215 protein-coding genes and 2 tRNA genes (2 of these 217 running past the window's edge) are annotated in these 226,684 nt (G+C 63.1%); 110 read left to right on the forward strand and 107 right to left on the reverse strand.

Features of this window, described 5'->3' with window-relative positions:
* The 7 genes from ACP15N_RS01705 to ACP15N_RS01735 all read right to left on the reverse strand — a co-directional run.
* A protein-coding gene (locus ACP15N_RS01705; RefSeq protein ID WP_425090486.1) for a holin family protein crosses the window boundary here: on the reverse strand, positions 1-476 show its 5' portion. Its footprint begins 55 nt before the window's first position; the window shows 476 of its 531 coding nt (coding positions 1-476); the start codon lies at positions 474-476; its stop codon lies off the left edge, out of view.
* Positions 467-1,078, reverse strand: a complete 612-nt coding sequence (locus tag ACP15N_RS01710; protein WP_425090487.1) for a holin-associated N-acetylmuramidase — start codon at positions 1,076-1,078, stop codon at positions 467-469. The genes ACP15N_RS01705 and ACP15N_RS01710 overlap by 10 nt, the downstream gene beginning before the upstream one ends.
* A 97-nt stretch (positions 1,079-1,175) precedes the next feature.
* Positions 1,176-1,649 carry a cytochrome c maturation protein CcmE gene (gene ccmE / locus ACP15N_RS01715; protein ID WP_425090488.1) on the reverse strand — a complete coding sequence of 158 codons (474 nt, stop codon included), beginning with the start codon at positions 1,647-1,649 and terminating at the stop codon, positions 1,176-1,178.
* Between the two features lie 19 nt (positions 1,650-1,668).
* Positions 1,669-2,694 carry an N-acetyl-gamma-glutamyl-phosphate reductase gene (gene argC, locus ACP15N_RS01720; protein WP_425090489.1) on the reverse strand — a complete coding sequence of 342 codons (1,026 nt, stop codon included), beginning with the start codon at positions 2,692-2,694 and terminating at the stop codon, positions 1,669-1,671.
* A 33-nt stretch (positions 2,695-2,727) separates the two neighbouring features.
* The gene (gene murI / locus ACP15N_RS01725) at positions 2,728-3,549 is read right to left on the reverse strand and encodes a glutamate racemase (protein ID WP_425090490.1); all 822 of its coding nucleotides are present in this window, start codon (positions 3,547-3,549) and stop codon (positions 2,728-2,730) included.
* Positions 3,549-4,427 (reverse strand): lysophospholipid acyltransferase family protein, encoded by an 879-nt coding sequence (locus tag ACP15N_RS01730; protein WP_425090491.1) that lies wholly within the window; start codon positions 4,425-4,427, stop codon positions 3,549-3,551. The genes murI and ACP15N_RS01730 overlap by 1 nt, the downstream gene beginning before the upstream one ends.
* 60 nt (positions 4,428-4,487) lie before the next feature.
* A complete protein-coding gene (locus ACP15N_RS01735; RefSeq protein ID WP_425090492.1) occupies positions 4,488-7,892 on the reverse strand; it encodes an indolepyruvate ferredoxin oxidoreductase family protein in 3,405 nt (1,134 codons plus the stop codon).
* 148 nt (positions 7,893-8,040) lie between these two features.
* Between ACP15N_RS01735 and ACP15N_RS01740 the strand changes: the two genes are divergently transcribed.
* Together ACP15N_RS01740 and ACP15N_RS01745 are read left to right on the forward strand one after the other, a co-directional pair.
* The gene (locus tag ACP15N_RS01740; protein ID WP_425090493.1) at positions 8,041-8,943 is read left to right on the forward strand and encodes a LysR family transcriptional regulator; all 903 of its coding nucleotides are present in this window, start codon (positions 8,041-8,043) and stop codon (positions 8,941-8,943) included.
* Between the two features lie 258 nt (positions 8,944-9,201).
* Positions 9,202-9,342 (forward strand): hypothetical protein, encoded by a 141-nt coding sequence (locus tag ACP15N_RS01745; protein WP_425090494.1) that lies wholly within the window; start codon positions 9,202-9,204, stop codon positions 9,340-9,342.
* Positions 9,343-9,375: 33 nt separating this feature from the next.
* Here the strand turns inward: ACP15N_RS01745 and ACP15N_RS01750 are convergent, their stop codons facing one another.
* Together ACP15N_RS01750 and ACP15N_RS01755 are read right to left on the reverse strand one after the other, a co-directional pair.
* Positions 9,376-11,217, reverse strand: a complete 1,842-nt coding sequence (locus ACP15N_RS01750; RefSeq protein WP_425090495.1) for an ABCB family ABC transporter ATP-binding protein/permease — start codon at positions 11,215-11,217, stop codon at positions 9,376-9,378.
* 42 nt (positions 11,218-11,259) lie between these two features.
* Positions 11,260-12,606 (reverse strand): LysM peptidoglycan-binding domain-containing protein, encoded by a 1,347-nt coding sequence (locus tag ACP15N_RS01755; RefSeq protein WP_425090496.1) that lies wholly within the window; start codon positions 12,604-12,606, stop codon positions 11,260-11,262.
* 119 nt (positions 12,607-12,725) lie between these two features.
* On the opposite strand from ACP15N_RS01755, the gene ACP15N_RS01760 reads away from it, so the two are divergent.
* Entirely contained in the window at positions 12,726-13,280 is a 555-nt protein-coding gene (locus tag ACP15N_RS01760; RefSeq protein ID WP_425090497.1) for a TIGR00730 family Rossman fold protein, read from the forward strand.
* 136 nt (positions 13,281-13,416) lie between these two features.
* On the opposite strand, the gene eda is transcribed toward ACP15N_RS01760, so the two are convergent.
* Both eda and edd read right to left on the reverse strand, forming a co-directional pair.
* Positions 13,417-14,058, reverse strand: coding sequence for a bifunctional 4-hydroxy-2-oxoglutarate aldolase/2-dehydro-3-deoxy-phosphogluconate aldolase (gene eda, locus ACP15N_RS01765; RefSeq protein ID WP_425090498.1), 642 nt, complete (start codon positions 14,056-14,058; stop codon positions 13,417-13,419).
* A 12-nt stretch (positions 14,059-14,070) separates the two neighbouring features.
* Positions 14,071-15,876: a phosphogluconate dehydratase gene (edd, locus tag ACP15N_RS01770; protein WP_425090499.1), complete on the reverse strand. Its 1,806-nt coding sequence runs from the start codon at positions 15,874-15,876 to the stop codon at positions 14,071-14,073.
* A 205-nt stretch (positions 15,877-16,081) separates the two neighbouring features.
* Here edd and ACP15N_RS01775 point away from each other — a divergent pair, with 205 nt between their 5' ends.
* Genes ACP15N_RS01775 through ACP15N_RS01785 form a run of 3 tightly spaced genes read left to right on the forward strand, consistent with a single transcriptional unit; the run spans position 16,082 to position 18,025 of the window.
* Positions 16,082-16,234: an RSP_7527 family protein gene (locus ACP15N_RS01775; RefSeq protein WP_425090500.1), complete on the forward strand. Its 153-nt coding sequence runs from the start codon at positions 16,082-16,084 to the stop codon at positions 16,232-16,234.
* A 49-nt stretch (positions 16,235-16,283) separates the two neighbouring features.
* Positions 16,284-17,480, forward strand: a complete 1,197-nt coding sequence (locus tag ACP15N_RS01780; RefSeq protein ID WP_425090501.1) for an RSP_2647 family RNA methyltransferase — start codon at positions 16,284-16,286, stop codon at positions 17,478-17,480.
* A complete protein-coding gene (locus ACP15N_RS01785; RefSeq protein ID WP_425090502.1) occupies positions 17,477-18,025 on the forward strand; it encodes an RSP_2648 family PIN domain-containing protein in 549 nt (182 codons plus the stop codon). The genes ACP15N_RS01780 and ACP15N_RS01785 overlap by 4 nt, the downstream gene beginning before the upstream one ends.
* Positions 18,026-18,028: 3 nt before the next feature.
* Here the strand turns inward: ACP15N_RS01785 and ACP15N_RS01790 are convergent, their stop codons facing one another.
* From ACP15N_RS01790 to ACP15N_RS01805, 4 genes are all read right to left on the reverse strand, one after another.
* On the reverse strand, positions 18,029-18,724 hold the full coding sequence (locus ACP15N_RS01790) for a M48 family metallopeptidase (RefSeq protein ID WP_425090503.1): 696 nt from the start codon (positions 18,722-18,724) through the stop codon (positions 18,029-18,031).
* 41 nt (positions 18,725-18,765) lie between these two features.
* The gene (locus ACP15N_RS01795) at positions 18,766-19,062 is read right to left on the reverse strand and encodes a hypothetical protein (protein WP_425090504.1); all 297 of its coding nucleotides are present in this window, start codon (positions 19,060-19,062) and stop codon (positions 18,766-18,768) included.
* On the reverse strand, positions 19,059-21,887 hold the full coding sequence (locus ACP15N_RS01800; RefSeq protein ID WP_425090505.1) for a bifunctional [glutamine synthetase] adenylyltransferase/[glutamine synthetase]-adenylyl-L-tyrosine phosphorylase: 2,829 nt from the start codon (positions 21,885-21,887) through the stop codon (positions 19,059-19,061). The genes ACP15N_RS01795 and ACP15N_RS01800 overlap by 4 nt, the downstream gene beginning before the upstream one ends.
* A 64-nt stretch (positions 21,888-21,951) precedes the next feature.
* Positions 21,952-22,026, reverse strand: a tRNA-Val gene (locus ACP15N_RS01805).
* Positions 22,027-22,195: 169 nt separating this feature from the next.
* On the opposite strand from ACP15N_RS01805, the gene ACP15N_RS01810 reads away from it, so the two are divergent.
* Entirely contained in the window at positions 22,196-23,995 is a 1,800-nt protein-coding gene (locus tag ACP15N_RS01810) for an NAD(P)-binding domain-containing protein (protein WP_425090506.1), read from the forward strand.
* A gap of 63 nt (positions 23,996-24,058) precedes the next feature.
* Here ACP15N_RS01810 and lon read toward each other — a convergent pair whose 3' ends face one another.
* Positions 24,059-26,470 (reverse strand): endopeptidase La, encoded by a 2,412-nt coding sequence (gene lon, locus ACP15N_RS01815; RefSeq protein WP_425090507.1) that lies wholly within the window; start codon positions 26,468-26,470, stop codon positions 24,059-24,061.
* 381 nt (positions 26,471-26,851) lie between these two features.
* Here lon and ACP15N_RS01820 point away from each other — a divergent pair, with 381 nt between their 5' ends.
* Positions 26,852-27,724 (forward strand): hypothetical protein, encoded by an 873-nt coding sequence (locus tag ACP15N_RS01820; RefSeq protein ID WP_425090508.1) that lies wholly within the window; start codon positions 26,852-26,854, stop codon positions 27,722-27,724.
* A 2-nt stretch (positions 27,725-27,726) separates the two neighbouring features.
* Here the strand turns inward: ACP15N_RS01820 and tgt are convergent, their stop codons facing one another.
* Both tgt and ACP15N_RS01830 read right to left on the reverse strand, forming a co-directional pair.
* Positions 27,727-28,857 carry a tRNA guanosine(34) transglycosylase Tgt gene (tgt, locus tag ACP15N_RS01825; protein ID WP_425090509.1) on the reverse strand — a complete coding sequence of 377 codons (1,131 nt, stop codon included), beginning with the start codon at positions 28,855-28,857 and terminating at the stop codon, positions 27,727-27,729.
* Positions 28,858-28,888: 31 nt separating this feature from the next.
* Entirely contained in the window at positions 28,889-29,074 is a 186-nt protein-coding gene (locus ACP15N_RS01830; protein WP_425090510.1) for a hypothetical protein, read from the reverse strand.
* 162 nt (positions 29,075-29,236) lie between these two features.
* Between ACP15N_RS01830 and ACP15N_RS01835 the strand changes: the two genes are divergently transcribed.
* From ACP15N_RS01835 to ACP15N_RS01870, 8 genes are all read left to right on the forward strand, one after another.
* Positions 29,237-29,599 (forward strand): SUF system Fe-S cluster assembly protein, encoded by a 363-nt coding sequence (locus tag ACP15N_RS01835; protein WP_425090511.1) that lies wholly within the window; start codon positions 29,237-29,239, stop codon positions 29,597-29,599.
* Between the two features lie 22 nt (positions 29,600-29,621).
* Positions 29,622-30,146 carry a sugar O-acetyltransferase gene (locus tag ACP15N_RS01840; RefSeq protein ID WP_425090512.1) on the forward strand — a complete coding sequence of 175 codons (525 nt, stop codon included), beginning with the start codon at positions 29,622-29,624 and terminating at the stop codon, positions 30,144-30,146.
* 82 nt (positions 30,147-30,228) lie between these two features.
* Positions 30,229-30,597, forward strand: coding sequence for a HesB/IscA family protein (locus ACP15N_RS01845; protein ID WP_425090513.1), 369 nt, complete (start codon positions 30,229-30,231; stop codon positions 30,595-30,597).
* 114 nt (positions 30,598-30,711) lie between these two features.
* Positions 30,712-31,455, forward strand: a complete 744-nt coding sequence (gene tpiA, locus ACP15N_RS01850) for a triose-phosphate isomerase (RefSeq protein WP_425090514.1) — start codon at positions 30,712-30,714, stop codon at positions 31,453-31,455.
* A 30-nt stretch (positions 31,456-31,485) separates the two neighbouring features.
* Positions 31,486-33,342, forward strand: a complete 1,857-nt coding sequence (locus tag ACP15N_RS01855) for an ATP-binding protein (protein ID WP_425090515.1) — start codon at positions 31,486-31,488, stop codon at positions 33,340-33,342.
* Complete coding sequence (locus ACP15N_RS01860) at positions 33,339-34,691, forward strand: sigma-54-dependent transcriptional regulator (RefSeq protein ID WP_425090516.1); 1,353 nt, start codon at positions 33,339-33,341, stop codon at positions 34,689-34,691. Before ACP15N_RS01855 ends, ACP15N_RS01860 begins: the two co-directional genes overlap by 4 nt.
* A gap of 254 nt (positions 34,692-34,945) precedes the next feature.
* A complete protein-coding gene (locus ACP15N_RS01865) occupies positions 34,946-35,938 on the forward strand; it encodes a TAXI family TRAP transporter solute-binding subunit (protein WP_425090517.1) in 993 nt (330 codons plus the stop codon).
* A gap of 99 nt (positions 35,939-36,037) precedes the next feature.
* Complete coding sequence (locus ACP15N_RS01870; protein ID WP_425090518.1) at positions 36,038-38,272, forward strand: TRAP transporter permease; 2,235 nt, start codon at positions 36,038-36,040, stop codon at positions 38,270-38,272.
* A gap of 51 nt (positions 38,273-38,323) precedes the next feature.
* On the opposite strand, the gene ACP15N_RS01875 is transcribed toward ACP15N_RS01870, so the two are convergent.
* Together ACP15N_RS01875 and ACP15N_RS01880 are read right to left on the reverse strand one after the other, a co-directional pair.
* On the reverse strand, positions 38,324-38,779 hold the full coding sequence (locus ACP15N_RS01875; protein ID WP_425090519.1) for a DNA polymerase III subunit chi: 456 nt from the start codon (positions 38,777-38,779) through the stop codon (positions 38,324-38,326).
* Between the two features lies 1 nt (position 38,780).
* On the reverse strand, positions 38,781-40,247 hold the full coding sequence (locus ACP15N_RS01880) for a leucyl aminopeptidase (protein WP_425090520.1): 1,467 nt from the start codon (positions 40,245-40,247) through the stop codon (positions 38,781-38,783).
* Positions 40,248-40,406: 159 nt separating this feature from the next.
* Between ACP15N_RS01880 and ACP15N_RS01885 the strand changes: the two genes are divergently transcribed.
* Genes ACP15N_RS01885 through rsmA form a run of 6 tightly spaced genes read left to right on the forward strand, consistent with a single transcriptional unit; the run spans position 40,407 to position 47,800 of the window.
* Positions 40,407-41,546, forward strand: coding sequence for an LptF/LptG family permease (locus tag ACP15N_RS01885; RefSeq protein ID WP_425090521.1), 1,140 nt, complete (start codon positions 40,407-40,409; stop codon positions 41,544-41,546).
* Positions 41,543-42,634, forward strand: a complete 1,092-nt coding sequence (gene lptG / locus ACP15N_RS01890; protein WP_425090522.1) for an LPS export ABC transporter permease LptG — start codon at positions 41,543-41,545, stop codon at positions 42,632-42,634. Before ACP15N_RS01885 ends, lptG begins: the two co-directional genes overlap by 4 nt.
* Positions 42,627-44,768, forward strand: coding sequence for an LPS-assembly protein LptD (locus tag ACP15N_RS01895; RefSeq protein WP_425090523.1), 2,142 nt, complete (start codon positions 42,627-42,629; stop codon positions 44,766-44,768). Before lptG ends, ACP15N_RS01895 begins: the two co-directional genes overlap by 8 nt.
* A gap of 17 nt (positions 44,769-44,785) precedes the next feature.
* Positions 44,786-45,982: a peptidylprolyl isomerase gene (locus tag ACP15N_RS01900; protein WP_425090524.1), complete on the forward strand. Its 1,197-nt coding sequence runs from the start codon at positions 44,786-44,788 to the stop codon at positions 45,980-45,982.
* On the forward strand, positions 45,963-46,964 hold the full coding sequence (pdxA, locus tag ACP15N_RS01905) for a 4-hydroxythreonine-4-phosphate dehydrogenase PdxA (RefSeq protein ID WP_425090525.1): 1,002 nt from the start codon (positions 45,963-45,965) through the stop codon (positions 46,962-46,964). Before ACP15N_RS01900 ends, pdxA begins: the two co-directional genes overlap by 20 nt.
* A complete protein-coding gene (gene rsmA, locus ACP15N_RS01910) occupies positions 46,964-47,800 on the forward strand; it encodes a 16S rRNA (adenine(1518)-N(6)/adenine(1519)-N(6))-dimethyltransferase RsmA (protein ID WP_425090526.1) in 837 nt (278 codons plus the stop codon). The genes pdxA and rsmA overlap by 1 nt, the downstream gene beginning before the upstream one ends.
* Positions 47,801-47,811: 11 nt before the next feature.
* Here the strand turns inward: rsmA and ispG are convergent, their stop codons facing one another.
* From ispG to hemA, 3 genes are all read right to left on the reverse strand, one after another.
* A complete protein-coding gene (ispG, locus tag ACP15N_RS01915) occupies positions 47,812-48,945 on the reverse strand; it encodes a flavodoxin-dependent (E)-4-hydroxy-3-methylbut-2-enyl-diphosphate synthase (RefSeq protein WP_425090527.1) in 1,134 nt (377 codons plus the stop codon).
* Positions 48,946-49,076: 131 nt separating this feature from the next.
* Positions 49,077-50,306, reverse strand: a complete 1,230-nt coding sequence (locus ACP15N_RS01920; protein ID WP_425090528.1) for a helix-turn-helix domain-containing protein — start codon at positions 50,304-50,306, stop codon at positions 49,077-49,079.
* A gap of 104 nt (positions 50,307-50,410) precedes the next feature.
* Positions 50,411-51,634, reverse strand: a complete 1,224-nt coding sequence (hemA, locus tag ACP15N_RS01925; RefSeq protein WP_425090529.1) for a 5-aminolevulinate synthase — start codon at positions 51,632-51,634, stop codon at positions 50,411-50,413.
* 201 nt (positions 51,635-51,835) lie between these two features.
* Here hemA and ACP15N_RS01930 point away from each other — a divergent pair, with 201 nt between their 5' ends.
* Positions 51,836-53,212 carry a M20/M25/M40 family metallo-hydrolase gene (locus ACP15N_RS01930; protein ID WP_425090530.1) on the forward strand — a complete coding sequence of 459 codons (1,377 nt, stop codon included), beginning with the start codon at positions 51,836-51,838 and terminating at the stop codon, positions 53,210-53,212.
* Here ACP15N_RS01930 and queA read toward each other — a convergent pair.
* Together queA and ACP15N_RS01940 are read right to left on the reverse strand one after the other, a co-directional pair.
* Entirely contained in the window at positions 53,209-54,273 is a 1,065-nt protein-coding gene (gene queA, locus ACP15N_RS01935; RefSeq protein WP_425091588.1) for a tRNA preQ1(34) S-adenosylmethionine ribosyltransferase-isomerase QueA, read from the reverse strand. The genes ACP15N_RS01930 and queA overlap by 4 nt on opposite strands.
* Before the next feature lie 19 nt (positions 54,274-54,292).
* Positions 54,293-57,631, reverse strand: a complete 3,339-nt coding sequence (locus ACP15N_RS01940) for an AsmA-like C-terminal region-containing protein (RefSeq protein WP_425090531.1) — start codon at positions 57,629-57,631, stop codon at positions 54,293-54,295.
* A gap of 128 nt (positions 57,632-57,759) precedes the next feature.
* Between ACP15N_RS01940 and bcp the strand changes: the two genes are divergently transcribed.
* From bcp to ACP15N_RS01965, 5 genes are all read left to right on the forward strand, one after another.
* The gene (gene bcp, locus ACP15N_RS01945) at positions 57,760-58,221 is read left to right on the forward strand and encodes a thioredoxin-dependent thiol peroxidase (protein ID WP_425090532.1); all 462 of its coding nucleotides are present in this window, start codon (positions 57,760-57,762) and stop codon (positions 58,219-58,221) included.
* The gene (locus ACP15N_RS01950; protein WP_425090533.1) at positions 58,218-59,066 is read left to right on the forward strand and encodes a ferritin-like domain-containing protein; all 849 of its coding nucleotides are present in this window, start codon (positions 58,218-58,220) and stop codon (positions 59,064-59,066) included. The genes bcp and ACP15N_RS01950 overlap by 4 nt, the downstream gene beginning before the upstream one ends.
* Before the next feature lie 181 nt (positions 59,067-59,247).
* Positions 59,248-60,576: a DUF5930 domain-containing protein gene (locus ACP15N_RS01955; RefSeq protein WP_425090534.1), complete on the forward strand. Its 1,329-nt coding sequence runs from the start codon at positions 59,248-59,250 to the stop codon at positions 60,574-60,576.
* Complete coding sequence (locus tag ACP15N_RS01960; RefSeq protein WP_425090535.1) at positions 60,566-61,090, forward strand: bactofilin family protein; 525 nt, start codon at positions 60,566-60,568, stop codon at positions 61,088-61,090. The genes ACP15N_RS01955 and ACP15N_RS01960 overlap by 11 nt, the downstream gene beginning before the upstream one ends.
* A gap of 18 nt (positions 61,091-61,108) precedes the next feature.
* Positions 61,109-62,581 carry an MFS transporter gene (locus ACP15N_RS01965; protein WP_425090536.1) on the forward strand — a complete coding sequence of 491 codons (1,473 nt, stop codon included), beginning with the start codon at positions 61,109-61,111 and terminating at the stop codon, positions 62,579-62,581.
* Here ACP15N_RS01965 and ACP15N_RS01970 read toward each other — a convergent pair.
* The 5 genes from ACP15N_RS01970 to ACP15N_RS01990 all read right to left on the reverse strand — a co-directional run bounded on the left by ACP15N_RS01970 (position 62,562) and on the right by ACP15N_RS01990 (position 69,038).
* The gene (locus tag ACP15N_RS01970) at positions 62,562-63,365 is read right to left on the reverse strand and encodes a DUF2189 domain-containing protein (RefSeq protein ID WP_425090537.1); all 804 of its coding nucleotides are present in this window, start codon (positions 63,363-63,365) and stop codon (positions 62,562-62,564) included. The genes ACP15N_RS01965 and ACP15N_RS01970 overlap by 20 nt on opposite strands.
* A gap of 66 nt (positions 63,366-63,431) precedes the next feature.
* Positions 63,432-64,436, reverse strand: a complete 1,005-nt coding sequence (locus ACP15N_RS01975) for an ABC transporter substrate-binding protein (RefSeq protein WP_425090538.1) — start codon at positions 64,434-64,436, stop codon at positions 63,432-63,434.
* Between the two features lie 85 nt (positions 64,437-64,521).
* Positions 64,522-65,649, reverse strand: coding sequence for a peptide chain release factor 2 (gene prfB / locus ACP15N_RS01980; RefSeq protein WP_425090539.1), 1,128 nt, complete (start codon positions 65,647-65,649; stop codon positions 64,522-64,524).
* A 90-nt stretch (positions 65,650-65,739) separates the two neighbouring features.
* Entirely contained in the window at positions 65,740-66,441 is a 702-nt protein-coding gene (locus ACP15N_RS01985) for a hypothetical protein (protein ID WP_425090540.1), read from the reverse strand.
* A gap of 80 nt (positions 66,442-66,521) precedes the next feature.
* A complete protein-coding gene (locus ACP15N_RS01990; RefSeq protein ID WP_425090541.1) occupies positions 66,522-69,038 on the reverse strand; it encodes a penicillin-binding protein 1A in 2,517 nt (838 codons plus the stop codon).
* Between the two features lie 167 nt (positions 69,039-69,205).
* Between ACP15N_RS01990 and ACP15N_RS01995 the strand changes: the two genes are divergently transcribed.
* On the forward strand, positions 69,206-69,826 hold the full coding sequence (locus ACP15N_RS01995) for a class I SAM-dependent DNA methyltransferase (protein WP_425090542.1): 621 nt from the start codon (positions 69,206-69,208) through the stop codon (positions 69,824-69,826).
* Here the strand turns inward: ACP15N_RS01995 and ACP15N_RS02000 are convergent.
* Positions 69,820-71,058: an N-acetylmuramoyl-L-alanine amidase family protein gene (locus ACP15N_RS02000; RefSeq protein ID WP_425090543.1), complete on the reverse strand. Its 1,239-nt coding sequence runs from the start codon at positions 71,056-71,058 to the stop codon at positions 69,820-69,822. The genes ACP15N_RS01995 and ACP15N_RS02000 overlap by 7 nt on opposite strands.
* Before the next feature lie 60 nt (positions 71,059-71,118).
* A complete protein-coding gene (locus tag ACP15N_RS02005; protein WP_425090544.1) occupies positions 71,119-72,279 on the reverse strand; it encodes an aminotransferase class I/II-fold pyridoxal phosphate-dependent enzyme in 1,161 nt (386 codons plus the stop codon).
* A gap of 69 nt (positions 72,280-72,348) precedes the next feature.
* On the opposite strand from ACP15N_RS02005, the gene ACP15N_RS02010 reads away from it, so the two are divergent.
* Positions 72,349-73,692, forward strand: a complete 1,344-nt coding sequence (locus ACP15N_RS02010) for a M48 family metalloprotease (protein WP_425090545.1) — start codon at positions 72,349-72,351, stop codon at positions 73,690-73,692.
* A 13-nt stretch (positions 73,693-73,705) separates the two neighbouring features.
* On the opposite strand, the gene der is transcribed toward ACP15N_RS02010, so the two are convergent.
* The 3 genes from der to ACP15N_RS02025 all read right to left on the reverse strand — a co-directional run bounded on the left by der (position 73,706) and on the right by ACP15N_RS02025 (position 77,277).
* Positions 73,706-75,181, reverse strand: coding sequence for a ribosome biogenesis GTPase Der (der, locus tag ACP15N_RS02015; protein ID WP_425090546.1), 1,476 nt, complete (start codon positions 75,179-75,181; stop codon positions 73,706-73,708).
* A gap of 70 nt (positions 75,182-75,251) precedes the next feature.
* Positions 75,252-76,601 carry a PQQ-binding-like beta-propeller repeat protein gene (locus tag ACP15N_RS02020; RefSeq protein ID WP_425090547.1) on the reverse strand — a complete coding sequence of 450 codons (1,350 nt, stop codon included), beginning with the start codon at positions 76,599-76,601 and terminating at the stop codon, positions 75,252-75,254.
* 25 nt (positions 76,602-76,626) lie between these two features.
* Positions 76,627-77,277 carry a hypothetical protein gene (locus ACP15N_RS02025; RefSeq protein ID WP_425090548.1) on the reverse strand — a complete coding sequence of 217 codons (651 nt, stop codon included), beginning with the start codon at positions 77,275-77,277 and terminating at the stop codon, positions 76,627-76,629.
* A 218-nt stretch (positions 77,278-77,495) separates the two neighbouring features.
* Here ACP15N_RS02025 and ACP15N_RS02030 point away from each other — a divergent pair, with 218 nt between their 5' ends.
* Complete coding sequence (locus ACP15N_RS02030; protein WP_425090549.1) at positions 77,496-78,632, forward strand: efflux RND transporter periplasmic adaptor subunit; 1,137 nt, start codon at positions 77,496-77,498, stop codon at positions 78,630-78,632.
* Positions 78,629-82,222, forward strand: a complete 3,594-nt coding sequence (locus ACP15N_RS02035) for an efflux RND transporter permease subunit (RefSeq protein ID WP_425090550.1) — start codon at positions 78,629-78,631, stop codon at positions 82,220-82,222. The genes ACP15N_RS02030 and ACP15N_RS02035 overlap by 4 nt, the downstream gene beginning before the upstream one ends.
* A gap of 3 nt (positions 82,223-82,225) precedes the next feature.
* Here ACP15N_RS02035 and ACP15N_RS02040 read toward each other — a convergent pair whose 3' ends face one another.
* A complete protein-coding gene (locus ACP15N_RS02040) occupies positions 82,226-83,389 on the reverse strand; it encodes a M20 aminoacylase family protein (protein WP_425090552.1) in 1,164 nt (387 codons plus the stop codon).
* Positions 83,390-83,450: 61 nt separating this feature from the next.
* On the opposite strand from ACP15N_RS02040, the gene mazG reads away from it, so the two are divergent.
* Complete coding sequence (mazG, locus tag ACP15N_RS02045) at positions 83,451-84,278, forward strand: nucleoside triphosphate pyrophosphohydrolase (RefSeq protein WP_425090553.1); 828 nt, start codon at positions 83,451-83,453, stop codon at positions 84,276-84,278.
* On the opposite strand, the gene ACP15N_RS02050 is transcribed toward mazG, so the two are convergent.
* Positions 84,275-84,844 carry a Hint domain-containing protein gene (locus tag ACP15N_RS02050; protein ID WP_425090554.1) on the reverse strand — a complete coding sequence of 190 codons (570 nt, stop codon included), beginning with the start codon at positions 84,842-84,844 and terminating at the stop codon, positions 84,275-84,277. The genes mazG and ACP15N_RS02050 overlap by 4 nt on opposite strands.
* A gap of 498 nt (positions 84,845-85,342) precedes the next feature.
* Between ACP15N_RS02050 and ACP15N_RS02055 the strand changes: the two genes are divergently transcribed.
* Together ACP15N_RS02055 and ACP15N_RS02060 are read left to right on the forward strand one after the other, a co-directional pair.
* A complete protein-coding gene (locus ACP15N_RS02055; protein WP_425090555.1) occupies positions 85,343-86,281 on the forward strand; it encodes a nucleoside hydrolase in 939 nt (312 codons plus the stop codon).
* Between the two features lie 32 nt (positions 86,282-86,313).
* Positions 86,314-87,759, forward strand: coding sequence for a protein adenylyltransferase SelO (locus tag ACP15N_RS02060; RefSeq protein ID WP_425090556.1), 1,446 nt, complete (start codon positions 86,314-86,316; stop codon positions 87,757-87,759).
* A gap of 4 nt (positions 87,760-87,763) precedes the next feature.
* Here the strand turns inward: ACP15N_RS02060 and ACP15N_RS02065 are convergent, their stop codons facing one another.
* Entirely contained in the window at positions 87,764-88,231 is a 468-nt protein-coding gene (locus ACP15N_RS02065) for an Lrp/AsnC family transcriptional regulator (RefSeq protein WP_425090557.1), read from the reverse strand.
* A gap of 151 nt (positions 88,232-88,382) precedes the next feature.
* Between ACP15N_RS02065 and cysG the strand changes: the two genes are divergently transcribed.
* From cysG to ACP15N_RS02095, 6 genes are read left to right on the forward strand one after another with little or no spacing between them, the layout of a single operon-like run.
* Positions 88,383-89,816 carry a siroheme synthase CysG gene (gene cysG, locus ACP15N_RS02070; protein WP_425090558.1) on the forward strand — a complete coding sequence of 478 codons (1,434 nt, stop codon included), beginning with the start codon at positions 88,383-88,385 and terminating at the stop codon, positions 89,814-89,816.
* A 1-nt stretch (position 89,817) separates the two neighbouring features.
* Positions 89,818-90,120 (forward strand): DUF2849 domain-containing protein, encoded by a 303-nt coding sequence (locus tag ACP15N_RS02075; RefSeq protein WP_425090559.1) that lies wholly within the window; start codon positions 89,818-89,820, stop codon positions 90,118-90,120.
* 59 nt (positions 90,121-90,179) lie between these two features.
* Positions 90,180-91,847: a nitrite/sulfite reductase gene (locus tag ACP15N_RS02080; protein ID WP_425090560.1), complete on the forward strand. Its 1,668-nt coding sequence runs from the start codon at positions 90,180-90,182 to the stop codon at positions 91,845-91,847.
* On the forward strand, positions 91,837-92,592 hold the full coding sequence (locus tag ACP15N_RS02085) for a phosphoadenylyl-sulfate reductase (protein ID WP_425090561.1): 756 nt from the start codon (positions 91,837-91,839) through the stop codon (positions 92,590-92,592). The genes ACP15N_RS02080 and ACP15N_RS02085 overlap by 11 nt, the downstream gene beginning before the upstream one ends.
* Positions 92,589-92,996: a DUF934 domain-containing protein gene (locus ACP15N_RS02090; RefSeq protein WP_425090562.1), complete on the forward strand. Its 408-nt coding sequence runs from the start codon at positions 92,589-92,591 to the stop codon at positions 92,994-92,996. The genes ACP15N_RS02085 and ACP15N_RS02090 overlap by 4 nt, the downstream gene beginning before the upstream one ends.
* A 55-nt stretch (positions 92,997-93,051) precedes the next feature.
* Positions 93,052-93,915, forward strand: coding sequence for a ferredoxin--NADP reductase (locus tag ACP15N_RS02095; RefSeq protein WP_425090563.1), 864 nt, complete (start codon positions 93,052-93,054; stop codon positions 93,913-93,915).
* A gap of 10 nt (positions 93,916-93,925) precedes the next feature.
* Here ACP15N_RS02095 and ACP15N_RS02100 read toward each other — a convergent pair whose 3' ends face one another.
* The gene (locus tag ACP15N_RS02100; protein WP_425091615.1) at positions 93,926-94,417 is read right to left on the reverse strand and encodes a hypothetical protein; all 492 of its coding nucleotides are present in this window, start codon (positions 94,415-94,417) and stop codon (positions 93,926-93,928) included.
* Positions 94,418-94,461: 44 nt separating this feature from the next.
* Between ACP15N_RS02100 and infC the strand changes: the two genes are divergently transcribed.
* Entirely contained in the window at positions 94,462-95,007 is a 546-nt protein-coding gene (infC, locus tag ACP15N_RS02105; RefSeq protein ID WP_425091589.1) for a translation initiation factor IF-3, read from the forward strand.
* A gap of 152 nt (positions 95,008-95,159) precedes the next feature.
* On the opposite strand, the gene ACP15N_RS02110 is transcribed toward infC, so the two are convergent.
* The 4 genes from ACP15N_RS02110 to ACP15N_RS02125 all read right to left on the reverse strand — a co-directional run bounded on the left by ACP15N_RS02110 (position 95,160) and on the right by ACP15N_RS02125 (position 99,476).
* Entirely contained in the window at positions 95,160-96,170 is a 1,011-nt protein-coding gene (locus ACP15N_RS02110; RefSeq protein ID WP_425090564.1) for a molybdopterin-binding protein, read from the reverse strand.
* Complete coding sequence (locus tag ACP15N_RS02115) at positions 96,167-97,153, reverse strand: XdhC family protein (protein WP_425090565.1); 987 nt, start codon at positions 97,151-97,153, stop codon at positions 96,167-96,169. The genes ACP15N_RS02110 and ACP15N_RS02115 overlap by 4 nt, the downstream gene beginning before the upstream one ends.
* 71 nt (positions 97,154-97,224) lie before the next feature.
* Entirely contained in the window at positions 97,225-98,487 is a 1,263-nt protein-coding gene (locus ACP15N_RS02120; protein WP_425090566.1) for a vWA domain-containing protein, read from the reverse strand.
* A gap of 77 nt (positions 98,488-98,564) precedes the next feature.
* The gene (locus ACP15N_RS02125; RefSeq protein WP_425090567.1) at positions 98,565-99,476 is read right to left on the reverse strand and encodes an AAA family ATPase; all 912 of its coding nucleotides are present in this window, start codon (positions 99,474-99,476) and stop codon (positions 98,565-98,567) included.
* 165 nt (positions 99,477-99,641) lie between these two features.
* On the opposite strand from ACP15N_RS02125, the gene ACP15N_RS02130 reads away from it, so the two are divergent.
* The 3 genes from ACP15N_RS02130 (at position 99,642) to ACP15N_RS02140 (ending at position 103,112) form a co-directional block, all read left to right on the forward strand.
* Entirely contained in the window at positions 99,642-100,862 is a 1,221-nt protein-coding gene (locus tag ACP15N_RS02130) for an acyl-CoA dehydrogenase (RefSeq protein WP_425090568.1), read from the forward strand.
* 54 nt (positions 100,863-100,916) lie between these two features.
* Positions 100,917-101,540: a LysE family translocator gene (locus tag ACP15N_RS02135; RefSeq protein WP_425090569.1), complete on the forward strand. Its 624-nt coding sequence runs from the start codon at positions 100,917-100,919 to the stop codon at positions 101,538-101,540.
* A 351-nt stretch (positions 101,541-101,891) separates the two neighbouring features.
* A complete protein-coding gene (locus tag ACP15N_RS02140; protein ID WP_425090570.1) occupies positions 101,892-103,112 on the forward strand; it encodes a choice-of-anchor F family protein in 1,221 nt (406 codons plus the stop codon).
* Positions 103,113-103,144: 32 nt separating this feature from the next.
* Here the strand turns inward: ACP15N_RS02140 and ACP15N_RS02145 are convergent, their stop codons facing one another.
* The gene (locus tag ACP15N_RS02145; protein ID WP_425090571.1) at positions 103,145-103,741 is read right to left on the reverse strand and encodes a TetR/AcrR family transcriptional regulator; all 597 of its coding nucleotides are present in this window, start codon (positions 103,739-103,741) and stop codon (positions 103,145-103,147) included.
* Between the two features lie 141 nt (positions 103,742-103,882).
* Between ACP15N_RS02145 and ACP15N_RS02150 the strand changes: the two genes are divergently transcribed.
* Complete coding sequence (locus ACP15N_RS02150) at positions 103,883-104,449, forward strand: carboxymuconolactone decarboxylase family protein (protein ID WP_425090572.1); 567 nt, start codon at positions 103,883-103,885, stop codon at positions 104,447-104,449.
* A gap of 17 nt (positions 104,450-104,466) precedes the next feature.
* Here the strand turns inward: ACP15N_RS02150 and ureG are convergent, their stop codons facing one another.
* The 6 genes from ureG to ACP15N_RS02180 all read right to left on the reverse strand — a co-directional run bounded on the left by ureG (position 104,467) and on the right by ACP15N_RS02180 (position 107,105).
* Positions 104,467-105,078: an urease accessory protein UreG gene (ureG, locus tag ACP15N_RS02155; protein WP_425090573.1), complete on the reverse strand. Its 612-nt coding sequence runs from the start codon at positions 105,076-105,078 to the stop codon at positions 104,467-104,469.
* Positions 105,068-105,460, reverse strand: a complete 393-nt coding sequence (locus tag ACP15N_RS02160; RefSeq protein ID WP_425090574.1) for a carboxymuconolactone decarboxylase family protein — start codon at positions 105,458-105,460, stop codon at positions 105,068-105,070. The genes ureG and ACP15N_RS02160 overlap by 11 nt, the downstream gene beginning before the upstream one ends.
* Positions 105,457-106,089, reverse strand: coding sequence for an urease accessory protein UreF (locus ACP15N_RS02165; protein ID WP_425091590.1), 633 nt, complete (start codon positions 106,087-106,089; stop codon positions 105,457-105,459). Before ACP15N_RS02165 ends, ACP15N_RS02160 begins: the two co-directional genes overlap by 4 nt.
* Positions 106,082-106,537, reverse strand: coding sequence for an urease accessory protein UreE (locus tag ACP15N_RS02170; RefSeq protein WP_425090575.1), 456 nt, complete (start codon positions 106,535-106,537; stop codon positions 106,082-106,084). The genes ACP15N_RS02165 and ACP15N_RS02170 overlap by 8 nt, the downstream gene beginning before the upstream one ends.
* A complete protein-coding gene (locus ACP15N_RS02175) occupies positions 106,485-106,676 on the reverse strand; it encodes a hypothetical protein (protein WP_425090576.1) in 192 nt (63 codons plus the stop codon). The genes ACP15N_RS02170 and ACP15N_RS02175 overlap by 53 nt, the downstream gene beginning before the upstream one ends.
* A gap of 222 nt (positions 106,677-106,898) precedes the next feature.
* A complete protein-coding gene (locus tag ACP15N_RS02180) occupies positions 106,899-107,105 on the reverse strand; it encodes a hypothetical protein (protein WP_425090577.1) in 207 nt (68 codons plus the stop codon).
* A gap of 160 nt (positions 107,106-107,265) precedes the next feature.
* Here ACP15N_RS02180 and ACP15N_RS02185 point away from each other — a divergent pair, with 160 nt between their 5' ends.
* On the forward strand, positions 107,266-107,622 hold the full coding sequence (locus tag ACP15N_RS02185; RefSeq protein ID WP_425090578.1) for a DsrE family protein: 357 nt from the start codon (positions 107,266-107,268) through the stop codon (positions 107,620-107,622).
* Between the two features lie 35 nt (positions 107,623-107,657).
* Here ACP15N_RS02185 and ureC read toward each other — a convergent pair whose 3' ends face one another.
* The 7 genes from ureC to ACP15N_RS02220 all read right to left on the reverse strand — a co-directional run bounded on the left by ureC (position 107,658) and on the right by ACP15N_RS02220 (position 112,415).
* Positions 107,658-109,367 carry an urease subunit alpha gene (ureC, locus tag ACP15N_RS02190; protein ID WP_425090579.1) on the reverse strand — a complete coding sequence of 570 codons (1,710 nt, stop codon included), beginning with the start codon at positions 109,365-109,367 and terminating at the stop codon, positions 107,658-107,660.
* A 142-nt stretch (positions 109,368-109,509) separates the two neighbouring features.
* Positions 109,510-109,827, reverse strand: coding sequence for an antifreeze protein (locus ACP15N_RS02195; RefSeq protein WP_425090580.1), 318 nt, complete (start codon positions 109,825-109,827; stop codon positions 109,510-109,512).
* A gap of 68 nt (positions 109,828-109,895) precedes the next feature.
* Positions 109,896-110,774, reverse strand: a complete 879-nt coding sequence (locus ACP15N_RS02200) for a hypothetical protein (protein ID WP_425090581.1) — start codon at positions 110,772-110,774, stop codon at positions 109,896-109,898.
* Between the two features lie 41 nt (positions 110,775-110,815).
* Positions 110,816-111,121: an urease subunit beta gene (locus ACP15N_RS02205; protein WP_425090582.1), complete on the reverse strand. Its 306-nt coding sequence runs from the start codon at positions 111,119-111,121 to the stop codon at positions 110,816-110,818.
* A complete protein-coding gene (locus tag ACP15N_RS02210; protein ID WP_425090583.1) occupies positions 111,118-111,240 on the reverse strand; it encodes a hypothetical protein in 123 nt (40 codons plus the stop codon). Before ACP15N_RS02210 ends, ACP15N_RS02205 begins: the two co-directional genes overlap by 4 nt.
* 14 nt (positions 111,241-111,254) lie before the next feature.
* Positions 111,255-111,557 carry an urease subunit gamma gene (locus ACP15N_RS02215; protein WP_425090584.1) on the reverse strand — a complete coding sequence of 101 codons (303 nt, stop codon included), beginning with the start codon at positions 111,555-111,557 and terminating at the stop codon, positions 111,255-111,257.
* Between the two features lie 18 nt (positions 111,558-111,575).
* The gene (locus ACP15N_RS02220) at positions 111,576-112,415 is read right to left on the reverse strand and encodes an urease accessory protein UreD (RefSeq protein ID WP_425090585.1); all 840 of its coding nucleotides are present in this window, start codon (positions 112,413-112,415) and stop codon (positions 111,576-111,578) included.
* 221 nt (positions 112,416-112,636) lie between these two features.
* Between ACP15N_RS02220 and pyrC the strand changes: the two genes are divergently transcribed.
* Positions 112,637-113,677, forward strand: a complete 1,041-nt coding sequence (gene pyrC, locus ACP15N_RS02225; protein WP_425090586.1) for a dihydroorotase — start codon at positions 112,637-112,639, stop codon at positions 113,675-113,677.
* A gap of 6 nt (positions 113,678-113,683) precedes the next feature.
* Here pyrC and ACP15N_RS02230 read toward each other — a convergent pair whose 3' ends face one another.
* Entirely contained in the window at positions 113,684-115,306 is a 1,623-nt protein-coding gene (locus ACP15N_RS02230; protein ID WP_425090587.1) for a winged helix-turn-helix domain-containing tetratricopeptide repeat protein, read from the reverse strand.
* A 145-nt stretch (positions 115,307-115,451) separates the two neighbouring features.
* On the opposite strand from ACP15N_RS02230, the gene ACP15N_RS02235 reads away from it, so the two are divergent.
* From ACP15N_RS02235 to ACP15N_RS02245, 3 genes are all read left to right on the forward strand, one after another.
* Entirely contained in the window at positions 115,452-115,922 is a 471-nt protein-coding gene (locus tag ACP15N_RS02235; protein ID WP_425090588.1) for a hypothetical protein, read from the forward strand.
* 66 nt (positions 115,923-115,988) lie between these two features.
* Entirely contained in the window at positions 115,989-116,663 is a 675-nt protein-coding gene (locus ACP15N_RS02240) for an orotate phosphoribosyltransferase (protein ID WP_425090589.1), read from the forward strand.
* Positions 116,664-116,934: 271 nt separating this feature from the next.
* Positions 116,935-118,428, forward strand: coding sequence for a replicative DNA helicase (locus tag ACP15N_RS02245; protein ID WP_425091591.1), 1,494 nt, complete (start codon positions 116,935-116,937; stop codon positions 118,426-118,428).
* Here the strand turns inward: ACP15N_RS02245 and ACP15N_RS02250 are convergent.
* Positions 118,425-118,601 carry a hypothetical protein gene (locus ACP15N_RS02250; protein ID WP_425090590.1) on the reverse strand — a complete coding sequence of 59 codons (177 nt, stop codon included), beginning with the start codon at positions 118,599-118,601 and terminating at the stop codon, positions 118,425-118,427. The two genes, ACP15N_RS02245 and ACP15N_RS02250, sit on opposite strands and share 4 nt — an antisense overlap.
* On the opposite strand from ACP15N_RS02250, the gene ACP15N_RS02255 reads away from it, so the two are divergent.
* From ACP15N_RS02255 to ACP15N_RS02295, 9 genes are all read left to right on the forward strand, one after another.
* Positions 118,600-119,442, forward strand: coding sequence for a DUF1194 domain-containing protein (locus ACP15N_RS02255; protein ID WP_425090591.1), 843 nt, complete (start codon positions 118,600-118,602; stop codon positions 119,440-119,442). The genes ACP15N_RS02250 and ACP15N_RS02255 overlap by 2 nt on opposite strands.
* A 117-nt stretch (positions 119,443-119,559) precedes the next feature.
* Positions 119,560-120,609, forward strand: a complete 1,050-nt coding sequence (gene alr / locus ACP15N_RS02260; protein WP_425090592.1) for an alanine racemase — start codon at positions 119,560-119,562, stop codon at positions 120,607-120,609.
* On the forward strand, positions 120,606-121,379 hold the full coding sequence (locus tag ACP15N_RS02265) for an MlaE family ABC transporter permease (RefSeq protein WP_425090593.1): 774 nt from the start codon (positions 120,606-120,608) through the stop codon (positions 121,377-121,379). The genes alr and ACP15N_RS02265 overlap by 4 nt, the downstream gene beginning before the upstream one ends.
* Before the next feature lie 17 nt (positions 121,380-121,396).
* Positions 121,397-122,143: an ABC transporter ATP-binding protein gene (locus ACP15N_RS02270; protein WP_425091592.1), complete on the forward strand. Its 747-nt coding sequence runs from the start codon at positions 121,397-121,399 to the stop codon at positions 122,141-122,143.
* A gap of 102 nt (positions 122,144-122,245) precedes the next feature.
* Entirely contained in the window at positions 122,246-122,611 is a 366-nt protein-coding gene (locus ACP15N_RS02275; protein ID WP_425090594.1) for a hypothetical protein, read from the forward strand.
* Positions 122,608-123,069: a paraquat-inducible protein A gene (locus ACP15N_RS02280; protein ID WP_425090595.1), complete on the forward strand. Its 462-nt coding sequence runs from the start codon at positions 122,608-122,610 to the stop codon at positions 123,067-123,069. The genes ACP15N_RS02275 and ACP15N_RS02280 overlap by 4 nt, the downstream gene beginning before the upstream one ends.
* A gap of 13 nt (positions 123,070-123,082) precedes the next feature.
* The gene (locus ACP15N_RS02285; RefSeq protein ID WP_425090596.1) at positions 123,083-123,460 is read left to right on the forward strand and encodes a hypothetical protein; all 378 of its coding nucleotides are present in this window, start codon (positions 123,083-123,085) and stop codon (positions 123,458-123,460) included.
* Position 123,461: 1 nt separating this feature from the next.
* Entirely contained in the window at positions 123,462-124,829 is a 1,368-nt protein-coding gene (radA, locus tag ACP15N_RS02290; RefSeq protein WP_425090597.1) for a DNA repair protein RadA, read from the forward strand.
* Between the two features lie 30 nt (positions 124,830-124,859).
* Positions 124,860-125,456, forward strand: a complete 597-nt coding sequence (locus ACP15N_RS02295) for a CvpA family protein (protein WP_425090598.1) — start codon at positions 124,860-124,862, stop codon at positions 125,454-125,456.
* A gap of 1 nt (position 125,457) precedes the next feature.
* Here the strand turns inward: ACP15N_RS02295 and ACP15N_RS02300 are convergent, their stop codons facing one another.
* The gene (locus tag ACP15N_RS02300) at positions 125,458-127,608 is read right to left on the reverse strand and encodes a DEAD/DEAH box helicase (RefSeq protein WP_425090599.1); all 2,151 of its coding nucleotides are present in this window, start codon (positions 127,606-127,608) and stop codon (positions 125,458-125,460) included.
* A 193-nt stretch (positions 127,609-127,801) separates the two neighbouring features.
* On the opposite strand from ACP15N_RS02300, the gene ACP15N_RS02305 reads away from it, so the two are divergent.
* The 4 genes from ACP15N_RS02305 to ACP15N_RS02320 all read left to right on the forward strand — a co-directional run bounded on the left by ACP15N_RS02305 (position 127,802) and on the right by ACP15N_RS02320 (position 131,108).
* On the forward strand, positions 127,802-128,353 hold the full coding sequence (locus tag ACP15N_RS02305) for a rhodanese-like domain-containing protein (protein ID WP_425090600.1): 552 nt from the start codon (positions 127,802-127,804) through the stop codon (positions 128,351-128,353).
* Between the two features lie 146 nt (positions 128,354-128,499).
* The gene (gene purF, locus ACP15N_RS02310) at positions 128,500-129,960 is read left to right on the forward strand and encodes an amidophosphoribosyltransferase (protein WP_425091593.1); all 1,461 of its coding nucleotides are present in this window, start codon (positions 128,500-128,502) and stop codon (positions 129,958-129,960) included.
* Positions 129,957-130,418 (forward strand): DUF1284 domain-containing protein, encoded by a 462-nt coding sequence (locus ACP15N_RS02315; protein ID WP_425090601.1) that lies wholly within the window; start codon positions 129,957-129,959, stop codon positions 130,416-130,418. The genes purF and ACP15N_RS02315 overlap by 4 nt, the downstream gene beginning before the upstream one ends.
* 54 nt (positions 130,419-130,472) lie before the next feature.
* Positions 130,473-131,108, forward strand: a complete 636-nt coding sequence (locus ACP15N_RS02320) for a MarC family protein (RefSeq protein ID WP_425090602.1) — start codon at positions 130,473-130,475, stop codon at positions 131,106-131,108.
* Positions 131,109-131,162: 54 nt separating this feature from the next.
* Here the strand turns inward: ACP15N_RS02320 and ACP15N_RS02325 are convergent, their stop codons facing one another.
* The gene (locus tag ACP15N_RS02325) at positions 131,163-131,765 is read right to left on the reverse strand and encodes a biotin transporter BioY (RefSeq protein WP_425090603.1); all 603 of its coding nucleotides are present in this window, start codon (positions 131,763-131,765) and stop codon (positions 131,163-131,165) included.
* A 134-nt stretch (positions 131,766-131,899) separates the two neighbouring features.
* Here ACP15N_RS02325 and ACP15N_RS02330 point away from each other — a divergent pair, with 134 nt between their 5' ends.
* The gene (locus tag ACP15N_RS02330; RefSeq protein WP_425090604.1) at positions 131,900-132,559 is read left to right on the forward strand and encodes an SDR family NAD(P)-dependent oxidoreductase; all 660 of its coding nucleotides are present in this window, start codon (positions 131,900-131,902) and stop codon (positions 132,557-132,559) included.
* Positions 132,560-132,562: 3 nt separating this feature from the next.
* Here the strand turns inward: ACP15N_RS02330 and ACP15N_RS02335 are convergent, their stop codons facing one another.
* The gene (locus ACP15N_RS02335) at positions 132,563-132,937 is read right to left on the reverse strand and encodes a SnoaL-like domain-containing protein (RefSeq protein ID WP_425090605.1); all 375 of its coding nucleotides are present in this window, start codon (positions 132,935-132,937) and stop codon (positions 132,563-132,565) included.
* 112 nt (positions 132,938-133,049) lie between these two features.
* Between ACP15N_RS02335 and ACP15N_RS02340 the strand changes: the two genes are divergently transcribed.
* On the forward strand, positions 133,050-134,657 hold the full coding sequence (locus ACP15N_RS02340; protein ID WP_425090606.1) for a peptide chain release factor 3: 1,608 nt from the start codon (positions 133,050-133,052) through the stop codon (positions 134,655-134,657).
* Positions 134,658-134,689: 32 nt separating this feature from the next.
* Here ACP15N_RS02340 and ACP15N_RS02345 read toward each other — a convergent pair whose 3' ends face one another.
* The gene (locus tag ACP15N_RS02345) at positions 134,690-136,009 is read right to left on the reverse strand and encodes an esterase-like activity of phytase family protein (protein WP_425090607.1); all 1,320 of its coding nucleotides are present in this window, start codon (positions 136,007-136,009) and stop codon (positions 134,690-134,692) included.
* A 244-nt stretch (positions 136,010-136,253) separates the two neighbouring features.
* On the opposite strand from ACP15N_RS02345, the gene ACP15N_RS02350 reads away from it, so the two are divergent.
* Positions 136,254-137,687, forward strand: a complete 1,434-nt coding sequence (locus ACP15N_RS02350) for a DEAD/DEAH box helicase (RefSeq protein ID WP_425090608.1) — start codon at positions 136,254-136,256, stop codon at positions 137,685-137,687.
* Positions 137,688-137,792: 105 nt separating this feature from the next.
* On the opposite strand, the gene ACP15N_RS02355 is transcribed toward ACP15N_RS02350, so the two are convergent.
* The 28 genes from ACP15N_RS02355 to ACP15N_RS02490 all read right to left on the reverse strand — a co-directional run bounded on the left by ACP15N_RS02355 (position 137,793) and on the right by ACP15N_RS02490 (position 164,483).
* Positions 137,793-139,463 (reverse strand): ribonuclease J, encoded by a 1,671-nt coding sequence (locus tag ACP15N_RS02355; protein ID WP_425090609.1) that lies wholly within the window; start codon positions 139,461-139,463, stop codon positions 137,793-137,795.
* Positions 139,464-140,234, reverse strand: coding sequence for a type III pantothenate kinase (locus ACP15N_RS02360; protein ID WP_425090610.1), 771 nt, complete (start codon positions 140,232-140,234; stop codon positions 139,464-139,466). It lies immediately after the preceding gene.
* Positions 140,235-140,243: 9 nt separating this feature from the next.
* Positions 140,244-141,002 carry a biotin--[acetyl-CoA-carboxylase] ligase gene (locus tag ACP15N_RS02365; RefSeq protein WP_425090611.1) on the reverse strand — a complete coding sequence of 253 codons (759 nt, stop codon included), beginning with the start codon at positions 141,000-141,002 and terminating at the stop codon, positions 140,244-140,246.
* Complete coding sequence (gene nuoN, locus ACP15N_RS02370) at positions 140,992-142,431, reverse strand: NADH-quinone oxidoreductase subunit NuoN (protein ID WP_425090612.1); 1,440 nt, start codon at positions 142,429-142,431, stop codon at positions 140,992-140,994. The genes ACP15N_RS02365 and nuoN overlap by 11 nt, the downstream gene beginning before the upstream one ends.
* A 10-nt stretch (positions 142,432-142,441) precedes the next feature.
* Positions 142,442-143,989 (reverse strand): NADH-quinone oxidoreductase subunit M, encoded by a 1,548-nt coding sequence (locus tag ACP15N_RS02375; protein WP_425090613.1) that lies wholly within the window; start codon positions 143,987-143,989, stop codon positions 142,442-142,444.
* Positions 143,989-146,067, reverse strand: a complete 2,079-nt coding sequence (nuoL, locus tag ACP15N_RS02380; protein WP_425090614.1) for an NADH-quinone oxidoreductase subunit L — start codon at positions 146,065-146,067, stop codon at positions 143,989-143,991. Before nuoL ends, ACP15N_RS02375 begins: the two co-directional genes overlap by 1 nt.
* Positions 146,068-146,071: 4 nt before the next feature.
* A complete protein-coding gene (gene nuoK, locus ACP15N_RS02385) occupies positions 146,072-146,377 on the reverse strand; it encodes an NADH-quinone oxidoreductase subunit NuoK (RefSeq protein WP_012177998.1) in 306 nt (101 codons plus the stop codon).
* 95 nt (positions 146,378-146,472) lie between these two features.
* Complete coding sequence (locus tag ACP15N_RS02390) at positions 146,473-147,087, reverse strand: NADH-quinone oxidoreductase subunit J (RefSeq protein WP_425090615.1); 615 nt, start codon at positions 147,085-147,087, stop codon at positions 146,473-146,475.
* Positions 147,084-147,497: a carboxymuconolactone decarboxylase family protein gene (locus tag ACP15N_RS02395; RefSeq protein ID WP_425090616.1), complete on the reverse strand. Its 414-nt coding sequence runs from the start codon at positions 147,495-147,497 to the stop codon at positions 147,084-147,086. Before ACP15N_RS02395 ends, ACP15N_RS02390 begins: the two co-directional genes overlap by 4 nt.
* Positions 147,494-147,988, reverse strand: a complete 495-nt coding sequence (gene nuoI, locus ACP15N_RS02400) for an NADH-quinone oxidoreductase subunit NuoI (protein WP_425090617.1) — start codon at positions 147,986-147,988, stop codon at positions 147,494-147,496. The genes ACP15N_RS02395 and nuoI overlap by 4 nt, the downstream gene beginning before the upstream one ends.
* A 3-nt stretch (positions 147,989-147,991) precedes the next feature.
* Entirely contained in the window at positions 147,992-149,029 is a 1,038-nt protein-coding gene (gene nuoH / locus ACP15N_RS02405) for an NADH-quinone oxidoreductase subunit NuoH (protein ID WP_425090618.1), read from the reverse strand.
* 279 nt (positions 149,030-149,308) lie between these two features.
* On the reverse strand, positions 149,309-151,324 hold the full coding sequence (gene nuoG / locus ACP15N_RS02410) for an NADH-quinone oxidoreductase subunit NuoG (protein WP_425090619.1): 2,016 nt from the start codon (positions 151,322-151,324) through the stop codon (positions 149,309-149,311).
* Positions 151,325-151,328: 4 nt separating this feature from the next.
* The gene (locus tag ACP15N_RS02415) at positions 151,329-151,832 is read right to left on the reverse strand and encodes a DUF3291 domain-containing protein (RefSeq protein ID WP_425090620.1); all 504 of its coding nucleotides are present in this window, start codon (positions 151,830-151,832) and stop codon (positions 151,329-151,331) included.
* Positions 151,829-152,224, reverse strand: coding sequence for a DUF5333 family protein (locus ACP15N_RS02420; RefSeq protein ID WP_425090621.1), 396 nt, complete (start codon positions 152,222-152,224; stop codon positions 151,829-151,831). The genes ACP15N_RS02415 and ACP15N_RS02420 overlap by 4 nt, the downstream gene beginning before the upstream one ends.
* Complete coding sequence (gene nuoF, locus ACP15N_RS02425; RefSeq protein ID WP_425090622.1) at positions 152,221-153,522, reverse strand: NADH-quinone oxidoreductase subunit NuoF; 1,302 nt, start codon at positions 153,520-153,522, stop codon at positions 152,221-152,223. Before nuoF ends, ACP15N_RS02420 begins: the two co-directional genes overlap by 4 nt.
* A 3-nt stretch (positions 153,523-153,525) precedes the next feature.
* Entirely contained in the window at positions 153,526-153,753 is a 228-nt protein-coding gene (locus ACP15N_RS02430) for a DUF5337 family protein (RefSeq protein WP_425090623.1), read from the reverse strand.
* 9 nt (positions 153,754-153,762) lie between these two features.
* Positions 153,763-154,545: an endonuclease gene (locus ACP15N_RS02435; RefSeq protein WP_425090624.1), complete on the reverse strand. Its 783-nt coding sequence runs from the start codon at positions 154,543-154,545 to the stop codon at positions 153,763-153,765.
* 30 nt (positions 154,546-154,575) lie between these two features.
* Complete coding sequence (locus tag ACP15N_RS02440) at positions 154,576-155,781, reverse strand: NADH-quinone oxidoreductase subunit E (RefSeq protein WP_425090625.1); 1,206 nt, start codon at positions 155,779-155,781, stop codon at positions 154,576-154,578.
* Positions 155,782-155,861: 80 nt separating this feature from the next.
* Positions 155,862-157,073, reverse strand: coding sequence for an NADH-quinone oxidoreductase subunit D (locus ACP15N_RS02445; protein ID WP_425091594.1), 1,212 nt, complete (start codon positions 157,071-157,073; stop codon positions 155,862-155,864).
* A 6-nt stretch (positions 157,074-157,079) separates the two neighbouring features.
* Positions 157,080-157,958: a sulfotransferase family protein gene (locus ACP15N_RS02450; protein ID WP_425090626.1), complete on the reverse strand. Its 879-nt coding sequence runs from the start codon at positions 157,956-157,958 to the stop codon at positions 157,080-157,082.
* 3 nt (positions 157,959-157,961) lie between these two features.
* Positions 157,962-158,585, reverse strand: a complete 624-nt coding sequence (locus tag ACP15N_RS02455) for an NADH-quinone oxidoreductase subunit C (RefSeq protein ID WP_425090627.1) — start codon at positions 158,583-158,585, stop codon at positions 157,962-157,964.
* A 19-nt stretch (positions 158,586-158,604) separates the two neighbouring features.
* Positions 158,605-159,138: a NuoB/complex I 20 kDa subunit family protein gene (locus ACP15N_RS02460; protein WP_425090628.1), complete on the reverse strand. Its 534-nt coding sequence runs from the start codon at positions 159,136-159,138 to the stop codon at positions 158,605-158,607.
* Positions 159,129-159,494 carry an NADH-quinone oxidoreductase subunit A gene (locus tag ACP15N_RS02465; RefSeq protein WP_425090629.1) on the reverse strand — a complete coding sequence of 122 codons (366 nt, stop codon included), beginning with the start codon at positions 159,492-159,494 and terminating at the stop codon, positions 159,129-159,131. The genes ACP15N_RS02460 and ACP15N_RS02465 overlap by 10 nt, the downstream gene beginning before the upstream one ends.
* Before the next feature lie 427 nt (positions 159,495-159,921).
* Complete coding sequence (locus ACP15N_RS02470; RefSeq protein ID WP_425090630.1) at positions 159,922-160,137, reverse strand: glycine zipper 2TM domain-containing protein; 216 nt, start codon at positions 160,135-160,137, stop codon at positions 159,922-159,924.
* Between the two features lie 93 nt (positions 160,138-160,230).
* Positions 160,231-161,007 (reverse strand): crotonase/enoyl-CoA hydratase family protein, encoded by a 777-nt coding sequence (locus ACP15N_RS02475; RefSeq protein ID WP_425090631.1) that lies wholly within the window; start codon positions 161,005-161,007, stop codon positions 160,231-160,233.
* Complete coding sequence (locus tag ACP15N_RS02480; protein ID WP_425090632.1) at positions 160,994-161,872, reverse strand: hydroxymethylglutaryl-CoA lyase; 879 nt, start codon at positions 161,870-161,872, stop codon at positions 160,994-160,996. Before ACP15N_RS02480 ends, ACP15N_RS02475 begins: the two co-directional genes overlap by 14 nt.
* A complete protein-coding gene (locus ACP15N_RS02485; protein WP_425090633.1) occupies positions 161,869-162,534 on the reverse strand; it encodes a glutathione S-transferase family protein in 666 nt (221 codons plus the stop codon). The genes ACP15N_RS02480 and ACP15N_RS02485 overlap by 4 nt, the downstream gene beginning before the upstream one ends.
* Positions 162,531-164,483: an acetyl/propionyl/methylcrotonyl-CoA carboxylase subunit alpha gene (locus ACP15N_RS02490; protein ID WP_425090634.1), complete on the reverse strand. Its 1,953-nt coding sequence runs from the start codon at positions 164,481-164,483 to the stop codon at positions 162,531-162,533. Before ACP15N_RS02490 ends, ACP15N_RS02485 begins: the two co-directional genes overlap by 4 nt.
* A 190-nt stretch (positions 164,484-164,673) precedes the next feature.
* Here ACP15N_RS02490 and ACP15N_RS02495 point away from each other — a divergent pair, with 190 nt between their 5' ends.
* Positions 164,674-166,209 carry an autotransporter domain-containing protein gene (locus ACP15N_RS02495; protein WP_425090635.1) on the forward strand — a complete coding sequence of 512 codons (1,536 nt, stop codon included), beginning with the start codon at positions 164,674-164,676 and terminating at the stop codon, positions 166,207-166,209.
* 50 nt (positions 166,210-166,259) lie between these two features.
* On the opposite strand, the gene ACP15N_RS02500 is transcribed toward ACP15N_RS02495, so the two are convergent.
* The gene (locus ACP15N_RS02500) at positions 166,260-167,864 is read right to left on the reverse strand and encodes a carboxyl transferase domain-containing protein (RefSeq protein WP_425090636.1); all 1,605 of its coding nucleotides are present in this window, start codon (positions 167,862-167,864) and stop codon (positions 166,260-166,262) included.
* A gap of 101 nt (positions 167,865-167,965) precedes the next feature.
* Between ACP15N_RS02500 and ACP15N_RS02505 the strand changes: the two genes are divergently transcribed.
* Together ACP15N_RS02505 and ACP15N_RS02510 are read left to right on the forward strand one after the other, a co-directional pair.
* Complete coding sequence (locus ACP15N_RS02505) at positions 167,966-168,532, forward strand: OmpW/AlkL family protein (protein WP_425090637.1); 567 nt, start codon at positions 167,966-167,968, stop codon at positions 168,530-168,532.
* 260 nt (positions 168,533-168,792) lie between these two features.
* Positions 168,793-169,395, forward strand: a complete 603-nt coding sequence (locus ACP15N_RS02510) for an OmpW/AlkL family protein (protein ID WP_425090638.1) — start codon at positions 168,793-168,795, stop codon at positions 169,393-169,395.
* A gap of 78 nt (positions 169,396-169,473) precedes the next feature.
* Here ACP15N_RS02510 and ACP15N_RS02515 read toward each other — a convergent pair whose 3' ends face one another.
* The 3 genes from ACP15N_RS02515 to ACP15N_RS02525 form a co-directional block, all read right to left on the reverse strand.
* Positions 169,474-169,785, reverse strand: a complete 312-nt coding sequence (locus ACP15N_RS02515; RefSeq protein WP_425090639.1) for a hypothetical protein — start codon at positions 169,783-169,785, stop codon at positions 169,474-169,476.
* Between the two features lie 30 nt (positions 169,786-169,815).
* Positions 169,816-170,979 carry an isovaleryl-CoA dehydrogenase gene (locus ACP15N_RS02520; RefSeq protein WP_425090640.1) on the reverse strand — a complete coding sequence of 388 codons (1,164 nt, stop codon included), beginning with the start codon at positions 170,977-170,979 and terminating at the stop codon, positions 169,816-169,818.
* A gap of 126 nt (positions 170,980-171,105) precedes the next feature.
* Positions 171,106-171,777 carry an HAD-IA family hydrolase gene (locus ACP15N_RS02525; protein ID WP_425090641.1) on the reverse strand — a complete coding sequence of 224 codons (672 nt, stop codon included), beginning with the start codon at positions 171,775-171,777 and terminating at the stop codon, positions 171,106-171,108.
* A 134-nt stretch (positions 171,778-171,911) separates the two neighbouring features.
* On the opposite strand from ACP15N_RS02525, the gene glmU reads away from it, so the two are divergent.
* The 6 genes from glmU to moaA all read left to right on the forward strand — a co-directional run bounded on the left by glmU (position 171,912) and on the right by moaA (position 177,851).
* Positions 171,912-173,264 (forward strand): bifunctional UDP-N-acetylglucosamine diphosphorylase/glucosamine-1-phosphate N-acetyltransferase GlmU, encoded by a 1,353-nt coding sequence (glmU, locus tag ACP15N_RS02530; protein ID WP_425090642.1) that lies wholly within the window; start codon positions 171,912-171,914, stop codon positions 173,262-173,264.
* On the forward strand, positions 173,264-175,081 hold the full coding sequence (gene glmS, locus ACP15N_RS02535) for a glutamine--fructose-6-phosphate transaminase (isomerizing) (protein WP_425090643.1): 1,818 nt from the start codon (positions 173,264-173,266) through the stop codon (positions 175,079-175,081). The genes glmU and glmS overlap by 1 nt, the downstream gene beginning before the upstream one ends.
* 3 nt (positions 175,082-175,084) lie before the next feature.
* On the forward strand, positions 175,085-175,645 hold the full coding sequence (locus tag ACP15N_RS02540; protein WP_425090644.1) for a pyridoxamine 5'-phosphate oxidase family protein: 561 nt from the start codon (positions 175,085-175,087) through the stop codon (positions 175,643-175,645).
* 5 nt (positions 175,646-175,650) lie between these two features.
* Positions 175,651-175,983 carry a hypothetical protein gene (locus ACP15N_RS02545; RefSeq protein ID WP_425090645.1) on the forward strand — a complete coding sequence of 111 codons (333 nt, stop codon included), beginning with the start codon at positions 175,651-175,653 and terminating at the stop codon, positions 175,981-175,983.
* Positions 175,980-176,669 carry a DNA alkylation repair protein gene (locus ACP15N_RS02550; RefSeq protein ID WP_425091595.1) on the forward strand — a complete coding sequence of 230 codons (690 nt, stop codon included), beginning with the start codon at positions 175,980-175,982 and terminating at the stop codon, positions 176,667-176,669. Before ACP15N_RS02545 ends, ACP15N_RS02550 begins: the two co-directional genes overlap by 4 nt.
* Before the next feature lie 165 nt (positions 176,670-176,834).
* On the forward strand, positions 176,835-177,851 hold the full coding sequence (gene moaA, locus ACP15N_RS02555; RefSeq protein WP_425090646.1) for a GTP 3',8-cyclase MoaA: 1,017 nt from the start codon (positions 176,835-176,837) through the stop codon (positions 177,849-177,851).
* Between the two features lie 60 nt (positions 177,852-177,911).
* On the opposite strand, the gene ACP15N_RS02560 is transcribed toward moaA, so the two are convergent.
* Both ACP15N_RS02560 and ACP15N_RS02565 read right to left on the reverse strand, forming a co-directional pair.
* Complete coding sequence (locus tag ACP15N_RS02560; protein WP_425090647.1) at positions 177,912-178,652, reverse strand: glutamine amidotransferase; 741 nt, start codon at positions 178,650-178,652, stop codon at positions 177,912-177,914.
* 49 nt (positions 178,653-178,701) lie between these two features.
* The gene (locus ACP15N_RS02565; protein WP_425090648.1) at positions 178,702-179,868 is read right to left on the reverse strand and encodes a M20 aminoacylase family protein; all 1,167 of its coding nucleotides are present in this window, start codon (positions 179,866-179,868) and stop codon (positions 178,702-178,704) included.
* A 356-nt stretch (positions 179,869-180,224) separates the two neighbouring features.
* Between ACP15N_RS02565 and ACP15N_RS02570 the strand changes: the two genes are divergently transcribed.
* Positions 180,225-181,316: a YeeE/YedE family protein gene (locus ACP15N_RS02570; protein ID WP_425090649.1), complete on the forward strand. Its 1,092-nt coding sequence runs from the start codon at positions 180,225-180,227 to the stop codon at positions 181,314-181,316.
* On the opposite strand, the gene ACP15N_RS02575 is transcribed toward ACP15N_RS02570, so the two are convergent.
* On the reverse strand, positions 181,252-182,532 hold the full coding sequence (locus ACP15N_RS02575) for a DUF3422 family protein (protein WP_425090650.1): 1,281 nt from the start codon (positions 182,530-182,532) through the stop codon (positions 181,252-181,254). The genes ACP15N_RS02570 and ACP15N_RS02575 overlap by 65 nt on opposite strands.
* 358 nt (positions 182,533-182,890) lie before the next feature.
* Between ACP15N_RS02575 and ACP15N_RS02580 the strand changes: the two genes are divergently transcribed.
* The 5 genes from ACP15N_RS02580 (at position 182,891) to ACP15N_RS02600 (ending at position 188,655) form a co-directional block, all read left to right on the forward strand.
* Positions 182,891-183,667: a DUF533 domain-containing protein gene (locus ACP15N_RS02580; protein ID WP_425090651.1), complete on the forward strand. Its 777-nt coding sequence runs from the start codon at positions 182,891-182,893 to the stop codon at positions 183,665-183,667.
* Between the two features lie 117 nt (positions 183,668-183,784).
* Positions 183,785-184,792 carry a Gfo/Idh/MocA family protein gene (locus ACP15N_RS02585; protein ID WP_425090652.1) on the forward strand — a complete coding sequence of 336 codons (1,008 nt, stop codon included), beginning with the start codon at positions 183,785-183,787 and terminating at the stop codon, positions 184,790-184,792.
* A 1-nt stretch (position 184,793) separates the two neighbouring features.
* Complete coding sequence (locus tag ACP15N_RS02590) at positions 184,794-186,368, forward strand: acyl CoA:acetate/3-ketoacid CoA transferase (protein WP_425090653.1); 1,575 nt, start codon at positions 184,794-184,796, stop codon at positions 186,366-186,368.
* Positions 186,365-187,132 (forward strand): enoyl-CoA hydratase/isomerase family protein, encoded by a 768-nt coding sequence (locus tag ACP15N_RS02595; protein WP_425090654.1) that lies wholly within the window; start codon positions 186,365-186,367, stop codon positions 187,130-187,132. The genes ACP15N_RS02590 and ACP15N_RS02595 overlap by 4 nt, the downstream gene beginning before the upstream one ends.
* Positions 187,129-188,655: an aldehyde dehydrogenase family protein gene (locus ACP15N_RS02600; protein WP_425090655.1), complete on the forward strand. Its 1,527-nt coding sequence runs from the start codon at positions 187,129-187,131 to the stop codon at positions 188,653-188,655. Before ACP15N_RS02595 ends, ACP15N_RS02600 begins: the two co-directional genes overlap by 4 nt.
* A 2-nt stretch (positions 188,656-188,657) precedes the next feature.
* Here the strand turns inward: ACP15N_RS02600 and ACP15N_RS02605 are convergent, their stop codons facing one another.
* Entirely contained in the window at positions 188,658-189,695 is a 1,038-nt protein-coding gene (locus ACP15N_RS02605) for a LacI family transcriptional regulator (RefSeq protein ID WP_425090656.1), read from the reverse strand.
* A gap of 240 nt (positions 189,696-189,935) precedes the next feature.
* Between ACP15N_RS02605 and ACP15N_RS02610 the strand changes: the two genes are divergently transcribed.
* The 11 genes from ACP15N_RS02610 (at position 189,936) to ACP15N_RS02660 (ending at position 201,009) form a co-directional block, all read left to right on the forward strand.
* Entirely contained in the window at positions 189,936-191,177 is a 1,242-nt protein-coding gene (locus ACP15N_RS02610) for an ABC transporter substrate-binding protein (RefSeq protein ID WP_425091596.1), read from the forward strand.
* Between the two features lie 71 nt (positions 191,178-191,248).
* Complete coding sequence (locus ACP15N_RS02615; protein WP_425090657.1) at positions 191,249-192,199, forward strand: carbohydrate ABC transporter permease; 951 nt, start codon at positions 191,249-191,251, stop codon at positions 192,197-192,199.
* Positions 192,199-193,080 (forward strand): carbohydrate ABC transporter permease, encoded by an 882-nt coding sequence (locus ACP15N_RS02620; RefSeq protein ID WP_425090658.1) that lies wholly within the window; start codon positions 192,199-192,201, stop codon positions 193,078-193,080. Before ACP15N_RS02615 ends, ACP15N_RS02620 begins: the two co-directional genes overlap by 1 nt.
* A gap of 4 nt (positions 193,081-193,084) precedes the next feature.
* On the forward strand, positions 193,085-194,200 hold the full coding sequence (locus ACP15N_RS02625) for an ABC transporter ATP-binding protein (RefSeq protein ID WP_425090659.1): 1,116 nt from the start codon (positions 193,085-193,087) through the stop codon (positions 194,198-194,200).
* The gene (locus ACP15N_RS02630; protein ID WP_425090660.1) at positions 194,200-195,693 is read left to right on the forward strand and encodes an FAD-dependent oxidoreductase; all 1,494 of its coding nucleotides are present in this window, start codon (positions 194,200-194,202) and stop codon (positions 195,691-195,693) included. The genes ACP15N_RS02625 and ACP15N_RS02630 overlap by 1 nt, the downstream gene beginning before the upstream one ends.
* Positions 195,690-196,445, forward strand: coding sequence for a 3-ketoacyl-ACP reductase (locus tag ACP15N_RS02635; protein WP_425090661.1), 756 nt, complete (start codon positions 195,690-195,692; stop codon positions 196,443-196,445). The genes ACP15N_RS02630 and ACP15N_RS02635 overlap by 4 nt, the downstream gene beginning before the upstream one ends.
* A 3-nt stretch (positions 196,446-196,448) precedes the next feature.
* Positions 196,449-198,041 carry a GMC family oxidoreductase gene (locus tag ACP15N_RS02640; RefSeq protein ID WP_425090662.1) on the forward strand — a complete coding sequence of 531 codons (1,593 nt, stop codon included), beginning with the start codon at positions 196,449-196,451 and terminating at the stop codon, positions 198,039-198,041.
* Positions 198,038-198,346, forward strand: coding sequence for a Dabb family protein (locus ACP15N_RS02645; protein ID WP_425090663.1), 309 nt, complete (start codon positions 198,038-198,040; stop codon positions 198,344-198,346). The genes ACP15N_RS02640 and ACP15N_RS02645 overlap by 4 nt, the downstream gene beginning before the upstream one ends.
* On the forward strand, positions 198,343-199,515 hold the full coding sequence (locus ACP15N_RS02650) for a dihydrodipicolinate synthase family protein (protein WP_425090664.1): 1,173 nt from the start codon (positions 198,343-198,345) through the stop codon (positions 199,513-199,515). The genes ACP15N_RS02645 and ACP15N_RS02650 overlap by 4 nt, the downstream gene beginning before the upstream one ends.
* A 5-nt stretch (positions 199,516-199,520) precedes the next feature.
* Complete coding sequence (locus tag ACP15N_RS02655; protein WP_425090665.1) at positions 199,521-200,525, forward strand: LacI family DNA-binding transcriptional regulator; 1,005 nt, start codon at positions 199,521-199,523, stop codon at positions 200,523-200,525.
* 67 nt (positions 200,526-200,592) lie between these two features.
* The gene (locus tag ACP15N_RS02660; protein ID WP_425090666.1) at positions 200,593-201,009 is read left to right on the forward strand and encodes a Fur family transcriptional regulator; all 417 of its coding nucleotides are present in this window, start codon (positions 200,593-200,595) and stop codon (positions 201,007-201,009) included.
* A 5-nt stretch (positions 201,010-201,014) separates the two neighbouring features.
* Here ACP15N_RS02660 and ACP15N_RS02665 read toward each other — a convergent pair whose 3' ends face one another.
* Positions 201,015-201,407: a hypothetical protein gene (locus tag ACP15N_RS02665; protein WP_425090667.1), complete on the reverse strand. Its 393-nt coding sequence runs from the start codon at positions 201,405-201,407 to the stop codon at positions 201,015-201,017.
* Positions 201,408-201,610: 203 nt separating this feature from the next.
* Here ACP15N_RS02665 and ACP15N_RS02670 point away from each other — a divergent pair, with 203 nt between their 5' ends.
* From ACP15N_RS02670 to ACP15N_RS02690, 5 genes are all read left to right on the forward strand, one after another.
* The gene (locus ACP15N_RS02670) at positions 201,611-203,116 is read left to right on the forward strand and encodes a peroxidase family protein (protein WP_425090668.1); all 1,506 of its coding nucleotides are present in this window, start codon (positions 201,611-201,613) and stop codon (positions 203,114-203,116) included.
* Between the two features lie 326 nt (positions 203,117-203,442).
* Positions 203,443-205,215, forward strand: coding sequence for an acetolactate synthase 3 large subunit (locus ACP15N_RS02675; RefSeq protein WP_425090669.1), 1,773 nt, complete (start codon positions 203,443-203,445; stop codon positions 205,213-205,215).
* Positions 205,216-205,314: 99 nt separating this feature from the next.
* Positions 205,315-205,881 (forward strand): acetolactate synthase small subunit, encoded by a 567-nt coding sequence (gene ilvN, locus ACP15N_RS02680; RefSeq protein ID WP_425090670.1) that lies wholly within the window; start codon positions 205,315-205,317, stop codon positions 205,879-205,881.
* A 102-nt stretch (positions 205,882-205,983) separates the two neighbouring features.
* Positions 205,984-207,111 carry an aromatic ring-hydroxylating oxygenase subunit alpha gene (locus ACP15N_RS02685; protein WP_425090671.1) on the forward strand — a complete coding sequence of 376 codons (1,128 nt, stop codon included), beginning with the start codon at positions 205,984-205,986 and terminating at the stop codon, positions 207,109-207,111.
* A 4-nt stretch (positions 207,112-207,115) separates the two neighbouring features.
* Positions 207,116-207,325 carry a hypothetical protein gene (locus ACP15N_RS02690; RefSeq protein WP_425090672.1) on the forward strand — a complete coding sequence of 70 codons (210 nt, stop codon included), beginning with the start codon at positions 207,116-207,118 and terminating at the stop codon, positions 207,323-207,325.
* A 47-nt stretch (positions 207,326-207,372) separates the two neighbouring features.
* Here the strand turns inward: ACP15N_RS02690 and ACP15N_RS02695 are convergent, their stop codons facing one another.
* Positions 207,373-207,615: an EF-hand domain-containing protein gene (locus tag ACP15N_RS02695; protein ID WP_425090673.1), complete on the reverse strand. Its 243-nt coding sequence runs from the start codon at positions 207,613-207,615 to the stop codon at positions 207,373-207,375.
* A 237-nt stretch (positions 207,616-207,852) separates the two neighbouring features.
* Here ACP15N_RS02695 and ACP15N_RS02700 point away from each other — a divergent pair, with 237 nt between their 5' ends.
* A complete protein-coding gene (locus ACP15N_RS02700) occupies positions 207,853-208,338 on the forward strand; it encodes an RNA polymerase sigma factor (RefSeq protein WP_425090674.1) in 486 nt (161 codons plus the stop codon).
* Between the two features lie 175 nt (positions 208,339-208,513).
* Here the strand turns inward: ACP15N_RS02700 and ACP15N_RS02705 are convergent, their stop codons facing one another.
* From ACP15N_RS02705 to pdxH, 5 genes are all read right to left on the reverse strand, one after another.
* Positions 208,514-212,194, reverse strand: coding sequence for a vitamin B12-dependent ribonucleotide reductase (locus ACP15N_RS02705; RefSeq protein ID WP_425090675.1), 3,681 nt, complete (start codon positions 212,192-212,194; stop codon positions 208,514-208,516).
* A 522-nt stretch (positions 212,195-212,716) separates the two neighbouring features.
* Positions 212,717-212,793 (reverse strand) — tRNA-Pro (locus tag ACP15N_RS02710).
* Between the two features lie 51 nt (positions 212,794-212,844).
* Positions 212,845-213,318 (reverse strand): DUF192 domain-containing protein, encoded by a 474-nt coding sequence (locus tag ACP15N_RS02715; RefSeq protein WP_425090676.1) that lies wholly within the window; start codon positions 213,316-213,318, stop codon positions 212,845-212,847.
* Positions 213,315-213,824, reverse strand: a complete 510-nt coding sequence (locus ACP15N_RS02720; RefSeq protein WP_425090677.1) for a cold-shock protein — start codon at positions 213,822-213,824, stop codon at positions 213,315-213,317. Before ACP15N_RS02720 ends, ACP15N_RS02715 begins: the two co-directional genes overlap by 4 nt.
* A 144-nt stretch (positions 213,825-213,968) precedes the next feature.
* The gene (pdxH, locus tag ACP15N_RS02725) at positions 213,969-214,574 is read right to left on the reverse strand and encodes a pyridoxamine 5'-phosphate oxidase (protein WP_425090678.1); all 606 of its coding nucleotides are present in this window, start codon (positions 214,572-214,574) and stop codon (positions 213,969-213,971) included.
* A gap of 108 nt (positions 214,575-214,682) precedes the next feature.
* On the opposite strand from pdxH, the gene fabI reads away from it, so the two are divergent.
* From fabI to trpE, 7 genes are all read left to right on the forward strand, one after another.
* Complete coding sequence (gene fabI / locus ACP15N_RS02730) at positions 214,683-215,501, forward strand: enoyl-ACP reductase FabI (protein ID WP_425090679.1); 819 nt, start codon at positions 214,683-214,685, stop codon at positions 215,499-215,501.
* A 6-nt stretch (positions 215,502-215,507) separates the two neighbouring features.
* Complete coding sequence (locus ACP15N_RS02735; RefSeq protein ID WP_425090680.1) at positions 215,508-216,119, forward strand: LysE family translocator; 612 nt, start codon at positions 215,508-215,510, stop codon at positions 216,117-216,119.
* The gene (locus ACP15N_RS02740; RefSeq protein WP_425090681.1) at positions 216,116-216,727 is read left to right on the forward strand and encodes a LysE family translocator; all 612 of its coding nucleotides are present in this window, start codon (positions 216,116-216,118) and stop codon (positions 216,725-216,727) included. The genes ACP15N_RS02735 and ACP15N_RS02740 overlap by 4 nt, the downstream gene beginning before the upstream one ends.
* A gap of 86 nt (positions 216,728-216,813) precedes the next feature.
* The gene (gene gpt, locus ACP15N_RS02745; RefSeq protein ID WP_425090682.1) at positions 216,814-217,317 is read left to right on the forward strand and encodes a xanthine phosphoribosyltransferase; all 504 of its coding nucleotides are present in this window, start codon (positions 216,814-216,816) and stop codon (positions 217,315-217,317) included.
* Between the two features lie 6 nt (positions 217,318-217,323).
* Positions 217,324-218,499: an aminotransferase gene (locus ACP15N_RS02750; RefSeq protein ID WP_425090683.1), complete on the forward strand. Its 1,176-nt coding sequence runs from the start codon at positions 217,324-217,326 to the stop codon at positions 218,497-218,499.
* Positions 218,500-218,583: 84 nt separating this feature from the next.
* Positions 218,584-220,425, forward strand: coding sequence for a SurA N-terminal domain-containing protein (locus tag ACP15N_RS02755; protein WP_425090684.1), 1,842 nt, complete (start codon positions 218,584-218,586; stop codon positions 220,423-220,425).
* A gap of 16 nt (positions 220,426-220,441) precedes the next feature.
* Positions 220,442-221,959 (forward strand): anthranilate synthase component I, encoded by a 1,518-nt coding sequence (trpE, locus tag ACP15N_RS02760; RefSeq protein WP_425090685.1) that lies wholly within the window; start codon positions 220,442-220,444, stop codon positions 221,957-221,959.
* A 64-nt stretch (positions 221,960-222,023) separates the two neighbouring features.
* Here trpE and ACP15N_RS02765 read toward each other — a convergent pair whose 3' ends face one another.
* Complete coding sequence (locus ACP15N_RS02765) at positions 222,024-223,982, reverse strand: divergent polysaccharide deacetylase family protein (protein WP_425090686.1); 1,959 nt, start codon at positions 223,980-223,982, stop codon at positions 222,024-222,026.
* Positions 223,983-224,234: 252 nt separating this feature from the next.
* Here ACP15N_RS02765 and ACP15N_RS02770 point away from each other — a divergent pair, with 252 nt between their 5' ends.
* The 4 genes in view from ACP15N_RS02770 to moaC are tightly spaced (each overlapping or abutting the next) and all read left to right on the forward strand, a layout consistent with a single transcriptional unit that may run on beyond the window.
* On the forward strand, positions 224,235-224,816 hold the full coding sequence (locus tag ACP15N_RS02770) for an anthranilate synthase component II (RefSeq protein WP_425090687.1): 582 nt from the start codon (positions 224,235-224,237) through the stop codon (positions 224,814-224,816).
* A complete protein-coding gene (gene trpD, locus ACP15N_RS02775) occupies positions 224,813-225,835 on the forward strand; it encodes an anthranilate phosphoribosyltransferase (RefSeq protein ID WP_425090688.1) in 1,023 nt (340 codons plus the stop codon). Before ACP15N_RS02770 ends, trpD begins: the two co-directional genes overlap by 4 nt.
* Positions 225,832-226,647: an indole-3-glycerol phosphate synthase TrpC gene (trpC, locus tag ACP15N_RS02780; RefSeq protein ID WP_425090689.1), complete on the forward strand. Its 816-nt coding sequence runs from the start codon at positions 225,832-225,834 to the stop codon at positions 226,645-226,647. The genes trpD and trpC overlap by 4 nt, the downstream gene beginning before the upstream one ends.
* A protein-coding gene (gene moaC / locus ACP15N_RS02785; RefSeq protein ID WP_425090690.1) for a cyclic pyranopterin monophosphate synthase MoaC crosses the window boundary here: on the forward strand, positions 226,644-226,684 show its beginning. The gene runs 436 nt beyond the window's last position; 41 of the gene's 477 nt are visible here — the first part of the coding sequence; its start codon is at positions 226,644-226,646; its stop codon lies beyond the right edge, outside the window. Before trpC ends, moaC begins: the two co-directional genes overlap by 4 nt.

Here is a 226,684-nt window from a genome sequence, read left to right on the forward strand (position 1 = left end):
ACGCGGCTTACGCCTTCTGCGGCTTGTTCCGCGCGGCGTTTCTTTCGAAACGACTCCGCCCGCAGGTAAGTCTGGCCCAGGCTTTTCTGAAACTGCTGGCTTTTCAGTTGGTGACGCGCGCCAAAGTAGAACGACACGATGGCCCCCAGAAGCCACCACAGAGGCTCGGGAACGAGCGCCATGCCGCCCATACGCTCTGCAAACCAGATCGGATCGACCATCGCCGCCACGAACAGTCCGAGCGTCCCGAAGGCCAGCGCCGGGCGCGGCAAGCGGTTGAGCCCATCCATGACCCGGTCAAACAGCGACGGGCCGGAATGCTGGAACTCCTTGCCGAACTGCTCGCGCGCGCCTTGCGTCAACTGGTGGTGACGTTCGGCACTGGCCTCTGCGTTCTCGCGAAAGATTTCGACCGTTTCCTTTACGGAGCCACCGGCGCCAAAAAAGAAGTCCAGAAAACGTTCCATCATTCCCATGTTGCTGTCCGTGCGCGATGCGCGGCCTCCGTCAGATGATACTTGCTAGAGATGAATTCCTCTGCCCGGCGGATCCATCCGCCCTTGCCGCCATCCTTGCGGCGGGCATACTTGCGCGACGCCGGACGGGCATCCGCGATGGCGTAGTAATAGTTACGCCGAGCGATCCCATAGGCGTCAGCGAAGTGATGTGCGGCTTCATCCTGCGCCCTGTGGGCAGTGGCTGCGGTGATGGGGCCGATCACGCCATCCACCGACAGGTCGAACCCCATCTCGATCAACAGCCTTTGCAGGATACGGATCGCATGACTGCCAGCGTTCACGTACATGTCGAACACGCTGGCTTGCACGCTTTCCGGCAAAAGTGCGATTTTCGGTTTCTGAAAGTAATCGCGGATGAACAGATCAACCGCGATGTCCGGAGTGAGTGCGCGCACATCGGCCGTATCGACGGTCCCGTCTCCGGTCAGGTCGAGGCCGAGCCGACGCATCGTGTGTATGGTGACACCATAATTCGTGGCACCGCCGAGATCATCGGGATCGTCTACGAAGCCACCCTCGCGGACGACAATCTCTCGGGCAAGATCCTGGACAGAGCGCATGAAACACCCCTTCCGCGTTGTTGAAACCGCAGAAAGGATGCGAAACCTTCGTTAATTCAGATAAACCGCCCCGCACGGTGGGCGTTGCGAGTGCTGCTTACGACCCGCTGGTGCCGTACCCTTCGGCCTCTTCAGCCGGGTCGCGATAAACGCCCTGTTCCTTGAGCGCATCGACCACTTCCTTGGGCATGTAGGTCTCGTCATGCCGCGCGAGAACTTCGGTCGCCATGAACACGCCGTTGCTCATCGATCCGGTTACAACCGTGCCCTCGTTCTCGCCAAACAAGTCCGGAAGCACCCCGGTATAGCTGACGGGAATGGACGCGCCACCGTCCGTCACCATGAAGGTGATGGTCTCGGATTCCCCGCGCACAAGCGTGCCTTCTTCAACCAGCCCCCCGATGCGGAATACTTCGGTTTCCGGCGGTGGCGTTTCGGCCACCTGACTGGGGGACCGGAAGAAATTGATCCCGTCGCGCATGCCGTACCCGATCAGGGTCGTTGCCGCCGCCAAGGCAACGGCGATGATCGCGATAACCTGCATCCTGCGTTTCTTCTTCAGCCCGCGCATGGCGCACCTCCGGTCAAGGTCACGGGAAGACAGGTGCCAGCATAAGCCCTGTCGTCTCCTCAATATCTAACATCAGGTTTGCGTTCTGCAACGCCTGCCCGGAACTCCCTTTCGTGAGGTTGTCGAGCGCTGCGATCACAATTGCACGCCCCTCGATCCGGTCGCGCACCACGCCGATATGCACGAAGTTGGAGCCGCGAACATGGCGCGTCGACGGGTGTTCCCCCTCGGGCAAGACGTGGATGAACGGTTCGTCCTCATAAGCATCCGCCAACGCATCGTAGATCTCGCCCGCATCGCCTTGAACGTAAACTGTCGCCAGAATACCGCGATTGGCGGGCAGCAGATGCGGGGTAAACTGCACCTGAACGGGCCGCCCCGCGATGGCGGAAAATTCCTGATCGAACTCACCCAGATGCCGGTGGGATCCGCCAACGGAATAGGCATGCGCGCCCTCGGACAACTCCGCATGCAGCAGGTTTTCCTTCAGCGACCGGCCAGCCCCGGACACCCCGGTTTTCAAATCGATGATAATTTGGTCAAGATCGATCACGTCCGCCGCGATCAACGGGCGCAAAGCATATTGCCCCGTTGCCGCGTTGCACCCGGTGCCTGCCACAAGGCGCGCATCGCGAATGTCCTCGCGGTAGAACTCGGTCAAACCGTAAACCGCCTCCCGCTGCAATTCAGGAGCATCATGACTGCCGCCATACCACTTCTGGTACTCCTCGGCGTCCCGCAGCCGAAAATCCGCGGACAGGTCCACAACCTTCACCGACATGGGCAGTTCGGCAATCACGGCCTGACTGGTGGCGTGGGGAAGCGCGCAGAACACTAGGTCAACCGCGCCGAAATCCAAAGCGTCGATCTTCTGCAGGTCCGGCAGGTCCAGATGCCGGAGATGCGGAAACACCTGTCCCATGCTCTGCCCTGCCTTGCGGTCCGCCGACAGTCCGCTGATCCGCATCTGCGGGTGGGTCGCGATCAGGCGCACCAATTCGGCACCGGTATATCCCGAAGCCCCGAGGATCGCTGTATTGAACATCAATTTTACCTTCCAGTGACTTGAAAAACCGAATTATTCCATCTCAACGTGACGGAACTCGATCTTTCGTCGCAGAAACTGTGTGGCTTTGTTGGCAACCGACTTCGGATCACCAGTGGTCAGAAAGGACGACTCAGCGCCAAGTCCAAGCATATCCGGGTGACGGTTGAGGTAATCCTCAAGGCTCGCCGCCACCAGGTTGGCCTGACTGAACACCTTTACATCCGCCCCGAGCGCATCCTGAAACACGTCCTCCATCAGCGGATAATGCGTGCAACCCAGAATGGCCGCCTCTGGATGCGGCATACGGCGTTTGAGCGCTTCGACATGGCTGCGCACCAGGGCCTCGGCCAGGATCATGTCCCCCTCCTCAATCGCATCGACAACGCCGCCGCACGGTTGTGCCTCCACATCCACACCGATCGCGCGAAAGGCCAGTTCGCGCTGGAAGGCCCGGCTTGAAACCGTTGCAGGCGTTGCGAAAAGTGCAACGTGTTTTGTCTCAACCTCCCGCGGCGGGGAGTTGTCACCCCATTGCCGTTCGGTCAGCGCTTCGATCAGCGGAACGAACACCCCGAGCACCCGCTTTTCGGGCGGGATCCAGCTTTCCTGCATCCGCTTGAGCGCGGCAGCAGACGCCGTGTTGCACGCAAGGATGACCAGGTCACAACCTTCGTCCCACAGTCGCTCTACGGAGGCGGTGGTCAGCTGGTAGACATCCTCCGCATCGCGGACACCATAGGGTGTGTGCTTGTTGTCGCCGAAATACACGAACGGCACGTCAGGCAGCCGCTTGGCCACCGCATCGAGGACCGTCAGCCCCCCTAAACCACTATCAAAAACGCCAACAGCCATCAGGACTTGTGCTTTGCTTCGAACTCATAGCCGTAACCGTGATCCGGCAATGGCTTCGGAGACAAGCGATAGGTTGCGTCGCGCAGAAAGTCCATCATCGCTTTGGGGTCGCCGGCAAACGGGTCCAGATCCGATCTGGGGATCGGCTCGCCAATCACGACCGGAACCGGCGCGCCAACCTTGGATTTGAACTCTTTGATCAACAACGCCATGCGGAGTGTCGCGTGGACATGGCTGGCAATCTGGAACAACCGGGAATTGTGCCCCTCGAAGAAGACCGGAACGATCGTTGCGTTGCTCTTGGCGATCATGCGCGCGGTGAAGCTGCGCCAGCCCGGGTCCATTGGGTGGCCGAATGGGCGCGCCGCCGTGCTGACCGTACCGCCAGGGAAAATGCCAATCGCACCGCCCGCGCTGAGGAAGCGCAGCGACTCCTTGCGGGTCGCCACATTCAGCGCGACAGCGTCCTTCGTCTCGTCAAACGACACCGGAAGGATGATCTGTTCCAAGTCCTTGGCCTTCCGAAACACCTGATTGGCGAGAATGCGATACTCGGAGCGGCGCTGGCTGAGGATCTTGCCCATCATCAAACCATCCAGAATGCCGAACGGGTGATTGGCAATCACGATCAGCGGGCCCGTGGCCGGGATGTTGTCAAGGCTCCCCCCCGTCACATCAAGGCTCAGCCCATACCTGTCCGCCATTACATCCCAGAAATTGCGGCCCATCGCGACTTCGCGTTCATAGCCCGCAGCCTGCTTTATCAGCAGCATCCGCCCGGTGACATTTTCTGTAACCCTGATCAGTGCGCGCCCTGCGCGTGATTGCGCCGAGGATGCATAGCTGATGTCCCGTGCGACGCCGCGATTTGACTGCATACAGGCGACCTCCCTTGGCCTTCCGCCCGGATTACAGCAACTTCGTCCCGGGTTCCAAGCCTATTCGGCGGCCTGCGCCATCGCGCCCGGTCCTGCGTGGAACGCCTGCCACAGTTCCGCACGGCGCGCCCGCATCGTTTCGATGGACGCCGCCTTGACCGGACCGAACCCACGCACGAGGTCCGGCCAAGCCAGCAAAGCCGCGGCTGCGTCAATCCGATCTGGCGTCAGGTGGGTCGAAACCTCTGCCATGTCCGCCTCGTAGAGCTTGATCAATTCGCGCTCGGTCTTGCGTTCCTCCGTCCAGCCAAACGGATCAACCGGCGTTCCGCGCAATATCTTCAGTTTCGAAAGCGGCCCGTAGACCCGCTCGATCCACGACCCGAAAGCCTTCTTCGCAGGCCGTCCATCCGGCCCGGGCCTGGACAGGATCGGCGGCGCCAGATGGTAGGTGAGTTTCAAATCACCGTCGAAGGCATCTTTCGCTTTCGCCGCAGTGCCGCGCAGCAATCGGGCGACCTCATACTCGTCCTTGTAGGCCAGCAGCTTGTGATAGTTGATCGCCACAATCTCCCGCAGTGCCGCATCCGAGAAGCCTTCGACCGCAGCGCAGTACTTTCGGGCCAATCGACGGGATTGATATGCTGTCAGGTGGGCAACCCGGAAATCCATTGTCCCATTCCCCGTTTTTTCGGTCGGCGCCACTTTGGGTGCAACGGCGCGCTCCGCGTCTTTCGGGTACAGAACCGCCCACCTTCCGAACTCGAACGCCTGCATGTTGCGGTCCGGCGCGGCGCCGTTCAGTTCGATCGCCCGCAAAATCGCATCTCGTGAGATTGGTAGCAGCCCGCGCTGCCAGGCCGCCCCAAACACCATCATGTTCGAGTAGATCGTGTCTCCCATCAAAGCCCGGGACAGCTCGGTTGCGTCAAACAGATCAAGCGTCTCGCCCAGACGCGCCTGAAGCGAAAGGGACAGCTCATCTCCGGGAATGCGGAACTCCCGGTCACGGGTAAAGTCACCCGTGATGATCTCGTGGCTGTTTACAACAGCGCCGGTGCGCCCGGTCGTCATCAAGCCCAGTGTTTTCGCCCCCGCGCTCACCACAAGGTCACCACCAATGACGGTATCGGCCTCCCCGACCGACACGCGGATCGCGTTGATATCGGACGCACGCTCTGCCAGCCGGCAATGGATGTGCACTGCCCCGCCCTTCTGGGCCAAGCCCGCCATCTCGATCATCGCCGCGGCCTTCCCATCCAGATGCGCAGCCATCGTCAGAATGGCCCCGATCGTCACTACGCCCGTGCCACCCACACCGGTAATGACAACGTTACGTGTCCCTTGAATTCGCGCCATGTCCGGCAATGGCAGGTCCGGCATGTCGATCTCGGTCGTTGCGGCCTTGCGCAGATGCCCCCCCTCGACAGTCACGAAGGACGGACAGAACCCGTTTACGCAGGAGAAATCCTTGTTGCAGGACGATTGGTCGATCGCCCGTTTGCGGCCCAGTTCCGTTTCAACCGGAACAAGCGAGACACAGTTGGACTGCACCCCGCAATCCCCGCAGCCTTCGCAGACATCCGTGTTGATGAAGATGCGCTTGTCCGGATCGGGAAACTGGCCGCGCTTCCGTCGCCGCCGCTTTTCCGCGGCGCAGGTTTGCACATAAAGCAGCACCGACACCCCCTTGGTCTTCGAAAGCTTCTCCTGCACCGCCATCAATTCCGCGCGTTCCGCGCGCGGCAACCCAGGCGGAAAGGCTTCAAAATCAATCTCTTCCTTGGCGTCATAAACAAGATGGATATGCTCTATCCCGATCCCCTTGAGCTCCCACGCAATGCGCTCCGCGGTCAGGCCGCCGTCGTTTTTCTGCCCCCCGGTCATCGCGACCGCGTCGTTGAACAGGATCTTGTAGGTGATGTTCACATCCGACTGTTGGGCCGCCCGGATCGCCTGAAGGCCCGAGTGGTTGTAGGTGCCATCGCCCAGGTTCTGGAACACGTGATCGCGTTTGGAGAACTTGCCCTCCCCAATCCAGTTGGCGCCTTCGCCGCCCATATGGGTAAAGCCCGCAGTATCCCGGTCCATCCACAATGCCATGTAGTGACATCCAATCCCGGCAAAGGCATGTGCACCCTCGGGCACCTTGGTGGAGGTGTTGTGCGGACACCCCGAACAGAAATACGGGGTCCTCTTGGCCAACTCCGGTGCGTTGTCGGCACGACGCGCCTCCTGCAGTCGCGCAAGACCTGCCTTGATGGTGTCCGTTTCCCGCCCCTCATCAATCAGGATGTTCCCGATCTTTTCGGCTATTTGCACGGGGTCCAGCGCACCCCAGGCCGGGAACAGGCGCGCACCTGTCTCGTCCTGACCGCCATAAACCCTTCGACCCTGCCGGTTGTTGAAGATCGCCTCCTTCACCTGCACTTCCAGCAGCTTGCGCTTCTCTTCAATCACCACGATCAGGTCGAGGCCCTCTGCCCAATCGTTGAAGCCCGCGGTTTCAAGCGGCCATGTCATGCCGACCTTGTATGTCGTGATCCCCAACCGGTCTGCCTCGGCGCTGTCGATGCCCAGTAGTTCGAGCGCGTGCACCAGATCGAGCCAGTTCTTTCCTGCCGCTATAAAACCGATCTTGGCCCCCGGCTTGCCAAACACGCGCTTGTCGATTTTGTTTGCATGTCCAAAGGCTTCGGCAGCATAACGCTTGTACTTGATCAACCGCTCTTCCTGCGGGGTCCAGTGATCGACCAATCGGATGTTCAACCCGCCCTCCGGCATCTCGAACGCTGGCGTGGCAAAACGCATCCGGTCCGGGTGACCATCCACCACCGCGGTCGCCTCCACCGTGTCCTTCATCGCCTTGAGGCCGACCCACAGCCCCGAATACCGGCTGAGCGCCCAGCCAAACAGTCCGTAGTCGAGGATTTCCTGAACGCCCGCAGGTGACAGGACGGGCATGTAGGCATCAAGCAGCGCCATCTCGGACTGGTGACAGGTGGTGGAGCTTTCGCCGGTGTGGTCATCTCCCATGACGAACAGCACACCGCCATTCGGGGAAGTGCCCGCAAGGTTGGCATGGCGCATCACGTCGCCCGACCGGTCCACCCCGGGCCCCTTGCCATACCACATGCCGAAAACCCCGTCGTAGCGACCTTCGCCGCGCAACTCGGCCTGCTGAGTGCCCCAGAGGGCGGTCGCGGCAAGGTCTTCGTTCAACCCGGTCTCGAACTTCACCTCCGCAAGAGCCAATTCCCGTGCAGCGCGGCTCATCTGCATATCGACTGCCCCCAAAGGCGAGCCTCGGTACCCGGTAACATACCCGGCTGTTTTCAGACCCGCCGCCTTGTCCCGCGCCGCCTGCAAGAGGCACAACCTGACCAGCGCTTGCGTGCCGTTCAGCAACACAGGCGACTTAGAGACATCGAACCTGTCTTCGAGCGAGATATCCTGCAGCCCCATTTCGCGCCTCCCGATGGAAATGACTCCTCAACTATAGGTCATAATTCCTGACCTACAAAATCATTTTATCGTCACCGTCCCGATTGCACCGCAGGGCTTGATAACGGTAACACTCTTGCATGGGACGAGGGTACAGGGATGCGTCGCAATGGATTGGGACAAACTGCGAATTTTCCATGCTGTGGCAGATGCGGGCAGCCTGACGCATGCAGGTGATTCCCTGCACCTCAGCCAATCCGCTGTGAGCCGCCAGATCCGCGCGCTTGAGGAAAGCCTGAACACAACGCTGTTCCATCGCCACGCCCGCGGATTGATTCTCACCGAACAAGGCGAGTTGCTTTTCGACGCGACGACCTCGATGTCGAAACGCCTGGATGCCGCCTCCGCGCGCATCCGCGACAGCGAGGAAGAGGTGTTCGGTCAGTTGCGGGTGACAACGACCATCGGGTTCGGATCGCTCTGGCTGGCACCGCGCCTGTCGGCGCTTTATGCAAAGTATCCGGACCTCAATGTCGATCTGATGCTTGAGGAACGGGTACTGGACCTGCCGATGCGCGAAGCCGATGTCGCGATCCGGATGAAGGAACCCAGCCAGGCGGACCTGATCCGCAAGAAACTCATGACAATTCGGATGAAACTCTACGCCTCTCCGACCTATGTCGAAGCGAACGGCCTGCCTCAAACTCCCTCGGATCTCAGCAATCACAGGGTCATCTGTCAAAACTCAGACAGCGCGCAGGTGTCCGCAGGTCAGATGCTGGTGAACGAGATTTTCAGCAATGATGTCCCCCATTCCCTGATGGTGAACAACTATTTCGGGGTGCTTCAGGCAGTCATTTCGGACCTCGGGATCGGAGTTCTGCCCGACTACCTGACGCAGGACTTTCCGAACCTCATCCAGGTCCTGCCGGAACTTGAATCAAACGACGTGCCCGTATTCCTCGCCTACCCCGAAGAACTCCGTCATTCGCGCCGGATCGAGGCGTTTCGCGATTTCGTGTCGGAAGAGGTCATCGCCTACCGCCGCGCGCGCCGGAGCGAAGCAGTGTAAGCTTTGCAACACACGCAAAGCGGTATTGCGCACCTGCGGCATTTTAGAAGCTTGATAGAAAAATAGGCACCCCTTATGTCCGCTCACATAGGCAGACATGTTTGTCTCCTATACCTCCCTGTTAGACTTGGCCGAGCGTTGTCTCGGCCTTTTTTTTTCGCAATCGCCGCGCGGCGCCCGAGTTCATGCCACGCAATGGAACGAACCGGAGGGGACACCGTCCGAAGGGTACCGGGTCAACCCGAGCAGGAGCAAACCATGTCGACCAAGAAGAAGGGAGTGCTGACAGTTTCGGCGGAATGGCGAAAACATCTCAGGCCGTTCTACAAGCGGATCTTTTGGAAGAAAGAGCGGCGGACCGCAAACCGGGTTGCAAAACGCGACAGTTGGCACCCGTAGAAATTCCATATGCGGATGAAACGGCTCGGGCCGTCAGGCCGCATCGCTGTCCTCGGACAATTGCCGGGTCCACATCGCGTTGTAGCGCCCGCCGCGCGCAAGAAGATCGTCGTGGCGGCCCTGTTCCACGATGACCCCGTTTTCGAGCACCACGATCTGATCTGCATCCGCAATCGTCGAAAGCCGGTGGGCGATGGTCAGCACGGTTCGCCCCTGCCCCATGGCACGCAAGCTGTCCTGAATGTCGCGTTCGGTCTCTGAATCCAGAGCCGACGTCGCTTCATCCAGCAGCAGGATCGGCGGATCCTTCAGAAGCGTGCGCGCGATCCCGACACGCTGTTTCTCCCCACCGGACAGTTTCAGACCCCTCTCACCAACCTGTGTGTCATAGGCCTCTGGAAGGCCGATGATGAAGTCGTGGATTTTGGCGGCTTTGGCTGCGGCCTCGATCTCGCCGCGTGTCGCATCCGGTCGCCCATAGGCGATGTTGTAGAGAATGGTGTCGTTGAACAGCACCGTATCCTGCGGCACGACACCGATTTGCGCGTGCAGGCTATCTTGCGTGACATCGCGGACGTCCTGCCCGTCGATCCGCAAGGCCCCGCCTGTCACATCATAAAACCGAAAAAGCAGCCGCCCGATCGTGGATTTGCCGGACCCGGATGGCCCGACAATCGCCACGCGCTCCCCCGGAGCCGCGCGGAGGCTGACACCTTTGAGGATCGGGCGGGCCGGATCATACCCGAAATGCACGTCTGCCAGTTCAACTTCGCCCCCCGCAATCTCTATTGCCGGTGCGCCGGGCTTGTCGCTGACCTCTGTCGGTTGCCCCAACAGATCAAACATGTCCCCCATGTCGATCAGCGCCTGCCGTATTTCCCGGTAAACGGTACCAAGAAAGTTCAACGGCTGTGTGATTTGCAGCATGTAGGCGTTCACCATAACGAAATCGCCTACGGTCAGATCCCCATTCTGCACCCCGATGGCCGCCATCACCATGACCCCGACCAAGCCACTGGTGATGATCAGTGCCTGCCCGAAATTCAGAAAACCCAGCGAATACGAGGTTCTCAGGGCAGCAGCAGCGTATTGCTCCATCGCACCGTCATATCGTGCAGCTTCGCGCTGCTCGGCCCCAAAATACTTGACCGTCTCGAAGTTCAGCAGGCTGTCGATGGCTTTCTGATTGGCATCGGTGTCCTGCCGGTTCATCTCGCGCCGGATACGCACGCGCCATTCGGTGACCTTGAACGTGAACGCGACGTAAAGCGCGATCGTCACACCGACAACGGCAAGATACCAGGCGTCGAAATACACCGTCAGAATGATGGCGATCAGGCCGAGTTCCAGCATCAGGGGCCCGATAGAAAACAGCAGGAACCGCAAGAGGAACTCGACCCCTTTGACACCGCGTTCGATGATGCGGCTCAATCCGCCGGTCTTGCGGGTGATGTGATACCGCATCGACAGACGGTGAATGTGCGTGAACGTCTGCAACGCCAGAGCGCGCAAGGCCTGTTGGCCCACTTTTGCAAAGATCACGTCGCGCAACTGCTGGAACCCGACCGACATCAGCCGGGCCATGCCATAGGCGACCGTCAGCCCGACAGCGCCAAGGGCCAGAAGGGTCGCGCCATCGGCATCGCCCGACAGAGCGTCGACGGCGACCTTGTAGATGTAGGGAATGCCCACTGCCACGAGCTTTGCCAGAAACAACGCCGCCAACGAAAACACGACACGGCGTTTGACCCAGGGCTTGTCGTCCGGCCACAGATAGGGCGCAACGTTGCGTACGACGCGCCATCCGCTTTCACGGGTTTCGGCATCACTCGGGTCTCTGGCAGGCGTCGGGGCGCGGCTGGATATGGATCGCATTACGCAAACCTATGCCTGCAACGCAGACAAGGCCAGTGCGGCTCATTGTTCCGGAATGGAAAAGACCTGCCCCGGGTAAATCAGGTCGGGGTCACCGATCAACGCGCGGTTTGCCTCGAAAACGCGCACGTACTGCACGCCATCCCCATAGTTCTCACGTGCAATCGCCCAGAGCGTGAACCCCGGCTGGACCGTGACAATGCCAGCCGCCGCAGCCAACGGATTTCCCGGTTCTTCGGCCTCGGCACGAGTGACCTGCTCGGCAGCCGCAATTGCGACCGGCCGCGTCACGCGTTCAAACGGTGTCTCGAACCGCGACAGCACGCGCCCCGTGGCATTTGTCTCGTCCGCGCGCAGTGTGTAAATCCCAGCGGCAATCCCGGTGACACGGCTGCGCCAGATCCCATCCGCCGGAACGCCCGTAGTGGTTGCGATGCGATTGTTCAAATAGACGCGCACAAAGGACCCTGACGCCGCCCTGCCGACCAGCAGCACCTCTCCATCTGCGTCATAGGAGATCGTATCGATAACGATGTTCGGCGTGTCAGGTGCGGTCGGGTTCGACGGTGCTGCCGCCGGGCTCTGGGGGACGGCCCCCTCCGGCCCCGCAATAACAACCTGCGGCGGGGTCTCAAGTCGCGCGACTTTCTCTTCCGTTGCGTCGGGGCTCTCGGACGATGGTTCCGGAACAACCTGTGGCGTGACGTCCGCAGGGGGGGGCGCCTCGGCAACCTCTTCGACCGGTGCGGGCGGCTCTGCTTCGAAGGGAGCGACCAACGCGGTTTCCTCCGACGGCGTCGTCCCCCCCTCTGCGCCAACCGTCTCAAGCGTCAGAATCCGCGCATCGTTGGACGGGTCCAACGACAAAAGTGCCACGAACGCACCGCTTGCGTCTGCGGACGTCTCGGCGACGGACACCCCGTCGAGCAGAATACGCACGGTCTCGCCCGCTTCGGCGCGGCCCGCCACCACCGCCGCGCCGGTATCGTCAACGCGCACCACCTCGAACACGGGCGGCTCTGTCGAAGTGACGTTTTCTGACGGCGTCGGGGCCTCCAGGTCCTGCGGTGCATCTGCCAACGCGGGGGGTGTCTCCGTGCCCGGTGTTTCGGGCGTGGCGGGGGGCGCAAGTGCCTCGGGTTCGGGGGCTGTCGCCGCCTGCGCTGGCAGCGCTGTCTCTGTCGTATCCGGTCCCGCCGGTTCAGAGAGTTTCGACGCAGAAGCACCATTGTCCTGAGGCACGGTCACAGCAGGGTTCGGCGTTTCTGTGCGCTGGTGTGGCTTGGGCGCAAGTGTCCACCACGCGATGCCGGCCAGCACCACCAGCACCGCACCGCCCAAAATCCAAGCGCGGCCAGCTCCGGAATCGTCCCGCAAAAACGCGCGCATGGACATCAATGGCTACCCCGATCTTTTTGCGTCGCATGGGCCTCCATGCGCTTGGGCTACCTTATCTATCCTAATACAAAGGGAAAAGACATAACCGACTCAGCTCAGAACGGGGCCCCATGCCTTCAATTTGCGTTTACTGCGGCTCCCGCTTCGGTGCCGATCCAACCTATCGTGAAGACGCCGAAACACTTGGACAATGGATAGCGCGGAACGGACATCAACTGGTTTACGGGGCTGGTGATGTCGGATTGATGGGGGCCGTGGCGCGCGCCACACAGGACGCCGGCGGCGACACGTTTGGGGTTATTCCCGGTCATCTTCTGGATCGCGAAGTCGGAAAGAGAGACCTGACACGCTTTGTCGTCACCGAGACGATGCATGAGCGAAAGAAGGTCATGTACATGAATTCACATGCAATTGTCGTGCTGCCGGGAGGCGCGGGATCTCTGGACGAGTTCTTCGAGGTCCTGACCTGGCGCCAATTGGAGTTGCATGAAAAACCCATCTTCCTGTTGAACACCAATCGGTATTGGGCCCCGCTGGACGGCATGGTCCGACATGTAGTGGAAAACGGCTTTGCTGACGCATCGCTTTTGTCGTTCTACGAGGTGATCGACACGGTCGATACCCTGACAGATGCACTGGCACGTGCGCTGGCGGGACAGGCGTAGATGCTGGAGATGTTGCCAAGACAAGCAACCTGACAAGCTACTCAGAAACGGGTCAACACACTCACCAAACCCGGATACGGCACGCCCCCTTGTCAGGTTGCGTGCCCTTTTTAGGCGCAACAGCGTTAAGATTACGTCAGCGCGCCAGTCGCGCGGCCTCGCGCGCCAGCGCTTCGATCCCGGACCAGTCGCCTGCATCCATCATCTTGCGCGGTGCGACCCACGACCCGCCGACACACAGGGTGTTCGACAGGCCAAGATACTCCGGTGCATTTGCAAGGCTGACCCCCCCTGTGGGGCAGAAACTGACCTGCGGCAGGGGCGCGCCGATGGATTTCAACGCGGGCGCCCCGCCCGATGCTTCGGCCGGAAAGAACTTCTGGACCGAGTATCCTTTTTCAAGCAGCCGCATCACTTCCGTCGCCGTCGCCGCCCCTGGCAAGAGAGGTAGATCGTCCGCCTCACACGCAGCAAGCAACGTATCCGTGGCACCCGGCGACACCCCGAACAGCGCGCCCGCCTCTTTTGCGGCGGCAACATCAGCAGGTGTCAGAAGGGTTCCTGCTCCGACGACACCGCCTTCGACCTCCGCCATCCGGCGAATTGCCTCCAGTGCCACGGGGGTGCGCAAGGTAACTTCGAGCGCCGGCAAACCACCGGCGATGAGCGCCTCGGCCAGCGGGCGCGCATGGTCGACATCATCGATCACAAGAACCGGGACGACCGGGGCAAGGCCACAGATTTCTCGGGCCTGTTGGCTGGCAGCTTCTGGGGTCATTTCTTGCGCCTCCTAGACAACAACGCCTGCGCCGGCGCTCACGGCTCCGACATTCTTGCGGAACACCTCGAACAGTTCGCGTCCGATACCGAACTGGTTTCCGGACAAGTCGGGATGCTCAATCGGCCGGTCCGCGACACCCTCCGCCAAAACCTCCAACACACCGGCGACAGCATCCACACGCACAAGGTCGCCATCCCGCACCTGCGCCATCACTCCACCATCCAGCGCTTCGGGAGAAACATGCAAAGCCGCGGGCACCTTGCCGGAGGCTCCGGACATGCGCCCGTCCGTGACAAGCGCCACCTTGAGCCCGCGATCCTGAAGAACCGCAAGGATCGGGGTCAGCGAATGCAGTTCCGGCATACCGTTGGCCTTGGGGCCCTGGTATCGCACGATCACCACCGTGTCAGACGTGAACTCGCCGGCCTGAAATGCTGCTTTGACATCCGACTGGTCGTGGAACACCCGTGCCGGTGCTTCAATCAAATGCCGTTCAGGGGCGACAGCGGAGACTTTCATGATACCGCGTCCGAGATTGCCCTTGAGCTCCTTCAGGCCGCCGCTCGCCGCGAACCCGTCCGAAACCGGACGCAGGATCTTCGCGTTCTGGGTCTCTTTCGGCCCATCAGCATAGGTCAGCTTGCCGTCGACCACCTTGGGGTCGCGCGTGTAGTCGGCCAGCCCGTCCCCGAAAATGGTCTTGGTATCAGGGTGCAGCAGACCCGCGTCGAGCAGTTCACCGATCATGAAGGCCAAACCGCCTGCCGCGTGGAAATGGTTCACGTCCGCCAGGCCATTCGGATAGACGCGCGCCATCAACGGGGTCACTTCGGACAGGTCCGCGAAATCCTGAAGGTCAAGGATAACCCCTGCCGCCCGCGCCATCGCGGGCAAGTGAATGACCAGGTTTGTCGACCCGCCTGTTGCCATCAAGCCGACAATCCCGTTCACGAACGCTTTCTCGTCAAGGATATCACAGACCGGACGGTAGGCGTTCCCAAGTGCCGTGATCTGCGCAAGCCGCTCGGTTGCAGCCTCGGTCAACGCATCGCGTAACGGGGTTCCCGGGTTGACGAAGGATGCACCGGGCAAGTGCAGCCCCATGAATTCCATCAGCATCTGGTTGGTATTTGCCGTCCCGTAGAAAGTGCAGGTCCCCGGCCCATGATAGGACGCCATCTCCGCTGCCATCAGTTTGTCGCGTCCGACTTCGCCAGCGGCAAACTGTTGGCGGACCTTGGCTTTCTTGTCGTTTGGCAAGCCGCTTAACATCGGTCCTGCGGGGACAAAGACGCCGGGCAGATAGCCGAATGTGCCCGCTGCAATGATCAAACCCGGAACGATCTTGTCACAAACGCCCAAATAGGCAGCGGCGTCAAACGTGTTGTGGCTCAGCGCGACACCGCTGGCCAGCGCGATGACATCACGGGAAAACAGGCTCAGTTCCATCCCCGTCTGGCCCTGGGTGACGCCGTCGCACATCGCGGGCACTCCGCCGGCAACCTGTGCTGTGGCCCCGGCCCGGCGCGCAGCCGCCTTGATCCGGGCGGGATATGTCTCGAACGGTTGGTGCGCGGACAGCATATCGTTGTAGGCGGTGACAATTCCGATATTGGGCTGGCGCGCGGCGGCGAGTGTGCTTTTGTCTTCGGTCATCGCGGCATAGGCGTGTGCCTGATTTCCGCAAGACAGATGCGCCCGACGTGGTCCATCGTCTGCCGCGCGGCGCATCCGGTCCAGATAGGCAGCGCGTGCGGCGCCGGACCGTTTAATGATCCGTTCCGTCACGGCGGCGACAGTGCTGTTCAGATCCATTCCCACCTCCTGCACGAGCGTCAGATCCGCTCGATAGAATGCATACCTGCCCGTAAACCGTTAGCGCTAACTTTTCAACCTCTCATTCACCAAACTGCTCATGGCCGCCTGCGGTCAGACCGGGTATGCACACGCAGCATTGGTAAAGTCAGCAACCATGACCCATTTTAGCTTCGACGCTCAAAAAAGCAGACCGGAGACCCCGATGAAACCTCAAGCCTACCTGACACCCGAAGACCTCGCCCAGATCGAAGCCCGCGCTCACGCTATGCGTGCGCAAGCGACCGCCGAGGCACTCGCAGCCTTCAAAACATGGTTCCGTACGCATCTGACGCATCGCGGCGCACAAAAGGCCTGATCCGGTTGGCGGGGTTTCCCCGCCCAGCCAGAGCCGATAGAGGAAGGGGATGACACCCTCCTTCCCCCGTCTCCGCCTCAAACCCAAGGCCGACGCGCGTGCCATTCGCCATGGCATGCCTTGGGTCTATGCAGATGCGCTGGTCCTGGACCGCCGGACCAAGGCGCTCCCCCCCGGTACCATCGCAACCCTCGAAGATGCAGAGCGCACGCCTCTGGCCACGGTTGCCGTGACCCCGGGGTCCAAGATTGCAGCGCGCGTGCTGGACCGGACCCCCGACACCCTGATCGATCGCGCCTGGCTGCGTGCACGTATGAGCGCAGCCCTTGCTTTGCGCGACACGCTGTATGAGGCGCCTTTCTACCGTCTGGTGCATGCCGAAGGTGACGGATTGCCCGGCGTGATCATTGACCGGTTCGGAGACACATGCGTGATCCAGCCGAACGCCGCGTGGTCGGAACGTCTTCTGGACGATCTGATCACGGTTCTCGCAGAGGTCACTGGGGTCAGCCATGTTCTTAAATCCGCCTCCGGACGCGCCCGAAGCCTTGAGGGGTTGGATGACCGGTCGGGCCCGGTGATGGGCACACCGCCGGACAAGGTCGAGGTACCGATGAACGGCGCAACGTACATCGCCGATCTGGCGAGCGGTCAGAAAACCGGCCTGTTCTTTGACCAGCGACCGAACCATGCGTTTGCGGCGCGGCTCGCGCCGGGCGGGCGCGCGCTCGACGTTTTTTCGCACGTTGGTGGGTTTGCGCTGGCCGCCCTTGCAAATGGCGCGGCGCGCGCGCTCGCTGTCGACGGGTCCGCGGCCGCGCTCGAACTGGCCCGTGAAGGTGCCGTCGCCACAGGTGTTGCGGACAGGTTCCAAACCCTGAAATCCGACGCGTTCGCCGCACTGGAAGCGCTGAACACCGAGGGGCGGCAGTTTGACCTCGTTATTTGCGACCCGCCCGCCTTTGCCCCATCAAAACCCGCATTACAGGCAGGTCTACGCGCCTACGAGCGGATCGCACGCCTTGCCGCGCCCCTCGTTGCCCCCGGGGGCACGTTGATGCTGTGCTCGTGCTCACATGCCGCGGATCTGTCCAAGTTTCGCGCCGCGTCCCTGCGCGGGATAGGGCGTGCCGGGCGCGCGGGGCAGATCCTCTATACTGGTGGGGCGGGTCCCGACCACCCGCTGCATACCTATCTGGGGGAAACGGGCTATCTCAAAGCGCTCTGCCTTCGGTTGACCACATGAGCGAACGGGTCCTGTTGGATGCCTGCGTTCTCTACCCCACGCTTTTGCGTGGAATTTTGACGGATGCGGCCGATGCAGGGTTCTTCACCCCGCTCTGGAGCCCGCGCATCCTCGATGAATGGCGCCACGCCGCGTCCCGTGCCGGTGCGGTCGAAGCCGCTCTGACAGACGGGGAAATTTCGCGCCTGTCCGCCCGGCACCCGCAAGCCTGCATCACACCGGACCCGGATCTGTGCAAGACATTGTTCTTGCCCGATCCCAACGACACCCATGTGCTTGCTGCCGCGATCACGGCGCAAGCAGACAGTCTGCTGACGCTCAACCTCAAGGACTTTCCGACACGGACGCTCGGACACCACGGGCTTATTCGGCGCGAACCGGACACGTTCCTGTTGGAGTTGCGCGCGGCACACACCCAAGACATGCGACACATCCTGACGGACGCGGCCATGCGAGCGGTACAGGCCATCGGCGGGGACGCGACCCCGAGAAGCGTTTTCAAGCGCGCGAGGCTGCCACGCCTTGGCAAGGCGATCTTCGGATAAGGCTCATGTCGCAGGCGTGACCCAGCGACTTTCAAGCTTTTCTATCGCCGCGATACGGGCGTCGGTTTTCGGATGGCTCATCAGCCACGCTGGTGCTTGCGCAGCGCCACCACCGGTTGTCAGCGCATCAAGCTTTCGGAACAGCGACTTCTGCGGCTCCGTGCCGATCCCCACCTTTGTCAGCAGAGCAGACGCGTACGCATCCGCCTCATATTCATCCCCGCGCGACAGTCGCGCGGCCAGCAAGGTGACCAGCAAGTTTGCAATCGGAACTCCGACAAACGGAATGAAGCGACCGAGAACCGTCGCAAGCGCAACCCGGATCGCGTTCTGTCCGGAAAAATCGATCATCCGGCGGCGCGAATGCCCCAGGGCCACATGGCCCAGTTCGTGGGCGATAACGCTTGCCATCTCTTCTGCGGTGACTTCGCCCTGTTCATACTTCCGGAAGAAACCGCGCGTGATAAAGATGCGCCCGTCCGGCGCGGCAAGCCCGTTCACCGGATCGACCTCGTAGATGTGCACTTTCACTTCGCTCAGGTCGAGTGCACGCGCCATTCGATCAGTGATGTCCTTGAGCCTGCGATCTGCCAGCGGGTTGGACCGCCGGGACAACTCGCGTGCCGTGCGTTTGGCCCCGATCCAATACAGACCGAGACCATAGAGAATCGCGAGGAGGAGCGGCGTGAGTTTCAACATAGGGTAGATATGGGTTTTCCAGCGGGCTTCTCAAGCCACCCTCAATCACGCGGACGTGCTTTGTATCCTCCCCGACGCCTTGGCTTTGGTGGCGGTTCCAACCCGGCGCGCAACACGTGGGTCATCGGGTGGTCAGGGGCATCTGCCCCGTAGCAGGCAAGCAGACCCGTGATCGCCTCCTTCGGACTGAGCCCGCCGATATCACCGAGGGACCAGTCCAGAAAGATCGTTCGGCAATCGGACGAGGTGATGCCATCAATCCGATAAGCCTCACGGATCAAGTCGCGCGGATCGGCCTTGCGCACGAAATCGGATGGTCGGGAGGAAAAGGATGTCATGACCGACCCGTTTTCTGAGCGGCGCAGGCAGCCAGCCCATGCGCTATGATTTCGGCGGTTCTTGTCGCCCCTTCGCGGATGCGCGCAGTCAGGTTTTCGGGGGTCTGCGCCTCTGTCTGGCGCACGACAAAGTCGCGCCCACCGGTGCCGACGTTGTCTGGATCGATGTCATCATCCGTCAGGAGACGACCAGCCATTTGCACCCGGCGCAGCAAGGCATACTGCGTGATCATTGCGTCAACACCCGCTTGGTCGAGCAAGTCGCACCGCTTTGCCGCCTTGAGTTGAGCGCGGGTATCATGGTCCGGACAGGCCGCCATCAAACCGGCCATCTGGGCAAAAAGCTCGATATCCTGCAACCGCCCCGGCCCCCGCTTTGCCTCCCACGCGACCTTGGCCGGTTTGGCTGCTGCGAGCCGTTCCCGCATATCGCGGACAGCTTCGGCAATATCTGGACCGTGACCCGGTCCCTTGTCCTGCAACAGTGACCTTCGGAAGCCCTCGAACTCCGCGGCCAGCGTGTCAGCCTGCGGACAACTTGCCGCCACGATGCGCGCGCGGGTCAGGGCCAGATGTTCCCACGTCCACGCCTCGTCCCTTTGGTAGCTTTGAAAAGAGGTCCAGCCGGTTGCCACGGGGCCCTGCCGTCCGGACGGGCGCAACCGCATATCGATTTCATAAAGACGCCCTTCGGACATCGCCGCGGAGAGGGCTGTCACAAGCGCTTTGGTGAGCTTGGCGTAATAGGGGCCGGGCATCAACGGCTTGGGTCCGTCCGACGCGTCAACCCCGCCTGCGTCGTAAATCACTATCAAGTCCAGATCGGACTGCGCGGTGAGTGTGGCCGCCCCCAGCGACCCCATCCCGACAAGTACGGCCCCGCGCCCCGGTGGCGGACCGTGGCGATGCGATAGTTCGTTGGCGCAAAGCGGCCAGATGACCTGCAAAACCGCCTCAGCGAGTTCGGTATACTCCTGCGCGGCTTCTTCCGCATCGATGAGACGACGGAGGTGGTGCACCCCGATCCGGAAATGCCACTCCTTTTGCCAACGCCGGGCAGTATCCAGCTTGGCCTCGTAGTCCTGCGCGTCGCGCAACGCGTCGGACAATTCGGCAACGAGCGCTCCGCGTCCGGGCCAGGGGTTGAAGAACGGACCACCAATCACCGCATCGAGCACCGAGGCATTGCGCGAGAGATAACGCGACAGGCGGGGCGCGGTTGCGCAGATATCCACGATCAGATCGACAAGCTGCGGGTTTGCCTCGAACAATGAGAACAACTGAACGCCCGCGGGCAACCCGGCCAGAAATCCGTCAAAATTCTGCAAAGCTTCTTCGGGACGCGCGGCCTTGGCAAGTCGGTTCAGGATGTCGGGACGCAGCCGGTCGAAAATCTCCACGGCGCGCCCGGATCTGAGCGCCGGATACCCGCGCCAGCGCTCAGTTGCGGCTTCTGCCCCGTCAATCGCCTCGCGGACGGGAATGGCCGTTCCCTCTGTCAGGCTGGCACTCCTGGGTTGGAAAAACGGCTCGGTACGCCGCGCAACATCTTCCAGCCGGGCACGCCACACGCCTGCCCACGCCTCAAGGTCATCCGTACCGCACAGATTCGCGATGCGGCGCAGCCCGTCTTCGGTCTTCGGCAGGCTGTGGGTTTGCGCGTCGTTGACCATCTGCACCCGGTGTTCCAGGGTGCGCAATGCCCGGTAATGCTCTGTCAGGGCGGTGGCGTCATCCTTGGCGACCCAGCCCTTGTTGGCAAGCGCGGCCAAGGCGTCTTGCGTGCCGCGCAAACGCAGGTCCGGGTCGCGCCCGCCTGCAATGATCTGGCGCGTCTGTGTGAAGAACTCGATGTCGCGGATACCGCCCTGCCCCAGCTTCAGATCGTGACCAAGCAGATCGATCGGACCGTGCAAACCCTTGTGGGCCCGGATCTTGAGCCGCATGTCATGGGCGTCCTGAATGGCCGCGAAATCGAGGTGCTTACGCCAAACGAAGGGTGTCAACCGCTTGAGGTACTTCGCGCCAGCGTCCAGATCGCCCGCAGCCGGACGCGCCTTGATGTGGGCGGCACGTTCCCACGTGCGACCGAGGGATTCGTAATAGCGTTCGGCTGTTTCCATGGCGATGCAAACCGGCGTCACCGACGGGTCCGGGCGCAACCGCAGATCCGTACGAAAGACGTAACCCTCGCCGGTCGGCTCGGACAACAGAGCCATCGCCTTACGCGTCGCGCGCACGAAACCGGAACGCGCCTCGGCATAGAGATCAGGCGTGAACCGGCTTTCATCAAACAGGCAGATCAGGTCGATATCGGACGAATAGTTAAGCTCGAACGCGCCCATCTTTCCCATCGCCAGCGCGACCATACCGCCCAGATCGCTCACATCCGCCTCCGAAAGGCCGGGGATCTTGCCGCGACGCAGCTCCGGCAAAAGCGACGCGCGCAACGCGACGCCAAGGGCCGCGTCGGCGAATTCGCTCAGGCGCCGGGTAATGCCCTCCAACGGCCAAACGCCGCCCAGATCGCACAACGCCAAAACCAATGCGACACGCCGTTTGGCAATCCTGAGGCCCGGTTTCACGGCATCGCCTTCCAGACCCGAAATGCGCTCGAGTTCCGCGGCGCATGCGGCATCCGGATCGTTCAGCGCAGTTTCGATCCAATCCCGTTCCCGGCTGAGCAGACCTTGCAGGTACGGGCTTGACCCTGCTGCGCCCGCGATCAGCTCTGCCACAGGACCCACCCAGCCCTCACGCGCTGAGGTCGCGTTTCCGGCGTCAAATGCCAAGGGTGTTTCGGTTATCTGCGCCGCGAAATTCATGCTCGCAACCTGCGTAACAGAGGCTCCCGGGTCAATGCCGGCCGGCCGACTAGATGAAGGGGAATGGTGGGTGATAAGAGATTCGAACTCCTGACATCTTCGATGTGAACGAAGCGCTCTACCACTGAGCTAATCACCCGTGGCGGCGGGTTTAGCCAAGCAGGCCCGCCGGTTCAAGCGCGAAATGGCGCTTCCCACTCGGTTCCCGAGCGCCAGGGACAACGCCTTAAATCAAATTTCCCTAGCGTAAAGCTGTTGGGCTTGGCACGGTTAAGCCTTGGACAAGAACATGCTTACGGGAGGAAGACATGCTCGACACCACGCTGGCCGATCAGGCACAGGGATTTCTCGACGAATTCGGACTCGCTTTGGAAGCAGGCGACATTGATGCCGCAACCGAGATGTTCACCGACGACTGCTACTGGCGCGACCTCGTGACATTCACATGGAACATCAAGACCGTCGAAGGAAAGGACCAGATCGCGGATATGCTGCGGCACCAGTTGGGCACGACGAAACCGCGTAACTGGACCCTCGCGGACGGAGAAATCCCGACGGAGGAAGACGGGATCACAACAGCCTGGATCAGCTTCGAGACGGACGTCGCGCGCGGGTACGGGTTGGTACGCCTGCGCGGAGACAAGATCTGGACCCTGCTGACCACTTTGGTGGAGTTGAAGGGACACGAGGAACCCAAGGGCTTCGACCGTCCGCTTGGTGCAAAGCATGGCGCCGGGCGGAACCGGACGACGTGGGCCGAAGAGCGTAGCCGCGAGGAAGCGGAACTGGGGTATACGAAACAGCCCTATTGCCTGATCATCGGCGGTGGACAGGGCGGCATTGCGCTCGGGGCTCGGCTGCGCCAGCTTGGCGTGCCCACGATCATCGTGGAGCGAAATGAGCGACCCGGCGACAGCTGGCGCAACCGCTACAAATCACTTTGCCTGCATGATCCGGTCTGGTACGACCACTTGCCCTACATCAAGTTTCCCGAGAACTGGCCGATCTTCAGCCCCAAGGACAAGCTGGGCGACTGGTTGGAGATGTACACCAAGGTCATGGAACTGAACTACTGGACGCGCACGACCGCAAAATCCGCACGCTACGATGAAGACGCGGGAGTATGGACGGTCGTGGTCGACCGTGATGGTGAAGAAGTCATCTTGAACCCGACGCACGTGGTCATGGCGACCGGCATGTCCGGCAAGGCACGCATGCCCGATTTTCCGGGGATGGACACATTCAAGGGCGATCAGCACCATTCGTCCCAGCACCCGGGCCCGGATGGGCTCAAGGGCAAGAAGGTCGTGGTCGTCGGCTCCAACAATTCCGCGCACGATATCTGCGCCGCCCTGTGGGAGGGCGAGGCGGACGTCACCATGGTCCAACGCTCGTCGACCCATATCGTACGCTCCGACACATTGATGGAAGTCGGCCTCGGCGCGCTCTACTCGGAGGAGGCCGTAGCGGCCGGGGTTACGACCGAGAAAGCCGATCTGATCTTTGCCTCCCTCCCCTATGCGATCCTTCACGAGTTCCAGATCCCGGCTTACGCCGAGATGAAGAAACGCGATGCAGAGTTCTACGAGGGGCTGGAGAAAGCAGGCTTCTGGCTCGACTGGGGCGACGACGACAGCGGGCTCTTCATGAAGTACCTGCGACGCGGGTCCGGGTACTACATCGACATCGGCGCAAGCCAGTTGATCATCGACGGTGAAATCAAGCTCAAGCGCGGACAGGTGGAGCGCGTGGTGGAGGATGGCGTCATTCTGGATGACGGAACCAAACTCGAAGCCGACGTGATCGTCTACGCCACGGGTTACAACTCCATGAACGGTTGGGTCGCTGATCTGATGGGCCAGGACATGGCCGACCGCGTCGGCAAGGTCTGGGGCCTGGGATCAGACACGACCAAGGATCCTGGCCCGTGGGAAGGGGAGCAGCGAAACATGTGGAAGCCGACACAACAGGAAAACCTGTGGTTTCATGGCGGCAATCTGCACCAATCCCGGCATTACTCGCAGTTCCTGTCGCTCCAGATCAAGGCGCGGATGGAAGGGATCGACACGCCGGTCTACGGGCTTCAACCCGTCTATCACCTGAGTTGATTCACTGCCCGAACCACGAAAAAAGGGCGCCCAGACGGGCGCCCTTTGATCCGGAACAGGGCTCTAGTGGTGCGGGGTCGCACCCTGTTCGCTTTTTTCGGCCAAAGCTTTCTTTGCGGCAGCCGCCTCTTCGGCCTCTTCGTCCCATTCGATCGCCTCGGGCACCTCTGTCAGTGCGATCTTCAACACCTCTGACACGTGACTGACCGGAATAATCTCCAACCCGTCCTTCACGTTGTCCGGTATCTCCGGCAGGTCCTTTTCATTGTCCGCCGGGATCAACACCGTCTTGATGCCGCCGCGCAAGGCGGCAAGGAGCTTCTCCTTCAACCCACCAATGGGCAGAACGTTACCGCGCAGCGTAACCTCGCCGGTCATGGCGATGTCCTTGCGCACCGGGATCTGCGTCAGAACCGACACGATGGAGGTCACCATTGCGATACCTGCCGACGGTCCATCCTTGGGCGTTGCCCCTTCTGGCACGTGCACGTGGATATCCCACCGGTCAAAGCGCGGCGGCTTCACCCCGATGGTCGGGCTGATGGAGCGCACGAAGGACGCGGCTGCGTCGATCGATTCCTTCATCACATCGCCCAGCTTGCCAGTCGTCTTCATCCGGCCCTTGCCCGGCAGGCGGAGCGCCTCGATGCTGAGCAAGTCGCCCCCGACGGATGTCCAGGCCAGTCCGGTGACAACACCGACCTGATCCTTCTCTTCCGCGAGGCCGTACTTGAACCGCCACACGCCCAGCATGTCTTCCAGCTTCTCGGGCGTGACGGTGACCTTCTCGGCTTCTTTCTTGACGATCGTGGTCACGGCTTTCCGCGCCAGTTTCGCGATCTCTCGCTCGAGGTTCCGCACACCCGCTTCGCGCGTGTAGTATCGGATGACATCGGTCAGCGCCTCTGTCGTCAGCTCAAACTCCTTGGCCTTCAGGCCATGGGCCTTGACCTGCTTGTCAATTAGGTGCTGGCGCGCAATCTCGCGCTTTTCGTCCTCGGTATAGCCGGCGAGTGGAATGATCTCCATCCGATCCAGAAGCGGACCTGGCATGTTGTAGGAGTTCGCGGTGGTCAGGAACATCACGTTGCTGAGGTCGTATTCCACCTCGAGATAGTGATCGACAAAAGTCGCGTTCTGCTCCGGGTCCAGCACTTCCAGCATGGCCGACGCCGGGTCGCCACGGAAGTCCTGGCCCATCTTGTCGATCTCGTCGAGCAGGATCAGCGGGTTCGTGGTTTTCGCTTTCTTCAGCGCTTGGATGATCTTGCCCGGCATCGACCCGATATATGTCCGACGGTGCCCGCGGATCTCGGATTCGTCGCGCACACCGCCAAGGCTGATCCGAATGAACTCCCGCCCCGTTGCCTTGGCCACCGATTTGCCGAGCGAGGTCTTGCCCACGCCCGGAGGGCCGACGAGGCACAGGATCGGCCCCTTCAGCTTCTGGCTGCGCGATTGCACGGCAAGGTATTCCACGATGCGTTCCTTGACCTTCTCCAGACCGTAATGGTCCGCATCCAGCACATTCTGTGCCTTGCCCAGGTCCTTTTTCACGCGGGATTTCGTGCCCCACGGGATCGACAGCATCCAGTCGAGATAGTTGCGCACGACCGTGGCTTCGGCGCTCATCGGGCTCATGTTCTTGAGCTTCTTGATCTCGCCATCGGCCTTTTCGCGGGCTTCCTTGCTCAGCTTGGTCTCTGCGATCTTCGCCTCAAGCTCGGCGATTTCGTTTGCACCATCCTCGCCGTCGCCAAGTTCCTTCTGAATGGCCTTCATCTGCTCATTCAGATAGTACTCGCGCTGGGTGCGCTCCATCTGCGACTTGACACGGGATTTGATCTTTTTTTCGACCTGAAGCACGCTCATTTCGCCCTGCATCAAGCCATAGACCTTCTCCAACCGCTCAGCGACGGACAGGGTTTCCAGCAGATCCTGCTTCTGGTCGACCTCAATCCCCAGATGCCCTGCGACCAGATCGGCCAGCTTTTCGGCCTCGGTCGTCTCCGCCACAGCGGCAAGCGCTTCTTCGGGGATGTTCTTCTTGATCTTGGCGTACCGCTCGAACTCGGCCCCCACGGACCCGATCAAGGCGGCAACCGTATCCGCGTCGCCCTCCACCTCGTCCATGGTCATGGCTTCGGCTTCGAAAAACGCGTCATTCTCAAGATACTCGGTAATGCGTACGCGGTGCCGCCCCTCGACCAGCACTTTGACGGTGCCGTCGGGCAGCTTCAGCAACTGCAGCACATTGGCCAGAACGCCGGTCTCGTAGATTCCGTCGGATGTCGGCTCGTCCACGGCCGGGTCGATCTGGCTCGACAGCAGAATCTGCTTGTCGTCTTTCATGACCTCTTCAAGCGCGCGCACGGATTTCTCGCGGCCGACAAACAAGGGCACGATCATGTGCGGGAACACGACGATATCGCGCAGCGGCAAGACCGGGTAACTCTGGTGAAGGTGTTCAGACATATTCTGTCCTTTGATTGGCAAGACGGCACGGGCCCCAAACGTGGCGGCGACCCTTCGGCTGTCTCCGGGGAGTAGGCACCCTAACTTGGGGGGGTCGCCCGCAGAGTTCAACCGTGGAGATCGTACAGAACCCGCGCGTTGAGTTCGGAAACGGTGCCGAACCACGCAACTTGCACAGAGGATGCACACTGGTCCCACGGGCCGCAACCGCTATTCCCCGTCGCTTGCAGTAATCCACAGGAAATTGAGGCCACGTGCCTGTAATCGCGCAGAATGCGGCACACTCCGGCACTCAAATTCTACACATTTGCCTTATTCGCGCCTCAACATGGCCCGACGGCACTGGCTTTCTGACCCGAAGCTATAAGGGGTTGGTGTGTAATGTTCCGCAGGATTTATCGGCAAAGACGGCGTATTCTGACCTGCGCCACGCTCTTCACTCTGACCGCCCTGCTCACGTCACAAGGTGGCCCCAACGGATTGTCGCATCTACCGACTTGGGTTTTTCCGACATCTCTGGCGATCTTTTTCAGCTGTGCAGCCGCCTGCGTGGCCCTGATTGTCGTGCTGTTTCCTGCCCTGCGCAGCTTGTGCGAGGTCGTCGGCCTGTTCACGCTTGCCGAGGCGCTGTTGATATGGGCTGCACCGGAACTCAATGCCGCGCTGGATGATACCGCTCTGCGCTTGTCGCTGGCCGCTGGCACAATCGGGTTGATCTATCTGTCGCTCTACGGGCGCCTTCTGGACCGTGTGCCTGCGCTGTTTTCCTTCGGCGCGCGCAGTCAGGTCGATATTGCCGCCCACGCAAATCAGGTCTGGAACGCAGTCGTTCCGCAGCAGGCATCCAAGTCGCATTTCTGGGGAGGCAAGCATTACGATGTGCTGCCGGACGCCCATGACCGCGACACGGTGCATCTGCGCCGCGCGACCGCGCCGGGCCAATACGAAACGCAGGCTGTCACGTTCGTGGAACGGGACCGTCCCTACCGATGCCGGTATTATTTCATGGGTGAGGACGCGACCGTTGCAGAAGATCTATCGGAAGGAATCTACGACTTCAAAATCACGACCAAGCAGGGCTGCACGCAGCTTGACATGTCGCTCTATCGTACAGGCACACGTCTGCGCGAGATGCTGCAAATGTGGTTCGACGATGCCCTGGGTGTTCAGGTGGACGCGTTGAAAACGCGGCTCGAGGGGGCGTCGGGCAATGGTGACATCCTCGCACTGCTTACAGGTCGCAAAACCGCCTGAACCTACAGAGGTGGCACATCGCCCTCTGCCTGTTTGGCATGGAACGCTGCTTCGAAGGCTGCAAACTGACCGCTTGCGATGGCGGATCTGATATCTGCCATAAGCTCTTGATAATAGTGCAGGTTATGCCATGTCAAAAGCATAGAGCTCAGGATTTCGCCCGCGCGGAACACATGGTGAAGATAGGCGCGGGAATACGACTGACAGGCCGGACAGGTACAGGCCTCGTCGAGGGGGCGCGGATCATCCGCGTGTCGGGCGTTCTTGATATTGACCGGTCCGCGTCGCGTATAGGCCTGACCGGTCCGCCCGGATCTTGAGGGCAGAACACAATCGAACATGTCGACCCCGCGCGCCACCGCGCCGACGATATCATCAGGCTTGCCAACCCCCATAAGATACCGCGGTTTGTCCTCCGGCAGCATGTCGGGCGCATAGTTCAGGACACCGAACATCGCCTCCTGCCCTTCGCCCACCGCAAGGCCGCCAATGGCATAGCCATCGAACTCGATCGCGCGCAGGGCTTCGGCGCTTTGACCCCTCAAGTCCGGTTCCAGACCGCCCTGCTGGATGCCAAACAGGGCGTGGCCGGGCCTGTCACCGAAGGCATCGCGAGACCGTTGCGCCCATCGCATCGACAATTCCATGCTTTGCGCGATCCGATCCCTGTCCGCAGGCAACGCGGGGCATTCGTCAAAACACATCACGATGTCAGAGCCCAGCAGTCCCTGGATCTCCATGGACCGTTCCGGTGTCAGCGTGTGCTTTGACCCGTCGATATGGCTTTTGAAGGTCACGCCGTCCTCGGTGAGTTTGCGCAACTCTGTCAGGCTCATCACCTGAAAACCGCCGGAGTCGGTTAGAATGGGCCGTTCCCAGTTCATGAACCTGTGCAGGCCGCCAAGCCGTGCGATGCGTTCCGCGGTCGGGCGCAGCATCAGATGATAGGTGTTTCCGAGCAGGATATCCGCCCCTGTTTCGCGCACGCTCTCGGGACGCATCGCCTTTACGGTCGCGGCGGTGCCGACCGGCATGAAGGCCGGGGTCCGGATCTCGCCTCTCGGGGTGGAAATGCGGCCAAGGCGGGCTTTGCCGTCCTGAGCCTCCTTCGTGTAGGAAAACCGCGCAATCATGGCGCTCGGTTACGCGCAGTTTCTACGGAGGTCACGCAGAAAATGACGCCGGGCCGCGATCGCTTTGTTCCCGCATCTCGACCTCAAGGCTGCGGATGGCGAATTTCAGATCACGCGCTGTCAGGGCAAAGCCAGCACGTTCGGCCACGAATGACAAATTGAACAGTTCTTCGCGCAGCCAGTCAAAGTCGTCTTCTTTTGGATGCGACGTGTTCATACGGGCCACCTGCCCTCCGCGAGCGATTGGTCAATACCGATAAGTCAATAGTAAAGTTGACGCTGCGGCAAGCGTTTTTGCGCTCGGCCTGCCGGATCGGACCTCTTTACCCGGCAGCAAGATATCCTTATATAAATCGTCAACAATGACGCGAGGATACAAATGTCGGTGGAACCGTCGCAGATGGAAGGTGCCCCTTTGATCAAACCATCGAGCACGGATCACCCGCTGCACGAGGCCGTGGTGGAGGCGTGCCGCACCGTATTTGACCCCGAAATTCCCGTTAATATCTTCGACCTCGGTCTGATTTACACAATCAGCATCAATGACGCGTCGGAGGTGGACATCATCATGACTCTGACCGCTCCGGGCTGTCCGGTGGCAGGTGAAATGCCCGGCTGGGTGGCCGAAGCCATTGAGCCACTGCCCGGCGTCAAGCAAGTCAACGTCGAGCTGACATGGGAGCCACCCTGGGGCATGGAAATGATGTCTGACGAGGCCCGTCTCGAACTCGGCTTCATGTGACGTGCCAAGCGCATGGGAAGACATGCGCGCAGGCCGCCTCTATGACGCCTCGGATGCAGACCTCGTCTCGCGCCGCGCACACGCGCAGGACATCATGCAAAGGTACAATGCCGCCCCTGCCGGTGACGATGCGGGACGCGCCGTTCTACTGTCGGAACTCGTCGGCACAGCTGGTGCGGGCTGTGATGTGCGTGCGCCTTTCTACGTCGATTATGGCAGCAACATCACGCTCGGGGACCGGGTCTTTCTGAACTACGGCTGCGTTTTTCTGGATGTGTGCGAAATCTCGATTGGGGATCGGACGCAGGTAGGCCCCTACGTCCAGGTTCTGACCGCCGACCATCCCAGGGACCCTGCCACACGCGCGACAGGCTTGGAAAACGGCGCCGCAATTCACGTTGGCCACGATGTCTGGATCGGCGGGGCAGCTTTGATCCTCCCGGGCTGCACGATTGGCGATGGCGCCATAATCGGAGCAGGCGCAGTGGTCACAAGGGACGTGGCCGCAGGTGCAACGGTGGCAGGCAACCCGGCAAAACCGCTTTGACCAGAACGCAGCGGGTCGATCAAACCTTGTGTGACGCACCGCCAAATCCTATATTCGAACCAGACCATAAGGACCCATCTCCATGTTCGGTATTCCCGGAAAAGCCGCCGTCAGCATTACGGACAAAGCTGCAAAACACATTGCGCGCCTGATGGAACAGGGTGGCAAGCAGGGCCTTCGTATCGGCGTCAAGAAAGGCGGATGCGCGGGCATGGAATACACGATGGACTATGTCGATGAGGTCGATCCACTGGACGAAGTCGTCGAGCAGGACGGCGCGCGGGTTATGATCGCGCCGATGGCCCAGATGTTTCTTTTCGGAACAGAAATCGATTACGAGACCTCGCTGCTTGAGTCCGGGTTCAAGTTCCGCAACCCGAATGTGGTTGATGCATGCGGATGCGGAGAGTCGATCCGGTTCGACGAAACCGTAGCCGCCGGGTCAAACTGAGTCTTCTGCCAATTTCAGTGACGTAAGAGGCCTCGGCGTTTAGCGTCTTCGGGTTGACCCGGTGCGCGCCGGCCCGTCTTATCTCCCACAGTGATTTCAAGGCGGAGACGGACGATGCGGCGGAAACTGGCGGCGGGCAACTGGAAAATGAACGGGCTGAGCGCTTCTCTGACCGAAACGGCTGCGTTGCTTGCGCAGGTTTCGGACATCCGCGCGGAGGTGTTGATCTGCCCGCCGGCAACATTGCTGGCTCCCATGGCGGCACAGGTGCGCACGGGCGCGCTGGCGCTTGGCGGTCAGGACTGCCATCCGGCCTCCTCAGGGGCCCATACCGGTGATATCTCGGCACAGATGCTGCGGGATGCCGGGGCCACATATGTGATCGTAGGGCACTCCGAGCGGCGCGCCGATCATGCGGAAACCGACAGCATGGTCCGTAGCAAGACCGAAGCGGCCTGGGCAGAGGGCTTGCGTGCCATCGTTTGCGTCGGAGAGACCGAGGCCGAGCGCGATGCGGATAACACGCTTGCGATTATAGGTGGCCAACTGGCAGGGTCGGTGCCCGATCAAGCCACGGGAGAGAACCTTGTGGTGGCCTACGAACCGGTCTGGGCGATTGGCACGGGGCGCACACCGACCCTCGACCAGATTGGTGAAGTCCATGATTTCATCCGCTCGCGGCTCGAGAAACGCTTTGGCGAAGGGGTCGGACGTTCGGTCAGGTTGCTTTATGGCGGGTCTGTCAAACCGGGCAACGCGGCAGAGATTTTCGGGGTGTCGAACGTTGACGGTGCCCTTGTCGGCGGAGCCTCCCTGAAGGCCAGCGACTTTTCAGCGATCGCAACTGCACTGGACTAACGCATTCCGGCAACGGCATAGTTCGGGGTCATGACATCCCACGGCGCACACAAACGGACCAGCATCACCGCAGGCAGGGCTTTTGCAGCGGTGCTGATCGTGAGCCTTGCGTTCGCAATGATTGCTTTCCCGAGACTTGAGCGCCTCTTTCTGCTGGAGGCCGGGGAACAAGGCCGAACTTCCCTCAGGCTGGCGACCGAAGGTCTGAATGGCGCGCTGCGCCAATATGCTCCCCTGCCCGGTCTGGTGGCTGAGCGAAACTCGCTGCGCGCCTTGTTGGCCGACCCGGGAAACACCGACCTGCAAGCAGAGGTGAACGAAGACCTGCGACAGACAGCTTTTCGTCTGAAAGCGTCCGATATCTACGTGATGGACATCACCGGATACACGGTTGCGGCCTCCAATTACCTCAAGGACGCGCCGTTCATTGGCCGGAGTTTCAATTTCCGGCCGTACTTCACTCAAGCGCTCGAGGGCGGCTTGGGGCGCTACTTCGCCCTTGGCACAACTTCCGGTGAGCGCGGCGTGTTCTATGCCGCCCCGATCGAGGTTGGCACCCGCATTGTCGGGGTGGTCGCGCTGAAATTCACTGTGGACGGGTTCGAGGAAACCTGGAGGGACGCGCCCTACACGGTGATGGTGAGCGATCTTCTGGGCGTGGTGTTCATGTCCGACCGGGTTGATCTGCATTTCCGGGCGCTCTCGCCCTTGTCCGAAAGGGATCGACAGCAGATCGCGTCCTCTCGACAGTACCCGCTTGATCAGGTGCGCCCACTTCCCAACACGCAAGCCCCCCTGAACGCCGACCTGTATCTGCGGTCCTTTGACGAAGACGGTATGCCTGCGCGTTATGTTTCCGCTCAGACGCGCATTCCCGATATCGGGTGGGATGTCACGATCCTCGTTCCCACCGGTCCGGCGCGCACGCGTGCGTTTGCCGTTCTGGCGATCGGTCTGCTTGTTACCACCGCCGGCGGCCTCGCGCTCGCCATCTATCTGCAACGGCGTGCCCGGCTAATGGACCGGATCGCTGCGCAAAGCGCAGCGCAGGAGATGTTGGAAACCCGGGTCGCGCAGCGCACCGCCGATCTGAACCGTGCGAACGCGCAATTGACTGAAGAGGTCGAAGAGCGCCGCGCAACCGAGGCACAGTTGAAACGCACACAGGCGGAACTCGTGCAGGCCGGCAAGCTGGCTGCGTTGGGCCAGATGTCCGCCGCGCTGAGCCATGAGTTCAACCAGCCCCTCGCCGCTGTGAAAGCCTATGCCGACAATGCGCAAACCCTTATGGAGCGTGACCGACTTGAGGATGCCAAGGACAATATCGGTCGCATCTCTCAAATGGCCGACCGGATGGCGGCGATCTCGCGGCATCTGCGCAACTTCGCCCGCCGCCCGCAGGAGGACGTGCTGCCCACACCGCTGACCCGCGTCATCGAAGATGCGCTGGCGATGATGGACGTGCGCATCAAGGCGCAGGGCACCGAGGTTGTAAGCGCCCTGCCCGCCGATGAAGTCTGGGTCGCGGGGGGCCATGTGCGCCTTCAGCAGGTGGTGGTGAACCTGATCAGCAACGCGCTGGACGCGATGGAGGGGCTGGACGGGCAACGGATCGAATTGAAGCTCGATACGACGGCGGATCGCTGCCGCCTCCGGGTCCGAGACACCGGCCCCGGCATTGACGAGACCGAGAAGACGCAAATCTTCGATCCGTTTTTCACGACCAAGGGTCCGGGCAAGGGTCTCGGGCTCGGTTTGTCGATCTCTTACAACATCGTACGCGATTTCGGCGGCAAGATCACAGCAGAGACTCATGCCGACGGCGGCGCAGTGTTCGTCCTGGATCTGGAACGGCGCCTTGCCCCCCATGAACAGGCCGCCGAATGACACCGACGCCCGAAACGATCCTTTTCGTGGATGATGAAGAGCATTTGCGCCTTGCGGCATCGCAGGCGCTGGAATTGGACGACTTGAAAGTGACTGCCTTTGCCGAAGCTGAAAAGGCGCTGGCACTGGTGGCGCGGCAGTTTCCGGGCGTGCTCGTCACCGATATCCGCATGCCGGGCATGGATGGATTGACGTTGATGCGCAAGGTTCTTGAGATCGATCCGGAGTTTCCCGTGATCCTGGTAACGGGCCACGGGGACGTCGAACTGGCGGTCTCTTCCATGCAGGATGGGGCTTATGATTTCGTCGAGAAACCCTACGCGCCCAGTCGCCTTGTGGAAACGGTGCGCCGCGCGCTCGACAAGCGCCGCCTGACGCTGGAAAACCGCGCGCTTCGGGCGCAGGTCGGGCGACGCGACACGGTGGAGGCGCGCCTGACCGGGCGAAGCCCCGCAATGGTTGCCTTGCGCCAGCACATCCGCGCAGTCGCGGAGACCGATGCGGACGTGCTGATCACCGGTGACACAGGAACCGGGAAGGAGGTGACGGCACGTGCGCTCCACCGTGCGTCCCCGCGCCGTGACGGGCCGTTCATGAGCATCAACTGCGCCGCTCTGCCTGCGGAGTTGATCGAAAGCGAACTTTTCGGGCATGAGGCAGGCGCGTTTCCCGGCGCGATGCGAATGCGTTTCGGCAAGTTCGAAGCCGCCCGCGGCGGGATCGTGTTTCTTGACGAAATCGACAGCCTGCCACGCCCGTTGCAGGGCAAACTGCTGCACGCGATCCAGAACCGAAGCATCACCCGTCTGGGCTCGAACGAACCGGTTACGCTGGACGTGCGGTTTCTCGCCGCCAGCAAACTGAACCTCGAAGAGGAAGCCGCCGCCGAACGGTTCAGGCCCGATCTGCTCTATCGGTTGAACGTCATTTCGATTTTGGTGCCGCCTCTTTCAGAACGGCGTGCGGACATCCCGCTGCTGTTTGCCCAACTGGTGTCAGAGGCGGCTGCCCGGCACAAACGGCCCGCACCCGACGTCTCCGGGGCGATCCTTACGGCCCTGTCCGCCCGTGACTGGCCCGGCAATGTGCGCGAATTGCGCAATGCCGCGGACCGATATGTCCTTGGTCTCGACCTCGGCTTCGAAACAGAACTTCTGGCAGATGGCGAAGACACCACCCTCGCGGCGCGCATGGCGCATTATGAAAGAACACTGATCGCTGCCAGCCTTGCCGCACATGGCGGCCAGTTGAAGGAAACCTACGGCGCACTCGGCATCTCCCGTAAGGCGCTTTACGACAAGATGCAGCGTCTCGGCCTGTCACGCACGGACTACGTGGACGAGGAGTGATTGCGCCGGTGGGTGGGTTTTGACCCAAGTTCGAACCGCTTTGTCACCGTGATTACCCATGCTCGGCGAATTTCCCCCACGTACAGCCACATATCCGTGACGACCTCTTGTTTTTGGGCGTGCAATCCGCCTTGCTGTCGGCGCACCCACTGGGAGGTGCGCGATCGCGGTGGAGGCCGGGGTCGAGCATAAGTCGGGCGCGGGGGATGACGACACAGGGCGTCAGACGTGCACGGCAAAACTTGGAGGAAGACATGAAATTCACATTGATGACCGGTACGGCTGTTGCCGCGGCGATGACCGCCAGCGTTGCAGTGGCGGGCGGGCACCTTGATCGCACGGGCTGGCCCGAAAGCTTCACCGTCGGCACGGCATCTCAGGGCGGCACCTATTTCGCTTATGGCTCCGGCTGGGCGAACCTTGTTGCCGAGGAACTGGGCCTGTCCGGCGGGGGCGAAGTGACAGGTGGCCCGGGCCAGAACATGGCGCTGGTACACACCGGCGATGCACAGTTCGGCATGACCACTATGGGCCCTGCTGCCGAAGCGCTCGCAGGTCTGAGCCCGATTGCGCCGGGTCTGCAGATGACCAACGCCTGTGCGATGTTCCCGATGTATCAAACGCCGTTCTCGGTCACGGCACTCAGCGCGTCCGGCATTACCTCGATCTCGGAGATTCCCGCAGGCGCGCGTATCGGCTTCGGCCCTGCCGGGTCCACGTCGGACACATATTTCCCGCGCATGATGGAAACCCTCGGCGTCGAGTTCGAACGGCGCAATGGCGGCTGGTCCGACCTTGGCGGTCAGCTTCAGGACGGGCTGCTGGACGTCATCGCATTCGCGGCCGGTGTTCCGGTGCCGGCGGTCAGCCAGCTCGAAGTGCAAACGGACGTGAACATCATCGAGTTCACCGAAGAAGAGCAGCAAAAGATCCTCGCCGAGTTCCCGGTGGCCGAATACTCCATTGCCGCGGACAGCTACACCACACTGACTGAAGACGCGCGGTCGGTTTCCATGTGGAACTTCGCGATTGCCAACTGCGATCTGCCGGAGACTTTCGTCAATGCGGTTGTCGATGTGGTGATGTCAGACAACGAGCGCATGGTCGGCATCCACAAGGCCGCCCGGTCCACCATCCCGGAGAACTGGGACAAGAACGGTGTTCTGAAATGGCATCCCGGTGCCGCAGCGTGGTTCAAGGAAAACGCAGGTGCGGACATCCCGGATGACATGATCCACGGGATGTAAGAAAAACGAAGGGCCGCCCGTACAGGGTGGCCCTTTGCCCATGGCTTGGAGGAGCCGTGCACGGGCACCGCGATCGGCGCCCTAACCGGAGTGAGGGGCATGACGAACACAACGCAGACCAAGGACGAAACGGTACTGGCCGAGGGCATCGACGAGGAACCGATCGAGTCCAATCGCCGGCTGTACGAAGGGCGCAATTTCATCTTGATCAGCGCCTATGCAGCCTTTTATGCGGCGTTTCACATGGCCGCGTTGAATGGTCTGTCCATTTCGGAATGGACCGGGATCGAGGTTTCGTTCCTGCCAACACTCCCGATGGAGACCTGGAATTTCAGGATCGTGCACATTGCCGGGGCGTTGGCTCTCGGCTTTCTGCTGTTTTCCGGTCGCACCGACTTTCCAGGTGCCGGAAAGGAAACCCCGCTTCTCGGGTATGTCGCTTATGCGCTCATGGTCCCGGCCCTCTTTGCGGTGGGCATGGCCTTTTCCTTCTCGGTAGAGATCAACAATGGAGTGATGTGGAACGGGATCGACGAAGGGATCAAGTTCAACGAGACATACCTTTTCGGCGTTCCGTTGCTCGTCGCGACGGCAGGCGGGATCATCCTGTCCTGGCTGCACCAGCGCGACCGAACCGGCTTCGCGGCGCCGGACCTTGTTCTTGCAGTCTGTGGTGTTGCCGTCGCGACTTACCTGATCACGATCTACGGCACCCTGATGCGCAATTCCACTGGGACGCCGTTTGCGCCCATCGGCATTTCCATGGCAGCGGTCGCAGGCACGGCACTGATCATGGAATTGACCCGCCGTGTCGCGGGCATGGCACTGATCGTCATTGCAGGCATTTTCCTGTGCTACGTGTTTGTCGGTCAATACATGCCCGGGTTCCTGAATGCCCCCGCGATCACGTGGCAGCGGTTTTTCAGCCAGGTCTATACGGATGCCGGAATCCTTGGGCCCACGACCGCGGTGTCGTCGACCTACATCATCCTGTTCATCATCTTCGCGGCGTTCCTTCAGGCTTCGAAAGTCGGTGACTATTTCGTCAACTTCGCCTTCGCGGCAGCGGGGCGTGCGCGCGGCGGGCCTGCCAAGGTGGCGATCTTTGCCTCAGGCCTTATGGGTATGATCAATGGCACCTCGGCTGGCAACGTGGTCGCCACAGGCTCCCTGACCATCCCGCTCATGAAGAAGGTCGGCTATCACAAGAAGACCGCAGGCGCGGTAGAAGCCGCAGCCTCGACCGGGGGGCAGATCATGCCGCCGATCATGGGCGCCGGGGCGTTCATCATGGCTGAGATCACAGGCATCCCCTATACGGAGATCGCTCTGGCCGCGATCATCCCGGCGATCCTGTATTTCGTATCCGTCTACTTCATGGTGGACATGGAGGCCGCAAAGCTCGGCATGCGCGGCATGCGCGAAGACGAGCTGCCGAAGTTCCGGAAAATGGTGCGGCAGGTCTATCTTTTCATTCCGATCATCATCCTGATCTATGCGCTGTTCATGGGCTATTCGGTGATCCGCGCGGGTGCGCTGGCAACCATCGCTGCGGCAGTTGTGTCGTGGCTGACCCCGCACCGGATGGGCATCAGATCGATCATCAAGGCGTTCGAACTGGCCGGAGTGATGTCAGTCCAGATCATCGCGGTCTGTGCTTGCGCGGGCATAATCGTGGGCGTGATCAGCCTGACCGGTGTCGGCGCGCGTTTCTCGGCAGTTCTGCTGGGCATTGCGGATGCATCGCAGCTTCTGGCGCTGTTCTTTGCAATGTGTATCGCGATCCTGCTGGGCATGGGGATGCCCACAACGGCGGCCTACGCGGTTGCAGCCTCGGTCGTGGCGCCGGGCCTTGTGCAACTGGGTATCCCGTTGCTGACCGCGCATTTCTTCGTCTTCTACTTTGCGGTTCTCTCGGCCATCACGCCACCTGTGGCACTGGCGAGTTATGCGGCGGCCGGCATATCGGGCGCGAACCCGATGGAAACATCCGTCGCCTCGTTCAAAATCGGAATCGCCGCCTTTGTCGTGCCCTTCATGTTCTTCTACAACTCCGCGCTTCTGATGGACGGCACCTGGCCAGAGGTCCTGCGTGCGGGTGGCACAGCCGTTGTCGGCGTGTTCCTGCTCAGCTCCGGTGTGCAAGGATGGTTCATGGGCGGCCCTGCGGCGTGGTTCCTGCGCCTTGGACTGGTCCTTGCGGCCCTCTTGCTGATCGAAGGCGGGCTGATCACTGACCTCGCCGGGGTCGGATTGATCGTTGTAATCTACCTCGTGCAGAAGGTCTTCCGCCCGGCTCCGAATGCCAGCATCCCGGTGCGAGGCGCGGACTGAGCAGGCCGAACGAACTCCGAAGGCCGCACCCCAAGTGCGGCCTTTGGCATCTCAGGCTTCGGCCTTTTTCTCCCAACGTCCGGACTCCTGGCTCCAGTATTGGGCCGAACACCCCGCGCCGGTCAGGGTGCGCCAGTGTCCCCGGGCCTTCTCAACGGCCAGAGCATCATTTCCGTCAAAGAGGATCGAGGCACGCGCCAATGCCGAAACCTCCCCGGCCTCCGGCACCGCGCCGCCGACACAGATCAGCGCCTGACGGTCCATGATGGGGGCAGCTGTTCCCAGCAGAACCGGTTGGCGCGCGTCATGGTCGCCACCTTCGAGCCCGTGCGGCAGGAACCCGTCCTCGGGCGACAGCCACAGCAGCTCATCCAGATGTTCCAGCGCAGCGCGATCCGGCCCCCTGACCGCCACACGCCAGCCCGCTGCCAGTGATTTTTCCAACAACACCGGCAAGGTCGCCTGCAACGGCGTCCGCGTCATGTGGTAGAAATAGACCGCCCCCAAGTCAGCTCTCGTACTTGTCGCGGATCAGGCGGTCCAAAGCCATGACCCCCCACCCGGTCGCACCGGAAGGCGCGAAATCAGTATCCGACTTCACCGAGGCCGTGCCCGCGATATCCAGATGACACCACGGCACATCCTCTTTGACGAACCGTTGCAGGAATTGCGCTGCCGTGATCGAGCCCGCCGCGCGTCCACCGACATTTTTCATATCCGCAACGCGAGATTTCAGGAGCTTGTCATAGGCTGGCCCCATGGGCATCCGCCACGCCCCCTCGCCCTCTGCCGCTGCCGCGGCGATGAAGTCCGACGACAGCGTGTCGGAGTTGGAAAACACCCCTGCGTTCTCGTGGCCAAGGCCGATGATGATCGCCCCGGTCAGCGTGGCGAGGTTGATCATCCCGACCGGCTCAAAGGTTTCCTGTGCGTACCAAAGCACATCCGCGAGCACGAGGCGGCCTTCGGCATCCGTATTGATCACCTCGATCGTGTCGCCTTTCATGGAGGTGACAACATCGCCCGGCCGCTGCGCCTTGCCGTCGGGCATATTCTCCACAAGGCCGACCAGACCCACGACATTGGCTTTGGCCTTGCGCAGCGCCAGCGCACGCATCACGCCCCCAACAACACCGGCACCGCCCATGTCCATGGTCATGTCTTCCATGCCCCCCGCAGGCTTGATGGATATACCGCCCGTATCGAACACGACGCCCTTGCCGACCAGCGCGAAGGGCTTTTCATCACCGCCGCCCATCCACTTCATCACGACAATCTTGGACGGGGACTCCGAGCCCATGCCAACCCCAAGCAAGGACCCCATGCCAAGCTGTTCCATTTCGGGCTCGTCGAGCACCTGAACATCCAGCCCGATGTCGGTCATTGCCACCAGTCGGTCCGCGAACTCAGTCGTGGTCAAATGATTGGCAGGCTCATTCACGAGGTCACGGGTAAAAAAGACCCCTTCCGCTACCGCGCGCATCACGTCATAGGCCGCCTGAACCTCCGCTGGTTTCGTGACCATGACCGAAACCGTGGCCGCCTCGTCTTCGGCTTTGGACTTGTGCGCCGTGAAAGCATACGTCCGCAATGTGGTCCCATAGGCAATCTCGGCTGCCTGACCGTGCCCGCCCGCGCAAATTGTCAGGCCGCCTTTCGCCGCCGTCTTGGCCAGCGCAGCGCCGGCCTTGCGGGCCTCAAGTGCCGAGACTTTCTTGGGCAGCTTGACCAGTGAGATCCCGGTTGCCTCCATCCCGAGCGGGAACCCCAGACGCAGCACCTCGCCGGTTTTCAGTTTCTCGAACGCCTCGGATGCGACCGCCTTCGCAACCGTACCCTTGGCCAGTTTGTTGACCCGCTTGGCTGCCGGATCGAGCGTTCCGGTCTCGGGCACCAGCATCGCTATCGTGCCCTCTGCCGTCGCCAACGCGTCGAGGTCTGTTTCTGAAACGGTCACGTGGGCCAGATCGGTCATGGGAATCCCTGTTTTTCCTTTGGTCGGGCGAAACCTAGACCGCGCTTGCGGCGAAGGCCAGCGTATCCCCCGATAGGGCACGAAGTCGCCTTTCCCCCTTGGCGACTTTGCCCTAGGCTGCGCCTCAAAACAGGCACCAGCAAGGACCCCCGCTGCGCGATGTTCGCCCGCTACGACCGCTACACGCTTGGCCGACTGACGGTGATGTTCGGGTTCTTTACCGTCGTGCTGGTGCTCGTATTCTGGATCAACCGGACAGCACGCTTGTTCGACCGGCTGGTCGGCAACGGGGAAAGCATTGCGGTCTTTGTCGAGATGTCCGCCCTGACACTGCCCTATCTGGTATACCTGATCCTGCCGGTATGCGTGTTCGCCGCCGCGATCCAGACCGGAAACCGGATGGGATCGGACAGCGAAATCGTTGCCCTGCAATCCGCCGGAGTGAGCGCGTTTCGGACAGCAAGACCCGCGTTTTACCTGGGCGTGATGGCGGCCTGCCTGATGTTGGTGCTGGCCCATGTTCTGATCCCCACCAGTCGCGCACAGATCGCCGAACTGGAACGGGATCTGTCGCAGGACGTGAGTGGCCGGTTTCTAGAAGAGGGTCGCTTCCTTACCCCGCTGGCGGGAATTACCGTATTCGTCACCGAGATCACTGACCAGGGCGTCTTGCAGCGCGTTTTGCTGTCGGATACGCGGGCGCCGGAAAGCCAGGTCATTTACACAGCAGACGAGGCTTTGCTGGTCCCGTCCTCGCAGGGACCACAGCTTCTGTTGGTCTCCGGCCTCGCGCAAACGTTGGAAGCAGACGGAAGCCTCTCAACCCTCGATTTCGACAATTTCGCAATCACCCTCGGGTCCCCGCCGAGCGATGAACCGCTCATCTTGCGGGATTTGCGCGGCTACCAGACGCACGTTCTGCTCGAGGCGGACCCGGACCTGATCAGGCGCATCGGGACATCCAAGGCGGCATTTGATCACGAGTTGCACACCCGATTTGCCACACCGATGTTCGCCATCGTCAACGCCTTGCTCGGATTTGCAGCCTTGTTGGTGGGTGGTTTCAGCAGGTTCGGGTTCTGGTATCAGGTGGCAGGCGGCATTTTCCTGAATGTCCTTTTGCAGGTTGGCGTGAACATCGCCGAAGACGCGGCGCTCGCGACGCAAGGCGCGTGGCCCGTGGTTTACGCGCCCGTTGCCGCCGGGTTTGTCATGGTCCTTGTCATGCTGTGGCTTGCGGACCATCCACCCCGGTTTCGCAAGCGCCCCGCACTGGACCCCGCCGGAGGCGCGCCGTGACCCTTCAGCTTTACTTCGCACGGCGGTTCCTTGTCAGTTTCCTTCTGATTTTCCTCGCGTTTTTCGGAATAATCATGTTCGCCGACATGGTGGAGAACCTTCGATCCATTCGCGTTGAAGGCTTCGGAGTTCGACAATCAGCGTACCTGGCGTTTTTGCAGGCCCCCGAAAAAGTCTATGACATCATCCCGCTGATCATCCTGTTCACCACCGTTGCGCTGTTCCTCAAGATGGCGCGGACGTCCGAACTGGTTGTCACCCGCGCAGCGGGACGATCCGCAATCCGCAGCCTGATTGCCCCCGTGCTGAGTGCCGCGCTTATTGGTGGAGTCCTGGTCAGTGTGCTGAACCCGATCGTTGCCACCACCTCGCGCCTTGCCAGCGACCAGCGAGATGACGTGCGTGGGCGCTCTGTCCTGTCAGTCAGCCAGAACGGTCTCTGGCTCCGCCAATCTACCGGCGATGGGCAGATGGTGATCCACGCCACAGCGACCAGCCAGGACGGGACGACGCTGTTCAACACGACCTTCATCAGTTTTGATGGCACTGGAACTCCGTTGGAACGGATCGCTGCGGCGCAGGCAACTCTTGTCCCGGGCGCATGGGACCTGACCCGTGTGAAGCTTTGGGACCTGTCGACCGGCGAGAACCCCGAGGAAAACGCACAGAACATCGGATGGCGCCGCGTCCCGACCACACTGACACTGGAGCAGATCCTCGACAGTATCGGAGATCCGTCCGCCGTTCCGATTTGGGAGCTTCCAGCCTTCATCGCCCGGCTCGAACAGGCCGGTTTCGCCGCACGCAGTCATCGTGTCTGGTTTCAAACCGAACTGGCTGCACCCGTGTTTCTGGTCTCCATGGTATTGATCGGGGCGGCCTTCACGATGCGGCACACACGCTTCGGGCGCACCGGGTTGATGGTCCTGTTCGCCGTGATGGTCGGATTTGCGATGTTTTTCCTCAAAAGCTTCACGCAAGTTCTTGGCGATACAGGAAAAATCCCAATTCTTGCGGCTGCATGGTTCCCACCCATTGCGGGCATTTGCCTGTCGCTTGCCCTCCTTCTCCATCAGGAGGATGGCTAGGATGACAGGCAAACGGCATCTGGGGCTCGCCATCGTACTTGCAGCCCTGCTTGGTGGGTCGGCGGCTCTGGCACAGGAGCCCCCCGCGCCCGCGACTCTTATCGCTGACAGTGTGCAAAGCAATCCGGACGGCACGTTGCGCGCCACTGGCGCGGTCGAGATCTTTTATGATGGCAACCGCGTGCAGGCCGACGAAATCATCTATGACCAGACACAGGACAGATTGACGATCAACGGACCGATCCGGCTGACCAGCCCTGACGGCGACATCGTCATTCTCGCCAGTCAGGCGGATCTGGACGGAACCCTGCAAGACGGTATCCTGCGCAGCGCGCGGCTGGTGCTGAGCCAGCAGGTGCAGATCGCAGCGTCTGAGATCCAGCGCACGAGCGGACGCTTCACGCAACTCTACCGGGCGGTCGCCTCCAGTTGTCAGGTCTGCGACACGCGGGAAGTTCCGCTTTGGCAAATTCGCGCGGAACGCATCGTCCACGATCAGCTTGAGCGGCAGATCTACTTCGAGGATGCAACATTTGAAGTTGCCGGCGTGCCGGTATTCTATCTGCCGCGGTTCCGGGTTCCCGACCCAACGCTGGTGCGGACAAGCGGCTTTCTTTTTCCCACGTTCCGTTCCACGGACTCGCTCGGGTTCGGGGTGGAGGTGCCCTATTTCTTCGTCATCGACGAACACCGCGATCTGTTGATCAGCCCGGCGGTCACGAACCGGGATTCCCGCACTTTGGGGCTCCGCTACCGACAGGCTTTCACCAACGGCAATCTCGAATTCGAGGGGTATTTCACCCGCGACCAGTTGGATGAGGGCGACCGTGGTTACGCGACCTTTGATGCGATCTTCGGATTGCCTCGGGGCTATGTCCTGCAATTCGACCTCGAAACCGTCAGCGACCGGAACTACTTCCGCGACTACGGTTTCAACGACCAGGACCGGTTGGAAAGCGCCGTGGATCTGACCCGCACCCGGCGCGACACCTTGCTGCGGACGTCCGGCTCCTATTTCACGACCCTTCGCGAAAGCGAGGATAACGAAACGATCCCGCGCTACGTCGTGGATGGCGAGTACCGGTATCGGTTCTTTCCCGCAGCAGTCGGAGGACAATCCGAAGTTGCATTCTCGTTCCTCGGCCTGCGCCGCCCGTCAGAGGACGACATCATCGGACGCGACAGCGGCAGGCTGAGCGGCGTTGCGGACTGGCGCAGAAGCTGGACCAACACGTGGGGCATGGTCGGAACGGCCATTGGCGAAGTGGCCGTCGATGCGTTTTTCACCCAGAACGATGACCGGTTCGAGTCAAACCAGGTCCGCACCACGCCGACATTGGCCGCCGAATTGCGCTGGCCTTTTCAAAAGCGCAGCGAGGGCGCCCAGCATGTGATCGAACCCGTCGCGCAGCTTGTGTGGTCCCGCATCACCGATGAAGTCGTTCCGAACGAGGACAGCACCGCTGTCGAATTTGACGAGGTCAGCCTGTTCGAGTTCAACCGGTTCTCCGGACGCGACCGGTTGGAAAGCGGGTGGCGGGCCAATTTCGGACTGGTCTGGACAAGGTTCGCAGACAGCGGATGGGACAGCACGCTGACATTGGGACGTGTGTTCCGGGAGGGCGGCGGTGATGCCTTCACCCCCGGCGTTGACCCCAGTGAGAGTGCGTCGGACTGGCTGACAACCGTAAAGCTGAGCACACCTTACGGCCTGAACCTGATAAACCGCGCGCAATACGGATCGGATTTCCGGGTCGACAAGAACGCCTTCCGTCTTGATTGGGCGACCCCCGATACAGGCGTGGGCGTCACCTACACCTGGCTGCGCGAGTCGCTGATCGAAAATCGGACCGATGACACAAATGAACTCAGCGTTGGCGGCTACCGACAGTTGAATGCCAATTGGCGCGCCGATGCAGAATACACATATGACGCGGAAAACTCCCGCTCGCGCGAGGCAGAACTTGGTCTGGTCTATCGCAACGAATGCATCACCGTGGACCTTTCCCTCTCGCGCGACTATGCATCCTCCGCTAACTTGCGCACGACAACCGATTTCGGGATACAGATCGCGCTCAATGGTTTCGGCGCCGGAGCGCTCAACACCGGCCGACCCAGCCGATGCAAATTGTAGGACATGACAGGCACACGATGACACGACGCTTTCTTACTCTTGTGATTGCTCTTTTCCTGCCTGCGGTTGCGGTCGCGCAGAGCTTCTCGCCAATCGTGACCGTGAACGGCGAAGGGATCACACAGTTCGAACTAGAACAAAGGCAGCTTCTGCTTGAGGCGCTACGCATTCCCGGCGCGACACAGGAACTGGTCACAGAGGCCCTGATCGAGGACCGGTTGAAGCTGCAGGCCGCACGCCGTGCGGGCCTCGTGGTGTCGCAGGACGAACTCGAGGAGGGGTTGGAGGACTTTGCGCAACGCGGCAACCTGTCGGCGCTGGAACTCATCGACCAGCTTGCCGACAACGGCGTGGCCCCGGAAACGTTCCGCGATTTCGTGGAGGCCGGACTGGTCTGGCGCACGCTCGTCCGGGCCCGTTTCGGGCCCCGCTCCGCCATATCAGACGCCGAGGTGGAACGCGCGCTGGCGTTATCCGGCACGCAATCAGGCGCGCGGATTCTGCTGGCAGAGATCATCCTGCCCACCCAGAACCCACAGATGGAAGCGCAGGCGAATGCGCTGGCCGACCAGATCCGGCGACAAGTCCGCACCACAGCCCAGTTTGCCGATGCGGCGCGCCGGTTCTCGGCCGCACCATCGCGGGAAAACGGCGGTCAACGGGACTGGGTCAGCCTGTCAGAGCTGCAACCCCAGCTCGCGTCCTTACTCCTGACCCTTGCTCCGGGGGAGATCTCGGAACCCGTGCCGCTCGGGGCGCAGGCCATCGGATTGTTTCAGGTACGGGCCCTCGAAGAACAGCGCGCGCGCATCCCGACGGAGGCGTCGGTAGAGTATGCCACACTTGCCCTGCCCCTCGACCCAGCACAGGCCGCCCAACGCAGCGCCGAGCTCAGCGCCCAGATTGACACCTGTGACGATCTCTATCCGGTGGCGCGCAGTCTGCCCGAGGAGGCGCTTGTTCGTGAAACCGTGGCTGCGAATGCTTTGCCTTCGGCCCTGACCACCGCGCTGGCCTTGCTTGATCCCAACGAGTCGATGATGGTCTCCACCGCGCGCGGACCGGTTTTCCTGATGCTCTGCGGCCGCGTAAGCGCCCTCGCCGAGGAGGCCGGAATCGAGCGGATCCAGAACCAGTTGCGCAGCCAACGCATCTCGACCTATGCCGACAGCTACCTCGAAGAATTGCGCGCCGATGCCACGATTGTCCGCTGACGCGGTCGCACCTATTGCGCTGAGCTGTGGAGAACCGGCCGGGGTCGGCCCCGAAATTGCCGCCAAGGCGTGGGTCCAGCTCGGACCTGATGTGCCGTTCTTTCTGGTTGGCGACCCGGATCATGTCGCCGCCCACAGCCCGGACACACCGATCGAGGTCGTCGCTGCGCCTGATCAGGCAAGGGAAGCTGCCCGCACCGGCTTGCCCGTGCTGCCATTGCGGTTCGACGGCGCGCTCACGCCCGGAAAACCCAACCCGTCGCACGCCAGCACGGTCGTTGACGCCATTGCCCGAGCAGTCGATCTTGCGAGGACCGGACAGGCCAGTGCTGTCTGTACGGCGCCCATCCACAAGAAGGCGTTACAAGACGGGGCGGGGTTCGCCTTTCCCGGGCACACGGAGTTCTTGGCGCACCTCGCCGGGGATGTACCCGTCGTCATGATGCTGGCCTGCCCGGAGTTGCGGGTCGTGCCCGCGACCATTCACATCCCCATATCCGATGTGCCCGCCGCGCTGACGCCGGACCTGCTGCGCAGCGTGGTTATGCTGACCCACAGCGCACTGCAGCGGGATTTTGGCGTGAAGGCCCCACGCCTTGCACTAGCCGGCCTGAACCCCCACGCCGGCGAAGGCGGCAAGATCGGCACGGAAGAGGCCGACTGGATCGATGCTTTCGCAGAGGAAATCCGCGCCTCGGGGATCAACCTGACCGGACCACACTCCGCCGATACGATGTTTCACGCGGGCGCGCGCCGACTTTATGACGCCGCCATCGCAATGTACCACGATCAGGCCCTGATCCCGATCAAGACAATCGACTTCGCAGGCGGCGTGAACGTGACGCTCGGACTGCCGTTCATTCGCACGTCGCCGGACCATGGCACCGCGCTGGACATCGCCGGACAGGGCCGCGCGGATCCCACCAGCCTGATCGCCAGCCTCCGCATGGCGGCGGACATGGCCGTCGCACGCGCGCATTGATGGCACAGATCGACGGCCTTCCTCCCCTGCGCGACGTGATTGCCCAGCACGGGCTGAGCGCCAAGAAATCGCTCGGGCAGAACTTTCTTCTGGATTTGAACCTGACCGCCCGGATCGCCCGGGTCCCCGGAGATCTGAGCGGCGCGGACGTGCTGGAAGTCGGACCCGGCCCCGGCGGTCTGACCCGGGGCCTGTTGGCCGAGGGCGCGCGCAAGGTGCTGGCGATCGAGAAAGACAGCCGATGCCTGCCGCCGCTTACGGAAATTGCAGCGGCCTATCCGGGACGTCTGGAGGTGCTTGAAGGGGATGCTCTCGACATCAACCCGTTGGCGCATCTGAGCCCGCCAATCCATATTGCGGCGAACCTGCCCTACAACGTGGGCACGGAGCTGCTGGTGCGCTGGCTGACGCCGCAGGTCTGGCCGCCCTTCTGGCAGACGCTCACGCTGATGTTTCAAAAGGAAGTCGCCAATCGCATCGTGGCCCAACCCGGCTCCAAGGCTTACGGGCGCCTCGCCATTCTCGCGCAGTGGCGGTGTGACGTTCAGATCGCCCTGACCCTGCCGCCGCAGGCCTTCGTGCCGGCACCAAAGGTCCATTCCGCAGTGGTGCATTTGCGGGCGTTGGACGCGCCGCGATATCCTGCGGACGCCGCGGTCCTGAACCGTGTGGTGGCCGCGGCCTTCAACCAGCGGCGCAAGATGCTGCGCGCCAGTCTCAAAGGCCTGTCACCGGAAATCGAGGATCATCTGAACGCCGTTGGGATCGAACCAACACGGCGCGCGGAAACGCTCAGTCTTGAGGAATTCTGTGCTCTGGCGCGCCAGTTGGCATAAACAGGATCTGTCTACTCTGCTGCTTCGGCGGCTGCGGCTTCCTCGGCGCTCAGTTCGGCAGCCTTTTTCTCAACCTGCTCCACGATGTGGTCGATCATCTGATCGTTGGACAGCTTGTGGCTTTGCTTGCCCGCAAGATACACCATGCCCGACCCTGCACCTCCGCCGGTGAAGCCGACATCGGTCATCAACGCTTCACCCGGGCCATTCACAACGCAGCCGATGATCGACAGGCTCATCGGGGTCTTGATATGCTCCAGTCGTTGTTCCAGCGCCTCGACCGTCTTGATGACGTCAAAGCCCTGTCGGGCACAGGACGGGCAGGAAATAATGTTCACGCCCCGGTGCCGCAAACCCAGCGACTTCAGAATCTCGTAGCCGACCTTTACTTCCTCAACAGGGTCGGCACTCAGGCTGACGCGGATCGTATCACCGATCCCCATCCATAACAGGTTTCCGAGCCCGATCGCGGATTTGATCGTGCCCGAAGTCAGACCACCCGCTTCGGTGATCCCAAGATGAATGGGCGCATCCGTGGCCTCTGCAAGGGCTTGATACGCCGCCGCTGCAAGGAATACATCCGAGGCTTTGCAACTGATCTTGAACTCGTGGAAATCGTTATCTTCGAGAATCTTGATGTGGTCGAGACCGGATTCAACCATGGCCTCGGGACACGGCTCGCCGTATTTCTCCAGCAGGTGCTTTTCGAGGCTGCCCGCGTTCACTCCGATCCGGATGGAACACTTGTTGTCGCGCGCGGCCTTGATCACTTCCTTGACCCGGCTTTCGTCACCGATATTGCCCGGGTTGATCCGCAGGCATGCCGCCCCGGCCTCTGCCGCCTCGACGCCGCGCTTGTAGTGAAAGTGGATGTCCGCCACGATTGGCACCGGGCTTTCGCGCACGATCTCCTTTAGTGCCCTGGAACTGTCCTGATCCGGCACGGAAATACGCACGATATCGGCGCCGGCCTCCGCCGCAGCTTGTACCTGCGCAATCGTCGCCTTCACGTCCGGCGTGAGCGTATTGGTCATGGTCTGCACAGTGATTGGGGCATCTCCCCCCACCGGGACGGACCCGACCATGATCTGACGGCTTTTCCGCCTGTAGATGTTGCGCCAGGGACGAACCGAGTTGAGCGACATGAGTAATTTCCGTCTGACAGTGCATCTGTAAGGGTACGCGACGACGCTGCCCAAGACAATGACAGCTTCCGTACGAGGATGTAATGCAGACGGGTTTTTCGGTCCAGAGCGCGACGCTTTTGTCGCGCCCCCTATTCTGCGACTTCGGGTCCTTCGCCATCGCCAAGATTGGCCTCGGCCACGGCGATGATCTCGGCCGTCCGAGGATCGGTCGCAAGATCAGCAAGGGCATAGGCGGTTTGCAAGCTATCACGTGACAACGCGACATTTGACGCGACCGTTCCCGATGCCCCGGCAGGACCAAACGCCTCCCCGTCCACGAGGAAATAGACAGACCCTGAATTGCCGGCGCGCAGGATTGCGGGTTCTTCTGACGCGGGCAGCACGAAGGTTTCGCCACGTTCGAGCACTTTCTCAAGCAGGATGGTGCCATCTGCGGACCGGACGCGCACCCAAGCCGGGTTCACGGCAACCAACGCCACCTCGGGCGGTGGCGGAGCGGTAACCTGAACCGGCGCGATCGGCCCGAACACGGTCGCCGGATCAATTTCGGCAACTTGCGGTTCCGGTGGCGTCGGGGGAGCGCGCCACAAGCCGGTTGCGTTCGGATCGATGGTGGCAATGGGACCATCGCGTGACGCCAGAACCGGCACATCCAGCGCGGCAGGACGATAGAGGCGATCCAGCGCCTCCGTCGTGGGCGCTGTCAACTCGGCAATCTTGGGCGCATCGGTGTCGCGTACCGCAGGTGCAAGCGGGTCAACCGTTGCCACCACGCCCGGCTCACTTTCGACGGGTACCATCGTCACGCGCTGGATTTGCTGAAGGATCGACCAGCCGCCATAACCAAGCCCGGCAATCAGCCCGACCAACACGATCAGCGACCCCAGCGCGCCGGGGTTCATGGAGGCAAAAAACGGCTCCTGGACGGGGGTCAACGTCCGGGCCGAGGCGAGCAACGGATCCTCCGCCACCGCCTTGCGGCTTTTTTTCGGTTTCGCGGCGGGCGCCTCGGACAGCTTGGTGCTGCTGGCCTCGGGCTGCATACCATGAACGCCGGCAAACCCGCTTTCCTCGCAGAACTTCTCAAACGCCCAATCCGGGTCCAATCCGAGGTAACGCGAGTAGGACCGCACGTAGCCAGCGATGAAGCCCGGCGTGTCGAACACGGACGGATCGGCGTTTTCGATGGCAACGATGTAATTGGCCTTGATCCGCAACTCGCGCTGAACGTCCAGCAGCGACTTTCCGATGGTGGCCCGCTCGCCGCGCATCACGTCGCCAAGCGACAGAGCGTAGTCGTCAAATCCCTTTAGATTTGACGTCTCCTCTTCCGTGCGCTGCGGTTTGCGCCCGATCATCGAACCTGCCCTTATCTGTGCTCCCACGGACTTATCGCCGATTCGCACATGCTCTGCCTAGGGTAGACCGTAGCACATTAAGATTTTGACGTTAGGGGAAATGTTTACGCGCTAAGCTCTTGGCGCGATAGCGCGCAATGGCTCCAGAGCCCGTCCATCGCCCGCACCAGGTCATCGATCATACGCGGTGTGTGCACTGGCGATGGCGTGAAACGCAAGCGCTCTGTCCCACGAGGAACCGTCGGGAAGTTGATGGGTTGCACGTAGACGCCGTGGTCTTCGAGCAGCTTGTCAGAAATAATCTTGGTGTGGACAGGATCGCCCACGATGACCGGCACGATATGGCTCCCGTGGTCAATGATCGGCAGCCCCATGCCCTTCAGCCGCGCCTTCAGCACGCGCGCGCGATCCTGGTGGATGTCGCGCAGGGATTGGTCGGTCTTGAGGTGCCGCACGGACGCAGCCGCCCCGGCCGCGACGACCGGCGGAATTGATGTCGTGAAGATGAAGCCCGGCGCATAAGACCTTACGGCGTCAACCATTTTTGCGGAGGCCGCGATGTAGCCCCCCATGACGCCAAACGCCTTGCCCAACGTGCCATTGATGATGTCGATGCGATCCATCAGGCCCAACTGCTCGGCCACGCCAGCGCCGCGCGGGCCATACATGCCAACAGCGTGCACCTCATCGATATAGGTCAGGGCGCCAAACTCGTCCGCCAGATCGCAGACCTCCTTGATCGGACCAAAATCGCCGTCCATCGAGTAGATGGACTCGAAGGCTATGACCTTGGGGGCGTCCGCAGGCAGGCCTTCGAGAATTTCGCGCAAGTGATCCAAGTCGTTATGTCGGAAAATATGCTTCGGGCAGTTGCCGTGGCGGATGCCCTGGATCATCGACGCGTGGTTCAGCGCGTCCGAAATGATGTGCAGGCCCGGGAACAGGATCGGCAGGGTCGACAACGTGGCATCATTCGCGATGTAGGCGGAGGTAAACAGCAGAGCTGCTTCCTTGCCATGCAGGTCGGCAAGTTCGGCCTCCAGCGCATTATGGTAGACTGTCGTGCCCGAAATGTTGCGCGTTCCGCCTGACCCCGCACCCGTTGCGTCGAGCGCTTCGTGCATCGCGTTCAGAACGACCGGGTGCTGGCCCATCCCGAGGTAGTCGTTTCCACACCATACGGTGATGTTCTTTTTCGCCCCATCGGGACGCGTCCAAACCGCGTGGGGAAAGGCATCCTTGCGGCGTTCGATGTCGATGAATGTACGGTAGCGGCCTTCGTCATGCAGGCGTTGGAGTGCTGTGTCGAGATGTACAGTATAATCCAAGGGGTCACTCCGTGGGCCGTCTGTGTCGATGTTTGGCCAAAGCTAGGCCGCTCATACGAGAATTAACAATGCGCAAAATGCCGCTGCTTTGACCGAGATCAAGATCAATCCTGCGACTTAGGTGCTGCCTGTGATCTGGACACTGGTACGCCGACCGCTACGGTGTCGCAAGACAGTTTCACGACACACCTTCAGGACCTTATGACAGTAACTTCCGTTCTCGATCGGATAGATGCCGATCTGCCCAACGCGCTGGACCGATTGCAGGCCTTTTTGCGCATTCCTTCGATCTCCACCGATCCGGCTTATGCAGACGCGTGCGACGCGGCTGCAGACTGGCTCGTGGCCGAGCTTCGCGCACTTGGAGCGGAGGCCTCAAAGCGCCCCACCCCGGGACGGCCCATGGTGGTAGGACATCTGGATGGCGACGGGCCAGAAGTGCTGTTTTATGGTCATTACGACGTGCAACCCGTGGATCCGCTGGATTTGTGGAACAGCCCGCCTTTCGAGCCGGAACTTCAGGACACTCCAAATGGTCGGGTCATTCGGGGGCGCGGGACCGCCGATGACAAGGGGCAGCTGATGACTTTTGTCGAAGCCTGCCGGAACTGGCTCGAAGAACACGAACGCCTGCCCGCAAAGATCACGTTCTTCTTTGAAGGAGAGGAGGAATCCGGGTCCCCCTCGCTGATCCCTTTCCTGAAAGACAACGCCGATGAGTTGCGCAAAGAGCTTGCGCTGATTTGCGACACAGGTCTGTTCAACGACACGACACCGGCCATTATCACGTCCCTGCGCGGGATGCTGGGGCAGGAAGTGATCCTGCGCGGCGCAAGCCGCGATCTGCATTCAGGGTCTTACGGCGGACCGGCAGCGAACCCGATCAAGGTCCTGTCCCATGTTCTTGCCGGCTTGCATGATGATACCGGAGGCGTAACCCTGCCCGGGTTCTACGACGGGGTGCAGGTTCTGACCGACAGGCAACGCGCAGATTGGGATGCTCTGGGTTTTGAGGCAGACAGCTTTCTCGGCGAAGTCGGACTGTCGATGCCCGCGGGCGAACGAGATTTCTCGGCGCTTGAACAGATTTGGGCGCGCCCGACCTGCGAGATCAACGGCATTCGCGGCGGGTATGCGGGCGATGGGTTCAAAACGGTTCTGCCCGCGGAGGCCGCCGCGAAGATCAGCTTCCGCCTTGTCGGCACACAGGACCCGATCGCAATCCGCGAGGCATTCCAGAGCTATGTCCGCAGCATGCTGCCGCCGGACATGGAGGTGGAATTCATCAACCACGGGGCGTCGCAAGCCTCCGTGATGGAGGCGTCGCACCCCGTGTTCGAACAGGCGCGCCTTGCGTTGACGGAAGAATGGCAGCATCCCGCGACCTTTACCGGCGCAGGTGGATCGATCCCGGTCGCAGGATACTTCAAATCCATTCTCGGCATGGACAGTCTCCTTGCGGGCTGGGGCAAGGATGATGACGGGCTGCATTCGCCGAACGAAAAATACGACGTTGAAAGTTTTCACAAAGGCACGCGGTCCTGGGCGCGGGTGCTCGGCAAACTGGCGGAAGGCTAGCGGCGGCCTTCCGGGATCAACAGCGAACTGTCCCCGTAAGAGAAAAACCGATAACCTTCTGCGACAGCGTGGGCATAGATCTGCATCACGCGTTCACGCCCCATCAGTGCGGAGACCAGCATCATCAACGTCGATCTGGGCAGATGAAAATTTGTCATCAGCGCGTCGGTGATCCTGAAACGATAGCCGGGGTATATGAAGATGTCCGTGTCGCCTTCCCAGGCGGACAACGTTCCATCGTTCTGCGCCGCGGTTTCGAGCAGGCGCAGCGCGGTCGTTCCAACCGGGATGATCCGCCCGCCTGCCGCGCGGGTTGCATTGATTTCCTGCGCGGATCGCGCCGGGATCTCCCCCCATTCGGCGTGCATCTTGTGGGTGGTCACGTCCTCCACCTTCACCGGCAGAAACGTTCCCGCGCCGACGTGGAGCGTGACAAAAGACATCTCCACCCCGCGTGCACGCAGGGCCTCCAGCAGTGGCGGGTCGAAATGCAGTGACGCGGTCGGGGCCGCCACCGCACCGCTGTGTTTGGCAAACACTGTCTGGTAGTCGTCCTTGTCGCGCGCATCCGCCGGGCGCTTGCCCGCGATGTAGGGCGGCAGCGGCATTGCCCCTGCCTCCGCCAGAGCAGCGTCAAACTCCTCGCCCGCCAAGTTGAACTCTAGCCGAAGGCGGTCGGTGGCTTTTTCGGCAACCCGCGCTGACAATTGTGCCGAGAAAATGATCTCTTCACCTTCCGAGACCTTGCGCAACGGCTTGGCCAGCGCCCACCAACCGCCTGCTGCCGCAGGCTCGGTCAGGGTGACTTCAACCTTTGCCGTCACCTGCCCCTGCGCACTTTGACGGGTTCTGCTGCCAAAGAGGCGCGCGGGGATCACCTTGGTGTTGTTCAATACCAGCCGGTCGCCGGGTCGCAATTCGCGCACCAGGTCCGTCACGATGCAGTCCCGGATCGGGCGCGCGCCCTCCGCCACCAGCAAGCGGGCCGACGAGCGGGGGGAGACCGGGCGGGTTGCGATCAACGCCTCCGGAAGATCGAAATCGAAATCGGCGAGGGTCAGGGTCATCCTGCGAAACGGCCTATTGTGTCAGCTGTGGCGGTGGCCGGCGGAAAAGGTCCCGAAAGATGCCCGGTGTCAAGACCGAGAAAGGATTGACCGTCACGCGCGGCGCCGCCCGTGGGCCTTCGACGCGGTAGTTCACGCCGATCAGCCCTTCGCCGGGTGTTCCGAACAACCCGCCCCCCAGCGAGTTGATCATGTAAAAGGGCGACACCACGCCTTGCAGGTCGATCCGGTTGCTCTGCGGCATCACGACCCCTTCGAATGTGATCCCCAGCGAAGGACCGTTCGCCAGACCGTTTTGCAACCCGATACCGCGCGACATCAGTTGCAGGTCGGCAGATACCTCGGTCAGGGATATCCCACCGCCCGTCGCCAATTGCTCGACCAGCCCGACGATGGACAAGGCTGAAAGCACCTCCACAGCGGCGGGGTTTTCCACCAGCAGCGTATCGGCAATCTTCAATTGGCCGACATAATCGCCCTTGGTCGCTGTCTCCTCGATCATCAGGTCCAACTGTCCGCCGCGCAGGTTGGTCAGGATACCCGCCGACGCCAGAAGCCCGCCGCCGTCACCCGATGCAAGGCGCAGCGACTGGCGGCCATTCGGCCCGGGCCCGATTTCCAAACGTACCTGTGCACGGCCGTTTAGCGTCCCTGTCACCTCTCCGGTAAAAACACGCCCTGCGGAAATCGTGCCGCGCACGTTCTGCAAGGCAATACCATCAGCAACGATCACCTCATCAAGTCGCAGGGCGAAGGCACCCGCTTGCCCTCCGCCTGACCCGGTCGGCAACGAGGGGCGTGCACGCAAGTCAACCTGTCCTCCGGTCAACACGATGGTCGGGGACTGGTCCGGCCCGCGCACGACAAGTTCGACCTGCACGTCCAGCCAGTCGGCCAACGCAAAGCGTTCCAATTGCAGCCATTCGAGGCTGCTGTCCTCGGCAGACAGGCGCAGATTTCCCCGTGCTTCGAGACCGCGCGCAGACAGCGCCAGGCGGTCCACCTGCGGCGGCTGACCCAAGGTGATCTGCGCATCGAACGCAGCTGTCGAATTTTCGGGCTTGGACCAGCCCAAGGCCGGAACAGAGACGCCCAATCCGGTGAGTTCGGACGTCACCACAAGTTCGGGCGCAACATCCGGCCCCGACAGCGTCAGCCGGTAGCGCGCCTCGGTCTCTGTCCCCGTGACGGCATCTGGCGGCAGGCGCACCCCGATGGAGGCCAGCCGATCAGCATTCACGCGCGCCGTTCCGCTGATGACCGTGGGGGCAGGATCTGCGTCCGGGCTCAATGGCAGGGCAAGGTCAAAGCTTACCGGCATGTCGGCCAACAGCCCAAAACCGCCAAGCTCGACCCGCGATTGCGAAAGCCCGACATTGATCGTGGCCTCCGACAGATCAAGCGTCTCCGTTATCCCTGCAATCGCGCCGTCCGACACCTGCGCATCCACGATCAACCTTGGCAGGTCGAACGCCGCGCCCCTGCGCAGCGGGATCAGGAAATCAGCCGAGCCCGCGACCTTTCCCGCGATCTTGTCCAACGGCATCGGGAACCTTTCACCAAGACGCACAGGTGCGCGATCCAGCACGTCGAACAGCGTCGTTGCCGGACCGTTCACAGCCAGTCTCAAACGCGCGTCGGTTCCCTTGATCCGGGTGTCCACCACTTCGAAACTGGACCCGTCGACCGAGACCGGCACTGCCCCTTGGGGCGCAATTTCCCCCGCACCCACGCGGATCAGAAAGCGGTTGTCGAACAGGGTCGCATGGCCATGCGCGGAAATCAGGTCGGGGAACTCCGGCAAAACCCAGACCACCGCGTTCTCATAACCGAAGCTTACCCCGATTTCCGGCTTTGCACCCCGTGTCAGGCGCACTGCCGCTTGGGTGTCCAGCAAAGTACCCTCGCGCAGGTTGTCTGCCAGCCAGCGGCCCAGTTTGCTGCCCTTGCCCTCTGCCGGCCAGAATTGTGCAACACGCGTTGCTGCGATGCGTGGCAGGTGAAGATCGAGCGCGAGCGCCGGAGGCGCATCGAGAGGCCAGTTCACCCGACCTGTCCCCGTGGCACGCGCGTCGGTGCCGTGATCTGCCAACTGGACCAACCCCAAATCGAGCCTGCGCGCGGGTCCGGAAAATCGGCCTTCCACGCGCAGACCCATGTCCTGCGCGTCCGTGCGCAGTTTTGGGGTCAGTTTCGCGTAATCGATCCGCCCTGTCAGCGCGAACTGGACATCCGGCCAGATCGCGTCGCCTTTGCCGGGCACGAGATCGATCGTGCCCGACAGGGCGCCTCTGGCCAGATCCGAACGAAGGTCGACGTCCGACAGGGTGAACCTTTGCAGCCCCGGATCAAACGCCAACGACAGGGTCGCAGCATCGATCGCGACAGGATCGGCTTGCCACGGCACCTCAACGCCCCCCGCGCCAAGGGTCACGCGCCCTGACAACCCATCCAGCGCGCCATCCGGGGCGAGTGCGCCATCAAGTTGTGCGGTCACCGATCCGTCAAAAGCCGAAAGCGCCGCGAAAGCGGGTGACTGCTGTGCGAGCAGGCCCGCCGGAAGATCGCGCAGCCGCAAGGACATCCGCGTCTCGGGCGCATGCCGTTCGGTCTCAAAGCGCAAGGAGGCCCCTGCACCCGGCGGGGCGCCTTCGAGATCAAGCGCCAGCGCAATACCGATCCGGGTCTGACCGACATCAACCCGCGCGACCCCGCCGGACAAAGTAACACCGCGCCCAAGCCCGCCGCCGGTCACCTGTAGACTCAGGTTCGACAGGATCAACGTTTCAAGCTGATCAAGCGGCGCACGGTCGAAAAACGCCTCGATCCCCGCAATGACAGCGGGCAACGAGGGCCCCTCACTGAGCGTTTCGCCGGATTGAAGGGCAAGCTGCGTGAACCCGTCAGCGCGCCGCGTGACCCGCAAGGCCGCCCCGTCGATGGTCACATCCAGCGGACGCACCTCCCCCCGCAAGAGCGCACGGCGCGACAGGGTCACGTCAAGTCGGGGCACGACGAGACGGTTGCCACCACCACGCGTGCGCAACACCGTATCACTGACGACCAGTTGCGGCCGCCACGTGTCTGTCAAGGTGAGTTCAACGGCCCCGATGCGCGCGATGCCCTGCCCTTGGGCCACACCCCGCAAACGATCCTCGACCAGATCGACGATGGGATTTGGAACGTGGACGGTGCCGCGCAACAGAAGTGCGGACAATCCGCCCAACGTCGCCAGCAGGATCCCTGCGGCGAGCACCACCAGCAGCCCGGACCGCCGCCGCGAACTGTAGGTTGGTGCCGACGCCCGCGCTTCTGCGGGGTCGGACCGAGACGTCGGCTCTGCGTCACTCACCGGTCGAGGGGTCCCTGCACTTTCTGGCGTCGCATCGTCATGCGCGGCGCGCTCGATTTCTCGGCCCGCGCCCTTTCTTTCAGACTGTTCTCCGCTAGTGTCCGCACAAAGTCTACAGCGAGGATAGCATGATAGAAACCGGCCAGATTGCCCCCGACTTCACCCTGCCCGCCAATGGCGGCGACACCATCACCCTGTCCGGGCTCCGCCCCAGCGCGGTCGTGGTCTATTTCTATCCCAAGGCCGACACGTCCGGCTGTACCAAACAGGCCATCGGATTCACGGAAAACCTTGCCGCATTCGAGGCGGCAGGCGCAAAAATTCTCGGTATTTCAAAGGATCCCGTCAAGAAGCTCGACAAGTTTCGCGACAAGCATGACCTCGGAGTGCACCTGCTCAGCGACGCGGAAACAGATGTCTGCGAGACATGGGGGACCTGGGTCGAAAAACAGATGTACGGCAAGAAATACATGGGGATCGAACGCGCGACTTTTCTGATCGACGGCGAGGGCAAGGTCGCGCAGATCTGGCGCAAGGTGAAAGTTCCGGGCCATGTCGATGCCGTGCTCGAGGCGGTAAAGGCCCTGTGACGTTTCCCAAGACGCTGCCTGAAACGCTGGCGGGCTGCGCAGACGCCGTTTTGCGCACACCCGACGGTCGGGAGAAAACGGCGCTCAGCCGCGCCTGTGCCGCAAAATGGTTCGCCACCCGGGCGAACAACGCACCGATGGAGATCGGGACCGCCTCGCCGCCCGATATGCCTGCCCGTCCCGATCGGCCGGAGTTGCTATCGCCCCGCGACGTCCCGCGACGGCGCCCCGGTACACCAGAGGGACGCATCGCCTTGCTGCATGCGGTTGCGCACATCGAACTGAACGCAGTGGACCTGCACTGGGACATCATCGCGCGATTTACCGACACGCCCATGCCGGTCGGCTACTATGACGACTGGGTCAAGGCCGCTGATGAAGAATCCAAACATTTCAATTTGATGTGCGACTGTCTTGAAGCTGCGGGCAGTTTTTACGGCGCGTTGCCCGCCCATGCGGGCATGTGGCGCGCGGCGGAAGACACGGCGCAGGACCTACTGGGGCGCCTGGCCGTCGTTCCCATGGTGCTGGAGGCACGCGGGCTGGATGTCACACCTGGCATGATCGCGATCTTCGAGAAGGCCAACGAAGACCAGTCCGCGGAGGCGCTCAAGGTCATTTATGGCGAGGAGGTCGGCCATGTTGCGTACGGGGCAAAATGGTTTCACTTTCTCTGCGGACGCGCGGATATCGACCCCAAGGATGCATTTCACACGCTTGTTCGCAGGTATTTCCACGCCACGCTGAAACCGCCATTCAACGAAGAAAAACGCGCCGAAGCCGGCCTGCCACCTGACTTCTACTGGCCGCTGACAGACCCAGTTGCGCAGGTCGAGCAACTCTAGCAGCGCCGAGACCTCGGCGTTTCGGCGGAAACCTGCCGATTCCTGCGTAAAAGAGCGCCGTTTTTGGCCGAGCCGCCCAAAATCCTTGCGTGTGCGACGTTACTTCTCCTACCCCTTAACCGGATTGCGTAACACGGTCACACGCGAAACCGGGGCGCATTTGGGGAACTGAGGTAACGTGGTGAACACACGGTTGGGCAAGCGCTTGGAAACGATGTTTCCTGAGAAGCGCCTTTTCTTGAAGTCGGACAGTGCGACCCGCTTCGTGCGGCTCGGGACAGGTACGCAGATCGGCATGGTCGCTGGTGCAGCAGTATTGCTGGGGTGGACTGCCCTCGCCTCCTCCATGGTGATCTTCGAGGCGCTCGGCTCTGGAAGCGCGCGTGAGCAGGCGCTGCGCGAACAGCAGGTCTACTCAGAGCGCCTCAACAACCTTTCGGAGGATCGCGATGCGCGGCTGGCCGAGGCGATCGCCGCACAGGAACGGTTTAACCTGGCGCTGCGTCAGGTCAGCGAGATGCAGACGCGGCTTCTGGAATCCGAAGAGCGACGCGCCGAGTTGGAGAACACGGTCGAGGCCGTTCAATCCACCTTGCGCACGGCCGTTGACCAAAGAGATCAGGCCCGCGCGCAGGCGCAGGAGGCCATGGCCGAGCTGGCGGAAGCCACCGGTTCTGAGAAAACCGACAAGGCACGCATCCGGGACCTTGAAGCTACGCTGGGGTTCCTGACCGCCACGTTGGGCCGCACAGCCGAGGATCGCGATACGCTCGACGCCGATTATGCGCTGGCCATGGCCGAGGTCGAAGAGCTTTTGCTGACAAGCCAGATCTCCGAAGAACGCAACGATCGCATTTTCCAGACCCTTGAAGAGGCGGTCGCCGTTTCCGTTGAACCGCTGGAGGCGATGTTCCGCGAGGTCGGTCTCTCGCCGGATCGCATCCTCCAGGAAGTGCGCCGCGGCTACTCGGGCCAGGGCGGCCCGCTGGTCGCGCAGACCCTGTCGACCCGCGGGTTACCACAAGACGAGTTGAGCTTTCGGACACGGGAAATTCTCGTCGGACTGGACCGCCTGAACCTGCACCGCATCGCGGTCGACAAACTGCCCTTCGCCATGCCGGTGCAAAGCAGCTTCCGCTTCACCAGCCCGTTCGGGTATCGTCGCGACCCCAAGGGCGGGGGAACGCGTATGCACAAGGGTACGGATTTTGCCGCGCCTCTGGGGACACCGATCTACGCCACGGCGGAGGGCGTGGTGGTCAAGGCGGGCTGGCATCGCGGCTTCGGGCGCATGGTGCGCATCAAACACGCCTTCGGGTATGAGACACTCTATGCACATATGACGAAATTGCGTGTGAAAGAGGGTCAACGGGTCTCGCGCGGGGATCGGATCGGTGATATGGGAAGCACTGGTCGGTCGACCGGGGTTCATCTGCACTACGAGGTGCACGAATCCGGGAAACCCGTAAATCCCATGACGTTTATCAGGGCAGGCAAAGATGTTCTCTAAATCACGAATCAATGAACCCGGTCCAAAGGCCGATGACGCAGACACAGGCGCAGCGCCCGAGGCCCCGCGCCCGACACTGTCGCAAACCTCGCCGGTTGCCACTGCCAAGCCGAAAGCCCCTCCGTCGATCCTGTCATCGGACCTCAAGGTGGTGGGGAACCTCCGGACATCGGGTGACATCCAGATCGAAGGCGAGGTCGAAGGCGACATCTACGCGCATCTTCTGACTGTCGGCGAAGGCGCCACGATCAACGGCGAAGTCGTCGCAGACGACGTGATCGTCAATGGTCGCGTCATTGGTCGGGTGCGTGGCCTGAAGGTGCGTTTGACATCTTCCGCACGGGTCGAGGGCGACATCATCCACAAGACCATCGCCATCGAAAGCGGCGCGCATTTCGAAGGGTCCGTACAACGTCAGGACGATCCGCTCGGCACCGCAACCCAGAAGAAGTCGGCACCGGCCCCCAAGCCTGCGCCTGCCGCAGCCGCCCCGGCACAGAAAACCGGCGCCTGAGGACGAAGGCGCGGGGCCGTGTCGGCGCCCCCGCACCTGTGTCCTGACAAGTCCCAAGCCCATAATGCGCGTCTCTGTTCGACGGAGGCGCGCAAGTTTGTCTTGATGGCCGCCATACTCGCATCGGCCATGGGGTTTATAGATGGCTCCGTCGTATCGGTGGCGATGCCTGCCATTCGTGCAGACCTTGACGCATCGTTGACGCAGGTCCTGTGGATCTCGAACGCGTACTTGCTGACGCTATCGGCCCTGTTGCTTGTCGGCGGAGCGCTGGCCGACAGGTTCGGTGTCTCGCGCGTCTTTACCCTGTCCATCGCAGGCTTCGTGATCACGTCGATCGCCTGCTCCATCGCCCCCACCGCCGACAGTTTGATCGTGGCGCGCGCCTTGCAGGGCGTAACCGCTGCCGTGATGGTTCCGGGATCGCTGGCGATAATCGCCCAGGCCTATCCCGCCGACGCGCGCGGGCGTGCGATCGGCACCTGGGCGGCGGCCTCAGCCCTGACCACGGCCGTTGGCCCGGTGTTGGGCGGCGCGCTGCTGGATGTGGCCGGGGCGAGCGCCTGGCGGATGATCTTTGCGCTCAACCTGCCGCTCGGCGCAATCGCCGTCTGGCTTCTGCTCACCAGAACCACGCCCGTTGGCGGCGAATCGAGTACGCGCCTCGATGTGCCGGGCGCCGTGCTCGCAACGCTTGGGCTCGGGCTCTTGGCCTACGGGCTTTCGGGGGCCGAACACGGGTCGGCTATCGACCGTGCGATGTTGGTTTGGTCTGGTGCCGGCCTTGGTGTCTTTGCGGGGTTCCTGTTGGTGGAGGCACGCAGCCCGCATCCGATGATGCCTCTGCGCCTGTTCTGGTCCCGCGCGTTTTCAGCGGCCAACCTGATCACCTTCGCGCTCTATTTTGCGTTGTCCGCAGTCCTGTTCTATCTGCCCATGACGGTCATTTCCGGCTGGGGTCTCAGCGCGTTCGAGGCCAGCCTCGCCTTCGTTCCCATGACCGTCTTTATCGCCATCCTGTCTCCGCTTTCGGGCAAATGGGCGGAAGCCCACGGTGCGCACAAGTTCATCGGCACCGGGGCTGCCATCGTTGCGGTTGCCTTTGCCGGACTTGGGCTCAGCGCCCCTTCGCAGGCGTTCTGGGCCGCGACAGTGCCGCTTTGTGCGTTGATGGGGTTTGGCCTTGCGCTTGCGGTGGCTCCGTTGTCGAGCGTGGTGATGGCCTCGGTCCCGGAAGACGCGACCGGGGCGGCCTCTGGGATCAACAATGCGGTTAGTCGCGTGGCAGGCTTGTGCGCGGTCGCCTCTATGGGCACGCTCGCCGCCGCGACCTATGCCGCGTGCGGGGGAACGGCCAGTTTCGGCGCTGCCGCCGATGGCGCACACCACCTGAGCGCCCTGAACGCCGGGTTCACGGCTGTATCGCTCGCCTCTGCGGTCCTGGCGGCCCTGGCGGCGGCTTGGGCCGTCTTCAGGCTCCGGACACCGTAAGAACCCGCTGGTACAGATGCCACGTGGCGTGCCCCAGCAACGGCAGGACCAGAAACAACCCGAGAAATGCGGGGATCATCGCGGCGACCAGAAGTGCAGCAACAATCGCGGCCCAGACCAGCATGACACCCAGGTTCTCGGTGACCGCAGAAAAGCTCTTGATCATGGCTGTGACGAAATCAACCTCCGCATCCAGCAGGAGCGGCAGGCTCACAACCGTGATTGCATAGAGCACGAATGACAAGACCGCCCCGACCGCCGTGCCGACCGCCAGCATCATCAAGCCATTCGGAGTCAGGAACACACCGAAGGAGGATGTGACGTTGGTCATGACCTGAAGGCCAAGAAACAGCGCGAAAATCATGTGCGCGAGGAAGTTCCAGAACAGAAAGAAGATCAGGATCACGGCGGCAATGGATGGCATTTGCCGGCTGCGCTCGCGCACGACAACCCCAAGAACCCCGCCCCAGTCCAGCGGTTCACCGCATTGCAGGCGACGGCTGACCTCGTAAAGCCCCACGGCGGCAAATGGGCCGATCAGGGGAAAGCCGACAATTATCGGAAGCGTTGCCCATGACTTTCCCGTCGCCAGCAGGATGTACACCATCGCGATGCCGCCAAAAACATAGACTGCGCTGAAGAACAGGCCGAAGGCCGGGGCCGCCTTGAAATCCGCCCACCCGGCGGCAAGGGCCGCTTTGACGTCGCTGACCTCGACCGTGTTCACCGTGACCGTGACAGGACCTGCATCGGACGTATCTTCGGGGTGGGTTGCTTGCGCCATGGTCGGTCCTCCTTGGCGCAAGCTTAGCAAGCAAGCCGCTATGCGGCCAAGCCCGGATCGGCAGTGTCAGCTGACAAAGGCGGTCTCTGCCAGCGTCTGAGACAGGTCGGGCAGATCGGCCACGATCCCGTATTCTGCCATGCGTTCTGCTGCCGCGACCCACATCTGACGGTCAATCACGCCGATATCGTCCGCGCCGCCTGTGACATAGGGCTCCAGAAGTTCCAGCGTGCGGGTCTGGTAGGCAACGTCCTTGTAGGGCGACCCCTCCGGCACAAACTGCGCCACCACCATTTCGGCCGCGGCTGGTTTGTCCGCGAGCACGCGCGCCCACCCTTCGAACGTGGCATCGAGAAAGCTTGCAACGGTCTCGGGCGCATCCGCCAGCATCGCATCGGACACCAGGATCGTCTGTGCGGTGGACAGCAGACCGTGATCGGACAGCTTCAGCACCTCAGGTGCTGCGCCGTAGGCGGCCTCTACGCCGATCGGTTCGTCGATGACGTAGCACTGCACCGCGAACATCTCGCCCGATGCCGCTCGGTCGAACTTGTCGGCGTAGGGAATCTCGACGACCTCGATATCCTCGATCCCGTTCACCCCCTTGACCAGCGCCATGACCTTGAGCCCGTCCACGTGCACACCGACCGTCTTGCCGCCAAGCGCATCCAATCCGGTCAGACCAGCGCCCGCCGGGGCCATCAACCCGTAAGGCGAAGCCTGGAACATCGTGGCGGCGGCCTTGATCGGGGCGCCCCCTGCTTGTGCGCCGAGGATAAGGTTCTGTTCGGCACAGGCCATCTGCGCGCGCCCCTCGGCAACCTCGGATGCCACGTTGATCCCGTCGCCCCATGGTCGAATGTCCACATCCAGTCCGGCGTCGGCATACAGCCCCTCGGCTTTCGCCATGAACAGGCCGGCGAACTGGGCGTTGAATTTCCAGTCCAGTTGGAACGTAAGGGTTTGCGCAGCGCGGGCGCGCCCGGCGATGAATGGTGTCGCAAGGGCCGCAGCCCCCAATTGCAGCGCGTTGCGCCGCGTCAGACTGGTACAGGATAAAACACGTGTCATTGTCATCTCTCCTATATCGGGCCGCACTCCTGCGGCTGCCGATGAGGTAGAGTGCAATGCAGTTCAGGCGCGTTTCGCAAGCGCGTCAGTCGTCGCCCTGGGCCTCGCTGCGACTTTTTCCGGCAACTTGCTGGGCCAATGTCGCCGCCATGAGCGCATTGAGATCCCCGTCGAGAACCCCGCTTGTGTCCGAGGTCTCGAACCCCGTTCGCAGATCCTTGACCATCTGATAGGGCTGCAACACGTAGGACCGGATCTGGTTCCCCCAGCCCGCATCGCCCTTGTTCTCATGCGCTTCGTTGATCGCAGCGTTCCGGCGATCCAACTCCATTTGATAGAGCCGCGATTTCAGGGCCTTCATGGCGATATCGCGGTTCTGGTGCTGGGACTTTTCGGAACTGGTGACGACGATACCGGTCGGATTGTGAGTAATCCGTACAGCAGAGTCCGTAGTGTTCACGTGCTGCCCGCCCGCGCCCGAAGACCGGTAAGTATCGATCCGGATGTCTGCCGGGTTCACCTCAATCTCGATATTGTCGTCCACAACGGGATAAACCCAGACTGAACTGAACGAGGTGTGCCGCCGCGCAGAACTGTCATAGGGGCTGATGCGTACCAAACGGTGCACGCCGGATTCGGATTTCAGCCAACCATAGGCATTGTGTCCGCTGATCTTGTAGGCGGCGGACTTGATGCCGGCCTCTTCACCCTGCGTTTCCGATTGCAGCTCCACCTCGTAGCCCTGCTTTTCCGCCCACCGCACATACATGCGCGCGAGCATCGACGCCCAGTCGCAACTTTCAGTGCCCCCTGCCCCGGAGTTGATTTCGAGGAACGTATCGTTGCTGTCCGCTTCCCCGTCGAGCAGCGCCTCCAACTCCTTCGCGGCAGCTTTCGTCTCCAGTGCCTTGAGTGCTGTTTCGGCCTCGGCAACGACATCGGCATCGTCTTCCATCTCGCCAAGCTCGATCAGTTCCACATTGTCGGAAAGCTCCTGCTTGATGCCCTCAAAGGTCGAGATTGCATCGACGAGCAGCTGTCGCTCGCGCATGAGCTTCTGCGCCCGCGCCTGATCGTTCCACAGATCGGGATCCTCGATCATCGCGTTGAACTCTTCGAGCCGGTGCGGCGCGGTCTCATAGTCCAGCCGCTGCTCAAGCAGTTTCAGCGATTTCTCAATGGCCTCAACGGCGTTCTGGGCGTCTGCGCGCATGGGGATTGCCTTCCAACCTCGGTGGAGAGCGTCAGCGCCCCCCGGCTTTCGGATGTAGCCAAACCCCGCGCGACACTCAAGGGTCCGGGGCTATTCGGCGGGCGTTGCCTCTGCCTCCAGATACGCGAGGCTTAGGACAACGGCAGCGAGGACCGTGTTGATGAGCCCCAGCAGCCAGCCTGCCATCGAAAGAAGAAAGACAAACAGGTCGAAGGTGCCGCGATACGTCGGCAGGGCGTCGACAGCGACCGATAGGATCGCCAGACCGAGGGTCGTGCAGAGCGCCGGGCCGATCAGAAACCGCGCCATTGTGCGCCAGAAGGTCAATCGTCCGCGCCGCGAGGCACTGGCGAGACGTTTGTCGCCCCCGGTGGCGGCAGCCGGAAACACGGTACCGAACTGGGCCAGAACCAGCGCAAAGAGCAGCAATCCGACCGACACCGAGACACCAAGCACAAAAATGCGGGCCGTTTCGTTTTCCAGTGCGAGCAACGGCGACGCCATGAACAAAACAGCCAGCATCACCGCAGCAACGAACGGGACGGTCGCGAAATAGCGCCAAAGGAACGGCCACTTTGAAGACAACTCGAATACCTCGCGTGCCTGACCTGATGGCGGTGGCCCCAGCACTGCAGTACGGTGGGCCAGGTAAGCCACCAGTCCATACCCGGCCAGCACGCCGCCCAAGGGCATTTCGCCCGGGAGCATCATCTCAAGCACCGCAAGCGCAATGGCAGCGGCGATCAGGATCACGGCATTGGCTTTGAGTATGGGCCAGGCAAAGGCGTACATGTCACCTCCTGAGCTTCGTTCCGCCCCCAAGACATCGACCTAGATCGAAAACCACGAAGTCAAAGCTAAGGCATACGCCCTTAGTAAAGCCCGCCCGCCGTTACGGTGCCGACATTGGCTTTCTCAGGCACCACGGCCGTCCGCCCAGTGGACGTGACAACCTCTGTCCCGCCCTGCTGCGTGTCCTGTGGCGGTGTGAACAGCGGTAAGTTGGACCCCATTGCAAACCCACCGTCGATGGCCGCGCCCACGCCGTAGAACGGCTCTTCGCCCGCACGGAAGAGTTCCGCGACGACCTGTGCACCAGAGGCATCGTCATCCACGCGCCCACCGGTGATCCGGTCGATTTTCACGAAGGTTCCGCCATCGGGCACCTTGAACCGGCCACCACCGTATTCCTCAACCGCCACGGTCATGAAATCATTAAACACCGGGCCGCACATGCCGCCACCCGACGCACCGCGCCCGAGCGTGCGCGGGATGTCGTATCCGATGTAGCAGCCCGCGACGATGTTCGATGAAAACCCGACAAACCAGACATCCTTGGCGTCATTGGTGGTGCCGGTCTTTCCAGCGATCGGCACCGGCAGGTTAACCGTTCGCGCCGCCGTGCCCCGGTCCACAACCCCCCGCATCATGGAGGTCAGCTGGTAAGCTGTGATCGGGTCGATGACCCGCGCGCGGTTCGACTTGATGCGCGGTGCCTCGCCATCGGGCAGGCTGGCTTCCATACAATCGAGGCATTCGCGGCGGTCATGACGGTAGACCGTCTCGCCCCAGCGGTCCTGTACGCGGTCCACGAGCGTCGGTTCCACGCGTTCGCCGCCATTGGCGAACATCGCGTATGCGGCCACCATGTTGAACAGGGTTGTTTCCTGCGACCCCAGGGCATTGGCCAGAAACGGTTCAAGCTTGTCATAGACACCGAACTGTTCAGCGTAGCGCGCAACTGTTTCCATGCCGACCTCTTGCGCAAGCCGCACGGTCATAAGGTTCCGCGACCGTTCGATCCCGGTGCGCAGTGGTGTCGGTCCGTAGAACTGGTTGGAGGCGTTTTTCGGCCGCCAGATGCCACCGCCGGTGTCAATCTCGATCGGGGCATCGATCACGATGGTCGCCGGCGAATAGCCCGTGTCCAGCGCGGCGGCGTAGACCAGCGGCTTGAAGCTCGACCCTGGCTGGCGTGTGGCCTGCGTGGCACGATTGAAGACGGATGACTGGTAAGAGAACCCGCCCTGCATCGCCAGAACGCGCCCCGTGTTCACGTCCATCGCCATGAAGCCACCCTGCACTTCTGGGATCTGGCGCAGGGACCAGCCGTTCTCGCCATCTGTCACATGGATCACATCCCCAACGGCCAGCAGATCGGACGCGGTGCGCGCCTGCGGGCCAAGCCCCCCACCCTCGCGCCGCGGGCGCGCCCACCGCACGTCACGCGCAGGCAGGCGTTCGGCGTCTCCGGGAATGCCCTCCACGCCGAGGATGGCATCGCCGCCATCAAACCCCAGCACAACTGCCGCGCGCCAGCCCGCAATATCGCGCGGCACGCGCAGGTCCGAGAGGGCCTCGCGCCAAGTGCCAAGTTCAGCTTCGGAGATCCGCTCGGAGGGGCCCCGATAAACACCGCGAGATCGGTCGTATTTCTCCAGCCCGTCCTGCAGAGCCTTGGCCGCACTGCGTTGCAAAAGCGGATCGACCGTGGCGCGAATGGTCAGACCGCCGGTAAAGAACTCTTCTTCACCAAAACGCCCCGACAACTGGCGCCGGATCTCGTCGGTGAAGTAATCGCGGGGCGGGAGTGAACTGCGAAAACTCGCGTAGGCCCCGCTTTGCACGGATTCCAGCGGCATTTCACGGGCGGTCTGATAGGCATCTGCCGTGATGTAGCCGTTCTCGAACATCTCGCGCAGCACGAAATTGCGTCGGCCCGTGGCCTCTTCGCGGTCGCGCACCGGATGAAGGTTCGAGGGTTCCTTGGGCAAGGCCGCAAGATACGCCGCCTCGTGGATCTCCAGTTCGGCCAGCGCCTTGTTGAAATAGGTCTGTGCCGCCGCCGCGACACCGAAGCTGTTCTGACCAAGGAAGATTTCGTTGAGGTACAGTTCGAGGATATCCTCTTTCTCGAGCGTTTCCTCGATGCGGGCCGACAGGATGATTTCCTTGATCTTGCGCTCTGCGGACCGCTCCCCCCCCAGTAGGAAATTCTTCATCACCTGCTGCGTGATCGTCGACGCACCACGCAAGCGCCCGCCAGTGGCCGCCTCGTACGCTGCCGCCGCGATCCCGCGCGGATCGTAACCCTTGTGGCTGTAGAAATTCTTGTCTTCCGCAGAAATGAACGCCTGCTTGACCAGATCGGGGATTTCATCGGCCGGTGCGAACACCCGCCGTTCGCGCGCGAACTCGTCCATCAAGGCGCCTTCGCTGGAATAGACGCGGCTGATCGTGGGCGGGGCATACTGCGCAAGGGCCTCGGTATCCGGCAGATCGCGCCCGTACATCCACAGCACAGCCCCCACCGTCAGCGCCACGGCAAAAAGCCCCAGCGTCAGAGTGGTAAAGATGGCGCCGAAAACGCCAAGAATGAACCGGATCAACACAGCTGCCCCATGCTTCGTTATCGTGTCAGTCTATACCGATCTCGGAGCGTCCGGTCAAAAGCACAACCGTCTGACGGCGCGTAAATACCGCAGGCCCTGCGCGACACGCCGCCGCCTCTGCATCACATCCGCGCGAGCCTGCGCACTCGGAAGGGCAAAAAAAGATGGCACCCAGACCGGGACCTGAACAGATCATCCAAACCTACACCGAAGGCGCACACATCTTTGCGCGCGCGCGAGGGACCTCCTTGTGGGAGCTTCCGATGCTCCGACGCCTTCAGCGCGAAGCGAAAGGTCGCCGCGTTCTGGATATCGGTTGCGGGACGGGCATGCCGCTTGCATGGTGGCTGGCTCGGCGCGGGTTCATGATGACAAGCACGGATGCCGCTCCGACCATGCTGGCATTCTACCGTGCCGACGTTCCCGGAGCCCGCTTACATCTGGCAGACATGCGCCACCTCGCCATGCGCAGGCAGTTCGACGTGCTGCTGGCCTGGGACAGCTTCTTTCATCTTTCGCACCGCGCGCAGGCAGGCATGTTTCCTATTTTTGCGAACCATGCCGCCCCAAACGCCCTGTTGATCTTTTCCACGGGTCCGACACGCGGCGAAGCTGTCGGGCATGCCGCCGGAGGGGCTGTGTACCACGCCAGCCACGCGCCGCTCACCTACCGGCGCATGCTGCGCGCTGCGGGGTTCGAGGTTGTCTTGTTTCGCCCGAACGATCCCGATCTGGACCGCCACAGTTGGTGGGTGTGCCGCAAGACCGGCAGGCGCGGTTACTGACGGATCAGGTCCGCTTCGGCGGCATCTCCGATGGCCCATCTTTCGAGCGCGGTGCGAATCCCTTCGGCCAACTGCATTCGCCACTCTTCGGAGAGCAGGCGTTCCAGATCGCTGTCAGAGCTCAGAAACCCAAGCTCGATCAAAGCCGATGGGATGTCGGGGGCCCGTAACACGGAAAAATCAGCAGAAAGGCGCGGACGTTGATGCATTTCGCCGACCGTTTCGGTGATCCCTTCCACCAAAGCGTCCGCCAACCGGTTGGATCTTGGGCGGACTTCGGTGCGGGCCAGATCCATCAATGCCGTCGCCACCGTGTCGTCCTGCGCGGTCAGGTCCATGCCGGCCAACAAGCTCGCGCGATCCAGTTGTTCGGCAAGCCGGGCCGAGGCCGCGTCCGAGGCCACATCCGACAAGGTGTAGACCCGTGCGCCCGACGCCTCTCCGGCAATCAGGGCATCGGCATGCAACGACAAAAAGACATCCGCCCCCGCCGCGCGCGCCCGCGCGACGCGTTCGGGCAACGGGACGAACTCATCCTCCGTCCGGGTCATCAGGACCGTATAACCGGCGTTGCGTACGAGGTGATCCTGCAACTCGCGCGCGAACTGAAGCATTAAGTCGGCTTCGGTATATCCATCCCGCTCCGCGCCCGGATCAAACCCGCCATGCCCCGGGTCCAGCATGACGATCAAGGGGCGGTCGCCGCGCTGGCGTGTCACGGCAAGGGCCTCCTGTTCCACCGGGGTCGGCTGATCTTCGGTCACTCCCAGATCGCCCCGCGCGGCATCGGCAAGAAATGTCACTTCATCAACGGCTGTCAGCGTGATCTCCAGCAGAGCCGTTCCCACCCCTTCGTCCACGAGCATTTCGGCCTCGGCCAGGGCCATCGGCTCCGACAGGAACAATTCCAGCCGCGACCATCCCTCGCGGGCCATGCTGGCGGACACCCGCTCGACGCCCGCGGTGCCCAGGTAACTTTCCGGCGCGGCACCGGAAAAATCCACTTCCCGAAACTCGATCACCACGCGCATCGGGTTCAGGCGGGTTTCGATGCGATAGGGCACCGGCTGAGACAGCCCGAGCACCAGCATGACGCCCTCCGCGGTGGTGCTCAGACTGGAATAGCCTTCATCGATACGGGCTAGCGCATGCAAGTCCTGCGCCGGTGCCGAACCCAGCGAGGCCAGCAGCACTGCAAGCGCCGCGCAAAAACTCGATACTGACCTGCTCATTCGATCGCCTTGATTTTTTTGGGCGACTATACGCAGTTACTTCTGCAACGAAAACAGAGATTACGCTCGCAAGGGTTGCCGCGCGTTAAAAAAAACGGCCAGACGGGACATCCCCTCCGCGACATCGCGGGTGGCTCGCGCATAGGACAGGCGCAGCATGCCTCCGCCCCGAAGGGCATCGAAATCAAGCCCGGGTGTCACGGCCACCCCTGCCGTCGAGAGGATTTCACGACTCAGCGCGAGCGTGTCCGAACTCAAATGCGAAACATCGACATAGACATAAAAAGCGCCATCGGGCGGCGCAAAATGCGTCAGGCCCATCGCAGTCAGCGCCTCGGTCACGATCCGGCGGTTTTCTGCATAAACCGCGCGATTGCCCTCTAGCTCCGCCTCGGCCTCGCCCGACAGCGCGCCAATCGCGGCGATCTGTGCGGCATGCGGCGCGCAGATGAACATGTTTTGCGCCAGCCTCTCGATCCGGCGCACGTGATCCTGCGGCACCACCATCCAGCCAAGGCGCCACCCGGTCATCGAAAAATACTTCGAAAACGAGTTGATGACATAGACCTCGTCGGACACCTCAAGTGCGCTGACCGCGCGGGCGCCATAGTGCAAACCATGATAGATCTCGTCCGAAATGAACGCCCGACCCTGCGACTGGCATGCCTCAACCAGCCCCGCCAGCCCCTCATGTCCAAGCATCGTCCCGGTCGGATTGTTCGGAGAAGCGACAATGGCCCCGGCGATATCGGCGGCGCGCACCGCGTCCGGTTGCAGGCGGTGCCCTTCCGCAGCGTGCGTCGGAAGGCCCACGGGCTCCAGAGACAAGGCGCGCAGGATCTGGCGGTAACTCGGATACCCGGGCTCCGCGACGCCGACCCGTTCACCCGCATCAAAAAGCGCTGTGAAGGCCAGCAGGAATGCCGCCGACGACCCCGCCGTGACAACCACACGATCCGGGTTGAGGTCGATGCCGTACCACCTTTGGTAAAGCCGCGCGATCCCTTCGCGCAGTTCCGGCACTCCCAACGCGACGGTGTACCCCAGTGGCGTGTCGAGGGCCCTGGCGAGCGCCGTGCGCGCCGCGGCGGGGGCCGGCGTGCCGGGCTGGCCGACCTCCATGTGGATGACACTTTGCCCCGTTGCCTCGGCAGCCCGCGCGGCCTCCATCACATCCATCACAATGAAAGGATCGATGTCGGAGCGGCTTGAGTTTCGCATCAGGGAGCCCTTAACTTCGCACGGCGTGCCCGCGCTCCCGAGCTTTCGCAATCTGCGGTCCAGAGGTCAATGCACCAACTCAAACACTTCCTGACAACGCTGTGCCTGATCTGCGCAACGGTTGTGAGCACCCTGCCAGCCAATGGCCAGTCGCTGATCCGGGACGCCGAGATCGAACGCTCGCTCCGCGAACTGGCCGCGCCGCTGATGAACGCGGCCGGGCTGGGCAACCAGCGGATGAATTTCTGGATTCTCGACGACAGCAAGATGAATGCCTTCGTCGCGGGTCCAAAGACCATCATCCTGCACAGTGGGTTGCTGTTCCGCTTGGAGACACCGGAAATGGTGCAGGCTGTACTGGCCCACGAGATCGCGCACATTGCAAACGGACACCTGTCGCGCCGTCCGGCGAACCTTCAGGCCTCCGGGCGCATGGCGCGGGTGGGTCTTGCCCTCGCACTGGCCGCCGCCGCCGCCACCGGCAGCGCGGAGGCCGCCGTCGGATTGGGCGTCGGATCCGCAGATGCGGCGCGTCGTGCCTTTTTTGCCCATACGCGCGCCGAGGAAGCCTCTGCCGACCGGTCCGCAGGACGCTACATGGTCGGTGCCGGTATCGATCCGGGCGCTCTGGTCGATGTTATGGAAGTGTTTCGTGGTCAGGAGGTTCTGACCACCGCCCGGCAGGACCCTTACGTGCGCACCCACCCGCTCACCCGCGACCGGCTGCGCGCTGCCCAAGGCATGGCCGCCGCCGCCAACGTGCCCGATCGGGACCGCAGCGCGTCGGCCTACTGGTACGCCCGGTTGCAGGGCAAGCTTTCGGCTTTCCTGCGCAATCCGAACTGGACCCAGCGTCGGATCGGCAACCGAACGGACGAAGTCGCCCTGATGCGGCGTGCAATCGCTTACCACAAGACCCCCGACCCCGAACGGGCCATTGCGACAATGGACAAGCTTCTGTCGGTGCGTCCCAATGATCCTTACTACAACGAGCTTCTCGGCCAGATCCTGTTCGAATCGCGGCGTTACCCACAAGCGGTCGAAGCCTACAGGCGCGCTGTCGCACTGGCCCCGCGCGAAGCGCAGATTCAGGCGGGGCTGGGGCGCGCGTTGCTCGCGCTCAAGACCAGCAGCGCCACGCGCGAGGCGCTCAACGTATTGCAGCGCGCCTACAGTCGCGATCCCGTAAACCCGCGTCTGCTGCGCGATCTGGCGCAGGCTTACGCCGAAACCGGTCAATCCGGCATGGCCTCGATCACGGTGGCAGAGCGGTACGCGCTGGCCGGTCGCCTTGACGACGCCGCTGTTCAGGCCCGCCGGGCGTCCGGACTGTTGCCGGCAGGCAGCCCTGGCGCGCGGCGCGCGCAGGACATAATCCGCAGCGCAGAGCGATCCTCGAAAGCCAGACGCTGAGGCACCGCTGCTTTCATCCCTTCAGCGGCGGCTTGCCCAGATGCTTGCGCAACCGCGACGGGGTGGATTTCTTGCGGTCCTTGTACGGGTTGGCGTCGGCCTGACTGCGCAAGGTCATCCGGATCGGCGTGCCGGGCATATCAAAATCCTCGCGCAAACCGTTGACGAGATAGCGTTTATAGGCATCAGGCACCTTGTCGGGATAAGAACACATGACCACGAACCCGGGCGGGCGCGTCTTGGCTTGGGTCATATACCGCATTTTGATGCGCCGCCCGCCTGGCGCGGGGGGCGGATGGGCCTCCATCATTGCAGCCAGCCAACGGTTGAGCTGCGCCGTCGGAACGCGCCTGTTCCAGACCTGATAGGCGCGGATCACTGCGCCACGCAGCCGGTCCATCCCGCGGCCCGTCTTCGCCGATACCGTCACGAGCGGGGCCCCCCGCAATTGCGGCAGCAACCTCTCGAACGCCTCTTTCAACTCCCTCAGCTTGCCCTGCCGGTCGTCCTCGATATCCCATTTGTTGACCGCCACCACCACTGCACGGCCCTCGCGCTCGGCCAGATCGGCAATCCGCAGGTCCTGCTGTTCAAACGGAATGGCAGCGTCCAGCAGAACCACGACCACCTCGGCGAACTTAACGGCGCGCAGGCCATCCGAAACGCTCAGCTTCTCCAGCTTTTCCTGAACCTTGGCCTTCTTACGCATGCCCGCGGTATCGAAGATGCGCACCGGCAGCCCGTCCCAATCAAGCCCGAGCGAGATTGCATCGCGGGTAATCCCGGCCTCGGGGCCGGTCAGCAGTCGTTCCTCTCCGAGCAACTGGTTGATCAAGGTGGACTTGCCCGCGTTCGGACGGCCGACAACGGCGACTTGCAGCGGCTTGGCGCGGGTCGGCAGCGCGGGCGCATCCTCCTCCTCGACTTCGGCCTCTTCTTCGGTCAGCAGGACATCGACCTCGGGGGCAACTTCGGCGTCTTGTGCGGCTTCGAACTTCTCCGCCAGCGGCATCAGCACCCCGGCCAGTTCCGCCATGCCTTCGCCGTGCTCCGCGCTTAGCGGGATCGGATCGCCGAGCCCCAGCGCGTAGGCTTCATACAGCCCGGCATCCGCCGCGCGCCCCTCGGCCTTGTTGGCGGCGAGGATCACGTTGGCATTGGCCTTGCGCAGAATGTCGGCAAAGACCTCGTCGGCGGGGGTCACGCCGGTACGCGCATCGATCACGAACAGGCAGGCGTCGGCCATGCCAACCGCGCGTTCGGTGAGTTTGCGCATGCGTCCTTGCAGACTGTCATCCGTGGCTTCCTCCAGCCCGGCGGTGTCGATCACCGTAAAGCGCAGATCGCCCAGACGCGCCTGACCTTCGCGCAGGTCGCGCGTGACCCCGGGCTGGTCGTCAACCAACGCCAGCCGCTTGCCCACCAAGCGGTTGAACAGTGTGGATTTGCCCACATTCGGGCGCCCCACTATGGCGAGGGTAAAGCTCATTGCGCGCACTCCGTCTCAAGGCGCCCGCTTTAGCTTGCCCCCTTGCCCGATGCAACACACGCCGTGCGTGCTAGCGATACGCGTGCAGCTCGCCATCTTGCGAGACAACGTAGAGTGTCTGATTGACGACGATCGGGGCGGACGCCGCCCCACCGGGCAGCTCTATCTGGGCCGTCAGCGCGCCCGAGCTGGGCGAGAAGCCGCGCAACACCTCGTCGTTGGAAGCGACCCACAAGCGTCCGCCAGCCAGAACCGGTCCGTAATGGGCATAGATGCTCTTGCGCCGACGTACCTTCTCATCAACGAATTTCGGCAGCGGCACGGCCCACACGACCTCGCCGGTACGGCTGTCAAGACGCACAAGCTCGTTCAGGTCGGACACCAGAAACAGCGTGTTGCCCACCGGCCAGACCGGGCTGGTAGCCCCTTCGTCCGCTGTCCATATCCGGTCACCATTGGCTGCATTGATGGCGGCGGTGCGGCCCGAGGCATTGCCCGCATAGATGGTGTTGCCCACGATAACCGGATCACCGGTGATGTCGGAAAATGCCGCATAGGCGCGTCCCAAGCGCTGCCCGGACACCGCCCCGCCCCACACACCGATCCCGGATTGGCGCAGCACCCCGGTGATTTCCGCCGACGGGAATGGCAAGATGGCGAGCCGGTCCGTCAGCGCCGGTGCACCGCCGCCGACATACCCCGTCCCCGACGGTGTTCCCGGCAAGGACCAGAGCACGCGCCCGTTACGCGTATCGATGGCCCAGGCCACGCTGTCACGCCCGACAAGATAGGCAATTCCCCCGGACACCGTTGGCGGCGCCGTGGCCGCGGCATCCAGTTTCTGTTGCCAGCGGATGTCCCCGGTTGCCGCGTCAAACGCAGTCAGAAACCCGAACGCAGACGTCACGTAAAGCGTGCCGTCGACAACCGCGAGCCCCCCGCCCGACGCCTCTTCGGACTGCTCGCGGGGCGGGGTCAGATCCCGCGTCCACAGAACAGCACCCGATGTCGATACGGCCGAAACCCGCGCCAGCGCATCGAGGGTAAAGATACGCCCGTCGGCGGCCACCGGCGTGGCGGTGATCCGACGCTTGCGATCCGACCCCGCCCCGATATCAGCGGACCAGATTCGCTGCGGGTTGGTGCCGAGTGCGGGATGCTGGATGCGGTGCTGCACGGACCCGTTCGTGTGCGACCAGCTTTGGTGATTGACCTGCGACGGCAGGCTGAGCGCGACCTCCCGAGGGGTCCTGTCCGCCGGCTCGGGCACTTCGGCCTCTGGGTCCAGCGGAGCCCGCACGTCGAGGCGCTCGCCTGGCAGGATAATCTCGTCCTCGCCACACGCCGCGACCAGTGCCGTGACGGTCAGCGCTGCCAAAAGTTGCGTCCAGCGCCATGCACTGCCGGTTGCCTGTCCCATGGCTGCTCTCCTGCCGTGCGCGGCCCTACCCCTGCGCGACATCGCCACCAAGTGCCACGATCAACTGAAGGACCCGCGTGCGCATGCCCTCGGTCGCACCGGCGGCCCCCAGAATACGCTGCAAGGTTTCGATCGCCGCATCCCTTTGACCGGTCTCTGCCTCGATCAGGGCGCGTTGTTCCAGTGCCAGCAGGCGGAACGGTCCGCTGCCCTGGATCAGTGTGTCCAGTGCCGCGCTGCGTTCGGCGGTCGTCAGGACGTCGCCGCCGATCATCACCATGCGCAACCGCGCAAGATCGACGTAGACCGCTGGCGTATCCGGTACCGCAGCCAGCGCCTGCAAGGCTGCAACCGCTTCCTCCGTCGACCGCGCCTGAACTTCCGTGGCGTAAATCAGCGCGCTGAGCGGTTCTGCGCCGTCAGGCGCGCGAACGTCTTCAAGGGCAATCAGCCTGCTTTCGATTTCTGTCATTTCCAGCGCCGCGTAAAGTGCATCGCCAAAGCCCTGTGCATCCGCGCGCGCCTGCGCCTTCTGCCACTCGTTATAGGCTGCGCCGCCCACAATCAGGACAACCAAGAGCCCCGCGATCCAGCCATACTTCCGAAACGCCCCATAAAGCCGGTCACGGCGGACCTCTTCCGACACCTCATCAATAAAACTTTCCGGATTGCTCACTGCGCGCGCCTCGTTGTCTTGCCCATGGCTGTCTTACACCGGCCACACTGCGAAAGCCAAGCCCCGCGCATGGACCGATTGCCACCTTGTAGAATGGAAAAAGAGGCGTATTTTGGACTCAACAGTTCAGCTTGGGCGTGTGCATGACTTCTGCACGCCGAAACAGCATTCTTTTACGGCTCCCCGGCCCGTCGCACGTTGTGCAGGAGTAGACCCATATGCGTATCGTCCCGGTCCTGATCGCGGTGATCGTCAGCGCCATGCTGTACGCCGTCGTGTTCGAACGCGACCGGCTGGAACAAGCCGTGGGGATCGAAACGCAAGCCGACACCGACGATGCCGACGTCCAGACCGAGCTCGCGAGCACGCCGACACCTGAACGTGAGCGCGCGGTTTCGGTTGTCGCGGTGTCAAGCCGAGCGCAGCAAATCGACAGTGCCGTGGTCCTGAGGGGCCGGACGGAGCCGGCACGCACTGTTGATGTGGCGGTTGAGGTGTCTGGGAGGATAATCTCGGCCCCCTTGCGGCGCGGCGTATCGGTAAACGCAGGCGACGTGTTGTGCCAACTCGACCCCGGCACCGCCGAAGTGACCTTGGCGGAGGCCCGTGCGCGGCTGGCGGAGGCTGAAATCACCGCAAATGCTGCCACGGAACTGGCCGAAGAGGGGTTCGTCTCAGCCACGCGCCGTGCATCGACCGCCGCAACGCTGGAGAGTGCGCGTGCCGCTGTGCGCCGCGCCGAGCGCGCGATCGAGGATTTGACCGTAACCGCGCCCTTCGGAGGTGTTCTCGAAGATGATACGGCGGAACTGGGCGCGTATCTCAGCCCACAGGGCGGTAATGGGGGGCAGTGCGCGAGGATCCTGCAACTGGACCCGATCAAGATCGTCGGGTTTGTTCCGGAGACGCTCGTGTCGCAAGTTTCCATCGGCGCGCCGGCGCGCGCACGGCTCAGCGACGGGCAGGACGCCGAAGGCACCGTGCGCTTCATTGCGCGGCAAGCGGACGAAACGACCCGGACCTTCCGTGTGGAGGTCGAGGTCGCCAACCCCGACCTGCGCCTGCGCGCGGGGCAAACCGCCGAAGTCGCCGTGGCGGCCGCCGGCAAGAGTGCGCATCTGCTGCCCGCCTCGGCGCTGACTTTGGATGATGATGGTCGCCTGGGCGTGCGCCACGTGGTTCAATCGGAGACGGGCACGATCACAGGTTTTACGCCCGTCAGCATCGTGCGCGACAGCACGCAAGGGGTCTGGCTCGCAGGCTTGCCCGACGAGATAGACGTGATCGTCGTCGGTCAGGATTTCGTCACCGCGGGCACCCCGCTGACCGTTACCATGCGCGAGCCCGCCACATGACCGGATTGGTTGATTGGGCCGCGTCTCGCGCGCGAATGGTGATCGCCTTCATCGCGCTGTCGCTGCTTGCGGGGACGATGGCCTATATCGGCCTGCCGAAGGAAGGCGAACCGGACATCGAGATCCCGGCTCTGGTTGTCTCGGTGCCGTTCCCCGGCGTCTCGGCGGAGGATTCCGAGAGCTTGCTGATCAAACCGATGGAAACGGAGCTGTCGGACCTGGACGGGCTGGACCGGATGACGGCGACGGCGGCGGACAATTACGCCAACGTGGTCCTGGAATTCGAGTTCGGATGGGACAAGACGAAGATCATCGCCGATGTCCGCGACCGGATGAATTCGGCAGAGGCGGAGTTCCCGGAAGGCTACGAGCAGTATACCATCAACGAGATCAACTTCTCGGAGTTTCCGATCATCGTGGTGAACCTGTCAGGTGGCCTGCCTGAGCGCACATTGTTGCGCGTTGCCAATGACTTGCAGGATACGCTCGAAAGTCTGGAGCCGGTGTTGGAGGCCGGGCTTGCCGGACACCGCGAAGAGATGCTCGAGGTCGTGATCGACCCGCTGAAACTGGAGGCCTACAACGTCACGGCCAATGAACTGCTGAGCGTCGTGCAGAACAACAACCAACTCATCGCGGCGGGCGAAGTGGACACGGATCAGGGCGCGTTTGCGGTCAAGATCCCGTCCAGTTTCGATGAACCGCGCGATGTGCTGACCCTGCCGGTCAAGACCAACGGTGACCGGGTGGTGACCCTTGGCGATCTGGCCGATATCCGCCTGACATTCGAGGACCGGACCGGAACCGCGCGGTACAACGGCGACGAGACGGTCGCGTTGCAGGTGGTCAAGCGCAAGGGATTCAATCTGATCGACACGGCCGCGCTCGTGCGCGAGACCGTGACGGCGGAAGCCGCGAAATGGCCGCCGGAGTTACAGGAAGCGGTGGTCATCAACGTCTCCATGGACCAATCGCGGATCGTCGCGTCGATGGTCAGCCAGCTCGAAGGGTCGGTGCTGACCGCGATTGCGTTGGTGATGATCGTGGTACTTGCGACCCTCGGCACCCGGTCTGCGCTGCTGGTCGGCTTTGCCATCCCCACGTCATTCCTGTTGTGTTTCGCGTTCCTGGCGGTGATGGGCGTGACGGTGTCGAACATCGTGATGTTCGGGCTGATCCTTGCCGTGGGCATTCTTGTCGATGGCGCGATTGTGGTCGTGGAGTACGCTGACCGCCGCATCCGCGAGGGCATTGGTCCGATGCAAGCCTATACGGATGCCGCAAAGCGCATGTTCTGGCCCATCGTCAGTTCGACCGCGACGACGCTCTGCGCGTTTCTGCCGATGCTGTTCTGGCCGGGCGTTGCCGGTCAGTTCATGGGGATGTTGCCGGTCACGCTGATTTTCGTTCTGACAGCCTCGCTGGTTGTCGCGCTAATCTACCTACCGGTGATGGGCGGCGTCGCTGGTCGCTTGAGCCGGAACTTCGAACGCGCGGCCCGACTGCTGATGCCGCTGCCATTGCTTGTACGTGCGGCACTGGCTGCCGCGTCGGGCTTCTTGATGTTCGTGGCCGCGATGCAACTTCTCAACCCGTCCTACCTGCTGCCCCTGCCTGCGCGCGGCGGCGGGCTGGGCGCTTATCTGCCGGGCATGGCGATGGTCATGATTGCCGCCATGGCCCTGTCGATCACCTTGACGGCGACCAAGCGCCCGCGTGAGGCGAACAGCATCCGCGCAGGGTATCGCAATTCGCTCTTTGGCTGGTTCATCCGGGCCGTGACCGGCAACCCGGTCATGCCGCTGGTCGCCATCGGGGTCGTCGGCGCAATCGTCACGCTCACATTCGTCGCCTATGGGCAGAACAACCGCGGCGTGGAGTTCTTTGTCGACTCCGAACCAGAACAGGCCATCGTTTACGTCCGCGCCAGAGGCAACCACTCGCTGACAGAGAAAGACGCGCTGTTGCAACAGGCCGAGGCCATCGCGCTGTCCACACCGGGGATCGAGTCGGTTTTTGCCTTTGCTGGCGAGGGCGGTTTGAACCAGAACACGGGCGGGGCCTCGGCCCCGATCGATGCGATCGGCACGATCCAGCTTGAGCTTGTCCCGTGGGAGGACCGGCAGGGCGGTGATCTGTCGAGCGGGGATGATATCCTTGCGCGGATGGAGGCCCGCCTGAAGGCGTTGCCGGGCATCCAGACAGAAATCATGGAAATGGCACAGGGCCCCGCAGGCGCAAAACCTGTGCACCTGCGCCTCAGCGGGACGGATTTCAACGCGCTCGCGGCCGCAACCCAGATGGTGCGCGACCGGTTCGAGGCCACCGAAGGGCTGCGCGACATCGAAGATACGCGCCCCCTGCCCGGCATCGACTGGCAGATCGACGTCGACGTGCAGGCCGCAGGCCGCTACGGCGCGGACGTCGCGACTGTGGGCGCCATGGTGCAACTGGTGACGCGCGGCATCCTTCTCGACACGATGCGGGTCGACAGCTCGGATGAAGAGATCGAGATTCGCGTCCGGTTCCCCGAGGAAGACCGCGTGCTCTCGACCCTCGATACGTTGCGCGTCCGGACCGAACAGGGCCTGGTGCCGCTTGCCAATTTCATAACCCGCCAACCCGTGCCCAAGCTGGGCCAGATCGACCGTGTGGATGGCGAGCGCTACTACGACGTGAAAGCCGCTGTCCGCGAAGGGCTGACCAACCCCGACGGCACGGTGATCAATGCCTCAGAGCGGATCGCGGTGCTGACCGAGTGGCTTGAGACGCAAGCGGACATCCCCTTTGGCGTGGCGTGGGAATGGACCGGCGATCAGGAGGACGAGGCCGAAAGCCAGGCCTTCCTCAGCCAGGCGTTCCTCGGCGCGCTGGGTCTGATGTTCATCATCCTGCTGGCGCAGTTCAACAGTTTCTACAACGCGGGCCTCGTGCTGATCGCAGTTGTCTTGTCGACCACTGGCGTGTTGATCGGAATGATGATCATGCAGCAACCCTTTTCGGTCATCATGACCGGAACAGGCATCGTGGCCCTCGCCGGGATCGTGGTGAACAACAACATCGTGCTTATCGACACATACCAGGACTACGCCCGCTTCATGCCAAGGCTGGAGGCCGTGGCACGCACGGCACAGGACCGCCTGCGGCCGGTTCTTCTGACCACGCTGACAACCATGGCAGGCCTGACACCGATGATGCTGGGCATCAGTCTGGACTTCTTCGGCGGCGGATACACGATCGACAGCCCCACGGCGCTCTGGTGGACGCAACTGGCGACGGCGGTCGTCTTTGGACTGGGGGTGGCGACGGTCCTGACGCTGGTCTTCACACCGTCGATGCTGGCGCTGCGCATCTGGATCGAGGAAGGCGCCTATAGCGGCATGAAGTGGATGCAGGCGCTGAGCCAGGGCCGCGCGAGCCGGGCCGCTCGCGACCTGATGCTGCGTCGCGCCGCACGCCGCACGCCGATCGGCGATCTTGTCTGGACAGATTTCGAGCCGGAGGCCGCCGAAGAGCCCGTTCGCGTTGCAGACGGCCCCGTCCGCACCGCAAAGATTGACCGCGACCCACCCCTCGAAGCGGCGGAGTAACGCTCAGGTCAGCGGGTGCAGACGCTCGACGAGGCGCGCGAAATAGCTCGCGCCTATGGGCGCAATACGGTCGTTGAAGTCATAGGCCGGGTGGTGCAGCGTCGCGCCCGCCCCCTGCCCGAGGAACACGTAGGCGCCAGGCCGGGCCTGCAACATGTAGGCAAAGTCTTCTGCTCCCATTTGCCGCCCGATTGCCCCGTCGACCATTGTGTCACCAACAATCTCTGCCGCAGTCTGTACGGCGGCTTCGGTCTCTGCCTTGGAATTTACTGTCGGCGGGTAGCCGCGCTGGTAGTCCAGATCGGCCCGGACCCCGAAACTGGCGGCCTGACCTTTCACAATCTCCGACAGGCGGCGGGCCACCATCTCCTGCACGTGCGGATCGAAGCTGCGCACCGTGCCGCACAAATACGCGCCATCCGGCACGATATTGTCGGCAGTGCCCGCATGGACCTGCGTGACAGAAATCACCAGTTCATCAGTCGCGCTATGGTTCCGGCTGACAATTGTCTGGATCGCCTGCCCGATGCCGAGTGCCGCGATGATCGGGTCAGATGTTTCATGTGGCATAGCAGCATGACCGCCTTCCCCTCTGATATATATATGAAAATTGTCTACAGCGGCCATGACCGGACCGGGCTGGGTGATGAACATCCCCTCCGGAATGTTCGGCGCGTTGTGCAGGGCGTAGACCTGTGCGATGTCGAATTGGTCCAGCATACCTTCCTCGACCATCACGCCTGCGCCGCCACCATCTTCCTCTGCGGGCTGAAAAATCAGCGCGACCTTGCCCGCGAACTTGCGCGTCTCCGCGAGATAGCGCGCCGCCCCAAGCAGCATCGTCGTGTGCCCGTCATGGCCACAGGCGTGCATTCTGCCCGGATGAAGCGAGGCATGTTCCGCGTCTGTCTGCTCTTCGATTGGCAAGGCGTCCATATCGGCGCGCAACCCGATCACGCCGCCCTCGGCCTGCCCGTTGATCAGGGCGACAACACCGGTTTTCGCAAAGCCCTCGTGGATCTCGTCCACGCCGAAGTCCTGCAACCGCGAGACAACGAAGGCGGCGGTTTCCGCGCAGTCAAATCCAAGCTCCGGTGCGCGGTGCAACGCCCGCCGCCAGGTGCTCATATCTTCGGCAAATTCCGCGATCCGATTGACAACAGCCATGGGGTGTTCTCCTTTCCACCAGACCTAGCCGTTTTTCAGGTAAACGAAAGGCAAAAGCCGCATGGTTTTTCCCCCCAACGAAAGCGATCGCCTGTGTCACGACCCGAACGGCGGATTACCGCGCCTTCTTGAGATCATGCGCCGTCTGCGTGACCCCGAAACGGGATGTCCGTGGGATGTCGAGCAGGATTTCGCGACCATCGCGCCCTACACCATCGAAGAGGCCTACGAGGTGGAGGATGCGATCTCGCGGAAGGACTGGGCCGATCTGGAAGGAGAGCTCGGCGATTTGTTGCTTCAGACCGTCTATCACACCCAGATGGGGGCCGAGGCGGGCTATTTCGACTTCCATTCCGTCGCCAACGCCATCGCGCAGAAGATGCTCGATCGGCATCCCCATGTGTTCGGGGACGAGAGCAACAAGAAATCCGCAGATCAACAGACCCGCGACTGGGAGGTGCAAAAGGCGCGCGAACGCGCCGCCCGAAACGAGACCGGGGTTCTGGACGGGGTGGCGCTTGGCCTGCCTGCACTGATGCGCGCCTTGAAACTGCAAAAGCGTGCCGCCCGCGTCGGGTTCGATTGGACCGAGATCGACGATGTGTTGTCCAAACTGCGCGAAGAAGCTGACGAACTAGCCGAAGCCCGCGCCACATCCGATCCTGAGAAAGTTCGTGAGGAGTTCGGTGATTTTCTGTTTGTTGCCGTGAACTTGGGGCGGCATCTGGACGTCGACCCTGAACAGGCGCTGCGCGAGGCGAATGCGAAATTCACCCGGCGTTTTGCCTATATCGAGGCCGAACTGGCGAAACGGGGCACCGCGCCGGCCGACAGCACCCTGGCGGAGATGGATGCGCTCTGGACGGCCGCAAAGGTAGCGGGGCTCTAGACCGCGCGCCGCCCTTTGCGGGTCGAGATTTCATCAACGCGGCACCACATGCCCTCGACGCGCGCCAGTACCGGGCGACCGCAGTGAAACATGGTGTAAGCCACCGGGCCGCCGGGCCAGGCGTCGCCTTCGCACAAATCGTCTGCGGATCGTATCTCCTGCAACCGCGCGCCTGTGACGACGGTTTGCATGCGCGACATCCACATGTCGCGGCTGGGCACATGCGCGTCCAGGGTGCCGGCGCGTACCAGAACCGGCGTTGCACCGGGAACTGTGTGCAGGAAACCCTCGTCCAGGCCGACGCGATCGATCCACTCAATCGCACAGGGTTGTCCCGAAGGCGTCACGATCTGATCGTTCCGACGCAAGAGTTTCGCCGGAACCTCCCCAATGGTCGTCAGAACGCGCGCCTCCGGGCCAAAACCGGGCAGCTTCCAGCCCGCAGCACTCGTTACACCGCCATCCGGGGACGGGGTCTTCTGCGCACCTGCACCGGTACTTCCGGCGTTCGCAGGCGTCGCACACACACGTTCATCACGTGCAACAGCACGCAAAGGGTTACTCATAATCATCACTGTCACCACTCGGGCCATACCGCCCGTACTCGTTATTTTTCTTGGTGGTGGCGTGACCACAAGGATCACGCCACCGGTGCATACTCAGCGTACTCGTACCGTCCTGAACAAGGGCAGGCTGCCACTGCTCAAGACCATCCTCTGTATGGCGGCGGACTGGGGCGACAGGCGGGCGCAGAAGGGTCAAACTGTGACGTTTTCAAGAGGCGCATGCGCGGATGCCGAAAACCAATTTCAACAAATTTTAGCGATCTCGCGAACAGTCAGGGGCTGATTTGATGCAGGTTCGGAACATGTCACCCCCCTTGGCTGGCTTTGTGGCCCAGATGAGAACACTCAGATGGAAATACGAGAACAACAGCTGCACGCCGAAACGTCACAATTCACGTTTCGCTTTGCATAACAGTCTGTTTTTCTGATCTTGGCACCGGTTTGCGCTCCAGCGAACCGATGCGGGATTCGGAAAGCGCCGCGCCGGGGAGGCTCACGATGCCAAGACAGATCATCATCGACACGGACCCCGGGCAGGATGATGCGGTTGCGATCCTTCTGGCGCTTGCCAGCCCGGCGGAGCTTGACGTGCTCGGCATCACGGCTGTCGCGGGCAATGTGCCCTTGGCGCTGACACAAAAGAACGCGCGGATCGTGTGCGAACTTGCAGGGCGCCCCGATATGCCCGTGTTTGCCGGGTGTGCGGCACCTCTGGCCCACACGTTGGTCACGGCTGAACATGTGCATGGAAAATCCGGGCTGGACGGCCCGGTTCTGCCTGACCCGACGATGCCGCTGCAGGACCGCCACGCCGTAGACTTCATCATCGACACGCTTCGCGCCAGTGCACCCGGCACGGTGACACTCTGCCCGCTTGGGCCATTGACCAACATCGCAACCGCATTCCAGCGGGCGCCAGACATTGCTGCGCGCGTGCAGGAAATCGTGCTGATGGGCGGCGCCTATTTTCAGGTCGGCAACATCACACCGGCGGCCGAGTTCAACATCTATGTCGACCCGGAAGCCGCCAAGATCGTCTTCGGCTCCGGCGCGCCGATCACCGTGATGCCGCTGGATGTCACCCACAAGGCACTGACCACCGCGCCGCATGTCGCGGGGTTTCGCGCAATGGGAACTCATGTCGGTGACATGGTCGCCGCCTGGACGGATTTTTTTGAACGGTTCGACAAGGAAAAATACGGCTCTGCGGGCGCACCGCTGCATGATCCATGCGTCATCGCCTATCTGCTGGAGCCCGAGATGTTCTCGGGCCGCCACGTGAATGTGGAAATCGAAACGGTCTCGCCGCTGACCCGGGGCATGACCGTCGCAGATTGGTGGCGGGTCACGGACCGTGCGCCGAATGCGATGTTCATGGGCGATCTGGATGCGGAGCGGTTCTTTGCGCTGCTGACCGAGCGGCTAGCGCGGCTCTAGCACTGGCGCGCCTGAACGCATAGATACCGCGCATGACGCTGCACATCCCCTTTCAGGCGCGGTACGCCGCCCTGCCCGACCGGTTCCATGCCAGATTGGCCCCGACGCCAGTGGCCAAGCCCGGGCTGGTCAAGGTCAACCACGGCCTGGCACGCGAGTTGGGACTTGATCCCGCCATGCTGGAAACTCCCGACGGGCTCGCACTGCTTGCGGGCAACACGGTGCCCGACAGCGCCACCCCGGTGGCGCAGGCTTATGCGGGCCACCAGTTCGGCGGCTGGAACCCCGCGCTCGGCGATGGTCGCGCGATCCTTCTGGGGGAGCTGACGGACCAGACCGGGCACTTGCGCGATGTGCAACTCAAAGGGTCCGGTCCTACACCGTTTTCCCGTATGGGTGACGGGCGCGCGGGACTTGGCCCGGTTCTGCGCGAATACATCCTTTCAGAAGCGATGCACGCCCTTGGCGTGCCCACCACCCGGGCGCTGGCTGCCGTGACCACGGGCGAGATTGTCCTGCGTGAAACGCCCCTGCCCGGCGCGGTGCTGACCCGGATCGCCGCCAGCCACCTGCGCGTGGGCACGTTTCAGTATTTTGCCGCGCGCGGAGATACCGAGGCGCTGCAAACGCTTGTCGCCTTCGCCATCGCGCGCCACGATCCGCAGGCTGAGGGCGCGTTGGGGCTTTTGACCGGCGTGATTGCCCGGCAGGCCCGGCTGATCGCCCGCTGGATGAGCCTCGGTTTCATTCACGGCGTGATGAACACCGACAACATGACCATCTCCGGCGAAACGATCGACTACGGCCCATGCGCTTTCATGGAGGCATATGATCCCAAGACAGTCTATTCCTCCATCGATCAGTTCGGGCGCTATGCTTACGCGAACCAGCCGGAAATCGCGGTGTGGAACCTTGCCCAACTCGCCACCTCGCTTCTGCCTGTCATCGACGCGAACCGGGACCGCGCGGTTGAAGTGGCCACCGAGGCCGTGCAAGGCTTCGCCGATGCCTACGAGGCCGCGTGGCTGCAGGAGTTCCGCGCCAAGCTGGGCCTCGCGACCGCCGACGATACCGATGGCCCCCTCATCACCGGGTTCCTGAAGCTCATGGCCGAGGCGGGAGTGGACTTCACCCTCGCTTTCCGCGCCCTCGGTGAAGACCTGTCAGTTGCGCGCGAGCTTTGGCCTAACCCCGAAGTCTTCGACGCGTGGGCAGACCAGTGGTCAACGCGCCTTGCGGCTGAGAACGCGACACCGCAATCCGCCCGCACCGCGCTCAAAGCCGCAAATCCGGCATTCATACCGCGCAATCACCGTGTGGAAGAAGCCATTCAACACGCCATGTCCGGGGATTATTCCGTATTCGAGCGTTTGGTGGCAGTGCTGGAGACGCCATTCGCCGACCAGCCTCAAAACGAGGATCTGATGGCCCCTGCACAGCCCCATGAGGCCGTTCAAGCAACTTTCTGCGGAACCTGAGCCGCTAGTCCGGGATCGGCAGCGCGGTTGTGGATTTAATCTCCTCCATCGAGAGGAGTGCGGTCACGTTATAGATGCGCACCTCGTCGATCAGCGCCTGATAGAAGGTGTCATAGGCCCGCGCGTTGGGCACGCGGACCTTCAGGATATAGTCGATATCCCCTGCGAGCCTGTGCGCCTCCAGCACCTCGGGACGACTCTGCAACGCATGCAGAAACTTCTGCTGCCATGCGGCCTCATGCTCGGACGTGCGGATCAAGACGAAGAAACATGCCTCCAGCCCAAGCGCCTCGGGATCGAGATTCGCCGTCTGGCTGCGGATGACCCCCGCGTCGCGCAGTTTTCGAATTCGGTTCCACACCGGGGTCTTCGAAGACCCGACCTGGCGCGCGATATCCTCAAGGGATTGTGAGGCGTCCTCCTGCAGGACCCTGAGAATTTTTCGATCTGTTGCGTCTAGAGAAACCACCATTCCAAACCGCCTCACATTTGGAGAATTGACGTCTGATCTGACGCCTAGCCAGAACATTTTTCCTTATCTACCCCGGATACTAGCGCTCGTATAGGAAATTTTTCTATATTTGAGAGACGACAGACGCGTGATCTCAAACCCAAGGCGCACCATGCAGCATTTCCCGATTTTCCTCGCCCTTGCGGGCAGACGCGTCGTCGTGGGCGGCGGCGGTGATGCTGCCGTTGCAAAACTGCGCCTGCTGCTGAAAACCGAGGCGCATCTGACAGTCGTAGACCCCGCCCCGGTGCCCGAGATCACTGCGTGGGCGGCTGAAGGGCGGCTGACGTTAATCACGCGGGCGTTCGAGCCGGGCGATGCCATGTGCGCGTCCCTCGTATATTCCGCGACAGAGAACACCGCCAAAGATGCGCGTATCCGGCGGCTGGCGCAGGCCGATGGCGCGCTGGTGAACATCGTCGACAACCTCGACGACAGTCAGTTCATCACGCCTGCCATTGTGGACCGTGACCCGGTCACCATCGCCATCGGCACCGAAGGCGCCGCCCCGGTGCTGGCGCGCGCGATTAAACGAGACCTTGAGGACCGTTTGTCCCCAATGCTGGGGATGCTCGCCCGGATCGGTAAAACCTTCCGCCCCAAGGCCGATGCGCTGCCCATGGGCCGTCCGCGCCGCGACTTCTGGTCTGCCTTTTACTTTGACGCAGGCCCCAAAGCCGCCGAACACTCGGGCGAGACTGGTGCTCAGGCCGCACTGAACGGGTTGCTGACCGCACATTTGCACAAAGAAGACCGCGAGGGCGAAGTGATCTTTGTCGGCGCTGGTCCGGGCGATCCGGAGCTTTTGACGCTGAAGGCGCGCAAGGCGCTCGATACGGCAGATGTCGTGTTGCATGACCGCCTCGTACCGTTGGAAATCCTTGAGCTGGTGCGCCGCGAGGCCACGATCATCGAGACCGGCAAGACCGGCTTCGGCGCGGCCATGTCGCAAGACGACATCAACGATCTGATGGTGACCCATGCCGCAGAGGGTGCACAGGTCGTGCGGTTGAAATCCGGCGACCCAAGCGTATTCGGGCGTTTGGATGAAGAGGCACAGGCGCTATCCGAAGCGCAGATCCCGTACCGCGTCGTCCCGGGCATTACGGCCGCCTCTGCCGGAGCGGCTGCACTGGGGCACTCCCTGACGCGGCGCGGGCGCAACTCCGACCTGCGGTTCCTGACAGGGCACGACGTGGCGGGTTTTGCCGATCACGACTGGGCCACGCTGGCCCGTCCCGGCGCGGTCGCTGCCATCTACATGGGCAAGCGCGCCGCGCGGTTCCTGCAGGGACGCCTGTTGATGCACGGGGCCGCTGCAGAAACATCCGTCAGCATCGTGGAGAATATCTCCCGCCCAGATCAGCGCATCGTCGCAGCAACCCTCGGCGATCTGTCCGACAAGGCAAGCGATCTGACCGGGCCCGCCGTGCTGTTCCTCGGTCTCGGCTCCGAGGCCGCGGCGCAGGCTGTCACCGAAGCACCGGCGACGTTCAAGCCCCTCGAGAAAAACGACTATCCCGCTTCCGCGATGGAGTTCTATTGATATGCCCCAGACTTTTTCCCCCAAAGTCGTCACCGCCTCCGACCTGCTGGAGGGCGATGTGATCTACCTCACCTCTTCCGACACCTGGTCGCGCCATCTGTCCGAAGCCGAAGTGCTGGAGGATGAGGCTGACGCCCAGATCCGCCTTCTGCTGGCCCAAAGCCAGCCGGATCGCATCGTCGGGGCCTACCTGGCCGAAGTGCGCCCCGGCAAAGACGGCCCCGAGCCCACGCATTTCCGCGAGGCATTCCGCGCGAAAGGGCCCTCGAACTACATCCACGGCAAACAAGAATTCGTCGACTGACCCAATCCCTATCTGACGCGCGCCGCTCCTCCCCCGATGGCGCCAGACCGGAGAGACCCATGTACAGCTATTCCGACTTCGACGCGGCCTTCGTCGCGGCCCGCAACGCGCAATTCCGCCAGCAGGTGGCGCGACGCATCGCGGGCAACCTGACAGAGGACGAGTTCAAGCCCCTGCGCCTCATGAACGGGCTGTACCTGCAATTGCACGCCTACATGCTGCGCGTGGCGATTCCATACGGCACGCTGCGGTCAGACCAGATGCGGCAGCTGGCCTATATCGCCGAGCGGTGGGATCGCGGCTATGGGCATTTCACCACCCGCCAGAACATCCAGTACAACTGGCCGAAGTTGCGCGACGTTCCGGACATCCTCGATGCGCTGGCCGAGGTGGAGATGCACGCGATCCAAACCTCAGGCAACACGATCCGCAACGTCACAGCGGACCATTTCGCCGGGGCTGCGGCGGACGAGATTGCCGATCCACGCCCGGTCGCGGAATTGCTGCGCCAGTGGTCCACCGACCACCCCGAGTTCCAGTTCATGCCGCGCAAGTTCAAGATCGCCATTACCGGCAGCCCGAATGATCGCGCAGTGACCAAGGCCCACGATATCGGTCTGCGCATGGTCGAGCGGAACGGCGAGCCCGGGTTCGAGGTGATTGTCGGCGGCGGTCTTGGCCGCACCCCGATGATCGGCAAGGTCATCTCGGAGTTTCTGCCCAAGGCCGATCTGCTCCCCTACATGGAAGCGATCGTCTCGGTCTGGAACACGCTTGGCCGCCGGGACAACAAGTACAAGTCCCGCATCAAGATCACCGTCCACGAAAACGGGATCGAGCGGATCCGCGAACTGGTGGAGGCCCGGTTTGCCGAACTGCGCCCCGGATTCTCCGGCGTCGATCAGCAGATCCTGAAAGGCATTGAGGCACAGTTTGCCCCGCCCGCGTTCGCAGCCAAGCAAACGGTCACATTCGATGCGGCCTATGGCGCTGATCCGATCTTCCGGTCGTGGGTGGACACGAACATCACCGCGCACAAGCGAGCGGATCATGCGATTGTCACCGTCTCGCTCAAGAAACAAGGCGAAACGCCGGGCGATGCAAGCGCTGACCAGATGCGTGTTCTTGCCGACCTTGCCGCGCAGTATGGCTATGATGAACTGCGCATCAGCCACGAGCAGAACGTCATCCTGCCGCACGTGGCGCGCGCCGACCTGCCCGCGATCCACGCAGCACTCAAGGCGGCCGATCTGGCCACTGCGAATATCGGCCTGATCTCGGACATCATCGCCTGCCCCGGCATGGACTATTGTGCGCTGGCCACGGCACGCTCCATCCCGGTCGCGCAGAAGATCGCGACCCGGTTTGACGAGCTGAAGCTGGAGCACGACATCGGCGCGCTGAAGATCAAGATCTCGGGCTGCATCAACGCCTGTGGGCACCACCATGTCGGCCATATCGGCATTCTCGGCCTCGACCGCGCGGGTGTGGAAAACTATCAGATCACGCTTGGCGGCGACGGCACCGAGACCGCCGCAGTGGGTGAACGGGCGGGCCCCGGCTTCAGCTATGACGAGATTGTCCCGGCAATCGAGCGTCTGATCTACGCCTATCTCGACCTGCGCGACGCGCCCGAGGAAACCTTCCTTGAAACCTACCGTCGCCTTGGCGCGGCGCCGTTCAAGGCCGCGCTCTATCCGGAGGCTGCGAAGAAACATGCCGCTTGAAGCCCCGTTTCCGTCTCCGGCGGATCGCGCGGCCCATCTGAACACACGCTATCGCCACCATTCGGCGACAGCGGTGATCGACCGGGCGCTGAGCGATCCGACCGTGGGTCGCGTCGCCCTCGTCAGCTCCTTCGGGGCCGAGTCGGTCGTGCTTTTGCATATGATTTCGGTCAAGGCCCCGAATACGCCGGTTCTGTTCATCGACACGCAAATGCTGTTTCCCGAAACGCTGAGCTATCAGGCAGAGGTGGCCGCGAAGCTGGGGCTCACCAACGTGCAGATCGTGCGCGCGACGGACACCGCCGTTCAGACCGCGGATCCGGATGGTACCCTGCACCAGCGCGATACGGATGCCTGCTGCACCTTGCGCAAAACCGTCCCGCTGGAGGCTGCCCTGTCGGGCTATGACGCGTGGATCACCGGACGCAAACGCTTTCAATCAGGTTCCCGCGCAGCGCTTGAGTTCTTTGAACCTGACGGACCGCTGCGGCTGAAGGTCAATCCGCTGGCCCATTGGGACCCGTCGGATGTGCAAGACTACATGATCAACAACCGCCTGCCCCGCCATCCCCTGGTGGCAAAGGGGTATCCCTCCATCGGGTGCGCGCCCTGTACCTCGCCGGTCAAACCCGGCGAAGACCCCCGTGCGGGCCGCTGGCGCGACGCGGCCAAGGAAGAATGCGGCATTCATTTCATCAACGGCAAGGCGGTCCGCGGCCCCCTGCCCGCAGGAGAGACAGCATGAGCGTCATCGTCACGGATACCGGTTTTGGTCAGGATGACTGGAACGCCTCCTTTACCCCGCTTGCCGAAGCGCCCGCCAATGACATGGCCGCGATCGATCTGGCTTCGGACACGGACCCAGACGCCCTTCCGCGCGTCTTGAATGCGCAGATCGTGCGGATCGATTTTCCCAGCTTCGCCGATGGCCGGGGCTTCACGCTGGCCCGGCGCCTGCGCGACCTGGGCTTCACCGGGCGGCTGCGTGCGCGGGGCCATGTCGTCTCAGACCAATACGCGATGGCGCGTCGGTCCGGGTTCGACGAGGTGGAGATTTCCGACGACCTCGCCGCCCGTCAGCCCGAGGGCGAGTGGCAGTTCCGCGCGAACTGGACCGCGCACAACTATCAGGCCCGCCTCCGCGCCTGAATGTCCTCTTTGCAGAGGCGGAAAAACCCACTAAATGTAAGCTCAAGTTGACACCATGAACAAACCGACGAATGTGACAGCCGCCGTGACCGAAGCCAGCCCGATCAAAGTGCCCACCCTGCCCGATGCGCAGACCGTAACCCATGTACAGCACTGGACCGACCGGCTGTTTTCGTTCCGTGTGACGCGCCCGCAAACCTTGCGCTTCCGCTCCGGCGAGTTCGTGATGATCGGCCTGATGGGCGACCCGGATCCGAAGACCGGCAAGCAAAAACCGCTGTTGCGCGCGTATTCGATTGCCTCGCCCGCCTGGGACGAGGAGTTGGAGTTCTATTCGATCAAGGTGCAGGACGGTCCGCTGACCTCCAAGTTGCAGCACATCCAGCCGGGCGACCAGATCATCCTGCGCCCCAAGCCCGTCGGCACGCTGGTCCATGATGCCTTGCTGCCAGGCAAACGGCTCTGGCTGTTCGCAACCGGCACCGGCTTCGCGCCCTTCGCAAGCCTGATCCGCGAGCCACAGACCTACGAGGATTACGATCAGGTGATCGTCACCCATACCTGCCGTGACGTCGCAGAGTTGGAGTACAGCCGCCGGCTTGTCGAGGCCGTGCGCAAGGATGAACTTCTGGCCGAGCTGATGGGCGAAGGATTTGCCGACAAGCTGGTCTACTATCCCACGACAACGCGCGAGCAGAGCCCGAAGATGGGCCGGATCACGACGCTTCTCGAAGACGGCACGGTGTTCCGTGACCTCGGGATCGACGGGGGGCTCAGCGCGCAGACGGACCGCGCGATGGTCTGCGGCTCCCTACCCTTCAACCTCGACATCAAGACGATTCTCGAAGGCCACGGTCTGCGCGAGGGCGCCAATTCCGAGCCGGCGGAATATGTGGTCGAAAAAGCCTTCGTCGGCTGACGGCTGCGCGCTAGCGCACCCGGTCGAGCATCCGTGACAGCACGTCGGCCCGCGCCTCCGGCGTCTCGGCAAGCTCCCAGGCCCGGCGCCACTGCACCCGGGCCAGCGGGCTCAGTTCCGCCCGCTCCAGGACCGTTTCGAACGCGCGTGCATCCACTGGGCGCCGCGGCCTCTCGGCGCCTTGGATGTCGGCGCTTGTCTCCACGATTTCCTGAAGCGCATGCACCACATCGTGCCCGCCATACTGGCCGGTCAACCGCTCTGACGGAACATGAACAAGCGGCGGCACATCCCTCTGCGCTGCCGGCATAAGCCACGCAACACCCCCGAGGGACAATACCCCAAGCCCAATCACTGCTTTCGACACTGCTTGCATGGCCTCACACCGGTTTGCGGTGCCTGTCTCTTGCAAAAGCAACAGGTTTTCGGCAACCCGTGCCCGGTCAGACCCCGAAACCGGCACGCACCCGCCGAAACCGGGTTGAAGGATCGGCGGGAACACCCTATTTTCCCGACCTCAAAGACAATGGGATAAGGACGAAAGCAATAGCCCGTAGACCTCACAACGCGCCCCCGCAGCGCGACACCGGCCCCCGCGTGAATGGCCGCATCAGATCGGACCAAATTCGCCTCATCGGGGCCGAAGGCGAAAACGTCGGCGTGGTCTCCCCGCGCGAAGGCCTGCGCATGGCCGAAGAAGCGGGACTGGACCTGGTTGAAATCTCGCCCAATGCCGATCCGCCCGTCTGCAAGATCATGGATTTCGGCAAGTTCAAGTACGAGCAGCAGAAACGCGAAAGCGAAGCTCGGAAAAAGCAGAAAACCATCGAGGTCAAGGAAGTCAAATTCCGTCCCAACACCGATACGCATGACTACGACGTCAAGATGCGCAACGTGTTCAAGTTTCTTGAGAACGGCGACAAGGTCAAGGTGACCCTCCGGTTCCGCGGCCGCGAAATGGCGCACCAGAACCTTGGACGCGAACTTCTCGAACGCGTGGCCGAAGACACCAAGGACATCGGCAAGGTCGAAAACATGCCAAAGATGGAAGGCCGCCAGATGGTGATGATGATCGGACCCGCGCCCAAGTAACCGGACCCACCGCACGGCTCGACAAGCCTCCGCTTCGGCGGGGGTTTTTTCGTTTCAGGTTTCTTTTGTGCGGAAATACCTCCGCCGGAGGCAGCTTGAGGGGGCGCAGCCCCCGAGGGGTAGACCGTGCGTCCCGCCCCGGGACGCACCGCTCAACTGCCCGGTTTGCCGCGCCGGGGTTGCGGGCGCGAGGGGATCTCTTTCAAAAGCCCCCCAACCCCCATGGCAGCGATATCCGCACCGCTCACCGGCACGCCGCACGCCACCCTCTCCAGAACCCAGTCCGCCCCGTTCAATGCGGGAGAGCGCGCGCAACCCGGCAAACCGATGACGGGGCGCGCGCCGATCCGACCCAGAAACAGCAGGTTCCCGGGATCGACCGGCATCCCGAACCGGGTTACGGCTCCGCCCGCCGCCCGCACCCCCGCGGGACCGACATCGTCGGGGTCTGACGTTGCCGAAGCCGTCAGCAGCAGCACCATGTCGCCGTCGATCCCGGCCAGCGCCGCGCCCACCTCCGCGGTGCGGTGCGCTGTCACGCGAGTCTCGCTCAACCGCATGCCAAGCTGGGTCAGACGCGCCTCGATTGCATCAACGGATTTCGCGCGCAGTCGCGTGTCGGCCTCCGATACCTCGGTCAGAACCAGTCCGGCGGTCTGATGTGCCGCGGGCCTGATCCGCACACCGGCCCGCCCGGCCTCCGCCGCGCGCGCCACGGCAGCGACGCCCACCCCGTAGGCGATGATCTTCACCGTCCCGACCAGCATACCCGGACTGACCCGTGCATATTGCGGCACGGTGGCAAGCGTGATCATCGGATCGACAGAGTTGAGCGCCTCGATCGCGCGGGTGTTGATCTCGACGATGCCGGGCGCCTCCGCCACAAGGTTCACCCGGCCGGTGAACGCCTCCGTCACCCGTAACCCGGACTTGCCGGGTGCTGGCACCAGCGCTTGCGCGATCTGTGCTGCGGCAGCATTCTCGTCCATGTCATGCGGTCCGAGCCGCGCCACGATCACCTCTGTCGTACCGTTGGCCGCCATCTCCGCCAGATGCGCCGCGGTCAGCACGGTTCCCTTGGAAATCTTGCCCGATGGCAGTTGCGCGGAATGCGCCAGAAGCGCTCCCTCTGCCTCGTCCAGCGGAACCGGTCCGAACTTCATGGGCGTCGCAATCTCTCGGTGATCTGCGCCATCACGGATATTGCAATCTCGGCAGGCGATTTTGCACCGATATTCAACCCGACCGGCGCATGTATCCGGCCAATCTGGTCCGGCGTGAACCCGGACTCTTCGAGCCGCGCCACCCGCTTGGCATGGGTACGGGTCGACCCCAGACACCCGAGGTAAAAACACTCCGACGCCAGCGCCACCTTGATGGCCGGGTCGTCCAGCTTGGGGTCATGGGTCAGCGTGACCACAGCCGTGCGCGCATCCAGCCCCTCGGCCGCGAGCGCTGCGTCGGGCCATTCATGCACCAGCGTCTCACCGGGAAACCGCGCGGCGGAGGCGAAAGCCTCGCGCGGGTCGACCAGAACCGGATCGTACCCCGCCAGCCGCGCCATGGTCAGAAGCGGCTGCGCAATGTGCACGGCACCCACCACCACCATCCGCAACGGCGGGTTGTGCAGGCCCAGGAACCACGCCTCCTCGAAGCCCGATTTGTCTGCCCGCGCGCGGGCTGTCACGGCGCTTGCAAGGGGATCATCCGCACCCGGGCGCACCAGACGTCGCTCCCATGTGTCCGGGTTCACGGCCAGAGCAACGGCGGTCCGCGCCGCGCGCGCCGCGACAAGCTCGGCCAGAAGGTCTTCGGAGATATGCGCTCCGACAGGTTCGACGATGACCCTGATCTGCCCGCCACAGGCCAGACCGACCGCAAACGCCTCATCATCGGACACGCCAAAGGTCATCGACGTGGCCTGCCCGGTCTCGATCGCGTCCAGGGCTTCGGCCACGACCGCCCCTTCCACGCAGCCACCCGAAACCGACCCGGCCAGCTCCGCCTCGCCCGAAATCACGAGCTGGCTTCCGACCGGGCGCGGGGCCGACCCCCATGTTTCGACGACCGTTGCGATCACGGCCCCCTTGCCGGCGCGGTGCCATGCAAGTGCCTGCTCCGGCAGCTGATCATGCGAAATGGACATGTGCCTCTTCCTCCTGCCGGGCAGAGTATGGCGCAAGCGTTTGGGCGAGGCCAGAGGCCCCTGAGCGCGGATCAATCGCTGGTGATCATCGCCATGAGCCGGGCCTTGTCGCCCACATCGTCATCCTGCCCGATGGCCGCGGCCAAAGCCTTGAGCGAGGCGATGTTGTGACCCGCGCGAAAACTGTCGACATGCGGCAGCATGGCCATGATCCCCCGCGCCTTGGGCGCAAACCCGTCCCAGCGCAGCAAGGGGTTGATCCAGATGACGCGCCGCGCGCTCAGGTGCAGCCGGCGCATCTCGGCCTCAAGAGCGTCGGGGTCGTCGCGGTCCAGCCCATCGGTGATAAGCAGAACCATCGCCCCCTGGCCCATCACCCGGCGCGACCAGTCGCGGTTGAACGCGTGCAGGCACTCTCCTATCCGGGTGCCGCCTTCCCAGTCCTGTGCCTCAGACCCGGCCGCCGCGAGTGCTGCATCCACATCGCGCTGGTGCAAGTGGCGCGAGATGTTGGTCAGCCGCGTGCCGAAGGTGAAGGCATGGACCTTGGCCCAGCCCGCCCCCTTGGCATTGGTGACAGCATGCAGGAAGTGCAGCACGGCACGGGAATACTGGCTCATGGAGCCCGAGATGTCGCACAGGCAGACAAGGTTCGGCCATCGGATCCGCTGCGCCTTGTGGGCCAGATGATGGACCTCTCCGCCCCGCCGCATAGCGTCGCGCATGGTGCCCCGCCAGTCGGGGCGCAGCCCGCGCGGATCGGCCTTGGTGCGCCGCGACTGCAACGGCTTCACGGGCAGGGTCAACTGCGCGATCAGGCGCTTGGCCTCGGCCATCTCCGCATTGGACATCTGCTCGAAATCAAGCGATTGCAGGCGTTCGGTCGCCGACATGGTGCGCGAGGCATCAATGTCGATCTCGGTACCCTCTTCCTCGGTCTCGGGGATCTCGGGCAGGTCGCGATCCACCCCGTCCAGCAGGGCTTCTGCCGCGCGTTTCTCGGCGGCCTTGGCTTTCTTTTCGTCCTGCACGCCACGCACCATCGGCGTCAGGAAGCTCATCATCTGTTCCATGTAGCGCGGGTCACGCCAGTAGAGGCGGAACACCTGATGGTAGACTGCCCGCTGTTCCGGCCGCGAGACGAAACAGGCCTGCAGCGTGAAGTAGAAATCGCGCTGGTCGGTGAACCCTGCGGCCTGCACGGCCTCCACCGCGTCGATCACCCGGCCCGGTCCGACCGGAAGGCCGGCGGCCCGAAGTGCGCGGGCGAAATAGACGATGTTGTGGCTGAGCTTGGGATCGTCCGGCAGCTCGAGTTCAGCGAATTTGGCCATGGGAGGCTTTCAGGTGGGACCCGGCGCGGCGAGGGCTGTCTGCCCCTGCCCCCGCGAGGATATGTGCAGACTTGACTTCAGGCGGGCGCGAGTTCCTTGCGCACATCGTCGAGGATCTTCTTCGCCTCCGAGCCTTCGATTTTCTGGATATCGTCCTGATACTTGAGGATCGCCCCGAGCGTGTCGGCGATCACTTCGGGCGAAAGCGTCACGACATCCAGCGCCAACAGGCATTTTGCCCAGTCGATGGTTTCCGCAACACCAGGTTTCTTGAACAGGTCCTCCGTGCGCAGGCGCTGGACGAAGGCCACGACCTCGCGGCTCAGGGCTGCGGCGGCTTCGGGGGCGCGGGCTTGCAGGATCTCGATCTCGCGATCGAAGGTCGGGTAGTCGACCCAGTGATAGAGACAGCGGCGCTTGAGCGCGTCATGGACTTCGCGCGTGCGGTTCGAGGTCAGGACCACGATGGGGGCCTCGGGCGCGGGCACGGTACCCAGCTCGGGGATCGTGACCTGATAATCGGACAGGGCCTCCAGCAGGAACGCCTCGAACGGCTCATCCGTGCGGTCGATCTCGTCGATCAACAAGACCGGCGCACCGCCAGGTTGCGGGCGCATGGCCTGCAGGAGCGGGCGTTCGATCAGGTAATCGTCCGAGAAAAGCTCCGATTGCAAGGCATCGCGGTTGGCCGTGCCCGCGGCCTCCGCCGTGCGGATGGCGACCATCTGGGCCGGAAAGTTCCATTCGTACACGGCAGAAGCCGCATCGAGCCCTTCGTAACACTGCAAACGGATCAACCGGCGCCCCAGCGACGCAGCGATGGCCTTGGCAATCTCGGTCTTGCCGACGCCCGCCTCTCCTTCGAGAAACACCGGACGGCCAAGGGTCGTGGCCAGAAACACCACCGTGGCCAATGGCCGACCACAGACATAGCCCTGCGTGCCAAGCGTGTCCTGCACGGCGTCGATACTGTCGAATGCTTTGGTCATCACGTCCTCCGTTGCCTCAACCCTGCATGGGTGCCGCGGCGGGTCAAGTCGGTCTTAAGGCGCACGTCTCGGTCCGGGTTGCGACCAAATGGTCAGGAATTGTTCCGCAGCCCGCGACGCGCTATATGCCACCGCAGCAGTTGGGACCACAGGGAGCACGCCGTCATGAACATCACCGCCAAGATCACGTCGAAAGATGCCCCGGATATGGGCGCGTTCGACTGGGAAGACCCGTTCCGGCTTGAAGACCAGCTGACCGAGGATGAGCGGATGCTCCGCGACGCCGCCGCTGCCTTCGCTGCTGACAAACTCGCGGACCGCGTGGTCGCGGCGTATCGCGAGGCCGAGGTGGCACCAGAGATCTTTTCACAAATGGGCGCGGCCGGACTGCTTGGCCTGACCATCCCCGAGGAATACGGCGGGCTGGGCGCATCTTACGTGACCTACGGGCTGGTGGCGCGCGAGATTGAGCGGGTGGACTCCGGCTACAGATCGATGATGTCGGTTCAGTCGTCTCTCGTCATGTATCCGATCTATGCCTACGGCTCCGAGGAACAGCGGCAAAAATACCTGCCAGGGCTCGCCGCCGGATCCCTGATCGGGTGTTTCGGTCTGACGGAACCCGATGCGGGGTCAGATCCCGCCGGCATGAAGACCCGGGCCGAAAAGACCCCGACCGGCTATCGGCTGACCGGCTCGAAAATGTGGATCTCCAACTCCCCCATCGCGGATGTTTTCGTGGTCTGGGCCAAATCCGATGCCCATGACGGCAAGATCCGGGGCTTTATCCTCGAAAAAGGCATGGCCGGTCTCAGCGCCCCGAAGGTCGGCGGCAAGCTTTCCCTGCGCGCCTCGGTCACCGGCGAGATCGTGATGGACGGCGTCGAGGTTGGCGAGGACGCGCTGCTGCCCGGTGTGCAGGGCCTGAAAGGCCCGTTCGGCTGCCTGAACCGCGCGCGCTATGGCATCAGCTGGGGGGTGATGGGCGCTGCGGAGTTCTGCTGGCACGCCGCACGGCAATACGGGCTGGACCGCAAGCAGTTCAACAAGCCTCTCGCCCAGACCCAACTGTTCCAGAAGAAACTGGCGGACATGCAGACCGAGATCGCGCTGGGGCTGCAAGCCAGCCTGCGCGTCGGTCGTCTGATCGATGACGGTCAGGGCGCGCCCGAGATGATCTCCATCGTCAAGCGCAACAATTGCGGCAAGGCACTCGACATCGCGCGCATGTCGCGCGACATGCATGGCGGCAATGGCATCTCGGAGGATTTCCAGATCATGCGCCACATGCTGAACCTCGAAACGGTGAACACCTACGAGGGCACCCATGATGTGCACGCGCTGATTCTGGGGCGCGCCCAAACCGGGCTTCAGGCGTTCTTCTGACGCTTGCGTTTCGCGCAAGACGCGGGATAGCTGGGCGGGAAAGGATCCCGCCCCATGCCCCTTGATACCTGGTTGACCTTCGTTGCAGCCTCCACTGCACTGCTGCTGATCCCCGGCCCCACGATCTTGCTGGTTCTGTCCTATGCCCTGACGCAAGGCAAACGCGTCGCGGTCAGCACCGCCGCCGGAGTTGCCCTGGGCGACCTGATCGCGATGAGCGCGTCCTTGGCCGGGCTTGGCGCATTGGTCCTCGCTTCTGCCACACTTTTTTCCGCGCTCAAGTGGATCGGCGCGGTATACCTCGTCTGGCTCGGGATAAGGTTGCTCCGATCCGCCCCGCACGCCGGGCTTGAGGCGATGACGCCCCGCTCCGCGACAGCACGCGAAACCTTCGCCCATGCCACGGCTGTCACAGCGCTCAACCCCAAGAGCATCGCGTTTTTCATTGCTTTCGTGCCGCAGTTCATCGATCCGGACGCAGCCTTGCTGCCGCAGTTCTCGATCCTGATCGCGACTTTCGTTTCGCTGGCAACGATCAATGCGCTCGCCTACGCGCTTCTGGCCGACAAACTGAGGGCACGGATCACACGCCCCGGCACCTTGCGCTGGATGAGTCGCAGCGGCGGTGGCGCGCTGATCGGGATGGGCGTGCTGACCGCAACGGCGGAGCGGAGCTAAACAGACTCTCTTCCGCGCGCAGAGTGCGCGTCGCAAGCAGCGGCGCGAACATACACCCTTGTGAAATGACCCTCGCACAACTCTGGCTTGCACGCGCTTGCGCGGCAAAAACTGACCTGCGCACGCTTGTACGTGCACCTACCCCAGACAAAAACTGATTTGAATCAATTCGAAACTACGCAAGTTGACTCACATTCATAAATTCATATACGTTTTAGATGTTGTGCGCTGGAGGGGGCCGGGAAACGACGAACAAAGGCTCACCATCCCGCTCGGCGTGTATCGATTTGGGAGAGTCAAACAATGCCCCGCAACCTTCAATCCTAAACCCTTCTGGCGCCGATCTGCGGCTTGGCATTCCCTTGCCTTGCAGCCCCTGCAGCGATCGCAGCGACCATCACCGGATGGAATGTCGACAACGTTGTCACAGACGCGTCGACGCCGACCGGGACCAGCGTGATCTACGATCAGAACGTGACGGCCGGCGTGCCCACCGGCGCACAATCCAGCGGCACAGTCGTTTTCACACCGCCAGAGGCGATCTCGCCCGGCATCAAGGTGGAAAACGTGCCCGGCGGGTATCCAGATACCGGCGCTGGCGCGACGCTGACGCTTGACGGCTGCCTCATGACGTCCAATCCCGGCGCAACCTGCACGAGCCCGTTTCAAAGCGGCAAGCGGATCAAGCAGAAAGTCACCGGGACCGGCTCTACAGACCTCGTGTTTGACATCGATGCCTCGGATATCGACATGGCGTTCTATCAGGTCTTCAGCCGCCTGATCAATGACAGCGATCAGGCACTGGCCGGTGTGACGGTCGAGCTTGGCTTCGGCGTGGGCGACGATTTTGTTGCGGCAACCGGGGATCAGTTGACCTTCTCCACGGAATTCACCGCGCAACCGAACAACAGCGGCTTGTCTTCAACCTCTCAGTATCCGTTCGGCCTGTTCGGTGACGCAGATGACAGTCCGAACTTCTTGCTGGATGGCTTCTTCGCCAGTGACCGCACGGGATTCGATCTCGACCAGACCGCGACGACCATCACAACCGGCGCTTACTACGGCGAGTACGCCACGATTTTCGGAGACTGGCGTCCGCTCAGCGATGTCGAAGAAGGATTGTTCTGGGACTTCGACGACGATGCAGAGACCGACAATCTGCTGATGGCGTGGCAAATCGGCGATGACCTGTGCGAGCTGCGCCGCACTGTCGGAGAAACCTGCGCGGCATCCGGGTCGTCTGATCCCTTCGCCGCTCCGAATTGCACGTTCGGGGTCACACTGGACGACTACATCACCGGCAGCTTTGACGAGATCGTCACCTTCCTGACCGACGCGGCGGGGTCCGACTATTTCAGCATCTTCGGTTCCGGCGAGATTGAGGATCTGGCAAATCTCAACCTCAACTACGCGATCGCACTAGGCGATCTGACGGGCCACTCGTCGTTCACCTTGCGCACGACGGCAATGCCGGCCGTCAACGTGGTGCCCCTCCCTGCCGGAGCGCCCCTGATGCTTGGCGGTCTCGCGGCTCTGGCCGTCCTGCGGCGGCGCAAGACCAAGGTCAGCTAACCACAGCGCACAGACTTCTGGTGGACCGAGGCTCAGTCTCGGTCCCCCTGAACACGCAGGGCTTCCACCTCACGCGCGATGTCTTCGGCCATTTCCGCCACTGCTGTCGATGAACCAGGGCGTTGGGCGTAGGCGCGCAGCCCCCCGATCTCGGCCATGTAGCGACGGCCGAGTTTGGCGGGGTTGCTGTCCGGTGCGATCTCCCCGGCCGCAAGCGCATCGGAGAACGTTGCGATGAACCGTGCCTCCGTTTCCGCCAGAAGTGCTTCGGCGCGCTCGGACAATGCCGGTGTTTGGGCCGCTTCGAGTACGGTCTTAACCATCATGCACGCCCGCGCAGGCTCGTCTCGCTGCCCCAGATCGGCAAAGCTGCGGATGTGAGCGGCGAGCGCCGCAAGCGGGGAGGCATAGTTTGCGCGCAGATCGGCAAACCGGGCAGCACCGGCTTGCGCGTACCGTTCCAGTGCCTCGAGGAACAACTTCTCCTTGCTGTCAAAGGCGGCGTAGATGGAGCCCGGGCGCATATCAAGCGTTGCCTCCAAATCCTTCAGCGAAGTCGCATGATATCCCTTGGCCCAGAACAGGTCGCGGGCGCGGATAACGGCGTCTTCTCGCTTGTCTGCTTTCATCGGCGGAATCCATTTCGACACACTTTTGAGTGATTGCTCAAAATACGTCTTGAACGATCACTCAAAACACTTAGCTCTCAGGTCATCGAACACAAGACCCACGCTCCATCCGGAGCCCCTGAAACAGGCAAGGAGCCTCCAATGTCCGATTTCCCCATCCATACCGCCGAAACCGCGCCCGACGCTGCAAAACCGCTGCTGGAAAAGTCACAAGCCGCGTTTGGCCGCATTCCCAGCCTGCACGGCGCACTCGCCGAAGCCCCCGGCGTGCTCGACGGCTACCAAATCCTGCACAAGCTCTTCCTTGCCACCAGCTTCGATAATGACGAGAAAACAGTGGTTTGGCAGACCATCAATGTCGAACACGAGTGTCATTACTGTGTCCCCGGACACACCGCGATCGCAAACGCGATGAAGGTCGATCCGGCCATCACAGAGGCCCTGCGCAACGAAACGCCGCTGCCCACCGCGCGACTGGAGGCTCTGCGCACCTTTACGCTCGCCGTGCTACGCGGGCGCGGTCACGTCAGCGAGGATGATTTGAATGCGTTCTTCGCCGCGGGCTACACCAAGGCACAGGTGCTGGAGGTGATCCTCGGCCTGTCGCAAAAGGTGATCTCGAACTACGTGAACCATATCGCCGAAACCCCGATTGATGCTCCGGTGCAGAAATTTGCCTGGACGCGCGCGGCCAAGACCGCAGCCTGAGACATGCGCAGGCGGGGTCACACGAGCCCGCCGTCCCGTTCCAGGAACGCCACGATCTCGGGCACTCCGGTGCCCGATTTCAACGCCGCCATGACAAACGGGCGCGCGCCCCGTGCGGCACGTGCATCACGTTCCAGCAGGTCGCGATCCACCCCCACATGAGGCGCCAGATCGGTCTTGTTGATCACCAGCAGGTCCGAGCGTGTCAGCCCCGGCCCCTTCTTGCGCGGAATGTCCTGCCCGGCCGCCGTATCGATCACGTAGATGGTCAGGTCCGCCAGTTCCGGGCTGAACGTGGCGGCAAGATTGTCGCCCCCGCTTTCGATCAGGATAAGATCGAGGTCGTCGAACCGCGCGCGCAGTTCGGACACGGCGGCCAGGTTGATCGACGCATCTTCGCGGATGGCCGTGTGCGGACAGCCCCCGGTTTCCACTCCCTTGATCCGCTCCAGCGGCAGCGCCTGCGCGCGCATCAGGTATTCAGCATCTTCAGACGTATAGATGTCATTGGTGATCACGGCGACGGAATACCGATCGCGCAACGCCTTGCAGAGGCGTTCGGTCAGCGTGGTCTTGCCCGCCCCGACGGGCCCGCCGATACCCACGCGCAAGGGGCCGTTAACGGACATCTTCCGCGCCCTCGTCTTCTTCGCCGAAAACCTCAAGAGCCGCATTCAGCCCGTTGATTGCGCTTGGAAACCCGCCATAAAGCGCCATCTGCCAGATGACTTCGCCAATCTCCTCCCGGGTCAGACCGGCCTTCCGACCGCCCGCGATGTTCACCTTGAGTTGCGGTCGGGTCTGCCCCCCGAGAGCGGTCAACGCGGCAATCGTCGCCAGATACCGGTCGCGCAGCGGAAGACCCGGGCGCGCGTAGTGTCGGCCATAGGCAAAATCGACCACACCCTCGGCCATGCCCGGTACCAGATGTCCGTAGCGCGCCTCCAACGCCGCTTCCATACCCGGGTTCAGTTCCTCGGATAGCGCGCGGCCTGTTTCGGTCGTACTCATGATCTGAAAATCCTCACATCCATGGTTTCATGCGCCATTGCCGCCATGTCGCTCAAGACCGCGCTTGTGCCGATCCGGTCCGTCGGCAAGGTCGACAGTTCGACCCCCAACGCCGCGATGACGGGATGCAGCGCGGATGCGACGCGCTGCCCATCGGTCTGGCCGAGCGGAATGAACCGGACAGCAGCAGACACCAGGTTTGACGTGAACGCCTGAAGGTACATCGCCACGACCTCTGCCACGGGCAATTCCAATGCGCGCGCCCGCACCCCGAAGGCAACGGGATAAGGCATGGCTTGCAGGGTATCCGCGTAAAGCGCGTTTGTCGTGGCAACAAAGGCCGCCCCCTGGTCGCGGGTTTCGGCCCATCGCTCCGCACTGGTGGCCAGAGCTTCTGCAAGTTCGGACAGGGCGCCGGGGTCCTCCCCCCGCGCCGCTGCGGCGACCAACGCGCCATCGGTGCGCCCGGAGCCGGTGCGCAAAACCGTCTCCAGCCACCCGCGCAACGTCTCGGCGTCCGCAATACGTCCTTCGGAGATCGCCCATTCCAGCCCATGGGAATACGCGAACGCGCTGACAGGAAAGGACGGGCTGAGCCATTGCTGCAACGTCAGCCGCGCTTCATCCATGGGAATGCCCGTGGTCATGGCCCATCGTGCGCCCATGACCATACGCACCGCCTTCGGGGCGGAACGGCGCGGTCAGATGCGTGACCTCGGCTCCAAGACCGCGCAGCATGCGGGCCAGAACGTGGTCCTCGCGGATCAGCAGATGATCCCCGGCGATCTGGCACGGCGTGTGTCGATTCCCGATATGCCAGGCCAGACGCACAAGGTCGCCCTCAACCCGCATCAGGGGCTCAGGGGCCGCGCGCACCGCGATGCAGGTTCCGTCCGGCAGGCGAACGCCCTGCCCCTCGTCGAGGCTGACGGTCTCCGCAAGATCCAGCACGAAGGCGATGCCCGCGTCCGAGACCAGCCGCTTGCGCCGCACGAACCGCGCGTCGTAATCGAGCGAAACGGTATCAGTCGCGCCGCTGGCGGACCCGATCGCGGTGATCCGGGGCGTCTGCGTCATGCCAGCCCCCATGCGGGGACAACACCGAGCGCGCCGCGTGCTTCTGGTGAATATGGCGCTTCAGCACCTTGCGGGTCAGACCGAGACGGTTCAACTCCGCATCGCTGAGCGCGTTCAGGGCGGCGAATTCCGCGGCCATGGCCCGGGCGTCCTGAAGTGACCTCCAGAAAGACCAGGCGCGGGCCCAGATCGAGTTTCGCCCCCAGAGGGGATTGTTGATATACTGCTCCATAGGAAACGCTTACCTTCTTTTTGAGGTGCGGCTTCCTCCCTACCCGAACGGCGGCGTGCGGTCGTGCACGTGCGCGCCGGGGCATGCGGATTGCGAATGCACTGACGGCATTCTTGCTGGTCGTGGGCGTCAGGCGCTTTGCGCAAGCTCGCGCAACAGCGCGTCGCGGGTCGTGCCCATCTTTTCCAGCTGCAGCGTTGAAAGCGACTGAATACGCTCCGCTTCCGCGCGCATTTCGTGTGCATGCGCGACGAGGTGCGGCAAGTAGAAGACGGCATCCATCACGGAAGCGGCCAGTTTCGAGACGGACGGACGGTCGAGTGCAAGTGATGACATTGGAAATCTCCGTGGATCGTGTCACGTGTTTCCTCCCTGTGGTGCCAATATGTGTCGGTATCCATCTGTATACCACTGTCAGAACCGAAACCCCGAGATGCACTGAGCGAATATCTCGGGCAGATTGTTGCCTACCGAAACCCCGAGCAGGAGACGCCCCATGAAAACGCTTGTCCATATCCACTCCGGCCCCGAACAACCCGACAAGATCACCCTCGGCGCGCTGATCGCGGCCGTCTCCGCCGAACGTGGGGACGAAGTGACACTGTTTTTTGCGTCGAACGCCGTGCATGCGCTGGCCTCCGGCACGCGAGAGACACTTGAAGGGGTCGGATTCGGCGCGCTCTCGGACAGTCTGGCGCGGTTCCGCGCGGCCGGTGGGCGGCTGGTCGTGTCGCGGTTGTCGAGCGAGAGCCGCGGGTATGATGACGGCTTTCTGCCCGAAACCGCCGCATGGGGCACGCCGGAGATGTTGCTGGACATCGCGGGGGCTGCGGACGCGACGCTTTGTTACTGATGTGCGCACGTAAGATCGCCAGATAGTCGCTTATTTCAAAACAGGAAATACCGCTGCGCCATTGGCAACTCGGAGGCCGGCTCGCAAGTCAGGAGCTCGCCATTGGCGCGCACCTCGTAGGTCTCGGGATGCACGTCGATCTCGGGTGTGGCGCTGTTGTGGACCATGTCGGACTTGCCGATCTGGCGTGTGTTGCGCACCGCGAGCGTGTTCTTGGCAAGCCCGAGGGTCTTGCCCACACCGTCCGCATGGGCGGCTTCTGATACGAACAGGACCGCCGAGGCCTCCACCGACCGGCCGAATGCCCCCCACATCGGGCGGGAATAGACAGGCTGGGGCGTGGGGATCGACGCATTGGGATCGCCCATCTGTGCACAGGCAATCGTACCCCCGATCAGCACCATTTCGGGCTTCACGCCGAAGAAAGCCGGGTTCCACATGCACAGGTCCGCACGCTTTCCGACCTCTACCGAGCCGATCTCGTGGCCGATCCCGTGTGCGATGGCGGGGTTGATCGTATATTTCGCGATGTAGCGGCGCACGCGCACGTTGTCATTCTCGCCGGTTTCATCGCTGAGCCGCCCGCGCTGCACCTTCATCTTGTGCGCGGTTTGCCAGGTCCGGATGATGACCTCGCCCACGCGGCCCATCGCCTGGCTGTCCGAGGCAATGATCGAGAACGCGCCCATGTCATGCAGGATATCCTCCGCGGCAATCGTCTCGCGCCGAATGCGGCTTTCGGCAAAGGCCACATCCTCGGGGATGGCCTTGTCGAGGTGGTGACACACCATCAGCATGTCGAGGTGTTCTTCGATGGTGTTGACGGTATAGGGGCGCGTCGGATTGGTCGACGAGGGCAGAACATGCTGCTCCTGCACCACCTTGATGATGTCGGGCGCATGCCCCCCGCCCGCCCCTTCGGTATGAAACGCGTGGATGGTGCGCCCCTTCATGGCAGCGACCGTGTTCTCCACGAACCCGCTTTCGTTCAGCGTGTCGGTGTGGATCATCACCTGCACGTCCATCGCATCGGCCACAGACAGGCAGCAATCGATGGCGCCGGGGGTCGTGCCCCAGTCTTCGTGCAGCTTCAGCGCGCAGGCCCCGGCGTGGATCTGCTCTTCAAGCGCTGCGGGCAGCGATGCGTTGCCCTTTCCCGCAAAGGCAAGGTTCATCGGAAAAGCGTCTGCGGCCATCAACATGCGTTGGATATGCCAAGGCCCCGGTGTGCAGGTCGTGGCCAGCGTACCATGCGCAGGCCCCGTGCCACCCCCCAACATCGTCGTCAGTCCGGAATGCAGCGCGTCTTCGATCTGCTGCGGGCAGATATAGTGAATGTGGCTGTCGAACCCGCCCGCGGTCAGAATGCGCCCCTCCCCGGCGATTGCCTCGGTGCCCGGCCCGACGATGATGTCCACGCCGTCCTGCGTATCCGGATTGCCCGCCTTGCCGATGGCCGCAATACGACCATCCTTGAGACCGACATCGGCTTTGTAGATGCCCGTGTGATCGACAATCAGCGCGTTCGTGATGACCGTGTCGACGGCCCCTTCGCCGCGCGTGGCCTGGCTTTGGCCCATTCCATCACGGATCACCTTGCCGCCACCGAACTTGACCTCTTCCCCGTAGGTTGTGAGGTCCTTTTCGACTTCGATGATCAGGTCGGTATCGGCCAGCCGCACCCTGTCGCCGGTTGTCGGACCATACATGTCGGCATAAGCGGCGCGGGAGATCTTGGCGGGCATGGGCAGTCCTTGTCGTCAGAGTCGTAGGTGTCCGGGCAGAGGTTAACCCTCGCCCGGCGCGAAAGGCAGCAGAGAACGTCTCTGTCTGGGAATTTGAAGACACCGCCGCAAACCGCTGCCCAATAATTAGGCAAAACGTGGCTCAGCCGATCTTGCGGGGTCCGCGCTTCGACAACCGTTTGCGATTGGCGCTGGTTGCGCGGTTCAGCGGCCTGAGCGAGGCATCCACAACCTGGGTCGCGGGCTTGCCGGCCATCGCGGCCAGCACGCCATTGCGCCCGGACTTGATGAACTCATGCGGTTTCTCGGCGACCATGCGCCAGTTTTCGTCAAAGGGGGTGTTCCAGACACCTGCCATCCCCATCATGCGCAGAAAAATCACATTGTTGGTCTCGAAGCCGAGGCGCCAGATATTCGCGCCGGTCTTCATCACATCAAACACATTCGGGGCGTTGTGCATTGGAACTGTATCCCTTTCAAAGGTGCCCCGGCGCAGATCAGCCTGCGCCGGGGGCGATGATTACGCGATCAGCTGGCCTCTGAAGGGGCCGTCGAGGGCTTCTTGGCCGCAGGAGCGGGTTTCGCCTCCGTGGCGGTGCCGGAAATCGGCTCCGGCATCGGGGCAAGACTGACCGTTTTCTTGCGCGGCGGCGACCGGCGGGACCGGGCCGGCTTGGCCTCTGCTGCCGGTTTTGGCGCCGGTGCAGCCGTTTGTGCCTCCGGCTTCGGAGCCGCCGCGGCAGTAGCCTTGGCGGGTATTGCCGGCGCGGCCTTTGCCGTCGTTGTGGTCGGTGACTTGGCGGCAGCTTTCGCAGGCGGTTTTGCTGCGGCTGGCTTGGCCTCGGCTTTTACCGGGGCTTTGGCGGGTGCCTTGGCAGCAGGTTTCGCGGCCGGTTTGGTCGCAGCTTTCGCAGCGGGTTTGGCGACTGTCTTGGCCGCGGGCTTTTCGGCAGGTTTTGCCGCGGTCTTCGCGGCCGGTTTGGCGGCTGTCTTGGCGGCAGGCTTGGCCGCTGTTTTCGCAGCAGGCTTGGCCGCGGTCTTGGAGGCAGGCTTGGCCGCTGTTTTCGCAGCAGGCTTGGCCGCGGTCTTGGAGGCAGGCTTGGGTGCTGCCTTCGGTGCTGGCTTGGGCGCGGCTTTGGCAACCGGCGCGTCAGCCGCTTCAGAGACCGGCTTTGCCGCGACCGGTTTTGGCGTGGTCGGTTTCGGCGCCAACTTCGTGACGGTCGCCTTCGCCTTGGGGGCGGTGCGCACCACACGGGCGACGGGTTTGGCTTTCGGCGTCGATGTCTTGAGGAGATGTGTCCGCACCGACATCGGCAAAGTCGTTGGCGCATAGACATTCGCCAACTTCATCGCATTTTCCGCCATCTGCATCTGCATTTCGACCGACATCTGCCAGAATTTCATTCCGCTCACCCACAAGTCTAGCGGCGTCCTAAGGTTTTGCATCAGAGTGCTCCCATAACCTTTTGGTTAAATCCATATATCTTGCGCCCACCCCCCGTGGCCACAAGCGTTACATCGCGGGTTTGTCCGGGCTCAAACCGGACCGCCGTCCCCGCAGCGATATCAAGCCGCATCCCGCGCGCCGCATCCCGGTCAAAGGACAAGGCGCTGTTGGTCTCGGCAAAATGATAATGGCTTCCGACCTGAACAGGCCGGTCGCCGGTGTTGGAGACGCTGAGCGTGATTGCCTCACGCCCCGCGTTCAGTTCGATCTCGCCCGGCGCGGTCATGACCTCTCCGGGGATCATTGGCGCGGCTCCCGTTCCCGGTCGGAGCGGACCTGCACACGGATGGGCGCGGGTTTTGCTCCGGCGGCCGGAAAGAGACGGTCGAGAAAGTCGGTGAGCTGATCAATCAGGTGCTTCATGCAAACGTCTCCCTTCAACGGATCGGGTGATGGACGGTGACAAGCTTGGTGCCGTCCGGAAATGTGGCTTCGACCTGCACGTCGTGGATCATCTCTGGCACACCGGCCATGCACTGGTCTGCGGCAACGACATGCGCGCCGGTTTCCATAAGCTCGGAAACCGCCTTCCCCGCGCGCGCACCTTCGACCACGAAATCGGTGATCAGCGCGATCGCTTCGGGGTGGTTGAGTTTGACGCCCCGTTCCAGCCGGCCACGCGCGACCATCGCGGCCACGCTGACAAGCAATTTGTCTTTCTCCCTCGGGGTGAGGTTCATGTCCTCTCCTCCTGCCGTTCAGACTTGCCAGACGCGGGGCAGCGGAGCCCCCCGGCGCAAGGTCGTTACAAGTGTCGCGACAGCCTGTTTCAGCGGCTGCGCGTCCCGGGCGATCGCCCGTGCGATGAGTTTGCCATCCCAGGCGCTGACCGCAAGGGTCACATCTGCAAAATCAAGAGCGCGCAGGGCGTCGCGCGCATCTTCGGCATCCGGGCTCAGGAACGCAATGGTCGCGATTGCCCGTGCCGTGTCCAACCCTGCCGGGGCCGCCAAGGATGCCGGCGAAAGCTCCAGCGGCTCGGCAAGAACAAGCCTGCCTGCGCGTCGCACCTCGCGCAGGTCGCGCAAGGACACTGTTTCGATGCTCTCGCCCATCGCAGCACGCCCCATCACCAGCATCTCCGCCCAGAGAAGCGTTGCATCGCCCGCCATGTCCGCTTGCGTCCTGCGCACCGTATTGGAGGCGTCGAACAGGATCGTCTCCTGCGGAAGCCAGTCCAGCCGCGCGCCGCTGCCGAGCGACAGCGTCACGTCGATATGACCCGCCGTTCCGATACTGCGATAGGCCCGCTCTGCCGTCTGCGTGGCCGCGACGCCCGCGCATCCCGGCCCAAGGTCCAGCGCATACTGCAAGGTGTCGCCGCCCGTGACACCGCCCGCGGTGTTCAGGAACACGACCTCCGGACAGGGCCCGTGGGTGCGCGGCAGCATTGCCTTGGCGCACCCGGATTGATGCAGATCGCGCAAGACCGTACGCCCGTTGCAGGCACCCAGCCGCACAGCTGCACGCCCACGGCTGCGTTGCAGACCGGGACCGGAGCCTTGAACCGCCGGAACGGGGGCATGCGCATCAAGCATGAGAATCCTTTCGCGCCTACCCTGCGCGGCTTGGCGCGCCGCATCAATACACCCCAATGCCGCAGCGCAGAAAAACGCGCCCTGTAACCTTTGCGTTCGCAGAAACCCGCAGCGCGATCCCGGACTTGCTCAAAAAATAAGCAAGCCCCCGGCGTGCGCGACACTGGCACGCCGATCCTGGATCGTGTAGCACGCCCCCTGACCCGCGATCGGAGGAGCCCATGACCACGCTGACCCTGCGCCGCCCGGATGACTGGCACCTGCACCTGCGCGACGGCGCGATGCTTGAGGGTGTCTTGCCCGAAACCGCACGCCACTTTGCCCGGGCGATCATCATGCCGAACCTCGTGCCCCCGGTGGTGCGCAGTACGGATGCGCAGGCCTATCGCGACCGGATCGACGCGGCCCTGCCCGCGGGGATGACATTCACGCCGCTGATGACGCTCTACCTGACCGAAGACAGCGATCCTGATGATTTTGCAACAGCTTACGAGAGCGGCGTCATCAACGCCGTGAAGCTGTACCCGGCGGGGGCGACCACGAATTCCGCCTCTGGCGTGCGCGATTTCGACAAGGTGCGCCCGGTGCTGGAGCGCATGGCGGAGATCGGCCTGACCTTGTGCGTCCACGGCGAGGTCACCGACCCCGATATCGACATCTTCGACAGGGAGGCGGTTTTCATCGACCGCGTGCTGGACCCGATCCGCCGCGCGACCCCCGGTCTGCGCGTGACGATGGAGCACATCACGACCAGCGATGCGGTGGACTACGTGACCGACACGGCCGGGCATATCGGCGCGACGATCACGACGCATCACCTGATGATCAACCGCAACCACATGCTTGTGGGCGGGATTCGGCCGCATTACTACTGTCTGCCCGTGGTCAAGCGCGCAACGCATCAGCAAGCCCTGCGCAAGGCGGCCGTTTCGGGCAATCCGCGCTTTTTCCTGGGAACCGACAGCGCCCCCCATACGGACGACAACAAGGAAACCGCCTGCGGCTGCGCGGGTGTGTTCTCGGCCAGCAACACCATGGCCTGTCTGGCGCACGTGTTCGAAGAGGAAGGCGCACTCGACAAGCTCGAAGGCTTCGCGTCGCTCTTTGGCCCTGCCCATTACGGGCTGGAACCCAACGTCGAGACGATCACGCTGGAGCGCTCGGACGAGGCCATCCCCTACCCCGCCAAGATCGAGACCGGCGCGGGCCCAGTGACCCTGTTCGACCCCGGCCATCCGCTGCACTGGCGCGTGCTGGACTGAGGTGGATCACTGCGCGGCTGACACGATCGGTTCGGGCGGGCGTATCGGGATGTTCAGCGCCTTGGCGGGCACGATCACCGCCTCGAAGCTCGGATCGCCCGGAGGGACCACGCCCATGAAAGACTGCACAAGGAAGTTCGGAAACGCCGCCATGAGCGCGTCGCGCGTGCGCTGCGCCTCGGCCATCTCCGACAGATGGACATGGGCCAGCGCCTTGAAGAACAAGCTTTCTGCCGCGGGCGGAGCACTGTCCAACACATCGACGCTCTGGCGATACTCGGCCGACGCAAAGGCCGCCAGCCCATGACCCACCTTGTACCAGGCCGGGGCGCGTGGGTTCAGGCGCAAGGCCTGCTCGGCCCGAGCAAGCGGCTCGGGCCCATGAAGCCCCACGATGGCCGAAGTCCATCCGAAAATCAGGAGGACATCGGCATCGCTCGGGGCCAGCGTCGCGGCGCGACGCAAGTATCCTCGTGCCGCCACCCTGTCGCCCACTTCTCTTGCCGAGTAACCGGCCATCCGCCAATTCACGGTGGGATCGTTCGGATCGGCGGCAAGCCCTCTCTTCGCAGCGTCGGATGCCAGAGTGGCGAGCTCTGCGTGTTCCTCGGCAGGCCGCGTCCATTTGCGAAACGTGTGCAGCAACGACAAGGTCGCCCAAGCCGCGGCGAAATCGGGATCGAGCGCCACGGCGCGTTCCAGATGCGGCACGGCGGCTTCAAAGCTTTCCGCCGTGAACTTGTGCTTTTGTTCCACGCCCAGCAGGAAACTCTCGAACGCACTCAGATTGTCGGTGGCGCCTTGATGGGCGCGGTCGAGCGTGGAACGCGCAAGAACACCGGAATAGATCGGCCCGAGGGAAGCGTCGATCCGGGTCAGGATCTCGTCCTGCACATCGAAAATCTCGGCCTGCGGGCGTTGCCAGCGCTCGGACCAGAGCACGCGGTCGGTCTCGGCGTCATGGAGGGCGGCGTTGATCCGCAGGCTGTCCCCGGCAACCTGCACCCCGCCGGTCATCACGAAGCGCACCCCAAAACTGTCCGCCGCCGCCGGAGCGTCCTGACCGGCGAGCGTCTGCGCCGAATGGGGCGCGATCACATCGAGCCAGTCGTTGCGCGCCAGCTCTCCGGCGATTTCCGCCGACAGCCCCCGCCCGATCCGAGTCCAGCGCGCATCCCCGTCGGCCGCCTCGAAGGGCAGGATCACGATGGAGGGTGCGTCCGCCACCGCCCCCGCGCGCGGCATGAGGCCCCAGACCGAAATGGCCAGCGCGGCGCACGCGGCGGCCAGCCCTCCCCAGATCCAGCGGCGGGACGATGACGTGGCAGGCTCACTGTCGGCCTTGGGCAGCACGAGCCGGTAGCCCTTGCGCGGGATGGTTTGAAGGATCTTGTCACCATCGGCCCCCAGCGCCTTGCGGATCTCGGTGACGCATTGATAGAGCGAGTTCTCTGTGACTGCCGTGTCGGGCCAGACCGCGTCCATCAGCGCGTCTTTGGGCACCACCTCGCCTGCGTGTGCAACGAGATAGCTCAGAAGATCAGCCGCCTGCGCGCGCAAGGCCACTGTCTCGCCCGTGGCGCGGCGCACCTGACCGGTCGCCGGATCAAAGAGGGAATTCATGTGCATGCGCCACGCCTCCGTGGCCGAGGGTAGCACAAAACCGCCGAGTTCTCAGGAGCTTTCAGAAGATTTCAGAGTTTTTCAGCCCGCACTTCAGGACGCTGAGACCGCCATGCCCCGTGATGGTCACATCCTAACGGAGGACGCAACCATGGACGGACTGCTTGAAGCCCTGTTGCTCTGGATCGGTGATCACACGACCTATCAGACGCACGACATCCCGCACCCGATCGTACTGCAACTCAGTCCCGAGGAGCTGACCCGCGAATATTACAGCGGGGTGGCGCATCTGATGCCGGAGGACGGGGTCGATGACAGGCTCAACGCGCTTTACGCGACAACAGACGGGCCGCACGGCACGATCTACGTGATCGAGGCGCGCGCGGTGGAGGGGGCCGACGCATTTGACACGCCCGAAGAAAACCCCTTGTTCCGCGAGATCCTTCTGCACGAACTGGTCCACCACGTGCAGCATCTGACCGGCGCTGCCGACGACTGGGCCTGTCTGGCAATGGGCGAGACCGAGGCGTACCGGCTGGGCGGGACATACCTGCGGCAGCTGAGGGTCACCGACCCGTTGCCCAACCGGAACTTCTGGGGCGCGATCTACGCAAGATGCTGACGGCTTGGGGCTTCACCTCCTGCGCGGATTGTTCTAGGGGAAGTGGGCCCAACCGCAGGAGCCCCCATGATCCCGACCTCCTTTCCCGACAAAGCCGAAATCGCGCGCCTTACGGCCGGTATGTTGCTGGAGGTGGAGGCGGTGCACTTCAACGCGCGGGATCCGTTCACACTGGCCTCGGGACTGCCATCCCCCACGTATATCGATTGCCGCAAACTGATCTCCTTTCCGCGGGTGCGCACGACATTGATGGATTTTCTGACGGTCACGGTGATGCGCGAAGCAGGGTTTGAGGCGTTCGATAACATCGCGGGCGGCGAAACAGCCGGAATACCGTTTGGTGCACTGGTCGCGGAACGACTGGCCTTGCCGATGTCCTACGTGCGCAAGAAACCCAAAGGCTACGGTCGCAACGCGCAGATCGAAGGCGTGATGAGCGAAGGAGACCGCGTCCTACTTGTCGAGGACCTGACGACCGACGGCGGATCAAAGCTGAAATTCGTCGACGCGATTCGAAAAACCGGCGCGACGTGCGGCCATACGGCGGTGATTTTCTACTACGGCATCTTTTCCGAAACGGAAGCCAACCTGGCCGATCACGGGGTCAAACTGCACCATCTTTGCACTTGGTGGGACGTGCTGGCAGAGGCACGCGCACGTGGCAGTTTCGATGCTGAAACGCTTGAGGCTGTTGAATCATTTCTGAACGATCCGCGGGCCTGGCAGGCGGCGCGGTCATAAAATTGCTACATCGCAAACGTCGACTTTCGTCGCTGTTGGCAAATTCGACCGCTCAGACCGCCTAAAACAAAAACCTGCGCAAAATCTGCTGAATTTCTGGCCGATCTAGGCGGTAACCCGGCAAGTACCCCATGATTTTGTGGTATTCCCTACGCCCACAGCTTATCCACAACTTATCCAGATTGAACCATGTCCAAGGCTGGCGCATACAAAAGAACACTTCGGGATGAGGGTCCTGTCCATGACAGAAGCAGTAAAAATGACCGGCACAATGCCGGCGGCAGAGCCGACTGCTCAGCCCGCGCAAGCGATGGACAGCCGACCCCACAATATCGAGGCCGAGCAGCAGCTCCTGGGCGCGATCCTGACGAACAACGATATTTTCGACAGGGTCGCGTCCATCATTCAGCCCGAGCATTTCTACGATCCCGTGCATCAGCGCATCTACGAAGTGGCCGCCGCGCGTATTCAGAAAAACACTCTCGCCTCCCCCGTCACGCTGAAGGCGTTCCTTGCAGATGAGCCGGGTCTTCAGGCGCTTGGCGGCCCGAGCTATCTTGTCAAACTCGCTGGCTCCGCGATCAGCGCTTTTGCGGCTCGCGACTATGCGCAGATGATTTACGATCTGGCGATCCGGCGTGAACTGATCGGACTGGGGCGCGACATCGCGGACAAGGCAGGCAACGTGGACGTTGCCTCCGAACCGAAAGAACAGATCGTGGAGGCCGAACAGGCGCTCTACAAGCTGGGCGAACAGGGTCAGGCAGACAGCGGGTTCCAGTCGTTCCTGCGCGCGGTAACGGATGCAGTGAACGTCGCCAACGCCGCCTACCAGCGGGACGGGGGCCTTGCGGGCGTGTCCACGGGCCTGATCGACATGGACAAGAAGCTGGGCGGGCTGCACCGGTCGGACCTGCTGATCCTCGCCGGGCGTCCATCTATGGGCAAAACCTCTCTGGCCACCAACATCGCCTATAATATCGCCAAGTCCTACAAGCGCGGAAAACAGCATGACGGGACAGAAGGCGCCATCGATGGCGGCGTGGTCGGATTCTACAGCCTCGAGATGAGCGCCGAGCAACTCGCCGCGCGGATCCTTTCCGAAGCCGCCGAGGTGCCCTCGGAACAGATCCGCAAGGGCGACATGACCGAGGCAGAGTTCCGCCGGTTTGTGGAAGCGGCCAAGCGGCTGGAGTCCTGCCCGCTGTTCATCGACGACACGCCTGCCCTGCCCATCAGCCAGTTGGCGGCCCGCGCCCGCCGTTTGAAACGGACGCACGGTCTGGACGTCCTGATCGTGGACTACCTGCAACTCGTGCGCCCGGCCTCGGCCAAGGACAGCCGGGTCAACGAGGTGTCCGAAATCACCCAGGGCCTCAAGGCAATCGCCAAGGAACTGGACATCCCGGTGATCGCCCTGTCGCAGCTGAGCCGTCAGGTAGAGGCCCGGGAGGACAAACGCCCGCAACTGTCGGACCTTCGCGAATCCGGCTCGATCGAACAGGACGCGGATGTGGTGATGTTCGTTTTCCGCGAGGAATACTACGTGGAGCGCGAGAAACCCTCCGATGACCGGCTGGACGAGATGGCCGCCTGGCAGGAGCGGATGGAGCGCTTACATGGCAAGGCCGAGGTCATCATCGGCAAGCAGCGGCACGGCCCCATCGGATCGGTCGAACTGAGCTTCGAGGGCCGCTTCACCCGCTTTGGCAACCTCGTGAAGCCCTGGCAGGATGGCTCGGGCGGTACGGACGGTTTCAGCTAGAAACGGCTCATTTCGTCGAGAACACGCCAATTTTCGCAGCAGATGCGCTGAAAAAACCGGCGCATGGCCTCTTCGCCTGCGACCAATGCGGCAATGCAGCATTGCATTACGCTGCGATGCAGCAAAATATGATATGGCTTGGTCATCCCTTTTTTTCCGGAGGTGACGGCCATGAAATCCCTACTCAAGACTGCGCTTGTCTGCCTTGCGGCAACCACGCTCCCAGCCGCGGCGACGCCGCTGGAGGTCGATGTGGAATTGCTGCTTGCAGTCGATGTGTCGCGGTCGATGTCGGAAGCTGAACTGGAACTGCAACGCCGCGGCTATGCCGCTGCCTTGCGCAGTCCGGCAGTGATCGAAGCGATCGAGAACGGCATGATCGGTCAGGTCGCCGTATCCTACGTGGAATGGGCCGGTGCGGATGCGCAAACGGTGGTCATTGACTGGATGCTGATCAACGACAGTGCCTCAGCGGAGCGTTTTGCCGCGCAGTTGACTGGCATTCCCACGCCGCCGTCCCGCCGCACGTCGATCTCCGGTGTTCTGGAGCATGCCCGGGTCGCGATCAATTCCAATGCCTACGAAGGGTTGCGCAAGGTCATAGATATCTCCGGTGATGGCCCCAACAACGAAGGCGCGCCCGTGATCGCGGCACGAGATCGCACGGTTGCGGACGGCATCGCGATCAACGGGCTGCCGTTGCTCACGCAAGAGGACGAAACGATGCCCTGGACGCTCGTTGATCTTGAAAACTATTACCGGCAATGCGTGATCGGCGGCCCGGCCTCGTTCGTGATTGCGGTCGAAAGCTGGGACGCCTTTGCGGAAGCCGTGCGCCGGAAACTGGTCCTAGAGCTTGTCGGGCTGACGCCCGAAGACCTGATGCTCGGGCAGGAGAAGATCTGGCGCGCCTCGGCAAAACCCAAGGTCGATTGCGGGCGCGGCAGCACGCAGCGCAATGTCGGAAACCCGTTCAGCTACGCCGTTCCGACCGAATTGACAGCGCCCTACTGACCGGCGGGCACACCTATCCGTCCCCTCGGCGGGACGGTGCCGGCAGCCGCCAATCGCGCGCAGCGCTGAACACTTCTGGCCTTGACGCCGCCTGCGCCTCTGCCGACAACGGCGCCTATGGGTACCGCAACGCTGACGATTGATCTGGACGCTCTCGTGGCCAACTGGACCGCGCTCGATGCGGCGTCCGGGCGCGATGTCATGACGGGTGCCGTGGTCAAGGCCAACGGGTACGGGTTGGATGCCGGCCGCGTGGCCAGCGCGCTTGCTGCTGCTGGTGCGCGTCAGTTCTTCGTTGCCGCCGCCGAAGAAGGCGTCGCAGTGCGCAATGCGATCGGGCCGGGCCCGGCGATCAACGTGTTTTCCGGGCATATGCCGGGTGATCTGGCAATGATCGAACAGGCGCGTCTGACCCCGATGCTCAATTCAACAGAGCAGCTGACACGGCATTTCGAAACCCTGCCCGGCCATCCGTTCGGCATCCAGCTTGATACCGGGATGAACCGGTTGGGGATGGAGGCCGATGAGTGGTTCGCCGTGGCAGAGATCGCGCTGAGCCAGCGCCCTCGGCTGGTGATGTCGCATCTGGCGTGCGCGGACGAGCCGCACCACGCCGAAAACGCAGCACAGCTCAAGGAATTTCATCGCCTGACGGACGGGATCAGCGCGCCGCGGTCGCTGGCAGCGACAGGCGGCATCCTGCTGGGGAAGGCCTATCATTTCAACCTGACGCGCCCCGGCATCGGGCTCTATGGCGGCCTTCCTTTCGACGCCGCGCGCCCAGTCGTGCGCCTGTCGATCCCGGTGGTGCAGGCACGCACCGTCCTGCCCGAAGAGACGGTCGGGTATGGATGCAGTTGGGCCGCGGACCGCGAAAGCGTGATCGCAACCGTCGCGGCGGGCTATGCCGACGGTCTGATCCGCGCGATGTCCAACCGGGCCGTGTTGTGGCACGGGCCAGAACCCTGCCCGCTTGTGGGCCGGGTCTCGATGGACCTGCTGACGGTGGACATCACCGGTCTGCCGGAGATCCCGGAGTACCTGGACATCCTGTGCCCCGCGCAAGGCGTTGACACGCTAGCGGAAGCGGCGGGCACGATCGGTTACGAGGTCCTGACCTCTCTGGGCGGGCGCTACAAGCGCGCCTACACGGGCGGGCCCGCATGACGCTTCTGGCGGCTCTCGGACGCGCGGTTCTGGGCCTGCTGGCCAGCACGGGCCGCTTCACCCTGTTCGTGGTAGCAGCATTCAGCCATATGCTGCGCCCGCCGTTCTACATGCGCGAATTCGGCCAGGCCCTGATCAATATCGGCTATTTCAGTCTGCCGGTGGTGGGGCTGACCGCGTTTTTCACCGGCGGGGCACTGGCCTTGCAGATCTACGCAGGGGGCGCGCGGTTCTCGGCCGAGGCCGTTGTGCCGCAGATCGTTGCCATCGGCATGGTGCGCGAACTTGGCCCCGTGCTGGGCGGCCTGATGATCGCGGCGCGCGTGACCTCCTCCATCGCGGCGGAGATCGCGACGATGAAGGTCACCGAGCAGATCGATGCACTGGTGACCCTGTCCACCGACCCGATGAAATACCTGACCGCTCCGCGCGTTCTGGCCGCCATCGTCACGGTGCCGATCCTTGTCGGTATCGGTGACACGATCGGCATCTTCGGCGGGTATTTCGTCTCGACCACGCGGCTGGGATTCAACCCGGCGACATATCTCCAGAACACGGTTGATTTTCTGGAAGTGCACGATGTCGTCTCCAGCCTTGTCAAAGGGGCCGTGTTCGGCGGCATCGCGGCGCTGATGGGATGCTATTTCGGGATGAATTCCGGACGCGGTGCGCAAGGCGTCGGCAAAGCCACCAAATCGTCCGTCGTGGCCGCCGCCGTGCTGATCCTGGCAGCCAACTTCATCCTGACTGAGGTGTTTTTCGCGGCATGACCCAAGCCCCCCCTCCGATGATCGAGATGCGCGGTGTCGAAAAGTCCTTCGGCGCCAAAGACGTGCTGCGCGGGGTTGATCTGGTCATTCCGCGCGGTGAAAGCATGGTGATCATCGGCGGCTCGGGCACAGGCAAGTCGGTTCTGCTGAAATGCGTACTCGGGCTGATCACGCCGGACGCAGGCACAATTCGCGTGGATGGGCAGGATGCCGCGAAGGCCGAGCGCGAGGCGTTTCTGGCCCGGTTCGGAATGCTGTTCCAGGGCGGCGCGCTGTTTGACAGCCTGCCGGTTTGGCAAAACGTGGCCTTCCGGCTGCTGCGCGGGGCCCTGAAACGCCCCAAGGACGAGGCGCGCGGGATCGCAATCGAGAAACTGCGCCGTGTGGGTCTGACACCCGATGTCGCGGATCTGTTTCCGGCCGAGTTGTCGGGCGGAATGCAAAAACGTGTGGGCCTTGCGCGCGCGATTGCCGCCGAGCCCGAGATCATCTTTTTCGACGAGCCGACCACCGGGCTCGACCCGATCATGTCGGGCGTCATCAACGACCTGATCCGTGAGATCGTGGTCGAGATGGGGGCGACGGCCATGACCATTACCCATGACATGACTTCCGTGCGGGCCATTGCCGATGACGTGGCGATGCTGCACGGGGGCAAGATCCGCTGGACCGGCCCGGTGGCCGAGATGGATGACAGCGGCGATCCCTATCTGACGCAATTCATCACCGGCAGCGCCGAGGGTCCGATCGAGGCAGTTCGCTAGGACCGGGCACACCGCGGGGGCCAGCCCCCGCACCCCCGAGGCATTTGGCCACAAAAGAAGCAGAGCATTGCCTCAACCCGGGCCGGGGCCTAGGCTCGCGCCATGCTCGTGCCCGCCATGAAACTCGCCTCGGTCCTGTTGTGGTCCTATGCCATTGTCTTGGTGGTGTTCTGGGTGCGCGCCGTCGCGGCACAGGACCGCAAGAGCCATGTGGGCCATTTCATCGAGCTTCTGGCGTGCCTTGTGCCCCTGTCCTGCGCGCTGGTCGCGATGGTCATGGTCGGCGCGGTGATCGGAATTCCGTCGGTCGTGGGCTTCTTGTTCATTCTTCTGCCTGCGGGCGTGGTGGTCGCGTTGAGTCTGGAGGTGCGGCGTGTCGAAGGGGCCTCCGACACGCTGGAAAGCTGGCGGCTCGGCCTTGCGCTCTGTCTTGCCATCGGCGTGATTGCAGGACGCGGCGGTATATGACGTCGCGGCTGGCGCTGGTGGCCAATCTGTCGTTGCTTGTGCTGTTTCCGGTGGCCTGGCTGTCGCCGCTGCTGCGCGCCGGATTGCTGCCGCTGTTCGGGCTGTCGGAGATCAGCGTGGCATCGGGCGTCATGGCGCTTTGGGACGCGGCACCGGTTCTGGCCGTGCTGGTAGCGCTGTTCGCGGTCGTGGCCCCTTACGTCAAGACGCTTACGCTTGCAGCGGTGCAGCTTGGCTGGCTGGGCCGCAAACCGGCCTGGCTGACTTGGTTGGGACGATTGGCGATGGCGGATGTGTTTCTGGTCGCGCTTTACATTGTAGCGGTCAAGGGCGTGGGGCTGGGCCGGGTGGAGGTCGCCTGGGGGCTATACCTCTTTACTGCGCTGATCCTCGTTTCGCTCGTACTGACCTATTTGACGCCGGAGCCCGCGCGGGGCAAAGAGAGCGCATTGCCGTGAGCCGAGGGGATCCATGGAAAATATCGTCGCTTTGCTGGGGGTTCTGCTGTTCTGGGCAAGCCTGATCTGGCTGCCGCTGAATATCGCACGGGCCCTCCGGACAAGGGGGCAACCGCAGGTCTGGACCATCTCGGCAATCCTGTCGTTCTTCATGGCGCTCATGGGCTATACCCGCGCAATCGACGGCGGCACCGTGATGGAGGCGTTCGCGTGGTCGGTTACGTGGCTCATGCCGCTGGGACTGACCTTTTTCGCACGATCGCACCAAAGCGTGCCGTGGCGCTCCTGGGACAAGTATCTGGGGGCTGTCGCGCTGGGGACGTTTGTTCTGGTGATGCCGTTCCTGCCCCGCGCCTTGAACCGGTTGTCCGCGCTGCTCTGGGGCGGCTGAGGTGCCCAAGTCGGCAACCCGCTTTGTCTGTTCGGACTGCGGCAACGTCACGTCCAAGTGGTCGGGACGCTGCGACGGGTGCGGCGCATGGAACACCATTGCCGAAGAGGTGCCGCTGAGTTCGGGGCCGGGCAAGACCGCGCTCGGCAGCGCGAAGGGGCGCGCCGTGCCGCTTGGCGCGCTATCCGCCAAGGAAGCCCCACCGCCGCGCCGCGCCTCGGGCATGGGAGAACTGGACCGTGTATTGGGTTGCGGGCTGGTTGATGCCTCTGCCATTCTCGTGGGTGGAGATCCCGGGATCGGAAAATCGACGCTCCTGTTGCAAGGGGCGGCGAGTTTTGCCCGGGCAGGCGCGAAGGCGGTCTATATCTCGGGCGAGGAGGCAACGAGCCAGGTCCGCATGCGCGCACAGCGGCTGGGGCTGACCGATGCCCCGGTCCAGCTTGGAGCCGAGACCAACCTGCGCAACATTCTCACGACGCTGGAGGCCGAAAGCCCCGATCTGGCGGTGATCGACTCGATCCAGACCCTGTGGTCCGACACCGTGGACAGCGCGCCAGGCTCGGTCACGCAAGTGCGGGCGTGTGCGCACGAGCTGACGACCTTTGCCAAGCGCAGCGGCACATCCGTCGTGCTGGTGGGGCATGTCACCAAGGAGGGCCAAATCGCGGGCCCCCGCGTCGTGGAGCATATGGTTGACACGGTTCTTTATTTCGAAGGCGAGCGCGGGCATCAGTTCCGCCTGCTGCGGTCAGTCAAGAACCGGTTCGGCCCTGCGGACGAGATCGGCGTGTTCGAGATGACGGGTGCGGGTTTGGCCGAAGTGTCCAACCCCTCGGCCCTGTTCCTGTCGGGGCGCGAGGAACCCGCGCCGGGCTCGGTTGTTTTTGCCGGGATCGAGGGCACGCGGCCAGTCTTGTGCGAGTTTCAGGCGCTGGTCGCCCCCAGCGCGCTGGCCAATGCCCGCCGCACGGTCGTCGGTTGGGACACCGGGCGCCTGTCGATGATCCTGGCGGTGCTGGAGGCGCGCTGCGGCATCCCGTTCACAGGGCTGGATGTCTATCTGAACGTCGCGGGTGGCATGCGGATCACCGAACCCGCTGCCGATCTGGCCGTTGCAGCTGCCCTTCTGTCGGCGCGCGAGGATGTCGCCCTGCCCGCCGACATGGCGGTTTTCGGCGAGATCAGCCTGTCGGGCGCCTTACGCCCCGTCGCGCAGACCGAAAACAGGTTGAAAGAGGCCGAAAAACTTGGTTTCACCAAGGCACTCGCGCCAGAGGGAAGCAAAACCGGCGCGGCACCGGGGATCACAGTGCGCAAGATGCCAGACCTTGTGACCGTGGTCGGAGATGTATTCGGGGCGGGATAGAACCCCGGGAAAGACGAGGCAGCGGGCTCCATGGAAGGTTTCACCCTTGTAGACGGCATCGTCGCGGCGATCATCGTGATCTCTGCGTTGCTGGCTTTCTCGCGCGGGCTCGTGCGAGAGGTCATGGCCATCGTCGGCTGGGTCGCGGCCGCCATCATTGCGTTCATGTTCGCCGGTCAGGTAGAGCCGTTGATCAAGGAACTGCCCTATGTTGGCCCCATCCTTCAGGACAGTTGCGAACTGGCGATCATCGCGGCCTTCGCCGCCGTTTTCGCCGTGACGTTGATTGTCGTTTCGGTGTTCACCCCATTGTTTTCAGGACTTATTCACCGCACCGCCCTGGGCGGCGTTGATCAGGGCCTCGGCTTTCTGTTCGGCGCGCTACGCGGCATCCTGTTGGTGGCCATCGCGTTGCTTGCCTATGACCGGATCATGGTGAACGACGCGATACCGATGGTCGAGGAAAGCCGCTCGGCAGAAATTTTCGCGAACCTGTCCACCCAGATCGAGGCACAGGTTCCCGAAGATGCCACAGGATGGGTGGTTGCCCGCTACGAGGAACTTGTCGGCAATTGCGGCAGCGCGGCCAGCAATTCAGGCAACCGCCTTCCGCAGATCCAGGGCTAGATCACGGCTTGCGGCGGCGCGGCGGTTGATCGCCGCCGGGCCGGCCCTGCCCGGAGTGACGCGGCTTGCGCGCGCCCGGCTTGGCTTTTCCGGGCGGAACGAAACGCTTGGAGGCATCCCGTGCATCCGATTTGGGTCCCTTGGGTTTTGCGTCTGACCGGTCACGCTCTTTGAAGGCGGGCTTTCCAGCCGGTTTGCCCCCCGGTTTTCCAGACGGCTTACCGCCGGGTTTTCCGCCGGGCTTCCCGAAAGACTTGCCACGCGGCCTGTCCGCATCGCCCCAAGATTTTCCCTTGGCGGGGGGGTGCTTGTCCGACCGTTTGTCACCAGCGTCCGCATCACGCGCACGCTTTTCCGACTTCGGCTTGCGTGGTTTGCGCGCAGGGGCTGCGTCAGGGTCATGGGCGGGCACCGGTGTTGAAACGGGGGTCATCGGCGCTTCGGCAGCAGGCGCATCGCTCCGCGTCGCTTTGGGCTTGCGGGTATCGCTTTTGTCAGAATGACGAGGCTTGCGCGCCTTGTACGCCGCGTCGCCCGATGGGCCCGGTTTGCGCGGCGTCTTGCGGTTGTCCGATAGGTTCGGCGGGGTGTCCAGTTGCGTGACCCGGATTCCGTCTTCCAGTACCGCGTCCGTGCCAAGGGCCTTCAGGAACCCGTCAACGCTCGGTGTTGACACCTCCACGAAGGTTTCTGAGGCCTGAGTCCGGATCGCCCCGATTGCGGACTTGTCCAACCCGCCCGCCCTGCACAGAAGTGGCAGGATCCAGCGTGGCTCTGCCCGGTCATCGCGCCCGACGGACAGGCTGAACCACGTGCTGGGGCCGAAACTCTGGCGTTCCTTGCGCTCGGGTTTCGTATCGGGCGGCAACAGTTCCTCGGGCGCGGACCGGCCCGCCCGGTAGAGCCGCAGATAAGCCGCTGCAATCACTTCGGGGGACTGGTGCGACAGAAGCTTCTCGGCAAACGCCGCCTCGCCATCGCTGAGTGGCTCCTCCCACAGAGGGTCGGCCAGAAGCCGGTCCTCGTCCAGCGCGCGAATCTCGTCGGCAGACGGTGCTTCGACCCAGTCGGCCTTGATCTTGGCCCAGCCCAGCAGACGTTCTGCCTTCTTGGTGGCCCGCGCGGGCACGATCATCGCCGAGATGCCCTTGCGCCCTGCCCGACCCGTGCGGCCAGAGCGGTGCAGCAGGCTTTCGGTATTGGTCGGCAGATCGGCATGGATCACAAGGTTCAGGTTCGGCAGGTCAATGCCACGCGCCGCCACGTCCGTGGCCACGCAAACCCGCGCGCGCCCGTCGCGCATGGCTTGCAGGGCGTTTGTCCGCTCGCTCTGGGTCAGCTCTCCCGACAGCGCCACAACCGAAAATCCCCGGTTGGACAGCCGCGCCATCAAGTGGTTCACCGCCGCGCGCGTATTGGCGAAGACGATGGCGCTGGCCGCATCATGGAAGCGCAACAGGTTGAAAATTGCGTTTTCCTGATCCTGCTGCGCTACCCTGACCGCCTGATAGGAGATATCCGCATGCTGCTTGGCCTCGCCGCGCGTGTTAATGCGCTTGGCGTTGCGCTGGAACTGCGCGGCCAGCTTGGCGATCATCGGCGGCACAGTGGCCGAGAACATCAGCGTTCGACGGTTTTCCGGGGCCTCGCCCAGCATGAACTCGAGATCTTCGCGAAAGCCCAGGTCGAGCATCTCGTCGGCCTCATCAAGGATGATCGCGCTCAGGCTGCCCATGTCCAGCGACCCGCGCATGATGTGGTCTTTCAACCGGCCCGGGGTGCCCACCACGATATGCGCGCCCCGTTCCAGTGCGCGACGCTCATCGCGCATGTCCATCCCGCCCACGCAGGACGCGACCCGCGCGCCCGTCCTAGCATAGAGCCAGCGCAATTCCCGCATCACCTGAAACGCCAATTCCCGCGTGGGCGCCACGACCAGCGCCAGCGGTGCCCCCGCCGCGTCGAAGGCCGTGGCCTCGCCCAAAAGCGTCGGCGCCATCGCAAGGCCGAACCCAACCGTCTTGCCGGATCCTGTCTGGGCTGAAACCAGCAGGTCCTCCCCCACCAGATCGGGATCCGAGACCGCAGTCTGGACCGGGGTCAGAGTATCATAGCCGCGCTCGGCGAGCGCCTCGGAAAGCGAAGGGTTCATGGCGAATGGGACCAGCAAGAGGGGCGCATGTGCCGCGATATCGCGGGGCCGCGCGGAAAGAGGCCTGCAATAGCCCGGATGCCCGGCCATGTATATTGCGAATTTGCCGCATACGCGCGGGGGCTTGATCCGGGGCGTTCCAGCGCCACTTGAAAGCGTGCACGTTGGCAGTCGCACCGAACGGGAGGCGCGCATGAGATTTCGGCATTGGATCGCGTGGGTGATATGCGCGGTCGCGACCTCGGGCCCGGGGCTTGCGGACCCGTTGCCCGCCTCCAAGCAGACCAGACTTGGCCTTTACATGACCGCCGAGGAAACCGCGCGGTTTCTGAGCCAGACACCGGAAGCCATCATGATCGACGTCCGCACCCGGCAAGAGATCGACGAAACCGGCTTGGCTGAGGGCACCGACGCCTTGATCCCGCTGGCAATCCCGGACGCCCGAAAAGGCAGCGTTCTGAATCCCGACTTCTTCCCGGGCATCGTGAAGCTGGCGAACGACCGTCGCCTGCGCCCCGACCAGCCGATCGTGCTTATCTGCCGGTCGGGCAATCGCAGCGCCCATGCCGCGAACGCATTGGCCGAGATGGGCTTTACCCAGGTCTACACGGTGACAGACGGCTACGAAGGCGACCGGTCCGCCTTGGGCCAGCGGACCGTAAATGGCTGGAAAAACGCGGGGCTGCCCTGGGCAACTCGCAGAGGGAACAGTTGCGCCCCCGCGCAAGATGGCGGGGCCTGCTAGGGCCAGTGTGCCACGCGCCGTCAGATGTATGATAGTTTCGTGACACACGCCCGCTCAGCGGGTAAGAGATGCCACGACCCGTAAACGGATTCGGAGCGCGCCCCTTGTCCCACTCAGACACGACCGCCGCCCAGACACCCACTGAAATGCCACCGGCCCATCCCTTCGACGATGACAAGCTGCGCGAGGAATGCGGCGTGTTCGGTGTCGTGGGGCTTGCGGATGCCGCGAACTTCGTGGCGCTTGGCCTGCACGCCCTTCAGCATCGTGGACAAGAGGCTGGAGGCATCGTCAGTCACGCAGCCGGTGTCGGTTTCAATTCAGCGCGCCGGTTCGGCTACGTGCGTGATAACTTCACCAAGGCCAGCCTGATGGAAACCTTGCCCGGGCCTTTGGCGATTGGTCATGTGCGCTATTCCACCGCCGGATCGAAGGGCGCGACGCAGATCCGTGACGTGCAGCCGTTCTTCGGCGAGTTTTCCATGGGCGGCGCAGCAATCGCGCATAATGGCAACATCACCAACGCCGATGCGCTGCGTCGCGAGTTGATCGACCGCGGCTCGATCTTTCAATCCTCGTCCGACAGCGAATGCATCATCCATCTGATGGCGCGGTCGCTGCAGCGGAATATCCCCGAGCGGATGAAAGACGCGCTGCGGCGGTGCGAAGGGGCGTTTTCGGTGGTGGCGATGACGCGCACGAAACTCATCGGCGTGCGCGATCCGCTTGGCGTGCGCCCGCTGGTGCTGGGCAAGGTGGGTGACGGCTGGGTGCTGAGTTCGGAAACCTGCGCGCTGGACATCATCGGCGCGGAGTTTGTCCGCGAGATCGAGGCCGGGGAGATGGTCGTGATCACCGAAGAGGACGGTGTCACCAGCTACTTCCCGTTCGAGCGTCAGGCCGCGCGGTTCTGTATTTTCGAACACGTCTATTTCTCGCGCCCCGACAGCATCATCGGCGGCAAGTCGGTCTATGACACGCGCCGCAATATTGGCGTGGAACTGGCCAAGGAAGCCCCGGTCGATGCGGATCTCGTCTGCCCCGTGCCCGACAGCGGTACGCCCGCCGCGATTGGCTACAGCCAGGAATCGGGTATCCCGTATGCGATGGGGATTATCCGCAACCAGTACATGGGCCGAACCTTCATCGAGCCGACTGAGCAGATCCGCAATATGGGCGTGCGGCTGAAACTGAATGTCAACCGCGCGCTGATCCGCGACAAACGCGTAATTCTGGTCGACGACTCGGTGGTGCGCGGCACGACCTCCCGCAAGATCAAGGAAATGATCCTCGATGCGGGTGCAGCAGAGGTTCATTTCCGTATCGCGTCACCCCCCACGGCATGGCCCTGTTTCTACGGGGTGGACACGCCTGAGCGAGAGAAGCTTCTGGCCGCCACCATGTCCGAGGAAGAAATGCGCGACCATCTGGGCGTGGACAGCCTGAAGTTCATCTCGCTCGACGGGCTTTACCGTGCGGTTGGCGTGGCCGAGGGGCGCGCGCCCGGCGGCAAACGCTACTGCGATGCGTGCTTCTCGGGCGAGTACCCGGTGGCGCCGTCGGACATGCTCGACAAGGGCTTTCAGCTCAAAACAGCTGCCGAGTGACGCAGCCCGTCCGCTTTCGGCCGCACCATTTCCTGTGCGCGCTGGGGTTCGAGGGCAAAGGCTTTTCGGACGCCTTTACCGCGAACATGCAGAAGATCGTGTTGGACCGGCTTCGTGCCACCGGAGGGGACGAGACCGAGATTCACGTCACCCACGTCACCGACGATATCTGCGCCCCCTGCCCCAAGCGCCGAGGTCGGCTATGCGTTGATCAGGGCAAGATCGCGCGGATCGACCAGGCGCATGGCGAGGCGCTGAACCTGCGTGGGGGCGAAAGCGTCACGTGGGGCGCGGCGCAAACGCGGATGGCGCAAGTGACACCGGATGATCTCGAACGGATCTGTGCCAGATGCCGCTGGCTTGAGATGGGGATGTGCAAGGCTGCCCTGACCCGGTTGCGTGCCACGCACGCGGGACTGGACAGGCCCTTGGCCACAACTACCCTTCCTGCTGAATAACACGGCACAGGTCCTGCGGGCCGGAGCCCACAAGATCGAAGGGCCTGGCTAACCATGGACATGCTGTTTACCCAGTTCGTGACGCTTTGGGTGGTGATCGACCCGGTTGGCACGATCCCGGTTTTCATCGCCGTGACCGCTGCCGTCGCGCCGGAATTGAGGGCCCGGGTGGCACGCGATGCAAGCCTGTTTGCCACCGGTATCTTGCTGTTTTTCCTTGTCCTTGGCCAGTTCCTGATCGAGGGGCTGGGGATCAGCCTGAACGCGTTCAAAGTGGCGGGGGGCATCGTGCTGTTCCTGTTTGCCCTCACGATGATCTTCGGAGAGCCGAAACAGAAAACAGACCAGAACTTCAGTGCGTCCTGTGGGGGGACTGGGGATGTGTCGCCCGCCGTGTTTCCGCTTGCCGTACCCTCCCTTGCCTCGCCTGGGGCGATGCTGGCTGTGGTGCTCATGACCGACAAGGGCGAGATTGAGATTGCCTCTCAGGCCATGACGGCTGCGGTGATGGTGGTCGTGATCGGGTTTGCATATCTGTGCATGCGCCTCGCTGACCCCATAATTCGCGTCATCGGCAACGAAGGCTCGGCGATCGTCAGCCGTGTGATGGGCATGATCCTCGCTTCCGTGGCGGCGGACACTGTTTTACGCGGCTTGGTCAACATCTTCGGAGCAGCACAGCCACTTTGAACGAAGAACGCCGCCCCGGTTTGGGACGGCGCCTTTTGCAAGATGTTTTGGTGTTCAGGCCTTGCGGAGCATTTTCCACGCGCCCGAGACGATCAGCGCTGCGATCATCGCCTTGACCGTGTCACCGATCAGGAAAGGCCCCATGAACCACGCCCAGATCTTGTCCCAGCCAATACCGACCCAGCCGCCTTCGATGCCGAAGGACGACGCGACTGCCATCGGCCAGATCACGCCAGGGATATAAACGAGCGCCGAGGCGATCACCGCCGCGACGGCCGTGCCCACGAAGCCTTTCGCCAGACCCCTTTCAGCCGCCCAGCCAGCCGCATAGGCCACGGCGACGAAGCCGATCAGGAACCCTGCGGTCGGGCCGGCGAAGGCCGCCGCACCCAGCGCGGTCGTCGGTGTGAAGACGGGCAGCCCCGAAAGACCGGCGGCAAGATAGGTCATCACCGTGCTGGCCCCCAGTTTGGAGCCGTACGCAAACCCGACCAGCAGGATGGCAAGCATCTGAAGGGTCATCGGCACGGGGAGCATCGGGACGCTGATTTGCGCGGCGATAGCGATGAACGCAGCGCCACCAAGAAACATCAGCGCCTTGCGCAAAAGGCCATCAGTGCCGAAAGCGGCTTGGGACAGGGTCATGTCACGGGTCATGGAAGCGATCCTTGTTTGTCTGTGATTGCTTTTGTGTTTTCTGGGTATTGGGTCGAAAGTCAAGCAGCCTACGCCCGGCTGCGGCGTGATTTCCTGCCTCTTGCCTTGGGCCAGCCGATCCGCCAAAAGGCGCCATGGCATACGATCTGACCGACAAAATCGCGCTTGTCACCGGCGCTTCCCGTGGCCTTGGCTTTGCCGTGGCAGAGGCCCTTGCCGAACGTGGCGCGCATGTGATCGCCCTGGCGCGCACCGTCGGCGCGCTGGAAGAGCTTGACGACCGGATCAAGGCAAAGGGCGGGTCCGCCACGCTTGCCCCGATCGACCTGACCAAGGACGAGGCGGTTGCCGGGATCTGTCGTGCGATCTACGACCGCTGGGGGCGCATTGACGTGCTGGTACACACCGCTGTGCATGCGCCGTCGTTGTCCCCCGCGGACCACGCCGCGGCCAAGGACTTCACGAAAACCTTTGCGACCAATGCTGAAGCCACCTTGCGCGTGATCCGAATGGTCGCGCCACTGCTTCAAGCTGCAAAGAACGGCCGGGCGGTTTTCTGCGACGATCCGTGCGACGGGGACAAGTTTTTCGCGCTCTACGGCGCGTCGAAAGCTGCAGCGCGCGCAATGGTGCAAAGCTGGGCTGCAGAAACCGCGCGCACGGGCCCGAACGTGTCGCTTTTCACGCCAAACCCGATGCCGACTGCGACCCGCGCACGGTTCTTTCCCGGCGAAGATCGCAGCGGTTTGGCAAGCCCGGATGAAGAAGCCGCCCGCCTCCTGGATACGCTCTAGGCGCTACTCCATCACGTAGAAGAACTCTTCGCGGGCGATCTTGTCGTCCTTGACCGTGTAGATCGCGACCTCTTCCATCGGGATCTCTTTGCCGCTGGCTTTCTCTCGCATCACGGACTTGAAGATCAACGCGAAGCGGTCGTCGCCGTGCAGATGCGGGCCTTCTATGGTGCCGGAGACATACTCCATCTCAGAGTCCCACCATTCGTGCTTGGCACGGATCGCATCCAGCCCCACCGCTTCGGCACTGTCGGTACCGGGCATTGGTCCGGCCTCCACGGACACGCAGTCCTGCGCGTAGTGATCGCGCAGCAGATCGTAGGTTTTGTTGGTGTCATTGGCCGTCTTCACGGCCATGGCCATTTCCATCAATGTCATAACGCTGTCCTCGGTAAATGTTCTATTAATGTTCTTATCGTGACTGAGTCGCTGAAATCGGTCAACAGAACTCGCAATTGCACGCGACATACCGCTGGCTTATATGCCGCCCATGCTGGACCGCACACACAATCGCCCCGACCTGCCGCCCGAGATCGGGCGCCGCCGCACCTTTGCGATCATCTCGCATCCGGATGCGGGCAAGACGACCCTGACGGAGAAGTTCCTGCTCTACGGGGGCGCCATCCAGATGGCCGGTCAGGTGCGCGCAAAGGGCGAGGCACGGCGCACGCGCTCGGACTTCCTGGCGATGGAAAAGGATCGAGGTATCTCGGTCAGCGCGTCGGCGATGTCGTTTGATTACAAGGACTTCCGCTTCAATCTGGTGGACACACCCGGCCACTCGGATTTTTCCGAGGACACGTATCGCACGCTCACCGCCGTGGACGCCGCGGTGATGGTGATCGACGGCGCAAAGGGTGTGGAAAGCCAGACCCAGAAACTTTTTGAGGTTTGCCGCCTGCGCGATCTGCCGATCCTGACCTTCTGCAACAAGATGGACCGTGAAAGCCGGGACGTGTTCGACATCATCGACGAGATCCAGGAGAACCTCGCGATCGATGTCACCCCTGCAAGCTGGCCCATCGGGATGGGGCGCGATTTTCTGGGATGCTACGACCTGTTGCGCGACCGGCTGGAGCTGATGGACCGCGCCGACCGCAACAAGGTGGCCGAGAGCATCGAAATCAAGGGCCTCGACGATCCGAAACTCGCCGAGCACGTTCCGGCGGACCTGCTGGAGAAGTTCCTCGAAGAGGTCGAAATGGCGCGCGAGCTGTTGCCGCCGCTGGATGTTCAGGCCCTGCGCGACGGCACGCTGACGCCGATCTGGTTCGGCTCCGCCATCAACTCGTTCGGGGTGAAGGAGCTGATGGACGGGATTGGCGATTTCGGCCCGGAACCGCAACCGCAGGCGGCTGAGCCGCGCCAGATTTCGCCAGACGAGTCAAAGGTTTCCGGCTTTGTCTTCAAAGTTCAGGCGAACATGGACCCAAAGCACCGCGACCGCGTCGCGTTCGTGCGCCTATGCTCGGGCCACTTCAACCGGGGCATGAAACTCACCCACGTACGGTCGAAGAAACCCATGGCGATCACCAACCCGGTGCTGTTTCTGGCCGCCGACCGGGAATTGGCCGAGGAGGCCTGGGCAGGCGATATCATCGGCATTCCGAACCACGGGCAGTTGCGCATCGGCGATGCGCTGACCGAGGGCGAGGCACTCAAGGTCTCGGGCATTCCGTCCTTCGCGCCTGAATTGTTGCAATCGGCACGCGCGGGCGACCCGATGAAAGCCAAGCACCTGGAAAAGGCGTTGATGCAGTTTGCCGAGGAAGGGGCCGCCAAGGTTTTCAAACCAGCCATCGGGTCAGGCTTTATCGTGGGCGTCGTCGGACAGTTGCAGTTCGAAGTTCTGGCCAGCCGGATCGAGCTTGAGTACGGCCTGCCCGTTCGGTTCGAGTCTAGCCAGTTCACCTCCGCGCGCTGGATCTCGGGCGACAAGGCTGGCGTCGACAAGCTGGAAGCCGCAAACAAGCAGCACATCGCGCACGACCATGACGGCGACCCGGTGTTTCTGACCCGCCTCCAGTGGGATATCGACCGGATCGAGCGCGACTACCCGGATGTAAAGCTGAGCGCCACCAAGGAAATGATGGTGTAGAAGGCGGGGCAGACCGGCCCCGCCCCCCACGCTCACTCGGCTGACAGAAGCTCGGGGACATGCAGGCGGATGATCTCGTTGCTGTCCGCGACCCCCAATTGGCGCCCGGCGCTGAACGGCAGGTTGTTGTCGTTCGAGATCAGAATGTGCTCGTCCCCGTCGCGGATTACCGACTCGATCGTCACAAACGGAAACACGAAGCGTCCATCCGGAATGTCACCATCCGTAGGCAGGCGAGACAGGCCGTCGGGGTCGGCGATATCCATCAGGTCGATCTGCGCAACGCGGCGTACGAAGCCGTCATCCCCGATCTGCGCGGTGTCGATCAGGGTAACGCGTTTGACTTCCGCCGGGCGCTCGAAGCAGCCATCTGTCTGGCCTTCGGCGCACGCGAGGCTCGGGTGCCCCTGCCCGCCGTCGCGTTCAATGACAAGCGCACGCGTATCGTCGATGAAGTTGAAGTCGCCGATCGCGACGGCCCCGTCGGTCAGCGCGAACTTGAAGCTCTCTCCGGTCCATGCGCGGGTGGCAGGATCGAATGCCAGAACGCGCAAAAAGCTGCCCTCGCTCTCGCCGGTTTCGGCCAGAAGCGGCTTTTCGAGCATTCCCCAAAGCGTGCCGTCGGGGGCCAGCGCAAGGCCCTCGTACCCGCCTGAGCGTGGCAGGGTCCAATCGGTGCCCGCCTCCGCCGGAATACGCAGAGCCGGATGGTCCGGCGACCGGATCTCCGCCCCGTCCAGCAGGGTCGGGAAAACGCCCGTCACCACGCCGTCCAGCGTCGCTTCGATCAGGTAGGGGCCGAACTCCTCGCCGATATAGACGCGCTCGCCCACGACCTGAATGCCTTCGAGATCGAAATCCGCTCCAGTCAGATAGCGGGCTTCCGTTGCCTCATGGGTGATGCGAAACGGGACAAGGCGATTGGGATCGCTGAGCCAGATACGGTCCTCAAGTGTGACGGTTCCAGCGTCGAAATCAGTGGAAATGCGGGTAAAAGACAAAAGCGCATCTGACGAGTTCGCCTTCGATCCGAACCCGTTGTCGATCAACGCGATCAGGGTGCCATCTGCCCCGCGCTGAGCCGCAAAACCGGAAAACCCCTGGACAGGCTGGCCGAAAAACGGGCGCATCAGGCCGTTTGCCTCGATGCTTTGCGGGGTGTTGACCGGTGCCGCGCCATTGGTGAAGCGGCCTGAAACAAACGTCTCGCGCGGGGCATCGGTGGGCGGGGCGGAGAAACTGAACGCAGGCATCGCGGCATGACCAGCAAGGGTCGCCGGGACCATGTCTTGTGCGTGGGCGGCGGTGCCCAGCATTGCGCAGAATGCCATTGGAAAGAGGTGTCGTGTCATGAAATACGTCCCTGTCTGTGCAGTTTGCGGAAAACTCCGCGCCCGCAGCGTGGGCAGCGCACAACACAATCGCGCAAAGCGGATGTAACGGCTGTGCAAAACCTGCTGCGGCAGTGCGGCATTTGACCCGGAGGTCTGTCTCCGCTATGTGACACCGCAACCCATCCGGGGTTGCCGCACGCGGGACGCGTGGAAGTCTGCGTCCCTTCTTTTCAACGGCTTGGCGCCGTCATCTGGGATGCACATGATCAAATTTTCCGACCTGAACCTCGATCCGAAGGTTCTCAAGGCCATCGATGAAGCCGGGTATGAAACCCCCACACCGATCCAGGCAGGCGCAATTCCGCCGGCACTAGAAGGGCGCGACGTTCTGGGGATCGCCCAAACCGGGACAGGTAAAACTGCAAGCTTCACGCTGCCGACCATCACCATGCTGCGCAAGGGACGGGCGCGCGCGCGCATGCCGCGCAGCCTTGTGCTATGTCCGACGCGGGAACTGGCCGCGCAGGTGGCAGAGAATTTCGACATCTATGCCAAGTATACGAAGCTGACCAAGGCGCTTCTGATCGGCGGCGTGTCCTTCAAGGAACAGGATCTGCTGATCGACAAGGGCGTGGACGTGCTGATCGCCACCCCGGGTCGTCTGCTGGACCATTTCGAGCGGGGCAAGCTGATCCTGACGGATGTCAAGGTCATGGTCGTGGACGAGGCCGACCGGATGCTCGACATGGGCTTTATCCCGGATATCGAGAAGATCTTTCAACTGACGCCGTTTACGCGACAGACGTTATTCTTCTCCGCCACGATGGCCCCTGAGATTGAACGGATCACCAACACTTTCCTCAGCAACCCCGAACGGATCGAGGTGGCGCGCCAGTCCACCACGTCCGAGACGATCACGCAGGGGCTGGCCTATTTCAAACCGTCGCGCCGCGACCGGGCCACGCAGTTCAAGGAAAAGCGCCACATGTTGCGCGCGCTGATCGAGCGTGAGGGCGAGGCGTGTACCAACGCGATCATCTTCTGTAACCGCAAGATGGACGTGGATGTGGTGGCGAAATCACTTATCGCCCATGGCTACAACGCCGCGCCGATCCACGGCGATCTGGAACAGAGCCAGCGCACACGCACCCTCGATGGGTTCCGCGATGGCTCGATCCGGTTCCTTGTCGCCTCGGATGTGGCGGCACGGGGGCTCGATATCCCGAATGTCAGCCATGTGTTCAACTTCGACGTTCCCAGCCATTCGGAAGACTATGTGCACCGTATCGGACGCACCGGACGCGCGGGGCGAAAGGGCACGGCCTTTACGCTGGCCGTTCCGGCCGATGACAAGTTGCTGGCCGGTGTCGAAGGTCTGATCCAGACGGAAATCCCGCGCGTGGAGGTCGAGGATCTGATCAAGACCGAAGAGGTATCGAAACCGCGCCGTGGCAAGGCGGCAAAACCTGATGACCGGCCCGCACGCAAGCCGCGCGAAACCGCCAAGGCCACCAGCACGGATCCGTCTGTCCCCGTCGAGACCGCCTCCGAGGACCAGCAGAGCAAACGCCCCCGCAAGGAGCGCGGCGGGCGCGGACGGGGCCGTGACCGCGACTCCGGCCCGCAGCAGGTAGGCCTTGGCGACCATGTGCCCGACTTCATCCTGCGCAGTTTTGCAGAGCGCGCTGCCGGATAGACCGCCACATCCTTGCCAATGGAAAACGGGCGCCTGATCAGGCGCCCGCTTTTGTTGAATGCCGTTGTTTTCTCGCCTCTAGACGCAACACCGCATCGCAGGGGCTCACTCCGCCACGAGTCTTGAGATCAGCACCGTCACCTCGGGCCGTTTCCCGATTTCGGTTTGGCACAAGTGGCGCACGACACGGGTAATCTCCTGCTCCAAACGCCCGTCATCATTGATCGTCTTGCGCTCCGCCCGGGCAAGGAACTGACCGACATCGTATTCGATCAATTCCCGCAGGTCGCTGCGGGAGGCCCCGCGCTCGGGCAGGCCGCGGGTGTCCGCCCAGGCCTCTTCGATGGCTTCGTCGCCTTCGTCGATGATGACGGCAACCACCACATACCCGTTCAGGGCAAGGCGGATGCGGTCGCGGATCACGCCGTCAAATGCGCCAACCAATGCCGCGCCGTCCAGATAGGTACGCCCGGCTTCGACATAGTCCGTCACGCCAGGATTGTTGCCGGACAGGGTCACCACCGACCCGTTGGGTGCGATGAGCCCCTTGCGCCCCTGCCCTTCGGCGAGCCGCGCATGGGCGCGCAGGTGCCGATGCTCTCCGTGCATGGGCAGAACAATCTGCGGGTTCAGGATGCGGTGCACTTCCAGCAGGTCGGGTCGGTTCGCGTGGCCGGACACATGATAACGGCCACCTTCGTCGTCGACGATATCGACACCCTTTTCACTGAGCGCGTTCATGATCGACGCGACGGCCTTTTCATTGCCCGGGATCGTCTTGGAGGAAAAAAGGAACAGGTCCCCCTCTCCGATCTCGAACCCGAGGTACTTGCCCCGCGCCAACTGCGCTGAGGCCGCGCGCCGTTCGCCCTGCGATCCGGTGACGATCAGCATCAGGTTTTCGCGCGGGATGTCGGCTGCCGCTTCCGGCGCAACCGTGGGCGGGAAATCGGTCAGCACCCCGGATTCGACCCCAGCAGTGACCATCCGTTTCATGGCCCGCCCCAGCAGAACGACCGATCGTCCCGCAGCATGCCCTGCCTCCGCCAGCGACTTCAGGCGCGCAATGTTGGAGGCGAACGTGGTCGCGACAACCATGCCCTTGGCCTCTGCCACAAGCGGCTTCAGTTCCGGCGCTATATCGCTTTCGGACCGCCCCGGATTCGGCGAAAAGACGTTCGTGCTGTCGCAGGTCACGGCCAGCACCCCCGCCTTGCCGACGCTGGCCCACAAATCCGGATCCCACGCCTCTCCGACGATCGGGTTGGGGTCCAGTTTGAAATCGCCCGAATGTACGATCCGGCCAGCGGGCGTGTCGATGACCAGCGCCGCTGCCTCGGGGATGGAATGCGACACGGGCAGGAATCCGACCGTGAACGGACCGGCTTGGACCGTGTCAGGCCATGTTCCGGCGATGCGAACAGCCTCGGGATCCTGGCCTTTCTCTTCCATCTTGCGCGCGGCAATGTTCGCGGTGAACGGGCGCGCATAAACGGGGGCCTTCAGGCGGTGGTGGTGGATGCCGACCGCGCCGACGTGATCCTCGTGCGCGTGGGTCACGAAAATTGCCTCAAGCTGGTCCGCGCGGTCCGCCAGCCAAGAAATATCCGCCGTGATCAGATCAACGCCCGGGGTCGTGTCCATATCCGGAAACGCCACGCCCAGATCGACGAGGATCAGGCGTTCGCGCCCTTCCTCCCCGTAGCCGTACACATACGCATTCATCCCGATCTCGCCCGCGCCTCCGAGGGGGAGATAAATCAGCCGCTCTGCCATTCATGTCTCTCTGTTATAGGCATGGATACGGACGAGGCCCTGCATCGTCAGGTCGTCCACCCACGCATCAAATAGTTCGGCCCCTTGCGCAAACAGGGGGGCCAGACCTCCGGTGGAGATCACTTTCATTGGTTTGCCGCGTTCCTGCTTGATCCGGTCGCAGACTTCGCGGATCAGCCCGACATAGCCCCAGAACACGCCGGACTGCATGCAGGCAACCGTGTTGGTGCCGATCACACGGTCGGGTTTGGACACATCCACATGCGGCAGGGCGGCGGCGGCGTTGTGCAGCGCCTCGAGGCTCAGGTTGACACCCGGCGCGATCACGCCTCCGATATAGGCGCCGTCATCGTCCACCACGTCAAAGGTCGTGGCCGTGCCGAAATCCACGACGATCAGATCGCCGCCAAATTTCTCGAAGCCCGCTACCGTGTTGACCAGCCGGTCGGGCCCCACTTGCGTACCCGCATCGACCCGGACATCCACCGGCAGAGCGCATTCGGGTTTTCCGACGACCAGAGGGCGCGTGTTGAAATACCGGTCGCACAGAACGCGCAGGTTGAACACCACCCTTGGCACGGTGGACGAGATGATGACATCTGTAATGTCCACCTGAATGTCGTTGAACTTCATCAGCGTCGACAGCCAGACATAGTACTGGTCCGCCGTGCGCGTGTGTTCGGTCGCCGTGCGCCAGACGGATACGAACTCCGTCCCGTCATGGATCGCAAAGACCGTGTTGGTGTTGCCGCAGTCGATGGCCAGTAGCATAAGGGGGCCTCAGAAGAAGACGTCAGCGGCCGGAAGCGAAATCCGCCCGTCTGCCGTCTTTAGGACAAGCGCGCCCTGTTCGTCCACCGTCTCGAACGTCCCGTAATGCGCATGTTGCATTGTGCGCGCCCTGATGGGCTCGCCGATGCGCGCGGCCACGCTCAGCCACGCGCTCCGGATCGGGCCGAACCCATAGGTGGCGAACTGCGCTTCGCGTTGCGCAAAGGCTGGTGCAAGCAGGTCGAGGAACCCTTCCGGCTGCACGCGCACGCCGGTTTCCGCCAACACACTGACCGGGCGCAGCGCCCCGTCCTCCACCACATCGGCAGGTGGCGCTGCGACAAGGTTCACGCCGATACCGATTGCCATGTGGCTGATCGTGCCCGCGGCCCCCGTGCTTTCCAGCAGAATGCCCGCGACCTTGCCCCCATTGAGCAGAACATCGTTGGGCCACTTCAGCGTGAAGGCCTCGGCGCGCCCCGTGGCAAGTATGAACGCGTCGCGCAAGGCCAGCGCTGCCACGAAGGAGCGCAGAGCAACCTGCTCGGGTGACTCGCTAGGGCGCATGACAAGTGTGGCTGCGAAGTTTCCGGCAGGGTTTTCCCACACGCGCCCGCGACGCCCACGGGCTGCCGTCTGGTGCAGGCCCAATATCCACGTGGGACCGGTCAGATGAGAGGCGATGCGCGCGGCTTCGGCGTTGGTGCTGTCGACCTCCGCCAGCACCCGTTTTGCGACACCGTCCGGCCAGCTCAGATCAGTTGACAAGCGCTTCCGCCGCCGCCATCGCCGAGCCTTCGACCCCAAAGAACCCGGCCACCCCAACCAGCATGATAATGGCGGAGGCCATCATGAACCCATACTGGATCGGCGGCATCTTGGCCTCAAGCACCTCACCTTCGGCACCGAAGTACATGTAATAGACGATGCGCAGGTAGTAGAACGCACCGATCACGGAGGCGACCACACCGGCAATCGCCAGCCAGGTCAGGCCGGCATCCACCGCCGCCAGCAGCACGCCGAACTTCGCGAAAAACCCAACAAGCGGCGGGATGCCCGCAAGACTGAACATCAGGATCAGCAGCGCGATGGCCTTGCCCGGCTCTCGGCTGGAAAACTGGTTGAGTGACGCAATCGAAGTGACCGGCTGCCCGTCTCGTTCCATCGACAGGATAAAGGCGAAGGTTCCGATATTCATGGTCACATAGATCGCCATGTAGATCAGCATGGATTGCACGCCATCGACCGTTCCTGATGCCAGCCCCATCAGCGCATACCCCATATGTGCGATCGAGGAATAGGCCATCAGGCGTTTGATATCCGTCTGCCCGATGGCTGCAATCGCACCAAGAAACATGGACACGACTGACAGGAAGGCGATGATCTGCTGCCAATCGCCGACCGAGTTTCCGAACGCATCATGCACGACCCGGGCGAACAGGCACATGGCCGCAACCTTTGGCGCTGTTGCGAAGAATGCCGTCACCGGCGTTGGCGAGCCCTCGTAGACATCCGGGGTCCACATATGGAACGGCGCGGCGGAGACCTTGAACGCCAGTCCCGCCATCAGGAACACCAGCCCGAACAACAGCCCGATGGAAATTTCACCCTCGGATGCCGCTCCGATCACGCCGGAAAAGAGCGTGGTGCCCGTGTAGCCGTAGACCAGCGAGGCCCCGTAAAGCAGCATTCCCGAGCTCAGCGCCCCAAGCACGAAATATTTCAGTCCGGCCTCTGTCGACCGCGTGTCATCGCGGTGCATGGCCGCCACCACGTAGAGGGACAGCGATTGCAGCTCCAGCCCCATATAGAGCGCCATCAGATCCCCGGCGGAGACCATCATCATCATCCCCACCGCCGCGAGGCTTAGCAGCATCGGGTATTCGAACTTCAGGATGCCAATCTTTGCCATGTATTCCTGGCTCATCAGCAGCACGGCGGCGGCGGACAGCAGGATGGTGATCTTGGCGAAGCGCGAGAAACTGTCATCGACGAACATGCCGCCGAAGGCGAGGCTCGACCCCGACCCGTTCACACCAATCCAGAACGCCAGCGCGACGAACACGGCAGCAGTGATCCAGACCAGCACCGGGGCGGTCCGGTCCTTGCCGGTCCACACGCCGAACATCAGGCCCGTCATGGCGAACAGTGCCAGAACGATCTCGGGCAGCACGATAGAGATGTCTTGGGAAATCATATGCCTACCCTCAAAGCCCGGCGGCGGCGTGCAGCGTGTCGGGAACGAACCCTTCCACCGCAGCCGAATAGCCGGTCAGAAGCCCCTCGACCGAGGGACCGATGATATCTGTGACAAGGCTGGGATAAACCCCCAGCAGAATGGTCATGACGATCAGCGGCGCAAAGAGTGCCCGTTCGCGCGGCGTCACGTCCGTGATGGTCTTGAGGCTCTCCTTGATCAGGTCGCCAAAGACCACGCGCCGATAGAGCCACAACGCATAGCCCGCCGACAGGATCACGCCCGACGTCGCAAACAGCGCCACCCAGGTGTTGGCCTGGAACACGCCGACCAGCGTCAGGAATTCGCCCACGAAACCGGAGGTGCCCGGCAATCCGACATTGGCCATCGTGAACAGCATGAAGATCAGCGCATAGGCCGGCATCCGATTGACCAGACCACCATAGGCGTCGATCTCTCGGGTGTGCATCCGGTCATAGATCACGCCCACGCAGAGAAAGAGCGCGCCGGAGATGAACCCGTGGCTGATCATCTGGAAGATCGCGCCATCCACGCCCTGCTGGTTCGCCGCAAAGATGCCCATGGTCACGAACCCCATATGCGCGACGGAGGAATAGGCGATCAGCTTCTTCATGTCGTGCTGCACAAGGGCCACCAGCGAGGTGTATACAATCGCAATCGCCGACATCCACAGGACGAGCGGTGCAAGGATATCGGAGGCAACCGGGAACATCGGCAGGCTGAACCGCAGGAACCCGTACCCGCCCATCTTCAGCAGGATGGCCGCCAGAACTACAGAGCCCGCCGTAGGTGCCTGCACGTGCGCGTCCGGCAACCAGGTATGAACCGGCCACATCGGCATCTTGACCGCAAAGGATGCAAAGAACGCCAGCCACAGCAGGACCTGCAATCCGCCAACGATGTGGAAGCCCATCAGCTCGATCGTACCGGTCGAGAACTGGTGGTTCAGCAGCGTCGGAATATCCGTCGTGCCTGCATCCACGTACATCGCGATCATCGCGACCAGCATCAGCAGGGAGCCGAGCAACGTATAGAGGAAGAACTTGAACGAGGCATAGATCCGGTTCGCCCCGCCCCAGATGCCAATGATCAGGAACATCGGGATCAGGCCCGCCTCGAAGAAGACGTAGAACAGGACCATGTCCAGCGCGCAGAACACGCCGAGCATCAGCGTCTCCAGCACGAGGAAGGCGATCATGTAATCCTTCACCCGCGTCTCGACGGTCCAGCAAGCCCCGATGGTGATCGGCATCAGGAACGTTGTCAGCAGCACGAACAGGATGGAGATGCCGTCCACGCCCATCTTGTAGGTCAGACCGAACACCCAGGGCCGTTCCTCGACAAACTGAAAGCCGGTGTTCTGGGGGTCGAACTCGAACAGCAGGATCAGCGACAACAGGAAGGTCGCGGAGGTCGCGATCAGCGCCAGCCACTTGGCGTTGCGCTGCGCTGCCGGATCGTCACCGCGCAGAAAGACCGCAAGGATCAGCGCCGCAAGCGCCGGTGTGAAGGTGATGATGGAAAGCAGGTTGTCCATTACTCAGCCCCTCCGCCGATCATCATCCACGTGACAAGGATCGTGATCCCCAACACCATCGCGAATGCATAGTGGAACAGGTACCCGGATTGCGCGCGTCCCGCGAGCTTGGTGATGAAGGGAATGATCCCCATCGTCAGTCCGTTGATGCCACCATCGATAGTTGCGCCGTCCCCCCACTTCCAGAAAAAGCGGCCAATGGCGCGGGCCGGGCGGACAAAGACGACCTCGTAGATCTCGTCGAAGTACCACTTGTTGTAGATGAAGTTGTAGACGGGCCAGAGCGTCTCGGCCAGCTTACCCGGAAGCTGCGGGGACCGGATATAGAACACGAACGCCGTCGCAAGACCGATCAGCATAGCGACGAAGGGCGACAGTTTCACCCAGGTCGGAACGTAATGCGCCTCGTGCAGAGTCGTGTTCTCGGGCGCGATGTAAATCGCGGCATCGCCCGGCGCGCCATCCATGACATATTTCAGCTCGGACGCCTTGGGGCTACGTTCGGCGACCGTTTCGACCAGTTCGATGCTCGGCTTAGTGTATTCTCCGCCGAAGAACTTCACGACCTCGTTGGTTTTGCCGAAAAAGCTGCCATACCAGATCGCACCGGCCAGCACCGAGCCCACGGCCAGCACGCCAAGCGGGATCAACATGACCTTGGGGCTTTCATGGGCGTGCTCGTGCGTGTGCTTGTCGCCCCGCTCGGTGCCATAGAACGTCAGGAACATCAGCCGCCAGCTGTAGAAACTGGTGAAGAGGGCTGCGATGACCAGCATCCAGAACGCGTACATCGAGGCCGCGTTGGTGCCCGCAAACGCGCTTTCGATCACCGCGTCCTTGGAGGCAAAGCCTGCAAAGCCGATCCAGCCGGTCAGCGGAATACCGACACCGGTAATGGCCAGTGTCCCGATCATCATGGCCCAGAAGGTATAGGGGATCTTCTTGCGCAGGTTGCCGTAGTTGCGCATGTCCTGCTCGTGATGCATCGCGTGGATGACCGAGCCCGCGCCAAGGAAGAGCATCGCCTTGAAGAAGGCGTGGGTAAGCAGGTGGAACATCGCAACCGAATAGACCCCAACCCCGGCGGCCACGAACATGTAGCCAAGCTGCGAGCAGGTCGAATAGGCAATCACGCGCTTGATGTCGTTTTGGACCAGACCGACCGTCGCGGCGAAAAACGCGGTGGAGGCACCAACGAAGGTCACGAACGTCATCGCGCCCGGAGCAAACTCCATCACCGGCGACATCCGGCACACCAGGAACACACCCGCCGTTACCATGGTTGCCGCATGGATCAGCGCGGATACAGGCGTCGGGCCCTCCATCGCGTCCGGCAACCATGTGTGCAGGAACAACTGCGCCGATTTCCCCATCGCGCCAATGAAGAGCAGGAAGGCGATCAGCTCAAGTGCGGGCCAGTCGCGCCACAGGAAGGTCAGAGTTGCCTCCTGATGGTCCGCCACCTCCGCGAAAATGGTAGAAAACTGAACCGAGTCAAACACCAGATAGATCGCAAAGATGCCCAACAGGAACCCGAAATCCCCGACGCGGTTGACGATGAACGCCTTCATCGCGGCAGCGCCGGCTGACGGCTTGCGCCAATAGAACCCGATCAGCAGGTAGGAGGCGACGCCTACGCCCTCCCATCCGAAGAACATCTGGATCAGGTTGTCCGCTGTCACCAGCATCAGCATGGTGAAGGTAAAGAAGCTCAGATACGCGAAAAAGCGCGGCTTATAGGTCTCGCCTTCGCGCCATTGCGGGTCGTGGTCCATGTACCCGAACGAATAGAGGTGCACGAGACTGGACACGGTCGTCACCACGATCAGCATGATCGCCGTCATCCGGTCCATCCGGATCGCCCAGTCGGCGGCCATGCTGCCGCTTTCGATCCAGCGCAGGACCTGAATTTGCTCTGTCACGCCATCGAAAGTCAGGAAAACGAACCAGGACAGGACGGCGGACAGGAACAAGAGCCCCGTGGCCACCCACATCGCGGCTGTCTCACCAATGAACTTCCAGCCGAACCCGCAGATCAGCGCGCCAACCAGAGGGGCAAAGAGGATGATGCTTTCCATGTGCTCAGCCCTTCATGTTCGAGACGTCTTCGACCGCGATCGTGCCACGGTTGCGGAAGAAGCAGACAAGGATCGCAAGGCCGATCGCGGCCTCTGCCGCGGCCACGGTCAGCACGAACAGGGTGAAGACCTGCCCGACCAGATCCCCGAGGAAGGCTGAGAAGGCGACCAGATTGATGTTCACCGCGAGCAGCATCAGTTCGATGGACATCAGGATCACGATGACATTCTTCCGGTTCAGGAAAATGCCGAAGATCCCGATGACGAACAGCGCTGCGGCCACCGTCAGGTAATGCTCAAGTCCGATCATGTCGTCCCTCCGAGGTCTCTACCCCGTGTGTGTCGTTCTTCCGTCTCGCAGCGCCAGTCTGATGCCGGCGTTCCGCAGTCTTCAAACCGGGCGGGTCAGAGCCCCTGCCCCGGCTTCACATCTTTCAGTTCCATCGCCTTTGCCGGGTCGCGGTACATCTGTGCCAGCACGTCCTGGCGCTTCACATCCACGCGGTGGCGCAGTGTCAGCATGATCGCACCGATCATCGCGACCAGCAGGATCAGCCCCGACAGTTGGAAAAGCAGCGCGTAGTCATCGTAGATCAGCAGGCCTAGGGCGGCCGTGTTCTGCACTTCGTTCAGATCCGGCGCGACCGCGCCGCGTTGCGCAAGTGCTTCCTCTGAGAAGGTCCAATTGCCGAAAACCATGCCGAGTTGCATCAGCAGGATCACACCGATCAGCGCAGCGAGCGGGATGTAGTTCGCCATTTCCGCCTTCAGTTCGGCGAAATCCACGTCCAGCATCATCACGACGAACAGGAACAGCACGGCGACCGCGCCCACATAGACGATAATCAGCAGCATCGCGACAAATTCCGCCCCGAGCAGCACGAACAGGCCCGCCGAGGACAGGAATGCAAGGATCAGCCACAACACCGAATGGACGGGGTTGCGGGCCAGCGTGACGAACAGACCCGCTGTCACGACCGTGATCGCAAAGATGTAGAAGGTGAAGTCCGCGATGGTCATTGCGGGTCCTCCGGCTTGTCTTCCAGAACCTCTCCGGCCAATTCCATGGCCTTGGTCATCGCCGGAATGCCCGAGAACATCGCGACCTGTCCGATGGCTTCGGCGATCTCCTGTTTCGTGGCGCCCGCTTCGACCAGATGGCGCACGGTCATGCGGATCTGCGCCTCGGCCTGCGCGCCATGCATGGTCAGGCCGGCCAGCGTGATCAGAAGCCGCGTCTTGGCATCGAGCCCGCCGGGGTTGAAGGTCTGGCCCATCATCGCTTCCATCACCTCGGCAGGGACGGTCGGCCAGAGTTTTTCGAAGCCCTTGGGCGTGAAATTCTCAAGTGCAGGGTTCAGGGCCTTGGCCCACGCCTGGCTCTGTTCCATGAACATCGAGAACGGGTTGGCGTTGTTTTGATCACTCATCGGTAGGGCGCATCCAGTTCAAGGTTGCGGGCAATCTCGGCTTCCCACCGGGCGCCGTTTTCCAGCAGCTTGTCCTTGTCGTAGAACAGCTCTTCACGGGTTTCTGTGGCGAACTCGAAATTCGGACCCTCGACGATTGCATCGACCGGGCAAGCTTCCTGGCAGAAGCCGCAATAGATGCATTTCGTCATGTCGATGTCGTAGCGCGTGGTGCGGCGGCTGCCGTCCTCGCGCGGTTCGGCATCGATGGTGATGGCTTGCGCGGGGCAGATCGCCTCGCACAGCTTGCAGGCTATGCAGCGTTCTTCGCCATTGGGATAGCGGCGCAGGGCATGTTCACCCCGAAACCGAGGGCTGAGCGGCCCTTTCTCATGCGGGTAAGCAATCGTGGCCTTGGGCGCAAAGAAGTACTTCAGGCCGAGCTTGAACCCGGCAAAGAAATCCGCCAGCAGGAAGTATTTGGCCGCGCGTGTGTAGTCGATCTGCGTCATCGGTTAACCCCCAATCGCCCAACGGGCATAGGCCCCACCGAACAGTTCGAACTTGGCCAGGAACGCGACGATCACGACCCACGCAAGACTGAAGGGCAGGAACACCTTCCATCCAAGCCGCATCAACTGGTCGTAGCGATACCGGGGCACGATCGCCTTCACCATGGCAAAGAGGAAGAAGAAGAACGCCATCTTCGCGACCATCCAGAGCGCCCCATCGGGCAGGCCCGGAATGGGCGACAGCCAACCGCCGAAGAACAGCAAGGTCATCAGCGCGCACATCAGGAAGATGGCAATGTATTCACCCGCCATGAACAGCAGGAACGGGGTGGAACTGTATTCCACCTGATAGCCCGCCACGAGCTCCGATTCAGCCTCCGGCAGGTCGAACGGCGGGCGGTTGGTCTCGGCCAGCGCCGAGATGAAGAACAGGAACACCATCGGCAAGTGCGGCAGCCAGTACCAGTTGAAAAAGCCCAGATTGCCGTCCTGCGCGTTCACGATGTCACCGAAATTCATCGACCCGGTGGAGATGATCACGCCGATGATGATCAGGCCAATCGACACCTCGTAGGAGATCATCTGAGCCGCAGAGCGCAGCGAGCCGAGGAACGGATATTTGGAGTTCGACGCCCATCCGCCCATGATCACGCCGTACACCTCCAGCGACGAGATCGCGAAGACATAGAGGATGGCAACGTTGATGTCCGACAGCACCCATGTGTCGTTGAACGGGATCACCGCCCATGCGAGCAGCGCCAGCACAAAACTGGTCATCGGGGCAAGCATGAAGACCGGCTTGTCGGCGCCCGCGGGCACGACGACCTCTTTGACCACGTATTTCAGCGCGTCGGCGACGGTTTGCAGCAGACCAAAGGCTCCGACCACGTTCGGCCCGCGCCGCATCTGCACGGCCGCCCAGATTTTCCGGTCACCGTAGACCAGAAACAGCAACGAGACCATCACGAAGGCCACGACCGCAAGGCACTGGGCCACAATGATGAGCGCGATGCCCGGGGTGGTCGAAAAGAAGTCAGCCATGTTTCCTCACATCGCCCTTTTGGTCCGGGGGCCCTGGGGCAGGCCCGCGCATCCGGTGTCGTTCCATCCCTGCCCGCGCAAGGTGCGGGAAAGGCCAGTCTTTCGACGGCTCAACGCGCCTTGGATAAACCCCAAAAGGCCTGCGTTGACCATCCCTAGGGCCCGGGTTGTGCGCACTTGTCGCGCATCCTGAGCCGTTCTTTTCCCGTCACCCGAAATCTGTGATCACAAATCCGGCTTTGGGCGTGCGCGCGCCGGTCTGGAGGCGCGCGCCCAAGGCTACTCCGCCGCGATCGGCGTTTCGCCTCGGCCCTGCGCCATCGCGCTCAGCTCTGCCATCAGGCTGGACGCGCGGGCAATGGGGTTCGTCAGGTAGAAATCCGCTGTCGAGCTGCGGAAATCAGCACTTGCAGGAGCCTTGACCGGCAAGGGTTGCCAGTCATTTTCAGGCACCGCGTCGATCTGTTTCAGATGCGGCACCTCGGCCACGAGCGCCTGACGCAATTGCGCAAGACTGTCATATGGCAAGGTCTTGCCGAGCTCCGCGGACAGCGCCCGCAGGATCGCCCAGTTTTCCTTGGCCTCGCCGGGTGCGAACCCGGCGCGGAGCGCGAGCTGCGGGCGGCCTTCGGTATTGACGAACAGGCCTTGTTCCTCGGTATAGGCGGCACCCGGCAGGATGATGTCGGCGCGGTGCGCGCCCCGGTCCCCATGGCTGCCCTGATAGATCACGACAGCGCCGGGATCGATGTCCAACTCATCCGCGCCGAGATTGTAGATCACCTCCGCCCCCTCGACCGCGGCCTTGAGGCCACCTTCGGTGACAGCCCCGATATCCAGAGCGCCAACGCGGGCGGCTGCCGTGTGGAGCACCAACATCTTGCCGCCCATTTTTTCGGTCAGGGCCATGACCTGGCTCAGCACTGCCTCGCCATCGGCCTCCGTCAAGGCGCCCTGCCCGACAATGACCACAACGTTCTTGCCATCGAGCGTTTCGGCATCCGCGACAAGCTGAACCAGCGTGTCGCGCCCGGTGCCCAGATGATCCGTGTCGTAGGTCAGGTCGATATCTTCGCCGATCACCGAAACCTCTGCGCCGTTGATCCAGGCCTGTCGGATGCGCGCGTTCAGAACCGGGGCTTCGGTCCGCAGGTTGGTTCCGACCAGAACCACGTGGTCTGCGGCATCAATATCCTCGATTGCGGCTGTGCCGACATAGCCCGACCGGTTGCCCGCCGGCAGCTTCGCGCCATCGGTCCGGCATTCAACGGAACCTCCAAGGCTTTCGACCAGTTGCTTGAGCGCAAACACAGCCTCAACCGGCACCAGATCGCCGACCAGACCGGCAACCTTTTTTCCTTGCATCGCTGCGGCGGCAGCCGACAGCGCCTCCCCCCAGCTTGCGGGCTTCAGCTTGCCATCGACGCGCACGTAGGGCTTGTCCAGCCGCTGGCGGCGCAGGCCGTCCCAGACGAAGCGCGTCTTGTCGGAAATCCATTCCTCGTTCACGCCGTCATGGTTGCGCGGCAGGATGCGCATCACTTCGCGCCCCTTCGTATCGACGCGGATGTTGGCGCCCATCGCATCCATCACGTCGATGGTTTCGGTCTTGGTCAGTTCCCAGGGCCGCGCGGTGAACGCATACGGCTTGGAGACCAGCGCGCCCACCGGGCACAGGTCGATGATATTGCCCTGCAGGTTCGATTGCAGCGTCTGGTTCAGATAGGACGTGATCTCGCTATCCTCGCCCCGGCCGGTCTGGCCCATCTGGGTAATGCCCGCCACTTCGGACGTGAATCGCACGCAGCGGGTGCAGGAAATACAGCGCGTCATGTGGGTTTCCACCAGCGGGCCGAGGTTCAACTCTGTCGCTGCGCGCTTGGGTTCGCGGTAGCGGCTGAAATCCACACCGTAGGCCATCGCCTGATCCTGCAGGTCACACTCGCCGCCCTGATCGCAGATCGGGCAATCCAGCGGGTGATTGATCAGCAGGAATTCCATCACGCCTTCGCGGGCCTTCTTGACCATCGGCGAATTGGTCTTGACCACGGGTGGCTGACCTTCGGGTCCGGGGCGCAAGTCCTTGACCTGCATCGCGCAGGACGCCGCAGGCTTGGGCGGACCGCCAACGACTTCGACCAGACACATCCGGCAGTTGCCCGCGATACTGAGCCGCTCGTGATAGCAGAAGCGCGGCACCTCGATCCCGGCCTCTTCACAGGCCTGAATCAGGGTCATCGCCCCGTCCACTTCGATCTCTTTGCCGTCGATGACGATCTTCTTCAGATCCGACATGAGGTTACTCCGCCGCTACGGGCGCACAGGCGTGGGATTTCCACATGTGCGCCTCTTTCAGATATGACCAGCCAAACGCATGGTCGCTGTCTCCGTGGGTCTTCAGATGGTCCAGACGCACCAGCGCCTCTTCCAGTGTCGGTTGATGGCCGACCGGAACCCACCACATCGCAAAATGCATCTCGCCAAGCACTTTGAACCATTCTGTCCGCCGGGCGTAGAACTGCTTGTGGATCGTACCCCAGACAAAGGTCTCAAGGCTCGAGACGTCTTCCCAGACGGTCAGGTTCGAGACGAACCGCGGATCGCCCGCGATCTTGGCCTCGGTGTTGCCTGTCCCCGGCTCACCCGAGCCTTCCATCATCCAGACGAAGCCCGGCATGCGCTTGCCTAGACCATTGACCTTGTCGAGCGCGTTCATGAACTCCGCCACACGCGGACTATCGGTATCGGCAACGAGCCGACCGATATTGACCTGCGCCAGATGAAACCCCGAAGGCGTGCTCATCGCGGCGCCTCCATCAGGAGCGAGCCGATCAGGGTTTCCTGCGAAATCTCCGATGCCGCTGCACCGCACACGGCCTCAGACCCTGCGCCCTCGATCGGGTAGCGGGCCAGGAAATCGCGCTGCATCGCGCCGAACGTGGCGCTGGGATCAATCATCTGGTTGAACGGCGTCTCGGTACTGAAGCCGTCCTCTTCCAGTTGCGCCTCCAGCATGGTCATGCGTTCCTGAATGGCGCCGAAATTGATGCCGACCTGCCCGCATCCCTGCGCGAGCGCCTCCGCCATGGTCACAGCGAACACGGTCTCGGTGTAATAGGCAGGCGCGGGACGCAGGTCAGCGGCCTGCGCCGTCGCGGTCATCACGACAAGTGATATGAGCGCTGCCCGGATCACTCCGCCGCCATCGCTGCGGTCACGCGACCGGTTTTTTGTGCCTTGATGCGATCCTCGATCTCATCGCGGAAGTTCCGGATCAGGCCTTGGATGGGCCAGGCCGCGGCGTCGCCAAGGGCGCAGATCGTGTGGCCTTCGACCTGTTTGGTCACGTCGAAGAGCATATCGATCTCCTCAACCTCCGCCTCGCCGCGTACCAGACGGTCCATGACGCGCATCATCCAGCCGGTGCCTTCGCGACACGGGGTGCATTGCCCGCAGCTTTCGTGCTTGTAGAATTTCGACAGCCGCCAGATCGCCTTGATGATGTCGGTGTCCTTGTCCATCACGATCACCGCAGCGGTGCCGAGACCGGAGCCCAGCTCCCCGCGCAGGTAGTCGAAATCCATGATCGCGTCGCGCATGTTTTCGCCGCGCACGCACGGAACGGACGACCCGCCGGGGATCACGGCCTTGAGGTTGTCCCACCCGCCGCGAATGCCGCCGCAATGCTTGTCGATCAATTCACCGAACGGGATGCTCATCGCCTCTTCGACGACGCAGGGGTGGTTCACGTGTCCGGAGACCGCGAAAAGTTTCGTACCCGCGTTGTTTGGACGCCCGAATTGTGCGAACCAATCCGCGCCCCGGCGCAGGATCGTGGGCACAACGGCGATGGATTCCACGTTGTTCACCGTGGTCGGGCAACCATAGAGGCCCGCGCCTGCCGGGAACGGCGGTTTCATGCGCGGCATGCCCTTCTTGCCTTCAAGGCTTTCGATCAACGCGGTTTCCTCGCCGCAGATATAGGCACCCGCACCGTGCGCGAGGTACAGGTCGAAATCCCAGCCCGACCCTGCAGCGTTCTTGCCCAGAAGGCCTGCGTCATATGCCTCGTCGATTGCAGCCTGCAACGCTTCACGCTCGCGAATGTACTCGCCGCGAATGTAGATGTAGCTGGCATGCGCGCCCATCGCGAAGGACGCGATAAGGCACCCTTCGATCAGCGTGTGCGGATCATGGCGCATGATCTCGCGGTCCTTGCAGGTCCCGGGCTCCGACTCGTCTGCATTGACCACCAGATAGCTGGGACGGCCATCGCTTTCCTTGGGCATGAAGGACCACTTCAGGCCCGTCGGGAAGCCCGCGCCGCCGCGCCCGCGCAGCCCGCTGTCCTTCATGATCTTGACGATCTCGTCGCGACCCATCTGGATCAGCTTGGACGTTCCGTCCCAATGGCCGCGCTTTTGTGCGCCTGCCAGAGTGCGGTCATGCATCCCGTAGATATTGGTAAAGATCCGGTCCTGATCTTGCAGCATCTGTCACTCCTTTGACTGGCGCGAAAGCCAGAGCCTGATACCGACGACCAGCGCCCAGAAGAACGCGGCCAGTGCGGCGAAATCGAACAGGAACACGTACCGGACCGGGAGGCCCATTTCACGCCCTGCAAAGTTTGCCCCGATCCAGAGGACCATCGTCGCCGCCACCACAATCGCCGCTGTGCGGGCTTGCATGACGCGGGCGTGGTCCTGCGGATCGGTGCCTTTCATCCTGTGACCCTAGTAAACGTCGCCATCTTCGACGCGCTTGGAGAACGCCGTGTCCCCCCCGCTTGCCAGGGTTTTTGCTTGTGCGACCCATTCGTCGCGGGTCGCACGGCCTTTGAAGCCCTCGAGGTTCTGATCGACCCAGTCCACATCCGACGCGGACCAGTTCGCGATCTGATCGAAATGGTAGAAACCGAGGGAATGCAGCAGTTGTTCGAGTTTGGGTCCGACGCCCTTGATCTTCTTGAGGTCATCAGCTCCGCCATCGCGGGGTGCGGACAGGCTTTCGGGCTTGCCGGACGGGGCCGAGGCCGCCGGGGCCGCATCGCCGTTTTCATACTTCCAGCTGCCCTTGCGCGACGCGAGTTCCGCCTCGCCTGCCAATGCCGCGCTGGCGGCAACCTTGGGCCCATGATCGGCCTTGGGGGCAGGCTCAGGCTCGGACGCGGGTTTCGCGGGGGCTTTTGCAGCCGGGGCCTCCGCCACGGGCGCGGCAGCGACGGGCGCCGGCTTTGCCGGAACGGTTGCGCCGCCCTGAACGCGGGCACGCGCTTCGGCCATATCCGCCTCGAGTTTGGTACGGGCTTCCGCCGGGCTCGGCATTTTCTTGTCCACGCTGCACACGGCAACGGACAGCACGCCTCCGACGATCAACCAGGCCAGCACGCCCATGAAGGCGCCTTGCAGGAATGACCAGCCCACGACCATCAATCCAGCCGTGGTCATGATGCCCAACAAGACACCGATCCCCCAGCAGATCACTGCGCAGGTGTAGTCCGATTTCTGAGTAGCCATACCAAATCTCCCCGTTCGTTAGGACGTTTCTCAGTAAACATCCCCTTTTGTAACGCGCGATGAAAATTCTGTCTCGCCCCCAGTTGCGAGCACCTTGGCCTGAGAAATCCATTCATCCCGGCTGGCGCGGCCCTTGAAGCCTTCGAGGTTGTCATCGACCCAGGCCAGTTCGGCATCGGTCCAAGCGGCGATCTGGTCGAAATGGTAAATGCCCATGGCGTTCAGGACCCCTTCGAGCTTGGGCCCGACCCCCTTGATCTTTTTCAGATCATCGGGGCCGCCGTCGCGCGCGGCCTGCAACATGGCGGGCTGCGCACCGGCGGACGGGGCTGCGGCTCCGTATTTCCACGTGCCCTTGCGCGTGGCCAGGTCCGCCTGACCGGGCAAAACCGCGCTCGGCTTCACTTTCGGAGCCTCCGCTGGAGTTTCCGGCGCCGCGACTACGGGCGCCGGCGTGTCCGGCTGGGGCGCCTCCGCTTTCGGGGCGGCGGCCTTGTTCGCGGGCTTCACCTTCGGCAGATCCGCATCCTTGCCCAACCACGGCGCGGTCAGCGGCACCTCTGTCCCGTCGATGCGCTTGATCGTGTCTTGCAAGTCCACCGCCAATCGCACAGACGCATTGTACGCATCCTTGCCCGCCTCATACTCCTTGAGGCTGGTCAGCCCGCCGAGCGGTTCGGACGTGTACCGCCCGTTCTGCGGGCCCGGGACAGGCACCTCGCCCGCCGCCATCCGGTCAAGCAATCCTGCGAAGCTGTCGGCGGTCAGATCCTCATAATAGTCCTTGCCGATCTGCGCCATCGGCGCGTTCGCACAAGACCCCAGGCACTCGACCTCTTCCCAGCTGAACTTGCCATCGGCGCTGAGCTCATGGGCGTTGGGGGCGATCTTTTCCTTGCAGACTGCGACCAGGTCCTCGGCCCCGCAGATCATGCAGGACGTCGTTCCGCAAATCTGGATATGAGCAACAGACCCAACGGGTTGCAGCTGAAACATGAAGTAAAACGTCGCCACTTCGAGCGCCCGGATATAGGCCATATCCAGCATCTCGGCGACGTATTCGATGGCGGGACGGGTCAACCACCCCTCCTGCTCCTGTGCGCGCCACAGGATCGGGATGATCGCGCTGGCCTGACGGCCTTCGGGATACTTGGTGATCTGCGTCTCGGCCCACGCCTGGTTTTCCGGCGTGAAGGCGAAGCTGTCGGGTTGTTCGGCGTGAAGACGGCGGAGCATCCGTTACACCCTTTCGTTCTGGCCGAAAGCGCGGGTGCCTCCGGCGGGAGTATTTTGGCAAAGAAGAAGACACGCGCGCATCACCGGTCGATCTCCCCGAAGACCACATCCATCGTGCCGATGATCGCGGCGACGTCGGCCAACTGGTGGCCGGAGGCGACATGGTCCATCGATTGCAGGTGCAAAAAGCCGGGGGCGCGCAGCTTGGCGCGGTAAGGGCGGTTGGACCCATCGGCCACCAGGTAGACGCCGAACTCGCCCTTCGGGGCCTCGACCGCGGCGTACACCTCGCCGGCGGGGACGTGGAAGCCTTCGGTGTAAAGCTTGAAGTGATGGATCAGCGCTTCCATAGAGGTTTTCATGTCCGACCGGCTGGGCGGTGTGATCTTGCCGCGCGCCAGTACGTCGCCCGGGGTCTCACGCAGCTTGGCAATGGCCTGCCGGATGATCGACAGGCTCTCATCCATCTCGGCCATTCGGCAGAGGTAGCGATCATAGCAATCGCCGTTCTTGCCAACCGGCACCTTGAACTCGAACTCGTCGTAGCATTCATAGGGCTGGGCGCGCCGCAGGTCCCATGCAAGGCCCGAGCCCCGCGCCATCACGCCGGAATACCCCCAATCGAGGATTTCCTGCTCGGTGATCACACCGATATCGCAGTTGCGCTGCTTGAAGATGCGGTTTTCCGTCAACAGGCCGGAAATATCGTCCAGCACTTTCGGGAATTCATGGCTCCACGCCTCGATATCATCGAGCAACTCCGGCGGCAGGTCCTGATGCACACCGCCGGGGCGGAAGTACGCCGCGTGCAGGCGCGCGCCGCAGGCCCGCTCGTAGAACACCATCAGCTTCTCGCGCTCCTCGAACCCCCAGAGCGGCGGGGTGAGCGCGCCCACATCCATGGCCTGCGTGGTCACGTTCAGCAGATGGTTCAGAATACGCCCGATCTCGGAGTAGAGCACCCGGATCAGCGAGGCGCGGCGCGGCACCTCCACACCGGTCAGTTTCTCGATCGCAAGGCACCAGGCATGTTCCTGGTTCATCGGGGCCACATAATCGAGCCGGTCGAAATACGGCAGGTTTTGCAGGTAGGTCCGGCTTTCCATCAGCTTTTCGGTGCCCCTGTGCAACAGGCCGATATGCGGGTCACACCGCTCCACGATCTCGCCGTCCAGTTCCAGCACCAGACGCAAAACGCCATGTGCGGCCGGGTGTTGCGGTCCGAAATTGATGTTGAAGTTCCGGATTTTCTGCTCGCCGGTCAGGGCGTCTTCAAAATTCGTACCGTCCATCATGGGTCAGGCTCCAACTGCGGTGGACTGCCAGCGTGCGGGCACGCGGCCGAACATCTTTTCGACGTAGTCATATTGCGGGGCGAGCCGGTCTGCCGCGAGGGCGCGGCGGGCGACATCAAGCGGAAGTGCGGGGCCCGCATGCACACGGCGCTCCAGCGGGGCGGGATGATCCGACACCCCGAGAAACGCACAGATGCGCCGCGCTGTTTCCTGCGAGAAAAGCTCTTCGTAAAAGGTGATCAGACGGCCGGCGTCCGGAACGGCGCGGGTCAACCGACCCAGCGCGCCCGCGTAATCGCAACGCTCGGAAACGGCCTGTTCTTCACCGCGCGCCCAACGGTCGAAGATCCAGTTGGCGCGGTCGGCGACGTCTGCGTCCGACCCGCCCTTCCAGCCCGCCATCATGCGGATGTTCGACCACAGCCGGTCGATCGGGTCGCGCAGAATGTAGATGAACCGTGTTGCCGGCGCGAGGCCCGCCATCATCTTCAGCCGCGCCTCGGACAACAGCGCATAAGCCGGAGTGATATCGCCCACCACCTTTGCACCCCTGCGCCCTTTCTTGAGGAACGCGACATAGGCGCCTGCGGATTCTTCGCCGCGCCCCAGCAGCCCCAGGTAGCGGTCAATCTCGGCCACGTCTTCGCGCAGGGCGGCGGCCTTTGCGGCATCGGCACCCTGCATGCGGTCACGCAGACCGGCACGCTTCCGGCAGAGTTGATCAATGGTCTCCATCACCCGGCCATGGTCAAGAGCGTCGAAATAGTGCAGTTCCTTGTGGCGCCACAAATGCACCTCCGGGTGGCGTTCCAGATAGAACTGGAGCCAGCTCGTGCCCGCCTTCGTGGCACCGATCCCGAACAGGAGCGTCACGTCCGCCATTGATCAGCCCTTGGCCTCCGCCGGTTTCTCGTCGGTTTTCTCATCGCCGGGCAGGATGTATTCCGCCCCTTCCCACGGGCTCATGAAATCGAACTGGCGGTAGTCCTGTACGAGCTTGACCGGCTCATAGACCACGCGTTTCTTCTCTTCGTCGTAGCGCACTTCGGTGTAGCCAGTCGTGGGGAAGTCCTTGCGCAACGGATAGCCGCGAAAACCGTAATCGGTCAGGATGCGCCGCAGGTCCGGGTGGCCCGAGAACAGGATGCCGAACATGTCGAACACTTCGCGCTCGAACCAGTTGGCGCTGGGATGCTCGGACACGATGGAGGGAACAAATTCGTCCTCGCGCACCGGCACGCGCAGACGAATACGGTGGTTCTGGTACATCGACAGGAAGTGGTAGACGACATCGAACCGCTGCGGGCGGTCGGGGTAGTCGACCCCGGTGATGTCCACGAGGGTCGAAAACGCGCACCGTGCGTCAGACTTGAGAAACGCCACGACCTGCAAGATCGAGTTGGGCGTCACCGTGACCGTCAACTCGCCGAACGCCACCTCTGTCGACACCACGCAATCGGGACGCTTCACTTCGATATAGGCGCCAAGTTCCTCAAGAGCTTCGCTCATCTGTCATCCTTTCCGTGCCCTAGCGGACCAGTGTGCCCGTGCGGCGAATTTTGCGCTGAAGCTGAAGGATGCCGTACAGCAACGCCTCCGCGGTCGGCGGGCAGCCGGGCACGTAGATGTCGACCGGCACGATCCGGTCGCAGCCGCGCACGACGCTGTAGGAATAGTGGTAGTAGCCGCCGCCATTGGCGCAGGATCCCATCGAGATCACGTAACGCGGCTCCGGCATCTGGTCGTAGACCTTGCGCAACGCGGGGGCCATCTTGTTGGTCAGCGTGCCGGCAACGATCATCACGTCCGACTGGCGCGGGGAGGCGCGCGGCGCGATCCCGAAGCGCTCAGCATCATAGCGCGGCATGGAGGTGTGCATCATCTCCACCGCGCAGCAGGCCAGACCGAACGTCATCCAGTGCAGCGAGCCGGTGCGCGCCCAATTGATGATGTCCTCGGTCGAGGTCAGCAGAAACCCCTTGTCCTGCAACTCGGCGTTGAGGGCCTGCGTGGCGTGCTCTTTATCGGGGCCCGCGTCGTTTGCCGCAGTGCTTACTCCCATTCCAGAGCTCCTTTTTTCCATTCATATGCGAACCCGATGGTCAGAACCGCGAGGAAGATCATCATCGACCAGAAGCCGACCATCGACATCTCCGGGAAGGCCACGGCCCAAGGGAACAGGAACGCGATCTCCAGGTCGAAAATGATGAACAGGATCGCCACAAGGTAGAAGCGGACATCGAATTTCATCCGTGCGTCGTCGAAAGCGTTGAACCCGCATTCGTAGGCGCTGACCTTCTCTGGGTCCGGGTTGCGCACCGCAACGACGACCGCTGCGAGGATCAGAACCAGCCCCAAGCCTATGGCAATGGCCAGAAAAACAAGGATCGGAAGGTATTCTCGTAGCAGATCGTCCACCTGGGGCTCCTTCCCTGGGATCGGGGGCGCCACCCCGGTCCACCGGGGGATGCGCACGGGGTCGTTTGCGGGGTGGTCTACCGCTGCATTCCGGGTCGGTCAACACAACCACCCTGCGGCAAACACGCCATATTCTGCATGAGTTTATCGCCCTCAGCCGCGACCACCAGAGACGGGGTGACGCAGTGCAGGCAAGCCAGACTCATGGCCGCTCTGCTAGAGCATACCCTAGAACCTGAATTTACCACATATCTTTTCTGCTAAGCTTTCAACACGCGGTCGTGCAACGCAGGCAGGCGGAGGAAATCGGGGGCTGCGGGTACGGAACTGGAGCAGCTTGGGTGACCAGCGCCCCGTGCGGACACAGCTTTGGGACCGGCACCGGGACCGGGCGTATCGGGCACGTCCGGTCGCTCGGTTCGAAAAATCAGTTGGTCGGCGCGTTCGCGCCAGCCGTCGCACCGGCCGCCGCCCCAAGAAGCGTTGCGGCGGTCCTGCCGCTGCCGCCGCCGATCTGGTTGCCAGCGGCTGCGCCAACAAGCGCCCCGGTCGCAGCGTTGATGTTTTGGTTGTCGGTGCACCCTGCTAGCGCGCCTGCGCCCAGCAAGGCTGTGGCGACACATATCGCTCTTCCAAATTTCATCTTTTGTGTCCTTCCATGCCTGTGCCTGATTTTATCGTCAGGTCATGCCCGAGTTAATATCGCTTCGAATAGGACGCGCAACCCCGGCAGCAACTACCCCCAGGGCGGCGATCGTTTCTCGAAGAAAGCCGCGATGCCCTGGGCGGCTTCCTCCCCTTCCCATTGGGCGACCAGCGCCTCGACGCTCGCGTCGACCTCGGCGGCGGTAGGGGCCTTGCCCAGCCGAGCCACTAGGGCCTTGGCCGCAGCCACCGCCCCCGGCGCTGCACTCAGGTAAGGGGCAACCTCGGCCTCGACCTCGGCGTCCAACAGGTCCGGCGAAACGGCTTTGGCCAGTAACCCGAGCCTTACGCCCTCCTCCGCGTCGAAGATGCGCCCGGAAAAGAAGACGCGCCGTACCATCGCCGCCCCCATGCGCGCCACAACGTATGGCCCTATGGTGGCCGGGATCAGACCAAGCCGGACCTCGGTCAGCCCCAGCTTTGCGCCCGTGACCCCGATCGCGACATCGCAAACCGACATCAGACCAATCCCTCCGCCGAACGCCTGGCCCTGCACCCGCCCGATCAGAGGCTTCGGCATCGCATCAAGCGCACCCAGCATCTCCGCCAGGCGCCGCGCTTCCCGAGCACGGGTGGGACCATCGGCAGATATCTGCGCCCGCATCCAGTCCAGATCACCGCCCGCGCAGAACGACCGACCGGCCCCCGTCAAGACCACGACACGCACCGCTGGGTCCATGCCCAGGTCGTGCGCGGCCTGCGTCAGCTCGGCAATCATTTCCGCAGACATCGCATTGTGCTTGTCGGGCCGCTGAAGCGTGAGCGTCGCAACGCCCCTCGCATCAATCGAGAGATCAAGCGTGTTCATGTGTGCGACCCTCCCCTTTGCGCAGCGCGCGCGCCATGTCTGCAGCCAGCGCCACCTTGTCCGGGTCAAGTCCGGTCTCGCCCCCCCGCGCGGTCACGAACTCCATCACCGCTTCGGTCGCAACATTGCCCGCCGCCCCCGGTGCATAGGGGCATCCGCCCAAGCCCCCGACCGAGGCGTCGAACACGCGCAGCCCGGCCTGCAGCGCCACGTCGATATTGTCGAGCGCCCGCCCTGCCGTGTCGTGGAAATGTCCCGCAAGACTGTCGGCTGGCACGACATCGCAAACGGCCCCGAGCATCGCAGCAACGGCCTCCGGCCTCGCCTTTCCCAAGGTCTCGCCGAGGGACACCTCGTAGCATCCAAGCGCATGCAAGCGGGCGGCCACATCCGCCACGGTGTCGGGGGGCGTCGCACCGTCAAACGGGCAATCGGTGACACAGGAGACATAGCCGCGCACCCGCAGGCCCGCCGCCTGCGCGCCGGCGACAACCGGCGCGAAGCGCGCAAAGCTTTCTTCAATCGTGCAGTTCAGATTGGCTTTGGAGAACCCCTCCGAAGCACTTGCGAACACGGCAATCTCGTCGGGCTTCGCGGCAATGGCCCGCTCCAGCCCCCTTTCATTAGGCACCAGCGCGGCGTAGGACACGCCCGGAGCGCGGGTGATCCCGCCCAGAACCTCGGCCCCGTCCGCCATCTGGGGCACCCATTTCGGGCTGACGAAGCTGGCCACTTCGATCCGCCGAAACCCCGCTGCGCTGAGCGCATCGATCAACGCGATCTTGTCCTGCGTGGGAATGATCCGCGCTTCGTTCTGCAAGCCGTCGCGGGGGCCGACTTCGAAAATCTCCACCCGGTCGGTCATTGCCACGCCCGCCAGTCATAGAAGGCCTGGTCGTAAATCCCCTGCCCCGGCGCGGGCAGAGACGCGATAAAGGCAGGCCGTGCGACCATGCGCGCATACCATTCCGCCACCGCCGGATAGTCATCGAGCGCTGCAAAATGCGTCCCCATGTAGATCGCCTGTCCCAGACCGATATCCGCCGCCGAGAAGCCGCCCTGCAAAATGTAGCGTTCCGCAAACCCCTTGGTGAGCTTGGCCTCCACCGCCGCGTAGCATTTGGCCAGCCGTTTGGCCTCCAGCTTCATGATTACGGGAGAGCGCATCTCGTCCTGGAAAAGCATCACATGCTGCTGCGTCAGTGCGGCGACATGCACGCTGAGGGTTTCGGCAAAATGCACCCAGGTCAGCCATTCCATCCGTTCGGTACTGCCCGGCGCCCGGCCCAGCCCGTCAGGCGAAAACCGCTCGCAAAGGTACTCCGCAATCGCGCCGGTCTCGAACATCACCTCCCCGTCGATCTCCAGCGCGGGCACCCGCCCGACCGGCGACATGGCAAGGTACTCGGGCCGTTGCAGCGTTGCATCGAAGGGATAGGTCAGCACCTCAAATGGGACGTCAAGTTCATGCAGAAGCCAGAGCGTCCGCATGGATCGCGTCTGCGGGCTGTGATGCAAGCGGATCATGCCGGGACCTTCTCCGGGTCTTCGAGGCGCACCAGCGCGGCGCCCGCCTCCACCTGCGCGCCCGCAGCCACCAGAACCTCCGCCACGATGCCATCACGACCCGCAGTCAGAGTGTGTTCCATCTTCATCGCCTCCAGAATTGCCAGCCTGTCCCCCCGGGCCACGGCGTCTCCGGACCTGACGAACAAGGCCTTGACGACGCCCGGCATGGGCGCTTCGATGGCCGCCGCACCGCCCGTCTCCGCCCCGCTGCGATCCAGCGGATCGGGCAGATCGAACGTATAGGTGTTGCCCCAGAAAACCGACAGGGTCGCGCCATGTCTTGCCGCCTCGGCAGACACCGGAGCACCATCGATGCGCCACGTACCGCCCGCCTTCGTGATGTCATGTGTCGCCTCACCGATGCAGACGCAGTAGGAACCGGGCCGCGTTACATGCAGGCGTGCAGCGACCACGTCACCCCCGGATCGCAGGACCACATCCCGGTCCAGCGGCGCCCAGAGCGCAAAGCCCTGATCAGGCGGCACTTCAGCGTCGAGGCCCGCGGCGTAGACACAGGCCAACGCCTTGGTGCGGGTGCACGGCGCGGGCATGTGGGACAGTGCGGGCAAGTCCCGATCGATCAAGCCTGTATCGACCTGCCCTGCCGCGAACTCGGGATGCGCGGCAAGGGCGCGCAGGAATGCGATGTTGGTCACGCTACCGGCCACTTGTGTTTGGGCAAGGGCGGCTTCCAGCTTGCGCAGGGCAATGGCGCGCGTGGGTCCGTGCACCGTGAGCTTGGCAATCATCGGATCATACCAGGGGGAGATCGTATCCCCTGCACGGACGCCAGTATCGGCCCGCGCGTCATCGGGGAACCTCACATGGGTCAACGTGCCCGTGGCCGGGAGGAACCCTTTCGGGACGTCCTCGGCGTAAATCCGTGCCTCGAACGCATGCCCCGCAAGCGTCAGGTCCTGCTGGGCCAGCGGCACCGGGTCCCCTGCGGCCACCCGCAACTGCCATTCGACCAGATCAATGCCCGTGATCGCCTCCGTCACAGGGTGTTCGACCTGAAGACGCGTGTTCATTTCCATAAACCAGAACCCGTCGGGGCGCAGCCCATCGCTGGCATCCACGATGAACTCCACCGTGCCCGCGCCAGCGTACCCGATGGCTTCGGCGGCGCGGGTGGCCGCGGCCCCCATCGCCGCGCGCATCTCGGGGGTCATGCCGGGGGCGGGTGCCTCCTCGATCACCTTCTGGTGGCGGCGCTGCAGGGAACAGTCCCGCTCGAACAGATGCACGGCTTGCGTGCCATCGCCGAACACCTGCACTTCGATATGGCGGGGGGTGGAGATGTATTTCTCGATCAGCACCGCATCATTGCCAAAGGCGCCAAGGGCTTCGGCCTTGGCACTTTCGAGCGCGGAGAGGAACATCTCCGGCGTCGCGACCTGGCGCATGCCCTTGCCGCCCCCGCCTGCCACGGCCTTGATCAGCACCGGGTACCCGATGCGCGCGGCCTCCACCTCCAGGTGACCCGGTTCCTGATCGGCCCCGTGATAGCCCGGCACCACGGGCACGCCCGCCTCCGCCATCAGGCGCTTTGCGGCGTCCTTCAGCCCCATCGCACGAATGGCCTGCGCCGAGGGGCCAATGAAGGTCAGACCCGCCGCCTCCACCGCCTCGACGAAATCCGGGTTCTCAGACAGAAAGCCATAGCCTGGATGAATGGCCTGCGCGCCTGTGGACTGCGCGGCGGCGATGATGGCCTCGGCCTTGAGGTAACTCTCCGACGGTGCGGCTCCGCCAAGCGACACGGCCTCATCCGCCATTGCCACATGCCGCGCCAGCGCATCCACGTCCGAATGGACAGCGACCGTCCGCACGCCAAGACGGCGCGCGGTATCGATCACGCGGCACGCGATCTCGCCCCGGTTGGCGATCAGGATCTTGTCAAACATGGCGCTCCCCCTTGTCGCGGCATGCCGGCTGGCGTGCCCCCCACCCCCGCGTCGGGGCCGCATCGGTCACTTGCCGGAATGTAACACTTGCGCAACAGGCCACGCGGCTTCGGTCTTTCAAAATGCGAAAGGCCGAAAAACACGTTATAGGTGTAGAAAATAATAATCTATTCCGTGAAGGTTGAGCAGCATGACAAAACCCTTCGCAATCAACGTGGCGGCGACCATGACGGCCCTGGGCATTACCGCCGGAACGGCGGCACACGCCGCCAATTTCGGGCCTGCTGCGGGCATCGCCGCTGGCTCGACCGTCACGTTCAATGTGACCGTTCCGACCGGCGACACGGGCGATCGGACGCTGACCGTCAACTACGCCGGCGATATCGGGTCCGCCTCCACCGAAACGATCGAGTTGCGCGTGGACGGTAATGTTGTTGCCACATTGACCGGCACATCCGACTGCGACGTCACCTCGACCCAGACCATCACCTTGCCTGCCTCGCTCTATGATGCAGCCGCGGCGGATGGCAATGTGGAGCTTGTGTTCGATGCGACCGCGCAGGTGCAACCCAATTGCGGCGACGGGTTCGGCCCCTATGCCGCTCCGTTCACGGCCTTCAACAACATCGCATTCTCGCCGATCTCGTCCTTTGTCGTGGCCGGGACGCTGGCTTTGCCGGTGGTCGTTCCCCCAACGGCCCCGCCGTCTTCCGGGGGCGGCGACAGCGAGGGCGGCGCCCCCCCTGCCCCCTCTGCGGCGATAGCGATCCAGCAACAGGAAACGGTCGCGGCCCTGCGCGGCACCGGCACCCTGATCAACGCTCCCAACATCACCCGCCGCATCGATCGGCTCGAGGGCGGAGACGGTGCCACAAGCCGTGGGCTCTCGTTCGAGGGTATGAGCCTGTTTACCGACACGCCGATGCAGCTGGATGTTGGGCGCAACCAGCTCAGCTTTGCGGGCACTGCCGCGCGCTCGGTCTGGGTCGAAGGCAGCGTCGTCGGGATCGATGACAGTGTCAGCAATGACCAGACCTTCGGAATCCTGCACGCCGGGATCGACAGACAGCTCTTCCCCGGGATGCTGGTGGGTATCAGCCTGCAATTCGATCGCCTGGAGACCACCGAGGCCGCAACGGGCGATACATTCGACGGGACCGGCTGGTTGGCCGGGCCCTACGTCACCGCGCGCCTCGCCCCGAACCTTGTCTTTGACGGACGCCTGGCGCTGGGGCGGGTCGACACCGATGTGGACCTCACCAGCGGCGGAACCGACAGTTTCAGCTCGGACCGGCAGCTTGCCCAGATCGCGGTCGTCGGAGATCACAGCTACGCGGATTTCGTCATCGCACCCCGTGCTGAACTCGGCTGGTACCGTGAGACGTCTGATGCCTACACCTCCGGTGTGTTCGGACTGGTCGGCGAAAGCGAGATCGAACTGGGCCAGGCGGTTTTGGGCGGGCGCGTATCGCGCGAAACGGGTTTCGGCGGCGGCAGCTTCGTCCCTTACGTCGATCTGAGCACGATCTACACCTATTACGGAACCGGGACGATGACCGCAGGTTCCTTCGGCGAAGCCATCGAAGGTTGGAGCGGCCGCCTTGGGCTGGGCGCGCAATACACCAGCAACGGTGGCAGCATCTGGTCGTTTGAAACCGGCCTGACGGATGCCAGCAACGGCGCATCGGCCACCAGCCTGATGTTCGATGTGACGATCCCGTTCTGAGACGAGGCCTCGCGGAAGCTGCGTGGAAGAAGGTGTCATGCGCCCACCCGTCACATCCGAAACACGCCAAAGCGCGTGTCCTCTATCGGGGCATTCAGCGCCGCCAACAGGCTGAGGCTCAGGACCTGACGCGACTTGCGCGGATCGATGATCCCGTCATCCCAAAGCCGCGCGGAGGCGTAGAGCGGATGGCTCTGTTCCTCGAACATCTCGATCGTGGGGCGTTTGAACGCGGCTTCTTCCTCTGCGCTCCATGTGCCGCCCTTGCGCTCGATCGCGTCGCGCTTGACGGTGGCCAGCACGCCTGCGGCCTGCGCGCCGCCCATCACCGAGATGCGCGCATTGGGCCATGACCACATGAACCTCGGCTGATAGGCGCGCCCGGCCATGCCATAATTCCCGGCCCCGAACGATCCGCCCACGACCATGGTGACCTTGGGCACCGAGGTCGTCGCCACCGCCGTCACCATCTTGGCCCCGTGCCGCGCGATGCCCTCGTTCTCGTACTTGCGGCCCACCATGAACCCGGTGATGTTCTGCAGGAACACGAGCGGGATCTTGCGCTGGCTGCACAGTTCCACGAAATGCGCACCTTTCTGCGCAGCCTCGGAAAACAGAACGCCATTGTTGGCGATCAGACCCACGGGGCATCCTTCGATATGGGCAAATCCGGTCACCAGGGTCTCGCCGAACCGCGGCTTGAACTCGTCAAGGCGCGAGCCATCCACGATACGCGCGATCACTTCGCGGATGTCGTAGGGCGTCGACAGGCTCGCAGGCACAAGATCCAGCAATTCGTCCGGGTCATAGGCCGGAGGCTCTGGTGCCTGCATGTCAACGCTGGCCTGACGGGTGCGGTTCAGCGACCCGACCGCCCGCCGGGCGAGCGCCAGCGCATGGGCATCGTCTTCGGCCAGATAATCCGCCACCCCTGACAGGCGCGTATGCACATCGCCGCCGCCCAGATCCTCAGCCGTCACAACCTCGCCAGTGGCAGCCTTGACCAACGGGGGGCCAGCCAGAAAAATCGTGCCCTGATCCTTCACGATGATCGTGACATCTGACATCGCCGGAACATAGGCCCCGCCTGCCGTGCACGACCCCATCACCACCGCGATCTGCGGGATGCCCTTGGCGCTCATCCGGGCCTGATTGTAGAAGATGCGCCCGAAGTGATCGCGATCGGGGAACACCTCGTCCTGATTGGGCAGGTTCGCCCCGCCGCTGTCGACCAGATAGATGCAGGGCAGGCTGCATTCCTCGGCGATTTCCTGGGCGCGCAAGTGCTTCTTGACCGTGATCGGGTAATAGGTGCCGCCTTTGACGGTGGCATCGTTGCACACGACCATCACGTCCTGCCCCATGACCCGCCCGACGCCAGCGATGGCCCCGCCACATGGTGCCGCACCATCATAAAGCCCATGTCCCGCCGTCGCACCGACCTCCAGAAACGGCGATCCGGGATCGAGCAGGTTGGCGACCCGGTCCCGTGGCAGCATCTTGCCGCGCGACTTATGCCGTGCGCGCGCCGCGGCACCCCCACCTGCTGCGGCCTGTGCGGCGGCCTCGGCCACCAAGGCCAACGCGTCAAGATGTGCGGCCCGGTTCGCTCGGGTCTCCTCGGTGCCGAGAACCACGTTCGACTTCAGTTGCACGGGGCGCCTCCTTGGCGTGTTCGCGGGCGTGTTGCGGCTTGTGGCACCGGAAAAGACAATGCTAGAGCCGCTGCAGACCGCTCGGATAGGACCCCTTTACATTGCGCCGACTTGCCCTTTGCACCGCGACTTGCGTCCTGCTGACGGCCCCGGTCCATGCACAATCTGCCGGCGAGTGGTATGGCGGCCTTGGCGTCAGCGCCGTCGTGCCCAGCACGGGCGAGGTCACATTCGGGCCGGTCGCGGTCGAACTCGATTTCGACGCCGGTCTGGCGCTGACCTTGGAATACATGCTCACCGACCGCATCGGGATCGAGGGGTATCTCTCGGGCAGCGACCTGCTTGGCGATGTTGACTGGCTCCCCCCGGTCCTTGGCCTGACCTATCACTTCGACAGCGTCGGCAGCCTCCGGCCCTTTGTCGGTGCTGGCATCAACTATGCCTATATCTCGACAGCGGGCGCACCGTTCGGGCTTGTCGACATCGACGACAATTTCGGCATCGCTTTGCAACTGGGGGCCGACCTCGCCCTGTCTGACCGCAACTTCCTGCGGTTCTCGGCGCGGTATGTCGAGATGGACTTCGACGTTGACCTGATCGACACCGGTATCGGCACGGCCGAGATTGATCCGGTCATTCTGAGTGTGTCTTTGATGCGACGGTTCTGATCGCGCGGGCGGGCGGCGCCGATCTTGCGTCGCGCAGCGCAAGCCCGAATAACGAACCCGCCGCAAAATCATTTGATTACAGTCAACTACGCCCGCTTGCGGTCGGTTTTTCCGGACACTCCTCATGCCCGTCCCCCCAACTCTTGTTGCGGTGCGGCGAAAAGGTCGCACGAGGGTCTGTTACAAATTTGATGCATGTCAAGGAGAGCACGCGATGAAAGGCGCAGGAGAGGCAGGAACGAAACCCGAGGAACACTCAAATGAAAAAAGTCCTTCTCTCCACGGTCGCTGCCGCCACTCTCATCGCCGCTCCCGCGGTTGCGCAAGAGGCAGGCGACTACATGTTCGGTTTCGGTGTCGGATACGTTGATCCCACTGATGACAACCTTGACCTTGGCGGCGGCACCTTCCTGCAGGTTGACAGCGGCGTCGCGCTGACTTTCACGGCCGAATACTACTACACCGACAACATCGCGATCGAGTTGCTGCTGGCCACGCCGTTCAACCACGACATCTCCGTCGATGGCGCCGGCAAGGTGGGGGAAACCGATCACCTGCCGCCCACCCTGTCGGTGAACTACCACTTCAATGATTTCGGCGCGTTCCGCCCCTTCGTCGGTGTCGGCATCAACTACACGAACTTCTTCCAGGAAAAGTCCGATCTGGGCGTTCTTGAACTGGATGACAGCTGGGGCCTCGCCTTCACGGTTGGCGCCGAGTACGACATCTCCGACAACGGCGCCCTGCGCTTCGATGTCCGCTACATCGACATCGACACGGACGCGACGCTGGACGGCGCCGATCTCGGCACGGTCGAGATTGATCCGCTGGTCTTCAGCGCGGCCTATGTCTGGAAATTCTGAGACACAGCTGGCCTGACCAGTCCCGGGCGCGCCTATCCGGCGCGCCTTTTCATTTGTCGGCAGGGCAACATGCATGTCTCAGGCCTCCGGTCGGGCGGCGCGGTCGCGCCCGGTAAATGCCAGACTGCCATCGCGCCGGATGTAATAGTCCCAACTGCTGTCGCCGCCTTCGGGGCTGCATCTCACCACAACCCAGACCCCCGGATCGCTGCCGGGTACTGCCGCGCAATCGGTCAGCGCCGCGGTTCCAGCCGCTTCCAGCCGCGCGTGGTCCTGCAGATACCGCTCGGCGTAAAACGAAATCACCGCACTCTCATCCAGATTGGCCTGCCGCAATCCCAGACGGATCCCGTTGGCCGCAACGATCAGGACAAGTATGCCCACGGGCAAGAACCATATCCATCGCGGCCAGCGCATCGCCTAGGCCATCGCCGCCATCATCTCACGCCCGACAAGCATCCGGCGGATCTCGGACGTGCCGGCCCCGATCTCCATCAACTTGGCATCGCGGAACATCCGCGCCACGGGGTTGTCATTCAGGAACCCGGCCCCGCCCATGGCCTGCACCGCCTGATGCGCGACATTCATCCCCTCCTCCGAGGCATAGAGCACGCACGCCGCCGCATCCTGCCGCGTCACCTCCCCGCGGTCACAGGCCTTGGCCACCTCATAGGCATAGGCGCGCGCGGAATTCATCGAGGTATACATGTCCGCAATCTTGCCCTGCATAAGCTGGAAATGCCCGATGGACTGCCCGAACTGCTTGCGCTCCACCATGTACGGCATCACCACGTCGAGGCACCCGGCCATGATCCCGATATTGACGCCCGAGAGCACCACGCGCTCGTAGTCGAGGCCGGACATCAGCACCGCAACACCGCGCCCCTCCTCCCCCAGCACGTTCTCGAACGGCACCTCGACATCCTCAAAGATCAGCTCTGCGGTGTTCGACCCGCGCATGCCGAGCTTGTCGAAATGGGCCGAGGTGGAAAAGCCCGTCATCTCCTTCTCGATGATGAAGGCGGTAATGCCCTTGGACCCTGCCTCCGGATCGGTCTTGGCGTAGACCACCAATGTGTCGGCATCCGGCCCGTTGGTGATCCAGTATTTCGTTCCGTTCAGACGGTAGTGGTCGTTGCGTTTTTCGGCCCGCAGTTTCATGCCCACCACGTCCGACCCGGCGGAGGCCTCGGACATGGCCAGCGCGCCGATATGCGTGCCGGAGACAAGGCGCGGCAGGTACTTCGCCTTTTGTTCGGGCGTTCCGTTCAGCTTGATCTGGTTCACGCACAGGTTCGAATGCGCCCCGTAACTCAACCCGATCGAAGCGGATGCGCGGGAAATCTCCTCTACCGCGATGGTGTGAGCAAGATATCCCATGCCTGCCCCGCCATACTCTTCGTCGACGGTAATGCCCAGCAGACCAAGCTCCCCCATCTCCGGCCAGAGCGCGTTCGGGAACGCGTTGTCCGTGTCGGTCGTTGCGGCAAGCGGCTGTACGCGGCCCTGTGCCCAGCGATGGACCATGTCACGCAGGGCCTCGACATCCTCGCCAAGATCGAAACGCATGGATGCGGTGAACATAGGCGCTCGCTCCTCCCAACAATTGAACGCTTGTTCAGTTGTAGAAGGCGACCCACCGGCTGTCCAGAAGAAAGACGCGGGCGCGCTGCCCCCACACCCCCCGGGGGACTTGGTGCCTTGAATGACCTAGAGCGGAATGATCCGCTCAAGCTGGTGTTCGAGAAGATCGTAGTGATCCAGCAAGGCCTCCGGCTGAAGCTCCGCGACGGCGCGTCCGGTCGGGCCGAACGTGACAAGCACGCAGGGAATGCCGGCCGCCCGCGCAGTGTCTCGATCCGTGACCGTGTCGCCGATCAGTGTCGCGCGCGCCATATCGCCACCGACCCGCGCCACCGTTTCGCGCAGCGGTGCCGGGTCCGGTTTGCGCACCGGCAGCGTGTCGGCCCCGATGAGTGCCGCGAACATGTCCCGCACCCCGAGGCGCTGCATCAGCGTCTCTGCCAGTCCTTCGGGTTTGTTGGTGCAGATGCCGACCTTGTCGCCCCGGGCGCGCAGTCGTTCCACCGCCGCAACCGCGCCGGGGTACAGTGTGGTGTGCACATCGATCGCATCGCCGTAAGCCGCAAGCAATACCGGATAGTCGGCATCCACGTCCCGTTCGGTCCACGGCAAGCCCAGCCGCGTCAGGCCCAGCCGCAGCATCGCACGCCCGCCCCGAAATGCGGTGGCGGCGTCGGCCTGCGGGTCCAGCGGCGTGCCGTGTCCGCGCGCGGCAAAGCAATGGTTGGCGGCTGCGATCAGATCCGCGCTCGTGTCGGCTAGCGTCCCGTCAAGGTCGAAGATCACCGTTCTGGACATGGGGGTCGGCTCCTTTTCGCCAACGGGACGTGAGGGTGTGAAACGCGTGTCACAGGACGTGACTGCCCCGGCGGTTGCCCGATGCCGGGCTTTGCGCAATAGAGAGAGCAAACAGAGACAAGAGGCAAGCAGGCATGAGCGTTGCGTTGGTCGTTCTGGCCGCCGGGCAAGGGACACGGATGAACTCCGACCTGCCCAAGGTATTGCATGGGTTGGCGGGCGCCCCGCTGGTGGCGCATGCATTGCGCGCGGGGGCGTCCCTGTCACCGGAGCGCGTGATCGTGGTCACCGGCCATGGGGCCGACGCGGTGGAGGCCGCCGTGGCCGCCCTGGACCCGGATGCGGTATGCGTGCGCCAGACCGAACAGTTGGGCACCGGCCATGCCGTGCTTCAGGCCCGCTCGGCCCTCGACGGGTTCGCGGGTGACGTGGTCGTCCTCTACGGGGATACGCCGTTCGTCCGCCCCGAGACGCTGGAGCGGATGGCGCAAACCCGCGCGGCGGCGGATCTGGTGGTTCTGGGGTTCGAAGCGGTCGACCCCGGACGCTACGGACGGCTCGTGACGGACGGCGCAGACCTGCTGCGGATTGTCGAGGCGAAGGACGCCTCGCCGGACGAACTGAACATACGGCTTTGCAATTCCGGACTGATGATGGCGGATGCCGCCACCTTGATGGACCTTCTGGCGGGTCTGAGCCCCGATAACGCGGCTGGGGAATACTACCTTACGGACGCGCCCCACGCGGCCCGCGAAGCCGGGAGAACCGCGCGCGTCGTGATCTGTGACGAGGCCGAAACGCTGGGGATCAACACGCGCGCCGAGCTGGCCGCGGCAGAAGCCGCCTTTCAGGCCCGCGCGCGCGCCGAGGCGCTGGAGACGGGCGTCACCCTGCAGGATCCAGCGACCACGTACTTCGCCTATGATACGGTGATCGGGCGCGACGCCGTGATCGGGCCGCAAGTGGTTTTTGGCCCGGGTGTCACGGTCGAATCCGATGCCGAAATCCGCGCGTTCTGCCATCTGGAGGGTGCGCATGTCTCTCGCGGGGCCAAGGTCGGGCCCTACGCCCGTCTACGCCCGGGCGCGGAACTCTCGGAATTCACCCATGTCGGTAACTTCGTCGAGATCAAGAACGCCACGCTCGCCGAGGGCGCGAAGGTCAACCATCTCAGTTATATCGGCGACGCCTTGGTCGGGGCTGCGACAAACATCGGCGCAGGTACAATCACCTGCAACTATGATGGCGTATTCAAGCACCGGACCGAGATCGGCGCGCGGGTGTTCGTCGGATCGAACACCATGCTGGTGGCGCCAGTGAACATCGGGGACGAGGCGATGACAGCGTCCGGCTCGGTCATCACCGAAAACGTACCCGAGGGCGCGCTGGCGGTGGCGCGTGCCAGACAATCAAACAAACCGGGTCTCGCGCGGCGCTTCATGGACAAGCTGCGCACGCTCAAGGCCGCCAGGAAAGGAACCAGCTGATGTGCGGTATCATTGGTGTTCTGGGCAAGAACCAGGCCGCCCCGCTGATGGTGGAGGCGCTCAAGCGGCTCGAATACCGCGGCTATGACAGCGCCGGGATCGCGACGCTGAACGACGGCATGCTTGACCGCCGTCGCGCGCTTGGCAAACTGGTCAACCTGTCCGACCTTCTGGTTCAGGACCCGCTGGCGGGCAAAAGCGGGATCGGCCACACCCGGTGGGCCACCCATGGCAAGCCCTCCGTCGGCAACGCCCACCCGCACCAGGCGGGCAAGGTCGCGGTGGTCCACAATGGCATTATCGAGAACTTTCGCACGCTGCGGGCCGCACTCACCAGCGACGGCGCGAATTTCGAGTCCGAGACGGACACGGAAACCGTCGTGCAACTGTGCGCCGCGCAGCTGCGGGCCGGGAAATCGCCCAAGGACGCCGCGCAGGCCACTGTTGCGCAGCTCGAAGGGGCGTTTGCGCTGCTTTTTCTGTTCGAAGGCGAAGACGACTTGCTGATTGCAGCCCGGCGCGGCTCTCCTCTGGCCATCGGCCATGGCGATGGGGAGATGTTCGTGGGCTCGGACGCCATAGCACTTCAACCGATGACGGACCGCATCACCTATCTCGAAGAGGGCGATTTGGCAGTCGTTTCGCGGACGGGTTTGTCGGTCTTTGACGAGACCGGTGCGCCTGTGGCCCGGTCCGAGACGCGCTCCAGTATCGGAGGGTCCGAGATTGGCAAGGCCGGGCACAGGCATTTCATGGCCAAGGAAATCGCGGAACAGCCCACGGTTCTGGCGGACGCGCTGACACATTACCTGCAAGGCGACGCGATCAGGATGCCGGAGGACATGCCTGATTTCGCACAGATCGACCGGCTGATCCTCGTCGCCTGCGGCACGGCCTTCTTTGCCTGCCAAACCGCGAAATACTGGTTCGAGCAGATCGCGGGACTGCCGGTGGAGATCGATATCGCCTCTGAATTCCGGTACCGCCAGCCGCCGATCGGGCCGCGTACCGCCGCGCTGTTCGTCAGCCAGTCGGGCGAAACCGCCGACACGCTGGCGGCGTTGCGCTATGCTGCCGGGAAAGCCGACCACATCCTGTCGATCTGCAACGTGCCCGAAAGCTCGATCGCGCGTGAAAGCGCGGTTGCGCTGCCGACCCTCGCAGGGGTGGAAATCGGTGTAGCCTCCACCAAGGCGTTCACCTGCCAGCTGGGGGTCCTGGCGGCGCTGGCCTTGCATGCGGGCGTCCAGAAAGGCGCGGTCGACGCGGCAACGCTCGCGCGTCACATGGCCGAATTGCGCGCCTTGCCGGGGCTGCTGAACCAGGCGCTGGCCATCGAGGGGGACATCGAAGCCATCGCGAGTGAGCTGGCAGAGGCACGCGACATCCTGTTTCTGGGGCGCGGCCCAATGTATCCGATGGCGCTGGAAGGTGCGCTAAAACTAAAAGAAATCAGCTATATACATGCCGAAGGTTACGCATCAGGCGAACTGAAACACGGCCCCATTGCGTTGATCGACCAGTCCGTGCCGGTGATTGTCTTTGCGCCCACGGACGCGCTGTTCGACAAGACCGTGTCCAACATGCAGGAAGTGATGGCACGGCAGGGCAAGGTCCTGCTGGTGTCGGACACCCAGGGCCTCGACCATGCCGGCGAAGGCACATGGGCCACCGTCGCCATGCCACAGGTCGCGCCCGTCTTCGCGCCCATCCTGTACGCAATCCCGGCGCAGCTGCTGGCCTATCACACGGCCGTCGCCAAGGGGACGGATGTCGACCAGCCCCGCAACCTTGCCAAATCCGTAACGGTGGAATGAACCATGGCCAAGCAATTCGACCGCATCGAAGATGCTCACCGCAGGTTCATCGAGGCGCAGCACCTGTTCTTTGTCGGCACAGCCGCGCCGGAAGGCCGCGTGAACGTCAGCCCCAAGGGGACGGACAGTCTGCGCGTGCTGGGCCCAAACCGTATCGCCTGGCTCAACCTGACCGGCTCGGGCAATGAAACGGCCGGGCACCTGTTGCAAACCCCGCGCATGACGCTGCTGTGGTGCAGCTTCGAAAAACGTCCCCTGATCCTGCGCGCTTACGGCACGGCGCGCGCCGTGCACCGCGATGCAGCGGATTGGGACGAGCTCTCTGCGCTCTTTCCCGGCGGGCCCGAGAAGCGCCAAGTCTATGATATGCATGTTGAAATGATGCAGACCTCCTGCGGATACGCGGTGCCATTCATGGACTTTGCCGGCCCGCGCGACACGCTAGAGAAATGGGCCGAGGACAAGGGCGAAGACGGGATCAGAGCTTACTGGCGGGACCGGAACCAGAGCACCCTCGACGGTGCGCCAACGGAGATCGTGGCCCGCAACCTGCACCCGGAGTGACGCATATGGCCAGCGATGACACCGCCGCCCGGACCTTCGAACTGCTGCGCGAGGAATGGACGACGGACAAAGGCAAGGAACTGCGGATCGTCTCTTGCAGGCTCACCCCCGAGGGCGGGCTGCATGTGGACGGGTATGATCTTGGCCCCGGGGTGAAGGCGTTCTGGGGGGACTCGGATTACGAATATGGCATCAAGCTGTCACCGGAGGACACGCGCAAACTCCTCCCCCACCTTCTGAAGCTGGTGGTGACCGGAACGGAACCGCTGAGCATCGATGGTTTGCGGAAGCTTTGCGATGCACACGGGTTGAAGCCGAATTTCTGGTCATGGGTCTGACGGCAGAGCGCGCGCTTGCAAACATCAAGGCGCTTGCAAACCCGCAAAAGGCCGCGGACATGGCACGCTATCACAAGGTGGAGCGTGTCTATCTCGGGGTTGCCAACCCTGAGCTTGACGCACTGGCCAAGACCTGGCGGGAGGGCTTGTCGGTCTCGGACCGAGCATCTCTGGCCGATGGGCTTTGGCAGTCCGACATATTCGAGGCCCGGATCGCCGCTGCCAAATCACTGACGCAGGCCCGCCTGCGTCCGGAAGATGACCCGGCCTGGCAGGTCATCGCAGGATGGGTGCCCGAGTTCGATTGCTGGGCCATCGCCGACGCGGCCTGCATCGCGGGTCAGAAACGTCTCGTGGCCAATCCCGCCCGTGTGAACGAGGTGGCAGCGTGGACATGCGCCGACCATATGTGGTCGCGCCGCGCCGCTCTGGTCATCACGCTGCCCTGGACCAAGCAGAACCACCCAAAACCCGCCGAGCAAGCCATCCGCGACCGCGTCCTTGGCTGGGCGGCCGGCTATGTCGATGATCCGGACTGGTTCATTCAAAAGGCGGTTGCGTGGTGGATACGGGACCTGTCAAAGCATGACCGACCACGCGCGGAGGCCTTTCTGGCCGGACCGGGTCAGAGCCTGAAGCCGTTCGCCCAGCGCGAAGCCGCGCGCCACCTGCAGATCGACAGTTAAGCTGATTCTTAATCGCAGATTTAACATGGTGCGTCGCCTGCCCATCGCGCCCAATGGCCAAAGCCTTTGTTTTAAGGGCATTTAACCTAGAACCAAGGTCGCAAGGCGCGCCACTTGCCGCCCCGCTTCCCCGTGATACTCTGCGGTGCGCAGGGGAGAGAGATCATGACCGACCAGACCGCACCGCTTATCGATCCGTTCCAACGCGCGATTTCCTATCTGCGCGTTTCCGTGACCGATCGCTGCGATTTCCGCTGTGTCTACTGCATGTCGGAAAACATGACGTTCCTGCCCAAGAAAGAGCTTCTGACCCTCGAAGAGCTGGATCGCATGTGCTCCACCTTCGTGCGCATGGGCGTGGAGAAGCTGCGCATCACCGGCGGCGAGCCCCTTGTCCGGCGGGAGATCCTGACTTTCTTTCAGAACATGAGTCGCCACCTCGACAGTGGCGCGCTCAAGGAACTGACGCTGACCACCAACGGATCTCAGTTGGAGAAATTCGCGCAACCGCTTTTCGATGCGGGGGTGCGGCGCATAAACGTCTCGCTCGACACGCTGGACGAGAAGAAGTTCGCCGATATCACGCGCTGGGGCCGTCTGCCGCAGGTGATGCGCGGGATTGATGCCGCGCAAAAGGCAGGGCTGCGGATCAAGATCAATGCCGTGGCTCTGAAAGGCTTCAACGAAGACGAGCTTTTCACCATGGCCGAGTGGTGCGCCGCGCGCGACATGGACCTGACCTTCATCGAGGTCATGCCGATGGGCGATATCGGCAACGAGAACCGTCTGGGACAGTACTGGAAACTGTCAGACCTGCGCGAGACGCTGGCCGAGCAATACACGCTTGTCGATCTTGCGGAACGCACCGGCGGCCCGGCGCGCTATGTGCGACTGGAGGAGACAGGACAGAAGATCGGGTTCATCACCCCGCTGACCCATAACTTCTGCGAAAGCTGCAACCGTGTGCGTCTGACCTGCACCGGCGAATTGTATATGTGCCTGGGGCAGGAAGATATGGCCGACCTGCGCGCGCCGCTGCGGGATTTCCCGACCGATGACCGCGCGCTGGAAAACGCCATCCGCGCGGCGATTGCGCTGAAACCGAAGGGCCATGATTTCGACTACTCGCGCCAGACGGTCGAAGGCCAGGTTTCCCGCCATATGAGCCACACGGGCGGCTGACCTTGGGCCTGCGGGGGCTCTGCCCCCTGCACCCTCGAGGTATTTCGACACAAAAGAAGATCAGCCGGTGGCGTAGTGACGGACGAAATTGCGCAGGATCCTGGCTATGTCGGCGGTATCGGCCCCTGAGGTGGCGGCAATCAGGTCGTCCGCCGTCTCGGGCGGGAAGTAGCCTTTTTCACGGTAAGCGCGGATACGGACGGCCACGCCATCGGAGTCGGCCTCTGGATGGAACTGCGTGGCATAGATGTTCTGACCGACGCGGATCATCTGGTACGGGCACGCAACCCCTTCCATCAGATGCACGGCGCCAGCGGGCAATTCCTGCAACGCCTCCTTGTGCCCGACGAAGGCCGTCATGGTTTCCGGCAGATCGGCCAGCAGCGGGTCCGCGCGCCCGGCGGGTGTGATCCGGCATGGCACGGCCCCAACCGGTTCGCTGTACCGGCGTTTGGAGACCTCCGAGCCCAGATGATGCCCCAGCACGCTGATCCCGTAGCAACACCCCATGAAGGGCACGTCGCGGCGGGTGATCGCGGGCATCAGCGACAGGATCGCAGCTTCGATCCGCGCTTCTGTCGCGGTTTTTTCCTCCGGCGTGTCCGAGACACAGCCGGGTCCGCCGCCGACGATCACACCGGAAAACGCCTCCAGATCGAGCGGATCCGGCAGATCCTGATGATCGAGGCAGATCCGGTGCGTCTGGTCCGCCGTCAGGCCGGACTTGGCGAGGATGGCGGCGTATTCGTCATCAGAGACTGCGCGCTCGGGGCGCAATTGCAGGATCAGGAATGGTTTCATGCGCGCCGCTTAGCGCGGTGCGCCGCCCCGGACAAGCGCACGGGTTGCCTCAGGAGGCGATCGGCAGACGGCTTTCGACCATCTCGGCAAACCACGAACACCCTGCCGGGATCACCTCGTCATTGAAGTTGTAGGCGGGATGGTGCACCGGGGCGCTGTCCCCGTTGCCGACCAGGATGTAGGCTCCGGGGCGTTCGTTCAGCAGATAGGCGAAATCCTCCCCGCCCATGACAAGGGGGGCTTCGGCGCAATCTCCGCTGACGCGGCGGGCGGCATCGGCTGCGTACCCGGTCTCGCGGTCGGCGTTCACCATGACCGGGTAGCCATAGATCATCCGCAACTCGGGCGTGGCCCCCATTGCGGCACAGAGTCCGTCGGCGATCCTGTTCAAACGGTGCTCCGCCAATGCGCGGATGTCCGCGTCGAGTGTCCGGATCGTGCCGCGCAAGGTGACGGCCTGCGGGATCACGTTGTAGGCGGTGGAGGACGTCACGAAAGAGGTTACCGACACCACGATCTGTTTGGTCGGATCGGTGCTGCGACTGGCGATGGTTTGCAGCGCCAGCACCACCTGACTGGCTGCCACCGTCGGATCGATCACTTCATGGGGCTTGGCGGCATGTCCGCCCTTGCCCCGGATCACCAGTTCGAACTGGTCGGTCGCGGCAAAGAACGGGCCCGGGCGTATCGCAAAGGCCCCCAGAGGCTGGCCGGGCCAGTTGTGCATGCCGTACACCTCGTCAATGCCGAACCGGTCCATTATCCCGTCTTCCACCATTTCGCGCCCGCCACCGCCGCCTTCTTCAGCGGGCTGGAAAATCACCACACAGGTGCCGTCGAAATTGCGGGTCTCCGACAGATACCTGGCCGCCCCTAGCAGCATGGCCGTGTGTCCGTCATGACCGCAGGCGTGCATCGCGCCCGGAGTCTTCGACGCATAATCCAACCCGGTTTCCTCGTGTATCGGCAGGGCATCCATATCCGCCCGCAAGCCGACCGTACGGCCGGACGTACCAACACGCCCCTTGATCACGCCAACCACGCCGGTCCGCCCCAGACCGGTCACCACCTCGTCGCAACCGAACGCGCGCAGCTTCTCGGCGACCAGTGCCGAGGTCCGGTGCGTCTCAAACAGGATCTCCGGATTCTCATGGAGGTCACGGCGCCATTGCGTGATTTCCGGCAACAACTCTGCAAAGCGGTTCTTGATGGGCATCTGATCCTCGCAAGCGGGATGAAACAACAGTGCCCCTACCTGAGCCGCAGAGCACGAGAGGGTCAAGGGAGGATCGCATCATGCGGCGCGCAAGCCCAAAGACGCGTTTCCCGGCACGGAATACATGATCGCCAAGAAAGGGAAGATCGTTCCGGTACACGGCATCTGACAGAACACTGTTCCGGTTTTGCGGAGCATCCGGACTTCGTGACCGGGCTTCACGGCAGTGTGAAAATATTGGACCGGCACACGCTCTGCTGCGACGCAGCAAAACGGTTGATATCTCTTACAGAACCGGCATATGGGGCAGACTGGTACGCGCCTGCGCGCGACACAGATGACCCGGAGTGACGCATATGTTCGAAGATCTCGGCCTGGAATTTCTCGATCCCCGACAGGCCTCCGCCCTGTTCGGCCTGGTCCTCGGCGTGGTTTTCGGCATCCTGGCACAGCGCACGCGCTTCTGCCTGCGCCGGGCTGTGGCTGGCGCACCTGAGGAACGGCGCGGTGCCGCAGGGGTCTGGCTGACCGCACTGGCTGCCGCCGTGATCGGCACACAGGCCGTTCTGGCCACTGGCGCGATTGATTTCGAAGGACACCGGTTCTTCGTGTCCGACCTGCCGGTGCTTGCGATCGTTGCAGGCGGCTTGATGTTCGGGGCCGGCATGGTGCTGACGCGCGGATGCGTGTCGCGCCTGACAGTGCTGGGCGGCTCCGGCAACCTGCGTGCCCTGACGGTGCTGCTGGTCTTCGCGGTGGTGGCACATGCCACGCTGAAGGGCGTTCTGGCTCCGCTGCGCACATCGCTTGGCGCTGTGACCGTCGATATTGGTACGGCGACCGGGTTTGCCGCCCTGCCCGGTGGCGCGGCCGTCTGGGCAGCGCTGCTCGCGGCGGGCGCCCTGTTCGTTGCGCTGCGCTCCGGCAACAAGCCTGGCACGCTGCTGCTGGCGGCTGCGCTTGGCGCGCTTGTGCCGCTCGGCTGGGCCGGTACCGGCTATGTGCTGTACGATGATTTCGACCCGATCGCGCTGGAAAGCCTGTCTTTCACCGCCCCCGCGGCCGACAGCCTGTTTTTCCTGATCGCCTCCACCTCGATCACGGCAGGCTTCGGCGTGGGCCTGATCGGGGGCACACTGGTCGGTGCGTTGCTGGCCTCGCTCGTCGCCCGGGACTTCGCGTTCCAGAGCTTCGAGAGCGCCGCGCAAACGGGCCGCTACATGGCAGGTGCAGCGCTCATGGGCGTTGGCGGTGTGCTGGCGGGCGGTTGCACCGTGGGCGCAGGGCTGGCGGGCATTCCGACCCTCAGCTTTGCGGCAGTCCTGGCACTGCTGAGCATCGCGGCGGGTGGTTGGGCGACCGGCCGTGTCCTGCGCGAAGGCGCTACTCCATCGACCGCCGGATCCGCCGCACAAGGTACCACACAGCCAGCACTACCAGCGGAGTGACCACTGCGGTCAGGACCGACTTGGGAACGTCGCCCTCGTAGGACACCGGTCCCAGCAGGTAGAGCGTCAGGTTTACCGCGTAGTAGCTGATCGCGACCACCGACAGACCTTCGACCGTTTTCTGAAGGCGCAACTGCAGGTCGGCGCGCTGGTCCATGCTTTCGAGCAGCTTCTGGTTCTGGGTCTGGCGCTCCACGTCCACCCGCGTGCGCAGCAGCTCAGCCGCCCGCGTGGCACGATCCGCCATCAGGCTCATCCGGCGCTCCGTCGCCTTGACGGTGCGCATGGCCGGATCGAACCGCCGCATCATGAACTCGCCATAGGTCTGGCGGCCGTCAAACCGTTCCTCGCGCAGCACCTCGATCCGCTGGTTCACCAGCGCCTCGTAGGCATTGGTCGCTCCGAACCGGAACGAGGTTTTTGCAACCAGCCCTTCAAGGTCCGCGGACACCTCCAGCAGCGCGCGCAACGTGTCTTCGGCCTGCGCGGTGTCGCCCCGCATGTTCCCGACCGTTTCGGTGAGCTTGCTGTCCAGCTCACCCAGTTGCGCCCCGATGGCCCGAACCCGTGCAAGCCCCAGCATCGACATCGTCTTGTAGGTTTCGATTTCCGTCACGCGTTGCAGCACACGCCCGACCCGGCGGTCCCCCACCCCGTCAGCAACGAAGATCGCAAAACGCATGTGTCCGGCTGCATCAATGCGGAAATCGCCCGCAACCACCGCGCTTTTGTCCAGAACCTCACTGACCGCAAGGCTCTCGGGCACGAACCACGTCTCGATCTTGTCGATCATCTCGTCGAAACTGGGCTGCGGCTCCACCCGGATCATCGCAGAGGTCATGCGCGCGCCCGGGGCCTTGGCAAGCCAGTCTGCCGGCAGCACGTCAAAGGTCGCAGGGTCAAACGGGGTGTTCGCAACGCCGTCGACAAAGATCGTATAGGTCACGAACTCCGTGTGGCTCTCCCACTTCAGCTTGTGCTTGCCGATCTCGCCGAAGTAATGCGTCGCCCCCGGCTGCGGATGCGCGGCCCCGAACCGATCCAGCAGTTCCAGAAGATGCGCGCGGTCCGTACCCCGGTCGCGCGACGCGGCATCATTTGGCTGCTTGATGGCCAGGAACACCGCGTGACACGGGGCGGTCAGGGCCGGAAACGGTCGCGCGTGCAGCTCGTTGGCGAGCGCATAGCGCAGCGGATGATCTTCGAGAGCGGCCATGGCGGACTTCCTTATTCTGCTGCGCAAAATATGACCTTCGACGCCGTTGTAAATAGTAAAACAGTCGTAAAAACTTGGACTTAGCCGTCCACAACGGTATGCGAACAGGGTATACACCGGTTCAGAACCCAACACCTGCGACGCCACTTGCCGCGCCGCAGCACGATCCGCATCGCCCAAAGGTTCCATCAAGACAACGACATACCCGGCGCGCGGCTCCGCCCGCGTTGCCCCGGGGTTCAGCCAGCACTGCGTCAGAAGTCGTCCGCGCAGATCACGGGCCTGCGCGAATTCTTTGTCGCCGTTGGGACGAATCTGTCACAGTCGCTGTCAGGAATTGCAAACGAGAGGATTGATTATGAGTTTCTTGAAAGCGATGGCGACGATGGCGGTTGGCTATGCCGCGGCGCGTGGCGTTGACAAGCTGAGCGGCGGCGAAGGGCTCGGCGCGCTGATGCAGGGGGGCGCCGGAGGCGCCGGCGGCCTTCAGGACATGCTCGGGCAATTGACTGGCGGTGGTGCGGACGGCGCTGGTGGGGGCCTGCAGGATATGTTGGGGCAGCTCACCGGCGGCAGCGCAGACGGCGCGTCCGGTGGCGGGGGCTTGCAGGATATGCTGGGGCAACTGACCGGCGGCGCTCAGGGTGAAGGCGGCGGCGGCACGCTGGGTTTGGCGGGCATTGTCGGAGCGCTCGGGCTCGCGGGTGGCGCAACGGCGGCCTCCAGCTCGCTTGGCGATATCCTGTCGGGCCACATCGACGATGGCGCCCCTTCGCCCGAGGCAGAAGCCAACGCCAAGCTTTTGCTGCGGACGATGATCGAGGCCGCCAAATCCGACGGCGGAATTGATATGGAGGAGAAACAGCGCATCCTCGACACCATCGGCGATGCCGGCCCCGGCGAGGTGGCCTATGTCACCCAGCAGATGCAGGCGCCCCTTGATCCGCAAGGTCTGGCCGCCGAAACGCCCCGCGATATGGCCGAACAGGTTTACACCACCGCGTTGATGACCATCAAACTGGACAATCAGGCCGAAGCGCAGTTCCTGCACACTCTGGGCCAGTCGCTCGGAATGCAGGAGGCGCAGATGGATGATCTGCACCGTCGGATGGGCGCCCCAACGCTCTACAGCTAACGATCCAAAGCGCGTGATCCGTTCGCGCGCCCGATTTTCGGTTGACTATTTGGAACGATCCAACTACGCATCGCGATACGTTTTTGGAACGATCTAAAAGTACTTTTGGGAGGGGACATGGCGCAACTGAAATGGGGGCTGATCGGGGCATCGAACATCGCATCCGGCCACATGATCGCTGCGATGCGGGCCACCGGCGGATCGGTCAACACGGTCCTGAGCTCCGACGCCGCGCGCGGAATTGCATATGCTGATGAAAACGATATCCCCCACAGCACGACCGATCTGGACCACCTCCTGGCACGGGACGACGTGAACGCGGTCTACATCTCCACCACCAACGAAAAGCACAAGGATCAGGCGCTCGCGGCCATCGCGGCGGGCAAGCATGTGCTGTGCGAAAAGCCACTGGCCATGACTGTCGCGGATGCGGTGGCGATGGTGCGCGCGGCCCAGGCTGCGGGCGTGACCTTCGCCACCAACCACCATTTGCGCAACGCAGGCACCCATCTGGCCATGCGCGAGGCCGTTCAGGCGGGCCGCGTGGGCGAAGTGCAGGCGGTACGTGTCTTTCACGCGGTCTATCTGCCCGAACACCTGCAAGGCTGGCGGCTGGACAATCCGGCAGCGGGCGGCGGCGTGATCCCCGATATCGTCGTGCACGACGCCGACACGGTCCGCTTTCACCTCGGCGAAGACCCGGAAAGCGTGGTGGCACAGGACAGCGTCGCGGGCCTCGGCAAAGGGGTTGAGGACAGTGTGATGTCGGCCTGGCAAATGCCCTCCGGCGCGTTGGTCCAGACCCATGAAGGCTTCACCATCCGCTACGCAGGCTCCGGGTTCGAAATCCATGGCTCGGAAGGGTCCATCATCGCGCGCAACGTGATGACCCAGCAGCCCATCGGCACAGTCGTGTTGCGCAGCGCATCGGGAGAAGAAGCGATCAGCTATTCCGATCACAACCTCTACGAGCGCGCACTCACCCGTTTCGCGGAGGCCGTTTCCGGCAATGGAGCACCTGCCGCCACGGGCGTGGACGGGGTCAAGTCGCTCGCAGTCGCCGCAGCGGTCAAAGAGGCCGCAACCACCGGCACCCGCGTCACCGTCGATTACGGAGGGATCTGAGATGCCCGCCAAGCACACGGACTTCGCGACTGCTGCCGCAGCGATTGCCGACGATGATGTCGTCACGGTGTCCTCGTCCTCGGGGCTGGGCTGCCCGGACCGGATGCTCAAGGCTATTGGCGAGCGCTTCGAAGCAACCGGCCATCCGCGCAACCTGACCATGCTGCACCCCATCGCGGCGGGGGACATGTACGGGATCAAGGGGATCGATCACATCGCCCGCGACGGGCTGATTGGCACGGTGATTGCGGGCTCCTACCCCTCCGGCCCATCGTCGAAGCCGATGCCCGAGATCTGGCGCATGATCGTGGAGGACCGCGTGGCCGCCTATAACGTGCCCTCGGGCATCCTGTTCGACATGCACCGCGACGTGGCCGCGCGCAAACCCGGCGTGATGACCCAGGTGGGGCTGGAAACCTTCGTCGACCCGATCCGCGAAGGCTGCGCAATGAACGAGACCGCGGCCGCGCGCCCCATTGTCCACCGACACGAGATGCAAGGCCAAACCTGGCTGCACTTTCCCAACATCGTGCCGAACGTCGCCATCCTGCGTGCGACCACGGCGGATGAGCGCGGCAACCTGACCTTCGAGCATGAGGGCGCAACCCTCGGCGCGCTGGATCAGGCCATCGCTGTGCGCAACCACGGCGGTACGGTCATTGCGCAGGTCAAGCGGGTCACGGCTGCCGGGTCCTTGCGCCCCCATGACGTGCACGTACCCGGGCATCTTGTGGACATGGTCGTGGTCGACTCAGATCAGATGCAAACGACAGAGACCACATTCGACCCGGCGATTTCTGGCGAGGTGATGTCGCCTTGGTCGAGCTTCGAGATTGCGACGCCCGGCATCGAAAAGGTCATTGCCCGGCGCGCGGCGATGGAGTTGCGCGCAGGGCAGTCGGCCAATCTCGGCTTCGGCATCTCGGCCAATGTGCCGCGCATCCTGCTGGAGGAAGGTCACGCCCAATCCATCACCTGGGCCATCGAACAAGGGGCTGTGGGCGGGATACCGCTGACCGGGTTCGCCTTTGGCTGTGCGGCGAATGCGGACGCGATCCTGCCCTCCCCCGCGCAATTCACCTATTTCCAGGGCGGGGGGTTCGACACGTCCTTCCTGTCTTTCCTCGAGGTCGACCGGCAAGGCAATGTGAACGTCTCAAAACTGGGCAAGAAGCCCTACCTGACCGCGGGCTGCGGCGGGTTCGTGGATATCACGGCGCACGCTAAGAAGATCGTGTTTTCGGGATATTTCGAGGCGGGCGCACAGCTTGCGCAAACCGCCGAAAAGATCACGGTCAAGACCCCCGGCAAGTTCTGCAAGATGGTCGAAGAGGTAGAGCACGTCACCTATGCAGGGGCGCGCGGACGCCGGCTTGGGCAGGACGTGATCTACGTGACCGAACGGTGTGTGATGCGCTGTGACGAGGATGGGCTGGTGGCGACCGAGATCATGCCCGGCATTGATGCCAAGCGCGACATCGTCGAGGCCAGCGATGGCCGCGTGCGCATTGCCGGAAACGCGGGCGAGATGCCGCGCAGCTTGCTGGCCGACGGCCCGATGGGCTTGCAGCTATGAGCGCGGTGACCCTGCAGATCGACGGGGCGATTGCGACCCTGACCCTTGAAAACGCTGAAAAATACAACGCGCTGACCACCGCCATGCTGCGCGATCTGAATACCCATTGCGACACGCTGGAGCACTCGAACGTGCGCGCCGTGATCCTCACCGGTGCAGACGAAAAGGCCTTCTGCAGCGGCGCGGACATCATCGAATGGGCACAGCTCACCCCGCGCGATTTCGCCCGCCATTGGGTCCGGCTCGGACACCGGGTTTTTGACCGGATTGCGCGCCTCCCGATGCCGGTGATCGGGGCACTGAACGGGCACGCGATGGGCGGCGGGCTGGAACTCGCGGCCTGCTGCGACCTGCGGGTGATGACCCCGCGCGCCACGCTCGCCCTGCCCGAAACCGGTATCGGGATTGTCCCGGGCTGGTCCGGTACGCAGCGGCTGGCGCAACAACTGCCGCCCGCCGTGCTGAAGGAAATGGCGCTGGCAGGGCGTCGGATCGGCTCTGACCGGGCGCTGGCGCTTGGCCTTGTGAACGAGGTGGCAGAGGACGCACGCGCCGCGGCCCACGCGCTTGCCAGCGAAATCGCGTCCCGCGCACCGGACGCCACCGAAGTGGCCAAGACCCTGATCGCGGCGGCCTATGACGAAGACACGGACGCCGCGCTCGAAGCACTTGGCGGCTGGATACAGGCGGGCTCGTCTGAAAAGTCCGAAGGCGTCGCTGCCTTTGCCGAGAAACGCGACCCAAGATTTGGAGACGATGCATGACCACGCATGATTTGCGCCTGATTGGGCGTGACGACCCTGCCCCGTCTGACCCGGTGTTCGAGGCGCGCCACCTGATCGATGGCCAATGGCTCTCCGGCACCGGCACATTCACCCGCGAAAGCCCGGCCCACGGCACACGGGTCACGCGCGCCGCCCTTGGCACGGAGGCAGATGCCAAGGCCGCAATCGCCGCCGCCCGCGCGGCATTCGACGATGGCCGTTGGTCCACCCTGCCCGGCAAGGAACGCGCGGCCGTTCTGGACAGAACAGCCGCATTGATCGAACGCGATATCGACCGCATCGCGCAGCTGGAGACACTGGAATCCGGCAAGCCCATCACGCAAGCGAAAGCCGAAATCGCCGGGGCCGCGGACCTCTGGCGCTATGCGGCGGCGCTGGCCCGCACCTCCGTGGGAGAGACGCAGAACGCCCTTGGCCCCGACATGCTGGGCCTGACCCTGCGGGAGCCGATTGGCGTGGTATCGATGATCACGCCGTGGAATTTCCCGTTCCTGATCGTCAGCCAGAAACTGCCCTATGCGCTGGCGGCGGGATGCACGGCGGTGGTGAAGCCGTCGGAGCTGACGTCGGCCACCACCGTCATTCTTGGCGAGTTGCTGATAGAGGCCGGTCTGCCCGCCGGTGTCGTGAACATCGTTCTGGGATACGGTGCGCCGGTGGGCGAGGTCCTGAGCACTGACCCGCGGGTGGACATGGTGTCGTTTACGGGTTCGACCGGCGTGGGCCGTGCAATCGTGGCCGCAACGGCGCCAACGCTGAAAAAGGTCGCGCTGGAACTTGGGGGCAAGAATCCCCAGGTGGTCTTTGCCGACGCCGATCTGGATGCCGCAGCCGACGCGATCGCCTTTGGCGTCTATTTCAACGCGGGCGAATGCTGCAATTCCGGCTCGCGCATCATCGTGCACCGGAACGTCATCGGCCCCCTGACAGAAAAACTCGTTGCCCTGTCGCGCAAGGTGGCTTTCGGCGACCCGCTGCACCCGGACACGCAGGTGGGCGCGATCATTTCTGACGCGCATCAGGCCAAGATCGACAGGTACGTGCAGGACGCCGTAGCGGGCGGCGCAACGCTTGCGCTTGGCGGGGCTGCTCTGCCGGTTGAGGGATTGCCGGGACGGTTCTATGCGCCAACGCTGGTCAATGATGTGACGCCGGACATGCCCATCGCGACGCAGGAGGTGTTCGGTCCGGTCCTGTCGATCCTGACCTTTGACACGTTCGAGGAGGCCATGGGACTGGTGAACGATACGGAGTACGGGCTGAGCGCGGGCGTCTGGTCCGAAAGCGTCGAAACCTGCTTGCGGTTTGCGCGCCACGCCCAGGCGGGCACGGTCTGGACAAACACCTGGATGGACGGGTTTCCCGAACTGCCCTTCGGCGGGGTCAAGCAGTCCGGCCTGGGACGGGAACTGGGCCGTCAGGCGATCGAGGACTATCAGGAGACAAAAACCGTCACGATGCGCATCGGCACGCAGACCCGTGCGCCCTGGGTGGCGGAGTGACCCTATCCGGACAACCTGAACCGAGCCTGCGGCGCATGGAGCACCTGCAATCCCAGCGGGTCGGCCCCGTCGATTCGTTTGAGCAGCAATTCGCCCGCCTCGAACCCGGTGTGGCGCAAATCTTCGAACACGGTCTCGATGCGCGGACGCAGCTGGCTGAAGATGGGCGAGGCACGTTTGGCGACCACGTCCGCGGCCTCTCCGATCGCGATGCCCGCGTCGCTCAACGCGGCAAGCGTGGCCAGTGCCGACACCTCGCCGACGCAGATAAACCCGTCCGGGCGGTCAGGGCCGGCCAGCGTTATGCGCGTTGTTTCGGCAATCTCGTCCGGGCTGCTGTCAAGATCGACGCCACTGGGCAGGGTAAATTCCAACCCGGCTTCGCGCACCGCCGACATGAAGCCATAGCGCAGGTGCTGGGCGAAGGTGAACCTGTCATCCGGCAGGATCATGCACACATGGCGACGCCCTTTTTCAGCCAGCCGTTCCACCGCCATCCGGGCAAACGCCGCGTTGTCGTAATCCACGAACGGATGCGGCGTGGTGAAGTCGGTGCGGCCATGGGTGACGAAGGGAAAATCGTTCTCAAGCAGGAACCGAACGCGTTCGTCGAAGCATTCGGTCCGCGTGAAGACGATGCCATCGGCCAGACGGTTGCGCAGGATGTTGCGGACGACGGCCATGCGGTCTTCTTCCACCGTATCGGGGACGATGGTCACGGCATAGCCCGTGCCCCGCAGGGCCCCGGTGATGCCCGAAAGGAACTCGTTGGTGAAGCCGAGGTATTCGTGATCGGTGTTCAGCAGCAGCCCGATGACCTTGGTCCGCCCCGTGCGCAAACGCTGCGCGGCCCGGTCGGGGACATATCCCACCCGCTCTGCGGCCTCTGCCACGGACAACCGCGTCGACTCCGCGATACGCTCATCTCCGGCCAGCGCCCGCGAAACCGTGGTCACGGCAAACCCCGTTGCTTCCGCCACGGTCCGCAATGTCGGCTTGGTCCGTTTGACAGGTTGCGGGATTTCGGTTTCGCTGGCCACGACAGACCCTTTCCAAAGACTTCGCGCCCAGCATATGCGCAGAATTTAAAACGTTGCAACAATTTTCACCGGCCATGTGGGGAATTCTTTTTATCACCATGATTTAAAAGCGTTATTTTACACAATTATAGCCTTTTTTGCGGCCAAAATATTCGCTTGACACAGCATGGGTTTATAACGTTCTAATTATTCATCTCCGGCAGATCACGCCGGAACTCAACGGGAGGAAGACCGGAAATGATGATGAAGTCACTCAAGATGACCGTCGCCGCGCTCGCGCTGTCGGCGGGCGCCGCCCAGGCCGCGGATGTGGAGGTTCTGCACTGGTGGACGTCGGGCGGTGAAGCCGCAGCACTCAACGTGCTCAAGCAGGACCTCGAGACTCAGGGCATCGGCTGGCAGGACATGCCGGTTGCAGGCGGTGGCGGCACCGAAGCCATGACCGTTCTGCGTGCACGCGTCACCGCGGGCGACGCACCGACCGCCGTTCAGGCGCTTGGGTTCGACATCCTCGACTGGGGCAACCAGGGCGCCTTGGCGAACCTGAACGCGTTGGCCGCGGAAGAAGGCTGGGACGCCGTGGTGCCCGAAGCGCTGCAGGCATTTGCCAAAGTCGACGACAAGTGGATTTCCGCGCCCGTCAACGTGCACTCCACCAACTGGGTGTGGGCCAACAAGTCGGTTCTGGACGCCAACGGGATCGCGATGCCCACCACATGGGACGAGTTCACCGCTGCGGTTGAGACACTGAAAGCCGCGGGCATCACGCCGATCGCCCACGGCGGACAGGCATGGCAGGACGCGACCGTGTTCGACGCGGTTGTGATGTCGACCGGTGGTCCGGACTTCTACAAAGCCGCCTTTATCGATCTGGATGAAGAGGCACTTGGCTCGGACACGATGAAGGAAGCGTTCGATCGCATGTCCTTCATCCGCGCCAATGTCGATGAGAACTTCTCGGGCCGCGACTGGAACCTCGCCACAGCCATGGTCATCAATGGCGAAGCCGGCTTCCAGATGATGGGCGACTGGGCCAAGGGGGAATTCCTGAACGCGGGCAAGGTGCCGGGTGAGGATTTCCTCTGCTTCCGCTTCCCGGGCACGCAGGATCAGGTCACTTTCAACGCTGACCAGTTCATGATGTTCGACCAGGGCGGCGAAGTCTCCGCCGAGCAGGCAGCACTTGCCAGCGCGATCCTGTCCCCGTCCTTCCAGATTGCCTTCAACAAGGTGAAAGGCTCTGTGCCCGCACGGACCGATGTTGACGGCTCCGACCTCGACGCGTGCGGCCAGCAGGGCATGAAGGATCTTGCAGCGGCCTCTGCCTCCGGCAACCTCTTTGGCTCCATGGCGCATGGCCACGCAGCTCCGGCAGCGGTCAAGAACGCGGTCTATGACGTGGTGACCGCACATTTCAACGGCGAGTATGGCAGTGAAACAGCTGTGCAAGAGCTCGTCGATGCGGTGTCCATCGCACAGTAAGCGCCCGGCGCTTCAGGTCAGGCCGTCACACGCGGCCTGACCCCCAATCGACCAGACCGAGGGAGGGGGCCATGGCAATGGCAGACATCCCGCGCGGGCCTTCCAAAGCCAGCGCGCAGGACAAAGATTTCCGAACCAAACTGCAAGACTGGCTGCCAAAGCTGGTTCTGTCGCCCTCGCTGGCGCTGGTGGGGATCTTCGTCTACGGCTTCATCGCCTTCACGATCTACCTCTCTTTCACGGACAGCCGCATCCTGCCCTTCGTGGGCGCGGATGGTCAGCCGACCTATGACCTGATCGGGTTTGCAAACTACGAAAAGCTCTTCCGCCTTTCGCATTGGGAAATCGCCCTGACCAACATGGCGGTCTTCGCCGGGCTCTACATCGTGATCTGCACCGCCATCGGACTGATGCTCGCGATCTTCCTCGACCAGAAAATCCGCGGCGAAGGCGTGCTGCGCCCGCTTTATCTTTACCCGATGGCGCTGAGCTTCATCGTCACCGGCACCGCCTGGAAGTGGTTTCTGGACCCCGGCATCGGGCTTGAGAACATCATGATCTCCTGGGGCTGGGAAAGCTTCAGCTTTGACTGGATCAAGAACCGCGATTTCGCAATCTACACCGTGGTCCTTGCCGCGGTCTGGCAAACCTCGGGCTTCGTCATGGCGATGTTCCTTGCAGGTTTGCGCGGCATCGACAACGAGATCCTGAAGGCCGCGCAGATGGATGGCGCGTCCAACTGGAACCTCTACCGCCGCATCATCATCCCGCAATTGCGGCCCGCGTTCCTGTCGGCCTTCGTGATCCTCGCGCATCTCGCGATCAAGACCTTCGATCTTGTGGTCGCCATGACCGGCGGCGGCCCGGGCCGGGCCACCGAACTGCCCGCGACGTTCATGTATTCCTACACGTTCAGCCGCAACCAGATGGGGATCGGCGCGTCCTCGGCGGTCATCATGCTGATGACCATCGCCGCGATCATGATCCCCTACCTCTACGCCGAACTGCGGGAGAAGAAGTGATGGCCATCGCAAGCTCGGACACCGCCATCCGCACCGGCCGCATCACGCGCACGTTCCTTTACCTCGTGCTGCTGCTCTTCGCGCTGTTTTACATGCTGCCGCTCTACGTAATGCTGGTGAACTCCGTCAAACCGCTCGATGAGATTACCGGCGGCGGCATGATGTCCCTGCCCCAGACCTGGACGCTTGAGCCGTGGTCGAAGGCGTGGAACTCCGCCCAGATCGGGGTCGAGCCCACGGGCCTCGCGCCGTATTTCTGGAACTCGATCAAGATGGTGGTGCCCGCCGTGGCGATCTCCACCGTGCTGGGGGCGCTCAACGGCTATGTCCTGACCAAGTGGCGCTTCAAGTACGACACGATCCTGTTCGGGCTGATGCTCTTTGCCTGCTTCATCCCGTTCCAGATCGTGCTTATCCCGATGGCCCGCGTGCTGGGCGAGATCGGGCTTGCAGGCTCCACGGGTGGGCTGGTTCTGGTGCATGTGGTGTACGGGATCGGGTTCTCGACCCTCTACTTCCGTAACTACTACGCCGCCTTCCCGACCGAGCTTGTGCGGGCCGCACAGATCGACGGCGCGGGGTTCTTCCAGATCTTCTGGCGGATCCTCCTGCCCTCGTCCGGGCCGATCACCGTGGTCTGCGTGATCTGGCAGTTCACCAATATCTGGAATGACTTCCTGTTCGGCGCGAGCTTCGCCAGTGGCGATGGCGCCCCGATGACCGTGGCACTCAACAACCTCGTGCAAAGTTCCACCGGCGTGAAGGAATACAACGTCCATTTCGCGGGCGCGATCCTGGCCGCCCTGCCCACTCTGCTCGTCTACATCGTCGCCGGGCGCTACTTCGTCCGCGGCCTGATGGCCGGAAGCGTGAAAGGATAATCCGATGGGATTTCTCGACATCGACAACGCAACCAAATCCTATGGCGCGGTGGAGGTTCTGCACAAAGTGGACATCTCCGTCGAAGAGGGAGAGTTCCTCGTCCTGGTCGGCCCCTCGGGCTGCGGCAAGTCCACGCTTCTGAACATGATCGCGGGGCTTGAGGAAATCTCCAGCGGCGAGATCCGGATCAAGGACTCCGTGATGAACGGTGTCCACCCGTCCAAGCGCAACATCGCGATGGTGTTCCAGTCCTATGCGCTCTACCCCAACATGAGCGTCGGGCAGAACATCACCTTCGGGCTGGAGATGCACGGCACCCCGAAGGAAGAACGGGACAAGGCGCTTGCCGATGTCTCGAAGCTCTTGCAGATCGAACAGCTCTTGGACCGCAAGCCGGGCCAGCTGTCAGGTGGCCAGCGTCAGCGGGTTGCGATGGGCCGCGCTTTGGTGCGGAACCCGGATGTGTTCCTCTTTGATGAGCCGCTGTCGAACCTGGACGCCAAGCTGCGCGTGGACATGCGGACCGAGATCAAGAAGCTGCACCAGAAGCTTGGCACGACAATCGTGTACGTCACCCACGACCAGATCGAAGCACTGACCCTGTCGACGCGCATCGCCGTGATGAACGGCGGGTACGTTCAGCAGCTCGGCACCCCGAAAGAGATCTATGACAACCCGGCAAACCTGTTCGTGGCGACCTTCATGGGCTCCCCGTCGATGAACCTGTTGGATGTGAAGGTCCGCGCCGAGGGCAACGCCATCATGGCCGACACGCAGGATGATGCAGGCAACCCAGTCGCGCTGACCTTCGCGAACCCGTCGCCCGAGTTGAAATCCTATCACGGCCAGACCGTGACACTCGGCATCCGGCCCGAGGCGATCACCGATCCTGACGGGGCCGACCGCGCCTCCGCGCATCTTGAGACGGTCGAGAACACGATCATGGTGACAGAGCCCGCCGGGTCCGACACGTTCGTGACCACCCAGTTTGGCGGCAAGGAATGCATTGCCCGGATGCGCGCCGATGCCGATGTAAGCGCGGGCCAGCGCGTGCAATTTGCGATCAACATGGAGAAGGCCGTCGCGTTCGATCAAAAATCCGAAGCACGGATCGCCTGATGGATGCGGACATCCTTATCATCGGATCGGGTATGGGCGGGGCCACTCTGGCCGCTGCGCTCGCCCCGACCGGTGCGCGGATCGTCATCCTTGAACGCGGCGAACGGTTGCAGCCGTCGCCAGCGACCCGTGACCCTTTTTCAGTGTTTAAATTTGGAACGTTCCGATCCGGTGAGACGTGGGAGACGCCGGAAGGGAAGCCCTTTGACCCCGGCAACTACTACATGGTCGGTGGCAATTCGAAGTTTTACGGCGCAGTGATGTTTCGCTACCGGCGCGAGGATTTCGGTGAGTTGTCCCATCTTGGCGGCACATCACCCGCGTGGCCCGTTGATTACGACACGTTCGCCCCGTGGTACCGCGCCGCGGAAGACATGTATGAAGTGCGCGGCGCGCGCGGCGTGGACCCGACAGACCCGGACGACACTCCCTACCCGCACCCACCTGTCCCGCATGAACCTGACATCGCGCACGCTGCATCGCGATTGGCCGCCCGGGACCTGACGCCTGCACCCTTGCCTCTTGCCGTTGACCTGAACGCGTGGCTGGCGGAAGGCCGAACCGGCTGGGACGGGTACCCGAATACGGGATCAGGCAAGAAGGACGCCGAGAGCGTCGGGATCGCCAAAGCGCTGGCGCATTCCAATGTCACGCTCGAGACAGGATGCGAGGTCACGCGGTTGGTCGCCGACGCATCCGGGCAGATCACTGAAGTGCGCTATGCGAAGAATGGCGCTGGTCACACCGCGACATCGCGTCTGGTCATCTTGTCGGCCGGTGCCGTGCAATCCGCTGCCCTGCTGCTGAAATCAGCCAATGACAATTTTCCGACCGGGTTGGCCAATGGGTCCGATCAGGTGGGACGCAATTTCATGAACCACAATTGCAGTGCAATGATGGCGCTGCACCCCTTGCGGAAAGTCTCAACACTCTACCAAAAGACACTGTACTTGAACGACTTTTATCTTTCGGGCGAGCAATCGAGCACACCCCTCGGCAATATCCAGCTTCTGGGAAAGATCACGCCCGAGATTCTGCGTTGCGTCAGCCCGTTGCCAGCACCGCTTGCGAGTTGGATCGCGCGCCGGTCCGTCGACTGGTACCTGATGTCCGAGGACTTGCCGACGCCGGACAGCCGCGTCACCGTGAAAGGCGATCGGATCGTGCTCGACTGGAAACGCACCAATTTGGACGCGCACTCAATGCTCGTAAAGACCTTCCGGTCAGCTTTGAAGAAAGCGGGCTATCCGATTGTTCTCAGTCAGGCCTTTGATCGCTCCACCCCCTCGCACCAGTGTGGCACCGTACGATTTGGACAGGACCCTAGAACGGCGCCGCTCGACCTGACCTGCCGAGCACACCAGCACCCCAACCTTTATGTGGTGGACGCCAGCTTTCTGCCCTGTTCCGCCGCCGTGAACCCCGCGCTGACCATTGCCGCGAACGCGCTGCGGGTCGCTGACCATATTGCCAAGACGGAGCTTGCCGCATGAGCCAGACCGCCCTGATCACCGGAGGCCAGCGCGGCATCGGCCGCGCCATCGCGACAGCCTTGCACAGCGCAGGCTTCCAAATCGCACTCATTGCCGAGGTCGCCTCGAACGACCCGGACGTGAACGAGACGATGTCGAAATTGCCAGGGGCGCGGTACTATACTCAGGACCTCCGTCAAACTGACAGCCTTGGCGGTCTTCTCGACCGGATTGAGGGCGACCTTGGCCCTCTCACGACCCTGATTTCGAACGCTGGGGTGCCCGCCCCGGTGCGGGGTGACTTGCTGGACGTCACACCTGAGAACTACGACTTCACACAGGCGATCAACGCGCGGGCCGGGTTCTTTCTGGCCCAGAACGTTGCGCGGCGGATGCTGGCGCGGGACACAGACGGTTATCGCGCCTTGTGTTTCGTCACATCTGTCAGCGCCGAGATGGTGTCGGTGGAGCGGGGGGATTACTGCATCTCCAAATCCGCGGCGGCGATGACGGCACAACTGTTTGCGGCGCGGCTTGCCGGCGACGGAATCGGTGTGTTCGACATCCGCCCGGGCATCATCGACACGCCCATGACCGCCGGTGTCCGCGACGCATACACCGTGCGGATCGAGGACGGTCTGGTCCCGGCCCGGCGCTGGGGACAGCCAGACGACATTGGATCCACCATCCTGCCGCTTGTCACCGGGCAGATGGCCTTCGCCACGGGCGCGGTTATCCCGGTCGATGGCGGCCTGTCGATCCGGAGGCTTTGACCCATGGCAGAGGGTTTCGATTTTATCGTGGTGGGTGGCGGCAGCGCCGGGTGCGTGTTGGCCGCACGGCTGTCCGAAGACCCGAGCGCACGGGTCCTGTTGCTGGAGGCCGGAGGCCGCGACAGGCACCCTCTGTACGCAATGCCCGCGGGCTTTGCCAAAATGACCAAGGGTATCGGCAGCTGGGGGTATCACACGGTGCCGCAGAAGCACCTTGGCAACCGGGTGTTGCGGTTCACGCAGGCCAAGGTGATGGGCGGCGGGTCGAGCGTGAACGCGCAGATCTATACGCGCGGGCATCCGCTGGACTATGACGAGTGGCGCCAAATGGGATGCGAGGGCTGGTCTTACGCAGACGTGCTGCCCTACTTCCGAAAGTCCGAAGACAACGACACGTTCGACGACCCGTTTCACGGGCGTGGCGGGCCGTTGGGCGTGTCCCAGCCCGCTGCCCCCCTGCCGATCTGCGAGGCGTATTTCAAGGCCGCCGGTCAGCTTGGCATCCCGCACAACCGCGACCTGACCTCAGACACGCAAGACGGTGTGGGATACTACCAACTGACCCAGCGCGATGCGCGGCGATCGTCTACCTCCAAGGCGTTTATCGATCCTGTACGCGGGCGCGCGAACCTGACGGTGCGAGAGGGCGTTGAGGTACAGCGGCTTGTCTTGGAACACGGGCGCGCAACAGGTGTCGTTCTGGGCGACGGCACGGTCGTGCGGGCCGACACGGAGGTCATCGTGACCTCTGGCGCGTTCGGTTCGCCCAAGCTGCTGATGTTGTCGGGGATCGGGCCTGCGGATCATCTGGAGGCGTTGGGAATTGACGTGGCCCTCGACCAGCCGGAGGTTGGCAACAACCTGCAGGATCACCTTGATCTCTTTACCATTTGCGAGTGCACAGGCGATCATACCTATGACAAGTACGCCAGGCCGCATTGGTCCGTGGTGGCCGGGTTGCAGTACATCCTGAACCGCAGCGGGCCGGTCGCGTCGTCGCTGTTCGAGACGGGTGGGTTCTGGTACGCGGACCCGGATGCGCGCAGTCCGGATATCCAGTTCCATCTGGGTCTAGGATCAGGGATCGAAGCCGGGGTGGAGAAGATGCGCAATCCGGGCGTGACCCTCAATTCCGCCTACCTGCGGCCGCGGTCACGCGGCACGCTGCGTCTGGCCTCCGCCAACCCGAATGATGCGCCTCTGATAGACCCGAATTACTGGGCCGACCCCCATGACCGCGACATGTCGATCAAGGGGTTGAGGCTCGCGCAGGAGATCATGGCGCAACCGGCGCTCAGGGACTTCGTCAAACGCCCGGTTCTGCCCGGCCCGGATGTGCAGACCGAGCAGGACTATTTCAACTTCGCCGTGCGGAACGCCAAGACAGATCACCACCCGGCTGGCACGGTGCGCATGGGCGCGGATGACGCCGCCCCGCTGGATGCGCGCTTGCGCCTGCGCGGGATCGACGGGCTGCGCGTGGCCGATGCCTCGGTCATGCCGCGCCTCGTCTCATCCAACACCAACGCCCCCACCATAATGATCGCCGAAAAGTGCGCCGACATGATCAAACAAGATAACGGGATGCCCCTATGATCCGCCATATTGTCCTGACAAAGTTCAAGCCGGGCACGTCCGAGGACCGGATTGCCGAAATCTACGACGGGCTGTCAGCGGTCGCCGACCGGCTGGAGGGCGCACACGGGTTTACCGGTGGCCGCTCCCGAAGTCCCGAACAGATCGAGCGCGGGTATATGCACGGCTTCACCCTCGACTTCGATGACTGGGATGCGCTGGCGCGCTATGCTTCCGACCCCGCGCATCAAGCGCTTGGCGCGCAACTGGTCGAGAACGCCGTGGGGGGGATCGACGGCATTCTTGTTCTGGATATCGAGATATGACCCACCCCCTGTCCTTGCCCTTGTCCGACGGCACCTTGGCGCCGTTTTCGCCCACCGCGACACCGCTTGTACTGCGCGCGCCCGCGCGCCCGTTCACGCGGACGGCCTTCGCGGCGGCGCATGTTGTCTCCGACCCGCTGGCCGAGACGGTCCCCTGGACCACGCCGCCCGCTGTCGACTGGGACGCGACACTCGCCGTGCGTCACGCGCTGTGGGATCAAGGGTTGGGGTTGGCCGAAGCGATGGACACCGCGCAACGCGGCATGGGGGTCGACTGGCCCACCGCCGCCGAATTGATCCGGCGCACGATGGCCGAGGCGAAGGCCCATCCCTTGCGCCCGCGCGTGGCCTGCGGGGCGGGAACGGATAAGTACCGCCCGGCAGACCTGTCCACCGAGGACGCCATCGTCGCGGCCTACGCCGAACAGATGGAGGTCATAGAGGCCGCGGGCGGACAGGTGATCCTCATGGCCTCGCGCACGCTGCCCGCAATCGGCGCGGATGCGGAGGCATATCACCGGGTCTATGGACGGCTGATCGGGCAGGCCGCCGCGCCGATAATCCTGCACTGGCTCGGCGATGCGTTCGATCCCAAACTGACAGGATACTGGGGCAGCGCAGACGTGGCGACCGCGACCGAAACCGTTCTGGACCTGATCGAAACCCACGCAGCGAAGGTCGATGGCATCAAGATCAGCCTGCTGGACCAGGCGCATGAGGAGGCGTTCCGCGCGCGGCTGCCCGAGGGGGTGAAGCTCTATACCGGGGATGACTTCAATTATGCACCGTTGATTGCGGGGGATGGCGAGCACCATTCCCATGCCTTGCTGGGCATCTTTGCCGCCATTGCGCCCGCAGCCGCACAGGCGCTGGAGGCCTTGGCCAAGGACGATCTGGACACCTACACCCGCCTTCTGGACCCGACCGTCCCGCTGAGCCGCGAGATTTTTCGCGCGCCGACGCAGTACTACAAGGCCGGGATCGCGTTCATGGCGTGGCTGAACGGCCGGCAATCGCATTTCCTGATGCCCGGCGGGTTCCAATCCAGTCGCGGGATCGTGCACTATGCCAGCGTGTTCCGGCTTGCAGATGCAGCGCGCCTGCTGCGCGATCCGGATCTGGCCACCGCGCGGATGCGGCACCTGCTGGCCCTGAACGGGATCGACTGACACACATGGACAAGCGACCGACGATCAAGGATGTGGCGGCCCGGGCGGGCGTGTCGAAATCCACCGTGTCGCTGGTCTTGCAGAACTCTGCGCTTGTGAAGGACGAGACCCGCGTTCTGGTGCGGCAGGCTGCGGCTGATCTCGGCTATGTGCGCAATCGCGCGGCCGCCACGTTGCGGGGCGCGGGTACGGGGCTGGTCGGGCTGGTGATCAACGACCTGCGCAACCCGTTTTTTACCGAATTTGCAACCTCCGCGCAGATGGCGTTTGCAAAACGCGGTTACGCCACGGTGATCGCGAACTCCGACGAGGACCCGAAAATACAGGAAACCACGATTGCCGGGATGCTGGAGCATGACGTGTCTGCCCTGCTGATCTCGCCATGCTATGGCGGCGGCGACGCGGCGCTGGAGGCCATCGACCGCGCGGGGATTCCCGCCTTGCAAGTGCTGCGCAATACGCGCGGCGTCGCCTCGGCTTTGCCGTTCTTCAGCTATGACTACGCAAAGGGTTCGATCCTCGCGATGGGGCATTTGCGCGATGCGGGACTGCGCCGGATTGCCTTTGTCGGCGGGTTGGCGGGGCGTGACATCACTGCGGAGCGTCAGGGCGGGTATCTGGAAGGAATGCGCGCGATGGGGGTCAAGCCGCTGATCCTCCCGGGGCGGGCAACGCGCGCGTTTGGACGGGCCGCAGCCGCGCAATTGCTGCGCGACCACCCACAGACCGAAGGTGCGATCTGTTTCAACGACCTGACCGCGCTCGGGCTGATGGCGGGTCTGGCGGAGGCGGGCAAAACGCCCGGGCGCGACATGGCCGTGGTTGGCTTCGACGATATCGAGGAGGCGCAACTGTCGCATCCGCGCCTGACCTCGATCCGCTGCGATATCGAGGCATTCGGCGCCCGCGCGGCCGAGATCGTGATGACGTGGCTCGACACCGGCACGCCCCCGCCCGCCTTGCCGCGCGTACCGGTCAGCCTGCAACCGCGCGCCTCTTCACGACGCTGAGGGCAAAGCACTGGCGCCTGCGCGCCGATTTTCGTATCCAAGAGCCGGGATCGACGAGGGCGGGCACATGCGCAAAACCATTCTGGAACGGTGCGAGGCCACGGGCCTGCGCATGACCGCACCCCGGCGTGTGATTGCGGACGTGCTCGACAAGGCCCGCGATCACCCGGATGTCGAAGAGTTGTTTGCCCGCGCGGGCGCGCTCGACCCGAAAATTTCGCTCGCAACCGTGTATCGGACCGTAAAACTGTTCGAAGAGGCCGGGATTGTGGAGAAGGTGGATTTTGGCGACGGACGCGCGCGGTACGAAGATGCCGAGCGGGACCACCATGACCACCTGATCGATCTGACCAGCGGCGATGTGATCGAATTCGTCTCGCCAGAGATCGAAGCCCTGCAAGAGAAGATCGCGCAAAAGCTTGGGTACCGTCTGACCGGGCACAAGCTGGAGCTTTACGGCGTGCCGCAGAAAAAGCCGCGCTAGGCCCCCTACTGACCGCCGAGGTCCAGCAACGTCCCGTCTTCCGACCAGAAAACACCGGGCGCAATCTTCTCGATCGCAGCGCAGTTGTTTTCCTGGACCGGCCCACCAAGCATGTAGAAACACAGGCGGTCGTCAAAGATCAGCCAGTGCCCGGTCGCGGCCCAGCCATCGCCCTGTGCGCGCGCAACGCCGGTCAGCTCCAGTTTCGCGGTGGCGCGCAGCTCCGACCTGCGGACCTCGATCTCCTGCCCGACGAGATGGGCCTCGATCTCAGCCGCGCTGAGTTGAGCCGTCTCGGCACGCAGGGACTGGGCGCAAACCGCCGCCCCGATGGCGATGACAAGCGCGACAGTCCGGGCCGCAGCGGACATATCCGTGAGTGGGTAAGGCAAGCGCATGACGTCCTCCTCAGGTGCTCGATAAGTTACTGACATAGCTGTCATCAACGTACAAGCAACGTTTTGTTGATCGGTAACACTCCGCTCACGCTCCGATGACGCGGGTTTTCCTAACGTCCCCATGCCGCCGGATCGCACCCGTGTTGGCTGTATTTTTTACCGGGGTCGTCGGAGACGCGGCCTGATTTTAGACGGAGAGACTAATGGGCCAGATTCATGGTTTGACCAAATATGACCGCTTCGTGCTTGAGGCGTGTGACCATCCAGCCGATGCCCTGCCACAGACCTTCGGACGGCTGGGACCAAAAAACCCGCTGTCGGGGATCGCGCCGGGCGGCGCACCATTCAATGACAGTTCCGTCGCGCAGGCCTTCAGCGAAGTTCTGGACGCGATGGAGGACCACACCGACCCCGAAAGCGACGTCGGCGCGGGCATGACCTTCCTCGGTCAGTTTATCGATCACGACATCACGATGGACGCGACCTCGGCCATCGGCACGCGGATTGATCCGCGCTCGATCCGGAATGTCCGGACGCCGGCGCTTGATCTGGATTGCGTCTATGGTGACGGGCCCGAAGCCTCCCCCTGGCTTTACCATCCGGGACACCACGGGTTCATGCTCTATGGCACCGCCGCCAACGCCGGCGACCTGGCCCGCAACACCCATGGCACCGCCCTGATCGGCGATCCGCGCAATGATGAGAACCAGATCGTCAGCCAGCTGCACGGCGCGTTCGTGCAGATGCACAACATTCTGATGACGGCGCTGGAAGGGGACAACGGCATGGTCCCGGCGGCGATGGCAGGGATCCGCGCCCGCGCCATGTCCGAGATCGACGGAGCCACGGAGATGCCGTTCGAGGCCGCGCGCCGCGTCCTGCGCCTGCACTACCAGTGGATCATCCTGAACGATTTCCTGCCCGCCTTCGTCGATGCCCATGTTCTGAAGGACGTCAAACATGCCTTCGCCAAAGGCGGCTTGCCAGCAGGCTTCGACACGCACTCGCCCGTGATGCCGATCGAGTTTTCCGGCGCGGCGTTCCGGTTCGGGCATGCAACGGTGCAGAACGAGTATCACCTGAACTCCGATGTGGGCTTCGTGAAGCTGTTCGAAATGGGGCGTGACGAGTTCACCTCTCGGCCGGAGGTGCGCAATATTGAGTTCGGCAAGCTGTTCGACCTGCCGGGCAACGCCAGTTTCCAGAAGGCGCGTCCGATCTCGCGCAAGCTGGCCAAGTCCATCTTTCACCTGCCCTTCATCGGCTCCCCCCTCAGCATCGGCGGGATGGAGTTGAGCCTTGCCGACAGCCAGAAACTGCCCCATCGCAACATCTTCCGCGACCGGGTCACACTGGAGCTGCCCTCGGGTCAGCAGATGGCGCGGCTGATGAATGTGGCCGAGATCCCCGCGCCCGGTGAATTGTCCCATCGCGGCATCACCAAGACCCCGCTGTGGTACTACTGCCTGCACGAAGCCGAAAGCTTCGGTGGAAAACTGGGTCCCGTGGGCGGCACGCTTGTGGCCGGAACGCTGATGCGGCTGATGGCGCTCGACCCGGAATCGATCCTGTGTTCGGCCCATGATTTCCAGCCATGGACCGAGATGGGTGCCAGCCAGGCGGGGAACTTTTCGCTTGGGCACATGCTCAAGACGGTCGAGGACAAACGCGGCGCCATCGCGCATGCCGCAGATCTGATCACAGGGTGATTTGCCCTGGAAACGGAGCGGGCTTGCCCGCTCCGTTTCAATCCGAACCCAAACCACGCAAGAAAGTTGCGCGTTTTTGCCGTTTGGCGTCATCTTTTCATGACTTTGCCTGTTGACGCGCCCTGTCAAGCCTCCTAACTTCTCGCGCACGAACTGAGAGGATCAAAGGGCATGACCCCGATTGTCGTACTTGTAGGAAAAAGGCGCATGGGCCGGTAACGGACACCAGACCGATCCCCTTGCGCCCCCGACTAACCCCGGGGGTTTTTTTATGCCCGCACGGGCGGCAGGGGCCGCGAGACGACAAAGCAGAAGGATGGAAGTCGATGAGCACGCAAAAGACTGGTGAACAGATGACGGGCGCGCAAATGGTGGTTCAGGCGCTGAAAGATCAGGGCGTCGACACCGTGTTCGGCTACCCGGGCGGTGCAGTCCTTCCGATTTATGACGAGATTTTCCAACAGAACGACATCAAGCATATCCTCGTGCGCCATGAGCAGGCCGCGACCCACGCCGCCGAAGGCTATGCGCGCTCCACCGGCAAGCCCGGTGTTGTTCTGGTGACCTCTGGCCCGGGCGCTACCAATGCCGTGACCGGCATCACGGACGCGCTGATGGACAGCATCCCGATGGTGGTTCTGTCGGGTCAGGTGCCGACCTTCATGATCGGCAACGATGCCTTTCAGGAAGCCGACACCGTGGGCATCACGCGCCCCTGCACCAAGCACAACTGGCTGGTGAAAGAGACCGACGCGCTGGCGGAGACGATCCACCAGGCATTCCATGTCGCGACCTCGGGCCGTCCCGGACCGGTGCTGGTCGACATCCCGAAGGACGTGCAGTTTGCCTCCGGGACCTATACGTCGCCCGCGAAAGCCGAAACCAAGCACTACCAACCGCGTGTGAAAGGCGACATAAACGCCATTACCGCGATGGTCGAGTTGATGGAAACCGCAGAACGCCCCATCTTCTATACCGGGGGGGGCGTGATCAATTCCGGCCCCGCGGCAAGCCAGTTGCTGCGCGAGTTCGTGGCCGAGACCGGGTTTCCGATCACCTCCACCCTGATGGGGCTCGGGTCCTATCCCGCCTCGGGGGAGAATTGGGTCGGCATGCTGGGGATGCACGGGCTCTATGAAGCGAACCTGGCGATGCACGGCTGCGATGTCATGATCAATATCGGGGCGCGCTTCGATGATCGGATCACAGGGCGGGTCGCGGATTTTTCCCCAGGTTCCAAGAAGATACATATCGACATTGATCCAAGCTCGATCAACAAGGTGATCCGGACCGACGTGCCGATCATCGGCGACATTGCGCATGTGCTGGAGGATGCCCTGCGCATCTGGAAAGCCCGCGGCCGCAAGACCAACAAGGAAGGTCTGGCGAAGTGGTGGGCGCAGATCAATGAGTGGCGTGAGATCCGCTGTCTGGATTTCAAGAACTCCGAGACGACGATCAAGCCGCAGTACGCGCTGCAACGTCTGGAGGCGCTGACCAAGGACCACCCCAAGCGCTACATCACGACCGAAGTTGGTCAGCACCAGATGTGGGCGGCGCAGTATCTGGGCTTTGACGAGCCGAACCGCTGGATGACTTCCGGGGGCCTTGGCACGATGGGCTATGGCTTCCCCGCCTCCATCGGGGTGCAGGTTGCGCATCCGGATGCGTTGGTGATCAACGTGGCGGGCGAGGCAAGCTGGCTGATGAACATGCAGGAGATGGGCACGGCGATCCAGTACCGCCTGCCGGTCAAGCAGTTCATCCTGAACAACGAGCGCCTCGGAATGGTGCGCCAGTGGCAGGAACTTCTGCACGGCGAGCGGTACTCGCACAGCTGGTCCGACGCCCTGCCCGATTTCGTGAAACTGGCCGAAGCCTTCGGAGCCAAGGGCATCCTGTGCAACGACCCCAAGGACCTCGATGACGCGATCATGGAGATGCTGGAGTATGACGGCCCGGTCCTGTTCGACTGTCTGGTTGAAAAGCACGAGAACTGCTTCCCCATGATCCCATCGGGCGCGCCGCACAACGAGATGCTGCTCGGCGAGGCGGAGACCCAGGGCGCCATCGGTGCCAAGGGCGCGGTTCTGGTGTAGTGGTCGGGAACGGGGGGCTGTCTGCCCCCCGCACCCCCCGAAGGTATTTGTGCACAAAAGAAAACAAGGCGCGCTCTGCGCCGGAACGAAAGTGGTCCCATGTCCCCGCTGAAGATTGAACAAGGCTCCTCGAAGCATTCCGCCTATGACCTGCGGTCGACCTATGGCGACCACCAGGAAACCCACACGCTGGCGGTGGTTGTCGATAACGAGGCAGGCGTTCTTGCCCGCGTGATCGGGCTGTTTTCCGGGCGCGGATACAACATCGAGAGCCTGACCGTGGCCGAGATCGACCATGAAGGGCACCGCTCGCGCATCACGATTGTGACCACGGGCACGCCACAGGTGATCGAGCAGATCAAGGCACAGTTGGCACGCATGGTGCCGGTGCACGAGGTCCATGACCTGACGGTGGAAGGGGCGAGCGTGGAGCGCGAACTGGCCCTATTCAAAGTGGCCGGCGCGGGCGATCACCGGATCGAGGCGTTGCGGCTCGCGGAAATCTTTCGCGCGAACGTGGTTGACAGCACGCTTGAAAGCTTCGTGTTCGAGATCACCGGCACGCCACAGAAAATCGATGCGTTCGGCGATCTGATGCGCCCGCTCGGTCTGATCGAGATTGCGCGAACCGGTGTGGCTGCCCTGTCGCGCGGAACCAGCGGCTAGCCCGGCACAACGCCGCAAAACCACAGCTCGGGTGTCGGTTTGTGACCGGCACGCAGGCCGGATCGGGGCTAAGCTACGGTCAAGATCCGGAGGAGTGGTGCGATGACGATGTCCGATCTTTCGCGTGTCAGACAGCCCGTTGAACAGGCGCGCGGCCTGCCGAATGCGCATTACACCGATCCGGACATGCACGCGGCCGAGCTGAAACGGCTCTTTGCCGATGAATGGTGTGCCCTGTGCACCGAAGCGGACATTCCCCGGACGGGCGATGCCTTTCCGCTGACCTTCGCCGGGGAGCCCTTGCTGGCGCTCAGGGGCGGCGACGGGGTTGTGCGGGTGTTTTACAACGTGTGCCGCCATCGCGGGATGATCCTGGTGGAGTCGCCGCGACGGATCGAAGGTGCGTTGCGCTGTCCGTACCATTCGTGGTGCTACGCCACCACGGGGCGACTGGTGACCACGCCCCATGTCGGCGGGCCAGGCCAGAATACGCACCCCGGGCTCGACCGCGACAGGCTCGGGCTCATTGAATTGCGCAGCCATATCTGGCACGGCATCGTGTTCGTGAACCTCTCGGGCTCCGCGCCCCCGTTCGACGTCCGGCACGCGGATTTGCTGGCCCGGTGGGCCGAGTTCGCCCAACCGCTGCACCATGGCGGTCCGGACAGTCGGTTCTCGCTGTCAGTCGAAACCAACTGGAAACTCGCGGTCGAGAACTACTGCGAAAGCTATCATCTGCCCTGGGTGCACCCGGGATTGAACAGCTATTCCCGGCTCGAAGATCACTACAATATCGAAAGCGAGGGGTTTTCCGGCCAGGGCACCGAGGTCTACCGGCAGTTGCGCGACGCCGAGGGCGGGACTTTTCCGGACTTCGCCGGCCTGTCGCCGAAATGGGACAAGGCGGCGGAATACATCGCACTTTACCCGAACCTGCTGCTTGGGGTGCACCGTGACCATGCATTTGCGATCCTGCTGCACCCGGACGGCCCGGGACGCACACGCGAGGACGTGCATCTGTACTACGCGACAGCGGATACCGACCCCGACTTGCGTGCCGCAAATGCGCGGCAATGGCGTACGGTCTTCGAAGAGGACATCTTCGTGGTGGAGGGCATGCAAAAGGGCCGCGCGGCGCAAGGGTTCGATGGCGGGCGGTTTGCACCTGCGATGGACGCGCCGACACACCGGCTGCACGCGTGGGTTGCCACTCGGATGGCGGCTGGCTGAGGGTATGCGCGGCACGCAGGACGACCGGTTTGCCGCCGCCCATGTAGCCGGCGACACCGCGACTGTCATCGCGCTCTACCTGCAAGCGGCAGACGCCGCAGCGCCCGATGGGGAGGCGTTCTATCTGACACAGGCTTATGTCACGGCGCTGGAAGCCGGATTTCCGACGGAGACGCTTCTGGCCCGGTTGCGGGCACTTGGGGCAGAACCCTAGCAAAGGTGCGGACGGCAGGGGGCATATATGCCGTCCGCGATTTCTGTTTAGCCTTCGGAGACGATCAGGCCGGCTTCCTCGGCCGCAGCCAGTTCATCGGCATCGATCGCGCCGTCGGAATTGGCGTCCATCGCGGTGTAGGTTGCCTCGGACAAGGCCGGGAAGGCGACCAGCAACTCTGCGAACGAGAGCATGCCGTCGCCATCGGTGTCCAGCTCGGCCTTGTTGCCCATGGCAAAGGCGCTTGTCGCCAGCGTGGCTGCGGTCACGGCAAGGATCAGGGTTTTCATGAGATCACTCCTCAAAAGGTTGGTTGCCGAAGGAGCCCGTGTCTGAGCGCCTTCTGATGCTAAGAGCCTGTGACGGACCGATGCGTCCCATGTGCTGCCGGACCGGCGGCCCGCCGCCAAAGCCCGCGCGCGCCACACGCGGAGGGTTGCCGACAAGAGGGTTTATTCCGTGGCGGCCCCCTGCTCGGCAGGTTTCCTCGCATTTACCAGGCGCGGTTCAAAGCCCAGCTTGAAGACATGACCGAGGACATCCACACCCCCCGCCCGCCTTGCGTGACCGACCTCGCCCTGGTCGCGCTGATCCCGAAACTGCGTCCCCTCGCCCGCCGTCTCGGGCGGGACCGCGCCGAAGCGGACGACTTGTTGCAGGAGACGCTGACCGCGATCCTGATCCGCTTGCGCGACGGGGCCGCCATCGACAACCTGCCCGCCTATGGCCGCATGGTTCTGAAGAACGCCGTGCGGCGGCATGGACGCCTGGAGCAGACGCTTCAATTGGAGGAAGACAGCACAGATCTCGCACAAGGCCCCGACGAGACGGCCTTTGCCGCGCTGGAGGCGATCGCGCATCTGCCGGATGCGCAGGCCCGGCTGGTCCGCGCCGCGCTGGAGGGAGACAGCACATTGCAGCTTGCCGCACGCGAGGGCATCCCGCCCGGGACCGTACATTCCCGGCTGGCGCGGGCCCGGGCACAGTTGCGGGTCGATCTGGATATGGCATGAGGGCAAGAAAAAAGGGCGGCTGGGGGGCCGCCCTGTTTAGTTTCGCTGATCAGGCTCGTCGTTGTTACCGCTCGTTTTGTTTTCTGCCTGCGGCCTGACCCGCGCTCAGGGCGAGCGCACCCGCCCCTGAACTTGTTGCGTGTGGCAGGGCAGCCGTGCCGCGCCTGCCCTCGTATCAGCTACACCCCGACGTGCCGCCGCAAGTGTTGCACTTCATGCAGGTGCCGTTGCGCACGAGCGTGTAGTTGCCGCATTCGCCGCAGGCCTCGCCCTCGTAGCCCTGCATCTTGGCCTTGGCGCGCGCGTCCAGTTCGGTGGCCGATCCAGCAACGGTGGTGGAGGTGATGGCCGTTTCCGAGCGCACGGCGGTCATCGTGGCGACCTCGCCTGCGTTGACCTCCCCCATCACGGGGATCGGTGATCCGCCGCCCTGAAGGACTACCAGTTCCTGTGGCATGCGTTTGCGCAGATATCCGGTGGAGCTGATCTGCTTGAGCACTTCGAGCGACTTGGAGGCCGCGCTGTCCGACATCTCCTGGATGTTGGAGACGCCCTCTTCCTCGCCCCGGCCCAGATCGTCGAACGCGGCGCCTTCGGGCGCGACATGCGCCAGATCGGTCCGGTCGAGATAGCTGACAGCGAGTTCGCGGAAGATGTAGTCGAGGATCGACGTGGCGTTCTTGATGCTGTCGTTGCCCTGAACCATGCCCGCAGGCTCGAACTTGGTGAAGGTGAAGGCGTCCACGAACTCCTCAAGCGGGACCCCGTATTGCAGACCGACCGACACGGCGATGGCGAAATTGTTCATCATCGCGCGGAAGCCGGCGCCTTCCTTATGCATGTCGATGAAAATCTCACCGAGGTTGCCGTCCTGATACTCCCCTGTGCGCAGGTACACCTTGTGACCACCGACGATGGCCTTCTGGGTGTAGCCCTTGCGGCGCTCGGGCATCTTCTCGCGGTGGGACTTGACGACTTCCTTGACGACCACCTTTTCGATGATCTTCTCGGCCAGCACGGTTGCCTTCTCTTGCACAGACCCGGTCTCAAGGATCTCTGCCGCCTCGTCGTCGTCCTCCACCAGCGCGGCCGCGAGCGGCTGGCTGAGCTTGGAGCCGTCGCGATAGAGCGCGTTCGCCTTGGTGCCGAGCGACCAGCTGAGCTCATACGCCTTCTGGCAATCCTCGATCGTGGCATCGTTGGGCATGTTGATCGTCTTGGAGATCGCACCCGAGATGAAGGACTGCGCGGCGGCCATCATGTAGATGTGGCTGTCCACGCTGAGGAAGCGCTTGCCCTTCTTGCCGCAGGGGTTGGCGCAGTCGAAGACATTGTAGTGCTCGGTCTTGAGGAACGGTGCGCCTTCGAGGGTCATGGTCCCGCAGACATGGTCGTTTGCCGCGTCGATATCCGCTTTCGCGAAGCCGAGATGGCGCAGCATGTCGAAGGTCGGGTCGTTCAGCTTGTCCGCCGGAATGCCGAGGGTCTTGGTGCAGAACTCCTCCCCAAGGGTCCACTGGTTGAAGACGAATTTGATGTCGAAGGCGGATGGGAGTGCCGCTTCGATCTTCTCGATCTCGGCCGGACCGAACCCGTGGCCGATCAGCGAGGTGTGGTTCACGCCAGGCGCATTGCCGAGAGTGCCGTGGCCGACGGCGTAGGAGACGATCTCTTCGATCTGGGCCGAGCCGTAGCCGAGCGTTTCTAGCGCGGCTGGTACCGACTGGTTGATGATCTTGAAGTAACCGCCACCGGCTAGCTTCTTGAACTTCACCAGCGCGAAGTCGGGCTCGATCCCGGTGGTGTCGCAGTCCATGACAAGGCCGATCGTCCCTGTGGGCGCAATGACCGTGGCTTGCGCGTTGCGGTAGCCGTGCTTTTCGCCCAGGGCCAACGCTTCGTCCCAGCTGGATTTCGCCAGCGCGGACAGCACCTCGTCGGGGCAGTTGGCGTGGTCGAGCGGGACCGGCTTGACCGCCAGATCCTCGTACCCGTTCGCCTTGCCGTAGGCGGCGGTGCGGTGGTTGCGCATCACCCGCAGCATGTGGGCACTGTTGGCCTCGTAGCCCGGGAAAGTGCCCACTTCGGACGCGATTTCGGCGGAGGTGGCGTAGGACACACCGGTCATCACGGCGGTCAGGGCCCCACACAGGGCGCGGCCTTCGGCGCTGTCATACCCAAGGCCCATGTTCATCAGCAGACCGCCGATGTTGGCATAGCCCAGACCCAAGGTGCGGTAGTCATAGGACCGTTGTGCGATTTCCTTGGACGGGAATTGCGCCATCAGGACCGACACTTCGAGCGTCAGTGTCCAGAGCCGTGTCGCGTGCACATAGGCCTCGGCGTCGAACTGGCCGTCCTTGTAGAAGGTCAGCAGGTTCATGGAGGCAAGGTTACACGCCGTGTCGTCGAGGAACATGTACTCCGAGCACGGGTTTGATCCGCGGATCTCACCATCTTCGGGGCATGTGTGCCAGGCGTTGACAGTATCGTGGAACTGGATGCCGGGGTCGGCGCAGGCCCAGGCCGCGTGGCCGATCTGCTCCCACAGTTCGCGCGCCTTGATGGTCTTGTCCACCTTGCCGTCTGTGCGGCGGATCAGTTCCCAATCGGCGTCATCCTTGACCGCTTGCAGGAACGCATCCGTCACCCGAACAGAGTTGTTGGAGTTCTGGCCGGAGACGGAGTTATACGCCTCGGAATCCCAGTCGGTATCGTAGGTCGGGAACTCGATCGACGCGTAGCCCTGCTTTGCATAATCGAGGACGCGCTTGATGTAGGTCTCCGGGATCTGGACCTTCTTGGCGGCGCGGATTGCAGTTTTCAGCGCGACGTTCCTGGACGGATCGACCGCGTCCTCGCCCAGACCGTCCCACTCGCCGATTGCGCCGAAGATATCGTTCAGTTTGGTTTCGTGAACCTTGGAGCCGGCGACGAGGGAGGCAACCTTCTGCTCCTCCTTCACCTTCCAGTTCACGAACTCCTCGATGTCGGGGTGGTCGGCGTCGCAAATCACCATCTTGGCTGCCCGGCGTGTGGTGCCACCGGACTTGATCGCGCCCGCCGCCCGATCCCCGATTTTAAGAAAGCCCATCAGGCCCGACGACTTGCCGCCGCCTGACAGGGCTTCCCCTTCGGCACGGAGGGAGGAGAAGTTGGTGCCCGTGCCGGAGCCGTATTTGAAGAGCCGCGCCTCGCGCACCCACAGGTCCATGATGCCACCTTCATTCACCAGGTCGTCGGCGACGGACTGGATGAAGCAGGCATGCGGCTGCGGATGCTCGTAGGACGAGGTGGATTTGGTCAGTTTTCCGGACTTGTGGTCGACATAGAAATGGCCCTGTGCGGGACCGTCGATGCCGTAGGCCCAGTGCAGGCCGGTGTTGAACCACTGCGGGGAGTTCGGCGCAGCCATCTGCCGGGCCAGCATGAATTGCATCTCGTCGAAATAGGCCTGCGCATCGGCTTCGGAGCTGAAATAACCGCCCTTCCAGCCCCAGTATGCCCACGCGCCTGCAAGGCGACGGAAAACCTGCTTGGCCGACGTCTCGCCGCCATAGCGCTTGTCCTCGGGCAGCTTTTTGAGCGCCGCCTCGTCCGGCACCGAGCGCCATAGAAACTCCGGCACGCCCTTTTCACGCACGGGCTTCAGCGCGGCCGCGACACCTGCCTTTCGAAAGTATTTCTGCGCAATGACGTCCGACGCGACCTGGCTCCAGCTGGAGGGCACCTCAAGCTCGTCGAGCTTGAACACGGTCGACCCGTCGGGGTTGCGGATTTCAGAGGTGGTGATTGAAAACTCAATGCCGGAAAGCGCGTCTTGTCCGTCCGTCGTGAAATGGCGTTCTATTTTCATGTCTGCCCCATGTTGGCCATTTGATACCCGGCCATGCGGTTGGTCCGCCGTGCCGTTTTACCCAGTCTCGTGCGGAGGAGGTCCGTCAGACAAACCTGTCCCGGGGCCCGACATGATCCCATGTCGTCGCCTGGTCAGTGTGTGCGTCTGTATGATCGGGGAAACACCAAATATGGTGCTTGCCTCCTCCGCCAACACAATCTGGCGTAGGACGCCCTAATGGGTCAACTACATTTTGTGACGTTTGCACGACAAAATACTATTGACGGTGCATTAACCCAGATTCTCTTGGCCTGTGCGGAGTTTCGACGGAGGCGAATGTTGTGAGATCGCCACGGCGCAAGTCGAAAAAGCCGGATATTGGATAGATCTTAACGAGTGGGTAACACAAAATGAAGTGGTGCACCTGCCGACCACACCCATACATATGGTGGTTGCGCGACTCGCAAACCTCGCGCGGCAGCCTCATGCCGGTACGCCGTGAGGTCTACAGGGAGGGCCCAGGGTGAAAATACTTGGAAGTGGTCGGGGCGGCGAGATTCGAACTCACGACCCCCTGTACCCAAAACAGGTGCGCTACCAGACTGCGCCACGCCCCGACGCCGCTTGATTACTGCCAAGCCTTCGGTTTGGAAAGCCCTAATCGTCGCCTAATTGACAGCGCAGGCCCAACGCGCCTGCGCGCCGAAAGCCGGGTGGCGCAGTTCCGTGCCGGGGGCGATCCCGATCCGTTGCGATTGGCCGCCGTTTATTTCCAGCACCGCCAGGATCCCATCCCCGCCCGGGATCGGCGTCTCGTCGAGGGGGATGGCATTCTGGTGCACATGCTGCACGACCCCCTGCGCGTCGACGAAGATCATGTCCAACGGGATGAGCGTGTTGCGCATCCAGAACGAAACCGACTGGGAGCGTTCGTAAACGAACAGCATGCCTGCACGCCTTGGTAGGCTTTCGCGGAACATCAACCCACGTCCGCGGCTTTCCGGGGTATCCACAACCTCGACCACGTAGGAGGCCTGCCCCCAGTCACCGCGCAGGTCAACGCGGTCGGGTGCGCAATCGCCAAGCGCGACGTTTGCGGAGACCAGAAAAAAGATGAAAGCGAAGAGACGCAGGAACGTCATTCCTCTTCGATCGCGGCGTCCCAGCTGAGCACTTCCAGAGCCAATCGACCCCGGTCGCTGTCTCCGACCCGGATGGCCACGGCCTCGCCTGCCTGAAGATCGGCAAACCCGCAGCGGCGCAAGACATCCATGTGAATGAAAATATCGTCGCCCGCGCCGAAAGCGTTCACGAAGCCGAAGCCCTTGACCTTGTCAAACCACTTCACGCGGCCCGGAACGATGTCGAGATCATCGAAACTCTGCGGCGCATCCGCCGCCCCGTCCTCAACCTCGCCACCTTCGGGAGGGGCGATGGTGACCACTTCTGTTGCCTGAATGCCACGCGGCGTTTCCTGAACGCGGATCTGCACCCGCGCCCCATCTGCAACAGAACTCTGTCCGAAATTGCGCAGTACGTTTGCATGAAGCAGGATATCCGGCCCGTCAGCTTCGCCCACGACGAAGCCAAACCCTTTCTTCGGGTCGAACCATTTTACGGTCCCGTATATCGTGGGACTGTCAGCCATAGGTTTCTGCACAGCATGGTTCCGGGTTAACGAATAAAGGCGCCGCGACGGGCAACGAAGTATTACACAATGGTTTCAACTTTTGTGAGGTCGCGCAAGAAAAACTTTAAGGATTAGGGCCTTATCGTTAACGGCTCACAAACCCTACGGATTCAAACGGCTGATATTCCAAGATTTTTCGCCTTTTAGGCGAGTCCAGCGAAATCTGTCATGCAGCCGATAATCTCCATCAGCCCAGAATTCGATCTCGATCGGCGTTATCCTGAAGCCGCCCCAGAAGGGCGGACGGTCCGGATTTAGCCCTTTTTCCAACCCCAAGCGGGCCGCGTCGGCCATCAGGGACGCGCGACTACCCAGTGGCTCCGACTGCCGCGAGGCCCATGCCCCTATTCTGCTTTTAAGCGAGCGGGACTTGTAATACTCATCCGCCTTCAGACCATCCTCTCGCGTTACAAATCCCCGCACACGGATCTGCCGACGCAGAGATTTCCAATGCATCACGAACGCCGCCGCCCCCGCGCTTTCGATTTCCTGCGCTTTCACGGAGCCATAATTCGTGTAGAACACGAACGCGTCGTCTTCGATGTCCTTCAGAAGCACCATCCGCGCATTGGGCATCCCCGTTGCATCGACGGTGGACAGAGCAATCGCGTTGGGATCGTTCGGCTCGGACGCCTCTGCTTCCGCCAGCCAGGCACGCGCCAGTTCGAAGGGATCTTCGCCTGCGAATTTGCCGGTACGGTCGCTCATGGGTCTTGTCTCCGGATGCGGCCGCCGGGGTGGGGCCGTCTGGTCACTTGATGCAGCTTGGGCTTTCGCCTAAACGGGCGAGACCGAGAAATGGACTAGAGGCAGAAAATGTCAACGGGGCTAATGCAAGGAAAACGCGGGCTGATCATGGGCCTTGCGAACGACAAATCCATCGCTTGGGGTATCGCAAAAGCCTGCGCCGATGCCGGAGCGGAACTGGCTTTGACCTATCAGGGCGATGCTTTCCGAAAACGGGCTGAACCTTTGGCAGAACAACTCGGCTCGACCGAGGTGATCGATTGTGACGTGACAGATCCAGCTTCTCTGGACGCTTTGTTCACGCGACTGGAAAAGGTCTGGGGCAAGCTGGATTTCGTGGTGCACGCCATCGGTTTCTCGGACAAGAGCCAGTTGCGTGGGCGTTATGTCGACACGACCTCCGACAACTTCACCATGACGATGGATGTCTCTGTCTACTCTTTCACAGCGGTCTGCCAACGCGCCGAGAAATTGATGCCCGACGGTGGGTCGATCCTGACGCTGACGTATTACGGCGCCGAGAAGGTGATGCCGCATTATAATGTCATGGGCGTGGCCAAGGCTGCGCTTGAGGCGTCGGTAATGTACCTGGCCGAAGACCTCGGCAAGCAGGGGATCCGTGTGAACGCAATCAGTGCCGGGACGATTAAGACGCTCGCTGCCAGTGGCATTGGTGATTTCCGCTACATTTTGCGCTGGAACGAGTATAACGCACCTCTGCGCCGGACCGTGACGCAGGACGAGGTCGGTCAATCCGCGCTGTATCTTCTGTCTGACATGAGCCGCGCCGTGACCGGCGAGGTGCACCATGTGGACAGCGGCTACCACGTGGTGGGCATGAAGGCGGTGGACGCGCCGGATATCGACGCTGCAACCGGGCGCAAGTAGGCCGCGATGGAGCTTGCGCAGCTTCTCGCGTTCAACGCAGCACTTCTGGTCGCGATGGCCAGCCCGGGGCCTGCCTTGCTGGTTCTGACGCAGACTGCGATCAGCGCCGGGCGCGCACGGGCCATCTGGACAGGCGTGGGTCTGGCTGTGATGGCGGCGACGTGGACGTTGATGGCGCTCCTGGGGCTCGAGACGATCTTCACCTTGTTTCCAGCCACCTATGTCGGACTGAAAACCGCCGGTGCGCTGTACCTGATCTGGATCGCGTACCAGACGTGGAAGGCCGCGCGGACCCCCTTGCCAGAGGCCGTACGGGTCAAACCGGGCAAGGCGTTTCGGCGCGGGTTGATGATCAACCTTGCCAATCCGAAATCGGTTCTGTTTTCGGCGGGGGTTCTGGTCGTGATCTTCCCGCCCAACCTGAGCGCACCCCAGATCATATTGGTCACCGCCAATCACCTTGCCGTTGAAATCATTGTATATTCCCTGCTTGCCAGTGCACTCAACAGGCCTGCGGCGCGCCGGGCATACTTGTCTGCGAAATCGCATCTCGACCGGCTTGCAGCAGTGGTTCTGGGCGGTCTGGGTGTGCGGTTGCTGGTGGAACGCGCGCCGTGACACTGGCCGCGTTCGCGTCCATCGCGCTGATCCATCTGATGGCGGCGATCAGCCCGGGGCCGTCCTTCGTGGTGATCACGCGTGTTGCGGCGGCGGACGGGGTGCGCAATGCCCTGATCCTCGCGCTGGCCTTCGGGGTGGGTGCGGCGGTGTGGGCGGCGGCGGCGATGTTGGGGCTTGCAGCCCTGTTTCAGATCGCCCCGGTCCTGCTTACGGCGCTGAAATTCGCGGGCGCCGGGTTCCTGCTCTTCATCGCCTACATGATGTGGCGGCACGCGGATGACCCGCTGCCGCTGGACGCGGATCGCGCGCCCAACGGGGCCGCGCAGGTGTTTCGCCTTGGGCTTTTGACGCAGCTTTCAAACCCGAAAGTTCCTGTTTTCTTTGGCGCTGTGTTCGTCGGCATCCTGCCGCCCGAGATCACGTGGACCGAGAAGGCTATCGTTCTGGCACTGGTCCTTCTGGTCGAGGGGGGCTGGTACATTCTGGTCGCGCGGCTCTTTTCGCTGCCGCGCGCGCGGGCGGGATACGTGCGGCTCAAACGCCTGCTCGACCGGGTGTTCGGGGGGTTGATCGCGCTGTTCGGAATACGCATCGCCGCTGGCTGATCATCGGGTTTTGTACATTTTGTGGCACTTCCCAGAGGCCTGTTTTACAAAACGTAGCAAAATACAAACACGGGGATTCTCGGGCCATGACAGACCAACTGCCACACGAAAAGGGCTTCCATGTGAGCTGGGACCAGATCCACCGCGACAGCCGCGCGCTGGCGTGGCGGCTGGACAAGCGCGGCCCGGGCGCGGAGGGCGCTTGGCGGATGATCCTCGCGATCACGCGGGGTGGAATGGCCCCGGCAATGATTGTCGCACGCGAGTTGGACATCCGGCAGGTCGCCACGATTTCGGTCCAGTCCTACCACCACCAGACGCAAGGCGAGACGGTCATCCTGAACGAACCTGACCCCGACATGGTGGGCGACGGCACGGGCGTTCTGGTCATCGACGATCTGGTGGACAGCGGCCGCACCCTGGAAGTCGTGCGCGATAAATACCCAAAGGCCCATTTCGCCACCGTCTATGCCAAGCCGAAGGGCGAACCGATGGTGGACACGTTCATCACGAGCGTCAGTCAGGACACGTGGATATTCTTCCCGTGGGACATGGCGCTGCAATACGTAGACCCCTATCGCGGGGCCTGAGCCCCGATGGGCCCGCTGAACCCGACCCTTGTCCACACGCAAGCGCCCCCCGTGATGGAGGCGCGGCGCTGGCTGGCCGAAGCCACCCTGCCCCCGGACATGCCCTTGCTGAACGTCAGTCAGGCGGCCCCGACAGCGGCCCCACCCCTGCCCCTGCGTGAGGCCATGGCGGAGGCGGTGATGGCGGAGGGTCAGGCGCATCTCTATGGTCCGGTTCTGGGTCTGCCTGAACTGCGCGACACGTTGGCCGCACGGATTGCCGCGATCTATGGGGCAGAGGTTGGCAGCGATCAGGTCGCGATCACCTCTGGCTGCAATCAGGCGTTCGCCGCTGTCGCCGCGACCTTGGCCGGCGCGGGTGACAACGTGATCCTGCCGTTGCCGTGGTATTTCAATCACGAGATGTGGCTGAGCATACAGGGGGTGGAGGCGCGCGCGCTTCCCACGGGCGATGACCTGACCCCGGACCCGGACGCGGCCGCCGCCCTGATCGATGACCGCACGCGCGCAATTGTGTTGGTCACCCCCAACAACCCAACGGGTACCGAATACCCCGACGCGCTGATGGCCGCGTTCCGCGATCTGGCGCGCAGCCGAGGCATCGCGCTGATCGTGGATGAAACCTACCGCGATTTTCACGGGACCGATGGCGCGCCGCACGGGCTGTTTGCCGATCCGGACTGGGATGACACGTTGATCCACCTCTATTCCTTTTCCAAGGCCTACCGGCTGACCGGGCACAGGGTGGGCGCGCTGGCCACCAGCCCCACGCGGTTGGAACAGGTGGAGAAATTCCTCGACACCGTGCAGATTTGCGCGCCGCAACTGGGCCAGCACGCGGCCCTGTGGGGGATGACGCATCTGGCAAGCTGGCTGGCGGAGCAACGGCTTGAGATCCTGGCCCGACGGGACGCCCTGCGGGCCGCGTTCCAGCGTCTGCCGGGGTGGGAGTTGCTGGGCTCCGGGGCCTATTTCGGCTATGCCCGCCACCCGTTCGAGACCGCGTCCGACGCCTTGGCGCAACGCATGGTGCGCGAGATCGGGGTGCTGGCGCTGCCCGGCACGATGTTTGGCCCCAACGGCCACGCGCCCGCCGCGCGCGAGATGCGCTTTGCCTTTGCCAATATCGACGCGCGCGGGATTGCAGAGCTTGCAGACCGGCTCGGGCGCCTGCGCGCCTGAGTTCGACGCAACCGGCCCTTGCCGCCCTGCGCGCCAGCGCCTAAACGTGTCATCACCGCGGGATTTCAGGGAGAACCGGGCGCGATGAAGGGGAAAACCTCCAACATTTTCATGACCATCATTCTGGGTCTGCTGATCCTTGGTCTGGCAGGGTTCGGCGTGACCAGCTTTGGCGGGTCGATGGCGCGGATCGGATCCGTCGGAGATACGGACATCACCGTGGATGACTACGCCCGCACCTTGCAGAACCAGATCCGGGCGACCACGGCGCAGACCGGTCAGGCGATGACCATGGCAGATGCGCGCGCCATAGGACTGGACCGGCAGGTCCTCTCGCAACTGGTGGTGCAGGCCGCGCTGGACAACGAGGCGAACCGCATCGGCCTGTCGGTCGGGGATGAGCGGGTGCTGGCGGACATTCAGGCGATCCCGACCTTCAACGGGATCGACGGCACCTTTGATCGCGATGCCTACGAATTTTCCTTGCAAAGCAACGGCTTGTCGCCGCCTCAATTCGAGGAGCAGATCCGCGCGGACGCGGCGCGAACGCTGTTACAAGGCGCGGTGGCGGGGGGCATTCGTGCACCCGAAGCGCAGTCCGAACGGCTTTATCAGTTCATATCGGAGCGGCGGCAGTTCACTTGGGCCCCGCTTGACCTGGCAACGCTCGGGATCGAGGTGGCGCCCGTGTCGGACGCGGAGATGCGCAGCTATTACGAGACCAATCCGGCGGAGTTCACCGAACCCGAGGCGCGCGAGATCACCTATGTGCTGCTGACCCCGGACATGATGCTGGATCAGGTCGCCCCCTCCGACGAGGAGGTTCAGCGCCTGTATGACCTGCGCAGCGACGAGTTCAACCGCCCTGCCCGCCGGGTTCTGGACCGGCTGGTCTTTGCGACCGAGGACGAGGCTGCCGCCGCGCTGGCGCGGATCAACGCCGGGGAGATCACCTTCGAGGCGCTGGTGGAGGAACGCGGCCTGACCCTGGATGATGTCGATCAGGGGGAAGTGGCGGTTGCAGATTTATCGGATGATCTGGCGGAGGCGATCTTTGCCCCGGAGGATACTGGCGTGATCGGGCCCCTGCCCTCGTCTCTGGGGCCTGCGCTGTTTCAGATCAACGCGATCCTGTTGCCACAGGTGACCGCGCTGGCGGATGTGCGTGACGATCTGGTGGCCGAACTGGCGCTGGACACCGCGCGGCGCGCGATCAGCGCCGAGATCGAGGCACTGGACGACCAGCTGGCCGGGGGAGCAACGCTTGAGGAACTGGCCGAGGCCAGCGGCATGGAGATTGGGCAGATCGCCATGACGCCCGAGACCGACGAGGGCCCTGCGGCCTATCCGGAATTCCGGGAAGTGGCGTTGACCGCGCAGGAAAGCGATTTTCCGGAGCTGGAGTTACTGGATGACGGCGGCGTGTTTGCCTTGCGGGTCGATGGCACCCGTGCACCGCGCCTGCAACCGTTTGACGAGGTGCGCGACCAGGTTGCCGCGGCCGCGCAGCGTCGCGCCGAACGACAGGCCGTGCGGGCCGAAGCCGACGCATTGGCCGAGCGGCTGCGCGGCGGAGAGGTGTTTTCCGATCTGGGTGTCACGCTGCTGCGCGAAGACGGGCTGACCCGGGATGCGTTCCTGGAGAACGCGCCGATCGGGCTCGTGACCCGGGTGTTCGAATTGAACCGTGATGATGTGGAGGTGGTTGTGGATGAAGGCGGGATCGCGCTTGTGCAGCTGGACGCGATCCTCGGGCCGGATCCCAATGATCCGGATGCCGCGCTGGTCCAGCAGGTGCTTGACCGGGGGCTGAGCGAAAGCCTCGCACGGGACATCTTCAACGCGTATTCGATGGCGCTTCAGGAAGAGGCCGGTATCCAGATCGACCAGTCCGCGATCAACGCGGTACAGGCGCAATTCCCCTGACCGGTCCGAGATACCCATGGCCCTGACCCCAGAATTCGACGCCTTCGAGGCCGCCTACGGGCGCGGCGAAAACCAGGTCGTCTACACGCGGCTGGCGGCTGATCTGGACACGCCCGTTTCGCTGATGCTGAAGCTCGCGGGCGCGCGCAAGGACAGCTTCATGCTGGAGTCGGTCACCGGCGGGGAGGTGCGCGGGCGCTATTCCGTTGTGGGCATGAAGCCGGACGTGATCTGGCAGTGCCATGGCGAGACCAGCCGGATCAACCGCTCCGCCCGGTTCGACCCCGAGGCGTTCGAGGCCGTGCCCGGGGACCCGTTGGCCGCCCTGCGCGCGCTGATCGCCGAAAGCCGGATCGAGATGCCCGAGGGGTTGCCGCCCATCGCGGCAGGGCTGTTCGGCTATCTGGGCTATGACATGATCCGTCTGGTCGAACACCTGCCGGATGTGAACCCCGACCCGCTTGGGCTGCCGGATGCGGTGCTGATGCGCCCGTCCGTCGTGGCGGTTCTGGACGGGGTCAAGGGAGAGGTCACGGTCGTGTCGCCGGTCTGGGCGGGCGCGGGCCAGTCGGCGCGCGCGGCCTATGCGCAGGCCGCAGAACGCGTGATGGACGCGGTGCGCGATCTGGAGCGCGTGGCCGCAGGCGAGACCCGCGATCTGGGCGAGGCCGCCGAGATCGGCGCGCCGGTGTCGAACTTCACCCATGCGGGCTATCTGGCCGCCGTGGAAAAGGCCAAGGACTATATCAAGGCGGGCGACATTTTCCAGGTGGTGCCGGCACAGCGCTGGTCGCAGAACTTTCCACTGCCACCCTTTGCGCTCTATCGCAGTTTGCGACGCACCAATCCGTCGCCCTTCATGTTCTTTTTCAATTTCGGCGGCTTCCAGGTGATCGGCGCGAGCCCCGAGATCCTCGTGCGGGTTTTCGGACGCGAGGTCACGATCCGGCCCATCGCGGGCACCCGCCCGCGCGGCAAGACGCCCGCCGAAGACAAGGCGCTGGAAGAGGACCTGCTGGCCGACCAGAAGGAACTGGCAGAGCATCTGATGCTGCTCGATCTCGGGCGCAACGACACGGGCCGTGTGTCCAAGATCGGCACCGTGCGCCCGACCGAGGAGTTCATCATCGAACGCTACTCCCACGTGATGCACATCGTGTCGAATGTGGTGGGAGAGTTGTCGGACGACCATGACGCGCTGTCGGCGCTGCTGGCCGGTCTGCCCGCGGGCACGGTATCAGGCGCGCCGAAGGTCCGCGCGATGGAGATCATCGACGAGCTGGAGCCGGAAAAGCGCGGCGTCTACGGAGGCGGCGTCGGGTATTTCGCGGCGAACGGGGACATGGATATGTGCATCGCGCTGCGCACCGCCGTGCTGAAGGACGAAACGCTGTATATCCAGGCCGGTGGCGGCGTGGTCTACGACAGCGATCCTGAGGCGGAGTACCAGGAGACCGTCAACAAATCCAAGGCGATCCGCAAGGCGGCGGAGGATGCGGGACTGTTTGTCGGTGGTGGCGGCGGCAACGGTTGACCGCGCGCGTGTTCGACCCGTTGCGATCAGGTATTTTTGCACAAAAGAAACAGACGCGCTGCGCCTAGCTGCCCTCCAGCAGGATGGACGACACCGGAGCCAGTTGGCCGCCGGAGCCGCGCGCCCAGTCGCGCAGGGCCACCAGGGTGTCGGCCTGCGTCTCGCCGAGGACGACCACCGTGCCCTGGCGGGATGCATCAAAGAGCGCCCGGTCAAGGGTACGATCGGTCTGGGCCGCAGCCACCCGCGTCGGCAGCACCGTGTTCACCGGCGCCAGCGCCGTGCCCTGGGCGCGGGCGACCTGCGCCAGCGCATTCAACCCGCGCGGCTGGGCAATCAGACCATGCCCGGTTTCCGCGAGGCGCCCGGCCAGCTGGGTAAGCAGCGCCCGATCATCCAGCACGGGACTGCCCGGCGGCAGCAGCACGCCGACGGCCTCCGGCAGGCGGGCGATATGGGAATTCAGCGCCACGTCTATGTCGCGCGGGCGTGGCTGTGGCGGCAAACCGGTCAGCACGATGAGCACCTCGTGCCCGGCGGCGGTCAGCGCCTGCGCACGCTGCGGGGCCTCCAGCCAACTGGGATCCAGGGCCACCGCCAGCGGCGCGTCGATCCCGGCGAGAATATCCGTCACCGACCGCTCGGGCGAGGTGGCCTGCAGGACGATGGCCGCGCGCGGTCCTGCGCCGGTCCACGGTTGGGCGTTGCGCGCCAGCGCCCCGACCGGGACTTCGGGCAGATCCTGCGGCGCCTCGGCAGAGGCGGCCGGGGCGGCCTCGGGGTCTGTGACGCCGATTTGCGGGAACCGCGTGCCCCCGCCCACGCGATTGGCGCCGAGGCGCGAGACCCCGTCAGTTCCGCCGCCCACCACGATGCGGCGCGGCAGGCTTCCAGGAGAGGTGGCCGGGGGAGTGGGCGGTTGCAACCCGGCAAACCGGTCCTCCGGCGCGGGGTCAGGTTCGGGCGCAGTTGCGCCAGGCGCGGGCGCGGCAGGCGCCGGGGGTGTCCCGGGAGTCTGGGGCACAACGGCGCGCGGCGCAGGCGGAAGCCCGACAATGGGTTGGGTCAGCGCGGCAAGGCGCAATCCGGGGGGGGCGGGTGCCGTCCGCGTGTCCGGCGCATCGAACGGGGTCAGCGAAGCGGGGGCCGGCGCGGGCGCGCTTTGCGCTGCGCGCACGTCGGCCAGCGGCGTTTCCACGGGCGTTGCGGGCACGGCGATCGCGCCAAGATCAGGGACCGGCGCGCGCCCCGGCGCGGATGGCGTACCCAGCGCGACAGGCCGGACGGGCACCTCGGCGGGTGGGTTGGGCAAGGCGGCCAGTTGCAGGTCGGGGGCGACCGGAGTGGCCGCCGGTTGATCCGGCACAGGCTCTGCCGCGATGCCCGCCGCGTCGGGCACAGGCAAGACGGCGGGCGACGGGGCAGCCTCGGCGTTGGGGGGCGCGCCGGCGGGCGGCGCGGGCGCGATGGCACGGGGTGCGGGCGACAGACCGGGCGCGCGTGGGGACGGCAGCGCCGCCTGCGCCACCCGGGGGGCGGTTTCCGCGCGCGCCTGCGCACCGGGGTCGCCGCGCGGCGGCTCCACCGGGGCGGCGGCGACATCGGGCACCGTGGTCAGACGCGCCGGCGTCGAGGCGGCCGGAGCCTGTTGTGCCATGTCGGGCACAGAGGGCGGTTGCGGGCGCGCAGGGGCACTCCTAGGCAGTGTCGGATCGGCTGGTCGCGCGGCAAGCTCGGGGGCGGGTGTCGCGGGCTCCGGCACCTGCGGTTCGGGCGGGGGCGCGTCTGCCACCTGCGCCCCGGGCGGCGGCGGTGGTGGATCGGCGAGGATGACACGCTCTTCGGACACCCGCGGGAGGTCTGTTGCCGGGGTCGGCTCAGCCGGGGCGTTTTGCTGGGTCGCTGCAGCCTGTTGCTGCCGGTCGACCAGATCACGCATGGGAAAATAGACCGAGGCCACGATCAACGCGACCATGCTGGCCGCCCCGCCCCAGAAGAGCCCGGAAAGCAATCCTCTGCCCATTGCCTGTGTCTCTTTTTGCTTCTTGGCCGGAACTGCCCCCGGCTGTGGCCAACTGTCCCATGCAAACCTGCGTTTATGCAAGCCCCGCGCGCGCGAAATGCCAAGTTGAGCGTAGGTTTGGGGCGCGAAAGCCGCAGGGCTTGACCCCCGGGCCTGCCTGAGGGCATCTATACCGCGCCCTGAGGGGTGCGTGCACGGCATGACGCCGGACGAGCGACCCGGCAAGGGACGGTACGAGGGACGGGAACCGACATGCTGCTGCTGATCGATAACTACGACAGTTTTACCTACAACCTCGTGCATTATCTGGGCGAGTTGGGGGCCGAGGTGCAGGTGCATCGCAACGACGCGCTGGATGTGCAGGCAGCGATGGCGCTGCGCCCATCCGCGATCATGCTGAGCCCCGGCCCTTGCGACCCGGATCAGGCCGGCATCTGCCTGGCGCTGACAGAAGCCGCCGCGGAAACGCGCACGCCCCTGATCGGGGTGTGTCTGGGGCACCAGAGCATCGGGCAGGCGTTCGGCGGAAAGGTCGTTCGACATTCGGAAATCGTGCACGGCAAGCTGGGGCAGATGAGCCACACCGGCAAGGGGCTCTTTGCTGGCCTCCCCTCGCCCTTTGCGGCCACCCGGTATCATTCGCTGGTGGTGTCGCGGGACAGTCTGCCGGACTGCCTGGAGATCACGGCAGAGCTTGAGGACGGCACGATCATGGGGTTGCAGCACCGTGACCTGCCGATCCACGGTGTGCAGTTTCACCCCGAAAGCATCCGGTCCGAACACGGGCACAAGATGCTGCAAAATTTCCTCGATATCGTACCGGAGGCCGCATGAGCGACGCTTTGAAGCCGTTGATCGGAGCGGCGGCCGATCGTCCGTTGACGCGGGCGGAGGCAGAGACGGCATTCGCCGCCCTGTTCGAGGGCGAAGCTACGCCGAGCCAGATGGGCGGGTTCCTGATGGCGCTGCGCACGCGCGGCGAAACGGTCGAGGAGTACGCCGCAGCAGCAGCCGTGATGCGCGCGAAGTGCAACGCCGTGACCGCGCCGGAGGGGGCGATGGACATCGTGGGCACCGGGGGTGACGGCAAGGGCACGCTCAACATCTCCACCGCGACGGCGTTCGTCGTGGCCGGTGCGGGCGTGCCGGTGGCCAAGCACGGCAATCGCAACCTGAGTTCGAAATCCGGGGCGGCGGACGCACTGGGGCAGATGGGCATCAACGTGATGGTTGGCGCGCAGGTGGTGGAATGCGCATTGGCGGAGGTCGGGATCGGGTTCATGATGGCCCCGATGCACCACCCCGCGATCAAGCACGTGATGCCGACGCGGGCGGAGCTTGGCACGCGGACGATCTTCAACATCCTCGGGCCGCTCACCAATCCGGCGGGGGTGAAACGCCAACTGACCGGCGCGTTCTCGCGCGATCTGATCGGACCGATGGCGGAGACGCTCAAGGCGCTTGGCTCGGATGTGGCGTGGCTGGTGCACGGGTCGGACGGGACCGACGAGTTGACGATTACCGGCGTGTCGTGGGTGGCGGCGTTGGAAAACGGAGCGGTCACGATGCGCGAGGTGCACCCCGAAGAGGCAGGCCTGCCCGTGCATCCGTTCGAGGATATCCTCGGCGGCACGCCCGAGGAAAACGGGCGCGCGTTTGCCGCCCTGCTGGACGGTGCGCCCTCGGCCTATCGCGATGCGGTCCTGCTCAACGCCGCCGCTGCGCTGGTGGTTGCCGGGGCGACGGAGGATCTGCGCACGGGCGCGGACATGGCCGCCACTTCGATTGACAGTGGCGCGGCGAGGGGCAAGGTTCAGGCGCTGGCGCAACTGACAACGGAGGCCGCGGCATGAGCGAGACGATCCTCGACAAGATCAAGGCCTATAAGCTGGAAGAGGTGGCTACTGCCAAGGCCGCCCGCCCGCTGGCCGAGGTGGAGGCCGCCGCCAAGGATGCCCCGCCCCTGCGCGGGTTCGCCAAGGCGCTGCGTGCCGCGTCTGATACGGGCTATGGGCTGATTGCGGAGGTCAAGAAAGCCTCCCCCTCCAAGGGGTTGATCCGCGCGGATTTCGGTCCCGCCAGCATCGCCGAGGCCTACGAGGCCGGCGGCGCGACGTGCCTGTCGGTCCTGACGGACACGCCGTCCTTTCAGGGCGCACCGGAGTATCTGGTCGCGGCGCGCGGTGCCTGCGCCCTGCCCGCCCTGCGCAAGGATTTCATGTACGACCCCTATCAAGTCGCCGAGGCGCGCGCCTGGGGTGCCGATTGCATCCTGATCATCATGGCGAGCGTGTCGGATGCGCAGGCGCTTGAGCTGGAGGACGCCGCCTATGGCTGGGGCATGGACGCGCTGATCGAGGTGCATGACGCCGAGGAACTGGAGCGCGCGTTGCTGCTGAAGTCCGAGTTGATCGGGATCAACAACCGTAACCTCAAGACGTTCGAGACCTCGCTCGATACCACGCGCACGCTGGCTCCGACCATTCCGCCCGACCGGCTTGTGGTCGCGGAAAGCGGGCTGGCGGGTCCGGCGGAACTGGCCGACCTTGCGGGGTACGGCGCGCGCACCTTCCTGATCGGCGAGAGCCTGATGCGGCAGAACGACGTGGCGCAGGCGACCCGTGCCCTGCTGGCCGACCCGGTGCGAAAAAAGGACGTGGCATGAGCGGTTTGACCCATTTCGACGCCAAGGGTGAGGCGCA

This window comes from Tropicimonas sp. S265A (assembly GCF_049800835.1).
GTDB lineage: Bacteria > Pseudomonadota > Alphaproteobacteria > Rhodobacterales > Rhodobacteraceae > Dinoroseobacter.

Excerpts from the sequence above, each read along its gene's own strand:
- ACP15N_RS01710 (WP_425090487.1), bottom strand. The coding sequence starts at position 1,078 with ATGCGCTCTGTCCAGGATCTTGCCCGAGAGATTGTCGTCCGCGAGGGT.
- ccmE (WP_425090488.1), bottom strand. The coding sequence starts at position 1,649 with ATGCGCGGGCTGAAGAAGAAACGCAGGATGCAGGTTATCGCGATCATC.
- argC (WP_425090489.1), bottom strand. The coding sequence starts at position 2,694 with ATGTTCAATACAGCGATCCTCGGGGCTTCGGGATATACCGGTGCCGAA.
- murI (WP_425090490.1), bottom strand. The coding sequence starts at position 3,549 with ATGGCTGTTGGCGTTTTTGATAGTGGTTTAGGGGGGCTGACGGTCCTC.
- ACP15N_RS01730 (WP_425090491.1), bottom strand. The coding sequence starts at position 4,427 with ATGCAGTCAAATCGCGGCGTCGCACGGGACATCAGCTATGCATCCTCG.
- ACP15N_RS01735 (WP_425090492.1), bottom strand. The coding sequence starts at position 7,892 with ATGGGGCTGCAGGATATCTCGCTCGAAGACAGGTTCGATGTCTCTAAG.
- ACP15N_RS01740 (WP_425090493.1), top strand. The coding sequence starts at position 8,041 with ATGGATTGGGACAAACTGCGAATTTTCCATGCTGTGGCAGATGCGGGC.
- ACP15N_RS01745 (WP_425090494.1), top strand. The coding sequence starts at position 9,202 with ATGTCGACCAAGAAGAAGGGAGTGCTGACAGTTTCGGCGGAATGGCGA.
- ACP15N_RS01750 (WP_425090495.1), bottom strand. The coding sequence starts at position 11,217 with ATGCGATCCATATCCAGCCGCGCCCCGACGCCTGCCAGAGACCCGAGT.
- ACP15N_RS01755 (WP_425090496.1), bottom strand. The coding sequence starts at position 12,606 with ATGCGCGCGTTTTTGCGGGACGATTCCGGAGCTGGCCGCGCTTGGATT.
- ACP15N_RS01760 (WP_425090497.1), top strand. The coding sequence starts at position 12,726 with ATGCCTTCAATTTGCGTTTACTGCGGCTCCCGCTTCGGTGCCGATCCA.
- eda (WP_425090498.1), bottom strand. The coding sequence starts at position 14,058 with ATGACCCCAGAAGCTGCCAGCCAACAGGCCCGAGAAATCTGTGGCCTT.
- edd (WP_425090499.1), bottom strand. The coding sequence starts at position 15,876 with ATGGATCTGAACAGCACTGTCGCCGCCGTGACGGAACGGATCATTAAA.
- ACP15N_RS01775 (WP_425090500.1), top strand. The coding sequence starts at position 16,082 with ATGAAACCTCAAGCCTACCTGACACCCGAAGACCTCGCCCAGATCGAA.
- ACP15N_RS01780 (WP_425090501.1), top strand. The coding sequence starts at position 16,284 with ATGACACCCTCCTTCCCCCGTCTCCGCCTCAAACCCAAGGCCGACGCG.
- ACP15N_RS01785 (WP_425090502.1), top strand. The coding sequence starts at position 17,477 with ATGAGCGAACGGGTCCTGTTGGATGCCTGCGTTCTCTACCCCACGCTT.
- ACP15N_RS01790 (WP_425090503.1), bottom strand. The coding sequence starts at position 18,724 with ATGTTGAAACTCACGCCGCTCCTCCTCGCGATTCTCTATGGTCTCGGT.
- ACP15N_RS01795 (WP_425090504.1), bottom strand. The coding sequence starts at position 19,062 with ATGACATCCTTTTCCTCCCGACCATCCGATTTCGTGCGCAAGGCCGAT.
- ACP15N_RS01800 (WP_425090505.1), bottom strand. The coding sequence starts at position 21,887 with ATGAATTTCGCGGCGCAGATAACCGAAACACCCTTGGCATTTGACGCC.
- ACP15N_RS01810 (WP_425090506.1), top strand. The coding sequence starts at position 22,196 with ATGCTCGACACCACGCTGGCCGATCAGGCACAGGGATTTCTCGACGAA.
- lon (WP_425090507.1), bottom strand. The coding sequence starts at position 26,470 with ATGTCTGAACACCTTCACCAGAGTTACCCGGTCTTGCCGCTGCGCGAT.
- ACP15N_RS01820 (WP_425090508.1), top strand. The coding sequence starts at position 26,852 with ATGTTCCGCAGGATTTATCGGCAAAGACGGCGTATTCTGACCTGCGCC.
- tgt (WP_425090509.1), bottom strand. The coding sequence starts at position 28,857 with ATGATTGCGCGGTTTTCCTACACGAAGGAGGCTCAGGACGGCAAAGCC.
- ACP15N_RS01830 (WP_425090510.1), bottom strand. The coding sequence starts at position 29,074 with ATGAACACGTCGCATCCAAAAGAAGACGACTTTGACTGGCTGCGCGAA.
- ACP15N_RS01835 (WP_425090511.1), top strand. The coding sequence starts at position 29,237 with ATGTCGGTGGAACCGTCGCAGATGGAAGGTGCCCCTTTGATCAAACCA.
- ACP15N_RS01840 (WP_425090512.1), top strand. The coding sequence starts at position 29,622 with ATGCGCGCAGGCCGCCTCTATGACGCCTCGGATGCAGACCTCGTCTCG.
- ACP15N_RS01845 (WP_425090513.1), top strand. The coding sequence starts at position 30,229 with ATGTTCGGTATTCCCGGAAAAGCCGCCGTCAGCATTACGGACAAAGCT.
- tpiA (WP_425090514.1), top strand. The coding sequence starts at position 30,712 with ATGCGGCGGAAACTGGCGGCGGGCAACTGGAAAATGAACGGGCTGAGC.
- ACP15N_RS01855 (WP_425090515.1), top strand. The coding sequence starts at position 31,486 with ATGACATCCCACGGCGCACACAAACGGACCAGCATCACCGCAGGCAGG.
- ACP15N_RS01860 (WP_425090516.1), top strand. The coding sequence starts at position 33,339 with ATGACACCGACGCCCGAAACGATCCTTTTCGTGGATGATGAAGAGCAT.
- ACP15N_RS01865 (WP_425090517.1), top strand. The coding sequence starts at position 34,946 with ATGAAATTCACATTGATGACCGGTACGGCTGTTGCCGCGGCGATGACC.
- ACP15N_RS01870 (WP_425090518.1), top strand. The coding sequence starts at position 36,038 with ATGACGAACACAACGCAGACCAAGGACGAAACGGTACTGGCCGAGGGC.
- ACP15N_RS01880 (WP_425090520.1), bottom strand. The coding sequence starts at position 40,247 with ATGACCGATCTGGCCCACGTGACCGTTTCAGAAACAGACCTCGACGCG.
- ACP15N_RS01885 (WP_425090521.1), top strand. The coding sequence starts at position 40,407 with ATGTTCGCCCGCTACGACCGCTACACGCTTGGCCGACTGACGGTGATG.
- ACP15N_RS01895 (WP_425090523.1), top strand. The coding sequence starts at position 42,627 with ATGGCTAGGATGACAGGCAAACGGCATCTGGGGCTCGCCATCGTACTT.
- ACP15N_RS01900 (WP_425090524.1), top strand. The coding sequence starts at position 44,786 with ATGACACGACGCTTTCTTACTCTTGTGATTGCTCTTTTCCTGCCTGCG.
- pdxA (WP_425090525.1), top strand. The coding sequence starts at position 45,963 with ATGCCACGATTGTCCGCTGACGCGGTCGCACCTATTGCGCTGAGCTGT.
- rsmA (WP_425090526.1), top strand. The coding sequence starts at position 46,964 with ATGGCACAGATCGACGGCCTTCCTCCCCTGCGCGACGTGATTGCCCAG.
- ispG (WP_425090527.1), bottom strand. The coding sequence starts at position 48,945 with ATGTCGCTCAACTCGGTTCGTCCCTGGCGCAACATCTACAGGCGGAAA.
- ACP15N_RS01920 (WP_425090528.1), bottom strand. The coding sequence starts at position 50,306 with ATGATCGGGCGCAAACCGCAGCGCACGGAAGAGGAGACGTCAAATCTA.
- ACP15N_RS01930 (WP_425090530.1), top strand. The coding sequence starts at position 51,836 with ATGACAGTAACTTCCGTTCTCGATCGGATAGATGCCGATCTGCCCAAC.
- bcp (WP_425090532.1), top strand. The coding sequence starts at position 57,760 with ATGATAGAAACCGGCCAGATTGCCCCCGACTTCACCCTGCCCGCCAAT.
- ACP15N_RS01960 (WP_425090535.1), top strand. The coding sequence starts at position 60,566 with ATGTTCTCTAAATCACGAATCAATGAACCCGGTCCAAAGGCCGATGAC.
- ACP15N_RS01970 (WP_425090537.1), bottom strand. The coding sequence starts at position 63,365 with ATGGCGCAAGCAACCCACCCCGAAGATACGTCCGATGCAGGTCCTGTC.
- ACP15N_RS01975 (WP_425090538.1), bottom strand. The coding sequence starts at position 64,436 with ATGACACGTGTTTTATCCTGTACCAGTCTGACGCGGCGCAACGCGCTG.
- prfB (WP_425090539.1), bottom strand. The coding sequence starts at position 65,649 with ATGCGCGCAGACGCCCAGAACGCCGTTGAGGCCATTGAGAAATCGCTG.
- ACP15N_RS01985 (WP_425090540.1), bottom strand. The coding sequence starts at position 66,441 with ATGTACGCCTTTGCCTGGCCCATACTCAAAGCCAATGCCGTGATCCTG.
- ACP15N_RS01995 (WP_425090542.1), top strand. The coding sequence starts at position 69,206 with ATGGCACCCAGACCGGGACCTGAACAGATCATCCAAACCTACACCGAA.
- ACP15N_RS02000 (WP_425090543.1), bottom strand. The coding sequence starts at position 71,058 with ATGAGCAGGTCAGTATCGAGTTTTTGCGCGGCGCTTGCAGTGCTGCTG.
- ACP15N_RS02005 (WP_425090544.1), bottom strand. The coding sequence starts at position 72,279 with ATGCGAAACTCAAGCCGCTCCGACATCGATCCTTTCATTGTGATGGAT.
- ACP15N_RS02010 (WP_425090545.1), top strand. The coding sequence starts at position 72,349 with ATGCACCAACTCAAACACTTCCTGACAACGCTGTGCCTGATCTGCGCA.
- der (WP_425090546.1), bottom strand. The coding sequence starts at position 75,181 with ATGAGCTTTACCCTCGCCATAGTGGGGCGCCCGAATGTGGGCAAATCC.
- ACP15N_RS02020 (WP_425090547.1), bottom strand. The coding sequence starts at position 76,601 with ATGGGACAGGCAACCGGCAGTGCATGGCGCTGGACGCAACTTTTGGCA.
- ACP15N_RS02030 (WP_425090549.1), top strand. The coding sequence starts at position 77,496 with ATGCGTATCGTCCCGGTCCTGATCGCGGTGATCGTCAGCGCCATGCTG.
- ACP15N_RS02035 (WP_425090550.1), top strand. The coding sequence starts at position 78,629 with ATGACCGGATTGGTTGATTGGGCCGCGTCTCGCGCGCGAATGGTGATC.
- ACP15N_RS02040 (WP_425090552.1), bottom strand. The coding sequence starts at position 83,389 with ATGGCTGTTGTCAATCGGATCGCGGAATTTGCCGAAGATATGAGCACC.
- mazG (WP_425090553.1), top strand. The coding sequence starts at position 83,451 with ATGGTTTTTCCCCCCAACGAAAGCGATCGCCTGTGTCACGACCCGAAC.
- ACP15N_RS02050 (WP_425090554.1), bottom strand. The coding sequence starts at position 84,844 with ATGAGTAACCCTTTGCGTGCTGTTGCACGTGATGAACGTGTGTGTGCG.
- ACP15N_RS02055 (WP_425090555.1), top strand. The coding sequence starts at position 85,343 with ATGCCAAGACAGATCATCATCGACACGGACCCCGGGCAGGATGATGCG.
- ACP15N_RS02060 (WP_425090556.1), top strand. The coding sequence starts at position 86,314 with ATGACGCTGCACATCCCCTTTCAGGCGCGGTACGCCGCCCTGCCCGAC.
- ACP15N_RS02065 (WP_425090557.1), bottom strand. The coding sequence starts at position 88,231 with ATGGTGGTTTCTCTAGACGCAACAGATCGAAAAATTCTCAGGGTCCTG.
- cysG (WP_425090558.1), top strand. The coding sequence starts at position 88,383 with ATGCAGCATTTCCCGATTTTCCTCGCCCTTGCGGGCAGACGCGTCGTC.
- ACP15N_RS02075 (WP_425090559.1), top strand. The coding sequence starts at position 89,818 with ATGCCCCAGACTTTTTCCCCCAAAGTCGTCACCGCCTCCGACCTGCTG.
- ACP15N_RS02080 (WP_425090560.1), top strand. The coding sequence starts at position 90,180 with ATGTACAGCTATTCCGACTTCGACGCGGCCTTCGTCGCGGCCCGCAAC.
- ACP15N_RS02085 (WP_425090561.1), top strand. The coding sequence starts at position 91,837 with ATGCCGCTTGAAGCCCCGTTTCCGTCTCCGGCGGATCGCGCGGCCCAT.
- ACP15N_RS02090 (WP_425090562.1), top strand. The coding sequence starts at position 92,589 with ATGAGCGTCATCGTCACGGATACCGGTTTTGGTCAGGATGACTGGAAC.
- ACP15N_RS02095 (WP_425090563.1), top strand. The coding sequence starts at position 93,052 with ATGAACAAACCGACGAATGTGACAGCCGCCGTGACCGAAGCCAGCCCG.
- ACP15N_RS02110 (WP_425090564.1), bottom strand. The coding sequence starts at position 96,170 with ATGAAGTTCGGACCGGTTCCGCTGGACGAGGCAGAGGGAGCGCTTCTG.
- ACP15N_RS02115 (WP_425090565.1), bottom strand. The coding sequence starts at position 97,153 with ATGTCCATTTCGCATGATCAGCTGCCGGAGCAGGCACTTGCATGGCAC.
- ACP15N_RS02120 (WP_425090566.1), bottom strand. The coding sequence starts at position 98,487 with ATGGCCAAATTCGCTGAACTCGAGCTGCCGGACGATCCCAAGCTCAGC.
- ACP15N_RS02125 (WP_425090567.1), bottom strand. The coding sequence starts at position 99,476 with ATGACCAAAGCATTCGACAGTATCGACGCCGTGCAGGACACGCTTGGC.
- ACP15N_RS02130 (WP_425090568.1), top strand. The coding sequence starts at position 99,642 with ATGAACATCACCGCCAAGATCACGTCGAAAGATGCCCCGGATATGGGC.
- ACP15N_RS02135 (WP_425090569.1), top strand. The coding sequence starts at position 100,917 with ATGCCCCTTGATACCTGGTTGACCTTCGTTGCAGCCTCCACTGCACTG.
- ACP15N_RS02145 (WP_425090571.1), bottom strand. The coding sequence starts at position 103,741 with ATGAAAGCAGACAAGCGAGAAGACGCCGTTATCCGCGCCCGCGACCTG.
- ACP15N_RS02150 (WP_425090572.1), top strand. The coding sequence starts at position 103,883 with ATGTCCGATTTCCCCATCCATACCGCCGAAACCGCGCCCGACGCTGCA.
- ureG (WP_425090573.1), bottom strand. The coding sequence starts at position 105,078 with ATGTCCGTTAACGGCCCCTTGCGCGTGGGTATCGGCGGGCCCGTCGGG.
- ACP15N_RS02160 (WP_425090574.1), bottom strand. The coding sequence starts at position 105,460 with ATGAGTACGACCGAAACAGGCCGCGCGCTATCCGAGGAACTGAACCCG.
- ACP15N_RS02165 (WP_425091590.1), bottom strand. The coding sequence starts at position 106,089 with ATGGATGAAGCGCGGCTGACGTTGCAGCAATGGCTCAGCCCGTCCTTT.
- ACP15N_RS02170 (WP_425090575.1), bottom strand. The coding sequence starts at position 106,537 with ATGACGCAGACGCCCCGGATCACCGCGATCGGGTCCGCCAGCGGCGCG.
- ACP15N_RS02175 (WP_425090576.1), bottom strand. The coding sequence starts at position 106,676 with ATGGCCGCGGAATTCGCCGCCCTGAACGCGCTCAGCGATGCGGAGTTG.
- ACP15N_RS02180 (WP_425090577.1), bottom strand. The coding sequence starts at position 107,105 with ATGTCATCACTTGCACTCGACCGTCCGTCCGTCTCGAAACTGGCCGCT.
- ACP15N_RS02185 (WP_425090578.1), top strand. The coding sequence starts at position 107,266 with ATGAAAACGCTTGTCCATATCCACTCCGGCCCCGAACAACCCGACAAG.
- ureC (WP_425090579.1), bottom strand. The coding sequence starts at position 109,367 with ATGCCCGCCAAGATCTCCCGCGCCGCTTATGCCGACATGTATGGTCCG.
- ACP15N_RS02195 (WP_425090580.1), bottom strand. The coding sequence starts at position 109,827 with ATGCACAACGCCCCGAATGTGTTTGATGTGATGAAGACCGGCGCGAAT.
- ACP15N_RS02200 (WP_425090581.1), bottom strand. The coding sequence starts at position 110,774 with ATGAAATTCTGGCAGATGTCGGTCGAAATGCAGATGCAGATGGCGGAA.
- ACP15N_RS02205 (WP_425090582.1), bottom strand. The coding sequence starts at position 111,121 with ATGATCCCCGGAGAGGTCATGACCGCGCCGGGCGAGATCGAACTGAAC.
- ACP15N_RS02210 (WP_425090583.1), bottom strand. The coding sequence starts at position 111,240 with ATGAAGCACCTGATTGATCAGCTCACCGACTTTCTCGACCGTCTCTTT.
- ACP15N_RS02215 (WP_425090584.1), bottom strand. The coding sequence starts at position 111,557 with ATGAACCTCACCCCGAGGGAGAAAGACAAATTGCTTGTCAGCGTGGCC.
- ACP15N_RS02220 (WP_425090585.1), bottom strand. The coding sequence starts at position 112,415 with ATGCTTGATGCGCATGCCCCCGTTCCGGCGGTTCAAGGCTCCGGTCCC.
- pyrC (WP_425090586.1), top strand. The coding sequence starts at position 112,637 with ATGACCACGCTGACCCTGCGCCGCCCGGATGACTGGCACCTGCACCTG.
- ACP15N_RS02230 (WP_425090587.1), bottom strand. The coding sequence starts at position 115,306 with ATGCACATGAATTCCCTCTTTGATCCGGCGACCGGTCAGGTGCGCCGC.
- ACP15N_RS02235 (WP_425090588.1), top strand. The coding sequence starts at position 115,452 with ATGGACGGACTGCTTGAAGCCCTGTTGCTCTGGATCGGTGATCACACG.
- ACP15N_RS02240 (WP_425090589.1), top strand. The coding sequence starts at position 115,989 with ATGATCCCGACCTCCTTTCCCGACAAAGCCGAAATCGCGCGCCTTACG.
- ACP15N_RS02245 (WP_425091591.1), top strand. The coding sequence starts at position 116,935 with ATGCCGGCGGCAGAGCCGACTGCTCAGCCCGCGCAAGCGATGGACAGC.
- ACP15N_RS02255 (WP_425090591.1), top strand. The coding sequence starts at position 118,600 with ATGAAATCCCTACTCAAGACTGCGCTTGTCTGCCTTGCGGCAACCACG.
- ACP15N_RS02250 (WP_425090590.1), bottom strand. The coding sequence starts at position 118,601 with ATGGCCGTCACCTCCGGAAAAAAAGGGATGACCAAGCCATATCATATT.
- alr (WP_425090592.1), top strand. The coding sequence starts at position 119,560 with ATGGGTACCGCAACGCTGACGATTGATCTGGACGCTCTCGTGGCCAAC.
- ACP15N_RS02265 (WP_425090593.1), top strand. The coding sequence starts at position 120,606 with ATGACGCTTCTGGCGGCTCTCGGACGCGCGGTTCTGGGCCTGCTGGCC.
- ACP15N_RS02270 (WP_425091592.1), top strand. The coding sequence starts at position 121,397 with ATGATCGAGATGCGCGGTGTCGAAAAGTCCTTCGGCGCCAAAGACGTG.
- ACP15N_RS02275 (WP_425090594.1), top strand. The coding sequence starts at position 122,246 with ATGCTCGTGCCCGCCATGAAACTCGCCTCGGTCCTGTTGTGGTCCTAT.
- ACP15N_RS02280 (WP_425090595.1), top strand. The coding sequence starts at position 122,608 with ATGACGTCGCGGCTGGCGCTGGTGGCCAATCTGTCGTTGCTTGTGCTG.
- ACP15N_RS02285 (WP_425090596.1), top strand. The coding sequence starts at position 123,083 with ATGGAAAATATCGTCGCTTTGCTGGGGGTTCTGCTGTTCTGGGCAAGC.
- ACP15N_RS02295 (WP_425090598.1), top strand. The coding sequence starts at position 124,860 with ATGGAAGGTTTCACCCTTGTAGACGGCATCGTCGCGGCGATCATCGTG.
- ACP15N_RS02300 (WP_425090599.1), bottom strand. The coding sequence starts at position 127,608 with ATGAACCCTTCGCTTTCCGAGGCGCTCGCCGAGCGCGGCTATGATACT.
- ACP15N_RS02305 (WP_425090600.1), top strand. The coding sequence starts at position 127,802 with ATGAGATTTCGGCATTGGATCGCGTGGGTGATATGCGCGGTCGCGACC.
- purF (WP_425091593.1), top strand. The coding sequence starts at position 128,500 with ATGCCACCGGCCCATCCCTTCGACGATGACAAGCTGCGCGAGGAATGC.
- ACP15N_RS02320 (WP_425090602.1), top strand. The coding sequence starts at position 130,473 with ATGGACATGCTGTTTACCCAGTTCGTGACGCTTTGGGTGGTGATCGAC.
- ACP15N_RS02325 (WP_425090603.1), bottom strand. The coding sequence starts at position 131,765 with ATGACCCGTGACATGACCCTGTCCCAAGCCGCTTTCGGCACTGATGGC.
- ACP15N_RS02330 (WP_425090604.1), top strand. The coding sequence starts at position 131,900 with ATGGCATACGATCTGACCGACAAAATCGCGCTTGTCACCGGCGCTTCC.
- ACP15N_RS02335 (WP_425090605.1), bottom strand. The coding sequence starts at position 132,937 with ATGACATTGATGGAAATGGCCATGGCCGTGAAGACGGCCAATGACACC.
- ACP15N_RS02340 (WP_425090606.1), top strand. The coding sequence starts at position 133,050 with ATGCTGGACCGCACACACAATCGCCCCGACCTGCCGCCCGAGATCGGG.
- ACP15N_RS02345 (WP_425090607.1), bottom strand. The coding sequence starts at position 136,009 with ATGACACGACACCTCTTTCCAATGGCATTCTGCGCAATGCTGGGCACC.
- ACP15N_RS02350 (WP_425090608.1), top strand. The coding sequence starts at position 136,254 with ATGATCAAATTTTCCGACCTGAACCTCGATCCGAAGGTTCTCAAGGCC.
- ACP15N_RS02355 (WP_425090609.1), bottom strand. The coding sequence starts at position 139,463 with ATGGCAGAGCGGCTGATTTATCTCCCCCTCGGAGGCGCGGGCGAGATC.
- ACP15N_RS02360 (WP_425090610.1), bottom strand. The coding sequence starts at position 140,234 with ATGCTACTGGCCATCGACTGCGGCAACACCAACACGGTCTTTGCGATC.
- nuoN (WP_425090612.1), bottom strand. The coding sequence starts at position 142,431 with ATGATTTCCCAAGACATCTCTATCGTGCTGCCCGAGATCGTTCTGGCA.
- ACP15N_RS02375 (WP_425090613.1), bottom strand. The coding sequence starts at position 143,989 with ATGGACAACCTGCTTTCCATCATCACCTTCACACCGGCGCTTGCGGCG.
- nuoL (WP_425090614.1), bottom strand. The coding sequence starts at position 146,067 with ATGGAAAGCATCATCCTCTTTGCCCCTCTGGTTGGCGCGCTGATCTGC.
- nuoK (WP_012177998.1), bottom strand. The coding sequence starts at position 146,377 with ATGATCGGACTTGAGCATTACCTGACGGTGGCCGCAGCGCTGTTCGTC.
- ACP15N_RS02390 (WP_425090615.1), bottom strand. The coding sequence starts at position 147,087 with ATGACCATCGCGGACTTCACCTTCTACATCTTTGCGATCACGGTCGTG.
- ACP15N_RS02395 (WP_425090616.1), bottom strand. The coding sequence starts at position 147,497 with ATGAGTGATCAAAACAACGCCAACCCGTTCTCGATGTTCATGGAACAG.
- nuoI (WP_425090617.1), bottom strand. The coding sequence starts at position 147,988 with ATGACGCAGATCGACTACACACGCGCGGCCAAATACTTCCTGCTGGCG.
- nuoH (WP_425090618.1), bottom strand. The coding sequence starts at position 149,029 with ATGGCTGACTTCTTTTCGACCACCCCGGGCATCGCGCTCATCATTGTG.
- nuoG (WP_425090619.1), bottom strand. The coding sequence starts at position 151,324 with ATGTCGGATCTGAAGAAGATCGTCATCGACGGCAAAGAGATCGAAGTG.
- ACP15N_RS02415 (WP_425090620.1), bottom strand. The coding sequence starts at position 151,832 with ATGAGCACGCCTTCGGGGTTTCATCTGGCGCAGGTCAATATCGGTCGG.
- nuoF (WP_425090622.1), bottom strand. The coding sequence starts at position 153,522 with ATGCTGCAAGATCAGGACCGGATCTTTACCAATATCTACGGGATGCAT.
- ACP15N_RS02430 (WP_425090623.1), bottom strand. The coding sequence starts at position 153,753 with ATGAAAGGCACCGATCCGCAGGACCACGCCCGCGTCATGCAAGCCCGC.
- ACP15N_RS02435 (WP_425090624.1), bottom strand. The coding sequence starts at position 154,545 with ATGGCTACTCAGAAATCGGACTACACCTGCGCAGTGATCTGCTGGGGG.
- ACP15N_RS02440 (WP_425090625.1), bottom strand. The coding sequence starts at position 155,781 with ATGCTCCGCCGTCTTCACGCCGAACAACCCGACAGCTTCGCCTTCACG.
- ACP15N_RS02445 (WP_425091594.1), bottom strand. The coding sequence starts at position 157,073 with ATGGACGGTACGAATTTTGAAGACGCCCTGACCGGCGAGCAGAAAATC.
- ACP15N_RS02450 (WP_425090626.1), bottom strand. The coding sequence starts at position 157,958 with ATGGCGGACGTGACGCTCCTGTTCGGGATCGGTGCCACGAAGGCGGGC.
- ACP15N_RS02455 (WP_425090627.1), bottom strand. The coding sequence starts at position 158,585 with ATGAGCGAAGCTCTTGAGGAACTTGGCGCCTATATCGAAGTGAAGCGT.
- ACP15N_RS02460 (WP_425090628.1), bottom strand. The coding sequence starts at position 159,138 with ATGGGAGTAAGCACTGCGGCAAACGACGCGGGCCCCGATAAAGAGCAC.
- ACP15N_RS02470 (WP_425090630.1), bottom strand. The coding sequence starts at position 160,137 with ATGAAATTTGGAAGAGCGATATGTGTCGCCACAGCCTTGCTGGGCGCA.
- ACP15N_RS02475 (WP_425090631.1), bottom strand. The coding sequence starts at position 161,007 with ATGAACACGCTTGATCTCTCGATTGATGCGAGGGGCGTTGCGACGCTC.
- ACP15N_RS02480 (WP_425090632.1), bottom strand. The coding sequence starts at position 161,872 with ATGACCGACCGGGTGGAGATTTTCGAAGTCGGCCCCCGCGACGGCTTG.
- ACP15N_RS02485 (WP_425090633.1), bottom strand. The coding sequence starts at position 162,534 with ATGATCCGCTTGCATCACAGCCCGCAGACGCGATCCATGCGGACGCTC.
- ACP15N_RS02490 (WP_425090634.1), bottom strand. The coding sequence starts at position 164,483 with ATGTTTGACAAGATCCTGATCGCCAACCGGGGCGAGATCGCGTGCCGC.
- ACP15N_RS02495 (WP_425090635.1), top strand. The coding sequence starts at position 164,674 with ATGACAAAACCCTTCGCAATCAACGTGGCGGCGACCATGACGGCCCTG.
- ACP15N_RS02510 (WP_425090638.1), top strand. The coding sequence starts at position 168,793 with ATGAAAAAAGTCCTTCTCTCCACGGTCGCTGCCGCCACTCTCATCGCC.
- ACP15N_RS02520 (WP_425090640.1), bottom strand. The coding sequence starts at position 170,979 with ATGTTCACCGCATCCATGCGTTTCGATCTTGGCGAGGATGTCGAGGCC.
- ACP15N_RS02525 (WP_425090641.1), bottom strand. The coding sequence starts at position 171,777 with ATGTCCAGAACGGTGATCTTCGACCTTGACGGGACGCTAGCCGACACG.
- glmU (WP_425090642.1), top strand. The coding sequence starts at position 171,912 with ATGAGCGTTGCGTTGGTCGTTCTGGCCGCCGGGCAAGGGACACGGATG.
- glmS (WP_425090643.1), top strand. The coding sequence starts at position 173,264 with ATGTGCGGTATCATTGGTGTTCTGGGCAAGAACCAGGCCGCCCCGCTG.
- ACP15N_RS02540 (WP_425090644.1), top strand. The coding sequence starts at position 175,085 with ATGGCCAAGCAATTCGACCGCATCGAAGATGCTCACCGCAGGTTCATC.
- ACP15N_RS02545 (WP_425090645.1), top strand. The coding sequence starts at position 175,651 with ATGGCCAGCGATGACACCGCCGCCCGGACCTTCGAACTGCTGCGCGAG.
- moaA (WP_425090646.1), top strand. The coding sequence starts at position 176,835 with ATGACCGACCAGACCGCACCGCTTATCGATCCGTTCCAACGCGCGATT.
- ACP15N_RS02560 (WP_425090647.1), bottom strand. The coding sequence starts at position 178,652 with ATGAAACCATTCCTGATCCTGCAATTGCGCCCCGAGCGCGCAGTCTCT.
- ACP15N_RS02565 (WP_425090648.1), bottom strand. The coding sequence starts at position 179,868 with ATGCCCATCAAGAACCGCTTTGCAGAGTTGTTGCCGGAAATCACGCAA.
- ACP15N_RS02570 (WP_425090649.1), top strand. The coding sequence starts at position 180,225 with ATGTTCGAAGATCTCGGCCTGGAATTTCTCGATCCCCGACAGGCCTCC.
- ACP15N_RS02575 (WP_425090650.1), bottom strand. The coding sequence starts at position 182,532 with ATGGCCGCTCTCGAAGATCATCCGCTGCGCTATGCGCTCGCCAACGAG.
- ACP15N_RS02580 (WP_425090651.1), top strand. The coding sequence starts at position 182,891 with ATGAGTTTCTTGAAAGCGATGGCGACGATGGCGGTTGGCTATGCCGCG.
- ACP15N_RS02585 (WP_425090652.1), top strand. The coding sequence starts at position 183,785 with ATGGCGCAACTGAAATGGGGGCTGATCGGGGCATCGAACATCGCATCC.
- ACP15N_RS02590 (WP_425090653.1), top strand. The coding sequence starts at position 184,794 with ATGCCCGCCAAGCACACGGACTTCGCGACTGCTGCCGCAGCGATTGCC.
- ACP15N_RS02595 (WP_425090654.1), top strand. The coding sequence starts at position 186,365 with ATGAGCGCGGTGACCCTGCAGATCGACGGGGCGATTGCGACCCTGACC.
- ACP15N_RS02600 (WP_425090655.1), top strand. The coding sequence starts at position 187,129 with ATGACCACGCATGATTTGCGCCTGATTGGGCGTGACGACCCTGCCCCG.
- ACP15N_RS02610 (WP_425091596.1), top strand. The coding sequence starts at position 189,936 with ATGATGAAGTCACTCAAGATGACCGTCGCCGCGCTCGCGCTGTCGGCG.
- ACP15N_RS02615 (WP_425090657.1), top strand. The coding sequence starts at position 191,249 with ATGGCAATGGCAGACATCCCGCGCGGGCCTTCCAAAGCCAGCGCGCAG.
- ACP15N_RS02620 (WP_425090658.1), top strand. The coding sequence starts at position 192,199 with ATGGCCATCGCAAGCTCGGACACCGCCATCCGCACCGGCCGCATCACG.
- ACP15N_RS02625 (WP_425090659.1), top strand. The coding sequence starts at position 193,085 with ATGGGATTTCTCGACATCGACAACGCAACCAAATCCTATGGCGCGGTG.
- ACP15N_RS02630 (WP_425090660.1), top strand. The coding sequence starts at position 194,200 with ATGGATGCGGACATCCTTATCATCGGATCGGGTATGGGCGGGGCCACT.
- ACP15N_RS02635 (WP_425090661.1), top strand. The coding sequence starts at position 195,690 with ATGAGCCAGACCGCCCTGATCACCGGAGGCCAGCGCGGCATCGGCCGC.
- ACP15N_RS02640 (WP_425090662.1), top strand. The coding sequence starts at position 196,449 with ATGGCAGAGGGTTTCGATTTTATCGTGGTGGGTGGCGGCAGCGCCGGG.
- ACP15N_RS02645 (WP_425090663.1), top strand. The coding sequence starts at position 198,038 with ATGATCCGCCATATTGTCCTGACAAAGTTCAAGCCGGGCACGTCCGAG.
- ACP15N_RS02650 (WP_425090664.1), top strand. The coding sequence starts at position 198,343 with ATGACCCACCCCCTGTCCTTGCCCTTGTCCGACGGCACCTTGGCGCCG.
- ACP15N_RS02655 (WP_425090665.1), top strand. The coding sequence starts at position 199,521 with ATGGACAAGCGACCGACGATCAAGGATGTGGCGGCCCGGGCGGGCGTG.
- ACP15N_RS02660 (WP_425090666.1), top strand. The coding sequence starts at position 200,593 with ATGCGCAAAACCATTCTGGAACGGTGCGAGGCCACGGGCCTGCGCATG.
- ACP15N_RS02665 (WP_425090667.1), bottom strand. The coding sequence starts at position 201,407 with ATGCGCTTGCCTTACCCACTCACGGATATGTCCGCTGCGGCCCGGACT.
- ACP15N_RS02670 (WP_425090668.1), top strand. The coding sequence starts at position 201,611 with ATGGGCCAGATTCATGGTTTGACCAAATATGACCGCTTCGTGCTTGAG.
- ACP15N_RS02675 (WP_425090669.1), top strand. The coding sequence starts at position 203,443 with ATGAGCACGCAAAAGACTGGTGAACAGATGACGGGCGCGCAAATGGTG.
- ilvN (WP_425090670.1), top strand. The coding sequence starts at position 205,315 with ATGTCCCCGCTGAAGATTGAACAAGGCTCCTCGAAGCATTCCGCCTAT.
- ACP15N_RS02685 (WP_425090671.1), top strand. The coding sequence starts at position 205,984 with ATGACGATGTCCGATCTTTCGCGTGTCAGACAGCCCGTTGAACAGGCG.
- ACP15N_RS02690 (WP_425090672.1), top strand. The coding sequence starts at position 207,116 with ATGCGCGGCACGCAGGACGACCGGTTTGCCGCCGCCCATGTAGCCGGC.
- ACP15N_RS02695 (WP_425090673.1), bottom strand. The coding sequence starts at position 207,615 with ATGAAAACCCTGATCCTTGCCGTGACCGCAGCCACGCTGGCGACAAGC.
- ACP15N_RS02700 (WP_425090674.1), top strand. The coding sequence starts at position 207,853 with ATGACCGAGGACATCCACACCCCCCGCCCGCCTTGCGTGACCGACCTC.
- ACP15N_RS02705 (WP_425090675.1), bottom strand. The coding sequence starts at position 212,194 with ATGAAAATAGAACGCCATTTCACGACGGACGGACAAGACGCGCTTTCC.
- ACP15N_RS02715 (WP_425090676.1), bottom strand. The coding sequence starts at position 213,318 with ATGACGTTCCTGCGTCTCTTCGCTTTCATCTTTTTTCTGGTCTCCGCA.
- ACP15N_RS02720 (WP_425090677.1), bottom strand. The coding sequence starts at position 213,824 with ATGGCTGACAGTCCCACGATATACGGGACCGTAAAATGGTTCGACCCG.
- pdxH (WP_425090678.1), bottom strand. The coding sequence starts at position 214,574 with ATGAGCGACCGTACCGGCAAATTCGCAGGCGAAGATCCCTTCGAACTG.
- fabI (WP_425090679.1), top strand. The coding sequence starts at position 214,683 with ATGTCAACGGGGCTAATGCAAGGAAAACGCGGGCTGATCATGGGCCTT.
- ACP15N_RS02735 (WP_425090680.1), top strand. The coding sequence starts at position 215,508 with ATGGAGCTTGCGCAGCTTCTCGCGTTCAACGCAGCACTTCTGGTCGCG.
- gpt (WP_425090682.1), top strand. The coding sequence starts at position 216,814 with ATGACAGACCAACTGCCACACGAAAAGGGCTTCCATGTGAGCTGGGAC.
- ACP15N_RS02750 (WP_425090683.1), top strand. The coding sequence starts at position 217,324 with ATGGGCCCGCTGAACCCGACCCTTGTCCACACGCAAGCGCCCCCCGTG.
- ACP15N_RS02755 (WP_425090684.1), top strand. The coding sequence starts at position 218,584 with ATGAAGGGGAAAACCTCCAACATTTTCATGACCATCATTCTGGGTCTG.
- trpE (WP_425090685.1), top strand. The coding sequence starts at position 220,442 with ATGGCCCTGACCCCAGAATTCGACGCCTTCGAGGCCGCCTACGGGCGC.
- ACP15N_RS02765 (WP_425090686.1), bottom strand. The coding sequence starts at position 223,982 with ATGGGCAGAGGATTGCTTTCCGGGCTCTTCTGGGGCGGGGCGGCCAGC.
- ACP15N_RS02770 (WP_425090687.1), top strand. The coding sequence starts at position 224,235 with ATGCTGCTGCTGATCGATAACTACGACAGTTTTACCTACAACCTCGTG.
- trpD (WP_425090688.1), top strand. The coding sequence starts at position 224,813 with ATGAGCGACGCTTTGAAGCCGTTGATCGGAGCGGCGGCCGATCGTCCG.
- trpC (WP_425090689.1), top strand. The coding sequence starts at position 225,832 with ATGAGCGAGACGATCCTCGACAAGATCAAGGCCTATAAGCTGGAAGAG.